The organism is Paraburkholderia sp. EG286A (assembly GCF_040965375.1).
Taxonomy (GTDB): Bacteria; Pseudomonadota; Gammaproteobacteria; order Burkholderiales; family Burkholderiaceae; genus Paraburkholderia.
In genome coordinates this window covers 1-228,707 of the sequence record NZ_JBFRCB010000006.1, presented here as the reverse complement: position 1 = coordinate 228,707, position 228,707 = coordinate 1, and the positions used below count along the sequence as shown (strand labels likewise).

Sequence of the window (228,707 nt, the reverse complement as noted above, 5' to 3'; positions counted from 1 at the left end):
CACGCGACCTCATGCGGTGAAAAGTAGTCCGGGTCTGTTCCCGAGCGCAACAGCCACAGCGCCTGGGGTGTCCCGTTTTGCACTTCGACCCAAAGCGGCTGCACACCGGTTCGGGTGACGTCGGCGCCGAACATTCGCGTGCTGTCTTCGCTGCCGAGCACGGTTGCACTCACGCGCACGCCGTGACTGGTGGCGCTCACCGCGCGCTCACGCAGCGGCGCATCGTCAACCTGGGACGGAGTCTGCCAGGTCGAACAGCCAGCGAGCACAAGCGCAAGGCATAGCTCGCATCCCGCACGGATCAGCGCATGACGCGATGTCCGCGAAATGCTCATGGCTTCGCTCCGGGGGCAACGTTGATAACGCGGTACGGGGTCACCCAGGGTAAGACTTCGATATCCGCAAGCGATGTCGGCTTGCGGTCGAATACGAGCACGACACGATAGCCATCGGTGTAGTACGGATCGGTCGTCAGATTTTCGCGCGGTGCGTTTTCCTGCGCGGCACCGACGCCTGTCACAAGACCGATCTTCGCGAGATTCTGCGAATACGTCATGTCTTCGGTCAGTGCGGTGCGCGCTTCGTCCACGTCCGGGTCGATCTTGTGCGTCGTGAGCGTTGAGGAGTGCAAGGTCAGACGGATACCGATATCTCGACTGATCTGGCCTACCCAGACGGGTTTGTCGTGGTAGCGCATGTTGCTGAGCCAAAGCCGCATATGGTTGCGCTGGTGGATGGTGTCGCGTGCTTTTTGCAGCGCAAGATCCTGCGGCCGTCCAAAAAGATAAAGGTCGCTCACCGGTGCGTTGACATACGGATCTCCCGACAAGGCAGCGCTGATCATCTGCTCGATTGCGCCCGACCACTTCTGCTCCGTGGGACTCCAGCCCCGGCGCACTAGCGCGGGAAAAGCATCGTCGAGGCCTCCCACGATCACCAGATTCAGCGGATCGCCTTTCTTCGAGCCATCCTCATTGGTCGCGCAGCACGGCAGGGCTTCGAGTGCTGTGCGAAAACTCGCATCGTCCGTGTAGTTCACGATCGGTTCATGCGGGTCCGCCATGCGCTTGAATACCTCGCTTCGCTTGTAGTCGGCCTCGAACCCCGGGACGGCCATGAAAACGGAAAACGTTCTGGTGCGTCCCGCAGCAACAAGATCCACCTGCACGAACTTCACGCCTCTGCTGCGATGGGTCAGCACGAACCCGGATACCGTTGTCCCCGGTGGAACGGGGTTGTGGAAGGCCAGAGCGCGAAAGCGCCGGTCGAGTTCGGTTTGCTGACCCGGCGAGGCATTGCCGGCAAACGCTTCGGCTGCCTCGGATGCAGGAAAGAAGTTCGGATCGAGGCCTGGGGAAAGGAGAAAGTAATTGCGGTCCTCGTGATTTTCGACCTCGATCCAGACCGGCTGGATTCGCCTGTCGGCGAGCGGGACGCCGTAAACAGCTTCAATATCCTTTAGCGACAGAACGGCTGTCGAAACCCGCACGCCGCCTTCGGTGCGTGTCACGGCGCGGCTCTGATATCCGGGCACGTCGACGGGTGGTGGCGCTCCCGCACATCCCAAAACAAAGGCGGAGATGACGGCCAGCACCGGCATCAGGATGCGGTTCATCGAGGCCCCCGCGGAGAAACGTGTTCGTGCTTCTGGTCCTCTTGCCCGGGGCAGCGCTCTCTCGCAGATGCGACGGCAGGGGACGTGCCAATTACGCCAACGCGAACGACTTCAAATCTTCAGTCGAGAAATCTTGGTGCCAGCCAGCGACACGTCTCCCATCAGACCTGCATTTGTGAGCACGATGGCTTCGACGGGTGCGGTGGCCGTTGTCGTATCGATCTCGCCATTCGCGCCGACTTTCAGCAGTGCAACCGAGCCTTCGCCGCCGACTGACCAGCCTTTCGAGTTGCGGAAGCTGTTCAGCGCATCATGGGTCATGAAGAGGAAAATGACGGCCTTCGACTGGGCACCGGCCTGCAGGCCGAATGAACCCGCCGCCGTGCTGTAGTAGCCGACCGTTTTTCCGCCTACACGCAAAGCACCCTTACCGTATTCGCCACCGGCGATGAACCCGGCCTTGATCACCGACGGAAATACCAGTACGCCATTCGCCTTGCTGACAAGCTCTTTTGAGCCTTTGACGGTCTCGAACAACCGCGACAGTGTCTCGTTGACCTCGGCATCGATTTCGTGGCGTTTCGCCGCATTGGACTCTGCGGCAACGGCTTCGGTCATTAACGACGGGACTCTGGCCAGTGCCAGTCCAACGATCACGAACGTTGCGGCACCTGTACTCAGAAAAGATCTTCTGCGCATATTCGCCTCCATCAAGGGTTACGTTTGGATTCACTACCTCTGGTAACTAGCCGGCGTGGTGCGTGCAATCGAAGCGTTGGGTATGTTGCGGACACGGCATGGTGGATTCTGTTCGTTAATTTCGTCGGAAAACCCACACAACGCGAAACAGGCGGATGGAGCCGGTCGCGTGAACCGGACATTGCGGGCGGTTCAATCGCCTCGGCGCAAGCAATTGGACAGTAAAGCGAGGATTGCGGCGCTGGTCCCGGTGGAGAAATTTGAACCGGCGGCGGACGGGACCTCTTCGTCTGTTGGCGCAGGAATTTCAATTGGTCTGATCCAACCGGGCTCGTAGTACCTCGTCATGCCAACAATATTTGGCAGACTCAGGCGTAGCGCAATAGGACTTAGGTCCAACATGAAGATGGCGGTGTCTCGCGGAGATGCAGCAGATCAACGCTCCGAGGCTCGTGACTCGCAAACGGCGCATGGCTCGTAATTGGTGTCACGTCTGCTGTGCACGTCGTAGCATGGTTTGTCGGCAGGCCGGGATTGTGCCTGTTGTTTCAGATCGCAAGCCTGGCGGCGCTGCTGGCTGGGATCCTGACAGTGCTGGTGCGATTGGTTGGGCAAAGGGCTTCGCGGTCGGGGCACATCGTTTCGAAGTGCCAGACGCGACGGCACTCGACACGATCCGTTCAAAGCCAGCGCTCGCCATTTGGGGCGAGGCCGATCGCACGCTGGCAGCTGAACATTTTCTGCCGCTGTTCAGCGAAACCTTTCCCATGGCACCGATTCACCGGCTCGCGGGAGTTGGCCACTACAGCTTCGAGGATGCGCCGCAAGAGATCGCCGAACTGATCGCCGCATTCTTGAAGGCCCACTAACTCGTGCTCAGCCGGTTCTCAAAACCGGCTTGCCGCATCCGGGATCGAGCGTTTCTGCCTTCTCGGCAATTTGGCGCCGGTTCGAGTGTCGTAAGGTCCGAGGAGAACGGCCAGTCGCTCGTGCTCTGTCGAAGTCTGATAGTGGCCGACTACGGTCCGACGTGGGGGGCAGTAGGGGACCCTGAACAGCCACCACTCGTCGGCCATCCCGGCGCAAGCGTCCAGGTCCACGGCATCAGCGTTGGCTCGGACGTTGTCAACGTTGAACTTGCATGCCGACGGCTGGGACCGAAGAAAAAGACAGGAATCGGCTAAACGGTGCGGGACGCTTATTTTTTAAGCATCCGCGTGTCAAGGCGACAGGGATTGCTTGTATTGGGCGGTCTCGACTCCCCCAATTTCATGACTATCTTTTCAAATCCGCTCGTAGTGCCTCATGTTGACGACCGGTCGTTCGCGGTTGACGTTCATCGCGTCATGAACTGGCATCGTCGTTTTCTCAAGCAAACGGCATAGGGCATGGATCGTCGAGAAATGCACCTCTCGGTTTCGAGCGAACGGCTGCACGATGTTTCCGTGTGCCGGGTATTGCACGCCCGGTGAAGAGACTCAGGCGGGAGCAACGTTCTGATTCAGGCGGAAGACGTTGTCTGGATCGTACTGGCGTTTGATGGAAGCCAGCCGCGCATAATTGTTGCCATAGGCTTCCTTCACGCGTTCGTTGCCTTCATCACCGAGGTTGTTTGCATAGACGCCTCCGGATGAATACGGCCTTAGCGCGTCCCATATGCTGCGCGCCCATTGGACGTTCGCCGCATCTTCGGCTGCATCGTCCCAGATCGCAACGGGAAAGCAGTCAAAGCTGGCGTCGCGATGCGGGTAGGCGGTCGCGGACCCGGCGACGCGGGCAATGGCTCCCCCAACATGCTGAAACACCAGCAACGATGACAACGAAGGCGAACGTTCATAGGCGCCCAATACCGCGTCGATCGCGCCATCGTCGATCTCTCTCAGGAACTGCGCCTTCCAGTAGTACCTCCGGCCCCGCGGAAACACACTGTCGCCGTTCGATTGAATCTGGAGGTAGGGCAGACGCTCGAGGCGGCAGTCGACGGGTGAGCCGGACTCCATCAGTGCCTCGAGAACCTGTCGACCGGACTCGGGCGCGCCGACATAGCAAGCCGATATGCTGAGGAATCGCTCGCCGGAAGGATTGGTAACGAGTGCAGCATCTGCGCTCACCTCATCCGGCGCATTGCGCGCAAACCGGTCGTAAGCGCGCAATGCGGCGCGTGCCTGCTCGAACGGGTATAGCAAAGAGCAGACGAGCAACTCGGGATCCAGCGGGTGCAGCCGCAAGTGAAAAGCAGTCGCTATGCCGAAGTTGCCTCCGCCGCCCCGGACGGCCCAGAACAGGTCGGAATGTGCACGCTCGCTGGCCACCCGTTTTTGCCCGTCCGCAGTGACCATTTCGACGGCGACGAGGTTGTCGCAAGTGAGTCCGTATTTGCGGCCGAGCTTGCCGAACCCGCCGCCCAACGTCAGGCCGGCAAGGCCCGTGTCGCTGATGACACCCGTTGTCGTCGCGAGGCCGTGGGCCATCGTGGCCCGATCGAACTCACCGAGGTTGAGGCCGGCCTCCGCGCGCACCACCCGCCGTTCGGCGTCGACGTCGATCTGCTTCATCCGGGAGAGGTCGACAACAATACCGGCATCGCAGACCGAAAGGCCCGCCACGTTGTGACCGCCGCTGCGCACCGCAACCCGCGCATCGATCGACCTGGCAAAGCGCACGGCCGCGACCACGTCGTCGGCGTCAGCACAATAGATGATCATCGCCGGCCGCTTGTCGACTGTCCCGTTCCACACCCGGCGCGCCTCGTCGTAGTCCGGGTCGCGAGGCATGACCAGCGTGCCGTGGAGCGTGCCACGCAATTGCTCGAGCTCACGCGAGGCAGCGTGGCGTTCGCCCCTGAAGATATCTGACGACGCTGTTTCGGTGCTCATCTTGTCTCCTTCGTGCTCCCGTGCGCTGAAGCCGGAATTTCAAGGTTCGGTTGCTCGATGGTTGCATTTCCCACGCGTCGAAGCAAAATGAAAGAATTCAGCTTTCAGATGAGAAAACTTCATCTAGACTGAACAGATGCGAAAGTTGCCTCCTCTGCGTTCGCTGCAGGCGTTCGAGGCGGTTGCGCGGCATCGCAGTTTCAAGGATGCCGCGGAAGAGCTGAACGTGACGCCGACGGCCCTGAGTCACCAGATCCGCACGCTGGAGGAAGCGTGTGGCCGGCAACTCTTTGCGCGTCGGCCGCGACCCATTCGACTCACCGCTGCCGGGCAACTTTTGTATCCGCCGCTGCGCAGGGGATTCGATTCATTCGCGGATGCACTCTCCACGGTCGCGGAAATGGGTGGCACGACCGCGCTACGGATCACCAGTCCGAACGCCTTCGCGAGTCGCTGGCTGGTTCCGCGGCTGTCGCAATGGCACGAATCTCACTCCGATATTCCGCTGCAGATTATCGGAACCGATGCGGTCCTCGACCTGGACGCGGGCGCAGCAGACGTCGCGATACGCTACGCACGCGCGGCGCCAATAGGTCTGATATGTAAGGAGATCGCGCGAGATGCGTTCTACCCTGTCGCTAGCCCGGGCCTCCTTGGGGCAGAAAATACTCGCCCAATTGCGGCGATGGACCTGCTTCGATTTCCTCTGATCCATTACGAGTGGACGAACGGAGATCCCGAGGCACCTTGCTGGCCGCGCTGGTTTTCGGCTTACGGTGTTCCGGTATCCGCATTCACGCCTCTTCGCAGCAAGCGTGATTTGAGCTTTCGGGAAGAGCTCCATGCGATTGACGCTGTGCTTGCCGGCCAGGGAATCGCTCTGTGCAGCGACATCGTACTGGAGCAGGCATTGCTGAGCGGCGCGCTCGTGAAAGTGCTGCCCTTTGCGTTACCTGGCTACGGCTTCTATGTCGCCCATCTCGCGGAGCATGCGACGTCCAGTGCAGTCCGCACCTTTGTACAGTGGGTCGCCTCCGCGCGTCGCGCTTAGGAGCGGCGAGTTTCCTGCGCGAGTCGCAGATTGCAGCACGATTTGAGGAGCCGGCCCATGTCAAGGGCGACGAGGCATGGAGGCAGATTCATTGTGGGCATACTGCAGAAATGCACTCACCACACGCGAGCGCTCGTGCCGGCGGTAAAGCAGGGCGATTTCCGAAAGAATGGGCTTGCCGGTCAGTGGCCGGTAGACCACGCCGGGCAGCGTGACGCATGCACACAGTGAGCCGGGAACAATGGCCACCGTATTACCGAGCGACACGCTCGCGACTACCGCGACCAGTGGGCCCGGCCGCAATTCGATCTGAGGCGAAAAGCGTCCGCGCCGAGCCACTTCGAGCGTGCCGAATTCCTGCTCGGGCACCGCGAACCGTGCGTTACGCAACTGCTGCGGCGCAATACCTTTCTGTGCAGCCAGCGGGGAGTCTTCCGGTAGTGCGACGACGAATTCGTCCTGATACACGCGGCTGGCTTGCAGTTCTTCGGACCATGACATCGGAGGCCTGACGTAGGCAACGTCGAGTTGCCGGCCGACGAGGCGCGCGGGAATATCGTCCATCGGGATTTCCGCAAGCTGCACATCAATGCGGGGATGCAGGTCGCGAAATTGCGTCAGGGTCCTGCGCATGATGCCAGCAAATACCGCTGAGGCGACGTAGCCGATCTGGATGCGCCCCAGCTGTCCGCGTTCGGCAAGCATCCCGTGGTCTTGCGCTTCATCGAGCTGCGCAAGCGCGGCCGTGGCGCGCGGAATATACGCCGCACCCGCCGGGGTCAGTGACACGGAGCGGCGGGTACGCTGGAACAGCCGGAACTGGAGCAGGCGTTCTGCATCCTGTATCTGCTTGGTGAGCGAAGGCGGCGCGATTCCCAACGCTTCGGCTGCGCGTGCGAAATGCAGGTGCCGGGCAACTGCGAGAATGCAGTGCAGGTGACGGAGTTCCAGCGTCATATTATTCATCCAGGAATGAATACACATGATTTTATCTGCTATCGACTAACAATACAGCGCGCGCTAGCATCAGCCCTGAATTACGACTCACGGAGCGTGCATGGGGAACGAACGGAGTGTTGAAGCGAGTGGGGAAGGTCCGGAGTGCGCGGTCATGGACGCGGTTTCCGGGATCACGACGAAACATGCGACCAAGGCACGGTCTGCAGGTTTCCTGCTTGCCACGGCGTCTGCGACCTGCGCGCTGATCTCGCTGGACACGAACATCGTCGCGGTCTCGCTGCCGTCGATCGCGCGTTCGTTCCACGCGGGATTCGCCGACGTCGAATGGGTCGTGAGCGCGTACATGGTGTCGTTCGCATCGTGCCTGCTGCCGATGGGCGGACTCGCGGATCGCTACGGGCGCAAGAAGATGCTCGTGCTTGGCTTGCTGGTCTTCGCGCTTGCCTCGCTTGGCTGCGGGCTGGCGCCCAGCGTAACGTCGTTGAATATCTTCCGCGCGGTGAAGGGCGTGGGCGCTGCGATGCTGTTGACGGCGGCGCTAGCGGTGATCGCCAGTGCGTTCCCCGGCCCGCGCGAGCGCGCCCGCGCATGGGCGATCTGGGGCATGACGATGGGCATCTCGACCACCGTCGCACCGCTCGTCGGCGGCGTGATCACGCAATGGGTCGGCTGGCGGTGGATTTTCCTGCTCAATCTGCCCGTGTGCGCCATCCTGGTCTTCTGCGCGCAGCGTGTAGTAACGGAGTCCCGCAATCCGCACGCACAACGCGTCGATTTTGCGGGAAGCCTGCTGTTCGGCATTGGGCTCGCGAGCGGAATCTGGGCGTTGATCGGCGCGCAGGACAACGGTTGGTACAGCGTCGCCACCGTCTCGCGCTTTGCCGCATGCGTGCTGTTGATCGGGTGCTTTATCGCGGTCGAAAAGCGGCTCGCGCATGCGGTCGTCGACTTGTCGCTGTTCTCGCAGGCCCGTTTCGTCGCTGCGGTGCTCGGCATGTTTGGCTACGCAGCCTGTGCCCAGGTGATGATGACGTTCCTGCCGCTGTATCTGCAAAACGCGTTCGAATGGACGCCTGTACGCGCCGGCATCGGGATGCTCCCATTCGCGCTCTCCATGATCGTTGGCCCGTATCTGGGCGCGCGCATCGGGCGGCGCCTCGAAGGCGCGACGTCGACGCTCTCCGTTGGACTCTGTCTCGTCGGCGCCGGCAATCTTCTGACCGCCACTGTCGCGCCTTCCGGCGAGTACGGCTGGGTCGCGCTCGGCATGATCGTGACGGGCCTCGGGGCAGGTGTGCTCAATGGCGACACGCAGAAAGCCATCATGGCGTGCGTGCCCTCGCATCGGAGCGGCATGGCGTCGGGCATCAGCACGACGACGCGCTTCACGGCAATCGTCACGTCGGTCGGCGTGCTGGGCGCTGTGCTCGCCACGCGCGCACGCGCAGCGATCGATTCTGCCATGACATGTCACGGATCCGCGAGCGCATGTGTCGATCCGCAGTTCATGTCGAATCTGCTCGCGGGCGATCTCGGCCATGCGCTTGCGCGTGTCGCCCCCGATATCCGTCTGGAGATGGCATCGATCGCTCCGGCCGGCTTCGCCACAGGGTTCGCCGCGGCGCTGGGCGTCGCCGGTTGCCTCGCGCTGGCGGTCGCCGCGCTGATCTGGCTGCTCGCGGGACGCAACCGGGCGTCCGCGCGCTCAGACGCCGTACGACTTTAGGCGGTCAGTCCAGCGCGTTCCCGCGCCACGGCGCCTCGCGCAGGGCATCACCCTGAGAAAACGCGGGGAAGCGTTCGTGCTGGCGAAGCGATGTCCCTCTCAGTCGAACTTCAGAGTGATTGATCCACGGAAACCAGCATCATCGCCTTACCGCCCAATTTGGGCGCAAGTTTCTGCTGGACTGCGACCACCGCCGGAAGCGGGCGCCATGCCACGGTCATGCTATCAACGAGGCCCGCATCGTTCAGATGCATATGATCCATGCCATCGATCACATTGTCACCGAGCCTGATCGTGAAAGCGGCAACAAAGTCAGTCCCGTCACGCAGGAGAAGCTTCGGCTCGAAGGCGTCCACCACGTCAAGAAGCTGGGTGAGCACGTTTGCCACGCTTTCCCTCCCTTCGAAGGGTGCGGGAGCGATTGGGCTGCGTAGGACGACGTTATCTGCCAGATGGACCTTGGTCCCTTCGACGTCGCGTCTGCCCATGGCTTTGAGGTAAGCGTCGAGATGTTCAGTGGTGGCCATAAGGATTCTCTCCTGATAGAACCGGCGCGCCGGCTCAGTGCGTTCAGTTGCCGAAACTCTGGTGCCTGCGGCGTTCGCTTACTCCACACAGATGCGCCAGCATTAAAAAAAGCGCGGACGATACCTCCTACGGGGAGGCGAACCGCCTTTCAAGTCCATAGTAATGCGATTGACCCAGCATCATTAACAGGGGTAGCGTTCATATCGACCATGACAAAAATGTCACTAGTGCAACATCTGGGAGTCCATCGTGGAAAGTTTGAGCGCCTTGGGAGGGCTAGAAGTCTTTGTCCAGACTGCGCAGACCCGGAGCTTTGCCGCAGCGGGGCGAAGTCTCGGGGTCTCAGCATCAGCCATCAGCAAAAGCATTTCCCGACTTGAAGAGCGCGTTGGCGTGCGGCTCTTTCAACGCAGCACGAGGAGCGTCCGTCTTACGTCCGAAGGCGAGGTGTTCCTGGAAAGGTGCAGACGAATCTTCGGGGAAGTTCAGGCTGCGGAAGATGAGCTCAGCGCAATGGCACAACAGCCGCGAGGGAGGCTAAGGGTGGGGCTGGCACTTTCGGCGGGGCTACCACTGCCCGTGCTTTCAGCGTTCATGGAGCGCCATCCCGAGATTGAACTCGATCTTGATTTCACTGATCGACTGGTCGATGTAATCGATGAAGGGTTCGACGTAGTCATTCGTGGGAGCAAGCTTCGAGATTCGCGCCTGGTGTCTCGCCCGCTGGGTCCCTGGCGCGCCTGTCTGGTGGCCGCGCCAGCGTATCTGGAAAGAATGGGGACCCCCACGAAGCCCGATGACCTTTTGAATCACGCATGTCTGCACTATCGCTGGACACCTACTGGAAAACTGTATCAATGGCCGTTGCGGCATTCACCATTCACAGCCGCAGGCTCGTCGCTGCCTTTGACGATGGTGTGCAACAGCCTGGACGTCATGCTCTATTTCACGCTGGCGGGGCGCGGGGTCGCATGCGTGCCTGACTTTTCTGTCAAGAACGCGGTCGCAGACGGACGCCTGAAAACTGTGCTGGACACCTATGTGTCGGACTCCAACACTATTCACGTGGTGTGGCCCAGCAATCGAAAAATGACGCCAAAGGTGCGCGTCTTCGTGGATTTTGTGCGTGCCAATTTTGGCAAGCATCTGGTCACTGGGATGTGATGACTGGCCTCCCCCCTTTCCCGGACGGGTACGCAACTCACGTTCGTCCGCGCTGAATTGCTGGGGGAAGTTGATGTGATGACGAGCAGCCTGGAGGTGCCTGAACCTATTCCCCCTCATCAGGGCGGATTTCACCCTTCAAAGCGACAAGAATTGGTTGTCCTGGCGCGACACGAATTGGTGAACTCTACAGTTGTTGTTCAAACCGCCGACTCATCCCCAACGCACGATAGCAATCTCCCCACTTGATGCCGCACAGGATTCACCTCAGTCCCCACTCCCCGCGAGCGAGAACCGCCCAATCACTTCGCGTAGCGCGCTCGCCTGATCGTTCAGCGACTGAGCCGCCGCTGCCGCCTCTTCGACGAGCGCGGCGTTCTGCTGCGTGACCTTGTCGATCTGGCTCACCGCCGTATTGACCTGGTTGATGCCTTCGCTTTGCTCCCGCGATGCATGGCTGATCTCGCGCAGGATGTCGTTGACCTGCCGCACCGCCTGATCGATTTCGCCCATGGTGGTGCCTGCTGTAGCCACCTGCACGGTGCCTTGCTGGACCGTATTCGCCGACGACTCGATCAGTTGCTTGATTTCCCGCGCTGCCGTCGCCGAGCGCTGTGCGAGGTTGCGTACCTCGGAGGCCACGACGGCGAAGCCGCGGCCCTGCTCGCCGGCGCGGGCGGCCTCGACGGCCGCATTGAGGGCGAGGATGTTGGTCTGGAACGCAATGCTGTCGATGACGGCGATGATTTCGTTGATCTTGCTCGAACTCGCCGAGATCGCTTCCATGGTTTGTTCGACCTGCTTAACAACGCTGGTGCCGCGCGAAGCGATATCGGCGGCGTCATCGGCGAGCCTGGCCGCGACCGTCGCGCTTTCGGCGTTGCTGCGGACATTCTCCGTCATTTGATTCATGCTCGATGCCGTCTCGAGCAGCGCCGCAGCTTGCTGCTCTGTGCGCTGCGATAGATCGATGTTGCCGGCCGCGATCTCGGCCGAGCCGAGTGCGATGCTTTCGGCACTCGCGCGTACACCTGTCATCGCAGTCTCGAGGCCAACCCGCATTTTCTCGAGCGCGTACATCAGGCTGCCGGTGTCGCCAGGCGCGACGACGACGCGCACGCCGAGGTTGCCGTCGGCCACCCGATGCGCGGTCTGCACGGCGGACTCGATCTCGCCGCCGATAGCACGGCGCGCGCTGCGCAGCGCCAGCGACATGACGAGCGTCGCGAGACCGCCGAGCACCGCGATGCCGGCCAGCCAGCGAATAGCGCAAGCCACCACCGTCTCGCGGATGTCGTCCATGTAGGCGCCGGTGAACAAGATCCAGTTCCAGTCGCCGATCCGCCGCGAGTAGGCGAGTTTCTCGATGGGCGTGGAGCCGCCGGGCTTGGGCCAGTAGTAGGAGACGAAGCCGCCTTGCGGATCGCTGGCGGCCGCGATGAGGTCAGTGTAGAAGCGCTTGCCGTTGGTATCGGCCATTGCCGCCATGCTCTTGCCGGTGATTTCCGGCTTGAGCGGATTCACGACGATCACGGCCTGCGGGTCGCAGACCGTGATGTATCCGTCCTTTCCGTAGCGCAGAGAGGCAATCACGGCGATCGCCTGCTTTTTCGCGTCGTCCTCGCTGATCACCTGACGCGCGGCTTCGTCATGAAAACGGGTGACTGCGCTCGTCGCCTCGTCGGTGAGCGTCGTGAGTTGCAGCCGTCTTTCGGCGAGGATGGCAGTGCGCGTTTGCCAGATACCGATTGCCGCGATGAGTAGCAGACCGATCCAGAGCACGACGATCGTCGATGTGAGCTTCTGGTTGAGCGTGAGCGATGCGCGCTCGCGAGTTGAGACCATAGACATGGAAAATGAATACCTTGGTATTGCGTTCGTCCGGGAATGGCTGCGGGGCGCGAAGCCAGCTAGTGCAGTACGCTTTAACGACGGATGCCGCGATGGCTTTAGCGGCGATAACCAAAACGTTGTGCAGATGAGACGCCTTTGCGCTGGCGGGAAGCGATGCGCACAAAGTGAACAGTACGCTCGTTCTATTGCTCGATGGCCCTTGCAGGCTGGGTTCGCGTCCATCGATTCCGGTTTTCTTCGATGCACCCCGCTTCATATTGCGATAATTAAAATAGATGGCTAATTCGCCTATTCGCATATCCCGGGCAGGCGATGCGTAATAGCATAACGACGCTGATCGGCTTCGGTCCCATCAGTACGAGGCGGCGCAGGTATCTCATTCCTCTGATCGGGCGACGCTTGTGTCACGGACCTCACACGGAGCGCCCCGGCCAACGGCAGGTTCGCCCGCCCACGAAACCCAACCTACAAACGCACGCGAATGGGCTGCCCCCATGTAGGGGACCGCGCATCGACGTGCCCGCAACAGTCGGCCGCCAGACGGACGAAATAGCTGCAGGAGAGACAGTCATGCTGAAGTGGTACACCGAGTTGACCAAGGGCGAGAAGCGCACTTATTGGGCGTGCTTCAGTGGCTGGGGGCTCGATGCGATGGATACCCAGATGTACGCGCTCGCCATTCCCACGCTGCTCGCGGTCTGGGGCATGACGCGGGGCCAGGCCGGCATTCTCGGTACGACCGTGCTGATCATGGCTTCGCTCGGCGGCTGGATCGCCGGCATTCTCGCGGACCGCTACGGACGCGTGCGGGTGCTGCAGATCACGATCCTGTGGTTCTCCGCGTTCACGTTGCTTTCCGCGTTCACGAATTCGTTCTGGCAGCTGATGATTACGCGCGGGCTGCAAGGCCTGGGTTTCGGCGGTGAATGGGCCGTGGGCGCCGTGCTCATCAGCGAAACGATCCGCCCGCAGGTGCGCGGTCGCGCCGTCGGCTCGCTGCAGGCGGGCTGGGCGGTCGGTTACGGTATCGCAGTGCTGCTCTCGACGCTGCTTTTCAGCACGCTCGAACCCTCGCTCGCATGGCGCGTGTTGTTTGCCATCGGTCTCGTGCCGACCTTGCTCGTGCTGTGGATTCGCCGCCACATCAAGGAAGCGCCGGTTTTCGAGCAGACGCGTCGCGCGAATGGCGCAGATCGCCCGAGCATCTGGGCCGTGTTCGAAGCGCCGACGCGCGTAACGACGCTCAAGGCCATTCTGTTGACGTTCGGCATTTACGGCGGCAACTACGTGATGATCACGTGGCTGCCCGCGTATCTGAAGCTTGCGCTGCATCTCTCGATCGCGAATGTGGGCGGCTATCTGGCCATCAATATTCTCGGCTCGTTTTCGGGCGCGTTCCTCAACGGCTGGATGGCGGACCGATTCGGCCGCCGCCGCACGTTCATCGTGATCGCGTGCCTTCAGGCGGTCGCTGTGGCGACCTATACGCTCGCGTCGATCACGCTGCCGGTAACGCTCGTCCTGGGCTTCGTGCTGGGCACCTTGCAGTCGGGCACGGCAGCGGGGACGGGCGCCTATCTCGCGGAACTGTTCCCCACCCGCATCCGCGCCTCGGCGCAGGGGCTGTGCGGTAACGCGGGCCGCGCAATCGGCGCGATCATGCCGACCATGGTCGGCTTGTTCAGCGCGAAACTCGGCCTCGGCGCGGCAATGGGGATTTGCGCGTGCGTGTCGTATCTGCTGGTCGTCACCGCTGCGTTGCTGCTGCCCGAAACGCGTGGCCGCGACCTCGCTGAAGTCACGCAAGCGAGCGACGAAGAAAGCGTGGGCGAGGAGCGCGAGTTGGGCAACGTACGTTGAAGCGACGTAGCTGGCTTTTTGCTGGTTGATTGACATTGTGGCCGGCCATCCTCAGGGATGGACCGGCCGTTTCAATTGCGCGAGATGTTCGTGGTTTGGGTCGCTAAGGCTGCCGGGGCATCACCGAGCCGTGAATCGCGGCTGCCAGTGCCGCAGGCGCAATCCGCATCCAACACAAACAACTTGCATAGTTGCCTGAGGCAAGCAATAATTTGCCTCAGGCAACTATGAGGTGTCGCATGCCCAGCCGAGAGCAACTTATCGCCCGCGCCGAATTCGTCCGGCGATTCAATCGCTTCTACACTCGCCAGATCGGCGTGCTTCACGAGCACCTGCTGGAAAGTGAATTTTCGCTGACCGAAGTCCGCATCCTGTATGAACTCGCCCACAGGGACGGGCTCACGACCTCGGACCTTTGCCGGGAACTCGGGCTGAACGCCGGGTACATGAGCCGTGTCATCGCCGGCTTCGAAAAAAAGGGGCTGGTCGTCAAGCAGCGATCGGAGACGGATGCGCGGGTCAGCGAACTGGCGCTCACCGCGGCTGGCCGCGACACGTTCGAACCGCTGAACGTCGCGTCCCGGAACGAGGTCATGGCGATGCTCGAGCGCCTGACGGACGCCGAACAGCAGCAACTCGTCGATGCCATGGCGCAGGTCCACGGCTTGTTAGGGGAATCGACCGCAAGCTATGTCTTGAGAGATCCCCAGCCGGGCGATATGGGATGGATTGTTCACAAGCAGGCCGTGCTCTACGCGCAAGAGTACGGCTGGAACGCCGAGTTCGAAGCTTTGGTTGCGGAAATCGTTGCCCAATACATCCGCGATTACGATGCCACCTCGGAGCGTTGCTGGATCGCCGAGAGGGACGGCAAGCCAGTGGGCTCGGTCTTCGTGGTTCGTCATGACGCGGAAACTGCGAAGCTCCGGCTGCTGTATGTCGATGCGAGCGCCCGCGGGTTGGGAATCGGCCATCGGCTGGTCGACGAATGTCTGCGATTTGCGCGCTCCGTTGGTTATAAGCGCATGATCCTGTGGACCAACAGCGTCTTGACGGACGCGCGGCGAATCTACGAGAAAGCAGGCTTTCAGCTTGTGGAAGAGGAGCCGCACCACAGCTTCGGCAAGGATCTGACTGGTCAGATCTGGGCCCGTGATCTGTGAGCGCGAAGGCGTCGGCCACGCTTGCCGCGGCGACCACCGGAATCCTGGTCGGTGCGGCGATGGTATCTACCCGGGCAGTGTCTGAAGAGGCTTCGCCCGCCACGCTGGCGTTTCTCCGCTATTTCATCGGCATGGGCGTGCTGGCAGCACCCGTCTGGCTCGGCACGCGCCCTCGCTTCGCACGGCGAGATGCGTTTGCTATCGGCCTGCTCGGGATATTCCAGTTTGCCGTGCTCATCGTGCTGCTCAATCATGCGTTAGCTATCCTTCCTGCCGCTACGTGCGCGCTCGTCTTTTCGACCATGCCGCTCTTCACAATGACGTTGGCTGTAGCAAGCCGTAGCGAAGCATTCAGCCTGCACAAACTGTTGGGTCTCGTGATCGCGCTCGCCGGTGTGGCGGTCTTGCTGCGTGTACCGCCTGCCCACGCTGGATCTGTGGACATCGGTGCGTTATGCGCGCTGATCGGTGCCACGTTGATCGGCGCCGTGTGCAGCCTTCTATATCGGCCGCTTCTGAGGCGCTATCCCGCATTGCCGACGAGCGCGCTTGCCATGAGCGCAGCCGTGGTGTTTCTCGTCGGCCTTTGCTGGGTAACGGCCCAACCGTTGGTGCCCAACCTGTCCATGACGCAATGGGGGAATGTCGGCTTTATAGGACTGTCGAGCGGTGTCGGGTACTTCTGCTGGTTGTGGGCATTGAGCAGGCTCGATGCAAGCCGCGTCGTCGCTTTTCAGGCACTGGGCCCTGTCACTGCCGCTGTGATGGAAGTCGTCGTGACACGCCAGTGGCCAACTTCAACCCTGGTCGCTGCAGTCGCTCTCGTGGTCAGTGGGCTTCTCGTCAGTCAATGGCGCAAACCAGAACGGAAAATCGCGCGTGCGGTCGCTGACTCGTAGCTGCGAATTCAGTCATGTGAACAGGTGTACATGTTCTCCACGCGCACGGACGTCTACGCCGAAGCGATGTACCAGCACGTTTCGGGTCACCAGTCCGTCGCGTTCATCAATACCGCAGGCGGCGCATCGTCAACGGGGAATCAGGTCGTGGCAACGGTGGGCTTCCGCACGCGGTTCTAACCTGCCTTTGGGCGCGGCGGTCCGACGCCGTTCGGACATTGGCAGGTCCACGTCACATCGTTCCGCTGCCGCTGCCAGTGCCGCCAGTGCCGGAAGAGGGGGCGGACGTCGCGGTAAGCGGATGCGCGGCGCCCGCCGCGGTCAGCAGCGAGACGGCGGCGGGATCGGGCATGCCATTCGCGTCGATCGCTCCTGCCGCCGCCAGCGTGCCTTGATCGCTATCGACGCCTGGCTGGCCAACCGTAAAGGATGTCGTTAAAAATGCCGGCACCGTCAGCGTGACCGCATAGTGTTGCTGCAGATTCGTGACGACTGCGGATTGCGCTGCCTGCACGTCGGACGGGTTACCCAGTACCTGCTGGTACTGCGAGTTGGTCGGGAAGCCCGCTATCAAACCACTCTCGCTCGTGCCGAGTTGTGCAGCGAGGTAGACGAGCATCAGCTCGGTCTCCGGCGTCGTATTGAAGGTGCCCCCGGCGTACGCCACCGAATGCAGGCTCACACCGCCGGAGCTTACGCTGAGGATGCAGGAAGGCGTGGCATCGAACGTGATCGCGTAGTGTCCACCGCCGTCGGACAGGGTGGATCCCGAGCCCTGCGTGCAACTGAGGTTGACCGTCGCGCTGGCGATCGCCGTGCCGGTCGCGGCCGTGCCGGAGATAGTGACGTTCGGCGTCACGGTTGTGCCGCCGCAGCCGTTGAGGCCAATGCATGCGCTTCCGCCGCAATCGGCCAGCATTGCGAGTGAAGCCGCGCACACGGCGGCCTGCGCCGGGCGAACGAAACACGCGTGCTGAACGTTCATGATTGCCCACCGGTTCCTTCATTCACGCTCCGGATGACGCAGTCGCGAATGATGCCGGCCATACGACATGTAGATCAGCATGCCGATCAGCAGCCAGACGACCAGCCGTACCCAGGTGATGAGCGGCAGTCCCACCATCAGCAGCACGCAAAACGCGATTCCGAGAATGGGGACGATCGGCACGCCGGGTGCACGGAATGGACGGCTCGCGTCGGAGTCGCTGCGCCGCAGGTACATGACGGCGCCGCACACGAGCACGAACGCAAACAGCGTACCGATGCTGACCATCTCGCCTAGTACGCCGATCGGCGTGAGGGCCGCCACGATGGCGACGACCGTGCCGATCATGATCTGGCTTCGATGCGGTGTGTGCAGGCGCGGATGGACGGTGGAGAACAGATGGGGAAGCAGTCTGTCCTCCGACATCGTGAAGAAGATCCGGCTCTGCCCATAGAGCAGCACGAGTATCACGGTGGTCAGCCCGGTCAGCGCGCCGATCTTGATCAGTATGGAGAACCAGGTGAATCCAATGGCGTCGACGCCTTTGGCGATCGGGTCGGGTACGTTCAGCTGTGCGTATGGAACGAGTCCGGTGAGCACGGCGGCCACGAGAATATAGAGCAAGGTGCAGATGACGAGCGAGCCGAGGATTCCGATCGGCATGTCGCGCTGTGGCCGTTTCGCCTCCTGCGCGGCGGTCGATACCGCATCGAAGCCGATGAACGCAAAGAACACGACGGCGGAGCCACGCAGAATGCCGCTCGCCCCGAAGCTGCCGAACGCACCGGTGTTGGGCGGAACGAAGGGATGCCAGTTGGCGGGATGCACGAAGAACGCGCCGATGACGATGAAGGCCGCCACGACCGTCAGCTTGATGACGACCATCACGTTGTTGACGCGTGCCGACTCGCGCGTGCCGAGCACCAGCATCGTCGTCAGAATCGCGATGATCAGCACGGCGGGGAGATTGATGATGCCCGCGACAGTCGAACCGTCAGGCAGCTGGACCGTCGTGCCGGGTGCGGCGGCGAGCGTGGGCGGGATATTGATTCCGACGTTGCGCAGCAGGCTGACGATATAACCTGACCAGCCTACGGCGACCGTCGCGGCACCCATGGCGTACTCGAGAATCAGGTCCCAGCCGATGATCCACGCAAACACTTCGCCGAGCGTCGCATAGGTATACGTGTAGGTGCTGCCGCATACGGGGAGCATGGCGGCCAGTTCGGAGTAGCACAGGCCGACAAACGCACACGCAATGCCGCCCAGCACGAAGGAGAGGATGATGCCCGGTCCGGCAAATTGTGCCGCCGCCGTGCCGGTGAGGACAAAAATACCCGCGCCGATAATGGCGCCGATGCCCATCGCCGTGATGCTGGGCGCCCCCAGGGTCTTCGACAGTGCGCGGCCGCCTTCGGCTTCGGCGCTTCCCACTATGTCGGCGACGGACTTGCGCGCCGTGTAGCTCGTGTCAGCCATGATAGGTTGTCCCATTCGACTGTGACTGGAAACGACTCGATTCGGCTTGCCTTACTTCTTTAGAATAGACACAGGCGCGAGTGGGAAGGGTAAGTTTTCAGTTAACCGAACAACGACGACCGGCTTGCGTGGGCAGAGATGTTTCGGAACGCTTCATGTGCATCTGCAAGATGTGGGATCCGGACTATGCGCCACGCGTATCGCAGGCTTCGTCGGCATCATTGATGGTTCGCCGTCCTGGCAAAGTCCACGCTCGCGCGGGCAGTTCAGCCGGACGGCGGCCAGGAGAAGTGGAATGGACAACGACAAACCGTCGCCGCGGCGCGCGACATTCGAGAAAGGGATCCGGATCGGCGAATACGGATGGTTCGGCCGGCTTGCGGCCGTCGTCGTGAGCACAATCGTGCTGGTGGTGGCAGCGATGCTGTCGCTGGTGCTGCTTGCCGTGCTGTTCGGCGTGGGCGTGATTGTCGTCGGCTATCTGTGGTGGAAGATCCGCGCGCTGCGCCGGCAGGCGCGCGAGTTCGGCGACGACGGCCGGACCGTCGACGTCGAGGTCGTGTACAAGGACTCGCACGGCGACGATATCGCGAAACGCTGACCTGTGGGGCCCGCGCGGGCACCTCGAGCGTACGCGTAAGCGAGGTGTTCGCGCGAATTACCGATACACAAGGCCGTGAAAAATTATCGAACGAATTTAAATATAGGAATGCTACTAATTTGCGGTGAGAGCGGAATTTTCATAGGCGGTATTAGATACAGCGATCCGCACCGCCATCAACCTGTCCAAAGCGAACCGGCGTTTGGCGGCACGACGGCAATGTTCTCATGCCGCACGGCGGCGGACACGAATGCCGCGACGAAGCGGCGCGCGAGGTGACGAGCCACATGGCGAACGAGGGCGCCGCCTGAGCGCCGGTCTCTACTGCACCGTAATGGTCGCCTTCATATAAGGGTGAATGCCGCAGAACACCTTGTACACGCCCGGCTTGTCGAACTTGAACTGATACGTATCGTTCTGGTCGAGCGCGGCGGAGTGAAAGACGCCCGCATCGTTGACGACCGTATGCGGTTCGCCGTCCATATTCTTCCAGGTCACCGTGGTGCCCGCCTTCACGGTGAGCGCCATCGGCGAAAACATGAAATTCTTGATGTCGATCTCATTGGGCTCCTGCGCCTGCGCGGCAGGCAAACCAAGGGACGCCCCCGCCATGAGCATCCCGATCCCGTAGAAGAGGGCGAACGCGCGACGATAGTCAATGGAGAGCATGGCTCGGATCCTTGTTGAATGAGCGAAACGCAAGGTCAGGCGAGGGACGTGTCGGAAAGCGTCGCCGCGAGAGGATGGCGCGTGATCCGGATGCTGGTCACGCCAAGCATCTTCGGCAGTTGATCGCTCGCGACCTTGAGCGGCCCGGGTCCGGGCCCGTCGCCGGCCGTCGGTTGCGGATAGGCCGTCGAGCGTGCCGTGTGGAACGTGATGTTGCCTTCCACCTTGGAAACGATCTGATGAATGTGGCCATTGAGCACGGTCACCGAGCCGAAGCGCTTTAGATAATCCATGGCCTGGCCCGCATCGCCGGTGCCCCAGCCCCATGGTTCATAGATCGTCCACATCGGCATGTGCGTAAACACGACGATCGGCGTGCTCGACGTGCGGCCCTTCAGATCGTTTTCCAGCCAGGCGAGCTGGTCCTCGCCCAGGTTGCCCAGACCGTTCGGCTTGAAATGCATCACGTTGACGAGCGCGATGAAATGCACGCCATCGTGGTCGAAGCTGTAATAGCCCCGGTTGTCCGACGCCTTGCCGAAGCGCTTGAAGTATTCGCCTTGCGGTCCATCTGTCACATCGTGTTCGCCGGGCGTCGTGTGCAACTCCGTAATGCTGAGACCGGACAGCAATTGCGCCGCCAGATCGAATTCCTCAGGTTTGGAGAGATGGGTGATATCGCCCGTGTGAATCGCCAGGGCGGGTTTGACGGGCATGGCGTTCACGTAGTCGATGGTCTGTTTGAGCGTGCCCGCGACATCGGGATTGGCTTCCTTGTTGAAGCCAATATGCGAGTCGCTGATCTGCAGAAAGAGCGGAACGCCGGCGTTTTCTTTGCTGCTCGCCGCCAGCGCCAGCTCCACGGGCGTGAGAACGCCTCCGGCCAGAACGAACACAGTGCCGGCGCCACCGAAGGCGAGGCATTTCAGGGCGTTGCGGCGTGACGGTTGGGAAGGAAGATCTGACGACATGATGTCCTCTCGACTGGGTTCAGGAAGTCGACCGCCGGTGCAATTCGGAGTGCCTCCAGGGCGGGCTTCACGTGCAATACCGCGAGCGCCGCTGTTTTATTCCCGGATTTTTTTCACGAGCCGAGCGCGGGAATAACCGGCGTGGGTTCGCGGTATGGCAGGCGTGGCACACGAAATGGCGGAAACCAATATGGACATCGTCGGCATGACCCGTCGCCGCGCCAGCGCAGCGAGCATCAACGTTCAATTTCTTCTGCGCCGGCTTCAACTCACGTCGGGCCTCGTGATGCTGACGTATCTTTTTCTGCATCTGGTCAATCACGCGCTCGGCATCTGGTCGCTCGAGCTTGCCGGACACGGTCTCGTCCTCGCGCTGCGGCTTTGGCGCAGCACGCCCGGCACGATCGCACTGTATGGCGCCGCATCGGTGCATTTCGTGCTGGCGCTGCACACGATATACGGGCGTCGCCACTGGGCGCTGCCGCCCGCGGAATGGATCCGCCTGTGGGCAGGGCTCAGCCTGCCGCTGCTGCTGATCCGCCACGCGGTGACGACCCGGCTCGCGTCTTCGCTCTATGGTTTCGAACCCAACTACGAGCGCGTCATCGTCGTGCTGCTGACGAGCGGTACGCAGGGTCTGCAACTCGCGCTGCTAGCGCCCGGCTGGATACACGGATGTCTTGGGCTGTGGTTCCGCTTGCGCCACCATGCATGGGCGCGTCGCATGCGGCTCGCGCTGCTGATCGTCTTCATCCTGCTGCCGCTGCTTTCCGCAGGGGGCTTCATCCACATGATGCGAGCCGTCGAGGGGGCGAGCCACCTGCTTCCGCCTGTCGATGCCGCGCTCGTCGTCCATCAGGCGGCCCTCAACGGCGCACGTCACACGCTCGTCACGCTCTATCTCGCGCTGATTGCCGGCACGCTGATCCTGGGCCAGTTGCGCAACGCGCTCGAGCGCCGCAGGCTGCGCAGCGAGTCGGTGGGCGTCCGTTTGCTGGCGCGCAGTGCATCGTGCGAACAGGAAGTTCGCGAATGACTTTCGATGTCGAATTTGTTCCGATACGAAGGCGAAAACTTTATATTCAGCGCATGCGGACAAGGGCGAATATACGGGTTCCAGTCGTTGACGAGAGCGGTGGGCGCCTGGTCAGCGAGTCGCGAGCATCCGGGAGGAAACATGTCCGCAGTTTGTGCGATCCACAGGGATTTGCGTTCCGAGACGTTGAGTTCGGTTGCTGCGCGATTTAAAGGCAGGACGGTGCGCCTGTGCTCAGGCGGGCCGTTAATGACGGTGAACCAGGTCGTGCCGACGGCATTCGGTCCGCAGCTTTCCTGTGCATGGTTCGAGTCGCCCGAGTCGACCAAACTCGTTCGGGCCGTGTTCAGTACCGATGCGGTTCAGTTCGCTTCAGCGTAGTCGGAAACTCAGACGCTGTAGCCCGAAGCGCGCATCAACTGACGCGACACCTCACCGCCCACGCCTTGCGCGTCGAATTGCTCGCGGAGCTTCGAGTCTGCCTTGCGCGTCACGCCGCGGTGCATGGCCACGATGATCGCGAAGAAAGCAATTAGAAAGATCGGTAAGGTAAACATCATGTTGCTCCTGGCTGATCAGATCAGACCGGATATCTGTCTGTCTACGGTGCGCACGATGATGCGCATACCCCAGGCCTGACCGGGCCAACCTGGCCGGGCCAACCTGGCCGGCTCCAACCGCGTGCGCCCCTGCTGCCAGGACGTTCACGATTTATCATTCGTGACGTGAGATGCCAAAATACCCGAATAACCCGTAACGAGGCGGTGACCCGCCCGCCGTGCGGAATGATCCGCCCCTCTTTGCCGGGCCGCGCGCCCGCACATCGAAGACGAACGGACACCCTTGAGACCAGGACGCCGAATCCCATCTATCTGTCGTGAACCCGCGTATCCGTCCCCCCTTGCCGCCTGAATGGCCATTTCCGCCGTATCGCGACGTTTCCGGTCGCGCGTTCGGCGATCTTGTCGCGCTTCAATATCGCGGTGCCGGCGTGTGGCTCTGGCGGTGCCGCTGCGGCGCCCACGTCACGGCCGCGCTGGATGCGGTGGAGAGCGGCCAGACGCGCGATTGCGGCTGCGGCGAGCAGCGCCGCGTGTGGCGGTCGCGGCCGGGCTCGCCTGCGCTGAAGGGGGGCGAGGTGTTCGGCCAGTTGACGACGGATCGCTATGCCGGCGATGGCAAGTGGGTTTGCCGGTGCGATTGCGGCAATGAGGTGACCGTGAGCGCCGGGCGCCTGCGACTGGGCCAGGCGCGTTCGTGCGGCCGCTGCCTCGGCGCTTTAACCGGCTAAGCGATGCGCACTCGTCACGACTTGACCGGAACCCCGTAAGCGCTGACGATGCGCGCGTCCTGCTCGGCTGCCGAAAACAACTCCCATTCGAGACCGTTCACGTCGACGCTGCTCGAATAGCCGGTTGCCGCGTCGTCCTCGAATCCAACGTGGCGCAACATTCCCGCTTGCGCCGGCTGCTCATTGATCGAAAAGTTGAGGAGATCGGTACGCCACATCGCGTACTGGCCGGGCACGACGGCTGATGGTGGCTGTCCGAGCCGCTGGCTATAGTCTGCGATCGAGGCTTCGAGGTTCGAAACGGCCAGTGCGATATGAAAGCGCTTCATGATGGGCTCCGTGATTGTCCGGCACATCGTAAGCCGGGCGCAGCCGCACAAACAGTTCAGCAGCCATTCTGGTATGTGGACTACTCGTCATTCTCCCGCGAGGCGAGCCACCGCTTCGCCCTCGCTTTCACGCTCCAGAAAAACGGCCACTGCCGAAGCCTCCATCGGGCGCGAACAATAGTAGCCCTGAATAAGTGTTGCCCCGAGTGCCGCGACCGTCTGCAGTTCGGCCGCCGTTTCCACCCCTTCGACGATGCAGTCGAGCGACATCTGACGGCTGAGATTGAGCAGCGTGCGAACCACGGTGAACGCCGTCGTGCGTTCCTTGAGACCGCTCACGAACATCCTGTCGATCTTCAGGCGCGTGAGCGGAAGTTTGCACAGGTACGAGAGGCTCGAATAGCCGGTGCCGAAATCGTCGACCGACAAACCGCAGCCCAGCGCGCGCAGCACCTTGGCCGCCTTCTGTACCTGGTCGAAGTCCTTGGCCATCGCGGTTTCGGTGATCTCGAAGTCGAGCCGGGCCGGGTCGATGCCGCTGCTGACGATGCACCGGGCCAACTCTTTCACCGCGGACTCACTGGCGAAATCATGCGCGGAGAGGTTGAAGGACAAGCGGATATGCGCTGGCCATTGCTTCGCACAGGCCAGCGCCTTGGTAAACAGCGCGAGGGTCAAGCCGTTGATGACACCGTTGCGCTCCGCGGCGGGAATGAATTCGCCGGGCGGGACCGTGCCGAGCGACGCGCTGCGCCAGCGCGCCAGGGCTTCGAAACCGACGGTGCGCTGGCGCTCGAGCGAGTAGATCGGCTGGAACGCGAGATCGAGTTCGCTGGCGAGATCGGGGGAGCGTAGCGCCTGGGCAATCTGCGACTCGCGAATGATGGCGTTGCGGTGCGTCTCCGAAAAGATCGTCACCGAGCCGCGCGAGCGGCGCTTGCCCTCGTAAAGCGCGTAGTCTGCGGTTTCGAACAAATCCGCCTTGTTGCGTGAAATGTGCGGATAGGTGGAAAAGCCGATCGTCGCCCCAAGACGAACGGAAATCTCGCCGACCAGTATGGGACATTGAAAAACATCGCAGATGGTGCGGCCGAGTTGCGAGAGGCCGGCGTCCGTGCAGTCGTCCGTGACGATGATGCCGAATTCGTCGCCGCCCAGCCTCGCCAGCGTGATCGTGCCGCACGCCGCTTTGGCGAGGCGCGACGCGACTTCGGCCAGCACGTGGTCGCCCAGCGAGTGGCCGTGTATGTCGTTGACGGACTTGAAGCCGTCGAGATCGACGAGGCCCACCGCGAGCCGTCCGCCCGATGCCATGGCGGCATCGAAATGCCTGTCGAGCGAGGTGAAAAAGGCCCGCCGGTTGGGGAGATTCGTGAGACTGTCGATATTCGCGAGGCGCTTGTTTTCGCGTTGCGTGGCCACGAGATCCGCGAAGTTCTTGTATTGCGTGAACGCAACGACGAGCATCGCCAGCGAAACCAGCGACGTATCGATGGCGATCGCCTGGAATACACCGTTTCCCGAACTCAGGAACGTGATGACGAGGGCGCCGTTGACAATGGCGGTGACGGTGAACGCTGCCTTGATGACGTTCATCAGGCAGAAGATGACGCCGACGACCGTGATGGCCATGTAGAAGGCGACATGAAGCTTGAATGCCGCGCCGCCATGAGGCAGCAGGGACAGCGACCATACCGTGAACGAAATGGAGAAGACCCAGGCGAGCCTGCCGGAATTGCGCAGGATCGTTGCCGCATCTTCCGCACTGACACGCATCCTGGAGAGCCGCAGCCAGGAGACGACGCGTACGAAGCAAAATGCCGTGAGTACGAGCGGACAGATCACGCCCTGCCAGGCGGGAATCTCGTTCTCGTGGGGCAGCACCATGCCCCACGTGTTGACGACCAGCAGCCCATACATCATGGGCAGCTGATAGATCATCACGCGCAACTGCGCCAGCTTCAGGGCCGCGCTGTTTCCGGCGAGGAAAGTGCGCCGAATCGTTCCCCAATACTGGGCCAGTACGTTGAACATTGTCTTGCGAGTCGGTGCGGTCCCGCTGCAACTGCCGGGAATGAAATGTAATACCCCCGTTTACGACCGCTCGCGTTATTTCTGGAGGCAACGCGCGTGCTTTTCATGGTCGACGCGCGCCCCATTTTTCATCAGGCTTTCAACACGACCGCCAGGGTTCGCGCCTTACGTTTCTTCAACGACGTGACGACCTCGTCGACCATGGGGTGATGACGATGCGTGTTCCACAGCAGCGCGGCCGTGACCACCGCAATCTTTTCTTTCAGCGGCCGCACGACCACATTGCCGGGCGCAAGCTTGCGCATCGACGACGGCACGAGCGCCACGCCCTGGCCGCAGCCGACATAGGCAACTTGCGAAGTGACGGAGCGCACCTCGTGCGTGACGTGTGGCGTCAGGCCATGCGAGCGGCAAACCGAAGTCAGGAAGTCGAAATACACCGGGCTGACCTGTCGCGACGACATCACCAGTTGCTCGCCAGCCAACGCCTGCAGCCGCACGCGGGGCAGGGCGGCCAGCGGATGGTCCTTCGGCAGCGCCACGGCCAGCCGGTCCTCGGCCAGTGGCAAGGTGGCGATGCCGCTCCCCACCTCGCCGTCGATGCGCACGAACGCGAGATCGAGTTCGCCGGCTTCGAGCATGGGAATGGCGTCGACGCTATCGATTTCCTTGACGAGCACGGTCAGGTGCGGGTGAGCGCGTTTGAGCGCGTCCAGCACGGGCGGCACCGTTTCGAGCATCGCGGAGGTGATGGCCCCGACATGCAACACACCCGACTGACCGGCGGCGACTTCGCGCACGACCCGCTCCAGCCGCTCGACCTGCCCGGCGAACTGGCGCACGGCCGGCAGTATCGCGGCGCCGGCCGGACTCAGCTGCGTGCCCTGGCGGGACCGGTAAAACAGCTCCAGCTTGAGCGATTGCTCGAGCACCTTGATCTGCTCCGTGAGCGGCGGCTGCGACATGTTCAGCCGCTGGGCGGCACGCCCGAAATGCTGTTCCTCTGCAACGGCGAGGAACATCCATAGCTGCCGTATCAGCCTGAAATCGATCGTATTGTTCATGGTGAGCGCATTTTCCGGTGGCCGATTGCTGTTCCAGAAATCGTATCACCGAGATACGAAATGCGAAATTTACATATCAGCGGATCCACGCGAGGATTGCCGGAGTATTCAACGGAGCCGAGTGTGATGACCACGCCTTCCTTCCTCGATCGACTTGCGTCACTGGACACCAACACGGTTTCCGATGCGCTCGACTTTCTCGGCCTGCCCGGCGCGACTTGCGGCCTGCGTCCGCTTTGGGACTGTCCGAAGATCGTCGGCCGCGCCAGCACCGTCCTGCTCGGGCCGAAGCAGGACGCCGAACCCGGCGTGCACCTGATCTCTCCCGTCGTCGACGCGGTTACGACGAGCGATCGCGTGCTGGTGATCGCGGGCGGCGTGGAGGGCATTTCCTGCTGGGGCGACATCCTCGCCAATGCCGCCACGGCGAAGCAGATTCGCGGCTCGGTCATCGACGGCATGAGCCGCGATATCGACGGCAGCGAGGCGATCGGCTACCCGGTCTATGGCCGCGGCGTCACGATGATCAGCGCGCGCAATCGTGTCGTCCAGATCGACTCGGGCAAGCCGGTGCAAATGGCGGGTGTCACCGTACACGAAAACGACTATGTGATCGCGGATCGATGCGGCACGGTGTTCGTTCCCGAAGGCCATATCGAAGCGGTGCTGGCGCTGGGCGAGCGGATCGCGCGCCGCCAGGACGGCATGGCGGCGGCGGTGCGCGCCGGGCGCCCGGTTGCGGACGTCATGCACGACAAGGAATTCGAGGCGATTGCAATTCGATGAGCGACGCCAACCTCCCCGCATTGAACCGCTTCCTCGCGGCGGCGAAGCCTTCGGCCACTTACCAGGTCATGGACCGTGTGGCCGCACGGCGCGCGAGCGGCGCAGCCGTGATTTCGCTCAGCGCCGGCGAGCCGGATTTCGACACGCCCCAGCACGTATGCGAAGCCGGCATCGCCGCCATTCGAGCGGGTCATACGCGCTATACGCAGGTCGCAGGGCTGCGGGCTTTGCGTGAAGCCATCGCCGGCAAGTTCCAGCGCGAAAACCGCCTCGACGTTGACTGGCGCGACACACTCGTATGCAGCGGCGGAAAGCAGGTGATCTTCAACGCGCTCGCCGCGACACTCAATGAGGACGACGAAGTCATCGTCCCCGCGCCGTATTGGGTGAGCTACCCCGAGATCGTGCAGTTGTGCGGCGCCCGCGCCGTGATCCTGCCATGCGCTGCGCAGAGTGGCTTCAAGCTGACCGCCGATGCGCTGCACGCCGCCATTACGCCGCGCACACGCTGGCTGATTCTGAATTCGCCATCCAATCCAACCGGTGCGGTGTACAGCCGTGCCGAGCTGCAGCAGCTTGCGCAAGTGCTGCTCGCCCATCCGCAGGTGCTCGTGCTTTCCGACGATATCTACGAGCATCTGATTTTCGATGGGCTCGAATTTTTCACGCTTGCCCAGGTCGAACCGCGGTTGCGCGAGCGCGTGCTGACGATGAACGGCGTTTCGAAGGCGTATGCGATGACGGGCTGGCGCATCGGTTTTTGTACCGGTCCGCGCTGGCTCATCGACGCGATGGAAAAACTGCAGGGCCAGCAGACGTCCGGCGCATCGACCATTTCGCAGCATGCCGCGCTGGCGGCGCTAAGCGGGCCGCAGGATTTCGTCGAGCGCTCGCGCAGGGCCTTTCAGCAACGGCGCGATCTCGTGGTCGAGCAACTGAACCGGGCGCCGGGCATGCGTTGCGAAGCGCCGCAGGGCGCGTTCTACGCCTTTGCCTCGTGCGCTGGCCTGATCGGCAAGACGACGCGAGGCGGGGCATATCTGCAGGATGACGAAGCAGTGGCCAGCGCACTGCTCGACGAAACCGGTGTGGCAACGGTGCACGGCAGCGCGTTCGGACTGGGTCCGTATATTCGTATTGCCTATGCGCTGGACGACGTGTCGTTGCGGCACGCTTGCGCCGCCATCCAGAATTTTTGCCACACGCTCGCGGAGTGATCACGATGCCTCAGGAGTTTTCCCGTTCGGTGTTCTCGTTCGATGTGGATGGCACGGCGCTCGAGCTTTCCGCTATCCATCGCGACGGCGACAAGGCGCCCATCGTGTTCCTTCACGGGTTCGGGTCCACGAAAGAAGACTACGCGGATATCGTGCGATACGCGGCGTTCGAAGGGCACCCGTTCGTCGCGTACGACGCCCCGGGCTGCGGCGAAACGCAGTGTGCCGATCTTTCGGAAGTCGGCATACCGTTTCTCGTCGAGACCGCGCTCGCCGTGCTCGAACGGGTCGGCTTCGACCGCTTCCATCTGGTCGGTCACTCCATGGGCGGCCTGACGGCGCTCATGCTGGCCCACCGGCACCCGGAGCGCGTGCTCAGCTTCGTGGATATCGAAGGCAATATCGCGCCCGAGGACTGCTTTCTCAGCAGACAGATCGTGGAGTATCCGCATGCGGACGCCGAGCGCTTCTTCAGCGATTTCATCGAGCGCACGCGCCATGCGCCGGCCTATGCGAGTGCCCTCTATGCCGCGAGTTTGCGCTACAAGGTCAGGGCCGCGGCGGTAGGGCCGATTTTCCGGTCGATGGTCGATCTCTCGGATAACGGCGACTTGATGCGCAAATTCCTCGGTTTGCCGTTTCCGCGCATGTTCATGTACGGGCAGCAGAACGCTGCGCTGTCGTACCTCGATCACATTCGCGAGGAGGGCGTGGCGTTGGCCGAAATTGCGGATTGCGGGCACTTTCCCATGTATTCGAACCCGGTTGCAATGTGGCGGGCGATTGCCGGATTTCAGCGGCGCGTTTGACGGGCCGCGCGTTGCGTACGAAACGATCCCGCCGCTGTTACGCATGATGCGCATTGGATAACGGCGGCATTGATGGCAGCAGCGCGGCCCGTCGCAACGCAATGAGGTTGGCGCAAACGTTTGGCATCCTCAGCTATATGGGCGTGCTGCCGTTCGCTCGTTGCCGCGGCCTAAAGTTCGCGTAGCCATTGCCGAAATACCAGCCATGGCGCGCAAACATCCCGACTATCCCGACAAACCTCCCATCTGGGCAGAGGCGCGCGCGCTCGAGGCGAGCATTCGCGCCATCCGCCGCGCGCAAGGCAAGAAGAACCCCGAGGACTTCCCGGCGGGAAGCCCCGAGTGCACGGCTGCCATGGATGAGTTCGTGCGCGACGTCTGCCGCGCCCTCGAGATCGATATCAACACGCTCGGCAAGGACGCCGGCGACTTCTAAGGCTTGCCGTCCGGCTGGCCGGCGCTGTGTGGCCATTCGTCCCCTGCACGCGCGGGAATGCGGTTTGCGCGCCCCGAAACGACCGATGACGAGTTCACGAGGTTGCGCGTGAAAACGACTCTTACGCTCGCGTTGTCGTCCTGTCTCGGCGTGGCGTTGCTCACGACGCAGCCAGCACATGGCGCAGATCCCACCCCCACTCCCACACCCGACGCCGCGCCGCCGTGCGGCAAGCTCGTGGGGAGCAACGCCGCCGGCGGCTTCGCACTACGCAGCGGCGAACCGGTCGATTTCGTTTCCGCGGGGCAGGCCACGCACGGCACGCTGCTCGTTTTCAGCGATGGCCCCGTTTTTCGCGCGTACTGGCAACCCGAAGGCAGCGAAGAGAAGTACGCACTCGCCAACGCCGGTCCAGACAGCGTGCGCCTCGTTTCGACGCCTCCGCAGGGCACACCGACCCCTGGCGCCCAGCCCGGCGTCGCCACGCAGCCATTGCAAGTGCTGTCCTGTCCGAAGCTCTAACTACGCTGTCATGCCGTTTCCGGTCCATATCCCACCATGTGAACCGTCCTTTCGTATCGCGCCGCTTGCGACTAGTCTTTAACGATTCCAAACGGACGAACGGTCCGGCCCGTGACTGGTGCACCGCACCGCGCAGCCGGCCTCGAAGGAGACAGAGATGGAGCTCGAAACCCGCACCATGGCGCGCGTGATGGCCAGGCTCGTGCCGTTCCTGATCGTTTGCTATTTCGTGGCGTATCTCGATCGGGTCAACGTCGGCTTTGCTGCACTGCAGATGAACAAGGCACTCGATCTTTCCGCGAGCGCGTTCGGCTTTGGCGCAGGGATCTTCTTCATTGCCTATTTCTTCTTCGAGGTGCCGTCGAACCTGCTGCTCGAACGTTTCGGCGCAAGGCGCTGGATCGCGCGCATCATGTTCACGTGGGGCATTATCGCGGGCGCGATGGCGTTCATTCCGGACCTCGCCCGCATCACCGGCATGTCGAACGCGCACGTATTCTATGGACTGCGTATCTTGCTCGGCATCGCCGAGGCGGGCTTTTTCCCCGGCATCATCTTTCTGCTGACGCTGTGGTTTCCCGCCAAGTACCGCGCCCGCGTGGTGGGCTATTTCATGGCGGCCATTCCCTTGTCGACGGTGATCGGCGGCCCGGTTTCCGGCTCGCTGCTGTCGCTCGACGGCAGAGGGGGGCTGGCGGGCTGGCAGTGGGTCTACCTGATCGAGGCGATACCCGCGCTCGTGCTCTCTGTGTGCGTGCTGTTCTATCTGACCGACAAACCCGCCGACGCCCGCTGGCTCGCCGACGACGAGCGCCGCTGGCTCGTCGATCGCCAGGCGCAGGAGCGCCGTCATCGCGAGAAGGTGCGCACGTTCAGCGTGCTGGAGGCGCTCATCAATCCGCGTGTGCTGGCGGTCGCGCTGATCTATTTCGGTGCGAACGCAACCAATTACGGCCTGAGCTTCTTCCTGCCGCAGATCGTCAAGGCGTTCGGACTCACGAATGTGCAGACGGGCTTCGTGACTGCGCTGCCCTACGCGGTGGGCGTCGTTTCGATGGTGCTGTGGGGCCGGCATTCCGACCGCCGGCTGGAACGCAAGCGTCACGTCGCATTTGCGCTCGCCGTCGCGGCCGCCGGGATTGCGGCTGCCGCGGGACTCGACAACCCCGTGCTCAAGATGCTGGCGCTTTCCATCGCGGGCTTCGGTATTTTCGGTTGCCTGCCGGTGATCTGGACGCTGCCGGCCGCGTTCCTTTCAGGCGCGGCTGCGGCCGGCGGCATTGCGGCTGTCAATTCGCTCGGCAATCTGGCGGGCTTTTTCGGCCCCTACGCGATGGGCTGGATCAAGGACAGCACCGGTGGCTTCGGCGCGGGCCTGCTATGTCTGGCGGGAGCCGGGCTCGTGGGCGCGGGCGCGGCGCTCGTCCTCCATCACAATCCGGCGCTGGAAACGCTCGACGATGCACCGCAAACCGAAACGCACGGCGAGGGCGGTGTGGTGAGGCAGTGAGCGGCGTCTACGGACGCAATTGGCTCATTTCAGGCGCGCCATCACGAGCGTCGTGACTTTTCGATAGACGCGCCTGGCCTGGGCCCATGACAACGCCAGCTCGATGAGCCGCCCGCGTGCATTGAGCACGACGATGCGCGATTCGTGCCTGGTTTCGCGATCCGCCCAACGCACCTTGTAGTCGCCATGCAGCGGTCGAAAATCGAAATCGCGGCCATGGGCCTGGGCCCATTGCGCGATGAATTCGATCAGCAGGTTCCCCACCGAGAACACGCTGAACGCCTCGTCATAGGTGGTGATCAAATACTCGACGCTGCGCGCGCCGACGAGATTCACCGATGCCGCTACCGGCTGCCCGTTGACCTGCACATAGGCGACGAGCGGCAGGGTGGTCAGGTCGGTTCGCTTTGCAAGCTCGATGAAGAAGTCGCGGACGCGGTCGTCCATCAAATAGGGCGATTCGATGCCGCGCTTGAGCGCCCATTGGCGTTTGTTGGCGAATAGCCACCTCAATGCGCGTTCGGTGTCCTCGGCGCTGTTGCACCACCCAAAACTGACTTCGCCTTCGCGCCGCAACCGCTTCGCGCTCGAACGCAGCGCGGCGCGCAGCGTCGAGTGCCGCGTTGCGAGGAAATCGTTCCATGTGGGCGCGGCGCGCAGATTGATCGAATAGCCGGGCATCACGCGCCAGCGCTGCGGTAGCGCGCGCTGCACCCAGGACTGCGGGGCGGCGTCGAGCGCACGTTGCAGCGCGCTGCCGTTTTCGAGCATCGGAATGTGGAGCACGTCGGCGCGAATCCGCAAGACGGCCTGGACCGCCGCATCGTAAAGTTCCGGGCGCCGGGTGTCGGCGATCAGCGGGCCGCCGTACTCCTCGCCGCATCCGCAGCCCAGCGCCTGGGCCGTTCGCCACGCGCCTTTGCGCGTGATGACGACGGGCCATAGCGCCAGAAGGTCACGCGCGTCGTGCACCGTCGCGACTTCGACCTTCGCGCCGCTTTTCAGCGCCGCCGCGACGGCTGCCTCGCAGTAGGCAAAACTGATGAAAGGCGAATACCCCTCGGCTCCGGATAAAAGCGCACGCCATTGGGGTTCGAAGGCACGAAACGCATCGACGGTCTCGCACGTGCGCAACGCGTACCGGAAGGAAGCAGCCGGCGACGACTCGTATATCGCCACGACGGAGGTCGGCACTTGCGTCTCCTGAATGAATTCGTGGTGCTTGTGATTCAGCCTTCAATGGAAGTGCTGAGGCGGTCTTTCGTCGTAATGCGGCGATTGCGGTCCGCGAATGTGTCAGGGCGCGCGCCGCGCACGCTTTGCCAGACGACGACGTTCTCGTGGTCCTCGGGTCCGAAGCCGACTTCGTCGTGATCGTACGGAAATACGCCGGCGAACCAGCGCTGCAACTGGCGGGAGCCATCGAAGACTTCGCCGCACACGGGGTTATCGTAGACGATGAAAAGATGTTCGATGGTGCCGCTCGCGAGGCCCGCTTCGAGTTTCTCGAGCAGCGACGCCATCAGTTCCGGCCCGAACGGATTGAACAGGAAGACGACTACCTTGCCCGCCGGCACTTTCAGATCGGCGACATTGGCGTGCAACGCGCGAATGGGCGGCCGTTGCGGAAAGCGCCGCGCCATGACGGCCGCGTTCGCGTTTGCCGTTCGCACGAGGTCCGCGCTGATGTCGTAGCCCAGCGCCAAAGAGAACGGATACTCGGAGGCGACGATCATCGGCCGGCCTTTACCGCAACCGATGTCCATGAACGTATAGCCGGTGATATCGCCGAGGGTGTCGAGCGCGCGGCGGATGATGGTCGGCTGCGAGCCCATGTATGGCCTGAGCTGGACGGCGAGATCGGCGTCGCGCTGCAGCGCGTTGGAGTCGACCAGTCCGCTCGTGTTCGTGCCGTACAGGAGATCGATGGGGTGGCGCCGCAGGCAGCCGGAATACACAGCGCGCAACACCGGAACGCGAATGCAGATGCGCCGTATCGGCGGGATGAACATTGCGCGCTGCACGCCGTCGGGCAACCGGGCCACCACATTCAGCAACGGTTGCTTCAGTGCGCGTCCGAGCGCAAATCGGGGGCCGCCGTGTGTCGTTGTTCGCATGGATCGATGCGCTGTGAACCTTCTGGAAAGGGGTTGCCGATCCGTCATGATCGCGCGGTGCGTCGCCAGGTCGCCGCCATTCATCGGTTGTATTTCGACAAAAAGGCCGGAATTCGTGGCTTACTAACGAGTGTCATATGGCCGGCGTAGGGTGGTGAGCAGAGAGCCAGATCGTCGTGAGTGGCGTGCCCTTTTTCCCGCCGGCCGGCGAAAGCGCTTTCATGGCGACTACCTCAATACTCTCCCTGATGTTTCCGCCTTTTTTTCCGTGCCTTAATGAGCGTTCTCGCGTGGTTCGGCGGGAGTCATGCTCCGGCTTCGCAAGGTATCGGTGCAGGTGGGTCTCCAGGTTTTGTCTATGCAATGCCCAACCGGAAGAGGCGAGACGATGAACGCGCGAGTGGATGCTGAAGCGCGCCGCAAGCGGTATGCAATGCACCGCCTTGGCCTGGCAATGAAGCGGCTGATGAATGCCGAAGCAGAACCCGAAAAGATGATGGCGACGCGCTGGGTGAACGCCTGGAGCGCTTCCGTCGGCGAGCGGTGGTTCGCGGCAAGCCCGTATGGCAGGCTGAGTCAGGCGGCGTTAATGCGTGCCCCGTTAAAAGGCGCGACAGGTTCCCGTAATGTACTGAAATCGGGACGGCGATCGTCAATATGAAACAAAACGCATATTTAATTGACCAATGGGGCCGCGAAACGATATTGTCATAATTTAGACATTTCCGCGCTTACCTTGGCTCTTGCAGAATACGAAACCACCCATCCCCTGAGCGTCGAACTGGATGGCGTGAACTACGCGGGTGCTTACCGCGTCATGGCCGGAAGCGTCATCGTCTACTTCGAAAACGAAATCAAGTTCGCGCAGTATGGAACGAATCGTCCGGAGATCATCGCCCGCTGGGTTTTGACGGACCTCTGCCGTAAATCCGATTCCCGCCGGCGCAAAACAAGTAAGCGTTGATTCGTGCGTGCGCGTGGCGCCAGCATGACGCCATGCGAGCATTCAGTGCGCGTTCTTGCTCAGGTTGCGAAGGTCCTCCCGTACGCGCCGCGAGACGAGCACGCTCAGATAATCCATGACACGTGCGCCGTCGCTGAACTCGGCCCACGTTTGCTCATACATCTTCGCGACGATTTCGAGCGGCGTCTGGGTTTCCGTCGCGATCGCCTTCACGAGTTCTTCGGCCGCTTCCCGATTCATCAACGCCTCCCTGGCGCATAGGCGCCAGCGTGAGAACACTCGTAAACGGACGTGGACGCTACTGCGCGCTAACGGCTTTGGCTGCGACGTCGTCGGCTTTATCGTCGTGCCATTGCGCGCGGATTTTCGTCACGACCACGGCAGGCAGCGGAATATAGTCCAGTGCCTGAATCGTCGGCTCGCCGTGCGTGAGCGCCCAGTCGAAGAACTTCAGCGTTTCAGCGTTGCGCGCCGAGTGGTCCGGTGTCGCCTGCAACAGCACGTAGGTCGCGCCCATCACGGGCCATGCGTCCTTGCCCGGCTGATTGGTCAGCACCTGGAAGAGCGAGCTTGACCAGTCCGCATTCGCGGCCGCTGCGCTGAAACTCTCGATGCCCGGCTGCACGACTGCGCCTGCCGCGTTGGTCATGGCCGTGTAGGTCAGATGATTCTGCTTCGTGAAGTCCCACGCGACATAGCCAATCGCGCCGGGCAGGTAGCCCACGAACGTGGCGACGCCTTCGTTACCCTTGCCACCTATCCCCAGGGGCCAGTGAACACTGGTGCCTTCGCCGACCCTGCGTTTCCATTCGGGGCTCACCTGCGAGAGATAGTGCGTCCAGATCAGCGTCGTGCCCGAGCCATCCAGACGCCGCACGACCGCGATCGGCGTGTCGGGCATCTTGATCTTCGGATTGAGCCGCGCAATGGCCGGGTCGTCCCAGTACAGGATCTTGCCGAGAAAGATCTGGCCCAGCACCTCGCCGTTGAGCATCAGCTGCCCGGCCTTGATGCCCGGAAGATTCACGACCGGAACCACGCCGCCGATCGCGGTGGGAAACTGCCGCAAGCCGTCCTTGCTCAATTGCTCGCTCGTAAGCGGAGCGTCGGAGCCGGCGAAGTCGACCGTGTGCGCGACGATCTGCTTGATGCCGTCCGTGGAGCCGGTACTGCGGTAGATCACCTTGCCGCCGCCGGACTTCTGGTAGGCGGTGGCCCAGTGGGTGTAGAGGGGCGCGGCGAGCGTGCTGCCGCATCCGGTCACGCCGTCGGCGCGGGCCGACAACGCACAAACGCCGCAAACGAGCGCGGCAATCAGGGGGCGCAATGGTCTCACGAGCCTCTCCCGTTATTCATGTTTTCTGGGAAGTCGCGGAGTCTGTCTGGTCCGCGTACTGTCAATTACAGGATGGTGACAGGCAGGATTCAAATTGAATCCTGCTATCGTGCGGCGGTTTTATGACGAGGCGTTGCGTCTGTGTGCGCGAATAGATGATGAGGATAACAAACGAAATCTCCCGCATCGGAAAACAGGCTGAGCCGGTCGATTTCCGCTGAGGAAAACGCGCAAACGAAGCCGCATTGCCTGCAACGAATCTTTCACAAAATTTCGCTACGGTAAGCGGGATTGACCCCAAGTTCGTCTTGACAAAACGCTTGTAATTCCTTTCGGAGACGCTACAGATGGCCATCAATACCCTTCGCCCGGCATTATGCGGCGCCTGTTTTGCCGCGCGTCCTTCCCGTCTTGCCATTGCCGCTGCTCTGGTTTGTGCCAGTGCCGGTGCAGCCGCTGCCGCGCAAGATACCAGCGCGTTCTTCGGCGGTTCGGGCCTGCTCGTCGTGAGCCGCAGTGTCTACGACAATGTGTCGGGCAACGTTACCCCCGGCATGACGCTGCCGCCCAATTGCAATAGCGCGCAGGCGAGCTGCCCCACGGGCGGCGCGCCCACGGATGGCACCTATCCGGCTGTCTGGAACAACGTGCTCTACGATCCGAGCTTCGGCATCACGGCGCGCATTTTCCTCGACACCATTACGCCGGGCGGCCAGGTCGTGCACACGCTGGAAGTGCCCAACAGTCTGCATCCGGGCCATGGCCACGACCAGCTCGTGACGAGCTTCAGCTCCAAGTCCGAACTCGCGCTCAACCTCTCGAGCGACGGCCGCTACCTGACGTTCATGGGCTACGTTGCGCCGGTCAACACGATCGACGTATCGAACTCGAACACGCCGGGCGCGATCGATCCGACGAATCCGGACGGTCAGTCGTTCTATCGCGCGGTGGCGCGGCTCGATGCCGAAGGGCACTTCTCCTTTACGGAGACGAATGCATACAGCGGCAATAACGGCCGGGCCGCATTGCTCAACAACGGCAAGGACAACGGCGAAGGCAACGGCTTTTACTACACGGTGGGCAACGCAGGCAACGGATCGAACCCGCAGCCGGCAGGCGTGATTCTCGGGGCGGGTGCGCAATTCATCGCGGCGACGCACCAGCATGAGGCGCAGCAAACGCCGGGCACGCCCACGCCGCTCGCGAGCTTCTCGGTCACGCAACTCGGTGCGAAGGCCGACAAGGTGGGCAAGGACGACAACTACCGTGGGCTCACCGTCTTCAACAACGTGGTGTACTTCACGAAGGGCAGCGGCAGCAACGGCGTGAACACGGTGTATTTCGTCGACACCACGGGCAAGGCGTGCCCCTCGGGCGGCGTAGGCGTGCCGGTGGCGGGCGCGAAACTGCCGTCCAACCCGCTTGCGTACGACGCCGCCACGTTGACGACCAGCGGCTTGCCGAGCAACGTATGCGTGCTCGCGGGCTTCCCGGCTACGCCGAACAAGACGGCGACGACGCTCTCGTACCCGTTCGGCCTGTGGTTCGCCGACACGAATACGCTCTATGTGGCCGACGAGGGCGATGGTTATTCGGGCGGCACGGACCTGTACACGCACGCCGCGCAGCAGACCGGCGCAGGCCTGCAGAAGTGGGTGTACAACGCCGGCACGAAGTCGTGGAAGCTCGCCTACACGCTCCAGAACGGCCTGAATCTGGGGACTTCGTACACCGTGGCCGGTTATCCGATGGGCACGAACAGCGCGACCAGCCTGCCGTGGTCGCCCGCCACCGACGGCCTGCGTAACATCACGGGCCACGTCGGCCAGGACGGCACGGTCACGATCTGGGCGATCACCTCGACGGTGAGCGGCAACGGCGATCAGGGCGCGGACCCGAATCGCCTCGTCGCCGTGCGCGACGTGCTGCGCAACACCACGGTTTCGGGTGCTGCGAACGAGCGCTTCGTGACGCTGCGCAACGCGGGCTTCGGCGAAGTGCTGCGTGGGGTGTCGCTTGCGCCGGGCAGCCAGTTCGGCAAATGGTTCTGATTGCTGCGTAATCTTCCGGGAACGGCCGGGCGTGCGTAGCGCCCGGCCGTTTTTTTCTCATTGCGGCGTGCGCGCTACTGGCGGTTGAATTTCGCAACGAGTGGGCCGAACACGTCGCTCAACGCGGTCGTGCCGAAGCGCCGCTCGCTGCGGCTCGCTTCGACGTCGATGCGGCCGGTGTTGTAAACGTCGTACAGATCGGTGATGAGCCGGCCGTGTTTCTCGCTGAGTCCGGCTTTGAGAAGCATGGGTGCCCACGCTTCGCGCGGCAGCGCCTGAGGCGTGATCGTGCGGCCGCTCGCAACGCTCAGTGCCGCCGCGATGTCGTTCACGCTGACCCTCTGCGGTCCTTCGATGCTCACGATTCTCGGCGCGCCGGACTGATGCGATTCGAGCAGCAGCCCGGCGCTCGCTGCGCCGACGTCCTGTGCGGCGACCGTGGGAAAGCGGCGCTCCAAAGGCAGATGGAGGCTCGGCAGCGTACCGGTTGCGAGCGCGCCGGGAATGAACGCCGCCCAGTTCTGCATATGTTCCGCCGAGCGCAGCAACACCAATTGCGTAGCAATGGGCTTCAGCTGCTTTTCCAGGTAGTGATAGAGCCGCGTGATGCCCGTATTCAACGGCAATTCCGCGCCATAGTCGGAAATGGCGAGCAGCGTGGCGGGCGGGTTTTCGCGCAGGGCGTCGGTCGCGACGTCGATCATCGTACGCATGGTCGTTTCGGGGTCCGTATCACCGGATGGAACGGGGCATAGCAGCTGAACGGCGTGAGCGCCCTTGATCGCGGCCGCGACCGACTGCGCGTCGGTCAGATCGGCGAGTACGATTTCGCAGCCCAGCGCCGCGAGACTTTCACTCTGGCGGGCGTGGCGCACCACGGCGCGCACGGGCTTGCCCGCACGGCGCAACGCGGCGGCGGTGACGCGCCCGGCCTTTCCCGTTGCTCCAAAAATCACGAACATGATCGCTTTCTCCTGGTTTGCATGGTCTGCGTCATCGTAGGCAGAGGCACGCCGCATGGCGCGCAGGAACGGATGGCGTTGCGCAGAAACGGATGATTGAATACGTCCACCATTGCGCGGTGCGCGAGCGTGGCCGTAATCCAGTAAACTGGCCGCAAACATCGCACGAATTCCCGTACGGCTTGAGCGTTGAAAAGGAATCCCATGAGCGCACTGACTGCAGAATCGAACCGGCACGCTGGAACGAGCGTCAGCCTGCGCTCGAGTGCCGGATTGGGCTGGCAGGGCGGTGGCGCCGAACTGCTGCGTGTGAGCGCGGGGCAGCATCGCTTGCCCGCAATGGCGTACCACCGCATCGGCATCCATGTCGGCACGCCGGTGCGTGCGCGGTGCGCGTGCGACGGCCGGCGGCAAGTGCGGCTTCAGGCGCACGGCGATGCGGATGTGGTGCCCGCCGGGGTCGAAGGCGAATGGACCGATGACGCGGACTGCACGATTCTGCGCGTGTGGTTCGACGACCGCTTCGTGCGATCGATTGCGGAACAGATGGAGAACCCGCAGGGTAAGCGCGAGATCCGGCCGTCTCTCCAGTTGCGCGACCCGCGCATCAATTCGCTGGCGGGCGCGCTGCTGGCCGAGATCGATGCGGGAACGGCGTGCGATCCGCTATTCGCCGAGAGCATTGCCACGGCGATGGTCGTGCGGCTGCTCGGCGGCACGGGCGCATCAGAAGGCCGGGGCGCAGCCGTGCTTGCGGCACCCAAGGCGGCACGCGTGACCGACTACATCGAGAGCCATCTCGATCAACGTCTCACGCTCGGCGAACTCGCCGCGCTCGCCGACCTGAGCGTGCCGCATTTCAAGGCCCTGTTTCGCGAAACGCTGGGCATGCCGGTGCATCAATATGTCGTGCGGCGGCGTGTCGAACGCGCGCGGGCGCTGCTCATCGAAGGCAAGCTCAGCCTGAGCCAGGTGGCGCTCGAAGCGGGGTTCGCGCATCAAAGCCATATGGCGCACTGGATGACGCGGCTTCTCGGCGTGACGCCGCGCGCGTTCGCGAAGGGTTCGTGAACGCGGCGAAATCGTGAAGCGTTGAATCGCCGCGGCTGCGCACGTTACCGGTTGACGTCCACCACGAGCCGTCCGCGCACATGCCCGGCGAGCAGATCGCTCGCGGCCGCAATGGCCTCGGCCAGGCCGATCTCTCGCGTAATCGTGTCGAGCTGCTTCAGATCGAGCGTCTCTCCTAGCGCGTGCCAGGCCTGCTGCCGCTGCGCAAACGGACGCGTGACGCTATTGATGCCGAGGAGGCTCACGCCACGCAGAATGAATGGCGCGACCGTCGCGGGAAGATCCATGCCTTGTGCGAGGCCACAGGCAGCCACCGCTCCATCCGCACGCAGGCTCGCGCAGACATTGGCCAACGTGTGACCGCCAACCGAATCGATCGCGGCTGCCCAGCGTTCTTTTTGCAGCGGGCGGCCCGGCTCCGATAGCGAGGCGCGGTCGATGACTTCGACGGCGCCGAGCTGCTTCAGATACTCGGCCTCTTGCAGCCTGCCGGTCGACGCCACGACGCGATAGCCTCGGCGCGTGAGCAGTGCGATGGCAAAGCTGCCCACGCCGCCGCTCGCGCCCGTGACGAGCACGTCGCCATGCGCGGGCGTGATGCCGTGCCGTTCCAGCGCGAGAATACAGAGCATGGCCGTGTATCCGGCCGTGCCGACGGCCATCGTTTGCCGCGGCGTGAAGCCCGCCGGCAGCGGAATGAGCCAGTCGCCCTTGACGCGCGCCTTCTGCGCGAGCCCGCCCCAATGTTGTTCGCCAACGCCCCAGCCGTTGAGCACGACCGCGTCGCCCGCCGCGTAGGCAGGGTTCGCGCTTTGCGCGACCGTCCCCGCGAAATCGATACCGGGAACCATTGGAAAGCTGCGCACGACCGGGCCTTTGCCCGTGATTGCGAGGCCGTCCTTGTAGTTCAGCGTGCTGTAGCCGACGTCGACGAGCACGTCGCCTTCCGGCAGGCGCGCGTCGTCGAGTTCGGCAATGCGTGCTTCATACGATCCGGATTCCTTATCAACGAGAATGGCCTTGAACATGATGGATCTTGCTCCTGAAACAGTAAGCGGTTGGCGTTGCCACGGGCTCACGCGCGCGGCAACCCCGCGATGAAACCTCTAAAAAATGTATCGAGTGGAGCCGCGCTGCGCACGAGTCTGGCGCGCAGCACGGCGCCTTCCCAGCCTATCCAGAAGAAAGCGGCCAGCGACGCAAGGTCGATCCGCTTTGCGAGTACGCCTTCGCGCTGGGCCTCGTGCAGGCAGGCCACGATGCGCGCTTGCCAGCCCTGCAGAATGCGTTCGAGCGTGTCGCGGAAGTCGTCGGGCAGGATGTCCACTTCTACGCCGAGGTTGCCCACGAGGCAGCCGCGTGTATAGCGGTGGCGGGCCATGCCTTTGCTGGCGTCTTCTACGAAGGCGCCGAGCCGCTCCAGGGCGGGGCGCGTGTCGTCCTGCAGCCAGCGGTCGAGCTTCGCGCAGAAGTACGCGTCGTACGCGGTCATCAACTCGCGCCCGAATGCTTCCTTGCTGTCGAAGTAGTGATAGAACGAGCCCTTGGGAATGTTCACCCGCTTGAGCAGGGCATCCAGCCCCGTTGCCGCGAAGCTTTGTTCGGTCAGCATTTCCATGCCGGCGCGAAGCAGTGTTTCGCGTGTGTCGGCGTGCGCGCGCGGGTCTTTCGGCGGTCTGCCGCGGCGCGGTTTGGCGATGGTCGGTTCCATGTCGCCGATATTAGACCGATCGTCTATAAAATTCAAGCGCGCCGATGTGTTCGGGTTGCTAGTGGGCCAGCGCTTCCAGTTCTCCCCGCAGCACGCCCCACAACGTGCGGGCGGCCAGCAGGAGCAGCAGCGGCGTGACCGTCGCGAGCAGAAAGATCGCGATGCCATGCGTGACGGGGCCCGGCGCATGATCGGCGTAACGCTCGGCGCAACTCACCGAGCCCGCGAGCGGAAAGCTCACGGCCCACCACGAGAGCCGGAAAGGGCAGGTGATCGCGAGATAGCGCAACCGGCCGACGAGCACGGTCAGCAGGAACAGCGTGAGCATGTAGAGCGCATCGGCGAAGCGGTCCACTTCGCCCGTCACGGTCACATAGGCCGAGAAGCCCACGGCGAACGGCGCGAGCAGAATGAGGAGCGTCGGCTGCAGATTGTTGGCCATGGGCTCCTCGAACATGAGACGCGAAAAAATCAGCGTGAAGAGCGGCACGGCGAAAAAGAGCCCCACGGCGAGCGCGAGCATCAGGACGCCATCTATGCCCGTGATCTGGATGGCGGGCGCGGCGAGCGGGATGTCGATGAGCCCGACGACGGGCACGATCCACGCGGGCGTGGCGTGGGACGGCTGCTGACGCTGACTGAGCCAGCGCATGATGACGAACCACGCAAACACGATCATGCCGATTGCGCCGACGATCCACACCGCCCGCGCGAATGGCACGCTCACGTCGGCGAGCGGGATGGGCAGCAGAAGCAGGCTGATGAACAGGGTCCCAAAGAGATTGCCCGCGATGGGATGATTGAATTCGGCTTTCACGGCATCGGGGCCAGTGACCCATTTCACGGCGTAGCCGAAGCCGATCATCAGGAACGCCAGCACGGCGAGCACGCCGATCAACTGGGCGATCCACAGCGGCATGCCGTACATGCGGTGCGCAAGCCGCCACGCCGACGAGAGCCCGGCAAGCCCCATGACCGAACCGAACAGCGCTACGGGCAGGTAACCGAGTCGTCCGGCTTGCGCGGTCGCCTTGGGGCTGCCAAATGAGGCCGGCGTATCGAGATCGCTCATGCGTGGCTCCTGGCCGTTTGAAAACACGCTGTTGGATGTTTTCAAATATATGCAATGCGAAATAATTGTGGCGATTTCACACCACACGCGATCATAGCGACCTGATCGCGTTGGCGCGCTTAAGCGAGTTCGCGTGCCTTGATGGTGTCGCTGGCGCGCACGAAATTGCCGGCGCCCAGATGGTGGATCGTGTGCAGATCCGCGTTGCTGCTGTCGAGTTCCCAGTGGCCGTTGCGGAAGGCGCGCGGGTCGGCCGCGGCGGCGATCACTTCGGCGAAGCACGTATCGTAGGCGTCTTCGGTATGGCGCTCGGGAATCAGGCGGCATTCCATCCATGCGGAGCAGCCTGCTTCGAGCAGGGGCAAGCCGAGCTTCGGGCCCGTAATGGCGGCGATATCGAAGCGCTGGAACTTGTCGGTCTCGCGGCCGCTCACGTTGCCCACGGCGTAGGTCAGATCGATTGTGGCGGCGCCCGGAATGATCACGCCGAACGTGCCGCTCGCGTCGATGAGTTCGCGCGTGAACGTACGCTTGTCGATCACGATGGCGATGCGCGGCGGCGTGAATTCCACGGGCATCGACCACGCGGCCGCCATGACGTTGCGGCGCTTGCCGTCGCTGCTGGTGACGAGCACCGTGGGGCCGTGATTGATGAGGCGGCTCGCGTGTTCGAGCGCCACGGGCGTGAAAGTGGAGAGGGTTTGCATCGGGTGCTGGATTCGCAGTGAGTCGGAACCCGAGCGACTTTACCTCAGAAAGCGCAGGCGTGCGGCGAGACGCCGTCACGCTGGCGGCAAATTCGCCTGCAGATAAATCGACATCGGCGTTTGCAACGGCAGGCTCGCGGCTGCGCCGCGGTTGTAGTGGGCGAGGATCACCTCCACGGCGCGCACGGCTTCGACGAATGGGCTTTGGTCCAGCACGGCGTCCATCACGCCTTCGGCGAGCAGCGAGCGGCTGATCGCGGTGAGTTCGTGGCCGATCAGGATGGTTGCGTGCTCACGCTTGAGCGCCTTTAGTGCGCGCGCAATGCCTTCGTCGCCAACCGAAAGATTGTAGATGCCGCGTAATGCCGGGTACTTTTTAAAGGCGTCGCGGGTGAGGCGTTCGGTCGAGGCGGCGTCTTCGCGGCTTTCCACTGTGGCCACGACTTCGCAGGCCGGAAAGCGGCTGCGCAGCACCGAGCGGAATGCGCCGTCGCGCTCCTCGTGGCCGAGGTAGGTGCGCAGGCCCGCGATGACCATGACCTGGCCGCCCGCATCGCCCAGAAAGCGGCCCATCAGTTCGCCCGCCGTGCGCCCCGCGCAGCGGTTGTCGATACCGACGTAAGCGAGGCGGCCCGTGTCGGGCAGATCGCTCGCAATCGTGACGAGCGGCATCTTGCGCGCCACGCGCGAGAGCGCGTCCACCACCACGGGATGCTCGTACGCCACGACGATCATGGCGTCCGCTTTCTGCGCGGCGCGCTCGATCACGCGCGCGAGCGACTTCGGTTCGAGGTCGTCGAAGAACGTGAGCTGACACATCACGCGGTAGGTTTCGAACGACTTCTGCGCCAGTTCGAAGCCGTGACGCAAGGCGATGTAGTAGGGCGAATCGGGCTTCTGCGTGACGACGGCGATGCGCAGCCAGCGCACGGACACTTCGTCGAGCGCCCGATCCATCTTGAGCTTGCGCGCCCATTCGAGTACGCGTGCTTCCTTGTCGCGCGCCACGCCGCCTCGCCCGTTCAACACACGCTCGACCGTGGAATAGCTCACGCCCGAGGCCTTCGCGACGTCTTCCATCGTGGGTTTGCGTCTCGTGCTCATGCGTGCTTTCCGTGCTTTTCATTAGAGGATTCGTTTTGAGGATTTCTCCTCAAGAATCCGTTTGAGAGCGGAAATTCATTCAACTACATTCTAAGCGTCCTGCACGGGCATCGACACTACAAAACTGGAGACATCCCCATGAACATGACGAGATTTCGCGTGGGCCGCGTGTGCGCGGCCGCGCTCGCGGCAGTGGCGCTCGGAAGCGGATTCATGGCGCATACGGCGCGCGCCGAAGAGCGCTTCGTGATGGTGAGTCACGGCTCGGATTCGAACGTGTGGTGGAATACCGTGAAAAACGGCATGCGCGATGCGAGCGAAGATTTCGGCGTGCCCGTCGATTACCGCAATCCGCCCACGGGCGACACCGGCGACATGGTGCGCATTCTCGAGCAGGCCTCGGCGCGCAATTACGCGGGCGTCATCACCACCGTGCCGAATCTGGAGATGATCCAGACGGGGCTGGCAGGCGTGAAAGCCAAGCACATTCCGCTCATCACGATCAACGGCGGCCCGGAGGCGGGCATGAAGCTCGGCGCGATCCTGCACATCGGTCAGCCCGAATACGAAGCCGGCAAGGCTGCGGGCGAGCGCGCGAAAGCGGCCGGCATTCACGACTTTCTCTGCGTGAATCACGGCGCGGACATCCAGGCGCTGTGGGACCGCTGCAAGGGCTTTGCCGACGCCATCGGCGCCGACTACAAGAAGTCCACGTTGGATAGCGGCGAAGATCCGACCGTCATCGAAAGCAAGGTGGCTGCCTTTCTGCGTTCGCATCCCAACACCCAGGCGATTCTCGCGCTCGGCCCCGATCAGGCCATGGGCGTGCTGCGCGGCGTGAACGACGCGGGCAAGGCCGGCAAGCTCTATGTCGCGACGTTCGATCTTTCGCCGGACATCCTCAAGGCGATTCAGGCCGGTCAGATCCAGTTCGCCATTGATCAGCAGCCCTATCTTCAGGGCTACCTCTCGGTGGCGGCCATGGCGATCGCGGTGCGCGACAAGACCCATGACGCGGCCCATATCGTCGCCGCGCTCAAGGACGACAGGAAAGTCGCGGCGCGTCTCGCGAAGTACGACCTCAAGCCCGTTTATACCGGTTCGACGGTGAGTTCCGGCCCGAGCTTCGTCACGCGCGACAACCTCGCGCCCGTGCAGAAGTACGCGGGTTCGTACCGGTGAAGGCAGGCATGGAAGAGACCCTCTCGCGCGGAGCACGGCCAATGAACATCGACATGAATGCGTGGTACCGGGTCGAAATCGACCGCAAGCGCCTCAAGGCGTTCTCCACTCGCACCAACGCGCGCGGGCTGCTTCAGGTGGGCGGTTTCCTCGCGCTCGTCGCGGCGACCGGCGTGCTCGCGTGGCACTCGCTCGGCACGGCGTGGGCGATTCCCGCCTTCTTGCTGTACGGCACGGTGTTCGCGTTCAGCGAGGCCGCGGCGCACGAACTCGGGCACGGGACCGCGTTCAAGACGCGCTGGATGAACGAAGCCGCTTACTGGATCATCTGCTTCATGTCGTGGCGCGAGCAGGTGTACAGCCGCTGGCTGCATGCGCGGCACCACACCTTCACGCATCTGACCGCCGAGCCATATAAGGATCCCGAACTGGCGTTCAAGCGGCCGCTCAGCTACGTGAAGCTCGTGACAGACTTCTTGCGCATTTCGCATGGCATCCAGTTTCTTGGCGCGATCATGCTGCACAGTTTCGGCATCGTCACGAACGGCGCGAAGGAGGTGGTGCCGGAGGCCGAGTACCGCAAGATGTGTGCGAATTCACGCGTGCTGCTCGCGTGCTACGTGGCCGTGTTCGCCTGGGCGATCGTCGCGCATAGCTGGCTGCCGATCCTGTTCCTGTTCGTCTCGCGCGCCTATGGCACCTGGCTGCACGAACTCTGCGCGCTCACGCAGCACACGGGGCTCAAGGAGAATGTGCTCGATCACCGCGTGTCGAGCCGCACGGTGATGCTCAATCCCGTGGTGCGCTTTCTCTACTGGAACATGAACTATCACATCGAGCATCACATGTTTCCGAGCGTGCCGTTTCATGCGCTGCCCGCTTTCCATGATGCGGTGGCCCCGCAGATGCCGAAGCCGTATGCGGGACTGTGGCCAGCGTGGCGCGAGATTCTTGCGATTTTCGCGCGCCAGCAGCACGATCCCGAGTATGTGGTCGTGCGCGAACTGCCAGTGGGCAAGCGCGGCGATGCAGTGGCCTAGCCGCGCAGGACCGCAAACACGCGGAGGGAGATCGAATCAGGAAACCCGAGCGCCGTTCGCGTTGGCGGCGCGGCGGCCGAACGCCTGGCGGACCCAGCTTTGTGCGTTCACTACCAGCAGGCCGAGCAACACGAGCGCCGAGCCAATCAGGAACGCGGGCTCCACGCGCTCGTGCAGCAGCGCGACGCCGAACGCCACGCCGAACAGCGGCGTCATGAATGACAGGATGCCGAGGCGCGCGGCCAGATAGCGGCGCAGCAACCAGAACCACACGAGATAGCTCACGAACGAAACAAGCAGGGTCTGGAATGCGAGGGAGGCCAGCGCGAGCGGCGTGCCGTGAAAGTGCGCCTGGCCGGTCAGGAACGCGAACGGCACCAGCACGACGAAAGCGCCCGCCAGTTGGTAAAAGAGCGTTTGCGTGGCGGGCGCCTCGCTCAGGCGGCTCGTCCGCACGACAACGGTGGTGAGCCCCCACGCCGCGCCCGCGCAAAGGCCCATGAAGTCGCCGAGCAGCCACAACGGCGAGCCCGGTATGTCGGCGCCCAGCAGCGCGGGGCCGAGGAACGTGATGGCGATGCCCGTGAAGGCGATCGCAATGCCGCCCCATTGCAGCCGCGCGAGGCGTTCGTCGGGCAGGCGCAGATGCAGCCCGATGGCCGCGAACATCGGCGCGGTATAGAGAAACACGGCCATGTGCGAGGCGTTGGTCCAGCGCAGGCCCATGGCGACGAACACGAATTCGAGCGCGAACAGGCCGCCCGTGACGAGCCCCGCGCCGCGCGCAACGCCCGGCAGCCAGCGCTCGCGCGAAACGAGCCGGTTGAAGAGCCACACGAGTGCCGCCGCCACGCCCGAACGCAGCCCGATCTGCAGCATGGGCGGGATGTCCCCGGCCACCGCCTTGATCGCGACCTGTTGCAGACCCCATGCGAGGCAGAGCGCCACCATGATGGCCACGGCCGTTGCGTCGACTTGCTTTCTCATTGCGGGCTCACTGATTTGAAGGATTCGGCTGAAGTTTGGTGGCAGTGGGCGTAGTATTGATGCGACGGGATGCGCGCATATAGCGCAAAACTGACAATCGATAGCCCCAGACCGCCATGCCCAAAACACCTGTCCGTGCTCGCCCGGCGCGCTATCTGCGCCTGCCGCCCTTCACCGACGTGCTGCCCACGCCGGTGTTTTTCCGCATGGAGCACATGCCTTCGCACGCCACCTATCCGCAGATGTGCCACCCGTGGGGCGAGTTCGTCTACGCGTTCAGCGGCACGACCGAAGTGAAGGCGGGGGACGAGCACTACATCACGCCGCCGCATCTCGGGCTCTGGATCGCGCCGGGCACCGAGCACGTGGGCTTCAACGAGCAGGAGACCGTGCATTGCTCGGTCTACATCAGCCGCGACCTGTGCACGCGCATGCCGGCGACGAGCTGCGCGGTGATGGTGTCGCCGCTCGTGCGCGCGATCCTCGAGCATCTGCGCGTGACGCCGGCCCAGGAGGAGGGCGAGGCGCAGCGCGCGCGTCTGTTGCGCGTGCTCGTGGATCAGCTGTCGACCTGCGCGACCACGGGCAGCTTCGTGCCGCATACCGAAGACGCCGATCTCAACGCGATCCTCCAGGTGCTGCGCCAGAATCCCGCCGACAATCGCTCGCTTGCAGAGCTTGCCGATGCATTTCACATGAGCGAGCGCACCCTCATGCGCCGCGCGCAAAACGAGCTGGGCATGTCGTTGACGGAATGGCGCCAGCGCATCCGCCTCGTCAATGCGCTGCCGATGCTGCATGCGGGGCGCAGCGTCGAGGCCGTGGCGCTGGATCTGGGGTACGCCACCTCGTCGGCGTTCATCGCAATGTTCCGACGATTGACGGGCACGAGTCCCGGACAGTTCGTGGCGCGTACGCGTTGAGCATAGGGCTGCGCGCAACGCTTACCAACCCTCACGAAACCCCACAAAACCCTAAAGATTCCCCGTGCGCGCGCCGTTAGAGCAGGCATGAAAGCCCTACTCACCCAAACCGACGCACGCTTCATCCTGTCGATCGCCCTCGAGCTGGCCGAGAGCCAGGCCGCCGCGGCCGGGGTTCAGCTCGAATCGGCGGCAGGATCGGCGATTACCGACGACGTCATCGTCGCCACACTCTCGCAGTTCGCACCGACCGTGACGATCGACGAGTTTTACGGTCTGCTGGACCGGCCCGAGGTGCTGCACTGAGCGGCGGCGCGGCTGAATAAAGCAAGCGGGTGCTCATGGCGTGAGCACCCGCGATTTCGTTGTGTAAGCAACGAATCAGGTGTTTGCCTTGCCTAGAACTTCTGACGCAAGCCCACGCTCACGATGGCTTGCGACTGCGTGGCCGACGAGTGGCCGTTGCCCTTGTCGGACACCGAAGCGGTTGCCGCGACCGGATTGCCGGCGGCGTCGAGCGTCATGCCCGATGCATGCTGGTAGCCCGCGAGCAGGTACACCGTCGAGCGCGTCGAGAGATCGTAGGTCGCACCCACTGAAACGTTGTGGTACTGCGCATCTTGATCCACGCCTTCCACGGCGCTGCCGCGCGTATAGCTGTAGCCCGCGAACAGATGCGTGCGCGGCTGGACGTTCCACTGCGTGAAGATGCCCGCGATATTGAAGATCGCATTGCCCGAGAACAGCGAATTCGCGCCCGAGCGATATTGCACGTTGCTGTAGTTCACGCCGACCACTGCGGGACCGAAGTCCCACGTCGCGCCCGCGGCCACCACCTGCTGCGATTGCGCGCTCGCATAGCCTTCGTTGATCGACGAATTGAACGTGCCGTCGTACGTGCCTTGCCACTTGCCGTAGGTGGGATCGTCGAGGCCGGTCTTGCTGTTGTCCGAGCGCTCATACCCCACGCCCATGCGCAGCGGGCCGTTCGCATAGCCCGCGCCCACGCTCCAGGTGTTCTTGCGCTTCATGCTGCCCGCCTGGCCGCCGAAACCGTACAGCGCGCCGAACGTGAAGCCCGCGTAGTTCGCGCTCGTGTACTTGATCGAGTTGTCCACGCGCGTGGTCTGGTCGAGGTCGTCGATGTCGCCCGGATGCGCGCCGAAGCCGCCGATGAAGTTCACGGGCGCGACCGGCCCGACGAAGTCGTCGAGCGAGGTGTACTGGCGGCCCATGGTGAGCGAGCCGTAACGCTGGTCCGAGAGCCCCACGAAGGCCTGGCGGCCGAACAGGCGCCCGCTCTGGCCCGAGGTGCCGTTCGTGATGTCGAAGCCGTCCTCGAGCAGGAAGATGGCCGCGAGCCCGTTGCCCAGATCTTCCTTGCCCTTGATGCCCCAGCGGCTGCCGGAAAGGTTGCCGGTGGAGAGGCCCGCGTTCGAGTGGCCCGTGTAGGCGCCGGTAGTGCCGGTGCGCTCGTTGCTGCGATAAGTGATGCCGGCGTCGGCGATGCCATACAGCGTGACCGAGCCCTGCGCCGAGGCGATGCCGGCGAGCGAGAACAGGACTGGTGCGGCGAGCAGGTGTTTTCTCATCATTTGTTGTTTCAACGTCTAAAGATCGCCTCGTGAGCGATTTCTGGTTATGCGCGCACGCGCCCGCGGCCTCGCGAACGAGACGGCAGGCGTGAAACGCGGGGAAGGGAAAAGGGCGGCGCGGGGCGCGTCAGCGCTTGAGCGTTGCGCCGGGCGGCAGCGCCGGCGCGCTCACGGTCAGGGTTTTGCGGACCTTCGCGACGTCTGCGGCGCTCACTGGCGCGCCAGTGTTGCCCCAGCTCGCACGCACGAAGGTGGACACGTCGGCCACTTCCTGGTCGGACAGACGCCAGCCGAACGGCGGCATCGTGAACGACGAGGGCGCGGATTGCGTGCCTTCGAGCGCGCTGCCTGCGAGCAGCACGTGAATCAGCGAAGTGGGGTCCTTGCCCTGCACGACCGGGTTGCCGCCGAGTGCCGGGAATACACGCGTATAACCGCGTCCGTCGCTGCGGTGGCAGGCCATGCAGTTGTCGCGATAGACTGCTGCGCCGCGTGCGCTCGCATCGCCGTTTTGCAATTTGTGCGCGGCGGCGGGATCGTAGGCGTACGCGGTTTCCTTCGGGTCGCTGGAGGGCAGCGTCTTGAGGTAGCGCGCGATGGCGAGCAGGTCCGCGTCATTCATGTGCTGCATGCTGTGCTGAACCACGTCGGTCATACCGCCGAAGGCGGCGGTATGCAGATTGCGTCCCGACTTGAGGAACTGCACGATGTCGTCCTCGCTCCAGTTGCCCAGGCCCGTGCGCGGGTTGCCGCGCAGGCTGGAGGGCACCCAGCCGTCGATCGGGCCGCCGCCCGCGAGGAAGTCGTCGCCTTCGAGGTCGGTGAGCGCGAGTTCCTGCATCGTGCGTGCGCGCGGCGTGTGGCACGCGCCGCAGTGGCCGAGGCCCTGCACGAGATACGCGCCGCGCGCGACGATTGCATCGTTGTAATGCGAGCCGTCGAACGCCTGCACCTTCGGTGCGAACAGCACGCGCCAGGCGCCGAGCGGCCAGCGCATCGAGAGCGGCCAGGGAATGTCCACGGCGCGGTTCTGCGCCGGCACGGGCCCGATGCCGTGCATGAAGTACGCGTAGAGCGCCTTCATGTCGTCGTTAGAGAGGCGTGCGTACGAGGGGTAGGGCATCGCCGGGTAAAGCGTTTCGCCATTCGGCCGCACGCCCTGGCGCACCGCCTTGGCGAAGTCGTCATAGCTCCACTTGCCGATGCCCGTATTCGCGTCGGGCGTGATGTTGGTCGAGTAGATCGCGCCGATCGGCGTGTCGAACTTCAGCCCGCCCGCGAAGGGCTTGCCGCCCTGCGTGGTATGGCAGGCAATGCAGTCGCCGGCGCGCGCGAGGTATTCGCCATGCGCGACGAGCGCGGCACTCGGTTGCCCGGCCGCATGCGCCGAAAATGCCATGAAAGCCGCGCACGCGAAGGTTGCACGTGCAACGTTAGCGCCGATGGAAAAAATGTTCTTCTTCATGCGGCTCTTCACACGCTCACCAGGGGACCGGGGTTCTTCAGATACTGGTTGCGAATGGCTTTCGCGCTCCAGTAGGCGAGGGCGGCGACGAGGCCGGTCGGGTTGTAGCCGATCCCCTGCGGGAACGCGGAGGCACCCATCACGAACACGTTGGGCACATCCCAGCTCTGCAGATAGCGGTTGATGACGCTGGTGTTCGGGTCGGTGCCCATCACGGCCCCGCCCACGAGGTGAGTGGTCTGGTAGCGGCGCGAGTCGAAGTGCGCGCCGAATTCGCGCGTGTAGACGTTGATGGCCTTCGGGCCCATCGCCTCGGCGATCTTCTGCATCTGGCCCGTCACGTACTGCGCCATCTTGATGTCGTTGTCCTTCCAGTCGAAGGTCATGCGCAGGAGCGGCTGGCCGTACGAGTCGCGATAGGTCGGATCGAGGTCGAGGTACACGTCGCGGTACGACATGTTGGAACCGTGCGCGTCCATCGAAATGGTGTGCGCGTAGTGGTCCTTCACGGCCTTCTTCCAGCCGGCGCCCCAGTTCGGCGTGCCCGCGGGCGTGGCGATGCCGCTGATCGGCTTCACCCCCGCCTGGTTCACCCAGAGCGGCGAGCCGCCCACGAAGCCGAGCGGCCCGTGGTCGAAGTTGTCGGCGTTGAAGTCATCCACGGCCACGCCGTTGCCGCCCGCGCCGATGAACGGGTTCGTCCACGTGTCCTTGTCGAAGAACGCCGTGATGGTCGAGAGGTTCTGATACGCGAAGTTGCGGCCCACCACGCCCTCGCCCGACACCGGGTCATAGGGCTTGCCGATGCCCGAGAGCAGCAGCAGGTGCACGTTGTGATACTGGAACGCCGAGACGATCACGAGGTCGGCAGGCTGGAACACTTCCTGGCCTGCCGGATCGATATACGTCACGCCCGTGGCGCGCTTTTTGGTGTCGTCGAGTTCGACGCGCAGCACGTGGCATTTCGAGCGCAGTTCGAAGTGCTTTTCCTGCTTGAGCGCGGGCAGGATGTTGAGGTTCGGCGAAGCCTTCGAGTACATGTAGCACGCGTAGCCGCTGCAGAAGCCGCAGAAGTTGCACGGACCCATCTGCACGCCGTAGGGGTTCGTGTACGGCCCCGACGTGTTCGCCGAAGGCAGGCGGTAGGGATGCAGGCCGAGAGACTTCGACGCGTCGAAGAAGCGCTGCGCCGAATACGTATTCAGTTGCGCGGGCAACGGGAAATTGTCGCTGCGCGCGGCTTCGAACACATTGCCGTCGCCGACAACGTTGCCCTTCACCTTGTACGCCTGGCCCGAAGTGCCGAACACCTTCTCCGCGAAGTCGAAGTGCGGCTCCAGTTCGTCGTAGGTGACGCCGTAGTCCTGGATCGTCATGCCTGCGGGGATGAACTTCTTGCCGTAACGCTCTTCGTAGTGGCTCTTCAGGCGCAGCTCTTCGGGCGTGATGCGGAAATGCACGCCCGACCAGTGCAGGCCCGCGCCGCCCACGCCTTCGCCGGGCAGAAACGCGGCGAGCTGGCGGTAGGGCAGGGCCGTGTCGTTCACGCCGTGGCGGATCGAAACCGTGGTCTTCGAAAGATCGAGAAAGAGCTTCTTGCGGATGTTGTACGTGAGCTCGTCGATGGTGTTGGGGTACGCGCCGTCCGGGTAGGTGTCGCGATACTCGCCGCGCTCGAGCGCGACCACCTTCAGGCCCGCTTCGGTCAGTTCCTTCGAGAGGATCGCACCGGTCCAGCCGAAGCCGACCACGACGGCATCGACGTGAGGTTTCTTGATCGCCATTTACGTACGCTCTCCGTTGATCGAGACCGGGCCGTACGGGTAGGGCTTGCCGTTCTGGTTCACGAAATCCATGAAGTCGGCGCGGGCGCCGGGGAAGCCGATCATCTTCCACGCGGCCATGTTGCGGTTGCCGCCGTGGATCGGGTCGCAGAAGTAGCCTTCGCGCGTGTTCTGCAGCAACTGGCCGAAGAACACGGAGGCCGGCACGCCGTCCAGTTCGACCTTGCCCGCCTCGAGTGCGGCGAGCACGCTGTCGCGCGTGCTGGCATCGAGCGCGTCGAAGTCCTTGCCGTAGGCTTTCGTGCAGTACGCGTTCACGGCCTGGATGCCGAGGCGGTAGATGTCGCGCGGCACGAGCTTCAACTGATAGCCGAGTTCGGGCACGCCCTGCTGGAACGGCCCCTGCATGTACCAGAGCGCGCCGTGCGCGTAGGGCGTGTCCATCTGCCGGTCGATGAATTCGGGCACGCCGGCTTCCAGCGCGCCGGGGCCTTCGGAGTCGGCGGGAATCAGGCGGTCGGTGGCGGCTTCGACGAAGGCCCACTCGCGCGCGTCGAAGAAGCGCGGCTTGTAGGCGACGGCCTGCGCGGCTTCTGGCCTGGCGTTGGGCGCAGAGGCGGCGCTGCCGGCCGCGGTGGTTTCGCTCGACGGCTGCTTGCCGCCCTCGCAGCCCGCCAGCGCGCCGGTGGGCACGAGCACCGCTGCCGTGCGCAGGAAACCGCGGCGTGTCGTGAGAGGAGATTCAGACATTGTGGGATTCTGTATGAGTTCGGCGCGGTGTGGTTCGGCCGTGTCCGCGTAGCCATCCTGTGCGCTGCGCGTGACATCCGCCGCAGCGGCACGGAACGGAGATGGTAAATGGAACCGGTTCCACGATTGGAGCGCGATTTTACAATATTCCTTTACGGGGCCGGTACCGGGCGCGCAAGGGCGGGCGAACCCCGGTTGTCGTATCCCCCGAACAAACCCTAACAAATGCAACAAGTTGTTTGACAACTACGGCGAGCCGATGCTACTGTTGCCGGTATTGACAACCCTCCATCCCAAGCACGAGGCCTCATGAACGTGTCCCCGATTGTCGAGAGCGAATTCGCCTCGACTGTGATGGCAGTGCCGCCGCTCGCACGCCGCCCCGACTTCTCCCTCGACGTCGAACAGAACCGCAAGCTGATCCGCCATATGGAAGCGGGCGGTATCCGCACGCTGCTGTACGGCGGCAATGCGAACCTGTACCACGTCGCCGTGAGCGAATTCCGTGAGTTGCTTGACATGCTCGCCGACCTGACCGCGCCCGAAACGCGCGTGATTCCGGCCATCGGTCCCGACTACGGCAAGATGCTCGACCAGGCGCGCATCCTCGCGCAAACGCAGTACAAGACGGCCATGGTGCTGCCGCTTTCCGGCTTCACCACGCCCGCAGGCGTCGAAGCCGGCCTCGCGCGCATCGTCGACACCGCCGGCATTCCGCTCACGCTCTATATCAAGAGCGAAGACTATGTCGACGTCGACACGCTCGTGCGCCTGATCGACCGCGGCACGCTCATTGCGGTCAAGTACGCCATCGTGCGCAAGGACCCGGCGAACGATCCGTACCTGCGCCGCCTGCTGGAAAGCGTGCCGGCCTCGAAGGTCGTCTCGGGCATGGGCGAACGTCCGGCGCTGGTCCACGTGCGCGACTTCGGTCTGGCTGCCTGGACCACGGGCTCGGGCTGTATCGCCGCGAACGCCATCATGGCGCTCCTGAAGGCCGCGAAGGAAGGCCGTGCGGAAGAAGCGCAACGCCTCTACGATGCCTTCATGCCGCTCGAAACGCTGCGCGACAACATCTCGCTGATCCGTGTGCTGCATGACGCCGTGACGCTCTCGGGCATCGCGGACATGGGCCCGATCCTGCCGCTGCTCTCGCAGTCGCCCGCTGAGGCGCTGCCGGCGATCGGCGACGCGGCCAAGGCGCTGCTCGCATTCGAGCAGAAGCTGGCCGCCTCGGCCCAGACCGCCAACGCCTGAACCTGCAGATAGCAATTGAACGGAGCGAACATGCAGATTACTGGAGCCATGCTGCTCGGCGCGCAAGCGGTGCGCGGCGCGGCGGGCGAGATGCGCGCCTTCGCGCCCGCGCTCGGCAAGGAGATCGAGCCGTCGTTCGGCCTCGGCGGCAAGGCCGAAGTCGCGCGCGCCTGCGAACTCGCGGCGCAGGCGTTCGATGCCTTCCGCGCCGCGCCGCACGAAACGCGTGCGCGCCTGCTCGAAGCGATCGCCGAACGCATTCTCGGCATCGGCGACGCGCTGATCGAGCGCGCGCATCTCGAATCGGCGCTGCCCAAGGCGCGCCTCGAAGGCGAGCGTGGCCGCACGGTCGGGCAACTGCGTCTTTTCGCGTCGCTCGTGCGCGACGGCCGCTGGTGCGGCGCCGTGCTCGACTCGGCGTTGCCCGAGCGCAAGCCGCTGCCGCGCTCGGACCTGCGCGCGCATCGCATCCCGCTTGGCCCGGTGGCCGTGTTCGGCGCGAGCAACTTCCCGCTGGCGTTTTCGGTGGCGGGCGGCGACACGGCTTCGGCGCTGGCTGCCGGCTGCCCGGTCGTCGTGAAGGCGCACCTCGCGCATCCGGGCACCTCGGAACTCGTGGGCCGCGCGATCCAGCAGGCCGTGGCTGACGTCGGCCTGCCCGAAGGCGTGTTCTCGCTCGTCTTCGGCGGCGGCAACGAAGCGGGCGAAACGCTCGTGGCGCACCCAGCCATCAAGGCCGTGGGCTTCACGGGCTCGCGCCGCGGCGGTCTCGCGCTTTCGCACATCGCGGCCGCGCGTCCCGAGCCGATTCCGGTCTACGCCGAAATGAGCAGCATCAACCCGATGTTCGTGCTGCCCGCGGCGCTGGCCGCACGTGGCGATGCGCTCGCGCAGGGCTTCGTCGATTCGCTCACGCTGGGCGTGGGCCAGTTCTGCACGAACCCGGGCCTCGTGCTCGCGATCGACTCGCCGGAACTCGACCGCTTCGTCAAGGCGGCGAGCGCCGCGCTCACGCAGAAGCCCTCGCAAAGCATGCTGACGGCCGGCATCGCCTCGACGTATGGCGAAGCCGTTGCGGCGCGCAAGCAGCTGCCGGGCATCGAGAATCTGGCCGAAGGCACGAAGACGGACGCGCATTGCGACGCGCTGCCGGTCCTCTTCAAGGCGAGCGCCGAGCAGTTCCTCGCCCAGCACGCGTTGTCGGACGAGATCTTCGGGCCGACTTCGGTCGTCGTGGCGTGCCGCGACGAAGCCGAACTCGCGCGCGTGGCGGAGCACCTCGAAGGCCAGCTCACGGCGACGCTGCACATCGACCGCGACGACTACGCGATGGCCGCGCGCCTTCTGCCGATTCTCGAGCGCAAGGCCGGCCGCATTCTCGCCAACGGCTTCCCGACGGGCGTCGAAGTCTCGTATGCGATGGTTCACGGCGGCCCGTTCCCGGCCACCTCGGACGCGCGCTCGACTTCGGTGGGCGCGATGGCGATCGAGCGCTTCCTGCGTCCGGTCTGCTACCAGGACCTGCCGGCCGAACTTCTGCCGGTCACGCTGCAGAACGACAATCCGCTCGCGCTGTGGCGTTTGCGCGACGGCGAGCTGGTGAAGCAGTAATCCCGCGAAAGCGGTCGGGAAAGCGCCTGCAGAAGCCTTGCAGGCGCTTTCTCCAGGCGGATTCCGACAAGAGGCTCACAGTAGCCTCACAAAGAGCCTGACGTTGCTTGACAACTTGATGCGTGGTTCGGCATCCTGTGTCCGGCTTTGAAAATACAAGAATCAACGGGTCGCGTAGAACAAATTCCATAAACAGAGATGTGAGGAGATGCGATGTTCGATGGACGCTTGAAGGCCAGCGTGCTGGCCGTGTGTGTGGCGGCCGCCACGGCGCTCGGCATGAGCGCGGCAAAGGCCGATCCCGTTTCCCTGAACATAGTCGACGTGGCCGGCAACCTGCAGCTCACGCAGAAGGCCTTCGAAGCGTTCAAGGCGAAAAACCCGAATCTCGTCTCCAATATCACCTACACCAACGCGCCCGCGCCGCAGTTGCCTGGCAAGATCAAGGCCATGCAGGCCGCCGGCCGCGCCGACATCGATCTCGTGCTGACAGGCACCGACGCGCTCGCCGCCGGCATCGAACAGAACCTGTGGATGAAGCTGCTGCCCGACCAGCAGGCCGCGCTGCCGGGCGTGCTCGACAAGTACGCGCCGGGTCCGCGCAAGATGCAGGACCTGGCGCAAGGCTACGGCCTCGAAGTGTCGTATATGCCGGCCGGTCCGCTGATCGAATACAACCCGGCCAAGGTCGCCAAGCCGCCGCAGACGCCGCAAGAACTGCTGGCGTGGTGCAAGGCGAACCCCGGCAAGCTGATCTATGCGCGTCCGGCCAACTCGGGCCCAGGCCGCACGTTCCTGATGGGTCTGCCGTACCTGCTCGGCGACAAGAACCCGCAAGACCCGATCAACGGCTGGGACAAGACCTGGGCGTACCTGAAGGAGCTGAACTCGTGCGTGCCGTACTACCCGGGCGGCACCTCGGCGGTGATGAAGGAGCTGGGCGAAGGCACGCGCGACATGACGGTGACCGTGACGGGCTGGGACATCAACCCGCGCGCGCTCGGCATCGTGCCGGCCGACTTCAAGGTGCAGGCGTTCAACAACATGACGTGGGTGAACGACGCCCATTACATGGTCGTGCCGAAGGGCGTTTCGAAAGAGAAGCTCGCGGTGCTGCTCAAGCTCATGAACTTCATGCTCGAGCCGCAGCAGCAGGCCATGACCTATGACGACGGCTACTTCTATCCGGGCCCGGCAGTGAAGGACGTCACGCTGCAGATGGCGCCGAAGGAAAGCCAGGACGTGATCGCGAAGTACGGCCGTCCCGAGTACGCGAAGTGGCTCGCGGCCTATCCGCATGTCCAGCCGCTTTCGGCCCAGGCGATGGTCGCGGCGTTCCAGAAATGGGACCGCGAAGTCGGTTCGCAGAAGTCGCAGTAACGAGAGGAAGAATCAGCAATGGACGGACGGTGCTTGCGTACCCCATTCGGTTTGAGCGCCGTCCGCGTTTCATTCGTACGTAGTTGATGATGTTGGTCAGGAACGTGTCATGAAGCATTCTTTCGATCGTCTGCGCCTCGACTCGGTGTGCCGTAGCTTCACCAGCGCAGAGGGGACGCAGCTCGCCGCGCTGCGTGGTCTCGACCTCGAGATTCGCCGCGGCGAATTCATCGCGCTGCTCGGGCCTTCGGGCTGCGGGAAATCCACCGCGCTCAATTGCATCGCCGGTCTGCAACCGCTCACGAGCGGCAGCATCTGGCTGGACGACCTGCGTATCGACGTGCTGCCGCCCGAGAAGCGCGGCTTCGGCATGGTGTTCCAGAATTACGCGTTGTTCCCGCACATGACGGTGCTGGAAAACGTCGGCTTCGGCCTGAAAATGCAGGGCGTGCCGCGCGACGAGGCGAAGCGCCGCGCGCGCGAGGCGCTGCAGCTCGTGCAGCTCGTCGGCCACGAAAACAAGCTGCCGGGCCAGCTTTCGGGCGGCCAGCAGCAGCGCGTGGCGATTGCCCGCGCCATCGTCATCGAGCCGCCGCTCGTGCTGATGGACGAGCCGCTCTCGAACCTCGACACCAAGCTGCGCATCGAAATGCGCGCGGAAATCCGCCGCATTCACGGGCAGCTCGAACGCGCCACGATTTACGTGACCCACGATCAGGACGAAGCGCTTTCGATGGCGGACCGCATCGTCGTGATGAGAGAGGGCGTCGTGCAGCAGGTCGCGACGCCGAAGGAAGTGTATAGCCGCCCCTCGAATCTGCACGTTGCGCGCTTCATGGGCTTTCGCAACGTGCTGCCGTTCGCGATTACGGGCGAGCAGGGCGGGCATGTTGCGATGTCGTCGTCGGGCATCACGCTCACTGGCGTGCCGATGGGCGATATTGCTGCCAACAACGGCGGCAACGAAATTTCCGTGGCCATGCGCCCCGAAGATTTCGAGCGCGCCAACGCGGGCGATGCGAACGCCTTCGACGTCGAAGTGGAAATGGTCGAATACGGCGGCCGCGACTCGCTGCTGCTCGCCAACGCGCCGTTCGGCAAGCTGTGGGCGCGCGTGGAAGGCGAATTCGCAGCGGGCGAGCGCGCCACGCTGCGCGTCGCGCCTTCGCACGTGCTGGCCTACGCGGAGCGTGCGTCATGAGCACGCTCATTCCGTCGCTGGTCAAGGCGCCGCGCGATTCGCGCGGCTGGCTCATCACGCCCGCGCTCGGCTTCATCATCGCGATGTTCCTCTACCCGTTCGCCTACGGCCTCGTGCTGTCGTTCAGGCCGATGAACGGCGGCGGCATGTTCGCGAATTACCTGCAGTTCGTTCACGACCTTTCGCTGTGGCCCACGGTGTTCGTCACGCTCAAGCTGGCGGTGCCCGCGACGATCATCAACGTCGGGCTCTCGCTGCCGGTGGCCTTCGCGCTGCGCCGCAAGTCGCCGTACCAGAAGCTCGTGACCACGCTGCTCGTCATCCCCGTCACGCTCGGCACGGTGCTGATCGCCGACGGCATGCTGAGCTACTTCGGCCCGAACGGCTGGTTCCCGCAGGCGCTGCACGCGCTGCATCTGTATACGAACGAAGAGATCCGGCTCACGCACAACTATTGGGGCGTGCTGATCTCGCTGATCGTTTCGGGTTTCCCGTTCGCGTTTCTGCTCACGCTCTCGTACGTGACCGGCATCGACCCGACGCTCGCGCGCGCGGCGGCCACGCTTGGCGCAGGCCCGTGGCAGCAGTTCCGGCAAATCTATCTGCCGCTGCTCGCGCCCGGTCTCACGATGGCCGCGTGCCTGTCGTTCGTGCAGGCGTATTCGGTGTTCCCTTCCGCCGTGCTGCTCGGCGCGCCCGCGGGTCCCACGCGCGTGATCTCCATTGCGGCAGCGGAGGCGGCGTTCGAGAGCTATGACTACTCGCTCGCCTCGACCATCGCCATCGTGATGGGCTTCGTGCAATTGATCGTCGTGGCCGCGATGTTGAGCGCCAAGCGCTTCTTCTACTCGGGCCCGGTGAGCGGAGGGAAAGGCTGATGACCGCACATCAACGCAACGCGGCCGGCCTCGGCGCGGAAGCGACGACGAGCGAGCAACGTTCCGCATCCGCCGCCAACGTCGAGCAGGCCAGGCCCGCTTCGCGCCTGCCCGATGTGCTCTGGAAAGTGTTCGTCTGGGGCGGCGTGGTGTTCTTCCTGCTCAACGTGGTGCTGCTGATCGCTACCGTGGGCGTGAACTCCATCGCCACGCGCTGGTTCGGCACGCCGCTGCCGCAAGGCTTCACGCTGCACTGGTATGCGCAGGCGTGGCGCGACTTCCAGTTGTCGAGCGTGCTGTGGGTGACGTTCGAAGTGGTCGGCTCGGTCGTGCTGCTCTCCATCGCGCTGGGCGTGCCCGCCGCCTACGCGCTGGCGCGCGCGCAGTTCCCAGGCAAGCGCATTGCCATGCTCGTGTTCCTGCTGCCGCTCATGGTGCCGCCCGTCACGTACGGTATTCCGATGGCCACTGCCATGTACCAGATCGGCCTCGCGGGCACGCTGCCTGGCGTGATCCTCGCGAACCTGGTGCCCGCACTGCCGTTCGTGATCCTCGTGATGACGCCGTTCATCGAGCAGATCGATCCGAATCTCGAGTCGGCCGCGCGCATTTTCGGCGCGAACACGCTGCGCTATTTCCGCTATGTATTGCTGCCGCTCCTCGTGCCGGGGATGCTGGCGGCGGGGTTGCTCGTGCTGGTGCGCACGATCGGCATGTTTGAACTCACTTTCTTTACCGCCGGACCCGACACGCAAACGCTGGTGGTTGCGCTGTACTACGCCGTCTTCTCGACGGGCGTGCGTGCGCCGCAATCCATCGACGCGATGGCCATGATCTACATGGCCATCACGCTTGCGTGGGTGCTGGTGGCCCTGCAGTTCGTCAGCCCGACACAGCTCGTGTCGCGCGTGAAGGAGCAACGCTAGGCCAGCGCCGGCGGCTTTACTGGAAACACCTGGAGCAACGCAAGATGAGCAAGAAGCGAAAGACCCCCGAAGAACTGCGCAGCCACCGCTGGTATGGAGTGAACGACCTGCGGTCGTTCGGCCATCGCTCGCGCTCCGCGCAGATGGGGTACAGCCGCGAGGAGTACGCGGGCAAACCGGTGATCGCCATCCTCAATACGTGGAGCGAGATCAACCCCTGCCATACGCACTTCAAGCAGCGCGTGGAAGAGGTCAAGCGCGGCATCTGGCAGGCGGGTGGTTTCCCGATCGAGTTGCCGGTGCAGACGCTTTCCGAGCCGTTCCAGAAGCCCACCACGATGCTCTATCGCAACTTCCTCGCCATGGAAGCGGAAGAGACGATCCGTTCGTACCCGGCCGACGGCGTCGTGCTGATGGGCGGCTGCGACAAGACCACGCCCGCGCTGCTGATGGGCGCGATCTCGATGGACCTGCCGACCATCTTCCTGCCGGCGGGCCCGATGCTCAACGGCAACTGGAACGGCGTGACGCTCGGTTCGGGCTCGGACACCTGGAAGTACTGGGCCGACCTGCGCGCGGGCAAGATCACCGACGAGGACTGGAAGGGCGTGGAGGGCGGCATCGCACGCTCGCCGGGCCACTGCATGACGATGGGCACGGCATCGACGATGACGAGCGCCGCGGAGGCGCTGGGCTTCACGCTGCCGGGCTTCGCCTCGATTCCCGCGCCTGACTCGCGCCACGCGCAGATGTCGGCGAAGACGGGCATGCGCATCGTCGAGATGGTGTGGGAAGACCTGAAGCCTTCGGACATCATCACGCGCAAGTCGGTCGACAACGCCGTGACCACGTGTCTCGCGCTGTCGGGCTCGACCAACGCGATCGTCCACATGATCGCGCTGGCACGCCGCGCCGGTGTCGATCTCACGCTTGCACAGTACGATGAAATCGCACGCCGCACGCCGGTGCTCGCGAATATCCGCCCGACCGGCAAGTACCTCATGGAGGACTTCTACTACGCCGGCGGCCTGCGCGCGATGCTCAAGGAACTCGGCGAACTGATCGACGGCACGCAGATGACCGTGAACGGCAAGACGCTCGGCGAGAACATCGCCGACGCGGAAATCTACAGCGAAGAGGTGATCTATCGCCGCGCGAAGCCGCTCATGCCGGATACGGGCCTCGCCGTGCTGCGCGGCAATCTCGCGCCGGACGGCGCCGTGATCAAGCCGGGCGCGGCGGAAAAGCATCTGCACGTGCACACGGGCAAGGCCGTGGTGTTCAAGGACTACAACGACATGGCTGCGCGCATCGACAGCGAAGACCTCGACTGCGACGAGAACAGCGTGATCGTGCTCCAGCACGCGGGACCGGTCGGCGCGCCCGGCATGCCCGAGTGGGGCCAGCTGCCAATTCCGCAAAAGATTCTGCAGAAGGGCGTACGCGACATGTTGCGTATTTCCGACGCTCGCATGAGCGGCACGAGTTATGGCGCGTGCGTGTTGCACGTGGCGCCGGAATCGTTCATCGGCGGTCCGCTCGCGCTCGTGCAGGACGGCGACCTGATCGAGCTGAACGTGCCGGAGCGGCGCCTGAACGTGCTGATTCCGGACGAGGAAATGGCGCGCCGCAAGGCCGCGTGGGTCGCACCGGAAGCGCGCTTCAAGCGCGGCTACGGCGCGATGTACCAGATGCACGTCATGCAGGCCAACAACGGCTGCGAGTTCGACTTCATGCAGCGTGACGGCGTGGGCGGCTCGTGCGCCAGCGCGGGCGGCGAACCCGAGATTCACTAAAGAGACACATTCGGCAGGGAGCGCTTCAGGGGCGCTGCGCTCCCTGCCGGACAGGAGGCAATGTAGCAATCAGGGTTTTAACGAGTAGCAAACCACAACGACTAAAGATAGGACGACTGATGAAAAAAACTATCCTCGCTTCCGCGCTTGGACTCGCCGCGCTGGGCGCTCACGCGCAAAGCAGCGTCACGCTGTACGGTATCGTCGATAACGGTATCGGTTATCAAAGCAGCTCCACCTCGCTGGGCAAGACTTCTGGCGGACGTTCGGTCGTCAAGATGGCGCAGGGCATCTGGGCCGGGTCGCGCTTCGGCTTGAAGGGCGGCGAAGATCTGGGCGGCGGCACGCGCGCGATCTTCACCCTCGAAGAAGGCTTCAATTCGGCAACGGGCGCACAGCAGACCACGAACCTGATGTTCAGCCGCCAGGCGTTCGTGGGTGTCACGAACGCGAACTACGGCACGCTGACGGCCGGCCGCCAGTACGCCCCGTACTACACGCTGCTCTCGCCGTACAGCCCGACCACGTGGCTGACCGGCGCATACGGCGCGCACCCGGGCGATATCGATTCGATGGACACCATCTATCGCATCAACAATTCGATGGTCTATACGTCGCCGAACATCGCGGGCCTGACCGTGAGCGGCATGTATGCACTGGGCGGCGTGGCGGGCAGCACCGGCGCAGGCCAGACGTGGAGCCTTGCCGCGCAATATCTGCACGGTCCGGCAGGCATCGCCGTAGGCTTCGAGCGCCTCCACAATTCGACGCCTGGCGGCGGCGCGTGGGGCGATAACTCGACGGCGAACAGCGCTGGCGAGCCGGGCGTGTCGGCTCTCACGAACGGCTTCCGGACGACACAGTCGCAGCAGCGCCTGGCGGTGACGGCTGGCTACCAGTTCAGCTCGCAGTGGGACATTTCGGTGGCTTACTCGAACGTCCAGTACATTCCGGGCACGAATTCGTCCTTCCACGACACGCAAATCTGGAACACGGGCGGCGTCGTGCTGCACTACAAGCCGATCACCACCCTCGATCTCGCGGCTGGTTTCGCCTACACGCGCGCGACCAAGGCCAACGGCATCCAGAGCTCGGCTTCGTACGCACAGTACAACCTGTCGCAGTACTACACGCTGTCGAAGCGCACGGGTCTGTACTTCGTCGAGGCGTACCAGCGCGCAGGCGGTCAGACGCTTGGCACGAACGGCGCGGGCAACATCATCAACGCGACTGCCGACATCGGCGACGGCCAGAACAGCGCGCCGTCTTCGTCGCGCAGCCAGGTGGCGGGCGCGATCGGTATCATTCACCGCTTCTAAGCACATATCGAAGTCTTCACGCTCCGAAAGCAGTATCTTCGGCGGTGCCGGTTTGATAACCGGCGCCGCCGTTTTTTTTGCGGGCAGAGGTAGTAGAACATCTAATCTTTGAATATCCGGCCGAATCGATAAGATCCTGCGATGCTTCAAGGAGAATCGGCATGACATTCACGACTTCCGCGCTTCATCTCTCGAACGTCAGGCTGGCCGACGGCCAGCGCGTTGGCGTCGCGCTCGCCGATGGCCGCATCGAGGCAATCGGACCCCACGTCGCGGCACAGCCGGGCGTACCGGTCGTCGACGGCGGCGCCGGGCTGCTGCTGCCCGGTTTCGTCGAGGGCCACACGCACCTCGACAAGAGCAACTGGGGCCGCCCGTGGTATCGCAACGAGGTTGGGCCGCTGCTTACCGACCGCATCGCCAACGAGCGCGAATGGCGCAGGACCTCGGGCCACGATGCCGGCGCCCAGTCGCTCGCGCTGGCGCGCGCATTCGTGCAGGCCGGTACGACGCGCCTGCGGACCCATGTCGACATCGACACCGACGCGCGACTGCGTTACCTCGAAGGCGTGCTCGCCACGCGGCAGACGCTGCGCGATGTCCTCGACCTGCAGATCGTCGCGTTTCCGCAGTCGGGCATGCTGATCCGGCCGGGCACGGTCGAACTGCTCGACAGCGCACTGGCGGCCGGCGCCGACGTACTCGGTGCGCTCGACCCGGCGCTGATCGACGGAGATCCCGTGGCCTCGCTCGATGCCACGTTCGCACTGGCGGAGCGCCATCGCAAGCCGATCGATATTCATCTGCACGAACCCGGCGAGGTCGGGGCGTTCACGCTGAAACTGCTGCTCGATCGCGTGCAGGCGCTCGGCATGCAAGGTCAGGTTGTCGTGAGTCACGCGTTCTGTCTGGGCGCGTTGCCGGAGCGCGCGCGCGACGCGTTGATCGACCGGATTGCGCAACTGCGCGTGGCGCTGCTGACGAGCGCGCCGCCTTCGTGTCCGGTTCCGCCGCTCAAGGTCTGCCGCGACAGGGGCGTGACGGTGTTCGGCGGCAACGACGGCATTCGCGACACGTGGTCGCCGTATGGCGTGCCCGACATGCTCGAGCGTGCCATGTTGATCGGCTTGCGCTACGACTTGCGGCGCGACGACGATATCGCTATCGCATTCGACTGCGTGAGCGATGCCGCCGCGCGTGGCTGCGATTTCCCCGACTATGGTCTGAAGGTTGGGGCGCGGGCGGAGCTTGTCGTCGTGGACGCGGAGAGCGTTGCGCAGGCCGTCGTCGCGCGGCCGAAGCGCAAGCTGGTTGTCGCGAACGGACGCGTTGTTGTGCGTGATGGGGATTTGATCGTGTGAGTGATTAGCGTGACGTGTAGCACGTTAGCGTGCTGGGTCCGCAGAAAAGGCTCTTCGCAGATTGCCGGGGTAGGGTTCGGTTCGACCCGAAGCGGACGGTCGCGTTGCTCCAAATCGGCCGTTCCACCGATATGCTGTTCCTGGCATCCCCGACACGGGTTGTCGCTACTGACCTGGTGATGCGATTATTTTGCGCCCATACGTGTCCTGGCCCGTCAATCTGTTCGCTTCTTTCAGCACGTTTTCAAGCGTGGCAAACGCGGGACCGACGTCCAACTTCCGTACCGCCAGGTCCATGCAATTCGACCTTGGCTGCTCAGTCAAATCGTGTAGCGCCGCAATGACTTCACGGTCACACGGAGACTCTGCCAACGCCATGCGGCCAATCAAGAGCGCCTCGTGATACGCCGCGGCACGAAGCTTCTCGCGTATGCGATCTGAGTCTGAACTCAAGATAATTTGCCCCCGTCAGTGCGAATTCAGCGATTCTCAGCGATCTTGACGTCGATGTCGACCGGCCGCTCCTGGCCGACTGCTGCGCGCACAGTGCGGACGGCGACCCGAACTGGCCACGTAGTTTAGCGACAGGGCACGCCGCGCTCAGAGGAAGTTCCTGATTAGCATCGTGACCCACCACCAGGCACCGCCGCAGCCGGCGGCCCGGCAGCGCGCATCGGGATCCGCCAGAAGGCGGCCATTGGCGTCGCTCACCGAACTTGAGTTGCTCAGGAAGTACGCCACGCTGTCTTGCAAGGGATCGAGCCCGTCCTCAGGGATATCTATCCACAGGCCGTTTTCGGTGTTCAAGCGGGCCGACAGCGAATCGAAATTGAAACTGCCAAGATAATATCGATGGCCGTCGATGAGGACCAGCTTGGCGTGCATCATGCGGTTCTCTCGGTCGGAATATTCGCGCACCTCGATCCCGGCATTCACCAAGCCGGGCAGATCGTCGGCATAGGCGCGTCCGACTGCGGGGAATTCCTGCGTGATGCTCGCCAGCGAGGCGCTCACCAGGATCACGTGGACACCTTCGCGCCGCTTGCGCTCAAGCGCCTCGCGCAGTTCCGGCACCAGGATCAGGTAGGGGTTGACGATCAGGATTTCGTGCTGCGCCGTATCGAATGCTTCTAGCATGTCCTGCAACGTGCCTGGCGAGCGCTTGTCGGGCCAGTCGTGAACATAGTGCAGGCGCTCGCAGGCGATCGGCATCCAGGCGGGATCAAAATACGCCCCGGGAGCGGGCGGAGTGGCGGGACCATTGGGCGTATCGGAGGCAGTGGGTGTATCGGTAGCGGCCAGGTCTGTCGCTTGGGCAGCAGCATCGAGCGGAGCCTGCAGCCATTCGCGCCAGTAGTGGATGCGCGCCGGGTCCAGCGTCGGATAACCCTGCGAGTCTCGATAAGGACTTTCGACTTTGAGGAATTTTTCCGGCTCGGGGCGAACCACTTCCGGGCTATTCCAGAACAAGGCGAAATGCTGGTACATGGCGTGCAGGGAGGAAGCCTCCTGGCCGGCGTCGCCCGACACCATCAGATCGCGCTCGCTGAGCCAGTTGCGGAAGCTCTCATCCCAGATCGAGGTGCTGCCGATCACGGCCGTGTCGCCAACCAGGAACAGTTTGTCGTGCATGCGATGCGAAATCTCGACGAGATCGGATCGTGGATGGAAGATTCGGAGTTCAATGCCGGGCGCCACCTCGTGCAGGGCGACGATGAGCTCGTCCTCGAACGGGTAGTGCGGCTCGGGGCCGATGCCGTCGATCAGCAGCTTGACCGGCACGCCTCGGCGCGCAGCCTCGACCAGATGACGCAAAAGCAGGCCGCCGGTCTGATCGATTTTGAAGATATAGGCGAGGATGCGGATCTGTTCGGTAGGCGTGGCACGGTCGACCAGCGCAATCCGCGACTGCATCAACTGACCGTCGTCAAGACTGGCGACCAGGTCGACACATTGCGCGTGACCTTGCTGAGAAGAGGCAAACACGCATGCCAGAACGAGCGCCAGGCTTCTTGTTGCGGTCATGATGTGGCGAACGGGTTCGATGTGTCTCCGGCCCTATGTCTTTGAAGGTCTGGAAGGCTTTGTCGCGTAAGCGCGGTCAAGTCGCTCGCTGTTACTTCGGGAAGGTGAACAGAACGGCGAGCCCGATCCGGCGACTTCAACCATTTCGCATGCGTGCAACTAATGCGACCAAGCGAGCACTCATTTCCTTGGCCGGCAAGTGCGCGAGCCAGCCGTGACCAGGAAGCAGCCATTCGAAACGATACACGGCCAGCTTGCTGAGCGATTCGGTGAGCTCGGTCCATGAGTACCAGCACGCGTCCCTGAATGCCACGAGGTCCTGCTCGCGTGGGCTCCAGGCAAGCGAATCACCCGAGCAGAGAATGCGATCGTCGAGGAGATAGACGACGCTACCCCGAGTGTGACCGGGCACGGGGACTGCCTGAACGCCGGCCGCAATGGTCGGCGCCGACACGTCGTCGAGAAGATCCGTTGCATAGGGGGCAGCCGAGCGGTCCTCCCGGTGAATCCAGACGCGCGCGCCGAATCGACGCGCGTATTTGTCCGCGTCTGCGACGTCGTCACGATGCGACAAAAGAATGTGTGCGATGCCACCGGCGTCGTCGAACCATTTGACGAGCTCTGCCACATAGCGCGGTGAGTCGATCAGCAGATTGCCGTCCGCACGCGAGGCAAAATAAGAATGTGCGCCAAACGATGAGCGTGAGTTGAATCCGCAGCGCCACACGCCCGATGTGATCTGCTGTGGAAAGATCACCGCGTTCGGACGAAGCTGCTTCGTTTCGCTGCGTACTGATGCTGTCGGGCATACGAACGCCGCACGCCAGGCAGCAAGCTGCTCTTCCGGCGTGCCGGGCTGCCGAACGAAGATGCTTTTGTCGTTTCGCTCGACGATCAGCCCGGGTGCGACATGACGCGATGCACCGCAATTGATGCACGCTGTGTCGATATACCACTCTCCAGGCGCGGAGTTGGTATTGCGTGGTGGTTTCATTCGATGCTCGGGTCCTGACAACGCATGGCAACCTCACAGTCCCATCATAGACCTTTCAACCACCAATACGCGACCGGAGCAACGGGACGTAGTCGGAGCCACCAGCTTCGTAGCGCTTCACCTCTTGACTAACCGTCATTGCACGGAATTTGGGCCGCCGGCGAAGGCGCCAGATCGACCCACTGCCGTCGTTTGATCATCTGCTGCCTGGATGACTCCTCTCGAGGGTACAGCGGCCATTGCCATAACGCTGCGGTCGTTGGACCATCCAGACGCCTTTCACACCTTACCTGTAGTCATTCCCCAGTGATTCGGTTAACGCATATCGGGTCTTTACCCATGCCCTTTGGAGTGGTTGCCGACTTCCTGTCGTATCCATTCGCGCAAGAATGACATGACCGTCGCCGACGGGGGTACCGGGAAGTGCCATGCCCGTCACTGATTCACGGCACCCACCATCGGGCTACTGTCCTATCGATATTCCGACTCACTGTCGGTTCGCTGAGGGATCACATCATGAACAAGCTCACTGCCACCATTCTCGCCAGCTGCTTCTCGTTCGCGACCGCGGGCGCCTTCGCTGATGATAGTGTACCAACCGACGCGACTGCCAACGACGCGCCGAGTCAGGAGATAACCGCAAAGAGCGCAACAGAATCAGACGCGATGAGCGCCGACAGCGCGGCCAAAGACGGGATGAAAGAAGATGCGATGAACCATGACGGCATGGCCGGAGATGAAACAAAGAATGCCGAGGTGAAGGAGTAGTGTCGATACGAAGTGATCCGCTGATGCCAGACCAGAAGACGCTCCCCGGAAGCGCTCCACGGATCACCCTCACCAAGCACCCGCGCAGTAGTCAGGCCCTTTAAAGCCTTGACGGTTTCGGAACGTCCGTTGCCTGCTGGAGAGCCGACGTATGAATATCAGCGTGAGAACGGTGGCCGGCGTCGGCAATTGGCCGACTGCTATCCGAACAGACTGAAATCTAACGGGATAGGCGCATGCCGCACGTACTGAGTTTGAGTTCGTGCGGCTGCTTTTGGGCGCTCCTCCGTCCGCGCGAAACCGGCCAGGAAGCGACGTTAGAGCAAAAAACATAGTCGGCTGCTTCTCAAGCCTTAACGAACGTTCACGCACTCCCAATCGGGCTCTGCTCGATCTTCGGTTCAGTTGAAGTCTTTGTAGATTTATCGACTCGCGCCTGTTTTCCTGGACTCCATCCACCAACACAGTTCGACGCCACGAATTGCGCGAGATACGACTTAGGGTCTCTCCACCAACGAGCGCCAACTACAGCAGCGAAGTTGTCGACACCATCCCGCTGACGCGACAGGCGTCGCTTATCGTGGCTATGCGACAGACCATCTGCGGATAGCGAAGGGATTGAGCGGGCGAGTGCAGCACGGCGAGTTCGCCGGCTCGCCGTCCCGACTCTGCTACCAGCATTCCTGCGCTTGCTCAGGTAACTGGCACGAACTCTCCTTCGGCGAAGAACCACGCCGACATCGTGCGTGCCAGTTCGAGCACGACCTCCGCGTCGGTCCGGCCGGAGGACGCGCGCACGTGGAACGAATGATCTGCGTCGTCCACCACGTGCAGCGTGGCGCGTGGCCCCAGCGTCTCGACGACCGACCTCAGCAGGTGAAGCTCGGCCAGCTTGTCGCGCGTGCCCTGCAGGAAGAGAATCGGCACCGTGACGTCCGCCAGGTGCCGTGCCCGCTCCACGCCGGGCGCGCCCGCCGGGTGCAGCGGGAATGCGACGAAAGCGAGGCCACGCACGCCATCGAGCGGGGAGATGGCTTGGGCCTGGGACGTCATGCGGCCGCCGAACGACCTGCCGCCCGCGAAGAGCGGCAGGGCTGGCAGCCGCCGGCGGGCCTCTGCGACTGCTGCCTGCACGGCAGCATGTGCCACGGCCGGCGAGTCCACCCGCCTGGAGCCCCGCTCCATGTACGGAAACTGGTAGCGCAATGTGGCGACATCGGCCGCCGCAAGCGCGTCGGCCAATGACGACATGCCGGCATGCTGCATGCCGGCCCCGGCACCGTGCGCGAAGACATACAGGGCTCGCGCGTCCTCCGGCACCTGGAGGAGCGCAGAGACCTTAGTGCCGTCGGGCAGTGCCAGGGAAAGCGATTCTGGGTCGTCCATCGTATTCAGGTCGTGTCGTTGTGGCCATTGCGCCGATTCTGCATCAATGAGGCATCGGGGAGCGTTTGTGGCGGCGTCCGGCAAGGCATTGCGCAGGCGGAGTTTGCCGGCCGATCCATGGAGCGCGCGCCCGTCGTGAGCGGCGCCGCAGTCGCGATATGTCGGTTGACGACCGCAAGCCCGACGGCGTAATTGCACGCCTGCATCATTGTCAGCGAACTGTTACGACACTGCAATCAGCGTCAAAGGAAGTTTTCGAAGGGCAGTTCATTTAGCTGACTCTCTGGAAGACCAGGTCCGGCTGCAGAAAGTTCTGAGTCGGCCATAAGCGGTCGGTCGCCGTAGTAATGGATATGGACAAGGCTGGCGTGACAACGACTTCGCTGATGCACGGGAGCCGCCTCTCGGCGCGGTGTCGTATCACTGCCTAACAACAATCGGGGATGCCATGAACTTACGGCAAGTTCAATGCAGCGTTGTGCTGTGTCTATCAGCAGCCCTCGCATCTGGCCCATGCGTGGCAGCCATAACGGAATTCCAGCCGCACGTTGAGGCCCCGCAAAACAGGTTCATTGGCAAGCCCGAAATCAACCCTTCTCTTCAGCACGTTCTCGTCATTCGCGGCCGAAAACCTGCCGACCTGGAGATATGGTCTGGAGTCGCGTACGGGACGACAAATCGGAAGTGCGAGTCTCAAACAATGGTCGGTTGCATCTTTGGCGCACCAGAAGTCGCGCAGGACATTGTTGACTGGGTGCGAGTGCCGATGGAGGATCGAGACTTTTCAGTCCGCTTCTTTCTTGACCAATACGAACCGGGCAAGTGCCTATGGCAGCCCTTTGCAACCTACAAGGTGAAATGTCCAGGATCTTCGCTAAGCCGCAGCCCCTCCTTATGCAAAGTTTGCATATGTCCATGCCGACACAGCATTAGACGAGCACGTCGGGCCACTTCATCATCGCGTCTCCGCAGCAATTGCGGTTGCCTCTACATCCCAGTGGTCACAAGGCATTACAACAAGGACATGCGTTTTCAGGGCCGGCCAGCCGTGTAGACAGGCTCGGTACGGTACATGGATGCCGTACTCCCGGTATGGCTCGCTCGCGCTGTTCATCACGTAGGAGACAATGTGAAGCAATCGATACAACGGAACATCGGCCCGTTCGCGCTGATGTTCACCGGCCTCGGATCGATCATCGGTTCGGGCTGGCTGTTCGGCGCGTGGAAGGCGGCGAAAATTGCAGGTCCGGCGGCGGTTTGCGCCTGGATCATCGGCGCCGTGGTCATTCTGGCCATCGCGCTCACCTACGCCGAACTCGGTGCGATGTTCCCGGAGTCGGGCGGTATGGTCCGCTACGCCCGCTACTCGCACGGCGCACTGGTGGGCTTCATCAGCGCGTGGGCAAACTGGATCGCCATTGTCTCGGTGATCCCGATCGAAGCCGAAGCCTCGATCCAGTACATGAGCACCTGGCCCTATGAGTGGGCGCACGCGCTCTTCGTCGACGGGTCATTGACGCATTCAGGGCTCGGGCTCTCCGCGATTCTCGTGATCATCTACTTCATGCTCAACTACTGGGGCGTGAAGCTGTTCGCGCGTGCCAACAGCGCGATCACGATCTTCAAGTTCATCATCCCGGGTCTGACGATCATCGGCCTGATGGCGGGTAGCTTCCACCAGGAAAACTTCGGCCAGACGACCTCGTTCGCCCCGTATGGCTGGTCGGCGGTGTTCACGGCGGTTGCCACGAGCGGCATCGTGTTCGCGTTCAACGGCTTCCAGAGCCCGATCAACCTCGCGGGTGAAGCGCGCAATCCGGCCAAGAGCGTGCCGTTCGCAGTGATCGGCTCGATCCTCTGCGCACTCGTGATCTACGTGCTGCTGCAGGTCGCCTATATCGGCGCGGTCAATCCGGCCGACGTTGCGAAGGGCTGGAACACGTTCAACTTCAAGTCGCCGTTCGCGGAACTCGCGATCGCGCTGAACCTGAACTGGCTCGCGATCCTGCTGTACGTCGACGCATTCGTGAGCCCGAGCGGCACCGGTACGACCTACATGGCGACGACCTCGCGCATGATCTACGCGATGGAGCGCAACAACACGATGCCGAAGATGTTCGGCAACGTGCACCCGTTCTACGGCGTGCCGCGCAACGCGATGTGGTTCAACCTGCTCGTCTCGTTTATCTTCATGTTCTTCTTCCGCGGCTGGAGTTCGCTCGCGGCGGTGATCTCGGTGGCGACGGTGATTTCGTACCTCACGGGTCCGATCAGCCTGATGGCGCTCAAGCGCGCCGCCACGGACATCGAGCGCCCGCTCTCCGTGCCGTTCATGAAGGTGATCGCGCCGTTCGCATTCGTCTGCGCATCGATGATCCTGTACTGGGCGAAGTGGCCGCTGACCGGCGAAATCATTCTGCTGATGGTCGTCGCGCTGCCGGTGTACTTCTACTTCCAGAGCAAGCAGGGTTTTGAAGGCTGGGGCCAGGATCTGAAGGCCGCATGGTGGCTGTGCGCGTACCTGCCGATCATGGCGCTCCTCTCGCTCGTCGGCAGCAAGCAGTTCGGCGGCGCCGGTCTGCTTCCGTACGGCTGGGACATGCTGGTCGTCGCGCTGGTCTCGCTGGTGTTCTATTACTGGGGCGTGAATTCGGGCTACCGCTCGCCGTACCTCGCGGAACGCCAGGAGCACGACGAAGTCCTCGAAGGCATCGCAGTCCATTGAATGTCGATCGCCTGTCATGCGCGCCGTGGTCATCGCCAGCAGAGATATCTCTGCTGGCGCTCGGAAATGCATTACCGGCTGCGAAGACGCGGGAGCATTGCAGGGGGCGGCGTCCATTGCATGGTCGAACGCTTTGACGCTGGCACAGCTCGAAGATCGGAGGAGGAAAAGGCGCGTCACGCGGGTGGGCATGACGCGCGAAGAACTTCCCTGGGGCGTGTATCAAGCGCCAGGAAATACCGATCTCGACCAGGCACGTAAGTCCGTCTTCCAGACCTGACGAGCACTCTCGCGGCGTCGCTCGGTAGTCAAAGTCTACCCATCGTCGGCATGGGACGGACAGTAAGGATTTCCTGAAAATGTTGTAGGCATCCGGCGACCGAGTCTGTTTTGCCGGCCGGTTACTCCCGGATGGCCGGAGGTAGTCGACCGGTAGTCTCTCAAGCAAGCGAAGGACGGTTTGAATGAGAACCGTCGCGGAAGGTAGTCGTGGCGATGGGTGCTCTGATCGTTGGATCAGGCCTGAAGTTGGCAACAGAAAAGATGTTGCGAAGTACGGCGGCGTCCGGGCATCACTGGATGAAACGTCGTAGCTCCAACGTGGACGGGCGGCCGAAGATGTCCTCGGGCGGTCCGCTTTCCCGTACGCGGCCTTCGTGCATGAACACCACGTTGTCACTGACCGCGCGCGCGAAGCGCATTTCGTGGGTAACCATGATGAGAGTCATGTTCTCGCGCGCGAGGCTTTCCACGACGCCCAACACCTCGCCCACCAGTTCGGGGTCGAGCGCGGATGTGATTTCGTCGCAGAGGAGTACGCTCGGCTTCATGGCGAGTGCGCGCGCAATGGCGACGCGCTGCTGCTGTCCACCCGAGAGTTGATTGGGATATGCGTCGAATTTGTCGCCCAGACCAACGCGCTCCAGCATTTGATGAGCGATGGCGCGCGCTTCCTTGCGCGGCGCCTTCTTGACAACCGTCTGCGCGAGCATCACGTTTTCGCTGGCGGTGAGATGCGGAAACAGGTTGTATTGCTGAAAGACCATGCCGACCTTCAGCCGCAGTGCGCGCAGGTCCGCGTGCCGCGCATCGACGTGTGCGCCGTCGATTTCGATCGATCCCGCGTCGATACTTTCGAGCCCGTTCAGCGCCCGCAGCAATGTGCTCTTGCCGGAGCCGCTGCGCCCGATGATGCTGACGACCTGGCCGCGTTCGACCGTAATGTCGATTCCCTTCAGTACATGATGGGCGCCGAACTGCTTTTCGACACCCTCGGTCTTAACAAGCGGCATGCCATTTCCTTTGCAGGGCCCGGGCATACCGCGTAAGCGGGTAGCACAGGGCGAAATAGACCAGCGCAACGAGTCCGTAGACGAGAAACGGGCGAAACGTCGCGTTCGAAATTTGGGTGCCAGCCTTCGTGAGTTCGGCGAAGCCGATAATCGACACGAGCGCCGTATCCTTGATGGCCTGCACACCGAAACCCACGGTGGGACCGATGGCGATACGCGCGGCTTGCGGCAGGATCACGTGACGTAACTGCTCGAAATAGTTCATGGCGAGACTGGCGGATGCTTCCCATTGACCTTTGGGCACCGCTTCCACACAGCCGCGCCAGATCTCTGCCAGGTAGGCACTGGTGAAGAAGGTGAGGCCAAGCGTGGCCGCCATCCAGGCCGAGACGTCGACACCTAGCAGCGGCAGGCCGAAGTACACGATAAACAGTTGCAGCAGCAACGGCGTGCCCTGGAACACTTCGATATAGACACGCACGAGCGCGCGCAGCACGCGCGAGCTCGACACGCGCATCAGGAGAAGCAGCAAACCGACCATGCCACCGGTAACGAACGAAACGAGTGAGAGCAGGACAGTCCATCGCGCGGCCAGGAGCAATCCTGCGACGATCTGCGCGAATGTGAACTCGATCATCGCGCACCTCGCATGTTGCGCGTGAACAGTCGTCGGCCGGCGGCGGTGAGCGCGGCGCGCAGGAGTAGCGCCATCGCAAGATAGATCCCGGCGATGAGGAAATACGTTTCGAAAGCGCGGAAATTGCGCGACTGCACGTAGCTAGCCGCATACGTGAGATCCGCGACCGAGATCTGCGAGACGACGGCCGAGCCAAGCATCGTGATGACGATCTGGCTCGCCAGCGCCGGGAACACCTTCGCGAATGCTTGTGGAAGCAGCACGTGCACAAACGTTTCGCGGCGCGACATCGCGAGTGCCGCAGCGGCCTCGTGATGTCCGCGCGGCACCGCTTCAATGCCTGCGCGCAGGATTTCCACGGCGTACGCACCGAGGTTCAGCGTCATGGCGAGCACGGCAGCGGTGTATTCGCCGATGTGCACGCCAAGGGCGGGCAGACCGAAGAACACGAAGAAAAGCTGGACGAGAAACGGCGTGTTGCGAATCGCCTCCACGTAGGCGTGAACGACTGCGCGCGGCGTCGCGCGGGGGCTCTGATAGGCGGCGGCGCCCGCAACGCCGAGGCTGATGCCCAGCAGCGTTGAACTCGCCGTGAGCGCAAGCGTGACTGCGGCGCCGCTCGCGAACATGGTGGCATAGGCGGCGAGGTCGCCGAACTGAAGCTGATAGCTCATGAGGAAATGAGGGTTGCGTAGCGGAAATTGCCAGCCGCGCGTGGCGGCAACGCGGGCGTCACAGATTGGCGGGCAACGGTTGACCGAACCACTTTTTCGACATCGCCTGGAGTGAACCGTCTTTCTTCGCTTGCTCGATGGTCGTGTTGACCCTGGTGAGCAGTTGCGGCTCGTTCTTGTTGAGGCCCACGAAACACGGCGAGTCCTTGATGACGAACTTCATCTGCGGTTCGCGCGGCGGGTGTTTTGCGAGGATCGCCGCGGCGACGATGTTGCCCGCCGCGATCAACTGCACCTGGCCCGAGAGAAAGGCCTGAATGGTCGCGTTGTTGTCGTCGAAGCGTCGGATGGTGGCGTTGGGCGCCATGTTGGTGAGCGCGACTTCTTCGAGTGCGCCGCGCGTAGCGCCGACCGTTTTGCCAGTCAGGTCCGCCGCCGTGTTGACCTTGATGTCGGCTGGCCCGAAAACGCCCTGGAAGTACGGAGCATAGGCCTGCGAAAAATCGATGACCTTCTCGCGCTCCGGCGTTCTGCCGAGCGAGGAGATCACGAGGTCGACCTTGTCGGTCTGCAGGTAGGGAATCCGGTTCGCGCTGTTGACGGGCACGAGTTGAAGCTTGACCTTCATCGATTTTGCGAGCAGTGCCGCCATGTCGATGTCATAGCCTTGCGGCTGCATGTCGGGACCGATAGCGCCAAACGGAGGATAGTCCTCCGGGACGGCTACGCGCAGCGTGCCGCGCTTGGCGATGGCGTCGAGCGCATCGGCGTTGGCGGCCTGTACCGTAACGAGGGCCAAGGCTGGCACTGCCAGCAGCGCAGCGAGCCAGCAGCGACGGTGAAATGAATTGGACTTGTATTCCATGCTGGATTTCCGAGGAGATTTGCCGCTCGCCATGGGTATCAAGCGCGAGCGTGCCATGCTCCAAGCAAGGACCGCGCCAATGCCGGCGCGCCAAGCCCGTGATCCTCCAGGCAGATGAAATGACTGCGCCAGTTTTGGCTCGATGTCGGGGATATTCACCAGATCGGTGCGTGCTGGTTTCTGCGGGGAATGCATCACGAGCACGCAGGTGCGTTTCGCGCGACGCCACGCGGGTAGTCCCGATTTGCCTACCGCAAATTCAGGAAAACCTGACAGCTGTCCCGTTTCAGTCATTGCGGCGAAACACCGTAAACATGGTGGTATCACCGGCTACGAAACAAGTCGCAACGGCGAACCACGTGAGCGCCGGCCGCGCGAACTATCAGGAAGTCAGCATGCACAGCTTCACACAAAGCATCAAATTCAAGATCGTTCTTGCATTCAGCGTATGTCTGGTACTCATCGCTGCAATGGGTGCCTTTGGTCAGTTTGGGCTTTCGCGGCTGAATTCGAATGTAAGCGATTCCTATGAGGGAAATCTGCTTCCGATTCTTGATCTCGCGGACATGCGAGCCGCACTGCTCGAAATGCGCCTTCAGGTTCGTCGCGCCCAGTCTCTTCACGATGTAGCACAGACGAAAGCCAGCATCGGCAGGATTCGCGCGGCTCAGGATCGCCTCAGCAAGGGCTGGAGCGACTACTACCCAAACCGCGTCTCCAGTGACAAGGAGCGCGAAATCGCCGACACCATCAAGAATTGGTTGCCGCAGTTCGAGGCGGGCATAGATGCGGAGGTCTCGGCGCTGGAAGCTGGCAACTACGACGCCGTATCGACACTCGTTGACAAGTATGGCGAAGTGGCCAATGCGACCAGCAAATCGCTCGACGACGACGTTGCCGAAAATCGGCGCCAGGCAAAGCAGTCTGTCGACGACAGCGAAGGCACTTTTGGCACGATTCGCTGGGTATCCATTGCGCTGATTGGCCTCGGTCTCGTAGGTGCCACGGGAGCCATGTTCTATCTTTCCCGGGCTGTTACGAAGCCGCTCGGCGAAGCGGTGGGCATCGCGAACCGGATCGCCGTCGGCGAACTCGAAAACCGCATCACGGTGCGCACACGCGACGAATTTGGCCAACTGCTCGAAGCGTTGAATAAAATGGACCAGCAGTTGAGCGACACCGTGCGGGGCATCAAGTCGGGCGCCGAGTCGGTCACCGTGGCAGCGCAGGAAATTGCCGCCGGCAACACCGACCTGTCGGCCCGCACCGAAGAGCAGGCGGCGTCGCTCGAAGAAACAGCATCAAGCATGACTGAGTTGACCGAAACCGTGAAGCAGAACGCCGAGAACGCCCGGCAAGCCAATGCGCTTGCAACCCGAGCCACCGATATGGCCGATTCAGGCAACGAAGCCGTACAGGGTATGGTCGGCACGATCGAGCGGATCAGCGGCAGTTCGACGAAGATTTCGGAGATCACCGGCGTGATCGAGGGCATCGCGTTTCAGACCAACATTCTCGCGCTCAATGCCGCAGTGGAGGCAGCGCGGGCGGGTGAACAGGGTCGGGGATTCGCGGTGGTCGCCAGTGAGGTTCGCAGCCTGGCACAGCGCTCCGCGGCGGCTGCAAAGGAGATCAAGGAACTGATCGGTTCGTCTGTGGCGATGATTCGGGACGGGGCGCAGCAGGCGGGCGACGTGGGTGCGACGATGGGTGAGGTCAAGCAGGCGATCAAGCAGGTGTCCGACATCGTGGGCGAAATTGCGGCGGCATCTGAAGAGCAGAGCCGCGGCATCGAGCAAGTCAATCAGGCCGTCATGCAGATGGACGACGTGACCCAGCAAAACGCCGCGCTCGTTGAAGAGGCCGCGGCAGCGGCGCATTCGCTCGAAGAGCAGGCAATGAGTCTTACGGGTACGGTTGCGGTGTTCAGGCTTGCCGACGCAGGTGCACCGAATTCGCGCGTACGTATGCCACAGGGTCAGACGCGCACGACCGCAACCCATGCAAAGTCGCGAGTGACAAGCCCGGGGGGCAAGCCGGTCGGGAAACCACCCGTTAGCCATGCTGATCATATCCCTGCGGCTGCCGCGGGCTCTGTCCGCGAAGACTGGGAAGTGTTCTGATGCCCGGGCTCGGTGCTGCGCTTCAGATGGAGGGCGTTGAGAACCATCTGGCACTGGCAGACGAAGGCCACCGCGTCAATTGTGTTGTCGCCGGCACGGCAATACGCTCGGGCGCCGAAGGCCCTGAATGTGCAAAATTCAGGGCTTTCCCGTTTCCGTAAGCCAGAAGGGCCTCAGGTGTGCCGCTTCTCGAGGATCAGGATGATATGCAATGAGTCCGTGCGAAACGAAAGCACGCGCTCGTCGACCCTGAACCTCTCTACACTACCGCCAAACTCCAGTTCGATCAGGTCGCCGCCTTGCGGAAATGGATCGCCTGTCTCGTGCACAGCAAGGATGTTCGGACCGTCATATTGCGCAGCGAGTGCTTCGTCGGAGAATTCGATTTCGATGATCACTTTCATGTGCGCCTCTCTGGGGTGAGGGTTGACGAGATCAGAAACATGATTTTCCCACCGACGGCGGTTCACGGTCCGATGGCTGCACATGCCCATTGTGCCCACCCAGGCCAGGACCGCACGTCCGATATGTCTATTGAGAGGCTCGGGGTCCCGCCCCGAGCGCGCGAGCGCCGATGCAGGCTGGGCGCAAAGCCGTAAGAGCCGCTCGTGGCACGAGCGGGGGGGCGGCGGCGCCGGGGTACGTCTGCGCGAGCCGCCCTCGAGTGTGACCGCTGCTGCCAGCTATCGCTGCCCTTGCTGCCGGTTCTCGCCGCTTGCGCGTTGCTGCCTCCCGGCGTGAACCGTTCGGTGTAGATCATATGCCCGGAGCAGCGTGTCGCAGACGGCGTAGGCTACCGATCAGGATGTACGGCAAGGCGGATATCGTCCGTTTGCATTCGCGCGACCAAAGCGCGAGCGATAGTCGATTTTCCGGCCCCTGACATACCAGTGAGCCAGACCACGGCTCCCTTGCGCATTGCCACATCCACTGCTGCTTTCTCCAGGTCCATAGCCTATTTGACGGGCGTCGCGCCGCTCTCTTTAGTCCCTAATAGTGCAATACATTGTTGTGACCGACGCGCGCTTACGCCCCGGTGCTTGCTTCGGCGAACAAATCAGTGGTGAACAATGAGAAGAAGACGCTTGCCTTCAATATTCATCGTCTGGCTTTACGAGAGGCTCGGGAGAAGGGCTGGCGCAAAGCGCGAGCCTCGCGCGCGGAGGGGTGCAGGTTCGCTGCCAGGGAACGAGTGAGCCGGGAAAGGGACTCGCGGCTCAAGCACACCGCCGACGAGTATGTCTTTAATCAGTGGCGCCCTGCAACTGGAACGTGTTGACGACGTCGCGCAGCATCTGCGCCTGTTCCTGCATGGACTGTGCGGCAGCGGCTGCCTGTTCGACCATTGCCGCGTTTTGCTGCGTGGTTTGGTCCATCTGGGCAATGGCAATGTTGACCTGCTCGATACCGCGACTCTGCTCGTCGGAGGCGGCCGAGATTTCGCTGATGATGTCATTGACGCGCCTGACTGCCTCGACGAGCGAAAGCATCGTTCCGCCTGCCTGCTCGACGAGCGCCTTGCCCTGGCCGACCCGATCGACCGAGTCTTCGATCAGGCTCTTGATCTCTTTCGCCGCATCCGCGCTGCGCCGCGCGAGATTGCGCACTTCGCCCGCGACCACGGCGAATCCGCGTCCTTCTTCTCCGGCGCGCGCCGCTTCGACCGCTGCGTTCAACGCGAGAATATTGGTTTGGAATGCGATGCTTTCGATCACCGAGATGATATCGACGACGCGCGCCGAACTCTGCGCGATGCTCTGCATGTTTGCGACGACGCGCTGGACGACCTCTCCGCCTTCGCCCGCGAGTTGCGTCGCGCTGCGCGCCATCTGGTTCGCCTGCAATGCGTTGTCCGCGTTCTGCTTCACGGTGGCGGTCAGCTGCTCCATGCTCGCGGCGGTCTCGCCGAGCGACGACGCCTGTTCTTCGGTTCGTGCGGAAAGATCGAGATTGCCTGAAGCGATTTGCCCCGCAGCGACCGTGATTGTTTCAGTGCCGCCCCGAATTCGCCGGATCGCGTCAGCCAGCCGGGTCTGCATGCGCTGCATCGCGAACAGCATGCTTGCCTGGTCGTCTCGGCTCAGCGTTACGGGACGCGAAAGATCTCCGTCTGCGATGGTTTCTGCCACGAGCGCGGCATACGACGGTTCACCGCCAAGACTGCGCTTCACGTTGCGGATAATCAGCACGAGCGCAAGCGTGCTCACACTCCCGATCGCAAGAATGGTGACCAGATAATGCAGGAGATTGGCGCGGAAGGCGTCGTCGATATCGTTCACATAGACGCCCGAGATCAGGTACCAGTCCCAGGCATCGAAGCGCTTGACGAAGCTGATCTTCGGGACGTGTTCGGTTTTGCCAGGCAGTCGCGCCATGTAGTCGACGTAGCCTTCGCCTTGCGACTGCGCGAGCTTCACCATTTCGACGAACAGGAGCTTCCCGTCCGTATCCGCGTAGGTGGAGACATCCTTGTTGCGCAGGTCCGGGAGCGTGGGGTGCATGATGACGACCGGCGCCGCGGTCGTGATGATCATGTAGCCATTGCCCGGATAGCGCATCGCCGAGAGTCGCGCCATCGCCTGGTGCTTCGCCTGGTCGAGCGTCAGTTCGTGCTGATCGACGAGCTTCGCGTAGTCAGCTACGATGCCATACGCGCTGTCGACGACGTTCTGCACTGCCGCCTTACGCTCCGAAAGCATGGTTGAACGAGACTGCCAGGCGGCCCAGCCGCCGAGACCCACCAGGCCAAGCCAGGTAATCAAAAGTGCGAGCCACAGTTTGGTGTTCAGGCTAAATCGGTTCACGCCGCCATCTCCATCGCTGGCCGCCCGGCGGCGCACGTGCCGTGGACGGTGTTCAGCCGCCGTGGCGTCCCGATGGACGCGCGAGTTCCCGGCGGATATCTGTGGTTTACGGCACTGCAGCGTGGTACCTGAGTCAGGACGCATTGGGTTAACTGCGTATTGCTGCCTCCTGCGTCAATTGCGATTCCGATCCCCCAGCAAGATTTTCCCAAACATCAATATCTGGATGCAACGCAGCGAGAGCTACATGAAGCCATCGCCGCGCTCAACCTGTCCTGGTGAATGCGTTTGGAATAAATTTGGCCGGGTTCGTCGTTTGGCTCTACAGACTCGTGCGCAGATGCCGATAAGGAAGGGTTGGGCGAGAGAGGGCAACGGCTTTCGGAAATTTGCCAGTGGTACTTTTTGTATCGACCAACCGCGGAAAGAGGAAGAAAGCAAGGAGAAGACAAGAATGGATCGGGCGATTTTATCGCGGCTGCGTCAAACTATTGACGACCTGGAACGCTTATCAGTGACTCTTCCCCAAAAGAGTGAGGGAGCCATATTCCTCGCTCGGATCATTCATCAGTTGCAGATCCTTCAGGACACGGTCATTGCGGGGGATGCCCGCGAAACCGTCTTTGTGTGCTCAGAGCAGATTGCGTCGATCGGGCGCTCGCGTGAGACGTTCGTGCGTGTTGCTGGCCTCGTCCTGTATGCCCAGGCCGTCGAGATTTTGACGGCGCTACAGAAGGAGGCGCACGTCTTCGCCGCCATTCAGCCGCAACATCGCGGACCTGGCAAGATGATTCACGGGTAATCAACGCGCTTTCAACGGACAGCGAGAAGAAAGATGAAGGCATCGGTTGTTGGCGCGGTTGTGCTCGCCTCAGTCTTGGCTGCAGTTCCCGCGCTGGCTGAGCAGCCGGTAGAGTCAGGGCAGAAACGATCGCACGAGGCAGCTTGGTGGTCTCGTGACGTGGTCCTCGAACGAAGGGCGACTGACGGCAGTTGGTCTGTCCGATGGTTTGACGATCTTACAGTGCGCGGGGCATCGAAGGCCTACGCGGGAAATGAGCAGGATGAGCCGCTCGTCGAGATTGCTGCGCTTCGCTCCGAGGATGACGCTATTGCCTCGCGTTCGATCACCGTCAGCTGCTTGGGCAATTACGAAAAGCGGGTCATCGTAGCAGCCGATGTGGTTGATGGGGACGAGCTAAAGCAGGTCTGGACGCAGCAGTTCAGATGCGGCGATAGTGAATGGCGAGTGAGAACCGCCAATGCGACGAGATTGCCGTCGACAGACCACTGATAACGGAAAACAACGCAGGAAAGCGGCAGTGCCATCGAGCGGCCGCGTTCGAAGAACGTGAGAAATGGATTGAAGAGCATCGCCGTAGTGGCACTCCTAATCATCAGCACATCGTCGCTTTTGGTTGCCTGCGGAAAAAGGACCGGGGACGAGTTCGTCGGATCGTGGAAAGTTAAGGACGATATCGACTCGACAATTATCGCTCGCAGCGGCTACGATTTTGTTGTTACGAACACCGGCGATACGTCGAGCAGGATGTTTTTTCGCTACGAGCACGGAATTCTCGTAATGAAGGGTTCCGCCGGAATGCTGGAGATACGCTACGACAGGATCCACGACGCGATCGTCGCATTCACCCCCGGTTTTCCGGTGGAAATCGTATTGCCCCGGGTCAAATAGGCGGGTGAGCGTCGTCATTGCGTGCGCGAAACAAGGGATAAGGGAGAGGGCATGAGGACGCTGATCGCGGTGGGTTGCAAAGGAACACAGTCCGCGCAGCAGTTCAAATTCCGGACATTCGACCTGTAACGTCAAAAAAGTAGCGAGACTACATCGCTGGAGGTGTGCGGAATGCCTGCAGCGTCGTAGACCAACGAGCGCGCGGATGGGAGTTCCTCCGTTCGATGCAAAAGCGAATGGGTCAAAGCGACCCGGAACTGCCCTTCAATCATGCAAAAGATCAACGGCAGCTTCCAGCGGCGCAACGGCCGTCCAGCGAGGTACCCAGTTTGACAAGTTATCGGCCTTAGCCGACGGTCGCAGATCGGCAACGGTCGGGCATCCCGTGCAATGGTAGGAGGATTTCTGGACCTGAGATTGCACGTGCAAACTGAAATCCGTGGTTGCGCTTGCACTCGCCATGGCGCTGCTGGGCGTCGCTCTGGTGACCAACCTCAGTCCGTCACATGCCTGGCCGCCGGACCCGAACATCAGGTGGTGGGGCATGCGGGTTCGGCGGCGAGAATCGTCAGTGCCCATTCCGATAACTGCTCCGTAGATGTTATCCAACGATCCGATGTCCGACCGACGGCGTGATCGAGCAGACCGGCAGCTACCGGTGCAGTTTTTATTGCCTAGAATTCGTTAAGCTGGTCTACGCGCTAATGCGCGACGTGCAATAGTGTCACCTGCTCACATCTTGTACCGTCATGGAACTTATCGCGGTGAACGGTCTCCGGAAGGTCTACGGGACGAGAGGCGCCTCGGTGATAGCGTTACAGGACATCCACTTCGCGATCGAAAAAGAACAATTCGTTGCGATTGTGGGACCGTCTGGCTGCGGCAAGTCCACACTCCTCAAGATTCTGATCGGGCTAATCCCGGCCTCGCAGGGCGAGGCACGACTGAGCGGCATTGCGATCGCCGGACCGCGCCGGGACATTGGCGTCGTCTTTCAGTCACCCGTGCTGTTTCCCTGGAGAACGGTGCTAGATAACGTCCTGCTTCCCGTCGACGTGCAGCGACTTGGCCGCGACAAGCTCATGGCGCGCGCGATGAATCTGCTTTCCCTCGTGGGTCTCCACGGCTTTGAAAAGCGCTATCCACGGGAGTTGTCCGGCGGCATGCAGCAGCGCGTCGCCATCGTGCGAGCGCTTGTTCATGATCCCACCATCCTGTTCATGGATGAGCCATTTGGTGCACTCGATGCGATGACCCGGGAGCAGATGAACATGCAGTTGCAGCACATATGGCTCGAGCGAAAGGAGACCATACTTTTCATCACGCATTCGATCCCGGAGGCTGTCTTTCTCGCGGACCGCGTGCTGGTGATGACGCCGCGCCCTGGACATATCGTCGATGACGTCGTCATCGATCTTGCGCGGCCACGCAATCTTGACGTCATGACAACTTCTGACTTTGGCCGGCATGTGAAACGAATCCGGGATCATTTCAAAACCGTGGGCGACCTCTCAGCATGAGTCGGCCGCCGAGGTCACTGTTGCGCCTGCTTCTCGTGCTCATCGTGCTCGGGACCTGGGAAGGCGCCGTTCGCCTCTTCGAAGTCTCCGCCTATATCGTGCCGGCGCCGTCGAAAATCGTCGTCGCCCTATATCACGGCGTAGCATCGATGCTGTACGTTCACCACCTCTGGATCACTCTTGTCGAAACGCTGCTCGGCTTCACTGCCGGTTCCATCGTGGCGCTCGTTCTCGGTACGCTCATCGCCTTGAGCCAGCGTTGTGAGTATTTTCTTTATCCCTTCATTCTCATGTTTCAGGCCATGCCAAAGGTGGCGTTGGCACCACTCATCATTATCTGGCTTGGGCTCGGTCTCGAGTCGAAGGTCGCCCAGGCTGCCCTGACAGCCTTCTTTCCATTGATGGTCAACACGATCGCGGGCCTCCGGTCTGCTGACGAAGATCGAGTCGCACTCATGCGCTCGCTTGACGCCTCGGAGATGCAGATCTTCTGGATGCTGCGCATGCCGGGGGCAATGCCCTACATTTTTGCGGGCTTCGAAATTGCCATGATGCTATCGCTGATTGGCGCAATTGTGGCGGAGTTTGTCGGTGCGCAAAAAGGACTCGGCGTGCTGCTGATGAGCATGACGTTCACGATGGACGCCGCGGGCCAGTTCTCGGTCCTTTTCGTTCTCTCCCTGCTGGGGCTACTGCTGCATACCACCATCGTCATCATCCGCAAACGGCTGCTTTTCTGGGACAGGTCGCAGGACAGGGGCCCGGATCTACCGGACGGAGGAGACATCCGATGAAACGCTTCTACCTGTTTGTAGCACTCGCATATTTATCTGGCGCTGCCGGATTCGATGCGGTAGCTCAGAGCACCGTGCGGGTTGGCTGGTGCGCGCGCACCATCACCACTGCAGCGGCCCCGTTCGCCGTTGCCATGAAGATGGGCTGGTACAGGCAGGATGGAATCACGGTCGAACTGGTGCCGCTGGCGGGTACGGACTGCGTCAAGCTCGTCGCGACGAAGACAATTCCCTACGCACTCGCTTCTGTCGAACCGCTCGCCATCATCCGCGCGCAAGGGGTGAAGGCGAGGATTTTCTACACCGCCTACCAAGGAAACATTTTCGGTATTGCTGTTCCCCAGGGCAGCACCATCACCAGGCTCGCTGACTTGAAGCAGAAGAGCATCGGCGTCACCGCGATGAGTTCGACTGGAGCGCTCATTGCACGCGCTCTCGCTGCCAGTGCAGGGCTTGATCCCGATCGCGACATCCACATCGTCGTGGCGGGCGAAGGGGCGCAAACGGCAGCGCTGCTTCGCTCAGGCCAGATTGACGCACTGAGCCAGTTCGACACGCAGTATGCGCTGGTCGAAAATGCCGGGGTCAAGCTGCGGCGTCTCTCGACCAGCGAGATCGAGCACTTTCCTTCAAATGGCTTCCTTGCGCTCGAAGAGACCTTGCGAACTCATCACAGTCAGGCAATTGCACTCGCGCAGGGCTACGCCAAGGGTACCGTCTTCACCTTTGCCAACCCCGAAGCGGCGATACGCATTCTGTGGGAGGTTTATCCAGAGACGAAACCTACCGGCGTTGACGAGGCGACGGCTCTTCGCGAAGGGTTGAGGACGCTTCAGGCACGCATGGCGAATTTAAGGCTCGAAAAGTCCGGCGTGTCCCGGTGGGGGGAAAGCTCCGAGAAAAGCTTTTCCGCTTATACGGACTTCATGCAGAGGTGGGGTGTGACCAAGGTAAAAGTCCCGGCGAACGAACTCATCACGAACGACTTAATCGACGAGATCAACAACTTCAGTCAGGACAAGATTATTGCCATGGCGAAAGCCTACAAGGACAATTGAGGCATGGTGTGCGCACGGGCGGCCGCCGACCCACAAGCGACGCCCAAACTTGCAGAAAGCGGTCACACGATGCGTTCGGAAACATCGGTCGTCACCAGTCTCGATTTATTCATTCCGCTCGAACATTTGGGTTACCGGTGCATGTAGCGGCGCACGTTGAATAAACGCCAGCCGCGAAAGAAAATAAAAAGGAGCACTAGTAGTGTCGGTGTAACGAACGGGTATGCAGGGAAATGATAGTGGCCAGCCGAGTCAACCTCCGGCAGCACGCCATGCGCCGGGGCTGAGACTCCGTACCATATGGCTATCAAGAAAGCATCCATCAAAGAGTGCCCAGGATGGCGAGCCACCCATGGGAAATCGCGAAATAACATCCAAACTGCGGCGGCCAATCCGCATAGCGGATATGAAAGTATTATCGCGGTGGCAATCTTAGTAATGCACCACCAAGTGCTTGTCGATTTAGGGATGCTCACACGAATCGCTCCGATCTCAACGAAATTTCTCCATTGGACGGCTTTGTTACCCGTGATGCCGATTCTATCCGTAGGGACGGATGGTCTTTTGTGCGGCGCTCAACGATATTCGCTAACTTGGCAAGTTCCCGGAGCCCCGGTCGTGGTCGTACCTGACTTCCTCGGCCGATAGCCTGCGGGTCCGCGCAGCATCGAACTTCCGTAGCCGACCCTCAAGAGACCTTCAGGACTAGCGCACATCAGTGGCTGCTTCCAAGGGTACAACAGCCTACTGTAAGGGCCCGTCGCCTCTCAACAGACCAGCGCCGATACTACTGCGGGGGCGCCAATGGCGGCGGTGGGGTGTTCGGCACAACTTCTGCATAGAAGTGCGCAATTGCGCGCCAGGTCGCATCCCACTGCGACTTCCCTTCGAGAACGAGGTTGTCGTCGAGGTAGAGCTTTCTCCCGACAAGTTGATACTCGGCCATGCCAAACGGAGCCGCAATGCGCCACGGTCCTTTGCCGGCCGCTTCGCTCCACCATCGCCACGTACTATCCGAAGAAGTCTTATGGCCGAATCCGAGCGCCTTCCATCGGCGATCGTTCGGGTCGGCACTGCGGCTGTCACAATGAGGAAAGGTCACGTGACACCTCGTTAGAAGAGTTGGAGTAGACCGGTCGGGGGACGATAGGAAGCAAACCGCTGGGTTCCATTGCAGAGCGGACCCGGTTTCTGGGTGGACTCAAGTACCTCGGCCGAACATTATCTAACTTGTGAATCAGCTCTTCGGCTGGGTGCTCAAGCATCGGCGAGCTAAGGATCGTTTCCAGGAGCGATCCGACATCCCAATGTCCGAGTGCGAGCGCAGGCCAATGGGTATTGGCCCACTAGCTCCCGATGCGGTGGGCCGCGGTCAAGCCACTACGGACGTTCGTCGTTGGCCGACGAACGTCCGGGTTTGGGGTGCTTCAGACAGTAACACGCTGGGCTTGGGCGCCGGGAATATCCAGGCAGGCATGTCAGGTCTGCGGTCCACTCGCAACCTGTTTTCCCGGGCGACGCGAAAATCCGGCAGGCTTCGGCGACCATCAACTTCGGTGTCAAGGGCTATCGCCGCCATAGCGCATCTCAATAAGCTTGTCGAAAGAATGGACTATGCTGGGCTAGCGGGTTGTGCCCGCCTGCATGTCGTGGTGCTGGCATGGCCTTTGAACAACCGTGACTTAGTGAGAGAACGATGCCATCCGAAGCTCAATGCCCGTTCTCGGGCGATGCCTCCGTTGCCACACGCGTCGTCGCTGGCACCATGACCAATCAGGATTGGTGGCCCAACCAGCTACGCGTCGACCTTCTGAATCAACATTCCGACAGATCTGATCCGCTTGGTCGGAAATTCAGCTACCGCGAGGAGTTCAAGAAACTCGACTATGCAGCGCTAAAAGCCGACCTGCGCAAGCTCATGACCGACTCGCAGGAATGGTGGCCGGCCGACTTCGGTCACTACGGCCCGCAATTCATCCGTATGGCCTGGCATGCCGCCGGTACCTATCGTACGGTCGACGGGCGCGGTGGCGCAGGCCGCGGCCAGCAGCGCTTCGCGCCACTGAACTCGTGGCCCGACAACGTCAACATCGACAAGTCGCGACGCCTGCTGTGGCCGATCAAGCAGAAGTACGGCCAGAAAATTTCGTGGGCCGACCTGCTGGTTCTGACGGGCAACGTCGCGCTCGAGACGATGGGCTTCCGCACCTTCGGCTTCGGCGGCGGCCGCGAAGATACCTGGGAGCCGGATACCGACGTGTACTGGGGCGCGGAAACGACCTGGCTCGCGCTCAGCAACGATCCGGACAACAAGCAGAGCCGCTATTCGGGCAAGCGCGATCTCGATAATCCGCTCGCCGCTGTACAGATGGGCCTGATCTACGTCAATCCTGAGGGCCCGGACGGCAATGGCGACCCGGTCTCGGCGGCGGTCGACATCCGCGAAACCTTCGCGCGCATGGCAATGAACGACGAGGAGACCGTCGCGCTGATCGCCGGCGGTCATTCTTTCGGCAAGACCCACGGCGCGGGATCGGCCGACCACGTGGGGCCCGCTCCCGAAGCGGCTCCGGTTGAACTGCAGGGCCTCGGCTGGGCCAGTACCTACAAATCGGGCACGGGCGGCGACGCGATCGGCAGCGGCATCGAAGTCACGTGGACACAAACGCCCGCGCAATGGAGCAATGCCTTTTTCGAAAACCTCTTCAAGTACGAATGGGAACAGGAAAGAAGCCCGGCGGGCGCCATCCAGTGGGTCGCCAAGGATGCCGAAGCGGTCATCCCCGGGCCGAGGCCCGATTCGCCCAAGCGCAAGCCGACCATGCTCACAACCGACCTGTCGCTGCGCTTCGACCCTGCGTACGAGAAGATCTCGCGGCGCTTTCTCGACGATCCGCAGGCGCTTGCCGAAGCGTTCGCGCGCGCCTGGTTCAAGCTAACTCACCGCGACATGGGCCCAAAGGCACGCTACCTCGGCCCGGAAGTGCCGCGTGAAGACCTGATCTGGCAAGACCCGCTACCTGCGGCGACGCACCATCCGGGCGAGACTGACATCGTTGATCTCAAGGCGAAGATCGCGGCTTCGGGCCTGTCAGCTTCGGAACTCGTCGCGGTTGCGTGGGCAGCGGCCTCGACCTTCCGTGGTTCGGACAAGCGCGGCGGGGCCAACGGCGCGCGCATCCGGCTCGCGCCGCAGAACGACTGGGCCGCCAACAAGGCCGTCGCCGGCACGCTGGCGAAGCTGGAAGAAATCCAGAAGGCTTCGGGCAAGGCGTCGCTCGCCGACGTGATCGTGCTGGCCGGAAGCGTCGGCATCGAAATGGCTGCAAAGGCAGCGGGCCTCACGCTCACGGTGCCGTTCGCGCCGGGCCGCGTCGATGCCACCGCCGCGCAGACCGATGCAGTCGCGATGGCTGTTCTTGAACCCGTCGCCGATGGCTTCCGCAACTTTGAGAAGACCCGGTCGCCGGTTCCGGCCGATGCATTGCTGATCGACAAGGCCCAGTTGCTGACCCTGACGGCCCCGGAGATGACCGCGCTGATCGGTGGCCTGCGCGCTATCAACATCAATGCAGACGGCAGCAAGCACGGTGTCTTCACGAAAACACCGGGCGCCCTCACTAACGACTTCTTTGTCAATCTGCTCGACATGGGTACCGAGTGGAAGCAGGCCGGCGAGATTTACGAAGGCTATGACCGCAAGACGGGCCAGATCAAGTGGACGGGCACCCGCGTGGACCTCGTGTTCGGCTCGAACTCAATACTGCGCGCGCTGGCCGAGGTTTACGGCAGCGCCGACGGCAAGGAGCGTTTCATCAGCGACTTCGTGTCCGCCTGGGTCAAGGTGATGAACCTTGACCGCTTTGACCTCGCCTGACACGAGAGGACAGCGGGCGGCTGCCAGACATGAGCCGCGCGAGCAGTATGCAAAGCCGGAGGTTTGCGCCTCCGGCTTTTTTCACGTGGTCCAAAACGCGATCAGCCTGCCGCGCCTCACCGCCCGCACACGCAGTCTCTTCAGCGTGCGGTATCGATACGCGAGCGTCCGACAACGGGGCGATGCCGCCGCCCAAATGTCCGACTTCATGCCGACGCGAATGGCGCTTCATGGCCGGCTACACTCCATCCGCAATCGCTCTCCCCAGAAACCCCCGAAGAACCCCAAAAAAAAGCGCCCCCCGAGGGGCGCTCAAACGCAAACACCGGAAAAGCGGCGAATCAAGACCGCTTGCCGCGCTGCTCCACCGGCGTGAAATCGAAGCTGGCGAAACTGCCGCCCTGATACCGCTGCGCCGTCGCGTCGAGCGGGTTCTGCTGCGCCAGAATCTCAGCGGCCCAGTCTTCCGAATTCTGCTTCGGCTCATAGCCAAGGCGTTTCGCGTCGTCGTGCGCGCCTTCCTGAATCCAGTAGCTGCGTGTGTTGTTCGACACGCCCCACACCACGGCAAAGCCGATCTCATCGACATTGATCACACGATCGACGAGATGGAACAGATCCTCGTGGCCGAACCACGTGCTCAATTGACGGAACTCGGTGGGCCTCGGCAGGCAGCTGCCGATGCGCACGTTCACGGTTTCGATGCCGTGCTTGTCCCAGTAAAGGCGCGCGAGCGATTCGCCCCATGCCTTGGAAAGACCGTAGAAACCGTCCGGGCGAAACGCGCAGTCGAGTGTGAGCTTCTCTTCCACGGGGTACATGCCGATCGCGTGGTTCGAGCTCGCGAACAGCATGCGCTTCGTACCATGGCGGCGCATGCCTTCGTAGACTTCGACGAGACCGCGCAGGTTGTTCTCGATGATCTCGGGCAGGGGGCGCTCGACGCTCGTGCCGGCCATGTGGATCAGCACATCCACGCCGTCGAGCAGGCGGTCGACCACGGCGGGGTCGCGCAGGTCGCCGTGCATCACGTCTTCGCCCGCGACGAGCGGTTCGAGCGGCTTCGAGCCGGCCGCGGAACGCAGGTTCACGCCGCGTTCGAGCAGGCCCTTGCGTAACACGGTGCCGAGCTGGCCGCCCGCACCGGTCAATGCAACTTTCTTCACTGTGATTGTCCTCACGTAGAAATGCCGAAAGCCGGCACCCTTGCGGGCGCCGGCCGGTGAACAGGGCGATCAGGCCTTCACTTTATGCGAGGACTGAAGCGCGAGGTTGTCCGCATTGTCCTTCTGCTCGTTCGAGATCAGTCGCCATGCCACGCAGGCGCCGATGATGTCGAACAGCATGAGGCACACGAACAACGGGTTATAACCGATCGTGCTGGCCACTGCGCCGACGATGAGCGAGAACACCGTCGCGCCGAGGTAGCCGAACATGCCCGAGAGACCCGTGGCCGTGGCGACTTCGTGCTGGCCGAACACGTCCGACGCCAGCGTGAACAGCGCGCCCGATATCGTCTGGTGTGCGAACGTGCCGACACAGAAGAGGGCGATGGCGGCGTAGGGGCTCGCAACGAGGCCCACGCAGGCCGGACCGACCATCAGCAGCGCGCCGGTCGTGATGACGAGCTTGCGCGAGGTGATGAGCGAGCAGCCGAACCAGCGGATGAAGAGCGGCGCGAGGTAGCCGCCCACGAGGCAGCCGAGGTCGGCGGCGAGGAATGGCATCCACGCGAACAGCGCGATTTCCTTCAGGTTCATGTGACGCACGGTGACCATGTACAGCGGAATCCACGCGCCGAAGGTCTGCCATGCCGGTTCCGCGAGCATGCGCGGAATGCCGATGCCCCAGAAGCGGCGCGTCTTGAGCACTTCCTTGAACGAGGCGCGGCGGCCGCGGGTCGACTTCTGCGCTTCGGTCTGGCCTTCGCGGATGTAGTCGGCCTCTTCCTGCGAGAGCCGCGGGTGTTCCGCGGGCATCTTGAAGAACACGAGCCACAGCGCCACCCAGATCAGCGCGCCGCCGCCGGTGACCACGAACGCGAACTGCCAGTTGAACTTGAGAATGCACCACACGACGAGCGGCGGAGCGAGCATCGCGCCAATCGAGGTGCCGGTGTTGAGCCAGCCGGTCGCGACCGAGCGCTCCTTCGCCGGGAACCATGCGCTGATGGCCTTCATCCCGGCCGGGAAGATCGCGGCTTCGGTCATGCCGAGCATGCCGCGGAAAGCCGCGAGCGCGGGCCAGCTGCCGGCGAGGCCGTGCAGCATGTTGGCGATGGCCCAGCCGAACGCGAAGATCGCGAAGCCGATCTTGATGCCCACGGAGTCCAGCACGAAACCGGCGATCGGCTGCGCGAGGGCATAGCAGGCCTGGAAGGCCGTGACCACGTACGAGTACTGCTGCGTGGTCATGTGAAGCGTTTCAGTCAGCGTGGGGGCGGCCACCGCGAGCGAGCTGCGCGCGAGGTAGTTGAAGATGGTGCCGATCATGATGAGGCCGATGATCCACCACCGCACCCCCTTGATTGTCTTGCGTTGCACTGCGCGTCTCCTGCTGTTGGCGGGCTCCGGCACGAAGCTGTGCCGGAAGGTGAGCCCGAATGGCTGTGTTTCTGTGCGTGGCGCCCCGTGCTGGCCTGGGTCGCTTCAGGCGGCAGCGGTGCTGGTCTCCCGCTGGCCGGGATGAAGGGCCGCGCCGGTGCGCATCGGGCCCTTCATGTAAGACATCATTCTATTTGGACCAAAGTTGTAAAGCAAATCTTGAGGCGCTGGGGATTTCCCTGGTGCGGGATCGGGGTCGGACGCCCGGCGCGGCCGCTGGACGGGCATTTGTTGACCTGAGTCACGTTTTCACAGGCAGCATCTGCCGGATCTTACGAGCGAGTTCACGCCTGTCCGAAGACGAGTCGTCATACATCCTGGGGCGGCCCGCAGCGTAATGGCGGGTTGACAATTTTCGTGTTGTATTACAACAATGCGACCCATCCGCTCGACAGTTTTTCGAGCCGCCGCCCGCGCCACGCGCACCACGACACACGACAACGGACGAGACACGATGACTTCCCCCGCCATCCCCGTGAGCGATGCCGCGCTCGAACAGCTGCGCCACGTTTCCAACGCCACGCTCACCACGCAACTTTTCAAGCGCGGCCTGCGCAATGTCTTCCTGCAGGGCGTGAAGCCGCTCGCCGCACCGGCGCCGGGCGCTCCCAATCTGGTCGGTCCGGCCTTCACGATGCGCAACATCCCTGCGCGCGAGGATCTCGACCAGCTGAGCGCGTTTCAGAACCCCGAGCATCCGCAGCGCAAGGGCGTCGAGACCGTGCCCGCGGGCGCGGTGCTCGTGCAGGACTGCCGCGGCGTGACCGATGCCGCCTCGATGGGCTCGATCCTCGCCACGCGCATGAAGGTGCGCGGCGTGGCCGGCATGGTCTCGGACGGCCCGGTGCGCGACAGCGCGACCATCGCGGCGCTCGGCATTCCGGTGTTCTGCGCGGGCGCCTCGGCGCCGCTCAATCTCTGCAAGCACCATACGGTCGATCTGAACGTGCCGATCGGCTGCGGCGGCGTGGCCGTGTTTCCGGGCGACATCATCGTCGGCGATGCGGACGGCGTGGTCGTGATTCCGCGTCACCTGGCCGAGGAAGTCGCGCGCGACGCCACGGAGCAGGAGACGCTCGAGCGCTTCATCACCGAACGTATCGAGGCGGGCGCGGCGCTGCCGGGCACCTATCCGCCGAACGAGGCGACGCTCGTCGCGTACGAAGCCTGGAAGAAGGAGCAGCGTTGAGCACGCAGCACGACGTGACGCTCGACGCGGTGTCGACGCCGCCGGCGCGTCCACTCGAGGCGCACGACGCGCGGCGCTCGTCGGTCGGCGAGTGCCCCGTGTGGCGCGCCGAGGAAAGCGCGCTCTACTGGGTCGATATTCCCGCGCAAACGCTCGTGCGCTATGCGGTCGACACGGCGCGCCGCACCGAGTGGGCGCTGCCGGAGCGCATCGGCTGCTTCGCGTTCGCGCGCGATGGCGGCGTGCTCGCGGCGCTGGAGACGGGCCTTTTCGCCGTGACGCTGCACGAACCGGCCGCGCACGTGCGGGCAGGCGAGGCGAGCGTGCGGCCGCTCGCGTGCGTGGCGCACGAGGCCGCGCGTATGCGTTTCAACGACGGCCGCTGCGATCGTCAGGGCCGTTTCTGGTCCGGCACGATGGTGCAGGACGCGGCGGCGCCCGACCCGGCGGGCAAGCTCTATCGCTACACGGCGCAAGACGGCTTGTCGGCGCCCGTGGTCGAGGGGTTGTGCACGCAGAACGGCCTCGCGTGGTCGCCGGACGGCCGCACGATGTATCTGTCCGATTCGCATGCATCGAGCCGCCTGATCTGGGCCTTCGACTATGACATCGACGACGGCGTGCCCACGAATCGCCGCGTGTTCGCCGATCTGCACGACTACACGGGGCGCCCCGACGGCGCGGCCGTGGACGCCGACGGCTGCTACTGGATCTGCGCGAACGACGCGGGCCGCCTGCTGCGCTTCACGCCCGCAGGGCGGCTCGAGCGCAGCGTGGCGGTGCCGGTGGCGAAGCCTTCGATGTGCGCGTTCGGCGGGGCCAACCTCGACGTGCTTTACGTCACGACGATCTGCCCGCCGCAAACCGGCGAGCTGGACGGCCTGGTATTCGCCATCGACGCCGGTGTGCGTGGCCTGCCCGAGCCCGCTTTCGCGGGTTCGCTGCGCGCGACTGACTGACCTTTGCCCTTTGCCCATTACGCGTTGACGATATGCCGCAGTTTCAGAACCAGGACGTCATCGAACTCGCACGCGGCGCGTCGCGGCTGCTCGTCGCGCCGCAAGCCGGTGGGCGTCTGCTGTCGTGGACGGTCGGCGGCGCGCCCATCATCCATTGGCCCGACGAGCCGGACTGGAGCAAGCCGGGGCTGATCCGCGGCGGCAATCCGCTGCTGTTCCCGTTCATCGCGCGACAGTGGGTCGACGGCCATGTGGGCCGCTGGCGCGACGCACAGGGCGTGGTGCGCGAGATTCCGCTGCATGGCTTCGCACGCGATCTGCCGTTCGCGGCGCAGATCGCGCCGCAGGGCGACGGCGTGCGCATGACGCTCACCGACAGCGCGTCGACGCGCGCGATGTACCCGTTCGGGTTTCGCTTCGAGGCGGCCTACCGGCTCGCCGACGAAACGACACTCGACGTGGAACTGAGCACGACGAACACGGGCGAGGCTCGCATGCCGTACTACGCGGGCCATCACTTCTATTTCGCGCTTCCGCACGCGCAGCGCGGCGAGGCGACGATCGCATTGCCGCGCAATGTGCAGCGCCGTCAGTTGCCGGACGGCACGACGACCGGGGCCGCGCCGGGCGCGACGCACTACCGCTTCGACGACGCGCAGATCATCGACCGCTTTCATTGCCTCGACGGCGAGCCGGAGGTGCCCGTGCGCATCGAGATGCCGTCGCAGCAGCGCGCGATCGAAATCGATCTGCGCCGGCCCGGTTCGGCGTCGTGGTATGCGGTCACGACCTGGACGCTCGCGCCCGATTCGGACTTTTACTGCGTCGAGCCGTGGCTCGGCCTGCCCGACGCGATCCACACCGGCCTCGGCCTGCGCTGGCTGGAGCCGGGAGAGACGCAGAAAGCGGCCCTGCGCATCCGCGTAAGTGCACTGCGGTAGGGCGCGGCAGCGCAAAAGTGCAAGCGGCCGTAAATTGGCCGCAAATTGGTAAAGCGGGACGGAAAGGGCGGAAACACCCGCAAAATGGGGGCTGGCCGGGGGCAGGTGGACGCTATCGGCCCGCCATATGACTTACAATTGACGACACTCCTGACAACCCAAAGTGCACCGTCCGATCATGTCTGAGCAGAAAGCGCCGAATATGCCGGCGCGGATTTACAGCGACATCCTCAACCGCATCATCGAGGGCGAATACAAGGAAGGGGAGCGCCTGCCGACCGAGCACATGCTCGCGGAGCGCTTCGCGACCTCGCGCCCCACGGTGCGCGAGGCGCTTGCCCAGCTGCGCGCGGACGGCATCATCGCCACGCGCCACGGCTCGGGCACGACGGTCATGCGGCGTCCCGATCCGGACGTGCGCCGCTTCGCGCCGCTCGAAACGCTGTCGGACATTCGCCGCTGCTACGAATACCGCGTGGTGGTCGAAGCCGGGGCGGCGTCGCTGGCCGCGCAAAAGGCCGAAGACGAAGACATCGCCGCGATCCAGCGCGAGTGGGACAACCTGCAGACCATCATCGAGACCTCGGGCATCGGCGCGAAAGACGACTTCGCGTTCCATATGGCCGTGGCGCGCGCCTCGAAGAACCAGTTCTTCATCACGGCGCTCTCGGGCATCCAGGAGCAGATGGTGTTCAGCATGAACCTGTCGCGCAACCTCTCGCTCGTGAAGTCGATCGAGCGGCAGCGCCTCGTGCAGCAGGAACACCTCGAAGTGCTCGAAGCGATCCAGGCGCGCGACCCCGAGCGCGCATCGACCGCCATGCGCGCGCATCTCGAGCGCGCGGTGAACCGGATGTTCGGCTCCTGAGCCCGCCTTCGCGGCGCGTGCCTTCATGGGTTCAAACGCTCTGCGCCGGCTGGCTGTTGTGACTGTGGCGATCGCGGCGAGCGCGCTGATCGTTGCGCCGGCACCCGCACAGGCGCGTGACGTGCGGCCCGTCAGCGTGATCGCCGACGCGCGCATGGTCGTTGATACCCCGCAAGGCCGCGCGCAATTTCCGCTGTATGTGAGCGCGGACTGGAACGTCCCGCAACCCGCCGTCCAGCGCGCGGTGGTCATCGTGCACGGACGGCTGCGTAACGCCGATACCTACTTTCGCACCGCGCAGCATGCGCGCGAGCTGGCGGGCGTCGATCCGGCGGGCACGCTGCTCGTCGCCCCACAGTTTCTCGCCACCGCCGACGTGAGCGCGCACCACGCAGCGGGCGATCTGCTGAGCTGGCGCGGCAACGCGTGGATGGCCGGCGCGGACGCCGCGAGCGGCGCGCCGGTGAGTTCATACGCCGTGCTGGACGACATTGCGCGGCATCTCGCCGACCGGCATCGGTTTCCCAATCTGAAAACGATCGTGTTCGCGGGGCACTCGGGCGGCGCCCAGGTGCTGCAGCGCTACGCGATCGCCTCGCATACGGACGCGCTTGCCGCCGAGGGCATCGACGTGCGTTTCGTGGTGGCGAACCCGTCGTCGTACGCGTATTTCGACGCGCAGCGGCCCGACGCGAACGGCGCGCCAGCGGCATTCGATGCCACGCGCTGCGCGGGCTTCGACCGCTGGAAATACGGCATGGAGAACCGCCCGGCGGCCATCGCCGGGCGCACGCCCGCGCAACTCGAAACGGACTACGTGAAGCGGCGCATCGTCTACCTCGCGGGTGGCAACGACGTCGACCCGGCCTCGGTATCGCTCGACAAGAGTTGTGCTGCGCGGGCGCAGGGCGCGCAACGCATGGCGCGCGCGCAAGGCTTCTACCGCTACCTGCGAACCCGTCACCCGGACGGCCTGAACCAGACGTTACATATCGTCCCCGGCGTGGGCCACGACGGCGCGCGCATGCTCACGTCGAGTTGCGCCTTGGCGACGATGTTCGATACGCCAGGCTGCGCGCCTTGACGGCCGACGCCGCGTTGCGCTGGACCCTCCAATAGCAAACGGGCGTGGAACTCGCATTGCACGAGATCCACGCCCGTCTTCAATCCGGCTGGCGGCAGCTGTTGCCCCCGTCAGCGGAAAGTGAAGCGTAACGCTTTAGGCAGCCTGCTTGGCGGCGCGTGCCGACGCTTGCGCGACGGCCTTCGTCGCGGCCTTGCCGGCGGCGTCGAAGTTGCTTTCCGCGAATTCAACAGCTTGCTTCGCAGCCTTGTTCACCGACGAGTACGCGTTGCTGGCGGCGTTCAGTGCCGACTTGATTGCGGCGACAGCGGCTTCCGAGCCGGCCGGGGCGTTCTTCGCGGCGTTGTCGACGAGCGTTTCGAGTGCGCGCTGCTGCGTTTCGTACTGCGACTGCGCGGCCGTGGCGAATTCGGCTTGCGTGGCCGAAACGATGCCGTAGACGCTACGGCCATAGGCCATCGCCTTTTCAGCGGCGGGCTGGGCGAAGCCGGCTTGCACGGCGAAGAAGCCTTGCGGGTCCTTGGCCGAGAACGCGCGATGAGCTTGTTCCTGACCTTCAGCGAACGCCGAGCGGGCCGTTTCGATATTGAGTTCGGCGAGCTTGATCGCGCCTTCAAATGCCTTGCTCGTCAGGCCGAAGAGGGCCTCGAGACCGGCTTTCTGGTTGGCGGCGAACTGTTCGGGGGTCGGCAGGTTCATGTCTCTTTCCTTTTGGGGGGACGCTACGCGTCGGTTTCGGTTACGAAAACAAACTTTCGGTTCGATCACCGGTTCGCGCAGAGAAGGTTTTGTGCGATGCAGCAATCGAGTTCATAGTAACCGATCCATAAAACGTGTCAAGAACTTTTTGTGCGTCGCAACAATTATGTAAACGCCTGATTTTTGGTGGAAATTTCCAACATGGCCGCAGGCGCCTAAGCTGGGCTGCGCGACGCGTGAACCGCTTGAGCGCAGCGCTTTGCGTCTGCGCGCAAAATGGCCGCTCCCTCGGGCAAGCGCTGGCGGCGAAGGTTGGCGCCTGTGCGCAGCCCGGGTTGGTCCCCCAATCCAGCGGTGGCGGTCCCGACTGCGGCTCGAACCTGCTGTCGCAGTCGAACGGGCGCGGTGCGCGCAGCCGCCATTCGCGAATCCTCAGGAGAGCGGTAATGGGTGTATCGAACGACAAGTCTGCCGGTCATTCCACGACGAGCACGGGCGCGCCGGCTGTCAGCGACCGTAACTCGCTCACGGTCGGTCCTGACGGCCCGATCGTGCTGCACGACGTGCATTTCCTCGAGCAGATGGCGCATTTCAACCGGGAGAAGGTGCCCGAGCGCCAGCCGCATGCGAAGGGCGCCGGCGCGTTCGGCGAATTCAAGACCACCGAGGATGTGTCGCGCTACACGAAGGCCGCCTTGTTCCAGAAGGGCGCGAGCACGGAAATGCTGGCGCGCTTTTCGACCGTTGCGGGCGAAATGGGCAGCCCCGACACCTGGCGCGACGTGCGCGGCTTTTCGCTGAAGTTCTACACGACCGAGGGCAACTACGACCTCGTCGGCAACAACACGCCGGTTTTCTTCGTGCGCGACCCGATGAAGTTCCCGCACTTCATCCGCAGCCAGAAGCGTCTGCCCGACTCGGGCCTGCGCGATGGCGAGATGCAATGGGACTTCTGGACCAACAATCCCGAGTCGGCGCACCAGGTCGCCTATCTGATGGGCGAGCGCGGCTTGCCGAAGACGTGGCGCCACATGAACGGCTACGGCTCGCACACCTTTATGTGGGTGAACGCGAAGGGCGAGAAGTTCTGGGTGAAGTACCACTTCCACACCAACCAGGGCATGCAGTTCTTCACCAACGCCGAAGCCGCGGCGATGGCAGGCGACGACGCCGACTACCACCGCCGCGATCTGTTCGATGCGATCAAGCGCGGCGAATTTCCGTCGTGGACGCTCTCCGTGCAGGTCATGCCGTATGCGGAGGCGAAGAAGTACCGCTTCAATCCGTTCGATCTCACGAAGACGTGGTCGCACAAGGACTATCCGCTCATCAAGGTGGGCACGATGACGCTCAATCGCAATCCGGAGAACTTCTTCGCGCAGATCGAGCAGGCCGCGTTCTCGCCGGGCAACACGGTGCCGGGCATCGGCCTCTCGCCGGACAAGATGCTGCTGGGCCGCGCGTTCGCCTATAACGACGCGCAGCGCGCGCGGATCGGCACGAACTTCAACCAGCTGCCGGTGAATCGTCCGAAGGTGCCGGTGCAGACCTATATGTTCGACGGCAACATGACCTACGAACATAGCGGCAACGCACCGACTTACGTGCCGAACAGCTTCGGCCGTCCGTGGGCGGATGCGACGGGCGCGGCGGACGACGGCTGGGAAGCGGACGGCGACATGGTGCGCAGCGCCTACTCGCTGCACGCGGAAGACGACGATTTCGGCCAGGCGCACGATCTCGTGCGCAACGTCTACAACGACAAGCAGCGCGAGGCGCTGATCCAGCAGGTGGTGGCGAGCCTGAGCGGTGTGGGCAGTCCCGTGCGCGAGCGCGTGTTCGACTACTGGAAGAAGATCGACGCCGAGGTGGGCGCGCAAGTCGAAAAGCAGGCGGGCAGCGGCAAGTAAGCCGCCGAAGCCGCGAGAGAACCGGAACGGGTCGCAAGACCCGTTCCGGTTTTTCTTTTGTGCGCGGACGTTGCGGGGGCAGCGCATGACGGCCGGCCGCCGCCAAACTGGCAGAACCGTCATCTGGCGGATTCTGCAGCGTCAGGGACGAGGGGGCATAATGCGCGAGTCGCCGTGTGGGCCGCATCGCGCCATCCCGCCGGCGGACCGCGCGCGGCGGGAATAAATTTGCCGCATCGGGCGTTATCCCTACTGATCCGCAACGGCCAAGCCCACGTGAAAACTCCCCTTTCCGCCGAATCCCCGTTTGTCGGTGCCGACGCTGGCGCGCAAAAGTACACGCGCGTTGCCGTGCTATTGCACTGGTTGATCGCGCTACTGATCCTCGCGAACGTCGCACTGGGCCTGACAGCCGCGCTGCTGCCCGACGGCGCGCTTTCGGACACCGCCATTCGCTTCGTGATCGATACGCACAAGTCGATCGGCATTACCGTACTCGGGCTCGCGATCCTGCGCGTGCTGTGGCGTCTCACGCATCGCCCGCCTGCGCTGCCCGCCGAATTCCCGGGCTGGGAGCGCGCGTCGGCCCACGCCGCGCACGTCGCGCTCTACGTGCTGATCTTCGCGATGCCGCTTTCCGGCTGGCTGCACGACTCCGCATGGGTCGCCGCCGCCTCGCATCCCATGTATCTCTTCGGCCTCGTGCAATGGCCGCGCATCGGCTTCATCATGAACCTCGATGCGGCCACGAAGGAGCAGTTGCACAACCAGTTCGGCGCGCTGCACACCGCGTGCAGCTATGCGCTCTATGGCGTGCTCGCGTTGCATATTGCGGGCGCACTCAAGCATCAATGGATCGATCGTCGTTCGGTGCTGCGCCGGATGATGCCGTGAGCAACACGAGAAGGGTACGACTTGAAAAACACGCTTGAAGAGGCGCTCGCCCGCACGTCGCCGCGCCTCGTACCGCCTCCCACGCCATTCGCGAGCATCGCGATCCACCTGGGCGTCATGGCGCTCTGGTTCGTGCTGTTTGCGCGCGCGTTCTTCCTGCAAGGCGTGGTCGCGTGGTCCACCGGCATTGCCTATGTCGTCTACGACACGGTGTTGCTGTTGTTCGTCGCCTGGAAGGCGCGCGTGCTGCTTGCGCCTGCGACAGCGCCCGCAGCCGCAGGCGCGGCGAAGCTGCCGACGCTCGGCGTGATCGTCGCCGCGCACAACGAAGCGGCCGTGCTGCCGATCACCCTCGACGCGCTGTTCGCGCAGACCCGCGCGCCGCAGCAGATCGTGATCGCCGACGATGGCTCGACCGACGGCACGGCTGCCTTGCTCGCGCAGCGTTATGGTCTGGCCGACCCGGGCGAAGGCCAGTTGAGCGCGCCTTCGCCGCAGTATCCGAATCTGCGTTGGCTGAAGCTCGCGCACGGCGGCAAGGCGTGCGCGCTCAACGCGGCGTTGCTTGCGATCGCAACGGAAACGGTCATGACCGTGGACGCCGATACGCTGCTCGAACCCGACGCATGCGCCGCGATGGCGAGCGCGTTTGGCCGCGAGCCGGCGCTGGTCGCGGCGGCGGGCCTGCTCACGCCGGTTTGCGACCATACGTTGAGCGGGCGCTTTTTCCAGTGGTTCCAGACCTACGAGTACATCCGCAATTTCATCTCGCGCTTCGCGTGGATGCGCGCCGACAGCCTGCTGCTCATCTCGGGCGCGTTTGCGGGCTTTCGCCGCGATGCCGTGATGGCCGTGGGCGGCTTCGATGCGGATTGCCTCGTCGAGGACTACGAACTGATTCACCGCTTGCGCCGTCATTCGGCGCGCAAGGGCCTGGGCTGGGACGTGCGCGTGCTCGGCACTGCCCGCGCGCGCACCGACGCGCCCGGTACGCTCACGACCTTCCTGCGTCAGCGCCGCCGCTGGTTCGCGGGCTTCCTGCAAACCCAGTACTGGTATCGCGACATGACCGGCAACCGCAAGTACGGCAAGCTCGGCCTCATGATGCTGCCCGTGAAGGCATTCGACACCGTGCAGCCCATTTATGGACTGACGGCGTTCGCGCTGTTGATCGGCTTCCTGTTCGACGGCCGCTTCACGATCGTGCTGCCTGTGCTGGGCGTGATCGTCGGCAAGATCGCGATCGACCTCGCGTTTCATCTGTACTCCGTACATCTCTACCGGCGCTGGAGCGGCGACCGCACGCACTCGAGTTTCGGCATGGCGTTTCTCGCCGCCATCTTCGAGCCGTTCTCGTTCCAGTTGATGCGCCACAGCGGCGCGGCGCTCGGCTGGCTGCATTTCCTGCTCGGGCGGCGCAAGTGGGGCGTGCAAAGCCGCACCGGGCTGGCGGCGGCGCGTAGCCGCGAGAGCGCGGCGTCTCAATGATCTGATTTCCGTGGCATTCGACTTGCTCCCAGCTTAAAAGGGCCGCGCAAAGCGCGCGGTGCCGGCCTTTAAACCGGTCAGGGAGAGTCAAATGTATCGATTCAGCGTCCTCGCTTTACTATTGCCGCTCGCACTAGCAGGCTGCCTGTCGTTCAGCAGCAGCGATCCCAACCCGCCGCCGCCGCGGACCGTCGTCGTCCCGCAGCAGCCGGCCACCGAGGCGCCGCCACCCCCGCCGGGTGCGGCTTGTGTTGCGCCGTGCTGATCGATTCACCGACTTGCGGCAGCGTTGGGCATCGCGCCGTCCGGCGCTTTCGTGTCCAGCGCGTGCCGCACTTCGCGCATCAGGCTGCGCGCGAACAGCACGTCCGGTACATCGTCGAGACCCGCCGAGCGCAAGGCTCGCGCGGTCCACGTGTTGCAGGTATGCAAGGCGTCGTAAGTCCCTGACGCCGCGAAATAGACGCTGCCCGTATAGGGTCCGTCGGCGAGGCGGCGCGGTGCGCCATCCGCATCGGTTTCCAGCGAAGTGCGCAGATAGCGCTGAACGCTGGCAAGCCCGGCGTCGTCCACTGGCACCTCCACGACGTTCTGCGAGCCGAAGGCCGCCTCCGGGGCCGCGCGCAGTACCGTCATCAGCACGGTGGCCTGGCTCGGCATGAGCGCGCCGATCATCGTCAGCGGATCGTGGCGGCGTTCCACCACGAACTGTCTCTCCCCAAAGCCGAAACACAGAACGGTTGCGTCGTCGAAGCCGCGCGCAAGTGCGTCGACCCAGACATCGGCGTCGTGCACACGCAGGCAGATGTCGGTGTGCCAGTCGCGCTGCACGACGGCAACGGACGTGCGCGGTGGGCCATCACCGGCCGCCGGTTCGATCGCGGCCGGCAAGGGGCCGGCCATGTTCGCGCATGCGCCGAGTGCGAGCGCGAGCACGATCGCGCAAAGCGCTCGCCAGGCAGCAATTCTCGTTGGACGCTCGTTCACGCAGGTCGCTTCGGTCATTGGAACTCAGGGCCCTCCAGTTGCGTGCTGCGCCTGCATATAGCATGCCGCGCGAGCGCGTTGCACCAGCTTGAAGCGCAAATGCGGCGCTGCATTGGCATGCCCCGTTTCGACACGGCCGATCCCGCCCGCGTTGCACCAATCGAGCGCATGAAATCAGGCTCAGCCGATGGCATACGCCTTGCTTTTTAGCCTGTACTGCAGCGCGCAGCGCATCTCGCCTCATTCATGAGACGAAACGCGGCGGCGCCGCTGACGCAGTTGCACTCACGCGCGAGAACGAACCGATGCAAGTCCATGACGAAATGCGCGACGAGGGCGCGGTGCGCCCGCACTACGAACGCTTCCAGCGGTGGCTCGAGCGGCAGACTGGCGAGACGATGGCGCGCAAGCGCGCCGAGGCGGACCTGTTGTTCAGGCGGGTCGGGATCACGTTCGCGGTGAACGGCGACCTCTCCGGCACCGAACGGCTCATTCCTTTCGACCTCATTCCACGCATCATTCCCGCAGACGAATGGGTTCTGCTCGAGCGCGGACTGCGCCAGCGCGTGCAGGCGCTAAATCTGTTCCTGCACGACGTCTATCACGAGCGCAACATCGTGCGCGCCGGCGTGATACCGGCCGAGCAGGTCTACACCAATGCGCAGTACCGGCCGGAGATGCAGGGCATCGACCTGCCGCTCGGCGTGTATGCGCATATCGCGGGCATCGACATCGTGCGCGATGGGCGCGACGGCGCGTTCTACGTGCTCGAAGACAATTTGCGCGTGCCCTCCGGCGTGTCGTACATGCTCGAAAACCGCAAGATGATGATGCGGCTCTTTCCCGAGTTGTTCGTGCAGCACAAGGTGGCGCCGGTCGCGCATTATCCCGATCTGCTGCTCGATACGCTGCGCTCGGTGGCGCCGGAAGGCGTGGACGATCCGACCGTCGTGCTGCTCACGCCCGGTATGTACAACTCCGCGTATTTCGAGCACACGTTCCTCGCGCAGCAAATGGGCGTCGAGCTGGTGGAGGGTAAAGATCTCTTCGTAGAGGATAACTACGTATTCATGCGCACGACGCAGGGGCCGCGTCGCGTGGACGTGATCTACCGGCGCGTGGACGACGATTTTCTCGATCCCCTGGCGTTTCGCCCCGACTCTGCGCTCGGCGTGCCGGGCCTGCTCACGGCGTACCGCGCGGGCCGCGTCGTACTCGCGAATGCGATGGGCACGGGCGTCGCCGACGACAAGTCGATCTATCCGTATGTGCCCGACATGATCGAGTTCTATCTCGGCGAAAAGCCGATCCTGAAGAACGTGCCGACTTGGCAATGCCGCCGGCCCGACGATCTCGCCTGGACGCTCGAACATTTGCCGGACCTCGTCGTGAAAGAAGTACACGGCGCGGGCGGCTACGGCATGCTGGTCGGTCCCGCATCCACTCGCGAGGAAATCGAGGCGTTTCGCACCCGGCTGCTCGCGCGGCCAGGCAATTACATCGCGCAGCCCACGCTGTCGCTGTCGGCTTGCCCGACCTTCGTCGAAGCGGGCATCGCGCCGCGCCATATCGATCTGCGGCCCTTCGTGCTCTCCGGCAAGACGATCCAGATGGCGGCCGGCGGCCTCACGCGCGTGGCGCTCAAGGAAGGCTCGCTCGTCGTCAACTCGTCGCAGGGCGGCGGGACCAAGGACACGTGGGTGCTCGAATGATTTCACTGGCCATACCACACCAAGAGGTTCGACCATGCTGAGCCGCACCGCCGATCATCTGTTCTGGATGGCCCGCTACATGGAGCGCGCGGAGAATACCGCGCGCATGCTGGACATCAATCTGAAGGCGCTCCTGCTGCCCGGCAGCGCGGACGCCGAGGCGCGCACGCATCGCGCGATGCTGCGGATCTCCGAACTGGAGCCCGCCTTCGATGCGCGCCACGAGGAAACGACCAGCAGCAACGTGCTCAAGTTTCTGGTGGCGGATCCAACGAACCCGTCGAGCATCTACTCGTGTCTACAGGCGACCCGCGAGAACGCGCGCGCGGTGCGCGGCACGCTCACCACGGAATGGTGGGAAACGATCAACGACACGTGGCTGCAATTCGTCGAGCTGTTGCGCGGCAGCGAGCTGGAAGCGCGTCCCGATGCGCTGTTCGAGTGGGTGAAGTTCCGCTCGCATCTGTCGCGCGGCGTGCGCCTCGGCACGGCGTTGCAGGACGATGCACTGTTCTTCACGCAGCTCGGCACGTTCCTCGAACGCGCAGACAACACGGCGCGCATTCTCGACGTGCGTTTCGTCGACGTGGAAAATGCCGACTCGCGTTCGGCCGCGCGTCAGCTCGAGGACTTCTATTACTGGACCTCGATTCTCAGCTCGGTTTCCGCGCTCGAAATCTATCGCAAGGTTTACCGCGACGTGGTGACGCCCGCGCGCGTGGTGGAGCTGCTCATCCTCAACCAGCAAATGCCGCGCTCGCTGCTGGCGTCGCTCGACGGCGTCTGCACGAATCTCGCGATGCTGCGCACCGATAGCTCGCGCGAAGTCGAGCGCACCGCGGGCAAGTTGCGCGCCGAGCTGCTTTATGCGGACCTGCGGCAGATCTTCTCCTTGGGCGTGCATACGTTTCTCACGCAGTTTCTCGCGCGCGTGTACGAGCTGGGCAATCAGGTGGCGCGCACCTATCTGATGTTGCCGGTCGGTTAGCGCGATCCCGCGCTCATCGAACTCCCAATCGTCTCGATGGAGGATTGACGTCATGCAACTCGCGGTCCGGCACGACACGGTGTACCGCTACGAAGCGCCCGTGCATTATTCGATCCAGCAGTTGCGGCTGTCGCCGCTCACTACACCCACGCAGATCGTCAAGCAATGGCTGGTCGAGGCGCCGGGCAAGCTCGACGCATGCCGCGACGCCTACGGCAACGCGCTGATGACGCTGGTGCTCACGCGTCCGCATAAGGAAATTCGCCTGCGCGTGCGCGGCGAAGTCGAGACCGTGGCGCTGCCCGACGGCCGGCTGCCCGAAGGCGAGGGCATGGTGCCGACGCACCATTTCACTTCGCCGACGCGCCTCACCGAAGCCGACGAGGCACTCACGGAATTTGCGTTCAGCCTGGCGTCGCTGGACGATACCGCCGCCATACTCGACGCGGCCTCGCGCATCACGGAGCGCGTGCGCTACGAGCCCGGTGTCACGGATGTGACACACACCGCGGCGGACGCGCTGGCGCTAGGCCGTGGCGTGTGTCAGGATCACGCGCATGTGATGCTGGCGGTGTGCCGCGCGCGCGGCGTGCCGGCGCGCTACGTGAGCGGCTATCTCGACCCCGGCGACGTGTCCGAAATGGCGAGCCACGCATGGGTCGACGTGTGGCTCGACAACGGCTGGGTGACGGTGGACGTTACGCACGCGTGTTTCGCGAGCGAAAAGTATTGCCGGATCGCCGTGGGGCGCGACTACGACGCGGCCGCGCCGGTTCGCGGCCGCCGCGTGGGCGGGGCGGGAGAAACGCTCGATGTCAGCGTGCACGTGAGCGCGCAGCAGTCGCAGCAATAGTTTCGCCGCTATAACAAAACGAGCGGCGAAGTCAGGGACGGGCAGGGAGGCGCATGACGTACTGTGTGGCAATGGCAGTGAATGAGGGGCTCGTGTTTCTTGCGGACACGCGCACGAATGCGGGTGTCGATCACATCAGCACGTCGCGCAAGATGGCCGTGTTCGAGGAGCCCGGCGAGCGCGTGCTCGTGCTGCTCGTCGCGGGCAATCTGGCCATCACGCAGGCCACGCTGCAGGTGCTGACCGAGCCGCAGGAAGCGGGGCGCGCCACGCTCTGGAACGCGCCGACCATGGTCGAGGCCGCGCGCGTGGTGGGCGAAGCCGTGCGCGAAGTGCACCGGCGCGACGCGGAAGCGCTCAAGACCTTCAACGTCGACTTCAACTGCAGTTTCATTCTCGGCGGCCAGATCGGCGGCCATGCCATGCGGCTGTTCCAGATCTACGCGGCCGGCAATTTCATCGAGACGTCGAGCGTCAATCCGTATTTCCAGATCGGCGAGTCGAAGTATGGCAAGCCGATCATCGACCGTGTGCTGACGCCGGGCACGCCGCTCGACGAGGCCGCGAAGTGCGCGCTCATCTCCATGGACTCGACGCTGCGCTCGAACCTCTCGGTCGGCCTGCCGCTCGACCTGCTCGTGTACGAGCGCGACGCGCTGCGTGTCACGCGATACGCGTCGCTCGACCAGTCGAATGCGTATTTCCAGATGATCCATTCGACGTGGGGCGAGCGGCTGCGCCAGGTCTTCGGTGAGATTCCCGATCCGCTCTGGACCGACGAAGGCGATGTGCCGCGCCGCGAGCGCACGACGTTGCCCAGCGCCCCGCGCGCCGCGCATGAGGGGCACGCGAGCGAACCGCGTCCCGCGCAAACGCTCGCGCAAGCCCAGCCGCACGGTGCCGCAAGCGCGCCGCGTATGCCGCGCGACGGCTAAAAGGGCGGCTTCAGTGAAGCGCTTGTGCGCTGCCTTTTTGCCTCGTCAACTGCGGAACCGGTATCCTGCTGCGTAATATTCGCGGTACGCCGCGCGCAATGCGCGTCCCCTCGACAAAGGAGGCAGGCTGATGAAGCAGAACGACGAACCCAGGAACGGGCGCCCAGACGAACCTTCCATTCCCGCCGGTCCGGACGACCCCGCGCGCCGCCGTGTGCTCGGCGGGCTGGCGGCGGTCGGCGTGGGCCTCGCGCTCGGCGGCTGCGAGACGCCGGCGCAGAGCGCGGCGGGCGCGCCGCGCAGCGCCGCCGACGCGCGCGTCGATGCCGCGTTGCGCGACCAGGTGCGCCAGATCGTGGTGATCTACGCGGAGAATCGCAGCTTCGTCAATCTGTACGGCAACTATCCCGGCGTGCAAACGCCGCTCGCGAATGTGGGCGCCGAGCGCTACGCGCAACTCGATCGCGACGGCAAGACGCCCTTGCCGCAGTTGCCGAAGATCTGGGGCGGCCTCGTGCCCCAGGCGCAGGAGCTGGACGGCACGCGTTACATGATCGCGGAGCACCAGATCACGGGGCTGTCCAACCGTCCGTTCCGTATCGTGGATGCGCACGGCAATCCGCTGCCGAACGGCATCATCACGCGGGACCTGATCCATCGCTTCTATCAGAACCAGATGCAGATCAACGCGGGCCGCAACGACCAGTTCGCCGCGTGGGGCGACTCGGGGGGCCTCGTCATGGGCTTCTACGAGAACTCCGCGCAGACGCTGCGGCTCTGGAATATCGCGCAGCAGTACACGCTCTGCGACAACTTCTTCATGGCCGCGTTTGGCGGCTCGTGGCTCAACCACATCTTCCTGATCTCGGCGCAGGTGCCGCAATACGCCGATATCCAGACGAGCGCCGCGAAGCATCTCGCCTCCGTCGTGGAGGGCGACGATCCCACCGGCACGCGCCTGAAGGTCGCGCCGAACTCGCCGGCCTCGGCGCTCGACGGGCCGCCGAAGTTCGTGAACGACGGCCTCTTCACGCCTGATGGCTATGCCGTCAACACGATGGCGCCGCCGTATCAGCCGAGCAACGTGCGCCCTTCGGTAGACGGCAACCCGGCGCTCGCCGATCCGTCCAATCCGCGCGTGCTGCGCCCGCAGACCTACGCGACGATCGGCGACCGGCTCTCGGCGAAGGGCGTCGACTGGGCCTGGTATAGCGGCGCCTGGCAGTTTGCGCTTGACCATCAGGACACGGGCGCGGTGCCCGACTTCCAGTATCACCACCAGCCGTTCAACTACTTTGCCAACTTCGCGCCGGGCACGTCCGCACGCGCGCGTCACCTGCGCGATGCGGGCCTCGGCGACGATCCGTCGACCAACCGTCTGCTCGCGGACATCGACGCAGGGCGCTTGCCTGCCGTGACGTTCTACAAGCCGCAGGGCAACCTGAACATGCACGCCGGCTATGCGGACGTCGAGTCGGGCGACCGCCACATCGCGGCCGTGATCGAGCACATCCAGCGCGGGCCGCAATGGGCGAACACGATGATCGTCGTGACGCACGACGAGAACGGCGGCTGGTGGGACCCGGTCGCGCCGCCCGTGGGCGACCGCTGGGGTCCGGGCTCGCGCATCCCGGCGCTCGTGATCGCGCCGTTCGCGAAGAAGGGCTACGTCGATCACACGTTCTACGACACGGTCTCGATCCTGCGCTTCATCAGCCGCGTGCATGGCCTCGCGCCGCTCGACGGCGTGGCCGCGCGCGATCAGACGTTCCTCTCGCGGGAGCAGACGCCGCCCGGCGATCTCACGGCGGCACTCGATCTGGCCTGAGTGCTGCACGCATGGATGCATCGAGGGAGAGCGGGCGGCGGCTGTCGCGAAACGTTTGCGCCGCCGCTCCGGGTTGCCCATCCGGAACGCAATTTGATGCATCCGCGACACAAGCGACGAACTCTCTATCCGATCAAGGAGTTGGCGCGCTCGCCAGGCGGTTATCAACAGGTTTGTCACCAAAAACTGTGGACAACTTTGCTGCGCAAAAAACATGCATTTTTCATGTCGTTTGCGAGCTTCCCGTTTCCATTCAAGGACTTGATGCGGATGTCCAGAAGTTGCTAACAGGGCTCTCAACAAAATCTGTGGGTAACTCTCGCCCGCGATGCACCAGGCCTTCGCTATACCGGTCGTGGCTCCTTGATTGAGCCAGGGCGCCTCGGCGATCGGGCACGCGGGCACCGAAGCATCACATCAGTCATCCCCTGTGATTTTTTCAGACGCGTCCGAGTGCCGGTTTCGCCTGTCTGCGTGAAACTTAGCTCGCGACTCGCATAAGCCACCGCGGCTCATGCGCGATGGTGCTCCGGCGGTGTGTGCCGACGGTGCGCCATCTGGTCAGGACTACAGAACAGGGAATCCCCATGGCGGAATCGGACAAACCGGTGAGACTGGTCACGGGACGCCAGTCTGCGCATCTGGACATCATCCTCAAGGCTCGCAGGTACGAGCGCGATGAGCGCAACGAGCGGCGCGCGCCCGGGTTGTCGGTGGTCGAGTGGGACGTTCGCGAGGAGAGCTGCCAGCCGTACCGGATCAGGGCGTTGGTCTCGACTGCCGGGCCGGTGGCGCGCCGGGATATCCTGGGCCAGCTGGCCAGGTTCAGGTTCCAGGTTGACGAGGGGGCGGTGGTCCGGAAGTTCGCGGGATTCGTCTCGCGTTTCGAGTCGGTGTCGAACTCGCGTGATGGCTGTACGTATCGTGTCGACATCCTCCAGCATCTTGCGGTACTCGACGGCCCCAGCAACTGCGCGACATACCAGGGCAAGACGTCCGCCGACATCATCCAGGAAGTCATCGAGCGCAATGCCGTGCGCCCCTGGATTCGCGTGGTGCAGCGTCTGCGCCGGCGGCATTCCGAACACCCGTTCCGCTTCCAGTACAACATGGGCGACTGGGCGTATTGCCGGCTGGAGATGGAGCAGGCCGGGCTGTTCACGTTTACCGAGGAGGACCGGCACGGCGAGGTGGTGGTCATTGCCGACGACATCGACGGTTACACGCGCCCGGCCCTCTCGCTGAAGGACCGCCCTCCATCGGGGCTGCATACGTTCGAGGAGTCGATCTATTCGCTGAAGGTGCGTACTCGCACCATTCCCGCGTCGTTCATCGTCGCGGACTATGACGCCGACAACCACGCGATGATCTTCCGCGAGGAGGGACGCGCGCGCGACGAGTTCGGCACGGAGCAGCATGACGACACGACCATGGGCACGCCCGTGGTGTGGGGCACGCATCACGGCGACGAGGCAGGGGCGAAGCGCGAGGCGACGCTGCGGCACGAGGCGGCGCGTGCGCAGCAGGTCACCTGCAGGGGGAAGTCCACGATGCCCTCGATCCGGCCGGGCTGCATCGTGCAGCCCGATACCCTGGCCGGAACCGCGGACGGCACGCTTGATGCGAAGGAGGGCCTGTTCGTCTCGAAGGTCGTGCATCGAGGGGCGCGCAACGAGAATTACCGCAACACCTTCCAGGCGATTCCTGCCAGCCGGCCCTACCGGCTGCCGATAGACGAATCGAAGTGGCCGCGCGTGCATACGCTGGGGTTCACGGTGACGTCACCGAATCACTACACGTACCCCTACCTGGACGCGGAAGGGCGCATTGTCGTGCGCTTTCACTGTGACTTCGGCAACTGGCCGAAGGGCGGCGAAAGTATCCCGCTGCGCATGGCCAGGCCCTTCGCGAGCCGCGACCACTCGGGCATGAACCTGCCGCCGGTGGATGGCGACTTCGGTATCGCGGGATTTTTTGAAGGCAATCCCAACAAGCCGGTCGCCGTGGCCTTCATTCCGAATGCCCAAAACCCGGACCTCATCAACAGCTCACGCCGCCGCATGTCGCGCAGCGAGATACGCACGCGCTCGGGCAACAAGCTGTGGTTCGACGACTGGGAGCAGCAGCAGGGCATCGAGTTGAGTACGGAGCATTCGGGCCGCTCGCAGCTTCACCTGGGCTTCATTCCCGACCGCGACCTGAACGAGCGGGGCACCGGGGCGGAGCTTCGCACGGGCGCGCATCTGGTCAATCGTGGTGGCGCTGGCGTGATGGTGACGGCGTACAACCAGCCAGGCGGTGGCGGCAAGGTGCTCGCCATGGATGAGACCAACGCGCTGTTCAAGGACCACCAGGCATTCGCCGGCACGCTCGCGCAGTCCGCGGAAGCGTCGAAGGCCACGCCCGCTGACCTCGACGCACAGAAGGGCATCAACGCAGGTCTGCATGAACTGAAGAAACCCGGTGTGCTGTTGACAGGGCCTGGTCCGGTCGCCGTGGCGTCGGGCGATGGCGTGCAGCTCGCCGCCGATGGCTCGATCGTCGGCACGGCGAAGAAGGGGATTCATTTCAGCACGCTCAGGCGGTTCACGGTGGCGGCAGGTGACTTGCTGTCGTTGTTCACGCAGAAGGGCCTGAGCCTCATCACGGCGACGGGCGACTTCGTGGCGCAGGCCCAGCGTGGCCGGATGCAGCTCGCCTCGCAGGAAGGCATGACGATCGAGTCAGTCAACGGCGCGGTTCACGTGAAGGCGGCGAAGGAGATCATCCTGAACGTGAACGGCACCTACGTGAAGCTGAGCGGCGAAGGCGTCGAGATCGGCTCGCGCGGCGGGGTGCTGTTCCGGACAACCAGCGTGAAGGGCACCGGTCCCGCGCAGATGGACCTGGGTGGCACGGCTTTCGCGCCGAAGTTCGTGCCGTACACGACTGACTGCGAGGTGTGGCGGACCAATCCGAAGTTCGTGGTGCCACCGCCGGCACCTGCGCCACTCCCGGCGCAATGGGAGGCACTGGCGAATACGGGAGCGGTGGCGCCTGCGCCTGAGTCCCGGCTAAACGACTTCTCGCCCTTCGATGGCAAGCCGTCGAATGTGGACTCAGGAGTGCGTAAGGCAAAGGTCACCTTGAACAGCGCTGATGATCAGCAGCGATCGTTTGTTGCGCCTGATCCCATCAAGTTGGTGAGCGCAGTTCCATGCGACTGGAAAATCTCGGACCTGAAGGCTGACGTAACGCAGCATGTTGAAGCGAGGTCGTATTGGGGTAGGTTGAATAACCGGACACCCTGGAAAAGTACGGACGGCACAGTGTGGTATCGGGGCGGTGGTTCGAGGAATTCGAATTTTGAATTTGCATACAGCGAGAAAGACAAGGCGATCACCTGCACGGTTCGCGTGATGCTGGTTCCGATGGACCTGTTTCCCGTCGATCGAAAAGGCGTACGTGATACGTCGGTCTCTGCTGACGAAGCAACGGTTCCATACGAGTTTTCCACCCATTCACAGATGGCGCCCGGAATGGTGTTGCAGGGTGTAAAGATGGACTACCGCGATGCGGTCGGTCCTAAATTTGACGTCAGGGCGTTAGTCAGCCGTATCGAGGCGGTGCTAAATCAGGGCGGTTACAAGCTGATCCTGGACGGCTGTTCCAGGGGCGCGGCGTGCGGTTGCCGGGTAAGCGTCAGTTTTAAGGTCGATCTGCGCGTTTCTATCAAGGGTGCGCCGATTGACGGATTCAACCCGCACGTATCGTTGAACCTGTTTCCGTTCGTGCTACGGGCGGATACGGGGGCATGGGGAGAGAAGCATAAATATAAAGAAGACTCGAAAATCTTTGACTACCCGGATGCAAATGTCGAGGCACATGAATGCGGGCACTATTTCAACTTTCCCGATGAATATTACGATCAAGGCGGCTGGCTTCACGAAGCCTATATAGACGATAAGGAGCAGATCGATTTTTCGCTGGTGGATGCGAAAGCGGGTGCAATGGTTTGGCAAGGGCATTCGCAGACCGACGCAACCTACGTTGGCGCGAATGTCATGGGCGATGGTGCCAATGCGGCATTAGAAAATGGCCGCGTTACGGCGGCTGTCAAGCCATATTACCTGGAGTATGTGCGGAGGCAGTTTTCGCTCGCAACGAACAAGTTGTGGAGGGTTGGCTATGGCTCGTAATCCATGGATCAACCGGTTGAGATATGTAGCCATCTACTTGTCCCTGATTGGGAGCTATGCACATGCCGAAGCTGTAAATATGGAGGATCAAGCCATGCAATTTGCCTATACGACAAACGGCGCCGTTGGCAGCATCAATAGATATGGAAACAATGAAGTGTCGGTTTCTGGAGATGTCATGACGGTCCAGATTGGTGATTCTGATGGAAACCGGAATATCAGTGGCGTTGGCATATATCAGTTAAAACTCTCAAACCAGAATCTGGAAGCCGCCACGCAGCTTGCGAAGTTGCTGTGTACTCCCAAGGACCCGAATAGTGACGTAACGCTTCCCGATCTCTATGGTGCGAGATGCTGCGGGGAGATGCGGAGTAGCTACATCACGGATTTCAGTCGTCCTGTGGTAACCCAGATAGTTCAACTGGTTGACTCGCTCACGAACGCTGGGGTTCAGGATGGTCGGAAGTTGGTGAAGCTAGACCTTTCGCTGGTTTCAATTGACCGCGAAGAGGATGGGTTTCTGGTGTCCGTCAGGTTTAGCAATAGCGGCGAGTATCCGATCAAGTTCAAGACGCCGGATAGGTGGGACACCGGAATGGGTAAGGATAGCCTGGGTGTAAGTGACACGAAGAGTGGCATGTCAGCAAAGTTCGGCCTTGGCCTGGCTGGGCAGACTTTGGTCGATCCCGCACAGTTTCCCGATGGTGAGGTCAATCTTGCGCCGCATAGTGTCGTGGTGTTGAAGGTCAAGACGAACAAAGTCGATAAATTCTCTGCCGGCACCTACGATTTATATGCGGGTGCATTCATGCGTATGGAAGCCGTCGGAATCCGGTCCAGTCTGCTCTATGTCGATTTCCATTCGGACTACAAGAACCCCACCCGCATCACGTTCGACCGCGACTACCCCTCGACACCCCAGGAGCGCGAGCAGTGGGAAGCGATGCACAAGGCAGAGATGTCGTGGCAGCCGGTCAAGCCGGGGCAGACCTTCGCCGAGGACGGCCTGTACCGTGCCGTGCGTACTGGCAACGGCCATCGCGGCCTGTTGCTCAAGCCGTTCAAGGCCGGGGAGGTGGCGACCACCGGGCGCGTGACGATGCCGATGCTGGAGCTGCCTGATGTCAACATCGGCGGGCCGGTGCAGTGGGTGTGGGAAGCGATCGCGCCAACGCCCGTCAAGCCATGGTCATTCGACATGATCGCGGACACCGTGCAGTTCTGCGAGCCTGGCGCTGAGTGTCCACGCAGCGGGCGCTGGGTCAGACGCATCCAGTCAGATGACCTGTACGGGAGGGCTCCCACCCGGTACGACATCGCCAGCATCGTGACGCGACGCCGGGGCGAGCGCATGCCCAAGGGCGACGAAGGCACGGGCAGGACCGATTGGGAATGGGTGGGAGCCTGACATGAGCGGACGCGCCCACATCTATGAAGGCGACCATACGACCACAGGCGGGACGGTGATCGATGGCATCGATGGCACCGGCTACAACGGACGCAGGATGGCCTACCTCGGCGCAGCGGTACGCTGCCCCGCGTGCGGCACCACCGGCAGGATCGAGCGCAACGGCGCGCGCTTCGAGCAGGAGTTCTACGGCAAGGTGCCCGCGCTGGAGAACGACTATTGCGCATGTGCCTGCAATCCGAAACCCCTGCTGCGTGCATCGCGAAGCGGTTGGGTTGTTGAAGCGTGACGGAGGCCGGATGAGTTTTCGCTGGGATCAGCGCATGCCGGAAGAATGGCCTGCTGTGAAGCCGCCGCCCGTATGGCTCTATATCTGCCTGTTCATCATCGTTCATGGCGCCGCCCTGGTCATCGTGTTGGCGGACTGGCCGAAAGGCGTGCCCATTTGGTCGGAAAAGCTTTTTCACGGGGCGTTTGCGGTTCCGTTGACGCTTTCGATGGCAATCTGTTTCATGCTGCACATGGTCCTGTATGACGGGCCGGCAATGCAGGCAGCAGACCACAACACAAAACGCTGGCACCAGATAGACAACTGGCAGCGGCAGGTCCGCTCGGGTGTCGCCGTGCTCGATAGCGTGGTACTCGCTCCGGAACCGGACCTCGCCGTGCGCATGCTGGGGCTCGAGGGAAAGCCACCGGAGAATCCGGGCAAGGTCAAGGCGCTGGATCTCGGCGCTGGCGAGGAAGGCACACCGCGCCTTCACAGTGTCCTCACGCAACTTTTGGCGCCGCTGTTGCCACGTCTCGTGACGGCGATGCGCAGCGACTCCTTCGAAATCGTGATGCAGTGCGACCAGCCGGAACTCTCGCTTGACGTCCAGCAGGTCTGGAAGCAGATGGAACTGCCTGGGGTGCCCCGCGTCAGGTCGCTGGACAACAGCATGGACGTCGGGTTTGCGGATCACTGGTTCAAGGACTATGTGCAGCCTGCCTACCCCTATGCCTCATGCAACGTTGACCGCACGCCGAAATACCGTCTGCTGCTCGCGTGGCATCTGAACAAGGAGGGGCCGGACGCTGCGCCGGCCCATTCAGAGGCGGCGGTGGCGCTCTTGCTGGGTTCGCCCGCGCTCATCCGGGAGAAGAAGGATCTGAGACAGCAAGCGTGGCTGTTCCGCCAGATGACCAGCGACGCCGACCAGGTGGACAGGTCGCTCTCCCTGCTGCTCGACGCGGGGCAGGTGCCACGCGAGCGCATTCATCACTTCTGGCATAGCCGCCTCAAGGGCATTGCCCAGCACGGGACGATGGGCGCGGTACGCGAAAGCGGTCAGACACTCGAAGAACACGCGCTGGAGCAGGCGGTCGGACCGCAGGCACCCGTGGCGCGGTGGCTGCTCCAGGCGCTCGCCGCGAAGATGGCGCACTTCGGGCAGGGGCCGCAACTCATCGCACTGCCTCATGAGCAGGGCGTTGCACTCAATCTGGTCGCAAAGGAACCCGCTCCGGTGAACGTGCCGTGGCAAGAGGAGTACGACTACTGCCCGGTGTTCGGCCCCGCTCTCGGCATGATCATTTCACTCTGGACGTTTGCGATGCTGGTCTCTCCGAACAAGCTGTGGGGCACCTTCGAGACGGTTGTCACCTGCGGGGCCGTTTTCCTGCTGATTGCGGTTTTCGTCGTCCGCCATCCCCGGCTCGTCGCATCGATGGCGAGATCGACCGGGGAATATGTGGCGGGCGCTATCGGGTTCTGAAAAAGGGGCAACGTTGTTTGCGGGCACGCGAGAAAACAAGCCATTCCCCATGCGCCGCCGGAAAACCTTTGTACGACAAGGACTTGACGCGGATGTCCAGGAGTTGCTCACAGGGCTCTCAACAAAATCTGTGGAAAACCCTCCGCGCCTTTCCCCCCAAAACGCCGCCGCTGCAACAAACGGCAACGCTGCGCACAATCCGATTCGCATCAAGCACTTGGTGCAGTCGTCCCAGGGTTACGCACAAGGCTGTCCACCAAAGTTGTGGATAGCGCACCCAGATGTTGATCGCGGCCGGTTCAACCTTGCACAGTGTGGGAGTTCGGCCCGATAATCGCCGTCGATATGGCCGTCGCGTGACCGCGCGTGCACGGGCAACTCTCTTCTCGCCACTACCCGCCGCGCCGTGCTCAAAAACTCGCGCTTTGCCGGTCTTCTGCGTATTCCTGGTTTCCTGCCACTCGCCGGCGCCACCCTGATGCTCGGCGTGGCGATGTCCTTCACCGCGCCTTACCTCTCGCTGTTCGGCGTCGAGCGCGCCGGCATGACGCCGTTCCGGCTCGGCGTGTTCATGACCGCCATCGCCACGAGCGGCGTGATCGCAAGCACGGCAGCGGGCCGCTGGAGCGACGCCACCGGCAAGCACCGCACCCTGTTGCTCGTCTCGCTGTGCGCCGCCACGCTCGGCTATCTCTGCCTGTGCGTCGTGCGCGACTACCGGCTGCTGCTGCTCGTAGGCGTTGCGTTCATCGGCGCGGGCGGTTGCGCGCTCTCGCTCGTGTTCTCGTTCAGCCGCGCGGCGCTGCCCGCGCGCGACGACGCCGAGCGAACCTTCGCGAGCGCGACGCTGCGCACGATCCTCTCCGCCGCGTGGGTGTTCGGGCCCGCGGTCGGCGCGCTCGTGCTGGCCGCCACGAACTTCTACGGGCTCTTCCTGTTTGCGGCGGCGAGCTTCGCGGCTTGCGGCACGATCGTCTGGCGCATGCGCGAGCCGCACCACGACGAACACGCCACGCAACATCTGATGGCGCGTCCCACCGCCGGCGAAGTCGCGCAGGAGATCGATGCGGAAAGCGCGGCCCGGTACGAGGGCCAGCCGCTCACGCAAGCCGAAGTGCAGCCGGGTGCGCCACGCGACCCCGCGACGCTGCCGGCGGCTAAGGCAACGGCAAAAGCGAAGACGAGGGCCGCGCGTGCGCCGGTGCCCGCCGCGGAGGGTTCGCAGAAAGACATCATGCGCGCGATCGTTGCGCTCACACTCATCGGCCTGGCCGCCAACGCGACGATGATCGTGCTGCCGCTCTACATCGTGCATGGCCTGCAGGGCACGCGCATCGACGTGTCGATCATGCTCGGCCTCGGCGCGCTCATGGAGATCCCGATGATGCTCGCGCTCGGCGCGCGCGCCTCGGTGCTGGACAAGTCATGGTGGCTGGCCGCCTGCGCCGTGGTGCATGCCGTCTACTTCGTCGCGATGTCGCTGGCGCCGGGCGTGCACGCGTTGATCCCGATGCAGATCCTCAATGCCTTCGTGGTGGCCGTTACGTCGTGTCTCGGCATGACCTTCGTGCAGGATCTGATGCCGTCTTCGCCGGGGCGGGCAACGGCGCTGTTCTTCAACGCGTCGCGGCTCGGCTCGATACTGTCGGGCGTGCTTTCCGGCATGCTCGTGCAGGGGTTCGGCTATCGCGGCACGTTTCTTTTCTGCGGCGCGCTCGCGCTGTGTGCGCTCGTGTTGTTCGCCGTGCCCGGCGAGCAGTATCCGAAGATGGCGCGTGCCGTGCGGCGTTATCTGCGTGAGCGTTCAGGCAAGCGGGGTTGATGCACGGGCGTGACTCCGGATGACCAGGCAACTTCATTCGAAGCAAAGGGCGCAGCTGCAAACGCACCGCCCTTCATCGACATTTACTGCACCGTTTCGGCGTCCCGCCCGGCGAGCACTTGCGCCGGCGTGGCGGCGTCGAAGTCTTCCGCATCGACGTCATAGCCCGAAGGCTCCCAGCGAATCGAGAGCAGCGCGGTGAGCCCCACGAGCGGCGCGACCGCGATGATCCAGAACACGCGCGTGCCGAGCGCGGCGGCGAGCACCGGAAACAGGAACAGCGAGACGGTGGAGCTGGCGCGCATGAGCGTCTGGTTGAAACCGACGCCCACGCCGCGCAGCGAGGTCGGGTAGCCGAGCGAGGCGAACGTCATGCTGTGCGAACCCGGGCCGACGCCCTGGCCGAACAGGAACGCGGCGAGCAGGGCGACAGCGCTGACGACTTCGGGCGCCGTCGACGGCTTGCCGACGACCGCGAGACCGACGAGCGCCACGAACTGGATCGCATAGCCCCATACGGTGAGCTTCCACGCGCCGAAGCGCGGCACGATACGCACGGCGATCAGGCCGCCCACGAACGCGAAGCCGAGATTGAGCACGAGCGAGGCAAGGATCGTCGTGAGCATGGACTGCGCGAGAAAGCTCGAGATGATCACGGGCAGGCCGAACGCGACCGCGTTGTACGCGAACGAAGACGCCACGCCGATGACCGTGGCGAGCACCGTGCGCCGCGTGTAGACGCCGCGCAGCAGCGCGCCGTAGTTCATGCCGTGCGGACCAGTCAGCGCCTGTGTCAGTGCGTGTATCAGTGCATGTAGGTGACGCGGCGCGAGCGGTCGCTCAACCGCACGCCCGCGTCGAGCAGCGCGATGGCGAACCAGCGCGCGGTCTTGAGCATGCCGCTCACGCTCGGCATCGGCAGCCAGTCGTTGAGGAGTTGCACGGCGGCCTCGCTGCGCGTGGACTGCAGCAGCGCGATCACCTGCAGCAGCGATCCTTCGTCCTTCGCGAGTTCGGAGGCGCAGCGGCAGCGCGTATCGAGCGGGCGGCACGAGGCGCGGCACAGGGTGCCCATCAGCAGATCGAAATAGCCGAAGCCTTCGGCGCCGAGCCCCGCGTCGGCGAGCACGCCGCGCCAGCTTTCGGCCTTGGCGTAGGCGTCGCAATGCGGGCGCAGCCAGGTGCGCACGGCGCGCAGGACGGTCTGCTCGGCGGTGTCGGGGTGATGGACGAAGGTATCGTCGATCAGCGTGTCATTTCTCGCGAAAGGGGCGGTGTAGTTCATGGAGCCTCCGGTCCCGCACAAATCATTCGGGTAGCGCCGGGTCGTCCGGCATGGGCTCCATTCTGGGACAAATTTCGTCTAAATGCAAATGATTCTCATTTGTGAAAAGAGGAGCGGCTGCGGAAAGGCGGCCTCGCATAACCGGGAAGGGACTGTTCCAGCCAGCGCCCTTAATTAGGGGGACACAAGTCGCTAAAGTGCCGGCCATGCGTGTTCCAGTGTTCTGGCGCAACGTGAGAGTTGGCCCCGGCCCCATGAAGGCCGGGGCTTTTTTTTGCACCGCGCAAGGGCGCGCGGGGCGGGCCTGGCACGCGTCTTGGAGGCCGCCGGGGGCCATACCCGGATGCATAAGTCATTGAACCGAAAGAAACAAGTAAGGTATTATTTCGGCCGCGCAGCGTGACAGCCTGCCGCGCGTCATGGCGCCCCGGAGGTCGAAAGCGTTGCTTTCGCGATCAAAAATGGGCTGTAACAGCCCGTTTGTTGTTTTTTCTCTTAGTACGTTTTTGAATAAAAACAATGACTTGTGTCAATCTTCGATCCGGCCCGTGTTGTTGCGCTGCAAAACTTCCGTATTCCGTTTACCCTCGTTAACCCTTGAACGTGTGTTGCATTTCGCCTCGTCGCTGACAAATACATTACAGCCAGCCTGGTTCGATTTTCACCCCGCGTCAATCTTTCAAGTTGCTTGCGCACCTGAACGTGCGCCGTGGAAGCTATTTGCTCCGCATTTTTGAGGTCCTGTTGAAATGCAATCCGTTCCATTCCTGAGTCTGGCGATCTGGATTCCCATCCTGTTCGGCGTGGCCGTGCTGCGCCTCGGGTCGGATCGTCATCCGCAGCGTGCCCGTTGGCTGTCGCTGGTTGGCGCCGTCGTCGGTCTGCTGCTGACCCTCCCGCTCATCTCCGGCTTCGACAACCATGCGGCCGGCATGCAGTTCGTCGAATTCCGCGACTGGCTGCCTGAGTTCGGCGTGGCGTGGCGACTCGGGATCGATGGCATTTCGATGTGGCTCGTGGTGCTCACCGCGTTCACGACGCTCGTGATCGTGATCGCCTCGTGGGAATCGATCACGGTGCGCGTCGCCCAGTACTTCGGCGCGTTCCTGATTCTCTCGGGCTTGATGGTCGGCACCTTCGCCGCGACCGACGGCATGCTGTTCTTCGTGTTCTTCGAAGCCACGCTGATCCCGCTGTACCTGCTGATCGGCACGTGGGGCAATGCCCGCCGCACCTACGCCGCGGTCAAGTTCTTCTTCTTCTCGCTCGCCGGCTCGCTCTTGATGCTGGTGTCGATGCTGTACCTCTACAGCCAGTCGCACACCTTCGATATGTCGGTGTGGCACAACCTCACGCTCGGCTTCATCCCGCAGATCCTGGTGTTCATCGGCTTCTTCGCGGCCTTTGCGGTGAAGGTCCCGATGTGGCCGTTCCATACGTGGCTGCCCGACGTCCACCTCGAAGCGCCGACTGGCGCGACCGTGATGCTGGCCATGCTCAAGCTGGGCGGCTATGGCTTCCTGCGCTTCACGCTGCCGATCACGCCTGACGCCGCGCACTTCTTCGCGCCGGCGATCATCACGCTCTCGCTCGTGGCCGTGGTCTACTCGAGCCTGCTCGCGCTCGCGCAGACCGACATGACCAAGCTGCTCGCGTACTCGACGGTCGCTCACATGGGCCTCGTCACGCTGGGCCTCTTCCTCTTCAACCAGATCGGCACCGAAGGCGCGATCGTGCAAATGATCTCGTACGGTTTCGTTTCGGGCGCGATGCTGCTCTCGATCGGCGTGCTGTTCGACCGTACCAAAACGCGCACGATCTCGGCTTACGGCGGCGTCGTCAACGTGATGCCGCGCTACGCCACCTTCATGATGCTGTTCTGCATGGCCAACCTCGGCCTGCCGGGCACGTCGGGCTTCGTGGGCGAGTTCATGGTCATCATGGGCGCGATCCGCGTGAACTTCTGGGTCGGCGCGATCGCCGCGACGACCGTCATTCTGAGCGCCGCGTACACCCTGTGGATGTACAAGCGCGTGATCTTTGGCGCTGTGGCGAACAAGGGCGTTGCGAAGCTGGCCGACATCGGCCGCCGCGAAACGCTGATCTTCGCTTCGCTCGCAGCGTTCGTGCTGGCAATCGGCCTCTACCCGAAGCCGATGACCGACGCGATCGAACTCTCGGCGGCGAACCTCGTCACCCAGGCCGGTCGCAACAAGCAACCTGTCGACGAGGCAGCGCCTGCTGATGCAGTGCGCGCTGGCACGGACGTTCGTGCTCAGCACTCGCCGACGTGATCACTGAAGATTGACGGCGCAACCAACGCGCCGCATCGCCTCCGGGCGCTGCGGCGCGTTGTTGCGTCCAAGGGTTTTCGAATTTTGAGATTCGAGAAGTAGCCGCGGCGGGCCGCTGTCAAGGGCAGAGCAGGGCGCGAAGTGCGTGTGTTTCCGAGGCGCGACAAACCTCGCGAACACATGCGACAAAGTGTCTCAATCTTCTTTTGACAAAGGTCATTTTCCACATTCATTGATTGCGAAATATCAAAGCGGCTGTATGATGCGGGCGCGCTTCCTTTGTCGGATGTCAGGGGACGCGTCCGGAACTATTCAATGAATGAATTTCAGGCAAACGTGATGAAAAGAACGACCTTTCAAAGGTTACTGCTTCCCATCAGCGCCGGATTGGCCTTGTGTCTTTCCGGATGCAACATGGAGCTCCTTGACCCCAAGGGAAGTGTGGGCGTGGCGGAAAAGCAGCTGATTGCGACCTCCACATGGGCCATGCTGATTGTTGTGATCCCCGTGATCGTCCTGACGCTGTGGTTTGCGTACCGCTACCGCGCGTCGAACCGTAGCGCCACGTACGACCCGAAGTGGTCGCACTCGACGGCGATCGAAGTCGTCGTCTGGACCATTCCGACGCTGATCATTCTGTTCCTCGCCGTGCTCACGTGGAAAACCACGCACGAGCTCGACCCCTACAAGCCGCTCGAATCGAACGTCAAGCCGATCAACGTCGAAGTTGTCGCGCTCGACTGGAAGTGGCTGTTCATCTACCCGGATCTCGGTATCGCGACGGTGAACCAGCTGGCCGTGCCCGTTGGTACGCCGGTGAACTTCAGCATCACGTCGGATTCGGTGATGAACTCGTTCTTCATCCCGCAGCTTGGCACCCAGGTTTATGCGATGGCTGGCATGCAGACGCGTCTGCACCTGATCGCCGACCACGCTGGCGACTACGCCGGCCTCTCGGCGAACTTCAGCGGCAAGGGCTTCTCGGACATGAAGTTCCGCACCCTCGCCACCAGCCAGCAAGACTTCGACGCGTGGGTCCAGAAGGTGAAGGCGTCGCAGACGCAGCTTTCGATGGATCAGTACGCGACGGTCGCACAGCCGAGCGAGAAGGCTCCGGTTGAGTACTTCTCGACGGTCGACCCGAAGCTCTTCAACAACATCATCGCGAAGTACAACAACGGCCACGTCACGAATTTCAGTGACCCGTCGTGCGTGACCAAGGGGTAAACCAGGCATGTTCGGAAAACTTACACTGGACGCCATTCCGTATCACGAGCCGATTATTCTCGGCACGATGATCGGTATGGCCGTCATCGGCGCATTCGTGCTCGGTGGCATCACTTACCTCGGTAAGTGGAAATATCTGTGGACGGAGTGGCTGACGAGCGTCGACCACAAGCGTCTTGGCGTGATGTACATCGTGCTCGCCCTCATCATGCTGCTGCGCGGCTTCGCCGACGCGATCATGATGCGTACCCAGCTCGCGCTCGCGTACAACGCGCCGGGCTACCTCCCGCCGCACCACTACGACCAGATCTTCACGGCTCACGGCGTGATCATGATCTTCTTCATGGCCATGGCTTTCATGGTTGGCCTGATGAACATCATCGTGCCGCTGCAGATCGGCGCACGCGACGTCGCGTTCCCGTTCCTGAACTCGCTGTCGTTCTGGATGACCGCAGTCGGCGCCATCCTGCTGATGATCTCGCTCGTCGTGGGTGAGTTCGCAATGACGGGTTGGCTCGCGTATCCGCCGCTTTCGGAGCTTGCGTACAGTCCAGGGGTAGGGGTGGATTACTACCTGTGGGCGCTGCAGATCTCCGGCGTCGGCACGCTGCTGACCGGCGTGAACTTCTTCGTCACTATCATCAAGATGCGTGCCCCCGGCATGACGATGATGAAGATGCCGGTGTTCACGTGGACGGCGCTGTGCACGAACGTGCTGATCATGGCCGCGTTCCCGATCCTGACCGTCACGCTCGCGCTGCTCGGCCTCGACCGCTACATCGGCACGCACTTCTTCACGAATGACGGCGGCGGCAACGCCATGCTGTACCTGAACCTGATCTGGGCCTGGGGTCACCCCGAGGTGTACATCCTGATCCTGCCGGCGTTCGGTATTTTCTCGGAAGTTGTCGCGACGTATGCCAAGAAGCCGCTGTTCGGCTACAAGGCAATGGTCTACGCGACCTGCGCGATCATGGTTCTGGCGTTCGTCGTGTGGCTGCACCACTTCTTCACGATGGGTTCGGGCGCCGATGTGAACGCGTTCTTCGGTATCGCCACGATGATCATTTCGATCCCGACGGGCGTGAAGATCTTCAACTGGCTGTTCACGATCTACCGCGGCCGCCTCGAGTTCAACTCGGCGGTGCTGTGGACGATCGGCTTCATGGTCACCTTCACCATCGGCGGCATGACCGGCGTGATGATGGCGATCCCGGGTGCGGACTTCGTGCTCCACAACTCGCTGTTCCTGATCGCGCACTTCCACAACGTGATCATCGGCGGTGTGGTGTTCGGCTATCTCGCCGGCATGAACTACTGGTTCCCGAAGGCGTTCGGCTTCAAGCTCAACGAAAAGCTCGGCAAGCGCGCGTTCTGGTTCTGGCTCTCGGGCTTCTATGTCGCCTTCACGCCGCTGTACGTGCTGGGCTTCATGGGCGCAACCCGCCGTCTGAACCACTACGACAATCCGGCATGGCATCCGTGGATGATCATCGCGTGGGTTGGCGCCGTGCTCGTGGCAATCGGTATCGCACATCAGCTGCTGCAGCTGTACGTCTCGATCCGCGACCGCAACCTGCCGGAAAACCGCGACCTGACGGGCGATCCGTGGGGTGGCCGTACGCTGGAGTGGGCGATCTCGTCGCCGCCGCCGTCGTATAACTTTGCGATCATTCCGCACGTGAGCGAACTCGACGAGTTCCAGCACCTGAAGGAAACCGGCCGCGAAACCGTGGACGTCGCGAACACGAAGTACACCGACATCCACATGCCCTCGAACACGAGCGCGGGTCTGTTCATCGGTCTCTTCAGCCTGGTGCTCGGCTTCGCTGGCATCTGGCACATCTGGTGGCTCATGATCGCTGGCTTCGTCGGTATTCTCGCGACGGCTATCGGCTACAGCTTCCAGAAGAACGAAGGCTATTACATCCCGGCCGCCAAGGTTCGGGCAGACGAAGAAGCGCGCGAGCGCGCACTGGTCAAGGCGTTCGCCGACAAGCAACGCAATGGCAAGGTTGAAGCAGCACTGGAGGCCAACTGATGTCGACGCATACTAGTGCGGCCGCACACGCGGAGCACGATCACCACGATCACCCGCCGTCACACTCGGTGTTCGGCTTCTGGCTGTACCTGATGACGGACTGTATTCTGTTCGGCTCGCTGTTCGCAGTGTTCGCCGTCATGCAGAACCAGTTCGCAGGCGGCCCGACGGGCAAGGACCTGTTCGACATTCAGGGCGTGGCCATGGAAACGGCAGTGCTGCTGCTGTCGTCCATTACGTACGGCTTCGCGATGATCGGCGCGCACAAGCAGCGCAAGGGTCAAGTGTTCGTCTGGCTGGCGATCACGTTCCTGCTCGGCGCAACGTTCCTGTATTTCGAATTGCATGAATTCGCGAACATGATCGCCGAGGGCAACGGCCCGCAGCGCAGCGCGTTCCTCTCGTCGTTCTTCACGCTGGTTGCCACCCACGGCATCCACGTGACGATGGGCATGATCTGGATGGTCGTCCTGATGGTTCAGGCCTTGAAGGCGCCGGTTCTGGGCGAGCGTGAAATTCGCCGCCTGACCTGCCTGAGCCTTTTCTGGCACTTTCTGGACATCGTCTGGATCTGCGTGTTCTCCTTTGTTTATCTTGCGAGCGTGATCTAAATGAGTGCTCATCCTATCCATGAAGAAGAAAGCCACGGCAGCGTAGGCAGCTACCTGGTTGGTTTCGTCCTGGCGGTGGTGCTCACGGCCGCTTCGTTCTGGCTCGTGCTGCATGGCGGCTTTTCGCGCGAAACCGCGCTGCTCGGCCTCGCCGTGCTGGCAGTCGTGCAGATCCTGGTTCACCTCGTGTTCTTCCTGCACATGAACACGTCGTCGGGCCAGCGCTGGAACGTGACGGCATTTGGCTTCACGGTGTTGACGGTCCTGATCGTGGTCGTCGGCACGCTGTGGGTCATGCACAACGTCAGCATGAACATGATGTCGCGTTAAGCGCGCATCGTTGCTGGACTTGCGCTTCGCTCGCTTCGGGTGAAGCGCAAATGGAAACGCCGCCAGGCCTTCGGGCCCGGCGGCGTTTTTCTTTTTGCGGCTCTTTCGCTCGCGGATTCGTTTATGCGCCGAAGCGCTGACGCACGACTTCCGCGACGGCCTTGCCGAGCCGGTGGTGTTGCGAGGCTTCGTAGTGAATGCCATCGGTGGGGCTGACGGTGGCGAACTCGCCGGCGTCGAGAAACGCCGAGCCGTACTTCACGGCCACGCGCTCGTAGAGCGGCGCAAGCAGGCGCGATTTCGTGGCGCCGCCCGTGAAGATGTCGCCGAGAAAGCCAATCTCTTCGATCGGCGCCGGCGACATGAGCAGCACGTGCGGCGTCGAGCCGCCCGGACCCGCGCGGCACGCGACGAGCGTTTCGAGCAGCACATCGACCGAGTTCGCGATGTCGGTGGGCGTGACGGAAAAGCGGGTCTTGAGGTCGTTGGTGCCGAGCATCAACGCGACCACGTCGACCGGCAACTGGCTTTCGAGGCACGGGCGCAGATAGGCTTGCCCGTTCTTGTGCCGCCCTTCGATGGGATCGTCGTGAACCGTGGTGCGCGCGGGCAGGCCTTCCTCGATGATCGCCCAGCCCGGCCCGAGCGCCTCGCGCAGCACGCCGGGCCAGCGGTCGGCGGGGCCGAATCGCTCGGACACACCGGGCACGGTCAGCGGCTTCGTGCCGTGCGTATTGGAATCGCCGTAACAGAGCAGGGTGCGTGACGTCATGGGTTGCCTCTTGCTGGTTGGCTGGTTACCTGGTTGCGGGGTGCGATGCAATGCCATTACTGATCATGGGAGATTACTAGACGACTGGTCTAATCGCTCTGTACCATGTCACCTCATGAATGCAGCGGCAGCCGTCGAAGTGCGGCAACACATCCTCGATACCGCCATGCCCATTCTGCTGGGCAAGGGCTTTTCCGCAGTCGGTCTCAATGAGATCCTCGCGGCCGCCGGTGTGCCTAAAGGGTCGTTCTATCACTATTTCGGCTCGAAGGAAGCGTTCGGCGAAGCCTTGCTCACGTCGTATTTCGACGAGTATGCGGAGCGTCTCGACGATCTGCTGGTGCGTGCGCCGGGTACGGCGGCCGAGAAGCTGATGCGCTACTGGGACGACTGGCGCCTGATCCAGTGCGCCGACGATCCCGTAGGCAAATGTCTCGCGGTGAAGCTGGGCGCGGAGGTGAGCGACCTTTCCGAGGCGATGCGCGAGGCGCTGCGTCTTGGCACCGATGCGACGATCTCGCGGATTGCCGCGTGTCTCGAGGCAGGGCGCGCGGATGGCTCGCTCGCGGGCGCGAACGACGCCGCGACCATGGCGGTGACGCTATACGAACTGTGGCTCGGCGCGACGCTGCTCGAGAAGATCCACCGCGACCGCAAGCCGCTCGACGCGGCCATGGCGACCACGCGCATCCTGTTGAACCTGCCTCCGGGCAACTAATCGAACGCGAAGCTGCGGCAGCGCGTGAAGTGCGCGCGATTGTCGCGCATTGTGCGGAAATACTAGACGACCGGTCTAATAGTGCGTGAAAAGCCCGGTTTCCAAAGGGCGCGCGAGCGCCCGAACCCAACCCAAAAAGGAACGCCGATGAAGGTACTGATCGTTTTGACCTCGCACGAGGACCTCGGCAACACGGGCAAGAAGACGGGCTTCTGGCTCGAAGAATTCGCCGCGCCTTACTACGCGCTGCGCGACGCGGGCGCCGAGCTCACGCTCGCGTCGCCCAAGGGCGGCCAGCCGCCGCTCGATCCGAAGAGCAGCGATCCCTCCGCGCAGACCGATGCGACGCGGCGTTTCGCATCCGATACCGCGGCGCAAACGGCGCTTGCCAATACGAAACGCCTCGCCGAGATCGACGCGAGCGCGTTCGACGCCGTGTTCTACCCGGGCGGCCACGGCCCGCTCTGGGACCTGGCCGAAGATCCGGTTTCGATCGCGCTGATCGAAACGACGATCGCCGCGGGCAAGCCTGTCGCTGCCGTCTGCCATGCGCCGGGCGTGCTGCGTCACGTGAAGGGGGCGGACGGCCAGCCGCTCGTGGCCGGCAAGTCGGTCACCGGATTTTCGAATGACGAAGAAGCCGCCGTGCAGTTGACCGACGTCGTGCCGTTCCTCGTCGAGGACATGCTGAAGGCCAACGGCGGCCAGTACTCGAAGGCCGCCGACTGGCAGCCGCACGTCGCAATCGATGGTCTGCTCATCACGGGCCAGAATCCGGCTTCGTCGGAGCCGGTTGCCGAAGCCCTGCTCGCGGCGCTGCGCCGCGCTTGATGTTGCGCGAACGCGCGCGTCTTTGGCGGGCGCGTTCGCTTCCCTCGACTTCCTTTCGGCAACGCTGCGAGGCGCGCTCGCAGTGCGTCTCCGGCTGCGCGTCGCCGCAAGGAAATCCCGTTTTTGCCAACCGGCGCAGATGCCGCGCGAGGCGCGACCTGTGCCAAGAAAGGAGCTGTAGATGTCCGCATTGTTCGAACCGTTCAAGCTCAAGGGCGTGTCCTTGCGCAACCGCATCGCCGTGCCGCCGATGTGCCAGTACATGGCCGTCGATGGCGTGATCAACGACTGGCATCACGTCCACTACGCGCAGATCGCGCGCGGCGGCGCGGGCCTCGTGATCGTCGAGGCGACGGCGGTTTCGCCCGAAGGCCGCATCACGCCGGGCTGCACGGGCCTGTGGAACGACGCGCAGATGGAGGCGTTCAAGCCCACCGTCGCGGCGATCAAGGCAGCGGGCGCGGTGCCCGGCATCCAGATTGCGCACGCGGGCCGCAAGGCGAGCGCGAACCGCCCGTGGGAAGGCGACGACCACATCGCCGAAGGCGACGCGCGCGGCTGGCAGACCATCGCGCCCTCGGCAACGGCGTTCGGCGCGCATCTGCCGAAGGTGCCGAAGGCGATGACGCTCGACGACATCGCACGCGTGCGCGAGGACTTCGTGGCCGCGGCGAAGCGCGCGCTCGAAGCCGGCTTCGAATGGCTCGAACTGCACTTTGCGCACGGCTATCTTGGCCAGAGTTTTTTCTCGACGCATTCGAACCAGCGCGACGATATCTATGGCGGCAGCCTCGAAAACCGCAGCCGTTTCCTGCTGGAAACGCTGGCCGCGGTACGCAAGGTCTGGCCGGAGCATCTGCCGCTGACGGCGCGCTTTGGCGTGATCGAGTACGATGGCCGCGACGAGGAAACGCTCGCCGAATCGATCGAACTGGCCAAGGGCTTCAAGCGCGAAGGCCTCGACATGCTGGGCGTGAGCGTCGGTTTCTCGACGCCCGCCGCACAGATTCCGTGGGCGCCCGCGTTCCTCGCGCCGATCGCACCAAAGGTGCGTCGCGCAAGCGGTCTGCCGGTGTCGTCGGCATGGGGTATCGGCACGCCGGAACTGGCCGAGCGCTCGGTGGCGAAGGAGCAGCTCGACATCGTGATGGTCGGACGCGCGCATCTCGCGAATCCGCACTGGCCGTATTTCGCGGCTCAGGAGCTGGGCGTCGAACGCGCCGCATGGACCTTGCCTGCGCCGTACGCGCACTGGCTCGAGCGCTACAAGGTCGGCTGAAATTTGCCGACCGGTACAACCGTTGACGATGAGGGAATTCCGATGACCGTCTATCTATTCGCGAGCATTACGCCCAAGCCCGAGCATGTCGCCGACGTGGAGGCGCTGATGCGCGAGATGGTCTCGCACACGCGCAAGGAGCCGGGCAACTTGCGCTACGACCTGCTGCGCCGCGCCGATGGCGCACCGGGCTTTTACCTTTACGAAACCTATGTCGATGAAGCCGCGGTGCAGGCGCATCGCGAAAGCGCGCACTTCGTGGCGTACCGCGCGAAGATCGGTGCGTGGGTGACGGAGCCGCCCGAAGTGAAGCTGCTGAAGGGCGTGGACGTCGCGGACTGAAGCCGCACTATGTGCCGCAATCGTTGCGGCGATCCATTGACGCGCCGGACATCGCTTTGCAGCGGTGCCCGGCGCGTTTTTCATTGAGCGGCCGCGCGCCGCCTAGCCCGCCATATCGAGCACGACGCGGCCTTCGATCGCGCCGCGCTTCATGCGCGCGAACACATCGTTGATGTTCTCCAGTTTTTCCGTGGAGACGGTCGCCTTGACCTTGCCTTCCTGGGCGAACATCAGCGACTCTTCGAGATCGAGGCGCGTGCCGACGATCGAGCCGCGCACCGTCACGCCGCCTAGCACCATGTCGAAGATCGGCAGCGGAAAGTCGCCGGGCGGCAAGCCATTGAGCGACACCGTGCCGCCCCGGCGCACCATGCCGAGCGCCTGCGAAAACGCGATGGGCGAGACCGCGGTCACGAGCACGCCGTGCGCGCCGCCAATTTCCTTCTTCAGATACGCCGCGGGATCGGTCGTTTTCGCGTTGACCGTCACGGTCGCGCCGAGGCGTTTCGCCAGTTCGAGTTTCGTATCGTCGACATCGACGGCGGCGACGTTGAGCCCCATCGCGCGCGCGTATTGCACGGCCATGTGGCCGAGGCCGCCCACGCCGGAAATCACGACCCAGTTGCCAGGGCGCGTGTCGGTGACTTTCAGGCCCTTGTAGACCGTCACGCCGGCGCAGAGCACGGGTGCGATTTCGATGAAGTCGATATTTTTCGGCAGCAGGCCGACGTAATTCGCGTCGGCTTTCGCGTACTGAGCGAAGCCGCCATTGACCGAATAGCCGGTGTTCTGCTGCTGCTCGCAAAGTGTTTCCCAGCCGCCAAGGCAATGTTCGCAATGGCCGCATGCCGAGTAGAGCCATGGAATGCCCACGCGATCGCCTTCCTTCACATGCGTGACGCCCGCGCCCACCCCCACGACATAGCCCACGCCTTCGTGACCGGGAATGAACGGCGGCTGCGGCTTCACGGGCCAGTCGCCGTGCGCGGCGTGCAGGTCCGTGTGGCATACGCCGCACGCTTCGATTTTCACGAGCAGCTCGCCCGGCCCCGGAGTGGGGACGGTCACTTCCTCCAGCACGAGGGGTTTGCCAAATGCGCGGACTACCGCGGCTTGCATCGTCTTGCTCATCGTCGGGCTCCTGTCGAAGCTGAGTGGCGGCGCGCGGCCGGATGCGTTGCGCATCGCGGTGTCGCCGCACGTCCGCCTGCCTTTCGAGTGTGAAGGAAAGGTTTTTCGCCTGCGATGAACTTGCTCAATAGTTGGTAATAAAACGGGTGAGAAGTTTTTGAAAGAAACTGCCGTTAATATTGAATAAGGTTTGGTAACGACTTCGTTGCACGAATTCAGTGAGCCCGATGCAGAACGACTCCCTTTACGAGCGCGCCAGTGAGAGCCATTTCGCCGGCGACCTGCCGCGCGCGCGTCAGTTGTACACGCAACTGCTCGAAGCCGATGCAACGCACGCTGGCGCGATGTTTCGCCTCGGCGTGATCGGTTTGCAGGAAGGCACGCCGGGTGATGCGATCGGCTGGTTGCAGCGCGCACTCGCCGTCGATCCCGGTCAGCGACGCTATCGCGAAGCGTTGGGGCAGGCGTATGCCATGGCCGCACGCCATGCCGAAGCGGCGCAGATCTATCGCGCTCTGCTGGCGGACGACGCGTCGTCCGCCGATCTGTGGTGCGGGCTCGGCTCGGCGCTGCAGGCGCAAGGTGCGCTGGCGGAAGCGGTGGAGGCGTGGCGGGCGGCGCTGGAGCGTGAGGCGAACCGGCCCGACGCCTGGAACAACCTCGGCAATGGCTTGCGGCTGCTGGGCGATTCCGGCGCGGCTCAGGCGGCGTATCGCCGCGCGCTCGCCTTGCAGCCGGGCGATGTCAACGCATTGACGAACCTCGGCACGTTGCTGCAGGAAGCGGGGCAGGACGAGGAGGCGCTCGAAAGCTTGCGCGCCGCGTTGGCGGCCGCGCCGGAAACCGCTGTCGCGATGATCAACCTCGGCGTGCTGCTGACGCGCCTGGAGCGTCTGGACGAGGCGTTGCCTCTGCTCGAACGCGCGGTGGCCAGCGAACCGCATATGGCGCATGCGGCCTACAACTACGGCGTCGCGCTGCAGGCGCGCGGCCGTCTGCGCGAAGCCGAAGCGCAATATCGCCGCGCGCTCGCGCTCGAGCCGGCGCATGCGGAAGCGGCCAACAACCTGGGGAATGTCTGCCGCGATCTCGGCGATTACCCCGCTGCACGCGTGGCGTACGAAACGGCCATCCGCATCCGGCCGGATTTCGTCGACGCGTTCAACAACGCCGCCAACCTGATGCGCACGCTCGGCAGCTTCGACGAGGCGCAAGCGCTGTTGCGCCAGGCGCTCGGCCTCGATCCATCGCGCTCGGCCACGCTCAACAATCTCGGCAACGTACTCAAGGACTGCGGGGACCTGGACGAAGGCATCGAATGTCTTCGCCGGGCCGTGGCGAGCGAGCCCGGCAACCTCATCGCGCACAGCAACCTTCTGTACGCGTTGTCGTTCCAGGCCGAAGATCCGCAGGTGATCCTCGACGAGGCGAGACGCTGGTCCGCGCAGCACGAAGCGCCGCTCGCCGTGCAACGCGCTCAGGCGCCTGTCGAACCGGCCGTGGGAAGGCGTTTGCGCATCGGTTACGTATCGGGCGATTTTCGTGAGCATTGCCAGGCATTGTTCATGACGCCGCTACTCGCCCATCACGACCGCACGCGCTTCGAGATTCATGCGTATTCGAGCGTGGTCAGGCCCGATGCGACGACCGCGCGACTTGCCGCGCACGTCGACGAGTGGCACGACGTGCGCACGTCGAGCGACGCGGCGCTGGCGGACCAGATCCGCGCGGACGGCATCGATATCCTCGTCGATCTCACGATGCACATGGCCGATGGCCGGCCGCTGCTGTTTGCGCGCAAGCCGGCGCCGGTGCAGGTCGCCTGGCTTGCCTATCCCGGCACGACCGGAATCGGCGCGATGGACTGGCGGCTCACCGATCCCTGGCTCGATCCGCCTGCGCACGATGGCCACTACAGCGAAAAGTCGTGGCGTTTGCCGCACACGTTCTGGTGCTATGACCCGCTTGCTTCGGAACCCGAAGTGAATGCGCTGCCGGCATCGAGCGCCGGACACGTCACGTTCGGCAGCCTGAACAACCCGTGCAAGCTCACCGATACGACTCTGAACCTGTGGGCCCGTGTATTCGCCCGTTTGCCTGCGGCGCGCCTCGTGCTCATGGCCGCCGAGGGTGAAGCGAGGCGCCGCCTCGCGCTTCGGATCGCGCGGGCCGGCATCGACCCGGCGCGCGTGCGCTTCCTGCCGTTCCGGCCGCGTGCCGATTATCTGCGCAGCTATCACGCGGTCGATCTCGGGCTCGACACGTTGCCGTACAACGGCCATACCACCTCGCTCGACGCGCTGTGGATGGGGGTGCCCGTCGTCACTCGGATCGGGGCGACCGTGGCGGGGCGCGCGGGATTGAGCCAGCTCGCGAACCTGGGTCTTGCCGAACTGGCCGCCGATTCAGACGACGCCTTCGTGGAGACGGCGGTGAATCTCGCGAGCGACCTGCCGCGCCTCGCGAAGCTGCGCGCCACGCTGCGCGAACGCATGGCGCATTCGCCACTCATGGACGGCGAACGCTTCGCGCGCGGCGTCGAGGCGGCGTACGAAGGCATGTGGCGTGCCGCAGCGCAATAGGGCGATCTGGCGCGTAAATACGGGGCAACCGGCGGCCGGGACTCAGCCAAACGGCCATCCAGCGTGCTGTATAAATATACAGTAGAATCCTAGCCTGACAGCCAGGGCCGCGCGCCGATTTCCCGCGCGCGCTGCGCTGCAAGTTGCCGGGCCGCGCCGCGTATTTGCCCCATTTCGCGCGCCGTCCGGCCCCACGCGTGTGATCCAGCCGGAATGCCAGCGCAAGTGAGCGATAACCGATCCATCCGAATCCGTGGTGCCCGCCAGCACAACCTCAAGAACCTCGACCTCGACCTGCACACCGGCGAAATGACGGTCGTGACCGGGCCTTCGGGCTCGGGCAAGTCGAGCCTCGTCTTCGACACGCTTTACGCGGAAGGCCAGCGCCGTTACGTCGAAACGTTCAGCGCCTACGCGCGCCAGTTCCTCGACCGCATGGACAGGCCGCAAGTCGATCGCGTGGACGGCGTGCCGCCCGCCATCGCCATCGACCAGACCAACCCCGTGCGCAGTTCGCGCTCCACGGTCGGCACGATGACGGAGCTGAACGACCACCTGAAGCTGCTCTACGCGCGCGCCGCGAATCTGTTCGACCGCGTCACGGCGCAGCCCGTGCGGCACGACACGCCTGAGACGATCTACGCCGAGCTGATGGCGCGCACCGCCACGGGCGACCCGCGTCTCGTGGTCACGTTTCCGGTCGAGCTGCCCGATACGACCACCGAGGAAGAAGTCGCGCAGTGGCTCTCCGCGAGCGGCTATACGCGCGTGCAGGCGCAGCGCGAGGTGAAGACCGCCGAAGGCACGCGCAAGCTGCTCGACGTGGTCGCCGACCGTTTCCGCATGCAGAACGTGGAGAAAAGCCGCGCGATCGAGGCGATCGAAGCCTCGCTCAAGCGCGGCAGCGGGCGCGTCAACATTTACGTGCTCGAGAGCGGCGACGCCGAAGCCGCGGCCGAGCCGCAGATCTGGCGCTTCTCGACCGGGCTCCATTGCCCGGACAGCGATCTGCGCTACGCCGACCCGCAGCCCGCGCTGTTCTCGTTCAACTCGGCCTACGGCGCCTGCGACGCGTGCCGCGGCTTTGGCCGCGTGATCGGCGTGGATTGGGGCCTCGTGATACCCGACGAGCGCAAGACGCTGCGCGGCGGCGCGATCAAGCCGCTGCAAACGCCGGCGTGGAAGGAGTGCCAGGACGACCTGATGCGCTATGCCGCGAAGGCCGGCATTCCGCGCGATACGGCATGGTCGGAACTGACGCAGGCGCAGCGCGACTGGGTCATCAACGGGGCGCCGGACTGGAAGGGCAGCTGGCAGACGCAGTGGTACGGCGTGAAGCGCTTCTTCCAGTATCTGGAATCGAAAGCCTACAAGATGCACATCCGCGTGCTGCTGTCGAAGTACCGCAGCTACACGCCGTGCGAAACCTGCGGCGGCGCACGCCTGAAAACCGAGGCCCTGCAATGGCGCCTCGGCACGCAGCAGAACGCGGACGACGTGCTCGCGCCGTCGGGGCGCTTCCTGCCGCACGGCGTGGACTGGACACGCGCGCAGCTCGAAGCGTTGCCGGGCCTTACCGTGCACGACGTGATGCTGCTGCCGATCGAGCGCATTCGACGCTTCTTCGACAATCTTTCGCTTTCCTCAGCATTGCTCGACGACGCGCTGAAGCTGCTGCTCGAAGAAGTGCGCACGCGCCTGAAGTATCTCTGCGACGTGGGCCTCGGCTATCTGACACTCGATCGCCAGAGCCGCACGCTCTCGGGCGGCGAAGTGCAGCGTATCAACCTGACCACGGCGCTCGGCACGTCGCTCACGAAAACGCTGTTCGTGCTCGACGAACCGAGTATCGGCCTGCATCCGCGCGACCTCAACCGCATCGTCGAAGCGATGCAACGTCTGCGCGACGCGGGCAATACGCTCGTCGTGGTCGAGCACGATCCGTCCGTGATGCTCGCGGCCGACCGCCTCATCGACATGGGTCCCGGCCCCGGCGAACGCGGCGGCTCGATCGTCTACGACGGCACACCGAACGATATCCGCTCCTCGGGCACCCTGACGGGCGAGTACCTGGGCGGCCACCGCGCCGTCGCCGACGCTTCGCACTGGGAGCGACGCCCGGTTGACGCGTCCACGCCGAATCTTCTGCTCGAAGGCGCGAGCGAGCACAACCTGCGCGACGTGACCGTGCAGATTCCGCTGCAACGCCTCGTGTGCGTGACCGGCGTCTCGGGCTCGGGCAAATCGACGTTGGTGCAGGACGTGCTCTATCCCGCGCTCGCGCGGCATCTGGGCAAGGCGACCGAAGCGCCGGGCACGTTCCGCAAGCTGAGCGGTGCGGAGCAGATCAGCGACGCCGTGTTCGTCGACCAGTCGCCGATCGGCAAGACGGCGCGTTCGAATCCGGCCAGCTATGTCGGCGCGTTCGACGAGATCCGCAAGCTGTTCGCCAAGGCGACGCTCGCGAAGCAGCGCGGCTACACGGCGGGCATGTTCAGCTTCAACTCGGGCGAAGGCCGCTGCCCGACTTGTGGCGGCTCCGGTTTCGAGCACATCGAAATGCAGTTCCTGAGCGATGTGTACCTGCGTTGCCCCGATTGCGACGGCAGCCGTTATCGCGCGGAAGTGCTCGAAGTGAAGATCGAGCGCGCGGGCCGTACGCTTTCGGTCGCGGACGTCCTCGACCTCACGGTGAGCGAAGCGGTGCAATGCTTCGCTGAGGATGCCGAAGTATTGCGCGTGCTGCAGCCTATCGTGGACGTGGGCCTCGAATACGTGAAGCTCGGCCAGCCGGTGCCGACGCTCTCGGGCGGCGAGGCGCAGCGCCTGAAGCTCGCGGGGTATCTCGCGGAAACCGCGCAGTCGCGCGGCAAGGAGGCGGGCGGCCGCCTCTTCATGTTCGACGAACCGACCACGGGCCTGCATTTCGACGACATCGCCAAGCTGATGCGCGCCTTCGGCAAACTGCTCGCGGGCGGTCATTCGCTGCTCGTGATCGAGCATAACCTCGACGTGATCCGCGCCGCCGACTGGCTGATCGATCTCGGCCCCGAAGGCGGCGATGCGGGCGGCGAAGTGGTGTGCGTCGGCACGCCCGAGGATGTGATCGCGTGTCCGCGCTCGCATACCGGCGCGGCGCTCGAGCGCTACGAAGCCGCGCTTGGCAGCGGCGTCGAACTGCTCGCGGAAGAAGAGGGCGTCGCGCTGCAAACCGCGGTGCGTGCCGCGCAGGCGCGCCGCGAGGTGCAGGGCGAGGACGTGGTGCGCATCGTGAATGCGCGCGAGCACAACCTCAAGGCGCTCGACGTCGATATTCCGCACGGCCGCTTCAACGTCATCACGGGCGTGTCGGGCTCGGGCAAGTCCACGCTCGCGTTCGACATCCTCTTTCACGAAGGCCAGCGGCGCTACCTCGAATCGCTCAACGCGTATGCGCGTTCGATCGTGCAGCCGGCGGGCCGCCCCGAAGTCGATGCCGTGTACGGCATTCCGCCGACCGTCGCGATCGAGCAGCGCCTTTCGCGCGGCGGACGCAAGAGCACGGTCGCCACGACCTCCGAGGTGTGGCACTTCCTGCGTCTGCTTTACGTGAAGCTCGGCGTGCAGCACTGCGTGCATGACGGCACGCCAGTTACATCGCAGAGCGTCGATGCGATCGTCGCGCAACTGCTGCGCGAACATCGCGGCCAGCATGTCGGTTTGCTCGCGCCGCTCGTCGTCAATCGCAAGGGCGTCTACACCGATCTCGCGAAGTGGGCGAAGGCGCGCGGCAATACGCATCTGCGCGTGGATGGCGAATTCGTGCCCGTCGCGCCGTGGCCCAAGCTCGACCGCTTCCGCGAGCATACGATCGAGTTGCCGGTGGGCGACCTCGTGATCGTGCCGGAAAACGAGGCGCAATTGCGCACGCTGCTCGCCACGACGCTCGAAGCGGGCAAGGGCATCGTGCACCTGCTCGCGCCGCTCGACGGCCTCGATCACGTGATTGGCAATGGCGGTTCGACGGCGAGCATCGGCGAGGTGAAGGTGCTGTCGACGCGGCGCGCCTGCCCAGTGTGCGGCACGAGCTATCCCGAACTCGATCCGCGTATGTTCTCGTACAACAGCAAGCATGGCTGGTGCACGACCTGCGTGGGCACGGGCCTCGCGCTCACGCGCGAGCAGCGCGCCGCCTACGACGACACGATCGTCGCCGAAGACGGCCGTGGCCGCGAGCAAACCTTGCCTTCGGAGGAGCAGGAACCCGACGGCATGGTCGACGAGCCGTGCCACGATTGCGGCGGCACGCGCCTGAATCCGGTGGCGCGCGCCGTGACGTTCGACGCGCATCCGATCGTCGACGTCGCGCAGTGGACCGTGGCGGATACGCGCCGCTGGATCGACACGCTGAAGCTCAATGGCCGCGACGCGCAGATCGCGCGCGACGTGGTGAGCGAGATCCGCAGCCGGCTGCAGTTTCTGGAAGAAGTGGGGCTCGGCTATCTGAGCCTCGATCGCGCCGCGCCGAGCCTTTCGGGTGGCGAGGCGCAGCGCATTCGTCTCGCGGCGCAACTGGGCAGTAACTTGCAGGGCGTGTGCTACGTGCTCGACGAACCGACCATCGGCCTGCATCCGCGCGACAACCAGATCCTGCTGGACGCGCTGCGCAGCCTCGGCGAGAAGGGCAACACGCTCGTCGTGGTCGAGCACGACGAGGACACGATCCGGCGCGCCGATCACATCATCGACATCGGTCCGAGCGCGGGCAAGCGCGGCGGCCGCGTGGTCGCGCAGGGCAGCGTGGCCGATCTCGCGGCGCAGGCCGATTCGCTCACGGGCCGCTATCTCGCACAGCCGATCCAGCACCCGCTGCAGCCGCGCCGCGAAGTGCGTCCGGCGCGCGCGGGACGCGAAGCGGTGCCGGGCCAATGGCTGACGGTGCACGGCGGCAAGCTGCACAACCTGCGCAACGTCACCGCGCAGATTCCGCTCGGACGTCTCGTGGCGATAACGGGTGTGAGCGGCTCCGGCAAGTCCACGCTCGCGCGCGACGTGCTGCTTTCGAATCTGCTCGACGCCGTGGGGCGGTCGGTGCTGTCTTCGCCTGCCGAGCGGCGCGCGCGCAAGGCGGTGAAGGAGAAAGCGCCGAGCGCGGCGGAACGCCGGTCGAGCGTGCTCGCGCGCACGAGCGCGAAGCCGAAGCTCGAGGTTTCGCATACGTGGCAGGGCTGCGATTCGATTAGCGGATGGGAAAGCATCGACCGCGTGCTCGAAGTCGACCAGACGCCGATCGGCAAAACGCCGCGCTCGTGCCCCGCGACCTATATCGGCGTGTGGGACGCGATCCGCCGCCTTTTCGCCGATACGCTCGAGGCGCGCGCCCGCGGCTATAGCGCGTCGCGCTTCTCGTTTAATACCGGCGACGGACGCTGTCCCGCGTGCGAAGGCCAGGGCGTGCGCACCATCGGCATGAGCTTCCTGCCCGACGTGAAGGTGCCGTGCGACGTGTGCCACGGCCAGCGCTTCAATCCGGAAACGCTGGCCGTGACGTGGCGCGGCCGGAACATCGGCGAAGTGTTGACGATGGAAATCGACGAGGCGGTGGAGTTCTTCGGCTCGATCACGAGTATTTCGCACCCGCTGCAGCTCATGAAGGACGTGGGTCTCGGCTACCTCACGCTGGGCCAGCCTTCGCCCACGCTCTCGGGCGGCGAGGCGCAGCGCATCAAGCTCGTGACCGAACTCTCGAAGGTGCGCGACGACATCACGCGCCGCGGCCAGAAGGCGCCGCACACGCTCTACGTGCTCGACGAGCCCACGGTGGGTCTGCACATGGCCGACGTGGCGCGCCTCATCAGCGTGCTGCACCGGCTCGCGGACGCGGGGCATAGCGTCGTCGTGATCGAGCACGACCTCGACGTGATCGCCGAAGCCGACTGGATCATCGATCTCGGGCCCGAAGGCGGCGTGGGCGGCGGCACGATCGTCGCCGCGGCCGATCCCGAAGCGCTCGCGAAGGTGCGGGCGAGCCATACTGGCGCGGCGCTCGCGCCCGTGCTGGCGCGTGGCCAGGGTAACGTGAACGCCGCCGAAAGCAAACCTGCACCAGAGCGGCGCGCAACCGGCGCGGCGGCTTCGCGCTAAAGGAATGGAGCGGGCCGCAGAGGCCCGCTCCGCCTTGAAACCGCTTGATCTGTGCCGCGAGCGCAAGGTATCATGGGTTCCGCTTGCAGCAAACGTTCGCTCACCTGTAGCGGCGTCACCTGAGAGCGGAGCAGCGGACTGAAGATCCCCTCCGAACCGGTCGCGGGCTCCACACCCGGACCACCTCATCAGTGCAGCAAGGCTTCGCAGTTCGTTCGCGAAGCCTTTGTCTTTTCAGGGAAGACCATTCTTTGCCGATCGTTGTATCGGTGCCTTGCCCTTGACGAAGCGAGAGGAATTAATCGATGTTCGACCTCGATGGAGAGGCGCGCGAACGGCTCATCGTGTGGATTCGACGCCGCATGGAAGAGTACGGCATTACGTTCGAAGAGCTTGAAGCGTCTATTGCTGAAAGCGAAAAAATACCCAAGTACCGCGACGCATACGGGAATACGTGGAATGGCGAGGGCGATATGCCGGCCTGGCTCTTGCGCTATAAGCACGCAGGACAGGATATCGAGCATTTTCGTTGCTAGCCGTGATGGTGCGTGAGTGCGCGCCGGTGTTGCCCTTCGACTGCCAGACCGTTCGCGGCGCATGCCGCAAAGCCCGCGCATTGGCGCGGCGCCCGGTATTATTCAGCATAGTTTTAAAATACCTTTCGGTGCGAGCCGGGATTTAATTGCGCCTCCTAATGGGCCGTGCCGGTTTAGGCGCGCAATGATTTACGCATTCTTTTTTGCTGGCATTTGCACGCGTAATTAGTCAGCTTTTTTGAAAACTCCGGTTGGCTGCGCGATCAAGCTGCGCGACAATCTCGCCCATTGCGTTCTTGCTACGGCAGGGAGGTAGTCATGGCGATACTCGTGCTGGGCCTCGTGATTTTCATTGGTGTCCATTCGATCCGCATCGTGGCAGGGCCCTGGCGCGCCGCGCAGATCGAGCGCCTGGGGCCGCGTGCCTGGCGAGGCGCGTTCGCGTTGCTCTCCATTCTGGGCTTCGTGCTGATCGTCTATGGCTACGGCCTGTCACGCCGCTATCCTGTGCCGATCTGGCTGCCGCCGTTCTGGATGGCGCATGTCACGGCACTCCTCACCGCCATTGCCTTCATCCTGATCGTCGCGGCCTATGTGCCGGGCAATCACTTCAAGCGCGCGGTCGGCCAGCCGTTCGTGAGCGGCGTCGCGCTTTGGGCGTTCGCGCATCTGCTCGCGAACGGCACGCTCAACGACATCATTCTCTTCGGCGTTTTTCTCGTCTGGGCGTTGTTCGAGCTGCGAGGCGAGAACCGGCGCGATCGCGAGGCCGGGGTGGTCTATCCGCCGGGACAGACGTCGCGCGATGCGATCGTCGTCGTGGTCGGGCTCGTGGTCTGGGCCGTGTTCGCCTTCTGGCTGCATGGCGTACTGATCGGCGTGCGGCCGCTCGGGTGAGGGCGCAGCGGGACCGCAGGCGCGCGGTAAAAAAAGAAGCCTGCGCATGGCAGGCTTCACAAGGTACAGCTCGGAGTTCCGCGATCAGATCGCAGCGGCACGATCATAGGGCCAATTCATGAAAGCCACGTGAAAGTCAGTGCGATTCGTCTCGCCTGGCCGCCGATGCATCAAAGATCGAAGAACACCGTTTCCTGTTCGCCCTGCATGCGGATATCGAACGTGTAGACGATGCTGCCGGCCTGCTCGCTGCGGCGTGCGATGAGCGTGTCGCGGCGCGCGGCGGGCACGGCTGAGAGCACCGGGTCCGCGGCGTTGGCGGCGGCTTCGTCTTCGAAGTAGATGCGCGTGAAGGTGTGCGTGAGCATCCCGCGCATCATCACGATTACGTTCAGATGCGGCGCTTCGCCGGCGTTCTCGACGCCCGGCTTCACGGTGTGCACGATGAAGCGGTGCTGCGCATCAGTGCCCGTGCCCACGCGTGCAAAACCGCGGAAGCCGTCTTTGGCGATGTCCTCGCGCGAAGCGGGATAACGGCCGTTTGCGTCGACCTGCGAAAACTCGAGCATCGCGTCGAACACGGCGTTGCCGTCGCCGTCGATCACGCGGCCGATCAGCGTGATGTGCTCGCCCGGCGTTTCAGGCCCGACCACGTTGGCCGTGAAGAGGCTCTTCAGGTCGAAATCGTATTGCTGCGGACACAGGCCGTAGGCGAAGTACGGGCCGACCGTTTGCGAAGGCGTTTCCTTGAGTGCCATGGTTCAACGCTCCGTGGGGGTTTGGTTCGGGCCGCGCAGCACGATGTCGAATTCGTAGCCGAGTGCGTAGCCTTCTTCGGTGGTGTCGAGCGAGAAGCGCGAAATCATGCGCTCGCGTGCGTCTTCGGGCGTGCCCTGGTAGATCGGGTCGAACGCGAGCAGCGGGTCGCCGGGGAAATACATCTGCGTGACGAGACGCGAGCCGAAGTAGTCGCCGAACAGCGAGAAGTGGATGTGATTCGGACGCCACGCGTTCGGGTGATTGCCCCACGGATACGCGCCCGGCTTGATCGTCAGGAAGCGATAGCGGCCGTCGTTATCGGTGATCGCGCGGCCGGCGCCGAGGAAGTTGGGATCGAGCGGCGCGTCGTGCTGGTCCTGCTTGTGGACATAGCGGCCGGCGGCGTTGGCCTGCCAGATTTCGACGAGCGTGTTGCGCACCGGCTTGCCGCCTTCGTCGAGCACACGGCCCGTCACGATGATGCGCTCGCCGAGCGGCGCGCCATTTTTGGCCGCGTTGCGCGTGAGGTCGTGATCGAGCGCGCCGAGGTCGTCGGTGCCGTACACGGGCGCGTGCTGGTTGCGCAGCTTTTCCTTCAGGGGGATGAGCGGGAGCGTAGGGCCGCGTTTGACCGACGAACGGTACGGCGGATAAACGTACGCGGGGTGCGAGTCGAAGTCGCGCGGCGACAGGATGGACTCGTCCATGGGGTGTCTCCTGAGTGGATTATTGGGGGAATGGGCCTGGCGCCGGCAGCGGTTGGCGGTGCGACCCGATGCCGCCACTTTATCCAAAGCGAAAAGTTATGCAAAATGATGTTTTTTCGCATCTCGTATAACGAATCGTTATGCAAAACCGGCTCGCGGACGGACGCGTCAAATTCCGCCATCTCCAGTGTTTCCTTGCCGTGGCGCAGATGGGCAGCGTGCAGCAGGCCGCCGAGAGTCTTTCGGTCACCCAGCCCGCCGTGTCGAAGACGATCGCCGAGCTGGAACTCGTGCTGGGCGTCAAGCTGTTCGAGCGCGGGCGGCACGGCGCGGTGCCCACGCGCGAGGGGCAGCTTTTCATGCCGCACGCGAGCGCCTGCATGAGCGCGCTGCGCCAGGGCGTGGCCTTGCTCGCGCGCGACGAAGGCGCGGTGGCCGCGACGCTCGATATCGGCGTGCTGCCGACTGTGGCGACGGCGTTGCTGCCCGGTGCGTTGCGCCACTTCGGCGAGGAATGGCCGCGCGTGAGCGTGCGGCTGGTAACGGGGGCCAACACCGAACTGCTCGAGCGGCTGAAGACAGGCGCGATCAGCTTCGCGGTGGGCCGTCTGGCCGACCCCGAGCGCATGGTGGGCCTGAGCTTCGAGCAGCTGTACAACGAGCCGCTCGCCGTGGTGGTGCGCGCGGGGCATCCGCTCGCGCAGGGGGCGGGGCTGCCGGCGCAACTCGCCTCGTTTCCACTCGTGTTGCCGCCGTTCGGCACGTTGATCCGCCAGGCGGCTGACAGTCTGCTTGCCGCCTGGGGCGCGCCGCCGCTGTCGGCGTTCGTCGAGTTGCTGTCGGTTTCCGTGGGGCGCGCGCTCGCGCTCCAGAACGACGCGGTGTGGTTCGTGCCCGCCGGCGCCGTCGAGTACGACCTGCGGCGCGGGACGCTGGTGCGGTTGCCGTTGCCTTCCGCGGGCGGCGAAGAGCCGGTGGGGGTGATTCAGCGGACCGATACCCAGCCCACGCCTGCCGGTCGCGTGCTGATCGAGGCCGTGCGGCGTGCGGCGCGCGAGCGCGACGTGCGGCCGGATGGCTCAGCGGCGCCGCGGACGCGGCGTGCGCGCGCTGCCAACCCTTCCGCTGGCAAGCGTTCGCCCGACGCCGGGGGGTGAGGGCTTCACGGTTCCCGCAGACCCGACACTGCGCGCCGGATTCAGCCGGCCGTGAGCTTCGTCCTGGCGCGTGACTTCGAGGTTGCCGACGCTTCCGGCGCGACGCCGGGCAGGCGCGCGCTCGTGGCCATCCACAGCACTTCGGCGTCTTCCTCGCTCGTCGAAATGGCCGCGTGGCCGGTGCGGCTGTCGAAGTAGAGGCTGTCGCCGGCTTCCAGATAAGTGGGCGCGTAGAGCTCCGAATACAGGCACACGCTGCCGCTGATCACGTAGAGAAACTCTTCGCCTTCGTGGCGGCCCCAGTCGTCGAACGCGTCGAGCGAATGCGCGGTGATGCGGATGCGAAACGGCAGCATCGCCTTGTGCGCGAGATCGGTGGCGAGCAACTCCATCTGATAGCCGCGATAGGCGTGGCGCTGACCCGCGCCGTTGCGCGTGAGCGCGCGGCGGCCGCCGGCATTGAGCCTGGGCGGGGTGCCGAACAGCTCGGCCAGGTCGATTCTGAGCCCGCCGACGATCTTTTGCAGCACGTCGAAGGTCGGCGACATGAGGCCGTTTTCGACTTTCGACAGGGTCGAGCGCGAGACGCCGCACAGGCGGCTGGCCGTATCGAGCGTCAGGTCCTGGGCGACGCGCGCGGCGCGCACGCGGCGGCCGAGGTCGGTGGTCGCCGTGCTGGCGGATGGGGTGAGCGTGGAATCCATGGGCTACGTTCGAATGCTGACGAAAAGCCCTGGTTGGGCCCCGCGATGTCTTACCGATCATATCAAACGGTTGCCCGCGCGAAGCGCTGACCTCGCCTGGCCGGCCGGTCTGCGACGTTGGCTCGGCGGTATGGGGCGAGCCGTCACGCATCGACGCGCTGTTCAATTGCGAATTAAAACGATTCGATTTAACAATCTTTAAAAATTAATCCATCGATGTTTTAACAAATTTTAAAGATTTACTGGGTTTGATATTAGAGTAAGGCCTCAATATGCGTCCATGCGCCGCGGCTCTCACGGATTTTGATATTTATCATTGTAATCAGATGATGTAGATCAAGTGGAGAGCGCAAAATGCATGACGAACGACTCGAATTGTTGCTGGCAATCTCGCGAAGAACGCTCGGAATCGAGAGCTTCGAACTGACCGGGAAGCCGACCACCGACGCGCACCTCGTGAGCGCGGAGGATATTGGCCGCGCGCTGGAGTCGGCGTACGACGCCGGGCTGATCGTCGGCTACCGCATGGGGCGCGCGGAGTGCGAAGAGAACGCCTGAATACCGCGTGACGCGATTCAGAGGCGGCGTCCTTTACAAGGGCGCCGTTTTTATTTTGGCCTGGATTAACACGATAATAAACGTCGCCTGATTAATGGGCGATGTGGCGCCTGATCAGTCCCGACGATTGTTAATCGACGCTGCATCGGCTGCATGACTCCCGGCGTTTCCGCACCGGCGCCGGTTACCAGGCAAACCTGACCAATCAGACAAGCCGACGCAACGGCGCGAGCGACCAGTCGTGCGGCACGCCATGCACGGCGAAAAACCATGCGGCCACCCATGACGCGGCGACGACGATCAGGTCGCAACGTCCGCTGCGCCACCAGTTCAGCGAGTGCCGTTGAAAGATCCACGGCACACCGAGCGGATTGGGCCAGTCGGCGAACAGGTGGATCACGCCTCCGCAGGCGAAGCCGAACGCGGGCGCCGCGAGCGGCAGGTGTCCGAGTTTGTGATACGACCACACGAGCAACGCGATCCAGCCGATGCCCCAGTGCGTGAACGTGCGATGCGTGATCCAGAGGCGCCGCTTCTTGCGCCACCAGGCGACCTCGAGCCAGTCGGGCGCCGAACCGCCCGCGACACCCGCCGCGAACGCGAGCGCGGCGTAGAGATGCCAGGCGCTATCGGCGCCCTGATGCGTGACGATTGCGGCGGCGATGACGCCGGCGGCCCAACCCGTGGCGTGATGTGCGGTGCCTGATGCCATGAAGCGGTGTGTTGCGAAGTCGAAGGGGGCGCAATCTTCGCAGATGTGTCGCCGTTATGACAGGGGTGACACGCGGGCGACATGCGGAACGTCGTGTGGCGCGTGCGGTGCACGCGCCAGCCGTTCGCGCGTCAGGTCGTGCAGCGCGCGACGTCGAAGCGCAGTTCTTCTTCGGGCGGATCGTTCGACGCGGAAGCGCCGTGCGTGACGCGAATGACCGAGCCGTGGCCGTTCGGCGTGAGCGTGACGAAGTACGACGCGTCCGAGCGCGAGCCCACGCTCAGTTCGGTCGTATTGCCGTCGCGCGAACTGTGCACGTGCGGCAGGCGGTCTTCGAGGCAGCTCGCGACCGACGAAGCCGATCGCGCCGACGAAGCGTAGATCATCGGTTCGCCGTTCGAAGCAGTGCCGGACGGCGGTGTCGATCCACAAGCGGCGATGAGCGCGAGCGGAGTCGCGGCGAGGAGTCGTTGCGTGAGCGTTTTCATAGGCGACGTGACAATATCGAAGCAGCGGATTATGCCAATAAGTATACGCACGCTGATCTGAATCAAGGCCCACGCAGACGTAAAAAGATGCAACAGGTAACAGGAAAAAACGCACATGCGCTTGTGGCGCATGTGCGTTTCGCAAAGTCAGGGCAGCGCGGCGGGTCGCGCCGCATTTGCCCAACTCCGAGCGATCAGAAGCGGTGACGCAAACCGACTGTCGCGGCCACCTGGTTGTTCGTCGAAGAAGGCGAGAGCGTATTGATCGCAGCGACGTTCGCGATGCCCGAGCCGTCGGCGTTATAGCCGAGCGAGCCCGAAGCGTGCTGATAGACGCCGGCGAGATAGACGTCCGTGCGCTTGCTCAACGAGTAGTCGGTGCCAACCAGCACGGTGTGCCACTTCGGGCTGTTGCCGCCGCCGTTGCCCGTGACCGTGCCGTCGGTAAACGTGTAGGAGCCGACGAACGCGAGGGCGGGCGTCAGATGGTAAGCGCCGTTGATCTCGTAGTTGTCGACGTGCAGGTTCAGGCCCGAGAGGCCAGGCAGCGGCGCGCTGCCGCCACTCGAGAGACTCTGCATGCCGTCGATCTGCGAGTGCGTCCATACGAAGCCAACCTGTGCCGGGCCGTAGGTGTAGTTCACACCCGCGCCGAACGAGCGCTGCAGCCGTGCCGAGATGTTCTGGTCGGCCGAAGCCGCGCTGTTCGCGGCGCCGAGGCCGCCGGAGTTGTTCTGTTGCGAGTAGGCGGCTGCGAAGTTCAGCGGGCCGTTGCCGTACGATGCGCCCACGCTCCATGCGCGGCCATTCGCGAAGCCGCTCGCGTCGTTGCTGAAGCCGTACAGGCCGCCGAACTGGAAGCCCGCGTAGTTCGCGCTGGCGTACTTGACCGAGTTCTTGATCGAATAGCTTTGCGCGAGGTTGTCGTTGTCGAACGGGTGGCCCGCGAGATTGTTGCCGAAGCCCGCGCCGGCTTCCGAGAGCGGCGAGAGGTAATCGACCATCGAGTCATATTGCCGGCCGAGCGTGAGCGTGCCGAACCGGTCGCTCTGCAGGCCGACCCAGGCCTGGCGGTTGAAGCCGCTGTCGCCGTTCTTGTAGCCGCCGTTGTTGAGATTGAAGCCGCTCTCGAGGGTGAAGATCGCCTTCAGGCCGCCACCCAGGTCTTCGGCGCCGCGAAAGCCGAAGTAGTTGTTCGAGAGGGCGCCGCTGCCCTGAGCCCACAGGCTGTGGCCGCCGACGTTGTTCGCGTAGACGATGCCGGCGTCGAGCGAGCCGTAAAGGGTGACGCTGCTTTGCGCATGGGCGCTGATGGCAAATGCACTGAGGACGCCTGCAGCAATGAGTGCTTTTTTCATGTTTTTCTCCGGTCAGAACTTGGGGAATCTCAGGCCGAATATTCTGAAAATCGATTTCGTGCCTGGATGATTCGCAGCGAAGTGTAGGTCCGGTATTCGATGTATTTACGCAAATCGACGCAATAATGCATCCATCTCATTTCATAATCGGCATTAATCGCCGTAAGTGACTGCATATAAAGCGTTTTTCTATTGGATTATCTGCTGCGACAAAATGGTCCATCTGGATAATCCGTTGTGCACCTACGACGATGCGGCAAACCCGCGCAGGGTCTGGCCTAGCGCGAATTCAACGCTTTTTCAAGTGTGATTCTTGTCGTTTGGTGAAAGGTACTGTTCCAGATCATGGACTGAACATATGCATAGCGCGGAGGTACAATTTCTTCAGCCCTCGACCAAGGGTGGTCTTTTTTCATCTGTTTTTACGCGGCTCTCGGGCCGCGTTTTTTTTGCCTGCGTAAAATCATTTTAATTTAATGCGCCGGGCGAAATGGTGCGTTGCGGAAAATGGAATGATTACAGTCGCTGTCGGATATTCCGCTTTGGTGGCGGGATAATCCGGGACGGCTGGATAGAAAGACGTGGCGCCCGACGCGCGACGCGATCCGGGTAGAATCTTGCCCTTGCCCCGCGACGGGCAAGTCCCGCGCAGAACCCGATGAAAGCCCCGCCATGACCGATTCCTCACCCGCAACCGATCCCGATTTCCCCGCCGATGACGTCGCAGCCGAAGCCGAGGTGATCCAGGAAGCGCGCCTGTGGCGCAAGGACGGCTGGACCGCGCGCGTGATCAAGAACGAGGACGACGACGGCTGGGCCGTCGAAATGATCAAGGACGGCGAGCCGGAGCCTGCACTCGTCGGCCCGTGGACCATGGGCCGTGACAAGAAGAATCCCAAGCCGCTCGATACGTCGGCGTTCAACACGCTCGTGAAGACCGCTTCGGAGGTGCTGCGCCGGCACGAGCAGCAATTGCGCGCCCTGCTGCACAAGCGCGTGAGCGTGCAGACCGCCGAAGGCGACGTGGACGTGACGCTCGACATCGTTCCCGACGAGTACGAGCCCTACGCGCTCGTCAGCGCGATCGACGCATTCGGCGAGCAGCTCGCTCAGGCGCGCGTCGCGCCGAACTTCAAGCTCACGAAAGCGCGCGCCGAAGCTTGGGCCGAAGGCGGCTTCGGGCGCATCGAGTAAATCTCAAAGCCTGCCCGCTTACTCCTGCTTGCAGAAGATCGCAGTCAATAGCGGTCCGGCATGGTGGACGATGGCGTTATTGCCTGCCGCCGTGAGGGCCGCCTGCACCCTGGCCTGGGTGCCGACCACGACGGCCCCGTAGGCGGAAGGGGCGATGGGCGTGCCGTCGCCGGTCTTGAAGAGCGGGTCGTCCTTCTGGAAACCCACGATGGCGAAGACGCTGAAACCATAGGCGGTCATCCGCTGGCCGTGCGCGGGCCAGAACGCGTTGATCGAATTGCTTTCGACCTTCATGGGCTTCGGATCGATCAGGTTTTGCGTGATCAGCCCCGAGATGAAGTCGTGTGCGGACTCGCTACAGGTCAGTGAATCGTCGATGGCGGCGGCGTGGGCGTTGCCGGCGAGAAGCGTCAGGACAGCGAGAAAAAGGGCGGCAAAGGTAAAGCGTTTCATTACGTGAATGGCGAAAGTGCGTGCGCCGGGGCCGGATTGCGGCGGGCGCAAAACGCCCGGGCTGGCGCGAAGGGTTGCACTCTACGCGTGTTCGCGCGATTCCGCTTGCGGCGCCGCGGAAGCCCGTCTGGCGCTTTGCCTTACAGAACCACAAGCAAAAGGTGGGACGAACGTCGGAATACCTGCAAGATTTCTGGAAGGCGTATATATTGCGCGGTTATGACCGAAAAAGATAAACCTGTAAAAATGGCTCCGAAATCGGTGCCGCTGCCGCGCACGTGGGACGCCCGCGCGGCGCGCTGGCTCGTCACTCCGCTGGTACCCACGCGCGTTACCCCGAATCATCTGACCACGCTGCGACTCCTGATTGGCGTTGTCGGTGGTTTTTATCTGGCGCGCGGAGATTTTCTGCACGTCAATATTGGCGCATTTCTGATCGTTCTGTCGAATTTTGTTGATCATACCGACGGCGAACTGGCGCGTATCAGCGGCAAAACCAGCCGTATCGGGCATTTCTACGATCTGGCGGCGGACGCGCTCGTCACCGTTCTGCTGTTCCTCGGCATGGGCTACGGCCTCGGCGTCGTGGCCGCGCACTCCGGCGCCGAATGGCGTGTGCCGCCGGCCGTGCTCGGCGGCATCGCGGGCGTCGCGGTCGCCGTGATCTTTTTCCTGCGCATGCGCATCGAGGAAATGGCCGGCAAGGCGGGCACCCAGCAGGCGTTCGCGGGCGGCTTCGAGACCGAGGACGTGCTCTATCTGCTACCCCTTGTCACGCTGACGGGCGTCGTGTCGCCGTTCATCATCGCGGCTTCGATCGGGGCGCCGTTGTTCGCCATCTGGGTGGTGCTCGACTATGTGCGCCTGACGCGCCGCTTGCGTCCCGCCAAGGAAACCCCCCAGGTGTGGAGCAGCCGATGAACTTGCAGGCAGAACAAGAACAGGTCGTAGCGGCGCCCGTCCCCGCGCCAGCCCGCGCCTCGCGTGCGGCGGCCGGCGAGCCGGACGGCGCGATCGGCCGCGCGCTGCGACCGCTGAACACCGTGCGCCTGCGCGACGACTACCAAAGCCAGGGCTCGTTCCTGTATCTCTCCGATTTTCTGCCCGCCGACGCTACGCAACAGTTGATCGACGCGGCCAACGCGCTGCTTCCCGAAGTCAACCGCAACTATCTGCCGGGCCACAAGGCGGGCGGCAGCGTGAGCCGTCACACCATCGACCGCCTCGCGCCGTACATCGCCGAGCTTTACCGCTCGCCGCAACTCATCGCGTGGCTCGAAAAGATCACGGGCGACCGCCTGCAGTTATCGCCCGAAGACGACCCGCACGCTTACGCGCTCTATTACTACACGCGCGCCGGCGATCATATCGGCTGGCATTACGACACGTCCTATTACGACGGCCGCCGCTATACGGTGCTGCTCGGCGTGATCGACGAGTCGTCGTGCAAGCTCGACTACGAGCTGCACACGAAAGACCCGAACAAGACGGATGAGCCGGGCTCGGTGCAGTACCCGCCGGGCGCGCTCATCGTGTTCGACGGCGACAAGCTTCGCCATCGCGTCACGCCGAGCCTCGAAGGCGAAGTGCGCGTGTCGCTCACGCTCGAATACGTGACGAACCCGAACATGCGCCCGTGGCGGCGTTTCATTTCGAACATGAAGGACGCCATCGCGTACTTCGGTTTCCGCCAGGTGTTCCGCAAGGCATTGGGAGGCAAGGCGTGAGCCGTGCTGCCATCCTGCTGCTGTCGATCGGCACGGCACTCTTCATCGCGTTGCTCGCCTGGCAGGGGCTCGGCTCGGTCACGGGCGCGCTCGCGGCCGCCGGCTGGGGCCTCGTCCTCGTCGCGGCGTTCCACGTCGTGCCGCTCGCGCTCGACGCGGGTGCGATCGCCGTGCTCTTCGGCAAGGACGAGCGCGTCGACCAGCGCGATGCACTGCTCGCGCGGTGGACCGGCGAATCGGTCAACAGCCTGTTGCCCGCGGGCCAGATCGGCGGCCCCGTGGCGATGGTGCGCCAGCTCGGGCAACGCGGCATGCCGATGCGCCACGCGGCTGCGGCCATCACCGTGAGCACGACGCTGCAAGCCGTCGCGCAGATCGTCTTTGCCGTCTTCGGTATCGGGCTTTTTTCGGCTTATGCCGCGAATGGCGCGCCGCGCGATCTCGGCGTCGCCGCGCTGATCGCGACCGTCGTGCTCGGCGGCCTGATCGCGCTGTTCTATGTCGCGCAGCGCCGCGGTCTGTTCGGCCGCCTGCTGCGTCTCGCCTCGAAAGTGTTCGGCAAGCGCGACTGGTCGGCGCTCGCCACGCGCGCCGACGCCATCGACGAAGCCGTGAAGTCGCTTTACGCCCGGCGCGGCCGTGTGGCGGCCAGCTTCGCGCTGAGCCTCGCGGGCTGGCTCGTGGGCACGGTGGAAGTGTGGCTCGCGCTGCGCTTTCTCGGCCATCCCGTAGGCTGGATCGATGCGCTGCTGCTCGAGAGCATCGGCCAGGCGATTCGCGGTGCTGCCTTCGCCATTCCCGGTTCGCTGGGCGTGCAAGAGGGCGGTTACCTGCTGCTCGCGCCGCTCGTCGGCCTGCCGCCCGAGGCGGCGCTCGCACTCTCGCTCGCCAAGCGCGCGCGAGAAATCCTGCTCGGCTTGCCGGGCCTTCTGTATCTGCATTTCAGCGAACGTAGCTGGCAACGCCGGCGCGCCTTGCGCGTCCCCGCTGTCGAAGTCGCCGATTGACCTTTTTTCTCCCAAGGAACGTTTGCGCATGCGCGCCATCATTCTCGCGGCAGGCCTCGGCCTGCGCCTTCAGCAACAAGCTGGAGAACAGTTTCCGAAATGTCTGCTGCAGTTCGAGGGCGTGACGCTGCTCGAACGCCATCTGCAATTGCTGGAAGAGGCGGGCGTGACGGAAGTCGTGCTCGCGCTCGGCTTCCAGCCTGAGCTGGTCGAGGCCGAACTCAAGCGCATCAACTGGCCGCACAAGGTCGAGGTCGTGATGAATCCGCGCTTCGACCTGGGCAGCGTGCTCACGGTGCATCGCACGGCCGAGGCGCTCACGCGCGGCGGCGACGTGCTGCTCATGGACGCCGACGTGCTCTACGACGAGCGCGTGTTCGCACCGCTCGTGGCGGGCGAGGCGCCGGCCAACCGTCTCCTGATCGACCGCGACTTCGAAGCCGGCGACGAGCCCGTGAAGCTGTGCCTGCGCAACGGCGTGCCCGTCGAACTGCGCAAGCAGCTGGCGGTCGGTCTGCAATACGACACGATCGGCGAGTCGGTGGGCTTCTTCCGCCTCAACGAAGCGACGGCGCGCCGCTTTGCGCAGATCGTCGAAGGCTACGTCGATACGGGCCGCGCGAACCTGCCGCACGAAGAAGCGCTGCGCGACCTGCTGCTCGAACGCGGCAGCGAGTTCGAAACCGCGGACGTGACCGGCGCGCCGTGGATCGAGATCGACTTCCCCAATGACGTCACGCGCGCCGCGGAGCAGGTGCTGCCGCAACTGCGTCCCGTGGTGAGCCGCGTGAAGCAGGCCGCGATCTAAAGCGCATCTTTGCGGATTGCCCGACGCTGATTGCTTGAATCAGGCCGCGAGGTCTGTCTCCGCTTGAAAGCGGCGGCGGGCTTCGCGGTTTTTGTTTTTGCGCGCGCTTTCGTTGCGTGCCGCCTGCACGAAGCGCACCGCTTCATCTGTTGCCGGGTTCCCGTTTTCCGCAACAAGGGCCATAATGGCAGCTTTACGCCATCAGCCACGCTGATCGTCGTTCCTGCCCATGCCATTAGCCCTCGGCACCTTCATCGTTCCGCTCATTGTCGCGTGCTCGATGTTCATGGAGAACGTGGACGGGACGGTCATCGTCACTGCGCTCCCCGCACTGGCCCGCGATCTCGGTCAGGACCCCATCACACTCAAGCTGGCCGTCACGAGCTACGTGATCGGCCTGGGCGTCTTCATCCCGATCTGCGGCTGGGTGGCCGATCGCTTCGGCTCGCGCAATGTGTTTCGCACGGCCATCGGCATCTTCATGGCGGGTTCGCTGTTGTGCGCGGCGTCGCGCTCGCTCGAGATGTTCGTGGCAGCCCGCTTCGTGCAGGGCATCGGCGGCGCGATGATGGTGCCGGTGGGCCGGATCATCATCTTCCGCTCGCTGCCCAAATCGGACTTCATTCGCGCGGTCAACTATCTCACGGTGCCCGCGCTGCTCGGGCCGGTCGTGGGGCCGCCGCTCGGCGGGTTCATCACAACGTATCTGCACTGGCGGCTGATTTTCTTCATCAATATTCCGATCGGCGTGCTCGGCATCTGGCTCGCGAACCGGCATATCGAGAACATGCACGAGGAGCATCCTGGGCGGCTCGACTGGGCTGGCTTCGTGCTTTCCGCGGGTGGGGCGTCGCTGTTCATGCTCGGCCTTTCGCTCGTGGGCGGCGAGATCGTCGCGACCGGCACCGCGGTGACGATGTGCGTGATCGGCGCGTTGCTGCTGGCGGCCTATTGGTTGTATGCGCAACGTGTCGAGCGACCCGTGCTCGATCTGAAATTTCTGCGCATCCCCACGTTCAATGCGAGCGTGGCGGGCGGGTCGCTGTTTCGCATCGGGCTTGGCGCCGTGCCATTTTTGTTACCGCTCACGCTGCAGGAAGGGCTCGGCATGACGGCGTTCGCCTCAGGCGCCATCACCTGCGCTTCGGCGTTCGGCTCGATCTTCATGAAGGCGATCGTCTCGCGCGTGCTCGGGCGCTTCGGCTTTCGCCGCACGTTGATGGTCAACGCGGTGCTCGCGGGCACGGCCATCGCGATATGCGGCTCGTTTTCGCCGGGCATGCCCGTGTGGCTCATCTGGGTCATCGTGCTCGCGGGCGGGATCTTTCCTTCGCTGCAATTCACCGGCCTCAATTCGCTCGCCTATGCCGATATACCGACGCGCGACATCGGCCGCGCCACCAGCGTGGCAAGCGTGATCCAGCAGGTGTCGCTCGGCCTCGGCGTGACGATCGCGGGCCTCGTGCTGCAGATTTCGCATCGGGTGCAAGGGCATTCGGCCATCGTCTGGTCCGATTTCTGGCCCGCATTTCTCGTGGTCGGGCTCTTTTCGGTAGCGTCGATTCCGGTGACGATGCGTTTGCCCGCGAATGCGGGAGAAGAAATTGCGCGCGGGCGGCGCGGCAAGGCCTGATCCAGCTCAGGAGGGCGCCGTCTTGCACGGCAGCGGAATCAGCGGATCGCCGGATCGCAATCGTTTTCCTGGCGTGCTATAAGGCCAAGGCAGGTTTCCGGTAGGCCAACAAACCGAATCATGGGGTGAACTCAATGAAGCTGGTTGAAAAAACGAAAATTTCCGCTGCCTCTCTCGCACTGCTTTCGCTATCCGCCTTGTCCACAGGCTTCCTCGAAGCCACGCCGGCCTTTGCGAAGGATACGCAGCAACGCCCTGCGGTCCTCAATGCGTCGGCCGTGGCCGTTGCCGACAAGTACGCGGCCGACGCCGCCGAGCAGATCTTCAAGGAGGGCGGCAACGCCGTCGATGCGGCGGTCGCCATCGCCTTCTCGCTCGCCGTGACGTACCCCGAAGCCGGCAACATCGGCGGCGGCGGGTTCATGACGCTCTACGTGAACGGCAAGCCGTACTTCCTCGACTATCGCGAGCGCGCGCCGCTCGCCGCCACGCGCACGATGTACCTCGACGACAAGGGCAACGTGATCCCGGGCAAGAGCCTGTTCGGCTATGACGCCGTGGGCGTGCCGGGTACCGTCGAGGGCATGTGGGAAGCGCAGAAGCGCTTCGGCAAGCTGCAATGGAAGCAGGTGCTCGCGCCGGCGATCAAATACGCGCGCGACGGCTTCGTCGTGGACGAGCAGCTCGCGAAGCGCCGTGAGGCCGCGGAAAAGGACTTCGCCGGCAAGACCAATTTCGACGACTACTTCGGCAACCTGAAGGAGGGCGTGACGTTCAAGCAGCCCGATCTCGCCAACGTGCTCACGCGCATTGCGAACCAGGGCGCGAAGGACTTCTACGACGGCAAGACCGCGGACCTGATCGCCGCCTCGATGAAGGGCCACGGCCTCATCACGAAGCGTGACCTGCAGGAGTACAAGGCAGTGTGGCGCCAGCCCGTGGAGGCGAAGTGGAACGGCTACGAGATCATCACCGCGCCGCCCCCGAGTTCGGGTGGCGTGGGCCTCGTGCAGCTGCTCAAGATGAAGGCGATGCTTGCACCGCAATTCAAGGACGTGCAGCTCAATTCGCCGCAGTACATCCACCTGATCGCGGAGATCGAGAAACGCGTGTTCGCGGATCGCGCCCAATATCTCGGCGACCCCGACTTCTACAAGGTGCCGGTCGCGCAGCTCACCGACGACGCGTACCTCGCGAAGCGCGCCGCCGAGGTCGACCCCGACAAGCCATCCGACACCAAGAGCGTGCAGCCGGGCCTCGGCACCTCGATGCCCGAGAAGGCGGAAACGACGCACTTCTCGGTGGTCGACAAGTGGGGCAACGCCGTTTCGAACACGTACACGATCAATGGCTACTTCGGTTCGGGCGTGGTCGTGCCCGGCGCCGGCATCGTGCTCAACGACGAGATGGACGATTTTGCGTCCAAGCCCGGCGTGCCGAACATGTTCGGTGTGGTGGGCAGCGACGCGAACGCGATTGCGCCGAAGAAGCGTCCGCTTTCGTCGATGACGCCGACCATCCTCACGAAGGACGGCAAGGTGGCGCTCGTGATCGGTACGCCGGGCGGCTCGCGCATCTTCACGTCGGTGTTCCAGGTCATCAACAACAACTACGACTTCGACATGCCGTTGAAGGACGCGGTGGCGGCGATGCGCTTCCACCACCAGTTGCTGCCGCCCAACACGATTTTCTGGGAGCCGTATGCGCCGATCGACGGTGAACTCGCCAAGCAGGTCGAGGCGAAGGGCTATGTGCTGAAGGCGCAGGACTTCAACGGCGACATTCAGGCGATCCGGATCAACGGCGATACGCCCGACGCGGTTTCCGATCCGCGCGGCCGTGGCGTCTCGCGTCTGATCCAGTAAACCGCGCCGCCGATGCGAAACGATGCGCTGCGCATGAAAGCAAACCATTTCGCATCGGCAAGCTGGCATGAGGCGGCAAAAGTTTGCATGACATGAGCGTTTGTCCTCAAATTTGGGGATGCCGCTCCGTTGTTCATCGCGTACTATGCAACCTCCGGCGGAAGACAGCCCTTTGCCGGCGTGTGTTTTTCTTGGGGCGGCATTTGCCGCCCCATTTTCTTTTCGGCATTTCCGCTGCACGCTTCAGAGTCGCACTGCATATTGAATCCGTCAGGCGAGATCACTAAGCTCTGACGTTTGCGCCGTCACGCAAGCGAGGCGCGCGCCCACTTCTCATCGCACCCGAGCATGGATCTGACGAGCCGCGAACTCGCGTTGATCGCAGACGTCTTCAAGCTGCTGGCCGACCATATCTTGCCCGAGGGCGCCTTGCGTCTCGAGGTGGGGCGGCGCCTGCTCGAACTGCTGCGCGCCGACGGCCTGCATGCGGGCGCGGACCTGTTCGTCTGGTCAGGCGAAGAGCATCTCGATCATCTGCGCATTGGGCGCGGCAAGCGGCGCGAGCATTTTTCCGATCGGGAGCTGGTGCTGTTCGATCTGGTGCGCCCGGCTTTCATCGCTGCGCTGGCGCGCTCGCGCGCGCAGACGGGGCACGTTCAGCCGCCGCCAGCCGATACATCCACTGCGGATAACGAAGCGGTCAACCGCCTGACGCGGCGCGAGCGCGACGTGGTCGCGCTCGTGGTGGAAGGGCTGCTCGACAAGGAGATCGCCGAGCGGCTAGGCATTTCCTACACGACCGTGCGCACCCATCTCGATCGTTCGTTTCAGAAACTCGGCGTCAGCAACCGCTCGCGGCTCGCGCGGCTCGTGCAGTCGACGCAGCGCTGAGGCGCTTCGCGCTTCCCCTTATTCCGGCACGGCTGCCGAAACGTTCTTGCCTGCGGCCTCGATCAACCCGAGGCAGGTTTGCGCGTTGCCGATCCGTTCGATCGCGAGCAGCGCGAAGCGGGCGAGAAAGAGCGGGCCGTTGGCTTCGCCCAGATTGGTCATGGTCTTGCACAACTGCGTGTAGACGGTGTCGAGTTCGCTGTCGGTCATGGCTTTCTCCATCTGTACTTGTTTCCGCCCGTGCTCAGGCGCACAGCGCGTGGTCGAGTGCGGCGAGCGTCTGCGCGGCGACGGTGCCGGCTTCGCCGTGCCAGCGGCCGAGCACGTGGCCGTCCGGGCGCACGAGGTAGAGCGTGCCGGGCTTGGCGCCGTACATCGGGAACAGGCGTCCCGTGTGATCCCAGCCGCTGCGGCGTGCTGCGTCGCCGGGCTGGCGCTGTGCGAGCGGCACCAGCGCGAACGGCAAAACGCGTGCAGCCAGTGTCGTTTCGAGCGCGGCGATCGGGGCCGGCGTCGCGCCATCCTCGCTGAAGTAGAACGCCGTGAAGCTTGGCGCGATCAAGTCGGTCACGTGGCCTTCGTGCACGCCGGCCTGGTCGACGATCGTGAGCGGACATTCGGGCAGCGCCGTGCCCGGCGCCGGGCCGTTCGCGAAGACATTGGAGGCCGCGTTGAGCGGCGAGGCCGCGTAGGCGATCGCCGAAGTCTGGCGCGGATTGATCAGCGAGCGCACGGCGGCGTGCTCACGCGCGAGGCTCAGCACGGCGGTGCGCATCAGATCGAAGGCGAACGACGGCGGCGCCATGAACTCCGTGCTCCTGGTGCCGTAGCTCAGGTTTTCGTGCGCGGCGTAGACGCGCTCGTCCGAGTAGCTGTCGAGCAACGCGTCGCTCGCGAGGCCTTTCACGACATACGCGAGCTTCCACGCGAGGTTGCCGGCGTCGTCGATGCCCGAGTTGGCGCCGCGCACGCCGAAGATCGGCACGAGGTGGGCCGCGTCGCCCGCGAACAGCACGCGGCCGTGGCGATAGCGCTCGAGCGTGAGCGCGTTGGCCTTGTAGATCGTGATCCAGACCGGCGACCACGATGCCTTCTCGCCCATCATGTCGAGCAGGCTCTGCACGCGCGGCATGACGTTTTCAGGCTTGATCGCTTCGTCGGCGTCCTCGCCGTCGCGCAGTTGATAGTCGATGCGCCAGACATTGTCGGGCTGCTTGTGGACGAGCACGGTCGAGCCGGGATTCGACGCCGGGTCGAAATACGCGAGCCGTTCCGTCGGCCGCGCGCTGTCGAGCAGGATGTCGACGATCACGTAACGGCCCTCGTAGCTCGTGCCCTGAAGCTTCAGGCCGAGCGACTCGCGCACCGTGCTGCGGCCGCCGTCGGCGGCGATGAGCCAGTCGGTCTGCGCGGTGTAATCGCCTGCGGGCGTGGAGAGCGAGAGCGTCGCGCCATGCGCGTCGTCCTGCAGCGCCGTCACTTTCGTGCACCAGCGAATGTCGATGAGATCGGCGTGCCGCTCCGCTGCGTCGAGCAGGAACTGCTCGATGTGGTATTGCGCGAGGTTGACCATGGGCGGCAGCTTCTGGTTCTCGTCCTGCGGCATCGTGAAGTGCAGCACTTCGTCGTCGCGATAGAAGCTGCGCCCGCCGGTCCACGGCAGACCTTTGGCGAGGAAGCCGTCGAGCGCGCCGAGGCGCTCGATGATTTCCAGGCTGCGGCGCGAGATGCAGATCGCGCGGCTGCCGTAGCAGACCGATTCGTCGGCTTCGATCAGCACCGAGCGCACGCCGTGCTTCGCGAGGCCGAGCGCGATGGCGAGGCCCACTGGGCCGCCGCCGACGATCGTCACGGCGTGGCGTTGGGTCTCGCGGCCGCCTTCGAGTTCGGGCAGGCGGGCGGCGTACTGCTTCGCCTCGAACGGATAGGGTTTGAATCCGGCGCTCATGGGGATTGCGTCTCCGATACGTAAGTCTTGTGCTTGCCGGCTTGCCCCGAGCGGGGGCGCTGGCGATGAAGGCAGTATGGAGCGCGAGGCGCGGCCCGCTGTCCTCAATTTGGGTACAGGGGGCTTACGGGGGAGATTTTGCGCAGTCGTTTTTCTGCGCGCGTTTGCGGGGGGTGTTTAGCCCTGATCCGTCGCCAGACAAAGCGCAAACAGCTGCCGCTGGCTCGAAATGCCCAGCCGCTGATACGCGCGTTTCTGATACGTCACCACACTGCTGGGCTTCACGCCCATGCATTCGGCAATTTCAACCGCGCTGCGTCCTTCGAGCACGCCGCGCAGGGCGTCGAGTTCGCGTTTGGAAAGCGTGGGGCAGAGTCCGCGCAGACGCGCGAGCATCATCTGCGGAATGCCGAGCTGGCTCTGGCCGCGAATCGTGTAGTGATGCCGTGCCGACTCGCCGATCAGCGGCGCGAGCGATTCGACCAGTTCCACTTCGCCCGGCTGAAAATTGCCGGCGTCGCTTTCGCGGTACAGGTTCACGGAGAGCCAGATGTCGGCGGCCGGCTGCAGCAGCAGCGAGAGCCGGTCGGACACGTTGGGCGTGGCGTAACAGGCCGTGCGATAACCGTCGTGCGCGATGTCCGCGCTGCTCTGCCAGTGCAGCACGAGCGACGAGCCGGGCTTGTCGGCCGAGCCGCCGCTGACGATCTGCTGATTGCCGTCGAGCGCGTAGAAGAGGCGCGCGTAGGTGTCGGCGACATCGCGCAGAAAGCGCCCGCCGCGATGGTCGGCCACGGAAACCGTGCGCGGCCGGTTGCCGAATTCGTAGGCGAACACGGTGCACTGCGTGACCGATGTCGCCGGGCCAAGCATGTTCAGCACTTCGGCGGCGAGTGCATTGGCATCGTCGCGGCCGATGGCCGAAACGAGGCTGGTGACGCGCGAGAGGTCGAATTGACCTGTCTGCCTCGGTCGATCGAGATGCCAGTAACGCATGTTTCTTGACGGAAAACGGCTGGGAAAAGCAAGTTTGATGAGGTTAGCATCGTTTCGCATCGGCGCGAAAGCGCCAGCAGCGGGGCCGGATCGCCCGCAGGACGCCCCGCCGCGAAGCCTGCGTCAACGAGAGCAAGGAATGGCACGTTGGGGTAATCTCCACCCTCGGCCGGCGCGGTATGCGCGCCATGTTTCCTTACCTGAATATCCCTGCGCGCAGGTTATCTCGAAATGTTGACGCTCCCCACCGCGATTCCACCCGATTTCGGCGCCGGAGCGGTCTTTCTCAGCGTACTCGTCACGCAACTGGGCGTGCCGGTGCCGGCCGCGCCGGTGCTGATTCTCGCGGGCACGATGGCGGCGAGCGGCGAGACATCCTACGGGAGCCTGCTGGCGGCGGCCGTGATCGCCACGCTGCTCGCGGATTCGCTGTGGTTCGCCGCGGGCCGCAAGCGCGGGCGGCGTCTGCTCAATGGGCTCGTGCGTTTTTCGCTGTCGCTGGACACGACGATCCGCATCGCGCGCAACGTATTCGAGCGCTACGGCGCGCCCATTCTCGCAGTGGCGAAGTTCGTGCCGGGGCTCGGCCTGATTTCCGCGCCGCTGCTCGGCACGACGACGGTGGCGGTCCACGTCTTCCTGCTGTGGGACACGGTCGGCGCGGCGTTGTGGGCGGGGACCTGGCTGCTCGGCGGCGCGGCGCTGCATGCGGAAATCGTCCGCTTCGCGGCGTTCGTGCGCGCGAACGGCATGACGATTTTCGACGTGCTCGCCGTGGCAGGCGTGCTGTTCCTCGCCTGGCGCTGGCTGCGGCGCATGCAGTTCCGCCACTGGCTGGCGACGCACCGCATTTCGCCCGATCAGCTCGACGAGATGATGAAGTCGGGCGCGCCGCCCATCGTGCTCGACGCGCGCCCGCAATCCGTGCGCGCGAAGGAGGCCTACCGGATTCCTGGTGCGCGTCCGCTGAATCTCGATTCGAGCGAAGAACTCTCACCCGAGCTGATCGGGCGTCCGATCGTCGTGTACTGCGTGTGCCCGAACGAGGCGACGGCCAAGCGCATCGTCGATCAGTTGCGCAACAAGCACATCTATCATGCGCACGCGCTCAAGGGCGGGCTCGACGCCTGGGAGCGCCACGGTTATCCGGTCGAGCCGCTGTCCAACGAGTTCCACGCGGCGCATGCGCATGCCGATGAGCTCGAAGCGGGCGAGGAAGCCGAATACACCGTGCGGGCGAGCCTTTCCAAATAACGGCAGTTCCGCCGCGCGTCGCCAGGCGCGCGGCCTGACCTACGCGCGCTGCCTGCGCGAGCCGCCGCCCACGTTCTGTCCCGCATCGCGCGCCATCTGCGCATAACCCCACACCGAAATCAGCGTGAGCACGCCGGCCGCGAGAAAGGCGAGCCGGAAGTCGTCGAGCGTAAACACGTGGCCCGTGGTTTCGCCGTTCAGGTTCGCGGCCACGCGCAGCGCGAGCGCGCCAAACGCAATGCCGAGGCCGATGGTCATCTGCGCCGCCGCGCTCCAGAGCGTGCTGGCCGCGCTCATTTGCGGCTGCGCGACGTCGGCGTAGGCCAGCGTGGCGAGGGTCGAAAACTGCATTGAGCGCGCCATGCCGTAGACGAACACGACGATCAACACGATGGCGAGCGGCGTGCCGGGCGTGAGCAGGCCGCACGCAATCAACGAGACACCCGCGACGCTGACGTCGACGACGGAAACGAGCCGGAAGCCCCAGCGCTCGAGAATGCGCGTCGTGAGCGCCTTCATGCCGAGATTGCCGAGCGCGCTCGCGAGCAGCAGCAGGCCGGATTTGAACGCCGAGAGACCGAAGCCGATCTGGAACATCAGCGGCATCAGGTACGGCGCCGCGCCGATGCCGATACGCGTGATCGAGCCGGTCACGATCGTGACGGAAAAGGTCGGAACCTTCAGCGTGGAAACATCGACGAGCGGGTGCGGATGACGTTTCGCATGCACGAACGCGACGACCCCAATCGCGACGCCTGCCGCCACGAGCGCCATTGCGCGCCAGGGATTCTGGCCGACCTGGCTCGCGAGTTCCGCGCCGTAAAGGATGGCGGTGAGCGCGGCGCCGCTCAGCACGAGACCCGCCACGTCGAGCGGCCGGCGCTGTTCGCCGCGCAGGTTCGGCACGATGGCGACGATGGCCGCGAGCACGGCGATGCCGAACGGCACATTCAACAGAAAGATCCAGCGCCACGACGCATACGTCGTGATGAAACCGCCGATGGGCGGTCCCACCACGGGTGCGGCGATGGCGGGCCAGGTGATCGTCGAGATCGCCTGCATGAGCTTGCTTTTCTCGGTGCTGCGCACGACGATCATGCGCCCGACCGGCACCATCATCGCACCGCCAATGCCTTGCAGAATGCGCGCGGCCACGAACTCGTCGACGTTCTGCGAGATCCCGCACAGCACCGACGCCACCGTGAACGTAACCACGGCGCTGAAGAACACGGTGCGCGCGCCGCAGCGGTCCGCCACCCAGCCGCTGGCCGGAATGAAGATGGCGAGCGCGAGCATATAGGCGGTCACGCCGAGACTCAGGCTATTCGGGCCGATGCCGAACGAGCGCGCCATCTGCGGCAGCGCCGTGGCGATCACGGTCGTGTCGAGGTACTCCATGAAGAACGTGGCGGCGACGAGGTACGGCAGCCAGACGACGCCGGAGGAACGTTGCGCGGGAGAGGTCATTGCGCCCCCACGCGGCAGAGGCGAATCAATCTGATCCTGGTACGGAGCATGGGCGGGCAGCGGAGAGAGTGCCGATCGGAACAGTGCGGACCGGATAGTGAAGCAGAAAGCCCGCGGCGAAAGGCGACAGTTTCCAATACGCAAAAGCATCTGTACAGCCGCGCGGCGGTCGGCGGCGTTGCGAGACCTTCGCTGTGAGGCGGCCTCGGCAAGCCCGAATCGAAGCGCGTAGACTCGTCCGCCGTCGGCAACTCATCGTCAACCCTTGACTAAAGGAGGATCGGAAATGGAATACCGTTTTCTGGGTGCGTCCGGAATGAAGGTGCCGGCGCTGAGCTTCGGCACCGGCACGTTCGGCGGCAAAGGCGAGTTCTTCGAGGCCTGGGGCGCAACCGATGTCGCCGAAGCGCGCAAGCTCATCGACATTTGCCTCGACGCCGGCGTGACGATGTTCGACACGGCCGATAGCTATTCGAGCGGCGCGTCGGAGTCGGTGCCCGGCGAAGCGCTCAAGGGGCGCCGCGATCAGGCGATCATCTCGACCTAGGCGACCTTCCGCTTCGACGCGGCGCGGCCAGCCGCTGCCGGAGAAGAGCCGTCTGCACAAGACGGCGGAGCAGGGTCCGCCGGTGCCGGACGAGTACCTCTTTCGCGTGCTCGACGCCATCGACGGGATTGCGCTGGAAACCGGCAAGACCGTGCCGCAGATCGCGCTGAACTGGCTGCTGCAGCGGCCGACGGTCGCGACGGTGCTGATCGGCGCGCGCGACGAGGCGCAGTTGCGCCAGAACCTCGGCGCAGTCGGCTGGAACCTCACGCCCGAGCAGGTGGCGAAGCTCGACGCCGCCGCGAGCGCGGTGCGGCCTGTGTATCCCTACTGGCACCAGGAGGGTTTTGCCGAGCGCAACCCGTCACCGGTGTGACGAGTCGCTTCGCACGGTGAGGTTTCATCAAGCCGCTTCGGTCTGGCGCAGGATCTGGGTCGCGCCCAGATGCAGCGCCAGCGCGAAGAACTCGCGCTCCGCGAGATTGAGGGTCTTCGCGGCGGCCATCGCGCGGTAATGATCTTCCGGGTGCAGGAACAACTTCACTTCGACTTTCGACTGACGGTTCTGCGCGGACTCCATGGATGCTTCTCCTTCGGTAACCGGGCGCTCGGCCCGTGACGGGTGCGAAGCCCATTACCGGGCGTCCATACGCGCAAGGGCGCGCGCCGTTTGCCGCCATGAGAGCGGCGGCGTGAAACGGCGATGACGCGGAGTGGGCCTTTCAAGTTCGCCTGCCGCGGCGCGTGCGCGACGGCAGGACACGCGCGCTGAACTAGCGAAGCGTGGGACGGCGTAATGCGCCGGTAGTGCGGTTGAAGCCGGGATGAGACAGGTGATGCGACGGCGGGGCAACGTGCTGCATAGCGACCAACCTCCGGAATTCTTCTTCTTGTGCGGCAGGGCGCCGCATGTAGTACGGGCCAGAGTGTAGTCGGGTTTTTGACTAGGGTAAACCCCTAATTCGAAAAGAATTATTGCATGAATTGAGAAAATCGCGCGACAAAGCCTGAAATGCGCTGTGGGCGCACTTCGATTCATGCGGAATGAATAAGGGGAGTGTGATGGGGCGGCGTGAACCGCCGCCCCGGCGCTGGCCTGAAGTGAGCCTGGCAGCCAGCGTAAAGGCGTGGGCGCGTCAGCGCCCAGCCATTATTCCTCGACGCGCTTGCGCAGGCGCGCGCGCGCTTCGCCGAGCGAGAGGAACTTGCCGTGTGCTTCGTCCAGCACGGTGACCTTGCCGTGGCCGATGTCATAGACCCAGCCCTGCAGTTCGAGCTGGCCCTGGGCCACGCGCGCCGCCACGGCGGGGTGCGTGCGCAGGTGCGTGAGCTGCAGGCGGACGTTTTCTTCCACGAGCGCCTGAACGACCTGGTCGTCGTCCAGACCGCGGGTCTTCACCACGCTGCGCGCGGCTTCCGCGTTGCGCAGCCACGCGTGCACGGTGGGCATGTCGGCCGTGGCTTCCGCGCCCGAGGCGAGCCCCTTCATCGCGCCGCAATCGGTATGGCCGCACAGCACGATCTGCTTCACGTTGAGCGCGAGCACCGCGAACTCCACGACGGCCGAAACGCCGCCGAGCATTTCGCCATACGCCGGCACGATATTGCCGATGTTGCGGCAAACGAACAGGTCGCCGGGCTTGGCCTGCGTGATCATTTCCGGCGAAACACGCGAGTCGGCACAGGTGATGAAAAGCGTGTGCGGCGCCTGGCTGTGGGCGAGGCTGTGGAACAGCTCCTTGTTGCCCGGGAAAACGTGATGAGTGAATTCGTCCACGCCGTCGAGCAGGTGTAACAGGTCGCAGCCGCACGACTCGGAGTGACCGTCGTGCGGGTGGGTGTTGTCTGGCATGGATGTTTCTCTCTTGATCATGAATCGACACTATCGAATGGCAACAGCGGGAGTTTACGCTGAGCCGACCCCTTGCGGATCGGAAAACTTCGCGTCACGTTGCCCCGGACAGCCGTTTCCCCGGTACTCAATCGTCGAATCGGCGGGATATGTCGATAAACCGGTAGAAAAGACGGCTAATTACGGGAAAGCGGGCTGCTGCGAAGACGCTGACGCGTCGTGCGTTTTCGTTCGAAAAGAGATTTTCTCACGCCGGGCGCAATTGGCACATCCGGGTGTCGCCGGTGGTGTCGGGATCATGAGGAGGGAGCGCGACCGACCAGTCAGTCGGTCGGCGCGCTTACCACGCCATGCGCCATTGACCTGAAGATTGGGCAGGGGTGTCGGGCAACAGCGTGTCGCCGGGCGGTGTCGTCGCGTCGGAGAAGCCGGAGAGTATCTCGTCGCGCAGTCGCACGAAGCGCGGATCCGCGCGTTCGCGCGGGCGCGGCAATGCCACGTCGACGATACGACGGATGCGGCCGGGGCGCGGCGCCATCGTCACGACACGCTCGCCCAGGTAGATCGCCTCGTCGACATCGTGCGTGACGAGGATCATCGTGATGCGTTCGCGTTCCCAGATGCGCAGCAGTTCGTTTTGCAGACGGCTGCGCGTGAGCGCGTCGAGCGCGCCGAAGGGTTCGTCGAGCAGCAGCACGCGCGGGCGATTGACGAGCCCGCGCGCGATCGCCACGCGCTGCGCCATGCCGCCCGAGAGCTGATGCGGATACGCCCGCTCGAAGCCCGTCAGGCCCACGAGTGCGATGTGCTCGGCCACCGCTGCGTGCTTTTCGCGTGCGGAAAGCGGGGCGTTGCGCAGTGCCGCCAGGATGTTCTGTTCCGCCGTGAGCCAGGGAAACAGCCGATGATCCTGGAACACGATGCCGCGCTCGAGCGAGGTGTCGCCCACACGTTCGCCGCGCATCATGATGGCGCCGCTATAGCCCGCGTCAAGGCCGGCGATCAGGCGCAGCAGGGTGGATTTTCCGCATCCGCTCGCGCCGAGCACGCTCACGAATTCGCCGGGGCGGACATGCAGTGTCACGTCGTCGAGCACGACGAGCGTGGACTCGCCCGCGCCGTAGCGCTTGCTCACGTGCAGAATGTCGAGTCCGGCGGGTTCGGTGGCGCTCATCGGTTTTTCTCCCGGTTTCTGTTGATTGGTAGTCCGGATCATTGGGCGGTGATGTGCAACCGCGCCAGCACCGTTCGCTCAACCCGCCGCGCGAGCGCGTTGAGCGCCCAGCCGATCGCGCCCACGACAACGATGCCGAACAGCACGAGGTCCATGCGGAACTGCTCGCTGCCGTCGATCAGAAGATTGCCGATGCCGCTGCCCGCAACGAGCAGATACTCCGCGCCGAGCGTGGCGAGCCACGAATAAATGAGCGCGAGATAAAGGCCCGTAAAAATCGAGGGCAACGCGGCCGGCAACAATACGTAGCGCACGAGCTGCAGGCGCGAATAGCGCAACGCCTGCGCGAGTTCGACGTATTGGCGCGGCACGGCGTGAATGCCGTCACACGTATGGGCGGCAACCGGGAGCAGCGCCGCGAGCGAAAGGAAGACCACTTTGGCGGCGTCGCCGAGCCCGAACCATACGGAAATCAGCGGAATCCACGCGAACAGCGAGATCTGTTTGAACGTGTCGAAGCTCGGCCCCACGACGCGTGCGGCGATGCGCGAGAGCCCCAGCGCGCCGCCCAGCAGGAACCCCGCCGTTGCGCCGATGGCAAACCCGCAGGCTTCGCGGGCAAGCGACGCCGAAAGCGCGCGGAACAACGCGCCGCTCCCGATCTGTTCGTGAGCGGTGCGAATCACATCGGCGGGACTCACGAGCAGGCCGCTCTTCACGAGATGCGAGGCGCTCAAGGCCCACCACAGCGCAATGGCGACGAGGGGCAGGGCGGCGCCACGTAAATCGACGCTTCGTCGCGGCCTGGCTGCATTGGCCGCGTCACAGGCGCAATCGGGACGCGCGGTCGCTCGTGCAAACGATATCTTCATGGCGAATTCTCCCTTGTCCTCAATGGCGGCAATCACGCGCCTTCAGCCGCGAAACGCCGAAGGCGTGCCGCGCCGCAAACGCAGCTCGAGCACATCGAGCAGACGATTGATGACGAGACCGACCGCCCCCACCACGACCACCGACGCCATCACGAGATCGAGCTGAAAGAGCTGGCGGCCATACACGATCAGATAGCCGAGCCCTTCTGACGACGCCACGAGCTCGACCACGACCAGCGCGAGCCACGCCTTCGTGAAGGCCAGGCGCACGCCGGTAGCGAGCGTCGGAACCGCCGCGGGCAGCACGAGCCTCACGATGTGTTGCCAGCGGGTGTAGGCGAACACGCGCGCGACTTCGTCCAGTGCGGCGGGCGTCTGCCGAAAGCCCTGCATGGTGCTGAGCGTGACGGGCACGAGCGCCGCGTGAGCGATGAGCAGATACTTGAGCGGCTCGCCCACGCCGACGAGCAACAGCAGAAACGGCAGCCAGCCGAGCACGGGAATCTGCACGATCGCGTTGAAGCTGGGCAGCACCCACGCTTCGAGCGTGCGCGAGAGCCCGAGCGCGCCGCCGATCAGGAAGCCGAGCACGGTGCCGCCTGCGAAGCCCAGCAGCACGCGTTGCAGGCTGATCAGCGTATTGCGCGCGAGCTCGCCGCTCTGGGCGAGGTCGACGAAGGTTTCATAGACGCGCCGCGGCGCAGGCAGGATTTGCGGCGCGATCCAGCCCCGCGCGCAGCCGACGCTCCACAGCAGATAAAGCATTGCAGGCAGCAGCCAGGGCGCGAGATGCCACGCGCAGGTGCGCAGTACGCTGCGCCAGCGTACTTGCGCGCCTGTCGTGTCGATACGTGATGCTGCGGCACGCGACGTGTCCGAAGCAATCGTGATCGCGGTTTCCGTCATGATGCGGCTCCTCTCGCGCGCTCAGCCAAGCGGCTTGCCGGCGGCGTCGTAGCGGGTCCAGTAGTGTTCGAGCTTTTGCGCGCGCAGCGCGTTGTCGAGATAGCGCGGCTCGAACCACGAATCGACGTCCACGGGCTGGCGGATCAGCTTCAGGCGCAGCGCGTCCTGCGCAACGGCTTTGTAGCGCGCTACGATGAACGGATCGATCAACGGCGAATTGCGGTACTTCAACGGCTGCTCGCCGAATTCGGCTTGCCAGGACGAATAGCTCACGCCGCTCTTCGCCCAGAGCTTGAAGAGCGCGTCGCGGTTGGCTTCATCGGACGACCATTGCGCCGCTTGCACGAAGACATTGACCACGCGCTGCACGATGTCGGGGTGCGCCTTTTCGAAGCCGTCGAGCACGAGCAGATGCGCCTGGCGCGTCAATTGCGGGCCATCATGCTGCGATTCGTAGACAATGCGAGCGAGCCCCTGATCGCGCAGCCGGTAGAGGTGATAGTCGTTCACGGAAGCATCGATGCCTTTCGATGCGAGCGCCGCGAGCGAGCTTGCGGTGTCGAGATTGATCACGCGTAGCGCGCGCTCGTCGAGCTGGTTCTCAGCGAGCGCGTTGTCGGCCACGAGTTGCAGATTCGTGCCGCGAAAAATGGCGACGCGCCGGTCCTTGAGGTCCTTGATCGATTTGATGTCCGAATCGGCGGGCACACCCACCTTCACGCCGGAACGCACGCCCGACTCCAGCAGGATGCGGGTCTTGAGACCGTTGGCGCGCGCGAGCACCGAGGGCAGATCGCCTTGATACGCGAAGTCGAGTGCATTGTCGGCAATGGCTTCGTTCACTGCCGGGCCCGCGCCCTTGAAGAAGAGCCATTCGACCTTGATGCCGTCGGCGGCGAATTCCTTTTCGAGCAACTGCTGGCCGCGCACCGTGGCGGCGGTCGAACCGCCGAACGTGGGCGGGTCGCCCGCGCCCTGCTGCGCGACGCCGATGCGGATCACGGCAGGCTTCTCGGCCGCGGCATGCAGTGAGATGAACGAAAGTGCTGCATAAATCAGAAACCGGGGCAGATACTGCAGAACGCGATGTGAACGCATGGGCAGGTCGGATTTGAGTGACGAAACGGGGTGCGCGGACTGGCGAGCTTGCGTCGCTGTCGTTGCTGTTGGGTCATTCTTTTCCGGGTCTGCCGATCAGGACAACCAATGATTCGAGATTTGCATTTCTCGACAAAGGCGCTGCGTTTTATGAGGAAAGTGAACGGCAGGGCGCATTCATGATAGTGGAGCGAAGCCCGTGCCGAAGGAAGAAATCATGCTATCGATGTGAGCAGAAGCGCAAAGCCGCACCGCGCGCCGGGCGCGGTGCGGTGCGTGAAATGCGCCTCAATGTGATTCGACCGCGTGGCGCGGCGCAGCGGCGCGCCGCGACGGCATGAAGTACCACACGGCGCAGAGCACTTGCAGCCCGACGAGGACGGCCCACACGGTCTGATGCGCGACCGCCGGGTAGTGGCCGTCGAGTGCGGGCCAGTGTGCGAGCGCGGCGCCGATTGCGATCTGCAGAAGGAAGATGCCGATGAAGATGACGAGCGTAAACGTGGTGTTCACACGGCCGATCAGACGCGGCGGGAAATATTCGGCGAGCACGGCATACGTGAGGATGCCGGTGCCGCCGAACGCGCCGTAAGCCGCCCAAAGCAGGGACGCGGGAAGCGGCACGCGCGCGGCGAGCAAGGCTTGCACGAGCACGAACACAAGCATCGTGACGCCGGAAAAGAGCTGGACGCTCACGCCGCGCCGCTCGAAGCTGCGTGCGAGCGCGCCAAAGCCGATGTTGCCGACGATGAATGCGCCGCCCAGCACGGAAACGAGCGAGGCCGCGCGCGCACCGACATCGGCGGTGCCGGCCGGCACGACGTCGCGCAGGAACGCGCCGACCCACAACGACTGCATGGCGTAGAACACGGCCTGGGTGAGGCCCGAGAACGTCGCGGTCTTCCAGAATGCATGGCTGCACAGGATGTGCGCGGTGCCCTTGAACTGCTCGAGCACGCTCGCCTGGTGGTGAGTGTCGCGCGTGCGCGGCCCGCCAGTCCAGATGATGGCGGCCACGAGCACCGTGAGCGCCGCGAGCCCGAGGCTCACCGCGCGCCAGGGCGCGATCGAGAGCAGCCACGAGAGCGGGGCGCCCACGGCCACGCCGCCCAGGCCGCCCACGGCCATCACGAGGCCGTTCACGAGCGTGAGCTGCGCGACGGGAAAGTGCTGCGCCGTAGCCTTGAACGCGCCGCCCAGGCAGACCGATACGCCCACGCCGATCAGCAGCCGGCCCACCATCATCGCGGCCATGTTGTGCGAGACGCCGAAGATCAACGCACCCGCCGCCGCCACGAGCATGACGCACGCGGTGACGCGGCGCGGGCCGTAATGGTCGAGCAGCACGCCGCCCGGAATCTGCGCGCCCGCGAAGCCGAGGAAATAAAGGCTCGTGAGCGTGCCGAGATCGGTTGCCGTGAAGCCCATTTCACGCGAGAGAAACGGTGCGAAGCCGAGATTGACGCCGCGAAACAGGTACGAAATAAAGTAGCCGAGCGCGAATACGGCGAAGACGCGCAGTCTGAGTGAGGTCATGTTGGGGGGGCGAAAGCGGATTGAATGCCTGGCTGTCGATTATTGGCGATTGCCGTGTGTGAGGCCAGCGAGAGATTTCAGACGGCATTGTGAGTAGAATTTGACGTCATGGCCCGACCTCTCCCACCTTTGCAGGCGCTGCGCGCCCTTGAAGCCGCTGCGCGGCGGCGCAGTTTCAGCCGTGCCGCGGAAGAATTACATTTGACGCACAGCGCCGTGAGCCATCACCTGCGCGCGCTCGAAACGGAACTGGGCGTCGAGCTGTTCCGCCGCGCGGGCAGCCGCATGATCCCCACGGCGGCGGGCGCACAGCTGGCCGAGCGCGTGCGCCGCAGTCTCGACGACCTGCGCGACGCGCTCGACGCCACGCGCCCCGGCGTGAGCGGCGTCACGCGGCTGGAACTGAGCGTGATGTCCGATTTCGCTTCTGTCTGGCTGATTCCGCGCCTGGGCGACTTCTACGACCGCCATCCCATGGTCGACCTCTCGCTGCGCATGCACGCCGACGTGACGCCGCCCGATCCCTATCCCTTCGACATCGGCATCTGGCATCGGCGCGTCGACGAGCCCGGCTTCCAGATCCGCAAGCTGCTGGACGACCAGGTCGTTGCAGTGTGCAGTCCGGCCTTGCTCGCACGCCATCCCGACTTTCGCATGGAAGATCTCGCGAGCATGCCGCTCCTGCGTTTTTCGCGCCGCTCGTGGCGCGACTTCTTCGAAGCCGCGGGCGTGGCCGGCGACGAACCGGAGCGCGGACCGGTGTTCGACGACGCGGGCCTGCTGCTGCAGGCAACGGTGGCTGGGCAAGGGGTGGCTACGGCCCGCCTGCAGCTCGCGCGCGGATTCATCGAACGCGGCGAGCTGGTGCAGTTGGGGCAGGTCCGCATTCCCGCTTCGCTCGACTATTACTTCACGTGGCGCGAAGGGCATCCGCGCGAGGCGGCGATCCAGCAGTTCTATCGATGGATAAAGGCGCAATTGGCCAATTGATGCCGGCCTCCCGTATTGCGCAATGGGTATTCGGGTTAACCGCCGACCGTATTGTCAACGCTGCTTGCGTGATGCGCGTTGCTGTTTGAATAAAGCGGCTCAATCCCGCTCTGGATTACGTGATTAGTCATTGTATTCATATCGCATGCACCAGAGCGGATCATGGCTGAAAGCATGGCACCGGACGTTTATGAACGGCAGTGAAACGCCGGTGAATGGCCGTATAACGGGCTTGTGAAGCGATTCAATTGCGGTCTTGCGCAATGGCTTCACTATTTGGACAATCAACCGTATTCGTCTGCGGAAAGCGCCAGGAAGTGTGGCGTGGAATCACAGATTGGGCGCGCTTCGTGTCAAGAATGAAATAGTTGCGGTATTGTTACTCCCCATCGCCGCTTGGCGCGTGAATGCTTTGTAGTCAATGGTGTAGTTAACGGCCCATTCCTGGGCCAGCAATAAGACTGACAACAGGAGAAACTGCATGAAGGCTATTCAGATGTTCAAGCTTGCCGCAGCCACGGCACTCGTGGCGGCCTCGTTCCAGGTCTACGCGCAGGACGCTTCGGCCCCGGCAGCCGCAGAAGCCCCTACCAGCGGTCCGACGGCCTCAGCCCAGCACAACGTCAATCAATCGAAGGCAGCATTGCGCCAGGCACGCGCTGCGAACCGCGCGCTCGGCCGTAAGGTCCGTGCGGCGCTCGCGCGTGACAAGAACGTGAGCGTCTCCAACATCACCGTGCGCGCGAAAGACGGCGCCGTCATCCTGCAAGGCACCGTGCCCGAGCAATCGCAGATCCAGCGCGCTGGCGATGTCGCCAAGGGCGTCGAAGGCGTGACGTCGGTGCGCAACGCGCTGACCATCCGCCCGGTTGGGACCTGAGCATCGGCTAGCCGGCGCACGCCCATTGCCCTATGAGGTGCGGGCGGCGACGCCGGAGCGGGTGTCTTCCTTCCTGAAGGCCGCACATGCAGTCCCGTTCGTGGACTGCATGTGCGGCTTTTTTATTGCCTGGCGAAACGGTGAAGCGTTATGCCGTTAAGCGCGTTGCGTTCACGGCTCGACGTAATGCATTTCCGGCGATTCGCCCATCAGCAGCGGGCGATTGGCGTCGGCGGCCGCGCGCAGGTAGTCCCAGAGCGACGTGATGCGCCGCAACTTGCGCAGGTCCTCGCGGCTGCACAGCCAGAAGCGCCGCGTCACCATGACTTCGTCGGGCAGGATCGGCACGAGGCGCGGGTCGGGCTCGGCCATGAAGCAAGGCAGGATGGCGAGCGCGCTGCCCTGCAGCGCAGCATGGTATTGCGCGATCACGCTGGTGCTGCACAGGTTCGCGGTCACGTTCGGCGCCGTGCGTTCGAGGTAGAGCAGCTCATGACTGAACGCCAGATCGGCGACATAGCTGATGAAGGCGTGATTGCGCAGGTCGGCGGGCGTGCGTATGCGCGCGTGGCGCTCGAGATAGGCCGGCGTGCCGTACAGGCGCAAGCGGTAGTCGCATAGCTTCGTGTAGACGTACTGTCCGCGCTCGGGGCGCTCCAGCATGATCGCGAGGTCGGCCTCGCGCTTCGAAAGGCTCACGAAATGCGGCACCGGCAACAGGTCGATCGACATGTCGGGATGCTGGCCCGTGAAGCGCGCCAACTGCGGGGCAAGAAAGAAGCAGCCGAAACCCTCCGTCGAACCCACGCGCACATGGCCGGAGAGCGACTGCGCGCCGATCGCGAACTGCTCGCTGGCCGATTGCACCGTGGTTTCCACGGCGTCCGCGTAGGCCAGCAGGCGCTGGCCTTCGGCCGTCAGCACGAAGCCGCCCGAGCGCGATTTGTCGAACAGGACGGTGCCTAGCGCCGCCTCCAGCTCGCGCACCCGGCGGGCAACCGTGGTGTGGTCGACGCCCAGGCGTTTCGCGGCGCCGCTCGCACGCTGCGTGCGCGCGACTTCCAGGAAGTAGCGTAGATCGTCCCAGTTCAGTGTCTCCATGCTGCTCGTTGTGTTTTTTTGCATATCGGATGGGCTTTTTCATCTCTATGCCGTGGATATTCGAATAACTATACTCGTTGAAGAACGCGACTGAAACAGCCACGGTCGCAACACAACAAGGATGGAGACAGACGATGCAAATGCAGTCGTTCCCGGCGCGGGCGCCGCAGGCATGCACGCCGGCGCGCCCGTGCTCAGCAGGACTCTCCTTTACCTCGCCCAGCTCCATTCCCGGCACGCTCGACATGACCGCACGCATCTGCACAGCGTGCTTGCGCGCGTGCTGCGATTGAAGATTTCGCTGGTTCCACAGCTTTCGCTATATCCGGCCACGGCCGGCCCGTTCGAATCCATCAGGGAGAGTTCACGATGAACGCAGTGACCCAGGCATCCAACGCGCAAGTTTCGACCGTCAAGCTGCTCATCGACGGCGAGTTCGTCGAATCGAAAACGAAGGAATGGCGCGACATCGTCAATCCGGCCACGCAGGAAGTGCTCGCGCGCGTGCCATTCGCAACCGTCGAGGAAGTGGATCAGGCCGTGAAGGCCGCGCACGCCGCGTTCGCGACGTGGAAGAACACGCCGCTCGGCGCGCGCCTGCGCATCATGCTCAAACTGCAGGCCTTGATTCGCGAGCATATGCAGCGCATCGCGCAGACGCTCACCGCCGAGCAGGGCAAGACGCTGCCCGACGCCGAGGGCGACATTTTCCGCGGCCTCGAAGTGGTCGAGCACGCCTGCTCGATCGGCACGCTGCAGCAAGGCGGTTTCGCCGAGAACGTGGCGGGCGGCGTGGACACCTATACGCTGCAGCAGCCGCTAGGCGTGTGCGCCGGCATCACGCCGTTCAACTTCCCCGCGATGATTCCGCTATGGATGTTCCCGATGGCGATCGTTTGCGGCAATACATTCGTGCTCAAGCCTTCGGAGCAGGACCCGCTCTCGACCATGCAGCTCGTCGAACTCGCTATCGAAGCCGGTATTCCGAAGGGCGTGCTCAACGTCGTGCACGGCGGCAAGGAAGTCGTCGATGCGATCTGCACGCACGACCTCGTGAAGGCGATTTCGTTCGTCGGCTCGACGGCCGTGGGCACGCACGTCTATCGTCTGGGCAGCGAGCACGGCAAGCGCGTGCAGTCGATGATGGGCGCGAAGAACCACGCTGTCGTGCTGCCCGATGCGAATCGCGAGCAGGCGCTCAATGCGCTGGTCGGCGCGGCGTTCGGCGCGGCCGGTCAGCGCTGCATGGCGACTTCGGTGGCCGTGTTCGTGGGCGCCGCGCAGCAATGGGTGGACGAGCTGGTGGAAAAGGCGAAGACGCTCAAGGTCAATGCGGGCCATGAGGCTAAGACCGACGTCGGACCAGTCGTTTCGCGCGCCGCGAAGACGCGCATTCTCGGCCTGATCGACTCGGGCGTGAAGCAGGGCGCAACGCTCGCGCTGGATGGCCGCGACGTGAAGGTGGCGGGCTACGAGAACGGCAACTTCGTCGGCCCCACGGTGTTCACGAACGTGAAGACCGACATGGACATCTACACGAACGAGATCTTCGGGCCGGTGCTCGTGGTGCTCTCGGCGAAGACGCTCGATGAAGCGATCGCTATCGTCAATGCGAATCCGTTCGGCAACGGCGTGGGCCTCTTCACGCAGAGCGGCGCGGCGGCGCGCAAGTTCCAGAGCGAGATCGACATTGGCCAGGTCGGCATCAACATTCCGATTCCGGTGCCGGTGCCTTATTTCAGCTTCACCGGTTCGCGCGGCTCGAAGCTCGGCGACCTGGGCCCGTACGGCAAGCAGGTCGTGCAGTTCTACACGCAGACCAAGACGGTCACCGCGCGCTGGTTCGACGACGCGACCGTGAGCGACGGCGTGAACACGACGATCAGCCTGCGCTGATGCGCTGCCCGCCATCAAGATGCAGTACTGAACAATAAGGGAGAAAGGCTCATGAAAATCGGATTTGTCGGGCTGGGCCACATGGGCGCGCCGATGGCGCTCAACTTGCTCAAGGCGGGACATACGGTGACGGTGTTCGACTTGAGCGCGAGCGCGATGCAAACGCTCGCCGAGGCCGGCGCGCAGCAGGCCGCATCGGCGAAGGCGGCGGCAAGCGGCGCGGAGTGGGTCATCACGATGCTGCCCGCCGCTGCGCACGTGCGCAGCGTGCTCACGGCAGAAGACGGCGTGCTGGCGGGCATCGCGAAGGGCGTGACGATCGTCGATTCGAGCACGATCGATCCCGCGAGCGTCAAGGAGTTCGCGAAGCTGGCCGAGGCGCAGGGGAACGCCTTCGTCGATGCGCCGGTGTCGGGCGGCACGGGCGGCGCGGCGGCGGGCACGCTCACGTTCATGGTGGGCGGCAGCGCCGCGCACTACGAGAGCGTGAAGCCGGTGCTCTCGGGCATGGGCAAGAACATCGTCCATTGCGGCGAGACGGGCACGGGGCAGGTGGCGAAGATCTGCAACAACCTCGTGCTGGGCATCACGATGGCTGGCGTGGCCGAAGCGATGGCGCTGGGCGAGGCGCTCGGCATCGACCCGAACGTGCTGGGCGGCATCATGAACACGTCCACGGGCCGCTGCTGGAGTTCGGATACGTACAACCCGTATCCGGGCGTGATCGAGACGGCGCCTTCTTCGCGCGGCTACACGGGCGGCTTCGGCACCGACCTCATGCTCAAGGACCTGGGTCTCGCCACCGACGCCGCCAAGGGCGTGCACCAGCCCGCGTACATGGGGGCGCTTGCGCAGCAGCTCTATCAGGCCATGAGCAGCCACGGCGACGGCAAGCTCGACTTCTCGGCGATCATCAAGCTGTATCGCGCAGAGAAAGGTTGAGGCGCGTTGGTTCGAGTCGCGAAAGGCGCGCTGCGAAGCGCGCTTTTTTTCGACCGGACTTTTTAGGCCTTGATACGCGCCTCGATGCGCGCGAAGAGCCGCTTGAACCAGACGCCGAGCAGCGCATTCGACGGCGCGAGCGCGGTGGAGCAGGCAAGAATGCGATAGACATCGTTGCGCGTGACCTTCGAGGTCTTCGCGGGATCGAGCCAGTCGTCGTTGTCGACGAGGCGTTCGAGCGTTTCGAGGCCGATGAGAATGGGCCACAGGCAGGCGAGGCGCAGACGGACCGAAAGGCGCGGCAGCGCGAACGTATAGTCGATGGCCGCGCGGAAATGATCGAGCGCGATGCGCACGAGTTCGAGCATGATCGGCCGTGCGCGCGCCGAGGCGCCTGGCTGCAGCAGGTCCTGCGCGCCGAGCCCCGCCTGGGCCAGCATCGAAGCGGGCAGATAGCAGCGGCCGATGCGCAGATCCTTGCCGCAGTCCCGCAGCACGTTCACCATCTGCAGGGCCTTGCCGAAGCGGATGCCGCGCGTGTACATGGTTTGTTCCAGCGAGGGCGCGAGCGTGCCGGGCAGGTGCATGTAGGTCATCTTCGTCCAGAACTCGCCTACGCAGCCCGCCACGAGATACGTGTAGCGGTCGAGTTCGTCCCACGTGCTGAGCGCGGCCACCTGGCCCGAGCGCTCGTCGGGGAACGTGCGTAGATCGAATTCCATGCCTTCGGTGAGCGTCGTGACGATCCCGCGCACGGCCTGGCGGTCGGCATCGTCGAGTTGCGCGAGCACGTCGAGCGCGCCGCCCAGCGATTCGAGCAGCAGCTTTTCGTCCGATTGCGTTTGCTGGCCCGCAACCTCGCCTGCGAGATCGGCGAGCAGGGTGTCATGGTTCGTCGCGCCGTTCACGCGCTCGCGCAGCGCGAGCAGCAGGGCGAGCCGCTGCTCGGGCGGGATCAGCGCGGTGTCGGCAATGGTGTCGGCGGCGCGCGCGAGCAGATAGGCTTCGCCCACGGGGTCGCGCATGCCGGCGGGCAGCACGCGCATCGTGAGGTAGAACGAACGGGAAACGCCTTTGAGCAACGGGCCCAACAGGAAGGCCCGGGTAGTATTCTGCATGTCGGATAGGGGCAGCGGGGGACGGATCGGACGCAGCCGCATTGTATCGTGGACGAAGGAGACGAGGCCCGTTGAGACCCGAACGCGCGTTTTACGACCTCCAGGTGCGCTTCGCGCGCACGGCGGCGCGCCTCGCGGACATCCCGCTCGCGGCGGCGTTGCTCGACTGCACGAATCTATATGTGCGCTTCGGCGCGGGGCGGACCTTCGATCGCACGCACCCGCTCTGGGCCGCCTATGTCGATGGTCTCGATGAGCACGCAAGCGTTGCGGAGCAGTGCGAGTGGACGTGGCGTTACTTGCAGTGCTGCCCAACGCATCAGTCGGCGCCTGAGGTCACCGTCACGGTCGGCTGCTTCTCTTACGCGCAGGAACCGCATGGCGGGGTGCGTCTACATTTCAATGCCCAAACCGACAACAACGGCATGTCGCCGCTCGATGCCGGGCAACTTGCCGCGCGGCAAGGCGAGTTGCGGAGCTTGATCGATCAATTGTGCGGGCAACTGCGCGAAAGCGGTCGTGCGTCGAGCAACGTGCTCGTCCACGGCACTTCCTGGCTCTACAACGTGCCCGCTTACCGGCGCATCTTTCCCGCAGCCTATATTGCGAGCGCGCAGCCCGTCGCCCGCCTGCGTGCGCTTTCGCTTTGGGGCCAATTTCTCGACCGTCACGGCTGCGTGCGCGACGACGCAGCCGCGCTGCTGCTCGCGCGCATCGAACGCGCGAGTGCCTTCGCCGATCTTTTGTCTTGCTTTCCCTTACAGGCGCTCGCGGTGCAGGCGAGCGTCGCGGTGTTTGCCGATAGAAAGCGAACGTAACCGCTACGGTTACCAAAAATTTATCCCGATGGTGGTGACAGCGTGCAGGCGAGACGAGATTGAAAGCCGCTGCATGCTCGCACGGTATTGGCGTGACGCAGAAATGGGTGCGTGCGAAACGACTGAACTCAGTCACGGCGCAATATTGATGAAAGTAATCCCTGTAATGCAGGGGTAACGCGCACACCGCGCCCAGCGCACTAGACTCCGCCGATGCTTTTGTAACGGAGCGCCGCACATGCCCTCGTCCCCGGCTCTTGCCATTCATTCCCTGCGCGATTTCGAGCTGACTGCGGACGGCCAGTACCTGATGGTGAACGGCAATCAGCCGGATAGCGTCGCGCTGCATTGCTCGGTGATGCATGAACTGCTCGCCGCACTTTCCAACGCGATTGGCCGCTCCGAGCGCATTCGCCACAAGACCGCTAGCGTGAAATTCACCATGCCTTGTGAGGCCTGGGAGGTTGGGCGCGAGTCGGGCGACGTGCAGCATCTCGTGGTGAGTTTTCGTCTGCCCGGCGGCGCCGAACTGTCGTTCCGTCTGCAGCCTGCGCAGGCCGTGCACATGACCGAGGTGCTCTCGTTCGCAACAGGGCTCGCGAAGATGCGCCTGCCTGGCCGCGCGAGCATGCAATAGGCGTGGCGCGCCGGCCTCGCCTGGCGCACCCGTTGTACACCCCGCATCCGTGGATGCCGGCCGCGCGCGTCTCGCGCCGGTCATGGCGCATTCGGCACTCCCACGGCTCCTTCGTTGGCTTCACATTCGACCTTCCGCATGACGGCATCAACTACCACGGCGCGCTATGCACGCGCACTGACTCTCGCCGGCTTCGGCATCGGCGTGACCGCTGCGGCGCACGCCACCGAGCCCTTCGTGGTCCAGGACATCCGCATCGACGGGCTGACGCGCATCGAGCCGGGCACCGTGTTCGCCTATCTGCCGATCAAGCAGGGCGAGACCTTTACCGACGACAAGGCCTCCGACGCCATTCGCACGCTGTACGCGACGAGCCTCTTCAGCGACGTGCGCATTTCCACGCAGGGTGGCACCGTGATCGTGCAGGTTCAGGAGCGGGCCGCCATCGGCACGATCGATTTCGCGGGCATCAAGGAATTCGATAAGGATAACTTGACGAAGGCGCTCAAGTCGGTCGGGCTCTCGCCGGGCCAGAGCTACGACAAGGCGCTCGTCGACAAGGCGGAGCAGGAACTCAAGCGCCAGTACCTCACGCGCGGCTACTATGCGGCCGAAGTCACGACGACGGTCACGCCGATCGACCGCAATCGCGTCGGGCTGCTGTTCTCCGTGGTCGAGGGGCCGAGCGCGAAGATCCGCCAGATCAATTTCATCGGCAACAACACGTTCAGCGGCGGCACGCTGCTCGATGAAATGCAGCTTTCCACGCCGAACTGGTTCTCGTGGTACACGAAGAACGACCTGTACTCGAAGGAAAAGCTCACGGGTGACCTCGATAACGTGCGCTCGTACTATCTCGACCGCGGCTATCTCGAGTTCAATATCGATTCGACGCAGGTTTCGCTGTCGCCCGACAGGAAGGACATGTATCTGACGATCGGGATTCACGAGGGCGAGCCCTATACGATCTCGAGCGTGAAGATGGCCGGCAATCTGCTCGACCGCGAGGCGGAGTTGAAGAAACTCGTGGGCATCAAGCCGGGGCAGCGTTTTTCGGCGCAAAAGCTCAAGGACACGACCAAGGCGATCGTCGACAAGCTCGGCGAATACGGTTATGCATTCGCGACCGTGAACGCGCTGCCGGAGATCGACCAGAAGGACCACACGGTTGCGCTCACGCTGCAGGTGGACCCGAGCCGCCGCGTGTACGTGCGGCGCGTGAACGTCACCGGCAATACTCGCACACGCGATGAAGTCGTGCGCCGCGAAATGCGCCAGCTCGAAAGCTCGTGGTTCGATTCGAACCGTCTCGCGCTTTCGAAAGACCGTATCAACCGCCTTGGCTACTTCACCGACGTGGACGTGACCACGGTGCCGGTGGAAGGCACGCCAGACGAAGTGGACGTGAACGTGAAAGTGACTGAGAAGCCCACCGGCACGCTTTCGCTGGGCCTCGGCTATGGTTCGGGCGAAGGGCCGATCATCTCGGCGGGTATTTCGCAGGACAACGTGTTCGGCTCCGGCAACAGCCTCTCGCTGAACGTGAATACGGCCACGACGTACCGCACGCTTTCGGTCACGCAGGTCGATCCGTATTTCACGGTGGACGGCATCAAGCGCATTACCGACGTCTACTACCGCACGACCGAGCCGCTTTACTACTCGAGCACGAACGACACGAGCTTTCGCATCATTTCGTATGGTGCGGACATGAAGTTCGGCATTCCGTTCTCCGAGACCGACATGGTGTATTTCGGCCTCGGCGTCGAGCAGGACCGCCTCGATGTCGACGCCAACACGCCGCAGACCTATAAGGACTACGTGAACGATTTCGGCCGCGTCTCGAACACGGTGCCGCTCACCGTGGGCTGGTCGCGTGACAACCGCGACAGCGCGCTGGTGCCGAGCCGCGGCTACTACGCGCAGGCCAATGCCGAATACGGCACGCCGGCGGGCACGCAGTACTACAAAGGCGATGCGCAAATGCAGTATTACTACTCATTTGCGCGCGGCTTCGTGCTGGGGCTGAACTTCCAGGGCGGCTACGGCAACGGACTGGGCGGCAAGCCGTATCCGATTTTCAAGAACTACTATGCGGGCGGGATCGGGTCGGTGCGCGGCTATGAGTCGGGCTCGCTCGGGCCGCGCGATACGACGACGAACGATCCTATCGGCGGATCGAAGATGGTGGTGGGCAATATCGAGCTGACGTTTCCGTTGCCTGGCACGGGTTATGACCGCACGCTGCGCGTCTTCACTTTCGTGGATGGCGGTAATGTGTGGGGTACCGAAGGCAGCAGCACCGGGGCGAACGGCTTGCGTTATAGCTATGGCGCGGGGCTTGAATGGATCTCGCCGATTGGACCGCTCAAGCTTGATCTGGGGTTCCCGATCGTCAGGCACGCCGGTGATCAGTATCAGAAGTTTCAGTTTCAGATTGGGACTTCGTTCTGAGTTTTTTTGCTGTGTTTTTTTGCGGCCAAAACGGCCAAAACAAAAACAAATCAAATCAGCAACTCGAGCGAGTGATAAAGCCGCCTGCGCTCAGGATTAGCAGACGCCTCGCCGGCATGAATCGCCTCCTTGAGGCACTCCAGAAAGCACTCAGCCGCGGCAGAGAGCGGCACACCACGCCGAGCGACCACGCTCACCACCGTCCGATCCACCTCCTCCTGAAGCGCGAGCGCACGCAAGTTATCACGCGCAAAGCGTGTCTCCACCAGCGGCCACGGAAAGATACTCACCATATCCGTGTTCATGATGAGCCCCATCGCCACCACGAACGAATGCGCCAGGTGCACGTTGTCCGGCATCGGCAACCCGTGACGCAGGAAGACGTCGTCGGCGATCATCTCCTTGCTGGCCGGGTCCCAGTTGAGCAACCATTCGCAATCCTGAAGTTCTTTCAGCGATTGCGCATGCGAGAGCGGATGGTCCTTGCGTACCACCACGGCCGACTCTGTGGCGAAGATCGGCGTCTGCGTGAATTCTGCATGCAGCGAAGCAGGCCCGGGCTTGCCCAGCGAAAAGTCGAGCGAGCCGTCGCGCAGGCGCGGCATCACGATATTGAGCAGGCCTTCGTAGAACTCCAGCTGCATGCCGGGCATGCGCTCGCGAAACAGCGTGACGGCGTCGGGCAGAAAGGAGAGGGCGAGCCACGGCGTCACGCCGATCGCGAGCTTGCCGCCGCCGCGCCCGCGCCGCGCATCGAGTTCGTCCTGGGCGCGCGACATCTGGTGCACGACCAGCCGCGCATGGACGAGCAGCGCCTGGCCCGCTTCCGTGAAGGCGATGCCGTTCGCATTGCGCGTGACGAGCGCGATTTGCTGCTCGGCTTCGAGCTCGCGCACCGCTTTCGTCGCCGCCGCCGGCGAGATGCCGAGCGCACGCGCGGCCGCGCGAATACTGCCGGTATCGGCCATGGCGACGAGCGCGCGGAACTGGTGGAACTTCATAAGGGATAACCCGAGTGCGCACTTCTGGTTGGCGGGCCAACTATTTTAGGGCTGTTGGCGCCAAACAGACGTCATTATTCTCGAGCGAATTCGTCGTCCCCTCTGGAGAGAATTCGTATGAACACGATGGCCATCCCGGCCGCAATCGCCGCGATCGAAGAAGAGATGATCGCGCTGCGCCACGAGATCCACGCGCATCCCGAACTGGGCTTCGAAGAATTCGTCACGAGCGACCTCGTCGCGCAGCGCCTCACCGAGTGGGGCTACGAGGTGCACCGCGGGCTCGGCGGCACGGGTGTCGTGGGCACGCTCAAGGTGGGCGACGGCAAGCAACGCCTCGGCCTGCGCGCCGACATGGACGCGCTCCCCATCCACGAAAACACCGGCCTCGACTACGCGAGCCGCATTCCGGGCAAGATGCACGCGTGCGGCCACGACGGCCACACGGCCATGCTGCTCGCGGCGGCGAAGCATCTCGCGCAGTCGCGCAACTTCAGCGGCACGCTGCACCTCATTTTCCAGCCCGCCGAAGAAGGCCTCGGCGGCGCGAAGCGCATGCTCGACGAAGGCCTTTTCGAGCGCTTTCCCTGCGACGCCGTGTTCGCCATGCACAACATGCCGGGCTTCCCCACGGGCAAGCTCGGTTTTCGCGCGGGCCCGTTCATGGCTTCGTCGGACACGGTGATCATCGACATCGACGGGCGCGGCGGTCATGGCGCGGTGCCGCATAAGGCGATCGACCCGGTGGTGGTGTGCGCCAACGTCGTGCTCGCGCTGCAGACCATCGTGTCGCGCAACGTGCCGCCGCTCGACATGGCGATCGTCACTGTGGGCGCGATCCATTCGGGCGACGCCCCCAACGTGATTCCGCAAACCGCGCAGATGCGCCTCTCGGTGCGCGCGCTGCGCCCCGAAGTGCGCGACCTGCTGCAGGAGCGCATCACCGCGCTCGTGCACGCGCAGGCAAGCGCCTACTGTGCGACGGCGCGCATCGACTACCAGCGCCGCTACCCGGTGCTCGTGAACGACGCGGCGATGACGGCGTTCGCGCAGGATGTGGCGCGCGACTGGCTCGGCGAAGACGGCCTCATTCACGACATGGCGCCGCTCACCGGCAGCGAGGACTTCTCGTTCCTGCTCGAGCGCTGCGCGGGCAGCTATCTCATCATCGGCAACGGCGACGGGGAGGGCGGCTGCATGGTGCACAACCCCGGCTACGACTTCAACGACGATTGCCTCGCCACCGGCGCGGCATACTGGGTGCAGCTCGCCGAGCGCTTCCTGCGCGGCTGAAGCCCGCAGCCAGTGGGCAATCGCAACACGATACGAGACACGAGACACACGAGGAGACACCCGATGAACGCCACGTCGATTCAGGCGCCGACCGCTGCCGCCCCGGCTTCCACGCGCCGCTCGCGCGCGAAGGCCATCTTCGCGATCACGCTCGGCAACGGGCTCGAGTTCTTCGACTTCACGGTCTACAGCTTCTTTGCCTCGATCATCGGCTCGCTGTACTTCCCGGTGCATGGCTCGCTGAACCAGTTGATGCTCGCCGTCGGCAGCTTCGGCGTGGGTTTCGTCGTGCGTCCGATCGGCGGCATCGTGATCGGTGCGTTTGCGGACCGCGTGGGCCGCAAGGCCGCCATGACGCTCACGCTCTGGCTCATGGCGCTAGGCTCGGCGCTCATCGCGTTCGCGCCCACCTATGCGCAGATCGGGCTCGCGGCGCCCGCGCTGATCCTGCTCGCGCGTCTCGTGCAGGGCTTCGCGGTGGGCGGCGAAGTGGGCGCCTCGACATCGCTCCTGCTCGAATATGCCGACGACCGTTCGCGCGGCTTTTACGGCAGCTGGCAATTCGTGAGCCAGGGCCTGAACACGGTGTGCGGCGCGCTCATCGGCGTGGCGCTGTCCACCATGCTCTCGCAGGCCGCGCTCGAAAGTTGGGGCTGGCGCGTGCCGTTCGTGATCGGCATGCTGGTCGTGCCGGTGGGCGTGTATATCCGCCGCCATCTCGACGAAACGCTCGCGAACCCCGTCGAAGTCGAAGACGCCGAACCCGTGGCCGACATGGCGCGGCCGCTGCGCGAGATTTTCGGGCGTCATCGCACGGCGCTCGTGGCCGGCGTCGTCACGACCATCGGCGGCACAGCGGCGAACTATATCGTGCTGTTCTACATGTCGACCTATGCGATCAAGATTCTCGGCCTGCCGATGTCGGTCGGCATGAGCGCGGCCCTCGTCGCCGCGCTCGTCACGGCGATCTGCTCGCCGTTCGCCGGCTCGCTTTCCGACCGCCTGGGCCGCAAATGGGTGTTGGGTGTCTCGCGCGTGCTGCTGATCGCCGTGATCTATCCGGCCTTCATGATCATCCACGCCATGCCGAGCGTCGCCACCGTGCTCGCGGTCGTGGCCGTGCTGGGCGCGATCGTCGCGTTCACGGCGGTCCCCAATATCGTGATGCTGCCCGAACTCTTTCCTCAGTCGATTCGCGTGACTGGCATGTCGGTGGTGTATTGCGTGGGCGTGTCGATCTTCGGCGGCTTCGCGCAGTTCTTCGCGACCTGGCTCATCAAGCTGCTCGACAATCCGCTCGCGCCCGCCTGGTATCTGATCGGCTGCGGCGCGGTCTCATTGCTCGCACTGCCGCTCATTCGCGAGCCGGCGGGCCGTCCGCTCGATTGAGGCCTCTCTTCGGCCGCTACGCACTTTTAGCGGCCGTGTCGTGTTTATTTACCAGACGTTTACGCGGCGCTGCCTAGAATCGGTTCGTGTTCAACTCAAGCGCGCCGCCCCGAACGGCGGCGTGCGCACAACACGTATGCCGTCTATCGTCTCGCAGGGCCCGATTTCCCGAGGTGCCCGCTCCGCCGCCACGCCGCGGCCCGTCATCTCGCTGCGCAATGCGCGCAAGCCGCTTCACCCGGCAACTCATCGCGCAACGGTGCAACTGGTCGTGCGCGTGCCCACGAGTGAAGCGCAACTCGCTCGCTGCACGTTGCATGGTCTGGTTGGCAGCGCGCTCGGCGTGCATACAATCGATATCGATCGCCGCAGCGATCTCGCTTGCCTGCACGTCGAACTCGATCGCCGCCGCGTGGCCGAGGCCATGGCGCTGCTCATGCGCACGCTTTCGTGTGCGGAATTCGGCACGGTGCGCCGGCTCGATCGCGCCGCCTGATTCGCAACGCGTGTCGCAGCCGCCGCTGCAACGGCTGCGACACGCCTCTAAGTTCTCCCGTCCGCAGTTCACGCGACGCACGTTCCGTGCGTCCGCAATCTCCGTTTCCCGCGCTCTCCCTTTGTCCTTACGCAAGCGTTGCGCATATTCATGCGAACGTTAACGAACTATTAGCGAACCTTCGTTTCGGATTTCGAAACGATTTCGGTCACTATTGCTCTGCGAGTGCCGTCTCGTCATCGCGTGCGACTTTTTGGCCGTCCTGATTCAGCGTTCTCCCGAAAAACAGTAGTATTTGCTCGAGCACCAAAGTCAGTTTGGCGATTTGATCCGACTCGATCGCCCGCGCGCGCCTGATTTGGGGTTCGTCGGTCCAGCGCAGATCGTCGATAACAACGGAGAACAGCATGACTCACGGATTTCGGGTGGCCAGCTTGTGTCTGTCGCTTGGATTGCTGGTTAGCGTCGTTGCATGTCATGACAACAAACCTGCTGCTGAAACACGACCTGCCGCAAACGTCGACGTGATCAATGTTGCGCTGCGCGACGTGCCGGTGGTCTTTGAATACGTAGGGCAGACAGAAAGCTCGCAGCAGGTCGAAATTCGCGCGCGCGTGAACGGCTTCCTCGAAAAGCGCGTGTATACAGAAGGCTCGCTGGTCCATGCGGGCGACGTGATGTTCGTCATGGACCGCAAACCCTTCGAGGCCGCGCTCGATGCCGCGCAGGCCGAGCTTGCGCAGCAGAAGGCGCGGCTCGTCACCGCGCAGGCCAACCTCAATCGCGTGCGTCCACTCGCCGCGAAGAACGCGTTGAGCCAGAAGGACCTCGACGACTCGGTCGGCCAGGAGCAGGCGGCCGCCGCCGCGGTCGAAGGCGCGCGCGCGAATGTCATCAGCGCGACGCTCAATCTCGGCTATACGACGATCGTCGCGCCGGTGACCGGCCTTTCGAGCTACGCCAAGAAGCAGGACGGCACGTATATCGATGCGGCCAACAGCCTGCTCACTTACGTGGCGAAGCTCGATCCCATGTGGATCAACTTCTCGCTCTCCGAGAACGAGATGCTCGATCTGCGCACGCAAACGCAGAACGGCACGCTCAAGCTGCCGCCTGTCGGCAAGCTCGAAGCGGTGATCGTGCTCGCGGACGGCAGCATCTATCCGGAACGCGGGCATATCGCATTCACCGACGCCTCGCTCAGCTCGGAAACCGGCACCTACCTGATTCGCGCCGCCATGCCGAACCCCACGGGGTCGCTGCGGCCCGGTCAGTTCGTGCGTATCAAGCTGCTGGGCGCGCTGCGGACTTCCGCGGTGGCCGTGCCGCAGTCGGCGGTGCAGCAGGGGCCGCGCGGCGCGTATGTGTGGACCGTCGACAAGGACGGCAAGGCGCAGCAGCGCGTGGTGGAAACGGGTGAATGGAATGGCAACGACTGGGTGATCAAGTCGGGTTTGCATCCGGGCGATCATGTCGTCATCGACAATACGCTGCGGCTCATGCCCGGTGCGCCGGTCAAGGCGAACCTCGTGGCCACGCCGCCCGCAACTGTCAATATCGGCGGCTCCGACGCCGGCGCAGGCGGTGGGGCGCAAGCGGGCGCGGCCGGGGCTTCCGGCCCGGCGGCTGCGAATGCCAGCGCCAACGCGCAGGCCGGCGCGGGCACGAACGCCGCGCAACCGCGCGCGGCATCCGGCGCTGCCGACGTGATGGGCGAACGCACCGCGCTTTACTTCGCGTCGGGCAGTTCGAGCCTCGACGCCCAGTCGGCCGACGCGCTTGCGGCCGTGGCGCGCCGTCTCGTCGCCGAGCCGGGCATGCGTGTGGTGATTTCGGGCTACACCGATTCGAGCGGCTCGCAAGCCGCGAACCAGCGTCTCGCGGCCGCCCGCGCAGGCACGGTGCGCGCCGCGCTGGTCGTGGCCGGCGTGAAATCCGAGCGCATCGAAATGCGCAAGCCGGCGCAGATCGTCGCCAACGATCCGCCCGACAAATCCCGCCGCGTGGACGTCACGTTCTCGCCCGCCGCGGGAGGCTGAACGATGAAGTTCTCCCACTTCTTTATTGACCGGCCAATTTTCGCGTCGGTCCTCTCGATCGTGCTCGTCGTCGCCGGTCTGGTGTCGATGTTCAACCTGCCGATCGCGCAGTTTCCGGACATCGCGCCGCCCACCATCACGGTGAGCGCCACGTATCCGGGCGCGAGCGCCGATATCGTCGCGCAGAACGTGGCCGCGCCGATCGAACAGCAGGTGAACGGCGCGGACAACATGATGTATATGAACTCGTCGAGTTCCTCGACGGGCAACATGACGCTCACGGTGTACTTCAATATTGGCACCGATCCGTCGCTCGCCCAGGTGGACGTGCAGAACCGCGTGAACCTCGCGCTGCCTTTCCTGCCCGACTCGGTGACGGCCCAGGGCGTGTCGGTGCAGAAGCGCTCGTCGGCGTTCATGATGGTGATCGCGATCTATTCGCCCGATAACGCCTACGATGCGTCCTATGTGGCGAACTACGCGAACGTCTACGTGCTCGACGCGCTCAAGCGCATTCCGGGCGCGAACCAGGCGTCGATCTTCGGTTCTGCCGACTATGCGATGCGCGTGTGGCTCAAGCCCGACCGCATGGCGAAGCTCGGCATTACCGTGGCCGACGTGCAGAACGCGATTGCGCAGCAGAACCAGCAGTTCTCCGCAGGCCGGCTCGGCCAGGCGCCGACCGATAAGCCCGTGAACCAGACCTTCCCGGTGACGACGAAAGGCCGTCTCACCGAGCCCGCCGATTTCGACAACATCATCCTGCGCGCGGCGTCGGGCGATGCGGCGATCGTGCGCCTCAAGGACATCGGCCACGCGGATCTGGGCGCCAAGGACTATTCGCTACGCGGCCGCTACAACGGCAAGACGGCTACGCTGCTCGCCGTCTATCAGCAGCCGGGCGCGAATGCGCTACAAGTGGCCAAGCAGGTGCGCCAGACGCTCGAGCAGTTGAACAAGAGCTTTCCGCCCGGTCTCAAGTATGAAGTCGCGCTCGATACGACCGAGTTCGTGCACGAGTCGATCAACGAGGTGGTCCATACGCTGCGCGATGCGGTGATTCTCGTGATCATCGTGGTGTACATCTTCCTGCAGAGTTTTCGGGCGACGCTCGTGCCGCTGCTCGCGGTGCCCGTGTCGATCATCGGCGCGTTCATCGGCATGGAGGCGTTCGGCTTCTCGATCAACATGCTCACGTTGTTCGGCATGGTGCTGGCCATCGGTATCGTGGTGGACGACGCGATCGTGGTGATCGAAAACGTCGAGCGCAACATGAGCGAGTTCAAGCTGCCACCCAAGGAAGCGGCCAAGCGCGCGATGGACGAAGTGAGCGGACCGGTGGTGGCGATCGTGCTGGTGCTGCTCGCGGTGTTCATCCCGGTGGCGTTTCTCTCGGGCATCACGGGGCAGCTCTACAAGCAGTTCGCGGTGACGATCGCGGTCTCGGTGGTGCTTTCGGGTATCGTCGCGCTCACGCTGTCGCCCGCGCTCGCGGCCATCCTGCTCAAGCCGGGCGAGCACAAGAAGAACCGCTTTTTCCGCTGGTTCAACGAGAAGTTCGATAACCTGACCAACGGCTATGGCAGCTGGGTGCAAACCGCGATACGCCGCGTGATTCTCTCCATCGGCCTGATCGTCGTGATGCTGATCGCAACCGTCGGCCTGTTCAAACATATTCCATCGTCGTTCCTGCCCGTGGAGGATCAGGGCTATCTGTTCGGCGCGGTCGTGATGCCCGACGCGGCGAGCCTGGACCGCACCGGCGACCTGTCGAAGAAAGCGGAGGACTGGTTCGCGAAACAGCCCGCCGTGAGTTCGGTGGCGGCGCCGATCGGCTACAGCCTGATCGACTCGCAGTACAAGTCGAACGCGGGCACGCTGTTCGTGACGCTCAAGGGCTTCAAGGAGCGCGGCGAAAACGGCACGGCGCAGGACTTGATCCGCGACGCCACCAAGGCGTTCTCCACGTTCAAGGACGGCGTGGTCGTGCCGCTCAATCCACCGTCGATTCCGGGCCTCGGCACGACGGGCGGCTTCGAGTTCTGGCTGCAGAGCACCGGCGACGGCAGCTATCAGCAGCTCGAGGAAAAGGTGCGCCAGGTGATTGCGAAGGCGCGCCAGAACCCGGCGCTGCGCGGCGTGAATTCGACCATCAACACGAATTCGCGCCAGTTGCTCGTGGAAGTGGACCGCGAGCGGGCGGAAACACTCGGCGTTCCGGTTCAGGACATCTACTCTGCACTCCAGACGATGTTCGGTTCCTTGTACGTGAGCCAGTTCCCGAAGGGCAGCCGTCTGTTCCAGGTGATCATCCAGGCCGAACCGCAATACCGCTTGAGCCCGGACGATATCCAGCAGCTCTATGTGCGCAACCGCAACAACGACATGGTGCCGATCAAGGCCGTGACGACTTCGCGTTTCGTGCCTGGGCCTGACATCGTCAACCGCTTCAACAACTTCCCTGCGGCGAAGATTACCGGCGACGCGGCGCCGGGCCACAGCTCGGGCGAGGCGATCGCGGCGATGGAGCAGATCGCCAACGAAGTGCTGGGCGAAGGCTACAGCTTTGAATGGAGCGGCCAGGCGTACGAAGAGAAGAAGGCCGGCTCGACGGCGGCGCTCGTGTTCGGCTTCGCACTGCTGATGGTGTTCCTCATTCTCGCGGCGCAGTACGAGAAGTGGTCGCTGCCGGTCGGCGTGCTGCTGGCCGTGCCGTTCGCGATTTTCGGGGCGCTGGTGGGCATCCTGTTGCGCGGCATGGAAAACGACGTGTACTTCCAGATCGGCTTGACCGTGCTGATCGCGCTCGCGGCGAAAAACGCCATTCTGATCTTCGAGTTCGCCGTCGAAATGCGCGAGAAGGAGAACATGTCGCCGTACGAGGCCGCGCTGCACGCCGCCAAGCTGCGTTTGCGGCCGATCATCATGACCTCGCTCGCGTTCATCCTCGGCTGCGTGCCGCTCGCCATCGCCAGCGGCGCGTCGGCCGCGAGCCGGCGCTCGCTCGGCACCGGCGTGATCGCGGGCATGCTCGGCGCCACGGTGATCGCGCTGTTCTTCATTCCGATGTTCTTCTGGGGACTGGAAACGCTCTCGTCGCGCAAGAAAGCGGACGCCACGCCGCATCCCGGCACGCCCCCCGTGGCACCGCCTTCGCAGGAGGGCTGAGCGATGAAGACACGTTTGAATCTCGCCAATCGCAAGCTGCGTCCGCTCGGGCTGGCCATTGCGACGGCTTGCCTTGGCGCCTGCGCGGTCGGGCCCGACTATCATCGTCCGGCGGTCGAGACGCCGTCGACGTTTCGCTACGCCTCTCCGCAGGCGGAAGCCGTCGATACTACGCTCGACTGGTGGATGCAGTTCAACGACCCGGTGCTCAACGACCTGGTCGCGAGGGCGCTTACGCAGAACAAGGATCTGCTGATTGCGGCCGCACGCGTCGAGGAGTTCTACGGGCGTTACGTCGTGACGCGCGCGGGCCTGTTCCCGCAGGTGTCGGCGAACTTCGGTGCGTCGCGCAGCCGTGGCGTGCCGGCGCCCGGCTTCCCGCCCGTGGTCGGCAACCAGGTGGAGCTGAACGGCGCGGTGTCCTGGGAGCTCGATTTGTTCGGCCACTTGCGCAGGCTCACCGAAGCCGCGCGCGCCGATTACATGAGCACGCAGTCCGCGCAGCAGGCCACGCGCATTGCCATCATCGCGAACGTGGCCACGTCGTATCTGCAGCTGCGCGACTTCGACAACCAACTCGTCATCGCGCAGGACACCCTCGAAAGCCGCAAGGGCGCGCTCGATCTCTTCAACGAGCGCTATGCGGGCGGTGTCGTTTCGCGGTTGCAGGTGAGCCAGGCGCAGTCGGAGTACCAGTCGGCGCAGACCTCTGTGTACTCGATCCAGCAGCAGATCGCGACGCAGGAAGACGCCATTTCGCTGCTGCTGGGCCAGAATCCGGGGCCGATTCCGCGCGGCAAATCGATCACCGAGCTCACCGCGCCCGCCATTCCCGCGGGTCTGCCGTCGACGCTGCTGGAGCGCCGGCCCGATATTCTGCAGGCCGAACAAACGCTCGTTTCGGCGAATGCGTCGATCGGCGCGGCGCGCGCGCTGTATTTCCCGCAAATTTCGCTCACGGGTCTGTTCGGCGCGGCGAGCACGGCGCTCTCGGGGCTCTGGACCGGCCCCGCGCGCGTATGGTCGTTCGCGGGCGCGGTCACGCAGCCGATTTTCGAGGGCGGCGCGATCGCGGGCGGCGTGCATCAGGCCGAAGCCGTGCAGCAGGAAGCGCTTTTTAACTACGAGCAGGCGATCCAGCAGGCGTTCGCCGATGTCGAGAATGCGCTCGTGGGCGTCGCGCGCACGCGCGATCAGCTGGATTCGACGACGCGCCAGGTGGCCGCGCTCACGGAATACACGTCAGTCGCGCGCGATCTGTACGAAGGCGGCTACACGAGCTATCTGGAAGTACTCGACGCCGAGCGCAGTCTCTTCAACGCGCAATTGCAGCAGTCGTCGCTGCAGGACCAGGAACTCGCGCAGATCGTGAGCCTGTACAAGGCGCTCGGTTATGGCTGGACGCCGGCAACTCCGCCGCCGGCGGCAGACAGCGCGAAGCCGTCGCAGTCCTGAGCTGCGACGGCTGCGCTTCGAGGCGGGGTGGCGAGGGGCGAACCTGGCGCGGGCGCGCCGGTTCGTTTCATGGAGATTCCGACATCAGCCAGCGCAGCGATTGCGGAGCAGGCTTGGTGGCTTTCGCGGTTGCCTGGGCTTTGGGCGCCGGCTTCGCGACTTTTTGCAGCTGAATGGGCCGGGCGGCGTTGAGGGCGATTGCATGGCCGCCGGTTTGCGCGAGCGCAGCGGGGCTCACCGACGCCAACGCGAGCAGCGCGGCGGCGAACGTCAGGGCGAGGGGGCGAGTCATCTGGGTTCTCCCGCGTGGGCGAGCGGCCGGCGAAGAGGAAAAGGGGGGCCGGCGCTGCAAGCGGGAGTATGTTCTGAGGATAACCGCCACGCGTCCATCATTTGATGGAGAAACGCGTGGCCTGTGTGGGGAACCCCGCTTATCGGATTCCGTTCTAGTCGGCGGGGCGGCGGTCGGCGAGCGCGCGTTCGCAGTCCTTGAGCACTTGCAGGACGAGCTTGGCCTGGTAGTTCAGGTCGTCGGTGTCGAGAATTTCCTCGACGGCGTCGCGCGCCCAGACCGCGTCCACGAACCATGCGTGCTGCTGCGCGATGTCCTGCGCCATGGCGGCGAGGCGCGCGATCGCGAGCCAGTCGGCCTCGCGCGCGTGACGGTCGAGCCACTTGTGCGCCGCCTGGACGTGAAAGGCCGCGTTGGGCCAGGATTCGTTGAGATAGTAGGCCCCGAGGCTCCCGCAGGTGAGCCAGCAGAGCAGCTCCACGCGATCGCGCGGACTCAGATGGTGGCGTACATCACTCATGGCGACGCTCGCGAAAGTAACAGAGTTCGATTGACGGGTGCGTGCAGACTTCGAATCCGATGACAAAACGATATCACGGCTCGTGGAAAATCGCCTGCCCCGCACTGGCGCTGCACGCACGGGTGTTACATGGATAGCGTCGCCTGGCGGCGCGTTGTATGCAAACCAGGAGTGACACCAGGATCGCGCGTGCCGCTATGCGCTTTGCAGCGTTTCGCGTGCCTGCCCATCGCGCCCCAGGATTTACGCGCTCTTTTCACGCGCTTTTGCCGCCGGCTTTGCCGGCGAGCTGGGCGGCCGTGTCCACCGCGCCCATCGCGTTCGCCACGTCGAGCGCGGTGTTGCCCGCCGCGTCGTGCGCCGCCGGGTTCGCGCCGCGCGCGAGCAGCAGGTCGACGATATCGGAGCGGTTGAACATGGCGGCGATCATCAGCGCCGTGCGGCCGTCGGGAGAGGCGCCTTCCACGTCGGCGCCGTTTTCCAGCAGGGTGTTGACCACGTCGGCGTAGCCCTTGAAGGCCGCGCCCGCGATCGGCGTTTGCCCGTTGTCGTTGCGCAGGTTGGGGTCGGCGCCGTGCTGCACGAGCGTGCGCACGGCGGCGGCGTGGCCGTGATAGCTCGCGAGCATCACGAGGCTGTCGCCTTTTTCGTTGCGAAGGTTCGGCGGCAGGCCCTGTTCGATGAGCGTGGCGAGCGTGTTGGCTTCGCCGCGGCGCGCGGTGTCGAACACCTGGCGCGCGAATTCGACGAAACGCGGATCGAGTTCGCCGCCGTCTTCGCCGGACCCCGACGATGACGATGAGGGCGGGGTGGGCGGCGCGCTGGCGGTCATGGCAGTCTCCTGGTGCGGATCGCAGATCGATTCGGGGCGGCATGCCGCCGTCGAGGCTTGCCCATTGTCGCCGATCTTCGCGAGCCGCGAGGCCAGCGCGGCTCGCACGCGCCGCATGAAAAAGGCGCTGCCCGAACCGCTAAGAGCGGCCGGCGCAGCGCCTTCCTTCGTGGCGGAACCGCTCGACGCTCAGGGCACGAGCCAGAGCGCGGCGGCGTAGATCACGAGCGACACGGCGAACGTCACGGCGGTATAGCCCATCACGCGCTGGATGCGGATGCCCGCGATCGCGACGATCGGCACGGCCCAGAACGGCTGCAGCATGTTCGAGACGTTCTCGGCCATCGCCACGCCCATGGCGGTGCGCGGCACCGAGGCGTGCAGGCTCAGCGCGGCGGGCAGCACGAACGGCCCTTGCACGGCCCAGTGGCCGCCCGCGCTCGGCACGAGCAGCGTGATGATGAGCGAGCTTAGATAGCTCCAGAGCGGCAGCGAAAGCGGCGTGGCGATCGTGACGAAAGCCTTGGCGATCATCGAGGCGAGGCCCGTGCCCTTCATCACGCCCATGATGCCGCCGTACACGGGGTACTGCAGCAGCATGGAGCCGGTCTGGCGCGCGGCGCGGCGAATGGCGTTCGCGTAGGCGATAGGCGTGCGCTGCAGCGCGAGGCCGATCAGCAGGAAGATCAGGATCGTCGTGTTGATGTCGAGATCGAAACCCTTTTCGCTCCATTCCATCGCCAGATAGCCCGCGCCGAGCACGATCAGCAGCAGCGTGCCGAGCATCGACTGCTCGAGGCGCGACGCGAACGAAGGCGTGCCGTTGCCGACGCGCGCGTGCGGGTCGTCGCTGGCGCCGGCGTCGCTCGCTTCGGCTTCGGCCGCCTGGCTGAACGGCGCCACGTGCTCGGGCTTCGGATGCATGCGGATGAAGATGAACGTCATCACGACCACCACGAGCACGGTGGGGATGAAGACGAACGGCGCGAAGACGGTCTGGCTGAGCGGAATCACGTGGCCGGTCGCCTTTTCCACGAGATTGAGCGCGTTGCCGTGCGAGGCTTGCGAAAGGGCGATCGAGCTGGAGAGCCCGCTATTGCAGATCGACCACGCCGAATAGCTACCCGCCACGAGCCACGCGAAATCCACGTTCACGCGCTTCGCGATTTCACGCGAGAGCAGCGCGCCCACGATCAGGCCCAGGCCCCAGTTCAGCCACGCGGCGATGGCGACCACCGGAAACACCAGCAGCGCGGCGCGCGCCGGCGTTTGCGCCCTGGCCGCGAGCGCGCGCAGCACGCGCTGGATCACGGGCGCTTCGGCAATGGCGTAGCCCGTGGCGAGGATCAGGATCATCTGCAGCGCGAAGCCGAGAATGCCGAACGTGCCTTCGTACCAGGAGCTGAGCAGCGTGGGGAGATCGCCGTGCGGCGCGATGACGAGCGCGAGCACAGCGACAAAGAAGGTGAGGCAGATGGACAGAACGAAGGGGTCGGGCATGACCCGCTCGAAAACATACACGAGGGCGGCGACGACACCCTGGCGGGAATCGCGCGTTTCAGTCTGGAGGTCTCTTTTCATGCTCTTTGCGCTAGTTCGTAGCGTGTGGCTACTGGCTGGCCGGAGCGGACAGGAGGCGTTGCATGCAGGCGGTCCCGGCACCGTGCGGCTGGCGAGCCAGGCGCGTGGTGGGCGGGGTGGCAGGTGCGGCTCCTCCATCAGCGAGAGGCGATGCCGCCCCGGCGCAGCGGGTTCATATCACGCCTTGCACGCGCGAATATGCACGGCAAGGCGGCCAGCCCGTCTTGTTATTCTCGTGTTCGTAATTCGAACATGGATTCGATTATCGAACGACGCATTATTCGCTTCATGCGGAGTGGATGTCAAGGCTGCGATAGCGTGCCGATGCAGGTTTTTAACGCTAAATGAGGGCTGAATGTATGATTGTTGTAATAAAAATGAAACCATAAAGAAATTTCATAAGCGTCACGCGGACTACCTAAAATGCAGAAGCGGGAACCACTTTCGCGCGCGAGCAGATCCCCTCACGAGCTGTAAATCACTGCATTCAGGAGACAGAAGATGACGATTCGTCTTGGAGAAGATGCACCCGATTTCACCGCGGAGACCACCGAAGGCAAGATCCGTTTCCACGAATGGATCGGCGACCAATGGGCCATTCTGTTTTCGCATCCGAAAGACTTCACGCCCGTTTGTACGACGGAACTCGGCTATATGGCGAAGCTCAAGCCGGAGTTCGACAAGCGCAATACGAAGATCATCGGTCTGAGCATTGACCCGGTGGACGACCACGCGAGGTGGGCGAAGGACATCGAGGAAACGCAGGGGAGCGCCGTCAATTATCCGATGATCGGCGACCCGGATCTGCACGTCGCGAAGCTCTACGACATGATCCACCCGAACGCGAGCGGCGCCAGCCCGCGCACGGCGGCCGACAACGCCACGATACGCGCCGTGTTTCTCATCGGGCCGGACAAGAAGGTGAAGGCGATGTTCGTCTACCCGATGAGTTCGGGCCGCAATTTCGACGAGGTGCTGCGCCTGCTCGATTCGCTGCAGCTTACCGCGAAGCATTCGGTGGCGACGCCGGTGAACTGGAAGCCGGGCGACGACGTGATCATCCCGACTTCGGTTTCCGACGAGGCGGCGAAGCAGAAGTATCCGCAGGGCTTCAAGACGCTCAAACCGTATCTGCGCACGGTCGAGCAGCCGAAGTAACTGTTGGCGCGCCAGGCAAAAAAAACGCGGCGCACTGGCAGTGCGCCGCGGATCACGGACCAGGCAAGCTCTCGCGTCTCACGCGGTCCGGACAGGGGAAGCTGACTGAATCAGTTCGAAGGCGTGGGCCGCCACTTGAGCAAACGATGCTCGAGCGCGGTGAGCAGATAATCGGCGGCCAGCGCGACCACGGCGAGCACGATCATCGCGGCGAACACGCCGCTCGCGTTGAACGCGCCCTGCGCCGTCGAGATCAGCAAACCGATGCCTTGCTTCGAACCCAGGAATTCACCCACCACGGCGCCGACCAGCGCGAAGCCGAAGCTCACGTGCAGGCTCGCGAGAATCCACGAAAGCGCCGAGGGAATCACGACCGAGGTCGTCACCTGGCGGCGCGACGCGCCGAGAATCTGCGCATTGGCGATCATGTAGCGGTCGGCCTCGCGCACGCCCTGGAACGCATTGGCGAACACCACGAAGAACACCATCACCACGGCGAGCGCCACTTTCGACGCCATGCCGAGACCCAGCGCGATCACGAACACCGAGCCGAGCACCACGCGCGGAATCGAGTTGGCGATCTTGATGTAGAGGCTGAACACGTCGGAGAGCAGCTTGTTGCGGCCAAGCACGATGCCGCAGAACACGCCGGCCACCGAGCCGATGATGAAGCCAAGGCCCGTTTCTTCCAGCGTGACCCAGACCTGCGTGAGCAGCGGCCCTTGCGAGGTGCCGTTCACGAACCAGTCGATGATCTGGTCGAAGATGGCCGTGGGCATCGAGAAGAAGAACGGGTCGATCCATTTGAGGCGCGCGGCGAGTTCCCAGCCGCCGAGCACGACGACGAGCACGAGAATACGCAGCGAAATGACGAGCAGATTGCGCTGACGAATGCGCTTTTGCGCGGCGCGCTCGACGGCGTCGAGCGAGGCGGTATCGAGGCCTTGCGGCAGGGTTTGTTGCGGGGTGGACATAGTGAACGGCTCCGGTGTTAGGCGATCTGCACTTCTTCGCGCAGGTCGTGCCAGATCTGGCGCGACAGTTCGACGAAGTGCGGCGCGTAGCGGATTTCGGACGTTACGCGCGGGCGCGGCAGATCGATCTCGTAGACCTTCTTGAGCGTGGCCGGGCGCGCGGTCAGCACGAACACGCGGTCGGCGAGCGCAATGGCTTCTTCGAGGTCGTGCGTGACGAACACGACCGAGCCCGTGCCGCCCCACAGCTGCAGCAGCTCGTCCTGCATGAGCGTGCGCGTTTGCATGTCGAGCGCCGAGAACGGCTCGTCCATCAGCAGGATCTCGGGCTTGTTGATGAACGTCTGCGCCAGCGCCACACGCTTGCGCATGCCGCCCGACAGCTGATGCGGATAGTGCTTGCCGAAGTTGGCGAGGCCCACGCGGCGCAGCCACTCGTTGGCTTCGTCGTAGGCCGCCGACTTCGAGCGGCCGCGATAGAGCGGACCGGCCGCCACGTTGTCGAGCACCGAGCGCCACGGGAACACGGCGTCGGCCTGGAATACGAAGCCGATGCGCGGATCGATGCCGTTCACGGGCGCGCCCATCACGCGCACTTCGCCCGTGGTGGGTTTGAGCAGGCCCGTGATCATGCTGAGCGTGGTGGACTTGCCGCAGCCCGTGGGCCCGACGATCGCGACGAACTCGCCGCGCGCGACCGACATGCTGAAGTCGCGCAGGGCGACGGTCGCCTTGCCGTCCGGTGAAATGAAGCGGCACGAAACATTGCGCAGCTCGATGGCCGGCGTGCCTTGGGAATGGGAGGAAGTCATTGTCTCAGTGGGCTGAACGTGGGGCCGGTTGCGTGGTTTACTTCGACGCCGTGGCGGTCGCAGCCGGCAGATAGTCGTTCGAGTAAGTCTTCGCGAGGTCGATGTGCTTGCCCTTCACCGAAGGATTGAACGCCGAGAGCACCTTGAGCACCGTATCGGGGCCGTCGGCGGGCATGCGGCCGTCCTTCGTGAACATCGGCAGCGAGGACTTCAGCGCGGCCACGTAGAGATCCTTGTTGTTGCCGTAGTAGTCCTTCGGCATCTTCGCGGCGATTTCGTCGGCGCTATGCGTGGCGATGAAGTTGAGGGTGCGCGAGAACGCGTGCGCGAGCTTCGTCGCGTCGTCCTTGTGCGACTGCGCCCAGGCGCGCTGCACGTAGAAGCTCGAAGCGGGGTAGGTGCCGCCGAGCGCCGCGCGCGTGCCTTCGAGCGTGCGCATGTCGACGAGCACCTTGGCGTCGCCGGTTTGCAGCAGACGCGAGACCGTGGGCTCCGTGGTCATGCCCGCGTCGATGCGGTTCTGCTTGATCGCCGCGATGAAGGTGTTGTCCGCGCCCACCGGCAGCAGCGTGTACTGGTTGGAGGGCACGCCCGCGCGCTGCGCGAGGTACTGCGTGAGGAAGCTCGTGGAGGAGCCGAGGCCGGTCACGCCGAGCGTCTTGCCCTTCACGTCGGCCATGCTCTTGACCGTGCCGGCCGCCGCGTTCGACACCATTTCCACTTCGCCCGGCACCTGGCCGAACACCACCAGCGTCTGCACTTCCTTGCCCTTGCTCTGCAGGTCGATGGTGTGATCGTAGAAGCCCACCACGCCTTGCACCGCGCCCGCGAGCAGTTCGTTCTCCGCGTCCACGCCGGCCGGCTGCGACTGGATTTCGACGTCGAGGCCCTCGTCCTTGAAGTAGCCGAGCTGCTCGGTCAGTTTGGCGGGCAGATAGATGATCTTGGTTGCGCCGCCAACCATGATCGTGATCTTTTCCGCGTGGGCAGCCGTGGAGCCGGCGGCGAGGGCGAACGCGACACTCGATACAGCGGCGATCTGGCGCAAGGTAGGCATCGTGGAGTCTCCTGAAGGTGTGCGCCGTGCATGCGGGCGCTTTTTGGTGGATGGAGCCGATTATAAAAACCGTAAGCCTTCTGCCAGCCTTCGGGCGCCGTGCAAAATCGTCCGTGTTAACCCGCAGGGCGGCGGCGCGCCGGCAACGGCACAATCGATTCCCCCGAAACGGCCTTCGCCTTTGCCCGTACCCGCCCATGAAGTTGCTGCTGATCGAAGACAATCCGACGCTTGCGCACTGGCTCGTCAAGACGCTGGAGGAGCAGGCGTTCGCCTTCGACGCCGTGCAGGACGGCGAAGCCGCCGACCAGTTGCTGCAGTCCAATCACTACGACGTGGTGCTGCTCGACCTCAATTTGCCGAAGCTCTCGGGCAAGAACGTGCTGCGGCGGCTGCGCCAGCGCGGCGACGCGACGCCCGTGATGGTGCTCACGGCGAGCGGCTCGATCGACGAAAAGGTGGAGCTGCTCGGCGCGGGCGCCGACGACTATCTCGTCAAGCCGTTCGAGGTGCGCGAACTGGTGGCGCGCATCAAGGTGCTGATTCGCCGGCAAACGCCCGCGCGCGCGAACGAGATCGGCTGCGGGGACCTCGTGTTCGACCTCAACACACGCCAGTTCACGCTGAAGGGCGCGCCGCTGAACGTCACGCCGCGCGAGCGCACGGTGCTCGAAACGCTGGCGCTGCGCCTCGGCCAGACCGTTTCGAAGGCCGCGCTCGTCGATGCGATCTTCACGCTCGCCGACGAACCCAGCGAGGACGCCATCGAAATCTACGTCTCGCGGCTGCGCAAGAAGCTCGAAGGCAGTTCGGCCGTGATCGTGACACTGCGCGGCCTCGGCTATTTGCTGCGCAGGAAGGATGAAACGCTATGACGACTTGCGCGTGCCGACATGACGGGTAGCCTGCGCGTTCGCCTGCTGTGGTGGATGCTCGTGCCGCTCGCGCTCTACGTGAGTTTCACGGCGACCTCCGAGTACCGCGCTGCGCGCCATACCGCCGATCTGGTGCAGGACGGCCGGCTGCTGTCGTCGGCGCGCATGATCGCCGGTTCCGTGCAATGGGCCGATGGCGCGCTGCGCGCCGACGTGCCGCCCGCGGCACTCGAACTCTTCGCCTCGCCGCAGCAGGATCAGGTGTTCTACAACGTGCACGTGGAGGGCGGCTCGCTGCTCGCGGGCATGCCCGATTTTCCGCATGCGGCCTCGGCGCCCGCCGTCGATTCGCCCGTGGCGTACGACGCGGATCTGCGCGGCCAGGCCGTGCGCGCCGTGAGCGTGGTGCGCTCCATGTACGACAATGGCCACATCTCGCGCGTGCGCGTCTCGGTCGGCAAGACCGGGCGCTCGCGCGACGCGATGGTGGAGGCGCTGTGGCGTCCCCAGCTCTATCGGCAGATCGGCATGGTGATGCTGGCCGTGGCGCTCGCCTGCATCGGTCTCACGTTCGAGCTGCGTCCGCTCATGAAGCTCAAGAACGACGTGGCGGACCGCGATCCTTCGCACCTCGAACCCATTCGCGCCGAAGGGCTGCATGCCGAACTGCGGCCCGTCGTGGACGCCATCAATCAATGCATTGCGCGCCTCTCTGCGCAGACGGCGGCGCAGCGCCGCTTCATCGCCGATGCCGCGCACCAGCTGCGCACGCCGCTCACGCTGCTCGGCACGCAATTGCAATACGCGCGCCAGCAAAAAGCCGTCGATCCCGCGCTCGACAAAGTGCTGGCGGCCATGCACGTGAGCAACCGCTCGATGGTCGCGCTCACGAACCAGTTGCTGCTGCTCGCGCAGGCCGAGGCGCTCGACCCGGCGCAGTTGCCGGCCGCGCCCGTCGACATGGCGCAGCTCGCGCGCGAAGTGGTCGAGGCGCTCGCGCTGCTCGCGCAGACGCGCGGTATCGATCTCGGCGCGGAGCTGCCTCGCGAGGTGGGCGAGGCGGTGGTGCAGGGGCATCGCGAACTGTTGCGCGCGATGGTCAGCAATCTCGTGGACAACGCGCTGCGCTACACGCCGACTGGCGGGCATGTCACCGTGTCGGTGCAGGCGAGCGGCGAGACGGTCGCGCTCGAAGTGCTCGACGACGGCCGCGGCATTCCCGCGGAAGCGCGGGCGCGCGTTTTCGAGCCTTTCTTCCGCGCCGCCGCGGAGACGGAGGGCACCGGCCTGGGTCTCGCGATCGTGCGCGAGATCGCGCAGTCGCATCGGGGCGCGGTGAGCCTGAGTCCGGGCGCGGACGGGCGGGGCGTGCGCGCCTGCGTGGTGCTCGCGCGCTGGCAGCCCGCGCTCGTGGCCGAGCCTGCGTAGGGGCCGCTTTAAGGGGCGGTACAATGTGGCCGCCTGAAGCTGCAAGCCCACGCCGCAACCGGCGGCCATCGCTGCGGCGACCACCCGTTCATTCGAAGATCGAGACCATGCAAAAGAAGACGGTCCGCAGTGCCCCGTTGCCCGCCTATGAGCAGATCAAGCGCCATGTGCTCGCGCAGATCGAAAGCGGCGCCTTGGGGCCCGGCGACGTCGTGCCTTCCGAAACGGAACTGGTGAAAGAGTTCGGCGTGGCGCGCATGACGGTGTCGCGCGCGCTGCGCGAGTTGATGGCCGAAGGCGTGCTGAACCGCGTGCGCGGCTCGGGCACGTACGTGGCGCCGCGCCAGTACGAATCGACGGTGCTGCAGATCCGCAATATCGCCGACGAAATCGCGGCGCGCGGCCATCGGCATGCGGCGCGCGTGCTGGGGCTGGAGGCGAGCGACGATCCGAATGCGATCGCGGCGCTCGAACTCGACGCCGGGCCGGTATTCCACTCGCGCATCGTGCACAGCGAGGAGGGCGAGCCGATCCAGTACGAGGATCGCTACGTGAATCCCGAGGTATTCCCCGACTACCTCGCCCAGGACTTCACCGTCGAAACGCCGAATCACTACATGGTGCGCCTCGCGCCGATCCAGCGCGCCGAGTTCCGCATTTACGCGCAGAAGCCCGACGCGCGCGTGCGGCAGTATCTGGAGATGGAAATCGGCGAGCCCTGCCTGCTGTTGCTGCGGCGCACGTGGGTGGGGCGTCATGTGGCGACTTCCGTGCGCCTGTGGCACCCGGCTTCGCGGTTTCATCTGGCGGGTACCGTTTGAACCCGGGCGGCGAGGCCGCTCGTTTCCCGTTGTTGTCCTTCTGAACCGCACTCCACCGAACGCTCAAACGCGCCTTGCCGCCTGGTTCCCGGCGCTCCGTCCCTCCTGATCCCTACCTGCTTCAAGCCCGCCTCTTTTGCTTGCGCGAGCGGTTTGGCCGCGGCCGCACGCCATTCATCGTCTCAGTCTGTTTGCAGATGTCTTGTCTAGACAAAGATTTCACCAGCTCTCCCGTCGGCTCTTCACTCCCGTAGCCTAATTTCCGCCATTTTCGCCAGGGTAACTACTAACCCGCGTTTGATCGAAACGAGTTGTATATACAACTTGGCGGCGGTAGACTTAGTCCACGTTGCAGCGCTCATTGGACCTCCGCGGGCGCAGCCCTCCAGCTTGCTATCCAGACTCGACGGACTCGAACAAATGAACCAACCGAACTTCACCGACCCGCGCCTCGACCCGACCCGCACGATCCGCGCACCGCGCGGCAGCGAGAAGGTCTGCAAGACCTGGCTGGCGGAAGCCGCCTACCGGATGCTCCAGAACAATCTGGACCCCGAAGTCGCCGAGCATCCGCATGCGCTCGTGGTGTACGGCGGCATTGGCCGTGCCGCGCGCAACTGGGAGTGCTTCGACCAGATCCTCGCGTCGCTCAAGGACCTGAACGAGGACGAAACGCTGCTGATCCAGTCGGGCAAGCCCGTGGGCGTGTTCCGCACCCATGCGGACGCCCCGCGCGTGCTGCTCGCGAACTCGAACCTCGTGCCGCACTGGGCCACCTGGGAACACTTCCACGAACTGGACCGCAAGGGCCTCATGATGTACGGCCAGATGACGGCGGGCAGCTGGATCTACATCGGCTCGCAGGGCATCGTGCAGGGCACCTACGAGACGTTCTATTCGGTCGCGAACCAGCACTTCAACGGCGACCCGAAGGGCCGCTGGATCCTCACGGGCGGTCTCGGCGGCATGGGCGGCGCACAGCCGCTCGCGGCGACGATGGCCGGCTTCTCGATGATCGCGGTGGAATGCGACGAGACACGCATCGACTTCCGCCTGAAGACGCGCTACGTGGACCGCAAGGCCAAGACCATCGACGAGGCGCTGGCCATCGTCGAGGAAGCGAAGAAAACGGGCAAGCCGGTTTCGGTGGGCCTGCTCGGCAACGCCGCCGACGTGTTCGCCGAGTTCGTGAAGCGCGGCATCACGCCGGATTGCGTGACCGACCAGACGAGCGCGCACGACCCGATCAACGGCTACCTGCCGCAGGGCTGGACGGTCGAGCAGTGGCGCGAGGCGCAGAAGGTCGCGCCGGAAAGCATCGTGAAGGTCGCGAAAGAATCGATGGCCCACCAGGTGCGCGCGATGCTCACGCTGCAGGAGCGCGGCGCGGCCACGCTCGACTACGGCAACAACATCCGCCAGATGGCGCTGGAAATGGGCGTGGAAAACGCGTTCGATTTCCCGGGCTTCGTGCCGGCGTATATCCGCCCGCTGTTCTGCGAGGGCAAGGGCCCGTTCCGCTGGGTGGCGCTCTCGGGTGACCCCGAGGACATCTACAAGACCGATGCCAAGGTCAAGGAGCTGATCCCCGACGATCCGCACCTGCACAACTGGCTCGACATGGCGCGCGAGCGCATCGCGTTCCAGGGCCTGCCCGCGCGTATCTGCTGGGTGGGCGTGAAGGATCGCTACCGTCTGGGCCAGGCGTTCAACGAGATGGTCAAGAACGGCGAGCTGAAGGCGCCGGTCGTGATCGGCCGCGACCACCTCGACACCGGCTCGGTGGCGAGCCCGAACCGCGAAACGGAATCGATGAAGGACGGCTCGGACGCGGTGAGCGACTGGCCGCTGCTCAATGCGCTGCTGAACACGGCGGGTGGCGCGTCGTGGGTCTCGCTGCACCATGGCGGCGGCGTGGGCATGGGCTTCTCGCAGCACTCGGGCGTGGTGATCGTGGCGGACGGCACGCAGTCGGCGCACGAGCGTCTGGGCCGCGTGCTGCTCAACGATCCGGCCACGGGCGTGATGCGCCACGCGGACGCCGGCTACGAACTCGCACAGCAGACGGCGCGCGAGGCGGGTCTCAAGCTGCCGATGCTCGGCCGATGAGCGGCGTGAAAGCGGTAGGCGGCGCGGTGCAGGCCGCCAGGCTCACGCTGCTGCGTGGCGCGGCGCTCGTGGCGTCGCCCTGGAAGAACGGCGGCGGCGTCACGCGCGAAATCGCGGTGGCGCACGTGACATCGCGTGCCGGTGCATCACTGGACGCGTTCGCGTGGCGCGTGAGCGTGGCCGATGTTGCGCAGGCGGGGCCGTTCTCGCGTTTCGAGGGCGTCGATCGGACGCTGGTGCTGCTCGAAGGCGCGGGCATGCTGCTCGACGAAGCGGGTCGCACGCATGTGCTCACGCAGCCCCTCGACGTCGCGCATTTCGCGGGGGAAACGGCGATCGACGCGCGCCTCGTGAACGGCGCCACGCGCGACTTCAACCTGATGGTGCGCCGCGATGCGGCACGCGGCACGCTCGAAGTATGGCGCGCGAACGAGCGGCGCAGCATGCATGCGCAAACGGTATTGCTCTACTGCGCGCAAGGCGGGCAGGACGTGCGCGTGGATAACGAACGCCACGTGCGCCTCGAGGCGGGCGACACGCTGCGCATCGATACGCTCGACGCGAAACGCCCCTTGCATATCGAAACGCGCGGCGCGGGCGCCTTGCTCGCCGTGGCGCTCGATGTGCTGGACGCACCGCGGCAAGACACTATGGAAACGGCATCGCGCGATGCTGTGCATACCTGATGAAACGCACTCTCTGGCAAAACCTCAACCTGTGTCCGCATGGCGATCCGGGCCACGTCGTCGAGAATGCGGCGATTGCCGTGGAAGACGGCAAGATCGTATGGCTCGGCGCCGCTGCCGAACTGCCCCCGTCATTCACCGAGTGGCCGTGCGAGGACCTGGGCGGCGCCTGGGTCACGCCCGGTCTCGTGGATTGCCACACGCACCTCGTCTACGGCGGACAGCGCGCCGATGAATTCGCGCAGCGTCTTGCGGGCGTGAGCTACGAAGAAATCGCGCGGCAGGGCGGCGGCATCGTCTCGACGGTGCGCGCCACGCGCGCAGCCGACGAAGCCGCGCTGTTCGCGCAGTCGGCCACGCGCCTCGAAGCGTTGCTCGCCGAGGGCGTAACGGCCGTCGAGATCAAATCGGGTTATGGCCTCGATCTGGCGAGCGAGCGCAAGATGCTGCGCGTCGCGCGTCAGCTCGGCGAGCGTTATCCGGTCACGGTGCGTACCACGTTTCTCGGCGCGCACGCGTTGCCGCCCGAGTTCGCCGGCCGCGCCGACGACTATATCGACGAAGTGTGCGAACGCATGCTGCCCGCGCTCGCCGACGAGGGGCTCGTGGACGCCGTCGATGTGTTCTGCGAACGAATCGGCTTCTCGCTCGCGCAGAGCGAGCGCGTGTTCGAGGCGGCCGCGCGGCGCAAGCTCGCGGTCAAGATGCACGCCGAGCAGCTTTCCAATAGCGGCGGCGCGGCACTCGCGGCGCGTCACGGCGCGTTGTCCGCGGACCATCTCGAGTTTCTCGACGAAGCGGGCGTCGCCGCCATGAAGCAGGCGGGCACCGTGGCGGTGCTGCTGCCGGGCGCGTACTACTTCATCCGCGAAACGCAGCTTCCGCCGCTCGACTTGCTGCGGCGCTACGAGGTGCCGATCGCCATTTCGACCGACAGCAACCCGGGCACGTCACCGGCCACCTCGCTGCTGCTCATGATGAACATGGCGACCACGCTGTTCCGCATGACCGTGCCCGAGGTGTTGCAGGGCGTGACGCGGCATGCCGCGCAGGCTTTCGGCGACGCCGGGCGTCACGGCACGCTCGCGGCTGGCCGTCCCGCGGACTTTGCCGTGTGGACGGTGCAGTCGCTCGCGGAACTGGCTTACTGGATCGGCCGTCCGCTCTGCGCACGCGTGGTGCGTGGCGGCGAGACCGTCTTTGAGCGTCGCGCATTTGAGCGCCGCGTTTGAGCGCTATTTCAAGCATGAATCACACCATCGAAACGAATCCGACTTCGCGCGCGCTCTTCGCCGAGTACGCTTATTTGCCCGACGGCTGGCGCCGCAACGTGCTGCTCGAATGGGACGCCGCGGGAATGCTGCACAACGTGACGCCCGATCTGGCGCAAGCGCCTCGAGGCGTCGCGCATGCGGCGGGCCCGATCACGCCTGGCATGCCTAATCTTCATTCGCATGCGTTTCAGCGTGCCATGGCGGGCCTCACCGAATATCGCGCGAACCCCACCGACAGTTTCTGGAGCTGGCGCGACCTGATGTACCGCTTCGCGGCGCGCATCACACCCGACGATCTTGCCGCGGTCGCGAGCTGGCTCTACGTGGAAATGCTCAAGGCGGGCTACACGTCCGTCTGCGAGTTTCACTACGTGCATCACGCGCAGGACGGCCAGCGTTATGCGAGCCCCGCCGAACTGGCGCAACGCGTGGTGGACGCAGCGGGCGTGACGGGCATCGGCATGACGATGCTGCCCGTGCTCTATCAATACAGCGGCTTCGGCGCACAAGCGCCGCGCGACGATCAGCGGCGTTTCATCAACACGCCGGAACAGTTGCTCGGCATCGTCGAGGCGCTGCGTGCGTGGCGGCCCGAGCACGGCGCGCTGCGCTACGGCGTTGCGCCCCATTCGCTGCGCGCCGTTTCGCACGACTCGTTGCGCACGCTGCTCGAAGGCCTGGACCACGCGCTTCCTGGCGCGCCCGTGCATATTCACATCGCCGAGCAGACGGCCGAAGTGGAGGCGTGTCTCGCGACCGAAGGCGCGCGGCCGGTGCAATGGCTGCTCGACCGGTTCGACGTGAACGCGCGCTGGTGCCTCGTCCATGCCACGCATATCGACGCGCGGGAGACCGCCGCACTCGCCCGGAGCGATGCGATCGCGGGCCTGTGCCTCACGACCGAAGCGAATCTCGGCGACGGCATTTTCCCCACGCGCGACTATCTCGATGCGGGCGGCGCGTTCGGCGTGGGCTCGGACAGTCATATCGGCGTGGACTGGCGCGCGGAGCTTCGCTTGCTCGAATACGGCCAGCGGCTTTCGCGGCGCGAACGCAACGTGCTCGCGTCGCCCGAGAATGCACAGGTTGCCGACCGGCTGTTCGACGCGGCGCTCGCCGGCGGTGCCGCTGCAACGGGGCGCAAGGTCGGCGCATTGAAGGAAGGCGCGCGCGCCGACTGGCTCGTGCTCGACGCCCAGCATCCGAACCTCGCCGAACAAAAGCCGCTCACGTGGCTCTCGTCGGTCGTCTTCTGCGAGCATGGCGAAACGCCGGTGCTCGACGTCTATACCGGCGGCGTCAAGGTCGTGGAAGCGCGACGCCATCGCGACGAAGCACGCCTGTATGCCGACTATCGCGCGGCGCTCGCCAGGCTGCTGGCTGATGACTGAACGGGCCCGAACGCACGCGCCATTCACGAGACAACTTTCCATGACCGATATCTTTTCACTGGAACGCGGCAACGCGCCGCTCATCATTTCGATCCCGCACCTGGGCACGCACATTCCCGCTGCGATGCACGGCGAGTACACGGACGTGGCCCTCACTGTCGCCGATACGGACTGGCATCTCGATCGCCTTTACGCGTTTGCGAAGGAAATGGGCGCGACCGTGCTCGGCGCGCGCGTTTCGCGCTATGTGATCGACCTGAACCGCCCGCCGAACGACGAGAGCCTCTATCCCGGCCAGACCACCACGTCGCTGTGTCCGACCGAAACGTTTCGCGGCGAGCCGATCTACCGCGACGGCTGCGTGCCCGACGCGTCGGAGCGTCAGCGTCGCGTGGAGACATTCTGGCGGCCGTATCACGACACGCTCGCCGCCGAACTGAAGCGCCTGCGCGCGGCGCACGCGAATGTGCTGCTGTGGGAGGCGCATTCGATCGCGAGCGTGCTGCCGCGTCTGTTCGACAACAAGCTGCCTGACCTGAACATCGGCACCCAGGACGGCCGCACGGTGAACCCGGCGGTGCAGGCGCGCGCAGAACGCGCGGCGGCGGCAAGCGGCTATACGTGGATCGCGAACGGACGCTTCAAGGGTGGCTACATCACGCGCCAATTCGGCGCGCCGCAGGACGGCGTGCATGCGATCCAGCTGGAGATGTGCCAGTCGGTTTACATGAACGAAACGGCGCCGTTCGATTATGTGCCCGCGCTCGCCGAGAAAGTCCAGCCCGTGCTGCGCGAGATGGTGGGCGGGGCGCTTGCGGCCATCGATGACCTGTCTCGTTCGCGGCCGCAGGCTGGCTTGTGAAGACGGCGGTGGCGGTCTGCTGCGAACGACTCCAGACTGGCGAGGATCCCGTTTGCGATGCGTTCCAGCGTCAACCTCAGTCGCGCTCCATTTCGACTTCTGCCCGCAGACTCTCTGTATCGCGATAAATGGAAGCTACGGCGACGACACGTCCGTCTCGCTTGTAGCGCAGGAAACAGTCGCGTCCTGCAATATCGCCGTCAACTGAAATCTCGTCCCAGCTGTCCGCGTGCCCGAGATAGTTGATCGGGACATCGTAGTGCTGGCTCCAGAAGAATGGCACGGCGTCGAACTTCTCACGTCCGCCAATCAGGTTCAGCGCCGCCGTTTGGCCCTGGCGCTGCGCGACGACCCAGTGCTCTACGCGAATTGCCGTGCCACTGTGCGGGTCGGGCCAGCGAGCGATGTCGCCGGCAGCGAAGACGCCTGGCGCGCTGGTCTGCAGGCAGGCATCGACCACCACGCCGCGGTCGATCGCGAGGCCGGCTTGCTCGGCCAGCGCCAGTCGTGGCCGCACACCGACGCCGACCACCACCAGATCGGCCTCCAGGCTGCCACCCGCTTTGAGCGATACCTGCTGCGTATCGATCGCGCTGGCGGTGTTGCCGAGGTGGAAGACGACGCCGTGTTCTTCATGCAAGCGCTGCACGAATTCACCCATCTGTGGCCCCAGCACACGTTCCATCGGCCGCTGCTCCGGCGCCACGACGTGTACCTCGAGTCCACGCGCGCGCAACGATGCCGCCACTTCCAGTCCGATGAAGCTGGCGCCGATGACAACCGCGCGCCGCGAGTTCTCCGCGCGAGCGATGATGGCGCGGCAGTCGGCCAGTGTGCGAAGCGTATGCACATGCGGCAAATCCATGCCGGGGACAGGCAGGCGAACCGCTTCGGCCCCCGTGGCCAACAGCAGGCGGTCGTAGGGGACCTTGCTCCCATCCGCGAGCTCCACTTCCTGCGCGGCGATGTGAAGGCGTGAGACGCCGGCGTTGAGCCGCAGGTCGATGCGTTGGTCTGCGTAAAAAGCCTCATCTCGAAGCGGCACCCACTCCTCCGGCGCGCTGCCGGCCAAGTAGTCTTTGGAGAGGTTGGGCCGGTCCACCGGCGGCGCCGCGTCGTCGCTCAGCATCGTGAGACTGCCCGCGTAGCCGAGGCGCCGCAGACGCTCGGCCGCAGCAAAACCTGCCGCCCCCGCGCCGACGATCACGATCTTATGCGGCGCTCCGGCCGGCGAAGTCACGGAACCGGCGGGCGGCGCTTTTTTGTGCAGTACGACAATCTTGTCACCCCGGATCTCGGTAGCCCAGCAGGCGACAGGGCTGAGCGCAGGCGCCCGCAGCGCTTCTCCCGAACGCAGGCTGAAGCACGCGTGATGCCATGGGCACCGTACCGTGTCCCCGACGATCAACCCTTCGGCGAGCGGGCCGTGGTAGTGAGTACAGGCAGCGTCGATAGCGAAGAATTCATCGCCGCGCCGCGCAATCAGCACCGCATCATTACCGACGTGTCCCGACAGCAGGCCAGCTTCGCCGAGTGATTCGATGGGCACGCCTTTTGCCAGATCGGGACCGCTTTCATTCGATGCCTCACCACTCATGTCGACCTCCACGGGTACGTGACCCAGCTAATGCATCACCACCGGCGTCCTGGGCAGAGGCCGCCGCTTTCAATGGTAGTCCACGTTGATCAGAACACCGCCGCCGGCGGCAACCACAAACAGCAGCTGGCATCGGCAGATATCCGTCTGCTTTCGGAATCCTTTCGGTCATCGGAAAGCCTCGTGCTTCCGGCATTCGGCTGGCACCTGCGGTGAGGCGAGGGGTCCCTGGGGAAATCCGTTCGCGGGTCGCGTGAACATGTTGTGGCATGATTTCAAACTCTGCATCTGCCGTTTCGTTCGTTTTCCGCGCAGTGAAACAAGGTGGATCGATGATCGATGACGTCAACCACGGTTTCAGTCGCAGCCGCTCGCACTGGCATTCGCGCAGTGCGTCTCTCCGCCATGCAGCCGGCGATACGCTCACGCGTGCTGCGTGGGTCACTGTCCTGATCGCGTTGCCCGGCTGCACGGTTGGCCCCAATTACCGTACGCCCGCGCCACCCGCGACCGGCACGTACACGTCCACGCCGCTACCCGATCAAACGGCCTCGGCGCCGGGCGCTTCGGGTGTCCCGCAACAGTTCGTGGCCGGCCTCGACATTCCTGCCCAGTGGTGGACGCTCTATCATTGCGAGCCGCTCGACGCGCTGATTCGCGAAGCGCTCGCCAACAGCCCCAACGTTGCCGCGGCGCAAGCGGCGCTCAGGCAGGCCGGCGAAAATCTTCGCGCGCAAATCGGCACCACGCTGTATCCGTCAGTCGATGCAAAGGCCAATGCCACGCGCGAGAAGTTCAACGGCGTCACGTTCGGCGAGCCGCAGCTCACGGAACTGCTGAACCTCTATAACGCATCGGTGAACGTCTCGTACAACCTCGATGTGTTCGGAGGCGGAAGGCGCGAACTCGAATCGTTGCGCTCGCAGGTCGATTACCAGGGCTTTCAGTTGCAAGCGGCGTATCTTGCGTTGTCCGCGAACATCGTGACGGCGGCCATCAAGGAAGCCTCGCTGCGCGAGCAGATCGAAGCGACCGCGCGCATCGCCGACGACGAAGACGCGCAGCTCGGCATCATGCGCAAGCAGCTCGAACTGGGCGGCGTGAGCCGCGCAACGGTGCTTGCACAGGAAACGCTGGTGGCGCAGACGCGCGCGACATTGCCGCCGTTGCATCAGTCGCTCGACCAGACGCGTCACCAGCTCGCGGTCCTCGCGGGCAAGCCGCCGAGCGATACGGACGTGCCCGAGTTCCGGATGTCGATGTTCACGCTGCCGCAAACGTTGCCCGTCAGCGTGCCGTCTTCGCTCGTGCGGCAGCGGCCCGATATTCTCGCCGCCGACGCCACGCTGCATCAGGCGAGCGCCCAGGTCGGCGTGGCGACGGCGAACATGTATCCGCAGCTCACGCTCTCCGCGAGTTACGGCCCCGAGGCGCTGACTCCCGCGGGCCTTCTTAAGTACGCCGACATGATCTGGAGCATCGGCGCAGGCATCACACAGCCGATCTTTCACGGCGGCCAGTTGAGCGCGCAAAAGCGCGCGGCGGAAGCGGCATTCGACGAGGCCAACGCGCAATACCGTCAAACGGTGCTGCTCGCATTCCAGAACGTCGCCGATACGTTACGCGCGCTCGAGCACGATGCAACCGGCCTGAGCGCGCAGACGCAGGCATGGCGTGCTGCGAGCGATTCGCTCGACCTGACGCGCGGCCAGTTTCGCATCGGCGGCGTCAGCTATCTGGCGCTGCTCGATGCACAGCGCCAATACCAGCAGACCGTCGTGAATCTCGCGCAGGCGCAGGCCGCGCGCTATGCGGACACGGCGGCGCTGTTTCAGGCGCTCGGCGGCGGCTGGTGGAACGACACGGCGACGAGCCAGGCAGCCCAGCCGACTCCGGCTGCGCCGAAATGAATCCTTTTGCAATGGCCGCCCCCGCCAGGACATGACGATGACGACGAAAAAGCCGATGGCAAAGCGGATGATCATCATGCTGATCTGCGTGGGCATACTGCTCGCCGCGCTGGTCGGCTTCAATCTGTTCAGGGCGCACATGATCCAGAAGTTCATGGCGAGCAACGCCGCGCCGCCCGCCACCGTCACGGCCGCTATCGCAGGCTATCAAACATGGCAGCCGCAGCTTGTCGCAGTGGGCAGCCTGCGCGCGGTGCGCGGCGTCGACGTGACGACGGAAGTGGCCGGGCTCGTGCGCGAGATCGCGTTCAACTCGGGCCAGGAGGTGAAGTCAGGCCAGGTGCTCGTGCGCCTGAACGACGATTCGGACCGCGCGCAGCTCGCGTCGCTGCAGGCAGCGGCGGACCTTGCGCAAACGGTCTACAAGCGCGACAAGGCGCAGTTCGACATTCAGGCGATTGCGAAGGCGCAGCTCGACGCCGACGCGGCGGACCTCAAGAGTAAAAGAGCCCAGGTCGATCAACAGGCCGCCCTCGTCGTCAAGAAGACGATTCGCGCACCGTTCGCGGGACGCGTCGGCATCACGACCGTCAACCCGGGCCAGTACCTCAACCCGGGTGACGCCATCGTCACGCTGCAGGCCATCGACCCGATCTACGCCGACTTCTTTCTGCCGCAGCAGCAGCTCGGCCAGTTGCAGGTTGGCCAGACCATCGTCGTCGATACGGATGCGTTCGGCAACCGCACGTTCGACGGCAAGATCCGCTCGATCAATCCACGCGTGGACAGCACCACGCGCAACGTCCAGATCGAGGCGACCGTCGACAATCGCGAGCGCAAGCTGCTGCCCGGCATGTATGCGAACGTGAAGATCGAGGCGGGCGGGGCGCAGCGCTATCTGACCTTGCCGCAAACGGCGATCACCTATAACCCGTATGGCGCGACCGTGTTCGTCGTGAAGCCCGGCGAACAAAAGAATGCACAAGGCAAGATCATGCCCGTCGCGCAACAGGTGTTCGTCACGCCGGGGCCGACGCGCGGCGACCAGGTCGCGATTCTCAAGGGCATCAGCGAAGGCACGCAGGTCGTGACGAGCGGCCAGCTGAAACTGAAGAACGGCACGCCCCTCGTGATCGACAACCGCGTGCTGCCTGCGAACAGCCCGAACCCGACGCCTCAGGAACAATAGAAGAGCGCGCGATGAAATTCACCGACATCTTCATTGAACGGCCGGTCCTCGCATCGGTGGTGAGCCTGCTGATACTCGTGCTCGGCTTGCGCTCGCTTGCGGCGCTGAAGGTCAGCGAGTATCCGCAAACCGAAAACGGCGTGGTGACGATCACCACCGCGTACTACGGCGCGAGCGCCGACACGATGGCGGGCTTCATCACGCAGCCGCTCGAAGCTGCGATCGCACAGGCACAGGGTATCGACTACATGTCGTCGACGAGCACCACGGGCGTCTCGACGATCACCGCGACGCTGCGGCTCAATTACGACTCCAATCGCGCGCTCACAGAGATCAACACGCAGATCGCATCGGTGCGCAACCAGTTGCCGCCGCAGGCGCAACAGCCTGTGCTGACCGTGCAAGTGGGTCAAACCACCGACGCGATGTACATGGGTTTTTACAGCAACGTGCTGCCGAGCAACAACGTCACGGATTATCTGCTGCGTGTCGTGAAGCCGAAGCTCGATTCGGTCCAGGGCGTGCAGACGGCGGAAGTGCTCGGCGGCCGTCAGTTCGCGCTGCGTGCATGGCTAGACTCGGGCAGGCTCGCCGCGCACAACGTGACGGCCGCCGACGTCTTCACGGCGCTCGGCAACAACAACTATCTGGCGACGCTTGGCACGACCAAAGGACAGATGATCAGCGTCGATCTGAATGCGGGCACCGACCTGCATTCCGTCGAGGACTTCAAGAAACTCGTCGTCACGCAGAAGAACGGCGCGATCGTGCGCCTCGAAGACGTCGCGAACGTCGTGCTCGGCGCGGACAATTACGACTTCAACGTCGCGTTCAGCGGCAAGCGATCGGTGTTCATCGGCATCAAGGTGGCGCCCGATGCGAACGTGCTCGACGTCGCGAAGCGCGTGAAAGCGATCTTTCCGGATCTGCAGAGGCAGTTCCCGACGGGCATGACGGGCGACATCGTCTACGACGCGACCGACTTCATCAACACGGCGATCGCGGAAGTGGTGAAGACGCTCGTCGAGGCGCTGCTGATCGTCACCGTCGTGATCTTCCTCTTCCTTGGGAGTTTGCGCGCGGTGATCGTGCCCGTGATCGCGATGCCGCTCTCGCTGATCGGCACATTCTTCGTGATGCAGGTGCTCGGCTATTCGATCAATTTGCTGACACTGCTTGCGCTCGTGCTCGCCATCGGCCTCGTCGTCGACGATGCGATCATCGTGGTCGAGAACGTCGACCGGCATATGAAGGAGGAGGGCCGGCGGCCTTTCGAAGCCGCACTGATCGCGGCGCGCGAACTCGGCGGCCCGATTCTCGCGATGACGGTCGTGCTGATCGCCGTGTACGTGCCCATTGGCTTTCAGGGCGGACTGACTGGCGCGCTGTTCACCGAGTTCGCGTTCACGCTCGCGGGCGCCGTGACCGTGTCGGGCGTGATCGCGCTGACGCTTTCGCCGATGATGTGCTCGCGCTTTTTCCGCATGGACCAGCAGTCGGGCCGCTTCCCGCGCTTCGTCGACCGGCAGTTCGAGCGTGTGCATCACGGCTACCGGCGTCTGTTGCATGCGATGCTCGACACGTGGCCCGTGTTCGTCGTGATGGGCGCGCTGCTCCTGTGCGGCACCGTCTATCTCTTCATGACGTCGCAAACGGAGCTCGCCCCTCAGGAGGACCAGGGCATCGTTCTGTCCCAGGTCCAGGGGCCGCCGAACGCGACGATCCAGCAGATGCAGACCTACGCCGATCAGGTCTTCGACATCTCGAAGCAGTTGCCCGAATACGCGCAGATGTTCCAGCTCACGGGCGTGCCGACGCTGAACCAGGGCATCGGCGGCGTGCTCTTCAAGACGTGGGACAAGCGCAAGAAGGGCGCGACCCAACTACAGCAGGAGTTGCAGCAGAAGTGGAACGGCATCGCGGGCGCGCGTGTCGCCGCATTCCAGTTTCCACCCCTGCCGGGCGCGCAAGGATTGCCCGTTCAATTCGTCATCAGCACGACGGAGCCGTTCGAGAACCTCAATGAAGTTTCGCAAGCCGTGCTGCAAAAGGCCCGCGCGAGCGGCATGTTCTTTTTCGTCGACAGCGATCTGAAGATCGACAAGCCGGAAAGCGTGTTGCTCGTGGACCGCGACAAGGTCGCTTCGCTCGGCCTGACGCAAAGCGATGTCGGGCAGACGCTGGGCGCGGCGCTCGGCGGGAACTTCGTCAATTACTTTTCGATTGCCGGCCGCTCGTACAAGGTGATTCCGCAGGTGCTGCAAACGGACCGGCTGAACCCGTCGCAAGTGCTCGACTACTACTTGCGCACACCCAGTGGCAGCGTGATTCCCGCATCGACGGTCACGCATCTGAAACACAACGTCGTGCCCGAGTCGATCAATCACTTCCAGCAGCTCAATTCGGCCACGATTTCCGGCGTGCTCGCGCCGGGCATCTCGCAGGGCGAAGTGCTCGACTTCCTGCGCAAGGCCACCACCGACGTCGCGCCGGCGGGATATACGGCCGATTATTCGGGTTTGTCGCGCCAGTTCGTGCAGGAGTCTGGCGGCTTCGTGACCACGCTGCTGCTGGCGACGATCATCGTGTTTCTCGCGCTCGCCGCTCAGTTCGAGAGCTTTCGCGATCCGGTCGTGATTCTCGTGTCGGTGCCGATGGCGCTGTTCGGCGCGCTGATCTTCATCAACGTGGGACTCACGACGCTCAACATTTATACGCAGGTGGGCCTCGTCACGCTAATGGGCCTCGTCAGCAAGCACGGCATTCTGATCGTGCAGTTCGCGAACGAACTGCAACGCGCGGGGCGCGCCAAGCGCGAAGCACTCGAAGAAGCGGCGGGCGTGCGCTTGCGGCCGATCCTGATGACGACGGCCGCGATGGTGCTGGGCGTCGTGCCGCTCGTGATCGCATCGGGTGCGGGTGCGGCCGGCCGCAACGCGATGGGACTCGTGATCTTCACGGGGATGTCGATCGGCACGCTGTTCACGCTGTTCGTCGTGCCCGCGATGTATATGTTCCTCGCCGCGGACCATCATCGCGACAGGGAGCATCCGGAGCAGACCTGAGCAACGGAAGCGATTTCAGGACTTTCTGGACGTTTTCGCCACGAAGGGTGTGGGGATGTGCTGAACCTTCTCGCTGCCACACTTCGGGCAAGGCGGATGAGCGGATTCATGTTCAGCAAGATGCTCGGCATGCTCGAACATCTCACCACACTTTTCGCACCTGTACTGGTAAGTCGGCATGGTATTCCTCTAACGAGAATCCGGGCGAGGACCCATTCCAGTGCAGGCAATGGGTCCGCTATTCGGTGTCGGCTCGCGCCGCACAGCTAGTGCTTGCGATGCATCCAGCTCATATGATGCGTGTCGAGCCACTGGCTGAGGTTCTCGCCCGGGTGTTCGCGCCTGTAGCGACGGGACAGGGCCATGGCAACGACAACGAGAACCACAAGGCCAACCCAAAAACTGATCATTGACTGAGTCATGGCAGCCTCCTTTTGGAATGCAACCATGCATTGAATTCTAGTGCCGAGGCGGCGGAATTCGCCCCGAAAGTTGTCGTAGCGGTCATTTCAGGCCAGAACGCGCAGCAGGGCCGTACCCCGCGCGGTCTCCTGAACGTTGGCGAGTTATGTAGTGCTTGCACAATTCACCGGGCAGGGCAAAGGCCACATTGTGGCAAGCCAATACGTTCCGCAGCGCCATCACACCTGACTAGACCGCGCGCATTCGCGTGACGATCGATGAGATCGTCTTTGCGTTCGGTGGATAGCGGCAATCGGCGCCAGCCATTCTGGCGTATGTCTGTCGGCCCGGGCAGGACGCTATTGACGGTAATGCCCGTGCCGGCAACGGCTTCGGCCAGCCCGCGCGAGACCGCAAGCTGCGCCGTTTTCGTCATCCCGCAATGGATCATTTCAGTGGGGATCTCGGGTCTTGATCGCGGGATGCCGCCTGGAGGTTCAGGTGCGCGTAATCGAGGCGCCGCCATCGACGAGCGATGCGGTGCCGGTGACGAACGACGAATCGTCCGACGCGAGGTAGAGGACCGAACGTGCGAGTTCTTCCGGCTTCGCGACGCGCTTGAGCGCATGCAGTCCGGTTACGAACGCCTGCGATTGGTCGGTGTCGTTCATGCCGCGATACATGTCCGTGTCCACGGCACCCGGCAACACCGCGTTGACGCGCACGCCTTGCGCGCCATACTCTGCCGCGAGCGCCTGGGTCAGGCCGATCAGCCCGGCCTTGCTCGCCGCGTAGGCTGCCGTGCCCGGAAACGCGAACGAATAGCCGACGAACGTCGACGTGAAGATGATCGATCCGCCGCCGCGCTTCAGCATTTCGGGAATCTGGTGCTTCGCACCGAGGAAGGCACTGGTCAGATTGGTCGCCAGCGCAGCATTCCAGCCAGCCTCCGAAATGCCGGTGCTCGGGCCCATTTCGCCCAGCGTGCCGGCGTTGTTGTAGGCGATGTCCAACCGGCTGAAGCGGTCCACTGCGAGCGCGACCAGCGCCTTCGCGAAGTCCTCCGACTGAACGTCGCCGGCCAGATACACGGCTTCGCCGCCTTCGCCGGTGATCTCCGCAGCGAGCGTTTCGAGTTCCGCCGCGCGCCGCGCCGCAAGGACCACCTTGGCGCCTTCCTTCGCGAACAGTTTCGCCGTTGCACGGCCAATCCCTGAACTGGCGCCGGTCACGATGGCGACTTTTCCTGTCAAGCGTTGCATTTTCAATCTCCTGAAGTCCTGCGTTGGCCAGTGCCCTGTGCCCCGGCCTGTGAGCGAAATATAGGCTTCAGTTCTACTTGCGGAAAGGCATAAAACATGGTCCTATCATTCAGCTTTTATGAATGTTCGGAGAGGGTTATGGACCGCTTGCGCGCCTTTGAGGTTTTCGTGACGGTGGTGAGTCGCGGCGGCTTCGCGCGCGCAGCCGATGCGCTCGACACGTCGCCCGCCAACGTCACCCGCTACGTGAATGAACTGGAAGCGCATCTGGGCACGCGCCTGCTCAATCGCACGTCGCGTACGCTATCCCTGACCGAGGGCGGCGAGACGCTCTACGCCCGCTGCAAGTCCATTCTCGACGATGTCGCGGAGACGGAAGGGCTTGTTTCATCGGGATCGGTCGAACCGCGTGGAAGACTGCGCATCAATGCGCCCGTCAGCTTTGGGATTTTGTATCTGGCACCGCTGTGGCCCGAGTTCATGCGCAAATATCCCGGTATCGAGCTTGACGTCGCGCTGATCGACCGCGTCGTCGATATCGTCGATGAAGGCTACGATCTCGCGATTCGCATCTCACGCGCCGGCTCCACTAGCCACGCAGCCCGCAAGCTGGCGACGTCGCAAAACATCCTGTGTGCGTCGCCGGCGTATCTGGCCCGGTTCGGACAACCGGCCATACCCGCGGACCTGATGCAGCATCGCTGCGTCGGGTACACCTATGCAGCCACCGGCGATGAGTGGCAACTCATCGACCGTGGCGGCAAGACCCACGCTGCGAGGGTCGACTGCCATATGCATACCAACAACGGCGACACGGCACGCGCGGCAGCGCTCGCTGGGCAAGGTGTGATCTGGCAACCGACGTTCCTGATCGGCAACGATCTGCGTGCCGGCAACCTCGTTCGCGTGTTGCCGGAGTACCGCCTGCCTGAGATCGACGTACTCGCTATGTATCCGAGTCGTCGACATCTGAGCGCCAGAGTGCGCGTCATGATCGATTTCCTGGTCGAAGCATTCAGCGGCGTGCCGCCATGGGATCGGGGCGGCTGAACTTGTGCAGTGGTCGCACCAGGCTTGCAGGCAGAAGTGGTCTTCCGAACGACACTGCCACAAATTACCGGTGCCGGCCAACAAGCGTCGTCTGCTAAAAATCTGTCGCGCATCTGCCGATTTGATCGCCCTGCGCCTATAGTTCATGAAGCCTGTCTGAATGGGCATTCGTGCGCCAGACCGCGTAGTCATCGGATTCCGGTGTAGTTGCTACGGGAGCGCTTCAACGCGACAGTTCCGACGCATCCAACATCCCTGTCTACACTCATTGGAGTGCGAATCATGACCTATGATCCCGCCGACACTGCGGTAGTGTTCACCGATCCACAGATCGACGTACTCAGTCCACACGGGAAGAATTGGGGCGTTCTTGGCGCAAGCGTGACGGAAAACAAGACCGTAGAAAACATGCTCGCAATCTTCAAGGCAGCGAAAGCCGGGAAGTTCAGCGTCTTCATCTCCCCCCACTATTTCTACCCAACTGACTCTCGATGGCAATTCAATGGCCCGCTTGAGACGGCTGAGTTCGAGACGGGAACGTTCGCACGAACGGGAGCGCTGAACCTGAGCGGGTTCGAGAAGTCGGGGGCCGACTGGCTGGAGGAATTCAAGCCGTTCATCGACGATGGTGAAACGATTGTTGTGAGCCCACACAAGGTCTTCGGTCCACAGACCAATGACCTTGCGTTACAACTTCGCAAGCGCAATGTGCAGAAAGTCGTGCTGGGCGGCATGCTAGCCAATATGTGTGTCGAAGCACATCTGCGCGATCTGATCGAGCACGGGTTCGAAGTGATCGTCGTCGCTGACGCCACGGCGGGGCCGCGCCATCCAGTGTGGGGTGACGGTTATAAGGCCGCACTCGTCAACTACGCGTTTCTCGCCCATGCTGTCGTCACGACGCAGGACGTCGTGCAAGCCATGGCGCAAAGATAGTTGCAGTGGCGGCCGATGCAGGCCTCCATTGAGCACGGCACACGACGCGCTTGGGGCCGGTATCGGTGGCGGACCGTGGTTGGGCGTTTGAATTGCCGGACTGCCTGGGAGTGGGTAATGAGCGGAATACCTTGGGCACGCCACTCGATTCATGAGCATCAGAGCCACCTTGGTTGGGACCAGACGCTACAGCCTGTGTTGACCGTGGCTCCTGGTGAAACGGTCGAGTTCTTTCCCGTCGACGCATCGGGTGGGCAACTCACTGCCGGTTCGAGCGTCGACGACATTGCACGGCTGGACTTTGCAAGGGTGAATCCGGTTGTTGGCCCGGTGTATATCGACGGAGCTGAACCGGGCGACGCCGTGAAGGTCACACTGTTGTCGTTCGCTCCTTCGGGTTGGGGGTGGACGGCGAACATTCCCGGCTTCGGCTTGCTCGCAGACGAGTTTCCCGACCCGGCCCTGCACATCTGGAAATACGAGGCGGATCTGAAGACCCCGGCCATGTACGGCCCTGGTGGACGTGTGCCCTTGAAGCCGTTTTGCGGCACGATCGGCCTCGCCCCGGGAGAACCGGGTTTGCACAGCGTGATTCCACCACGTCGTGTCGGCGGCAACATGGATATCCGCGACGTCGGCGCGGGCACAGCACTCTATCTCCCCGTGGAGGTGGAGGGCGCGCTATTCTCGCTGGGCGACACGCACGCCGCACAAGGCGACGGCGAGGTATGCGGGACGGCCATCGAGAGCCCCGTAGCACTGACGGCGAAACTCGACCTGGTCAAAAACGCTAACCTCGCGTTTCCCCGCTTTACAACGCCGGGCCCTGTCAGCCGTCATCTCGATGCAAAGGGCTACGAAGTCACCACTGGCATCGGTCCAGATCTGATGGAAGGCGCCCGGGCTGCCGTCTCCGGAATGATCGACATTCTGGCGCGACAACATCACATCAGCGCAATCGATGCTTACCTGTTGTGCAGCGTTTGCGCCGACCTGCGCATCAGCGAGATCGTCGACCGGCCCAACTGGGTTGTTTCCCTCTACTTCCCGCGAATCGTATTCGAGTGAGTTCTCAAAAGCGGTTCTCCGTCTCCTGGCAAGCCAGCGAATCCGTTTGTGCGGCTTCGCACACTACGCTCAGCCGGTTGGAGCCACGACCTATCGGGTTTACCTATCCTCGATGGTATCTCGTGGCTTCGCCCGACGGCATGGACGATGCGAAGAATCCATCCCGGCCAGTGGGCGACGAACCGTCGCGATGTCGAGGCGTCCGCCACGAAGAGCGGGCGTGCCACGAGTCGGCATCGCCATCGTGGAGGGGACATTCGCCATGAAATTTATTGTTCAATGGAAAGGTGAGCCGGCAATGCAGCAGGCTGCAATTGAGCGTTTCATAAAAACAGGCGGTCAGCCGCCTGACAACGTCACGATGCTGGGCCGCTGGCATGCAGCCGGCGAGTTCAGGGGCGTTGCAATTGTTGAAGCGACGGACGCCAGCGCAGTCGCGGCAATGACAGTCCAGTGGGGGGATGTCTTCACGTTCACAACGGCGCCTGCACTAACCGACGAGGAACTCGGTGCTGTTCTGGCATCTCAGCAACGGTCGGCAAACTGAGATCCACAAGCGTTGGATGGCCGGGCCTGGAGCGCGTCGGGAGGGCGCGCTCAGAGCATATCCACGTCATGCCTTTGTCAGCAACCTGACGTCCGGCGTCAATGCGGTTGAGCAGGGGTCATCAGATCAGTGACAAAACATTACCAAGTCCAGGCCTACGTCAGGATGCACCCGGCGCAGGACTGCTCCGGCATGACGCGCAAGCCCGCCGTGTCATGGTTCTTGTTCGCCCCAACGGGATCCCAATCCTCGAAACCTGGTACCTGCGGATTTGTAAACACAGCAGGGCGCCAGGCGGGTAGGATGCGCAGTTGAGTACTGCATGCCAGTTCACGAGCCATCTCCAGATTTCGGAAGACGGACGACCTCGACGGTTTTGTGACTTCCAGACAGGGCTACAGGGCGGACCATGGACACGATGTATTCGATTTCTGGCGGTCTCCGATTCTCTCTCGTCCTCATCAAGCCGACCCATTACGACGACGACGGCTACCCGATCCAGTGGCTCCGCTCGGTCATGCCTTCCAATACACTCGCCTGCATGTATGCGCTCGCTGATGACGCGCGCAAGCGAAACCTGCTGGGCCCTGGCGTCCATTTCGAGATCGAAACATACGACGAAACCAACCAGCGGGTGTGGCCAGAGCGCATCATTCGTGACCTGAAGGCAAAGGGCGGGCGATCGATGATTGGTCTGGTGGGTGTCCAGTCGAACCAGTACCCGCGCGCACTCGACCTCGCCCGCCAGTTCCGTGCCGCGGGCTTGCCGGTTGCGATCGGTGGCTTCCACGTTTCTGGCTGCATCTCGATGCTGCCCGAGATGCCCGCTGAGCTTACGGAAGCGCAAGCAATGGGGGTGGCGCTCTTCGCTGGGGAGGCCGAGGAACGGCGTCTTGATGAGGTCCTTCTCGACGCGTGGAATGGTGCAATGAAGCCCCTGTACAATTTCATGGACACGCTACCCTCGCTCGAAGCGGCTCCCCAGCCCTTCTTGCCGCGCAAGCATATCGAACGCACGGCAGGTACCTATACCTCGGTTGACCTCGGTCGCGGCTGCCCGTATCAGTGCTCGTTTTGCACCATCATCAACGTGCAGGGGCACAAGAGTCGCTTTCGCACCCCCGACGATCTCGAAAAGATCATCCGCGAGAACGCAAAGCAGGGTATCGACCGGTTCTTCGTCACGGACGACAATTTCGCCCGCAACCACGACTGGGAAATCCTTCTCGACCGCGTCATCGAACTTCGGGAGAAGGAAGGCATTCACTGCGGCTTCACGATCCAGGTCGACACGCTCTGTCACAAGATTCCAAACTTCATCGAGAAGGCAACGCGCGCGGGTGTGCGTCGCGTGTTCATCGGGCTTGAGAATATCAATCCCGAGAATCTGATCGCGGCCAGGAAGCGGCAGAACAAGATCACCGAATACCGCGCCATGCTGCAGAAGTGGCGCGCCCACGGCGCGATTACCTACGCTGGCTATATCATTGGATTCCCGGCCGACACGAAAGAATCGATCTTGCGCGACATCGAGATCATCAAGCGTGAATTGCCAATCGACATTCTGGAATTCTTCATGCTCACCCCGCTTCCGGGCTCCGAGGATCATCAGACGATGGTGAGGAACGCTGAATGGATGGACCCGGACATCAACAAATACGATACCAACCACCGGGTCACGCACCACCCGAAAATGCCGGACGCTGAATGGGAAGAAGCGTATCGGTGCGCCTGGAGCGCGTTTTACTCGTACGAGCACATCCGCACGATCGTCAAGCGGGCAGCGCAGATTCCGAATGGCCGACCGAAGACGATCATGCGCACAATCGCCTGGTTCAGACTGATGATCGAGCACGAGGGTGTGCATCCTCTCGAAGGGGGAGCCCTGCGAATGAAACACCGCCGTGACCGCCGTCAGGGGTTGCCGGTCGAATCGCGGCTTCGCTTTTATCCGCGCTACTGGAGTGAGACCGCTGTCAAGTTGACAAGATATCTGCGTTTCTATTTCAGGACAGAAGCGATCCTCAGGGACGTCATGAAGGCACCGGAACGCTACGCCTACACGGATATTGCCATCACGCCGCTGCAGGAAGAGGAGTTCGAGCAGCTCGGACTCTTTCACGCCACTAGCGGCGGCGAGGCAGCGCTCGCTGTCCACCACCGGCGTATTGCCATCCGGTCATCGGGTCCGTCTGCAGCTTGATGAGAAACTACCTGGTTTCTGATCTGGCAGGCTGCTGAAACAGCTCCCGCCGTCGTCATTGGAGCGCGCAGCGGATGGCTTCACCGAGGCGACGGCATCAATTCGATGCGAACCCTAACCTACGCGGCTAGTGCCTTCGCTGCAATCCGTAAATTTCAGTTTAATCGATACGTAAACATGGCGTCCTAGACTGCCGTAACAACTTAGGATGACCAATAATCAGCCTGTCCGATGCATGCTCAACGGTCAGGTCGTCGCCGGACTACTCAGGTCTCTCCTCCCCATCGTTGTTAATGCAGTGAATGGCGGTTACGCCGAGGGAGTCTACCGTGAACGTCCAGACCACGCACCGGCGGGCTGTTCCAGGCCCGCGTCCTTTTCCTCATTTCCCGATTAAAATTGCAGCGCAAATAATGGCAACCGCGCTGTGCTTCACTGCGGGTTGTGCTTTCGCTGCCTGCGAAAAAGAGGCCGCGGCAATGTGTGCGCAAGGTGATCCGCGGTGCCTCGATGGCGCAGCGAAATCAGTCGAGCAAGCAGTCAACGATTGCAAAACGCCGGAAGGGCGAATTCAAAGCGCCTCCTTGTGGCAGGCAACGCCAAGCTTCTTCGACAACGCACCGCACGAGCACGAGTTCTGGCGATGCGTGGCCCAGCAATGCGACACGCCCCAGTCACCCGGGAAATAAAGTCGAGTCTGCATTTTTGGTTGCTTTGGCGAAGTCCCTCATGGGTGTTCGAGTGCTGCCTCGGTGGGCAGACGAGTGTCCATGGGAATAGCCGCCCCTGACGGCAGGTCGGTGCTGGTGCACGCCCAAGAATCGGATGAGGGCGCGGGGTATGTTTGGTTCTATCAGCGCGCTCCCCCCATCCGTAGTGGGTGGCGGAAAAGCCGAACTGCTGCTGCAGCACAAATGGACTCGAACTGGCAGACCTGGCTCCTGCGAATCGTCGGCTCGGCCAGGTTGCGGGCAGTCGCAGTTCGTCGCGCGTATACCACGGCCACCATATAAAGTGGTAGAGGAGCGGGCTTCCGACCTCCCATCCTTCGAATCGATTTTCGCTTCTTCGGCGTGGGTCTGGGGAAATGCGTGTTACGTAAAGCAATGTAGCGGCCCCAAAAATAAATATTCCAGATTCTCTTGACGAGCGGATCTTGGGGTTGCATAATTCGCCTCCCTTCTGATGCGGGGCGCAAAAAAGCGGCGAATAAAAACGCTGCTTTGAGTGAAGCGATCTTTAAAAATTTACAGCCGATAAGTGTGGGCGCTTGATGCGGTGGCGACCTGATGTCGTTCTTCGGAGTGAAATCAGGAGCAGCAAAAGTATCAAGAGTCTCACACTAAAGTAAGTCAGGTTTTTGAAGCAATTCAAATTCCTGTCAGCTTTGAGTGAGCGACCGGTCTCGAGAGAGACCGAAAACAGTAACAGGTATTG

At 63.8% G+C, this 228,707-nt stretch carries 200 protein-coding genes and 5 pseudogenes (1 of these 205 running past the window's edge); 121 read left to right on the top strand and 84 right to left on the bottom strand.

Annotated features, from left to right (window positions below; translation table 11 throughout):
- The 3 genes from AB4Y35_RS27980 to AB4Y35_RS27970 form a co-directional block, all read right to left on the bottom strand.
- On the bottom strand, window positions 1-161 hold the 5' portion of the coding sequence (locus AB4Y35_RS27980; RefSeq protein ID WP_368706912.1) for an LssY C-terminal domain-containing protein. It extends 919 nt beyond the left edge of the window; the window shows 161 of its 1,080 coding nt (coding positions 1-161); its start codon is at window positions 159-161; the stop codon falls past the left edge of the window.
- 170 nt (window positions 162-331) lie between these two features.
- On the bottom strand, window positions 332-1,615 hold the full coding sequence (locus AB4Y35_RS27975) for an LssY C-terminal domain-containing protein (RefSeq protein WP_368706911.1): 1,284 nt from the start codon (window positions 1,613-1,615) through the stop codon (window positions 332-334).
- A 111-nt stretch (window positions 1,616-1,726) separates the two neighbouring features.
- On the bottom strand, window positions 1,727-2,314 hold the full coding sequence (locus tag AB4Y35_RS27970; protein WP_368706910.1) for a YSC84-related protein: 588 nt from the start codon (window positions 2,312-2,314) through the stop codon (window positions 1,727-1,729).
- Window positions 2,315-2,910: 596 nt separating this feature from the next.
- On the opposite strand from AB4Y35_RS27970, the pseudogene AB4Y35_RS27965 reads away from it, so the two are divergent.
- Window positions 2,911-3,183: pseudogene (locus tag AB4Y35_RS27965) on the top strand (alpha/beta fold hydrolase); the annotation flags it as partial.
- Window positions 3,184-3,792: 609 nt separating this feature from the next.
- On the opposite strand, the gene AB4Y35_RS27960 reads toward AB4Y35_RS27965, so the two are convergent.
- Window positions 3,793-5,190: an FAD-binding oxidoreductase gene (locus AB4Y35_RS27960; RefSeq protein ID WP_368706909.1), complete on the bottom strand. Its 1,398-nt coding sequence runs from the start codon at window positions 5,188-5,190 to the stop codon at window positions 3,793-3,795.
- A 136-nt stretch (window positions 5,191-5,326) separates the two neighbouring features.
- Between AB4Y35_RS27960 and AB4Y35_RS27955 the strand changes: the two genes are divergently transcribed.
- On the top strand, window positions 5,327-6,241 hold the full coding sequence (locus AB4Y35_RS27955; RefSeq protein WP_368706908.1) for a LysR substrate-binding domain-containing protein: 915 nt from the start codon (window positions 5,327-5,329) through the stop codon (window positions 6,239-6,241).
- A 60-nt stretch (window positions 6,242-6,301) separates the two neighbouring features.
- On the opposite strand, the gene AB4Y35_RS27950 is transcribed toward AB4Y35_RS27955, so the two are convergent.
- Window positions 6,302-7,198 carry a LysR family transcriptional regulator gene (locus AB4Y35_RS27950; protein ID WP_368706907.1) on the bottom strand — a complete coding sequence of 299 codons (897 nt, stop codon included), beginning with the start codon at window positions 7,196-7,198 and terminating at the stop codon, window positions 6,302-6,304.
- A 154-nt stretch (window positions 7,199-7,352) separates the two neighbouring features.
- Here AB4Y35_RS27950 and AB4Y35_RS27945 point away from each other — a divergent pair, with 154 nt between their 5' ends.
- Window positions 7,353-8,927 carry an MFS transporter gene (locus AB4Y35_RS27945; RefSeq protein WP_368706906.1) on the top strand — a complete coding sequence of 525 codons (1,575 nt, stop codon included), beginning with the start codon at window positions 7,353-7,355 and terminating at the stop codon, window positions 8,925-8,927.
- 110 nt (window positions 8,928-9,037) lie between these two features.
- Here the strand turns inward: AB4Y35_RS27945 and AB4Y35_RS27940 are convergent, their stop codons facing one another.
- On the bottom strand, window positions 9,038-9,454 hold the full coding sequence (locus AB4Y35_RS27940) for a nuclear transport factor 2 family protein (protein ID WP_368706905.1): 417 nt from the start codon (window positions 9,452-9,454) through the stop codon (window positions 9,038-9,040).
- 259 nt (window positions 9,455-9,713) lie between these two features.
- Between AB4Y35_RS27940 and AB4Y35_RS27935 the strand changes: the two genes are divergently transcribed.
- On the top strand, window positions 9,714-10,619 hold the full coding sequence (locus AB4Y35_RS27935; protein ID WP_368707223.1) for a LysR substrate-binding domain-containing protein: 906 nt from the start codon (window positions 9,714-9,716) through the stop codon (window positions 10,617-10,619).
- Window positions 10,620-10,886: 267 nt separating this feature from the next.
- On the opposite strand, the gene AB4Y35_RS27930 is transcribed toward AB4Y35_RS27935, so the two are convergent.
- Window positions 10,887-12,464: a methyl-accepting chemotaxis protein gene (locus AB4Y35_RS27930; RefSeq protein WP_368707222.1), complete on the bottom strand. Its 1,578-nt coding sequence runs from the start codon at window positions 12,462-12,464 to the stop codon at window positions 10,887-10,889.
- Window positions 12,465-13,043: 579 nt separating this feature from the next.
- On the opposite strand from AB4Y35_RS27930, the gene AB4Y35_RS27925 reads away from it, so the two are divergent.
- The 4 genes and pseudogenes from AB4Y35_RS27925 to AB4Y35_RS27910 all read left to right on the top strand — a co-directional run.
- Window positions 13,044-14,333, top strand: a complete 1,290-nt coding sequence (locus tag AB4Y35_RS27925) for an MFS transporter (protein WP_368706904.1) — start codon at window positions 13,044-13,046, stop codon at window positions 14,331-14,333.
- A 239-nt stretch (window positions 14,334-14,572) separates the two neighbouring features.
- The gene (locus tag AB4Y35_RS27920; protein WP_368692029.1) at window positions 14,573-15,496 is read left to right on the top strand and encodes a GNAT family N-acetyltransferase; all 924 of its coding nucleotides are present in this window, start codon (window positions 14,573-14,575) and stop codon (window positions 15,494-15,496) included.
- Window positions 15,493-16,395 (top strand): DMT family transporter, encoded by a 903-nt coding sequence (locus tag AB4Y35_RS27915; protein WP_368706903.1) that lies wholly within the window; start codon window positions 15,493-15,495, stop codon window positions 16,393-16,395. Before AB4Y35_RS27920 ends, AB4Y35_RS27915 begins: the two co-directional genes overlap by 4 nt.
- Before the next feature lie 12 nt (window positions 16,396-16,407).
- Window positions 16,408-16,575: pseudogene (locus AB4Y35_RS27910) on the top strand (porin); the annotation flags it as partial.
- A 52-nt stretch (window positions 16,576-16,627) separates the two neighbouring features.
- On the opposite strand, the gene AB4Y35_RS27905 reads toward AB4Y35_RS27910, so the two are convergent.
- Window positions 16,628-17,380, bottom strand: a complete 753-nt coding sequence (locus tag AB4Y35_RS27905; RefSeq protein WP_368706902.1) for a hypothetical protein — start codon at window positions 17,378-17,380, stop codon at window positions 16,628-16,630.
- Window positions 17,381-17,398: 18 nt separating this feature from the next.
- On the bottom strand, window positions 17,399-18,859 hold the full coding sequence (locus AB4Y35_RS27900; protein WP_368706901.1) for an amino acid permease: 1,461 nt from the start codon (window positions 18,857-18,859) through the stop codon (window positions 17,399-17,401).
- Between the two features lie 295 nt (window positions 18,860-19,154).
- Here AB4Y35_RS27900 and AB4Y35_RS27895 point away from each other — a divergent pair, with 295 nt between their 5' ends.
- Window positions 19,155-19,460: a hypothetical protein gene (locus AB4Y35_RS27895; protein WP_368692025.1), complete on the top strand. Its 306-nt coding sequence runs from the start codon at window positions 19,155-19,157 to the stop codon at window positions 19,458-19,460.
- 321 nt (window positions 19,461-19,781) lie between these two features.
- Here the strand turns inward: AB4Y35_RS27895 and AB4Y35_RS27890 are convergent, their stop codons facing one another.
- Complete coding sequence (locus AB4Y35_RS27890) at window positions 19,782-20,078, bottom strand: cupredoxin family copper-binding protein (protein ID WP_368707221.1); 297 nt, start codon at window positions 20,076-20,078, stop codon at window positions 19,782-19,784.
- Window positions 20,079-20,164: 86 nt separating this feature from the next.
- Window positions 20,165-21,100: a metallophosphoesterase gene (locus AB4Y35_RS27885; protein ID WP_368706900.1), complete on the bottom strand. Its 936-nt coding sequence runs from the start codon at window positions 21,098-21,100 to the stop codon at window positions 20,165-20,167.
- A gap of 205 nt (window positions 21,101-21,305) precedes the next feature.
- Here AB4Y35_RS27885 and AB4Y35_RS27880 point away from each other — a divergent pair, with 205 nt between their 5' ends.
- Both AB4Y35_RS27880 and AB4Y35_RS27875 read left to right on the top strand, forming a co-directional pair.
- Window positions 21,306-22,136, top strand: coding sequence for a hypothetical protein (locus AB4Y35_RS27880; RefSeq protein WP_368707220.1), 831 nt, complete (start codon window positions 21,306-21,308; stop codon window positions 22,134-22,136).
- Window positions 22,137-22,142: 6 nt separating this feature from the next.
- Entirely contained in the window at window positions 22,143-22,517 is a 375-nt protein-coding gene (locus tag AB4Y35_RS27875; RefSeq protein WP_368706899.1) for a DUF2158 domain-containing protein, read from the top strand.
- An 8-nt stretch (window positions 22,518-22,525) separates the two neighbouring features.
- Here AB4Y35_RS27875 and AB4Y35_RS27870 read toward each other — a convergent pair whose 3' ends face one another.
- Window positions 22,526-22,696 carry a hypothetical protein gene (locus AB4Y35_RS27870; RefSeq protein ID WP_368706898.1) on the bottom strand — a complete coding sequence of 57 codons (171 nt, stop codon included), beginning with the start codon at window positions 22,694-22,696 and terminating at the stop codon, window positions 22,526-22,528.
- A gap of 317 nt (window positions 22,697-23,013) precedes the next feature.
- On the opposite strand from AB4Y35_RS27870, the gene AB4Y35_RS27865 reads away from it, so the two are divergent.
- A complete protein-coding gene (locus AB4Y35_RS27865; RefSeq protein ID WP_342924842.1) occupies window positions 23,014-23,427 on the top strand; it encodes a hypothetical protein in 414 nt (137 codons plus the stop codon).
- A 14-nt stretch (window positions 23,428-23,441) separates the two neighbouring features.
- Here the strand turns inward: AB4Y35_RS27865 and AB4Y35_RS27860 are convergent, their stop codons facing one another.
- From AB4Y35_RS27860 to AB4Y35_RS27850, 3 genes are all read right to left on the bottom strand, one after another.
- Entirely contained in the window at window positions 23,442-23,756 is a 315-nt protein-coding gene (locus AB4Y35_RS27860) for a hypothetical protein (protein WP_368706897.1), read from the bottom strand.
- 87 nt (window positions 23,757-23,843) lie between these two features.
- Window positions 23,844-25,790, bottom strand: coding sequence for a putative bifunctional diguanylate cyclase/phosphodiesterase (locus AB4Y35_RS27855; RefSeq protein WP_368706896.1), 1,947 nt, complete (start codon window positions 25,788-25,790; stop codon window positions 23,844-23,846).
- Window positions 25,791-25,921: 131 nt separating this feature from the next.
- Complete coding sequence (locus AB4Y35_RS27850; RefSeq protein ID WP_368706895.1) at window positions 25,922-26,854, bottom strand: LysR substrate-binding domain-containing protein; 933 nt, start codon at window positions 26,852-26,854, stop codon at window positions 25,922-25,924.
- A gap of 126 nt (window positions 26,855-26,980) precedes the next feature.
- Between AB4Y35_RS27850 and AB4Y35_RS27845 the strand changes: the two genes are divergently transcribed.
- From AB4Y35_RS27845 to AB4Y35_RS27820, 6 genes are all read left to right on the top strand, one after another.
- Window positions 26,981-27,640, top strand: coding sequence for an RraA family protein (locus tag AB4Y35_RS27845; RefSeq protein ID WP_368706894.1), 660 nt, complete (start codon window positions 26,981-26,983; stop codon window positions 27,638-27,640).
- Window positions 27,637-28,857 (top strand): pyridoxal phosphate-dependent aminotransferase, encoded by a 1,221-nt coding sequence (locus tag AB4Y35_RS27840; protein ID WP_368706893.1) that lies wholly within the window; start codon window positions 27,637-27,639, stop codon window positions 28,855-28,857. The genes AB4Y35_RS27845 and AB4Y35_RS27840 overlap by 4 nt, the downstream gene beginning before the upstream one ends.
- A 5-nt stretch (window positions 28,858-28,862) precedes the next feature.
- Complete coding sequence (locus tag AB4Y35_RS27835) at window positions 28,863-29,666, top strand: alpha/beta fold hydrolase (RefSeq protein ID WP_368706892.1); 804 nt, start codon at window positions 28,863-28,865, stop codon at window positions 29,664-29,666.
- Between the two features lie 205 nt (window positions 29,667-29,871).
- Window positions 29,872-30,102, top strand: a complete 231-nt coding sequence (locus AB4Y35_RS27830; protein WP_368692016.1) for a hypothetical protein — start codon at window positions 29,872-29,874, stop codon at window positions 30,100-30,102.
- Between the two features lie 237 nt (window positions 30,103-30,339).
- The gene (locus AB4Y35_RS27825; RefSeq protein ID WP_368707219.1) at window positions 30,340-30,624 is read left to right on the top strand and encodes a hypothetical protein; all 285 of its coding nucleotides are present in this window, start codon (window positions 30,340-30,342) and stop codon (window positions 30,622-30,624) included.
- A gap of 157 nt (window positions 30,625-30,781) precedes the next feature.
- Complete coding sequence (locus AB4Y35_RS27820) at window positions 30,782-32,134, top strand: MFS transporter (protein ID WP_368706891.1); 1,353 nt, start codon at window positions 30,782-30,784, stop codon at window positions 32,132-32,134.
- 24 nt (window positions 32,135-32,158) lie between these two features.
- Here AB4Y35_RS27820 and AB4Y35_RS27815 read toward each other — a convergent pair whose 3' ends face one another.
- Window positions 32,159-33,328, bottom strand: coding sequence for a GNAT family N-acetyltransferase (locus AB4Y35_RS27815; protein ID WP_368706890.1), 1,170 nt, complete (start codon window positions 33,326-33,328; stop codon window positions 32,159-32,161).
- Between the two features lie 35 nt (window positions 33,329-33,363).
- A complete protein-coding gene (locus AB4Y35_RS27810) occupies window positions 33,364-34,251 on the bottom strand; it encodes a class I SAM-dependent methyltransferase (protein WP_368706889.1) in 888 nt (295 codons plus the stop codon).
- Window positions 34,252-34,639: 388 nt separating this feature from the next.
- Between AB4Y35_RS27810 and AB4Y35_RS27805 the strand changes: the two genes are divergently transcribed.
- Complete coding sequence (locus AB4Y35_RS27805) at window positions 34,640-34,912, top strand: hypothetical protein (RefSeq protein WP_368692012.1); 273 nt, start codon at window positions 34,640-34,642, stop codon at window positions 34,910-34,912.
- A 75-nt stretch (window positions 34,913-34,987) separates the two neighbouring features.
- Window positions 34,988-35,215 carry a hypothetical protein gene (locus tag AB4Y35_RS27800; RefSeq protein WP_368706888.1) on the top strand — a complete coding sequence of 76 codons (228 nt, stop codon included), beginning with the start codon at window positions 34,988-34,990 and terminating at the stop codon, window positions 35,213-35,215.
- A 42-nt stretch (window positions 35,216-35,257) separates the two neighbouring features.
- Here AB4Y35_RS27800 and AB4Y35_RS27795 read toward each other — a convergent pair whose 3' ends face one another.
- Window positions 35,258-35,455, bottom strand: coding sequence for a DUF3562 domain-containing protein (locus tag AB4Y35_RS27795; RefSeq protein ID WP_368706887.1), 198 nt, complete (start codon window positions 35,453-35,455; stop codon window positions 35,258-35,260).
- A 58-nt stretch (window positions 35,456-35,513) separates the two neighbouring features.
- Window positions 35,514-36,551, bottom strand: coding sequence for a phosphate ABC transporter substrate-binding protein PstS (gene pstS, locus AB4Y35_RS27790; RefSeq protein WP_368706886.1), 1,038 nt, complete (start codon window positions 36,549-36,551; stop codon window positions 35,514-35,516).
- Window positions 36,552-36,898: 347 nt separating this feature from the next.
- On the opposite strand from pstS, the gene AB4Y35_RS27785 reads away from it, so the two are divergent.
- On the top strand, window positions 36,899-38,602 hold the full coding sequence (locus tag AB4Y35_RS27785; protein WP_368706885.1) for a hypothetical protein: 1,704 nt from the start codon (window positions 36,899-36,901) through the stop codon (window positions 38,600-38,602).
- 74 nt (window positions 38,603-38,676) lie between these two features.
- On the opposite strand, the gene AB4Y35_RS27780 is transcribed toward AB4Y35_RS27785, so the two are convergent.
- Window positions 38,677-39,564 (bottom strand): NAD(P)H-binding protein, encoded by an 888-nt coding sequence (locus tag AB4Y35_RS27780; RefSeq protein ID WP_368706884.1) that lies wholly within the window; start codon window positions 39,562-39,564, stop codon window positions 38,677-38,679.
- A gap of 204 nt (window positions 39,565-39,768) precedes the next feature.
- Here AB4Y35_RS27780 and AB4Y35_RS27775 point away from each other — a divergent pair, with 204 nt between their 5' ends.
- Window positions 39,769-40,635: a helix-turn-helix transcriptional regulator gene (locus AB4Y35_RS27775; RefSeq protein WP_368706883.1), complete on the top strand. Its 867-nt coding sequence runs from the start codon at window positions 39,769-39,771 to the stop codon at window positions 40,633-40,635.
- 44 nt (window positions 40,636-40,679) lie between these two features.
- Here the strand turns inward: AB4Y35_RS27775 and AB4Y35_RS27770 are convergent, their stop codons facing one another.
- The 5 genes from AB4Y35_RS27770 to AB4Y35_RS27750 all read right to left on the bottom strand — a co-directional run bounded on the left by AB4Y35_RS27770 (window position 40,680) and on the right by AB4Y35_RS27750 (window position 45,229).
- Window positions 40,680-41,663: an MDR family oxidoreductase gene (locus AB4Y35_RS27770; RefSeq protein WP_368706882.1), complete on the bottom strand. Its 984-nt coding sequence runs from the start codon at window positions 41,661-41,663 to the stop codon at window positions 40,680-40,682.
- A gap of 47 nt (window positions 41,664-41,710) precedes the next feature.
- Window positions 41,711-42,346, bottom strand: a complete 636-nt coding sequence (locus AB4Y35_RS27765; RefSeq protein ID WP_368706881.1) for a TetR family transcriptional regulator C-terminal domain-containing protein — start codon at window positions 42,344-42,346, stop codon at window positions 41,711-41,713.
- Between the two features lie 58 nt (window positions 42,347-42,404).
- A complete protein-coding gene (locus AB4Y35_RS27760; RefSeq protein WP_368706880.1) occupies window positions 42,405-43,418 on the bottom strand; it encodes an SLAC1 anion channel family protein in 1,014 nt (337 codons plus the stop codon).
- Window positions 43,419-43,537: 119 nt separating this feature from the next.
- A complete protein-coding gene (locus tag AB4Y35_RS27755; protein WP_368706879.1) occupies window positions 43,538-44,125 on the bottom strand; it encodes a flavin reductase family protein in 588 nt (195 codons plus the stop codon).
- 75 nt (window positions 44,126-44,200) lie between these two features.
- The gene (locus tag AB4Y35_RS27750; protein ID WP_368706878.1) at window positions 44,201-45,229 is read right to left on the bottom strand and encodes a LacI family DNA-binding transcriptional regulator; all 1,029 of its coding nucleotides are present in this window, start codon (window positions 45,227-45,229) and stop codon (window positions 44,201-44,203) included.
- 138 nt (window positions 45,230-45,367) lie between these two features.
- Between AB4Y35_RS27750 and AB4Y35_RS27745 the strand changes: the two genes are divergently transcribed.
- A complete protein-coding gene (locus AB4Y35_RS27745) occupies window positions 45,368-46,411 on the top strand; it encodes a sugar ABC transporter substrate-binding protein (protein WP_368706877.1) in 1,044 nt (347 codons plus the stop codon).
- A gap of 41 nt (window positions 46,412-46,452) precedes the next feature.
- The gene (locus tag AB4Y35_RS27740) at window positions 46,453-47,451 is read left to right on the top strand and encodes a fatty acid desaturase (protein WP_368706876.1); all 999 of its coding nucleotides are present in this window, start codon (window positions 46,453-46,455) and stop codon (window positions 47,449-47,451) included.
- Window positions 47,452-47,487: 36 nt separating this feature from the next.
- Here AB4Y35_RS27740 and AB4Y35_RS27735 read toward each other — a convergent pair whose 3' ends face one another.
- Window positions 47,488-48,438 (bottom strand): DMT family transporter, encoded by a 951-nt coding sequence (locus tag AB4Y35_RS27735; protein WP_368706875.1) that lies wholly within the window; start codon window positions 48,436-48,438, stop codon window positions 47,488-47,490.
- A 116-nt stretch (window positions 48,439-48,554) separates the two neighbouring features.
- Between AB4Y35_RS27735 and AB4Y35_RS27730 the strand changes: the two genes are divergently transcribed.
- Together AB4Y35_RS27730 and AB4Y35_RS27725 are read left to right on the top strand one after the other, a co-directional pair.
- Window positions 48,555-49,361 (top strand): helix-turn-helix domain-containing protein, encoded by an 807-nt coding sequence (locus AB4Y35_RS27730; RefSeq protein ID WP_368692000.1) that lies wholly within the window; start codon window positions 48,555-48,557, stop codon window positions 49,359-49,361.
- Between the two features lie 87 nt (window positions 49,362-49,448).
- Window positions 49,449-49,667, top strand: coding sequence for a hypothetical protein (locus AB4Y35_RS27725; protein ID WP_028207581.1), 219 nt, complete (start codon window positions 49,449-49,451; stop codon window positions 49,665-49,667).
- A 92-nt stretch (window positions 49,668-49,759) separates the two neighbouring features.
- Here the strand turns inward: AB4Y35_RS27725 and AB4Y35_RS27720 are convergent, their stop codons facing one another.
- The 4 genes from AB4Y35_RS27720 to AB4Y35_RS27705 all read right to left on the bottom strand — a co-directional run bounded on the left by AB4Y35_RS27720 (window position 49,760) and on the right by AB4Y35_RS27705 (window position 54,955).
- Window positions 49,760-50,953: a porin gene (locus tag AB4Y35_RS27720; protein ID WP_368707218.1), complete on the bottom strand. Its 1,194-nt coding sequence runs from the start codon at window positions 50,951-50,953 to the stop codon at window positions 49,760-49,762.
- A gap of 130 nt (window positions 50,954-51,083) precedes the next feature.
- Complete coding sequence (locus tag AB4Y35_RS27715) at window positions 51,084-52,355, bottom strand: c-type cytochrome (protein ID WP_368707217.1); 1,272 nt, start codon at window positions 52,353-52,355, stop codon at window positions 51,084-51,086.
- 74 nt (window positions 52,356-52,429) lie between these two features.
- Window positions 52,430-54,205, bottom strand: coding sequence for a GMC family oxidoreductase (locus AB4Y35_RS27710; RefSeq protein WP_368706874.1), 1,776 nt, complete (start codon window positions 54,203-54,205; stop codon window positions 52,430-52,432).
- Window positions 54,206-54,955 carry a gluconate 2-dehydrogenase subunit 3 family protein gene (locus AB4Y35_RS27705; RefSeq protein ID WP_368706873.1) on the bottom strand — a complete coding sequence of 250 codons (750 nt, stop codon included), beginning with the start codon at window positions 54,953-54,955 and terminating at the stop codon, window positions 54,206-54,208.
- Window positions 54,956-55,264: 309 nt separating this feature from the next.
- On the opposite strand from AB4Y35_RS27705, the gene AB4Y35_RS27700 reads away from it, so the two are divergent.
- From AB4Y35_RS27700 to AB4Y35_RS27665, 8 genes are all read left to right on the top strand, one after another.
- Window positions 55,265-56,212, top strand: a complete 948-nt coding sequence (locus AB4Y35_RS27700; RefSeq protein WP_368706872.1) for a dihydrodipicolinate synthase family protein — start codon at window positions 55,265-55,267, stop codon at window positions 56,210-56,212.
- Window positions 56,213-56,242: 30 nt separating this feature from the next.
- Window positions 56,243-57,823, top strand: coding sequence for an aldehyde dehydrogenase (NADP(+)) (locus AB4Y35_RS27695; RefSeq protein ID WP_368706871.1), 1,581 nt, complete (start codon window positions 56,243-56,245; stop codon window positions 57,821-57,823).
- 279 nt (window positions 57,824-58,102) lie between these two features.
- Complete coding sequence (locus AB4Y35_RS27690; RefSeq protein WP_368707216.1) at window positions 58,103-59,203, top strand: ABC transporter substrate-binding protein; 1,101 nt, start codon at window positions 58,103-58,105, stop codon at window positions 59,201-59,203.
- Between the two features lie 109 nt (window positions 59,204-59,312).
- On the top strand, window positions 59,313-60,404 hold the full coding sequence (locus AB4Y35_RS27685) for an ABC transporter ATP-binding protein (protein WP_368706870.1): 1,092 nt from the start codon (window positions 59,313-59,315) through the stop codon (window positions 60,402-60,404).
- Window positions 60,401-61,282: a sugar ABC transporter permease gene (locus AB4Y35_RS27680; RefSeq protein ID WP_324159634.1), complete on the top strand. Its 882-nt coding sequence runs from the start codon at window positions 60,401-60,403 to the stop codon at window positions 61,280-61,282. The genes AB4Y35_RS27685 and AB4Y35_RS27680 overlap by 4 nt, the downstream gene beginning before the upstream one ends.
- Window positions 61,282-62,208 carry an ABC transporter permease gene (locus AB4Y35_RS27675; protein WP_368706869.1) on the top strand — a complete coding sequence of 309 codons (927 nt, stop codon included), beginning with the start codon at window positions 61,282-61,284 and terminating at the stop codon, window positions 62,206-62,208. The genes AB4Y35_RS27680 and AB4Y35_RS27675 overlap by 1 nt, the downstream gene beginning before the upstream one ends.
- 44 nt (window positions 62,209-62,252) lie before the next feature.
- A complete protein-coding gene (gene araD, locus AB4Y35_RS27670; protein WP_368697283.1) occupies window positions 62,253-64,004 on the top strand; it encodes an L-arabinonate dehydratase in 1,752 nt (583 codons plus the stop codon).
- A gap of 119 nt (window positions 64,005-64,123) precedes the next feature.
- Window positions 64,124-65,323, top strand: coding sequence for a porin (locus AB4Y35_RS27665; RefSeq protein ID WP_342924871.1), 1,200 nt, complete (start codon window positions 64,124-64,126; stop codon window positions 65,321-65,323).
- 16 nt (window positions 65,324-65,339) lie between these two features.
- Here AB4Y35_RS27665 and AB4Y35_RS27660 read toward each other — a convergent pair whose 3' ends face one another.
- Window positions 65,340-65,486, bottom strand: a complete 147-nt coding sequence (locus AB4Y35_RS27660; protein ID WP_368706868.1) for a hypothetical protein — start codon at window positions 65,484-65,486, stop codon at window positions 65,340-65,342.
- On the opposite strand from AB4Y35_RS27660, the gene AB4Y35_RS27655 reads away from it, so the two are divergent.
- Window positions 65,485-66,684 (top strand): amidohydrolase family protein, encoded by a 1,200-nt coding sequence (locus tag AB4Y35_RS27655; protein WP_368706867.1) that lies wholly within the window; start codon window positions 65,485-65,487, stop codon window positions 66,682-66,684. The genes AB4Y35_RS27660 and AB4Y35_RS27655 overlap by 2 nt on opposite strands.
- 600 nt (window positions 66,685-67,284) lie before the next feature.
- On the opposite strand, the gene AB4Y35_RS27650 is transcribed toward AB4Y35_RS27655, so the two are convergent.
- Together AB4Y35_RS27650 and AB4Y35_RS27645 are read right to left on the bottom strand one after the other, a co-directional pair.
- Window positions 67,285-68,709, bottom strand: coding sequence for a phosphatidylserine/phosphatidylglycerophosphate/cardiolipin synthase family protein (locus tag AB4Y35_RS27650; protein WP_368706866.1), 1,425 nt, complete (start codon window positions 68,707-68,709; stop codon window positions 67,285-67,287).
- A gap of 136 nt (window positions 68,710-68,845) precedes the next feature.
- Window positions 68,846-69,703: an MBL fold metallo-hydrolase gene (locus tag AB4Y35_RS27645; protein ID WP_368706865.1), complete on the bottom strand. Its 858-nt coding sequence runs from the start codon at window positions 69,701-69,703 to the stop codon at window positions 68,846-68,848.
- A gap of 516 nt (window positions 69,704-70,219) precedes the next feature.
- Between AB4Y35_RS27645 and AB4Y35_RS27640 the strand changes: the two genes are divergently transcribed.
- A complete protein-coding gene (locus AB4Y35_RS27640; protein ID WP_368706864.1) occupies window positions 70,220-70,471 on the top strand; it encodes a pentapeptide MXKDX repeat protein in 252 nt (83 codons plus the stop codon).
- Window positions 70,472-71,164: 693 nt separating this feature from the next.
- Here the strand turns inward: AB4Y35_RS27640 and AB4Y35_RS27635 are convergent.
- Window positions 71,165-71,857, bottom strand: a complete 693-nt coding sequence (locus tag AB4Y35_RS27635) for an alpha/beta family hydrolase (protein ID WP_368691195.1) — start codon at window positions 71,855-71,857, stop codon at window positions 71,165-71,167.
- Between the two features lie 1,129 nt (window positions 71,858-72,986).
- On the opposite strand from AB4Y35_RS27635, the gene AB4Y35_RS27630 reads away from it, so the two are divergent.
- On the top strand, window positions 72,987-74,582 hold the full coding sequence (locus tag AB4Y35_RS27630; protein WP_368691196.1) for an APC family permease: 1,596 nt from the start codon (window positions 72,987-72,989) through the stop codon (window positions 74,580-74,582).
- Window positions 74,583-74,598: 16 nt separating this feature from the next.
- A complete protein-coding gene (locus tag AB4Y35_RS27625; RefSeq protein ID WP_368706863.1) occupies window positions 74,599-74,862 on the top strand; it encodes a hypothetical protein in 264 nt (87 codons plus the stop codon).
- 292 nt (window positions 74,863-75,154) lie between these two features.
- On the opposite strand, the gene AB4Y35_RS27620 is transcribed toward AB4Y35_RS27625, so the two are convergent.
- Genes AB4Y35_RS27620 through AB4Y35_RS27605 form a run of 4 tightly spaced genes read right to left on the bottom strand, consistent with a single transcriptional unit; the run spans window position 75,155 to window position 78,050 of the window.
- Window positions 75,155-75,874: an amino acid ABC transporter ATP-binding protein gene (locus AB4Y35_RS27620; protein ID WP_368706862.1), complete on the bottom strand. Its 720-nt coding sequence runs from the start codon at window positions 75,872-75,874 to the stop codon at window positions 75,155-75,157.
- On the bottom strand, window positions 75,861-76,511 hold the full coding sequence (locus AB4Y35_RS27615) for an amino acid ABC transporter permease (protein WP_368706861.1): 651 nt from the start codon (window positions 76,509-76,511) through the stop codon (window positions 75,861-75,863). The genes AB4Y35_RS27620 and AB4Y35_RS27615 overlap by 14 nt, the downstream gene beginning before the upstream one ends.
- Window positions 76,508-77,185, bottom strand: coding sequence for an amino acid ABC transporter permease (locus AB4Y35_RS27610; RefSeq protein ID WP_342923874.1), 678 nt, complete (start codon window positions 77,183-77,185; stop codon window positions 76,508-76,510). Before AB4Y35_RS27610 ends, AB4Y35_RS27615 begins: the two co-directional genes overlap by 4 nt.
- Before the next feature lie 58 nt (window positions 77,186-77,243).
- Window positions 77,244-78,050 (bottom strand): transporter substrate-binding domain-containing protein, encoded by an 807-nt coding sequence (locus AB4Y35_RS27605; RefSeq protein ID WP_368707215.1) that lies wholly within the window; start codon window positions 78,048-78,050, stop codon window positions 77,244-77,246.
- Window positions 78,051-78,445: 395 nt separating this feature from the next.
- Between AB4Y35_RS27605 and AB4Y35_RS27600 the strand changes: the two genes are divergently transcribed.
- Entirely contained in the window at window positions 78,446-80,173 is a 1,728-nt protein-coding gene (locus tag AB4Y35_RS27600; protein ID WP_368707214.1) for a methyl-accepting chemotaxis protein, read from the top strand.
- A 173-nt stretch (window positions 80,174-80,346) separates the two neighbouring features.
- Here the strand turns inward: AB4Y35_RS27600 and AB4Y35_RS27595 are convergent, their stop codons facing one another.
- The 3 genes from AB4Y35_RS27595 to AB4Y35_RS27585 form a co-directional block, all read right to left on the bottom strand.
- On the bottom strand, window positions 80,347-80,577 hold the full coding sequence (locus tag AB4Y35_RS27595; protein WP_342923872.1) for a hypothetical protein: 231 nt from the start codon (window positions 80,575-80,577) through the stop codon (window positions 80,347-80,349).
- Window positions 80,578-80,966: 389 nt separating this feature from the next.
- Window positions 80,967-81,092: an adenylyl-sulfate kinase gene (locus tag AB4Y35_RS27590; RefSeq protein ID WP_368707213.1), complete on the bottom strand. Its 126-nt coding sequence runs from the start codon at window positions 81,090-81,092 to the stop codon at window positions 80,967-80,969.
- Window positions 81,093-81,417: 325 nt separating this feature from the next.
- The gene (locus AB4Y35_RS27585; RefSeq protein WP_368706860.1) at window positions 81,418-82,977 is read right to left on the bottom strand and encodes a methyl-accepting chemotaxis protein; all 1,560 of its coding nucleotides are present in this window, start codon (window positions 82,975-82,977) and stop codon (window positions 81,418-81,420) included.
- A gap of 247 nt (window positions 82,978-83,224) precedes the next feature.
- Between AB4Y35_RS27585 and AB4Y35_RS27580 the strand changes: the two genes are divergently transcribed.
- From AB4Y35_RS27580 to katG, 7 genes are all read left to right on the top strand, one after another.
- Window positions 83,225-83,779, top strand: coding sequence for a hypothetical protein (locus AB4Y35_RS27580; RefSeq protein ID WP_368706859.1), 555 nt, complete (start codon window positions 83,225-83,227; stop codon window positions 83,777-83,779).
- 33 nt (window positions 83,780-83,812) lie between these two features.
- Window positions 83,813-84,271: a hypothetical protein gene (locus AB4Y35_RS27575; protein WP_368706858.1), complete on the top strand. Its 459-nt coding sequence runs from the start codon at window positions 83,813-83,815 to the stop codon at window positions 84,269-84,271.
- A gap of 69 nt (window positions 84,272-84,340) precedes the next feature.
- A complete protein-coding gene (locus AB4Y35_RS27570; protein WP_368706857.1) occupies window positions 84,341-84,670 on the top strand; it encodes a hypothetical protein in 330 nt (109 codons plus the stop codon).
- A gap of 749 nt (window positions 84,671-85,419) precedes the next feature.
- Entirely contained in the window at window positions 85,420-86,190 is a 771-nt protein-coding gene (locus AB4Y35_RS27565) for an ABC transporter ATP-binding protein (RefSeq protein WP_368706856.1), read from the top strand.
- 20 nt (window positions 86,191-86,210) lie between these two features.
- The gene (locus tag AB4Y35_RS27560; RefSeq protein ID WP_368706855.1) at window positions 86,211-86,984 is read left to right on the top strand and encodes an ABC transporter permease; all 774 of its coding nucleotides are present in this window, start codon (window positions 86,211-86,213) and stop codon (window positions 86,982-86,984) included.
- Entirely contained in the window at window positions 86,981-88,042 is a 1,062-nt protein-coding gene (locus tag AB4Y35_RS27555; protein ID WP_368706854.1) for an ABC transporter substrate-binding protein, read from the top strand. The genes AB4Y35_RS27560 and AB4Y35_RS27555 overlap by 4 nt, the downstream gene beginning before the upstream one ends.
- Before the next feature lie 1,696 nt (window positions 88,043-89,738).
- Entirely contained in the window at window positions 89,739-91,919 is a 2,181-nt protein-coding gene (gene katG, locus AB4Y35_RS27550) for a catalase/peroxidase HPI (RefSeq protein ID WP_368706853.1), read from the top strand.
- A 341-nt stretch (window positions 91,920-92,260) separates the two neighbouring features.
- On the opposite strand, the gene AB4Y35_RS27545 is transcribed toward katG, so the two are convergent.
- Entirely contained in the window at window positions 92,261-93,085 is an 825-nt protein-coding gene (locus AB4Y35_RS27545) for an NAD-dependent epimerase/dehydratase family protein (protein WP_368691207.1), read from the bottom strand.
- A gap of 69 nt (window positions 93,086-93,154) precedes the next feature.
- A complete protein-coding gene (locus AB4Y35_RS27540; RefSeq protein WP_368707212.1) occupies window positions 93,155-94,411 on the bottom strand; it encodes an MFS transporter in 1,257 nt (418 codons plus the stop codon).
- 565 nt (window positions 94,412-94,976) lie between these two features.
- Here AB4Y35_RS27540 and AB4Y35_RS27535 point away from each other — a divergent pair.
- The 5 genes from AB4Y35_RS27535 (at window position 94,977) to AB4Y35_RS27515 (ending at window position 99,563) form a co-directional block, all read left to right on the top strand.
- On the top strand, window positions 94,977-95,711 hold the full coding sequence (locus AB4Y35_RS27535; protein ID WP_368706852.1) for a ribonuclease activity regulator RraA: 735 nt from the start codon (window positions 94,977-94,979) through the stop codon (window positions 95,709-95,711).
- Between the two features lie 29 nt (window positions 95,712-95,740).
- Window positions 95,741-96,670, top strand: coding sequence for an SMP-30/gluconolactonase/LRE family protein (locus AB4Y35_RS27530; protein WP_368707211.1), 930 nt, complete (start codon window positions 95,741-95,743; stop codon window positions 96,668-96,670).
- Window positions 96,671-96,702: 32 nt separating this feature from the next.
- Window positions 96,703-97,611: an aldose epimerase gene (locus AB4Y35_RS27525; protein WP_368706851.1), complete on the top strand. Its 909-nt coding sequence runs from the start codon at window positions 96,703-96,705 to the stop codon at window positions 97,609-97,611.
- Between the two features lie 178 nt (window positions 97,612-97,789).
- Window positions 97,790-98,479, top strand: coding sequence for a FadR/GntR family transcriptional regulator (locus AB4Y35_RS27520; protein WP_069267343.1), 690 nt, complete (start codon window positions 97,790-97,792; stop codon window positions 98,477-98,479).
- A gap of 25 nt (window positions 98,480-98,504) precedes the next feature.
- Window positions 98,505-99,563, top strand: coding sequence for an alpha/beta hydrolase (locus AB4Y35_RS27515; RefSeq protein WP_368706850.1), 1,059 nt, complete (start codon window positions 98,505-98,507; stop codon window positions 99,561-99,563).
- Window positions 99,564-99,698: 135 nt separating this feature from the next.
- Here AB4Y35_RS27515 and phaP read toward each other — a convergent pair whose 3' ends face one another.
- Entirely contained in the window at window positions 99,699-100,262 is a 564-nt protein-coding gene (gene phaP, locus AB4Y35_RS27510; protein WP_324160185.1) for a TIGR01841 family phasin, read from the bottom strand.
- Between the two features lie 446 nt (window positions 100,263-100,708).
- Between phaP and AB4Y35_RS27505 the strand changes: the two genes are divergently transcribed.
- The 3 genes from AB4Y35_RS27505 to AB4Y35_RS27495 all read left to right on the top strand — a co-directional run bounded on the left by AB4Y35_RS27505 (window position 100,709) and on the right by AB4Y35_RS27495 (window position 104,554).
- On the top strand, window positions 100,709-102,172 hold the full coding sequence (locus tag AB4Y35_RS27505) for a catalase (protein WP_368706849.1): 1,464 nt from the start codon (window positions 100,709-100,711) through the stop codon (window positions 102,170-102,172).
- 276 nt (window positions 102,173-102,448) lie between these two features.
- A complete protein-coding gene (locus AB4Y35_RS27500; RefSeq protein ID WP_368706848.1) occupies window positions 102,449-103,066 on the top strand; it encodes a cytochrome b in 618 nt (205 codons plus the stop codon).
- 21 nt (window positions 103,067-103,087) lie between these two features.
- On the top strand, window positions 103,088-104,554 hold the full coding sequence (locus AB4Y35_RS27495) for a glycosyltransferase family 2 protein (RefSeq protein WP_368706847.1): 1,467 nt from the start codon (window positions 103,088-103,090) through the stop codon (window positions 104,552-104,554).
- A 270-nt stretch (window positions 104,555-104,824) separates the two neighbouring features.
- Here AB4Y35_RS27495 and AB4Y35_RS27490 read toward each other — a convergent pair whose 3' ends face one another.
- The gene (locus AB4Y35_RS27490; RefSeq protein WP_368706846.1) at window positions 104,825-105,559 is read right to left on the bottom strand and encodes a DUF2459 domain-containing protein; all 735 of its coding nucleotides are present in this window, start codon (window positions 105,557-105,559) and stop codon (window positions 104,825-104,827) included.
- A 287-nt stretch (window positions 105,560-105,846) separates the two neighbouring features.
- On the opposite strand from AB4Y35_RS27490, the gene AB4Y35_RS27485 reads away from it, so the two are divergent.
- From AB4Y35_RS27485 to AB4Y35_RS27440, 10 genes are all read left to right on the top strand, one after another.
- Entirely contained in the window at window positions 105,847-107,253 is a 1,407-nt protein-coding gene (locus AB4Y35_RS27485) for a circularly permuted type 2 ATP-grasp protein (protein ID WP_324160190.1), read from the top strand.
- A 34-nt stretch (window positions 107,254-107,287) separates the two neighbouring features.
- Window positions 107,288-108,241: an alpha-E domain-containing protein gene (locus AB4Y35_RS27480; RefSeq protein WP_324160191.1), complete on the top strand. Its 954-nt coding sequence runs from the start codon at window positions 107,288-107,290 to the stop codon at window positions 108,239-108,241.
- Window positions 108,242-108,293: 52 nt separating this feature from the next.
- On the top strand, window positions 108,294-109,094 hold the full coding sequence (locus tag AB4Y35_RS27475) for a transglutaminase domain-containing protein (protein ID WP_368706845.1): 801 nt from the start codon (window positions 108,294-108,296) through the stop codon (window positions 109,092-109,094).
- 53 nt (window positions 109,095-109,147) lie between these two features.
- Entirely contained in the window at window positions 109,148-110,029 is an 882-nt protein-coding gene (locus AB4Y35_RS27470) for a peptidase (RefSeq protein WP_368706844.1), read from the top strand.
- A 130-nt stretch (window positions 110,030-110,159) separates the two neighbouring features.
- Window positions 110,160-111,857, top strand: a complete 1,698-nt coding sequence (locus AB4Y35_RS27465; RefSeq protein ID WP_368706843.1) for an acid phosphatase — start codon at window positions 110,160-110,162, stop codon at window positions 111,855-111,857.
- A 587-nt stretch (window positions 111,858-112,444) separates the two neighbouring features.
- Window positions 112,445-116,035, top strand: coding sequence for a type VI secretion system Vgr family protein (locus AB4Y35_RS27460; protein ID WP_368706842.1), 3,591 nt, complete (start codon window positions 112,445-112,447; stop codon window positions 116,033-116,035).
- On the top strand, window positions 116,025-117,443 hold the full coding sequence (locus tag AB4Y35_RS27455; protein WP_368706841.1) for a hypothetical protein: 1,419 nt from the start codon (window positions 116,025-116,027) through the stop codon (window positions 117,441-117,443). Before AB4Y35_RS27460 ends, AB4Y35_RS27455 begins: the two co-directional genes overlap by 11 nt.
- Window position 117,444: 1 nt before the next feature.
- Window positions 117,445-117,732, top strand: a complete 288-nt coding sequence (locus tag AB4Y35_RS27450; protein ID WP_368696719.1) for a PAAR domain-containing protein — start codon at window positions 117,445-117,447, stop codon at window positions 117,730-117,732.
- 10 nt (window positions 117,733-117,742) lie between these two features.
- Window positions 117,743-119,200: a hypothetical protein gene (locus AB4Y35_RS27445; RefSeq protein ID WP_368706840.1), complete on the top strand. Its 1,458-nt coding sequence runs from the start codon at window positions 117,743-117,745 to the stop codon at window positions 119,198-119,200.
- 406 nt (window positions 119,201-119,606) lie between these two features.
- Window positions 119,607-121,022: a sugar efflux transporter gene (locus tag AB4Y35_RS27440; protein WP_368706839.1), complete on the top strand. Its 1,416-nt coding sequence runs from the start codon at window positions 119,607-119,609 to the stop codon at window positions 121,020-121,022.
- Window positions 121,023-121,105: 83 nt separating this feature from the next.
- On the opposite strand, the pseudogene AB4Y35_RS27435 reads toward AB4Y35_RS27440, so the two are convergent.
- Window positions 121,106-121,786: pseudogene (locus tag AB4Y35_RS27435) on the bottom strand (MFS transporter); the annotation flags it as partial.
- A 41-nt stretch (window positions 121,787-121,827) separates the two neighbouring features.
- Complete coding sequence (locus tag AB4Y35_RS27430) at window positions 121,828-122,307, bottom strand: hypothetical protein (RefSeq protein ID WP_368706838.1); 480 nt, start codon at window positions 122,305-122,307, stop codon at window positions 121,828-121,830.
- A 749-nt stretch (window positions 122,308-123,056) separates the two neighbouring features.
- Here AB4Y35_RS27430 and AB4Y35_RS27425 point away from each other — a divergent pair.
- The 5 genes from AB4Y35_RS27425 (at window position 123,057) to cyoD (ending at window position 128,810) form a co-directional block, all read left to right on the top strand.
- On the top strand, window positions 123,057-124,601 hold the full coding sequence (locus tag AB4Y35_RS27425; RefSeq protein ID WP_368691225.1) for an NADH-quinone oxidoreductase subunit M: 1,545 nt from the start codon (window positions 123,057-123,059) through the stop codon (window positions 124,599-124,601).
- 339 nt (window positions 124,602-124,940) lie between these two features.
- Window positions 124,941-125,828 carry a ubiquinol oxidase subunit II gene (cyoA, locus tag AB4Y35_RS27420; RefSeq protein WP_069267482.1) on the top strand — a complete coding sequence of 296 codons (888 nt, stop codon included), beginning with the start codon at window positions 124,941-124,943 and terminating at the stop codon, window positions 125,826-125,828.
- 7 nt (window positions 125,829-125,835) lie between these two features.
- Window positions 125,836-127,869 (top strand): cytochrome o ubiquinol oxidase subunit I, encoded by a 2,034-nt coding sequence (gene cyoB / locus AB4Y35_RS27415; RefSeq protein ID WP_368706837.1) that lies wholly within the window; start codon window positions 125,836-125,838, stop codon window positions 127,867-127,869.
- Window positions 127,869-128,480: a cytochrome o ubiquinol oxidase subunit III gene (gene cyoC, locus AB4Y35_RS27410; protein WP_069267357.1), complete on the top strand. Its 612-nt coding sequence runs from the start codon at window positions 127,869-127,871 to the stop codon at window positions 128,478-128,480. Before cyoB ends, cyoC begins: the two co-directional genes overlap by 1 nt.
- A complete protein-coding gene (gene cyoD, locus AB4Y35_RS27405; RefSeq protein ID WP_069267358.1) occupies window positions 128,481-128,810 on the top strand; it encodes a cytochrome o ubiquinol oxidase subunit IV in 330 nt (109 codons plus the stop codon).
- A gap of 121 nt (window positions 128,811-128,931) precedes the next feature.
- On the opposite strand, the gene AB4Y35_RS27400 is transcribed toward cyoD, so the two are convergent.
- Entirely contained in the window at window positions 128,932-129,582 is a 651-nt protein-coding gene (locus AB4Y35_RS27400; RefSeq protein WP_368706836.1) for an SGNH/GDSL hydrolase family protein, read from the bottom strand.
- Window positions 129,583-129,697: 115 nt separating this feature from the next.
- On the opposite strand from AB4Y35_RS27400, the gene AB4Y35_RS27395 reads away from it, so the two are divergent.
- The 4 genes from AB4Y35_RS27395 (at window position 129,698) to AB4Y35_RS27380 (ending at window position 132,752) form a co-directional block, all read left to right on the top strand.
- Complete coding sequence (locus tag AB4Y35_RS27395) at window positions 129,698-130,300, top strand: TetR/AcrR family transcriptional regulator (protein WP_368706835.1); 603 nt, start codon at window positions 129,698-129,700, stop codon at window positions 130,298-130,300.
- Window positions 130,301-130,447: 147 nt separating this feature from the next.
- The gene (locus AB4Y35_RS27390; RefSeq protein ID WP_368706834.1) at window positions 130,448-131,131 is read left to right on the top strand and encodes a type 1 glutamine amidotransferase domain-containing protein; all 684 of its coding nucleotides are present in this window, start codon (window positions 130,448-130,450) and stop codon (window positions 131,129-131,131) included.
- 181 nt (window positions 131,132-131,312) lie between these two features.
- Window positions 131,313-132,410, top strand: a complete 1,098-nt coding sequence (locus tag AB4Y35_RS27385) for an NADH:flavin oxidoreductase/NADH oxidase (protein ID WP_368706833.1) — start codon at window positions 131,313-131,315, stop codon at window positions 132,408-132,410.
- 42 nt (window positions 132,411-132,452) lie between these two features.
- Window positions 132,453-132,752: a putative quinol monooxygenase gene (locus AB4Y35_RS27380; protein WP_368706832.1), complete on the top strand. Its 300-nt coding sequence runs from the start codon at window positions 132,453-132,455 to the stop codon at window positions 132,750-132,752.
- A gap of 102 nt (window positions 132,753-132,854) precedes the next feature.
- Here AB4Y35_RS27380 and adhP read toward each other — a convergent pair whose 3' ends face one another.
- Complete coding sequence (adhP, locus tag AB4Y35_RS27375; protein ID WP_324159282.1) at window positions 132,855-133,883, bottom strand: alcohol dehydrogenase AdhP; 1,029 nt, start codon at window positions 133,881-133,883, stop codon at window positions 132,855-132,857.
- 227 nt (window positions 133,884-134,110) lie between these two features.
- On the opposite strand from adhP, the gene AB4Y35_RS27370 reads away from it, so the two are divergent.
- The 4 genes from AB4Y35_RS27370 (at window position 134,111) to AB4Y35_RS27355 (ending at window position 144,021) form a co-directional block, all read left to right on the top strand.
- Window positions 134,111-136,465 (top strand): tetratricopeptide repeat protein, encoded by a 2,355-nt coding sequence (locus AB4Y35_RS27370; protein WP_368706831.1) that lies wholly within the window; start codon window positions 134,111-134,113, stop codon window positions 136,463-136,465.
- A 225-nt stretch (window positions 136,466-136,690) separates the two neighbouring features.
- On the top strand, window positions 136,691-142,588 hold the full coding sequence (gene uvrA, locus AB4Y35_RS27365; protein ID WP_368706830.1) for an excinuclease ABC subunit UvrA: 5,898 nt from the start codon (window positions 136,691-136,693) through the stop codon (window positions 142,586-142,588).
- Between the two features lie 305 nt (window positions 142,589-142,893).
- Window positions 142,894-143,124 (top strand): H-NS histone family protein, encoded by a 231-nt coding sequence (locus AB4Y35_RS27360; RefSeq protein ID WP_254315634.1) that lies wholly within the window; start codon window positions 142,894-142,896, stop codon window positions 143,122-143,124.
- Between the two features lie 318 nt (window positions 143,125-143,442).
- A complete protein-coding gene (locus AB4Y35_RS27355; RefSeq protein ID WP_324156478.1) occupies window positions 143,443-144,021 on the top strand; it encodes an NnrU family protein in 579 nt (192 codons plus the stop codon).
- 170 nt (window positions 144,022-144,191) lie between these two features.
- On the opposite strand, the gene pcaG is transcribed toward AB4Y35_RS27355, so the two are convergent.
- On the bottom strand, window positions 144,192-144,779 hold the full coding sequence (pcaG, locus tag AB4Y35_RS27350) for a protocatechuate 3,4-dioxygenase subunit alpha (RefSeq protein ID WP_324156480.1): 588 nt from the start codon (window positions 144,777-144,779) through the stop codon (window positions 144,192-144,194).
- Window positions 144,780-144,782: 3 nt separating this feature from the next.
- On the bottom strand, window positions 144,783-145,487 hold the full coding sequence (gene pcaH / locus AB4Y35_RS27345) for a protocatechuate 3,4-dioxygenase subunit beta (RefSeq protein WP_133184805.1): 705 nt from the start codon (window positions 145,485-145,487) through the stop codon (window positions 144,783-144,785).
- Window positions 145,488-145,627: 140 nt separating this feature from the next.
- Between pcaH and pcaQ the strand changes: the two genes are divergently transcribed.
- Window positions 145,628-146,644 (top strand): pca operon transcription factor PcaQ, encoded by a 1,017-nt coding sequence (gene pcaQ, locus AB4Y35_RS27340; protein WP_368691237.1) that lies wholly within the window; start codon window positions 145,628-145,630, stop codon window positions 146,642-146,644.
- A 41-nt stretch (window positions 146,645-146,685) separates the two neighbouring features.
- On the opposite strand, the gene AB4Y35_RS27335 is transcribed toward pcaQ, so the two are convergent.
- Window positions 146,686-147,348, bottom strand: a complete 663-nt coding sequence (locus AB4Y35_RS27335; RefSeq protein WP_368691238.1) for a helix-turn-helix domain-containing protein — start codon at window positions 147,346-147,348, stop codon at window positions 146,686-146,688.
- Between the two features lie 354 nt (window positions 147,349-147,702).
- Here AB4Y35_RS27335 and AB4Y35_RS27330 point away from each other — a divergent pair, with 354 nt between their 5' ends.
- Window positions 147,703-147,906, top strand: coding sequence for a hypothetical protein (locus AB4Y35_RS27330; protein WP_368706829.1), 204 nt, complete (start codon window positions 147,703-147,705; stop codon window positions 147,904-147,906).
- Window positions 147,907-148,111: 205 nt separating this feature from the next.
- Here the strand turns inward: AB4Y35_RS27330 and AB4Y35_RS27325 are convergent, their stop codons facing one another.
- The 3 genes from AB4Y35_RS27325 to AB4Y35_RS27315 form a co-directional block, all read right to left on the bottom strand.
- Window positions 148,112-148,618, bottom strand: coding sequence for a metal-dependent hydrolase (locus AB4Y35_RS27325; protein WP_028205038.1), 507 nt, complete (start codon window positions 148,616-148,618; stop codon window positions 148,112-148,114).
- A gap of 131 nt (window positions 148,619-148,749) precedes the next feature.
- A complete protein-coding gene (locus AB4Y35_RS27320; RefSeq protein WP_069267449.1) occupies window positions 148,750-149,106 on the bottom strand; it encodes a sugar ABC transporter ATPase in 357 nt (118 codons plus the stop codon).
- Window positions 149,107-149,300: 194 nt separating this feature from the next.
- The gene (locus tag AB4Y35_RS27315) at window positions 149,301-150,464 is read right to left on the bottom strand and encodes a porin (RefSeq protein WP_368706828.1); all 1,164 of its coding nucleotides are present in this window, start codon (window positions 150,462-150,464) and stop codon (window positions 149,301-149,303) included.
- A gap of 672 nt (window positions 150,465-151,136) precedes the next feature.
- On the opposite strand from AB4Y35_RS27315, the gene AB4Y35_RS27310 reads away from it, so the two are divergent.
- A complete protein-coding gene (locus tag AB4Y35_RS27310) occupies window positions 151,137-151,658 on the top strand; it encodes a hypothetical protein (RefSeq protein WP_368706827.1) in 522 nt (173 codons plus the stop codon).
- A gap of 18 nt (window positions 151,659-151,676) precedes the next feature.
- On the opposite strand, the gene AB4Y35_RS27305 is transcribed toward AB4Y35_RS27310, so the two are convergent.
- Window positions 151,677-152,111: a hypothetical protein gene (locus AB4Y35_RS27305; RefSeq protein WP_342923818.1), complete on the bottom strand. Its 435-nt coding sequence runs from the start codon at window positions 152,109-152,111 to the stop codon at window positions 151,677-151,679.
- A 219-nt stretch (window positions 152,112-152,330) separates the two neighbouring features.
- Here AB4Y35_RS27305 and AB4Y35_RS27300 point away from each other — a divergent pair, with 219 nt between their 5' ends.
- Genes AB4Y35_RS27300 through AB4Y35_RS27285 form a run of 4 tightly spaced genes read left to right on the top strand, consistent with a single transcriptional unit; the run spans window position 152,331 to window position 155,653 of the window.
- The gene (locus AB4Y35_RS27300; RefSeq protein ID WP_368706826.1) at window positions 152,331-153,032 is read left to right on the top strand and encodes a CDP-alcohol phosphatidyltransferase family protein; all 702 of its coding nucleotides are present in this window, start codon (window positions 152,331-152,333) and stop codon (window positions 153,030-153,032) included.
- Entirely contained in the window at window positions 153,029-153,838 is an 810-nt protein-coding gene (locus AB4Y35_RS27295) for a 2OG-Fe(II) oxygenase (RefSeq protein ID WP_368706825.1), read from the top strand. The genes AB4Y35_RS27300 and AB4Y35_RS27295 overlap by 4 nt, the downstream gene beginning before the upstream one ends.
- Window positions 153,835-154,845, top strand: coding sequence for a flippase-like domain-containing protein (locus AB4Y35_RS27290; RefSeq protein WP_368706824.1), 1,011 nt, complete (start codon window positions 153,835-153,837; stop codon window positions 154,843-154,845). Before AB4Y35_RS27295 ends, AB4Y35_RS27290 begins: the two co-directional genes overlap by 4 nt.
- A gap of 28 nt (window positions 154,846-154,873) precedes the next feature.
- The gene (locus AB4Y35_RS27285; protein WP_368706823.1) at window positions 154,874-155,653 is read left to right on the top strand and encodes an NTP transferase domain-containing protein; all 780 of its coding nucleotides are present in this window, start codon (window positions 154,874-154,876) and stop codon (window positions 155,651-155,653) included.
- Between the two features lie 39 nt (window positions 155,654-155,692).
- Here the strand turns inward: AB4Y35_RS27285 and AB4Y35_RS27280 are convergent, their stop codons facing one another.
- Complete coding sequence (locus AB4Y35_RS27280; protein ID WP_368706822.1) at window positions 155,693-155,836, bottom strand: hypothetical protein; 144 nt, start codon at window positions 155,834-155,836, stop codon at window positions 155,693-155,695.
- Window positions 155,837-155,882: 46 nt separating this feature from the next.
- Between AB4Y35_RS27280 and AB4Y35_RS27275 the strand changes: the two genes are divergently transcribed.
- The 3 genes from AB4Y35_RS27275 (at window position 155,883) to AB4Y35_RS27265 (ending at window position 160,042) form a co-directional block, all read left to right on the top strand.
- Complete coding sequence (locus tag AB4Y35_RS27275) at window positions 155,883-157,286, top strand: MFS transporter (protein WP_368706821.1); 1,404 nt, start codon at window positions 155,883-155,885, stop codon at window positions 157,284-157,286.
- A 134-nt stretch (window positions 157,287-157,420) separates the two neighbouring features.
- Window positions 157,421-159,151, top strand: coding sequence for a gamma-glutamyltransferase (ggt, locus tag AB4Y35_RS27270; protein WP_368706820.1), 1,731 nt, complete (start codon window positions 157,421-157,423; stop codon window positions 159,149-159,151).
- Window positions 159,152-159,499: 348 nt separating this feature from the next.
- Window positions 159,500-160,042 (top strand): LuxR C-terminal-related transcriptional regulator, encoded by a 543-nt coding sequence (locus tag AB4Y35_RS27265; protein WP_368706819.1) that lies wholly within the window; start codon window positions 159,500-159,502, stop codon window positions 160,040-160,042.
- A gap of 18 nt (window positions 160,043-160,060) precedes the next feature.
- Here AB4Y35_RS27265 and AB4Y35_RS27260 read toward each other — a convergent pair whose 3' ends face one another.
- The 3 genes from AB4Y35_RS27260 to AB4Y35_RS27250 all read right to left on the bottom strand — a co-directional run bounded on the left by AB4Y35_RS27260 (window position 160,061) and on the right by AB4Y35_RS27250 (window position 162,986).
- The gene (locus AB4Y35_RS27260) at window positions 160,061-160,252 is read right to left on the bottom strand and encodes a hypothetical protein (RefSeq protein WP_368706818.1); all 192 of its coding nucleotides are present in this window, start codon (window positions 160,250-160,252) and stop codon (window positions 160,061-160,063) included.
- Between the two features lie 34 nt (window positions 160,253-160,286).
- Window positions 160,287-161,990, bottom strand: coding sequence for an FAD-dependent oxidoreductase (locus AB4Y35_RS27255; RefSeq protein ID WP_368706817.1), 1,704 nt, complete (start codon window positions 161,988-161,990; stop codon window positions 160,287-160,289).
- Window positions 161,991-162,167: 177 nt separating this feature from the next.
- A complete protein-coding gene (locus tag AB4Y35_RS27250) occupies window positions 162,168-162,986 on the bottom strand; it encodes a LuxR C-terminal-related transcriptional regulator (RefSeq protein ID WP_324154915.1) in 819 nt (272 codons plus the stop codon).
- Window positions 162,987-163,217: 231 nt separating this feature from the next.
- On the opposite strand from AB4Y35_RS27250, the gene AB4Y35_RS27245 reads away from it, so the two are divergent.
- A complete protein-coding gene (locus AB4Y35_RS27245) occupies window positions 163,218-164,240 on the top strand; it encodes a VTT domain-containing protein (RefSeq protein WP_368706816.1) in 1,023 nt (340 codons plus the stop codon).
- A 39-nt stretch (window positions 164,241-164,279) separates the two neighbouring features.
- Here AB4Y35_RS27245 and AB4Y35_RS27240 read toward each other — a convergent pair whose 3' ends face one another.
- The gene (locus AB4Y35_RS27240) at window positions 164,280-165,707 is read right to left on the bottom strand and encodes an MFS transporter (protein ID WP_368706815.1); all 1,428 of its coding nucleotides are present in this window, start codon (window positions 165,705-165,707) and stop codon (window positions 164,280-164,282) included.
- 286 nt (window positions 165,708-165,993) lie between these two features.
- Between AB4Y35_RS27240 and AB4Y35_RS27235 the strand changes: the two are divergent.
- Window positions 165,994-166,630: pseudogene (locus AB4Y35_RS27235) on the top strand (aldo/keto reductase).
- A gap of 27 nt (window positions 166,631-166,657) precedes the next feature.
- Here AB4Y35_RS27235 and AB4Y35_RS27230 read toward each other — a convergent pair.
- The 7 genes from AB4Y35_RS27230 to AB4Y35_RS27200 all read right to left on the bottom strand — a co-directional run bounded on the left by AB4Y35_RS27230 (window position 166,658) and on the right by AB4Y35_RS27200 (window position 173,692).
- On the bottom strand, window positions 166,658-166,834 hold the full coding sequence (locus AB4Y35_RS27230; protein WP_154677984.1) for a hypothetical protein: 177 nt from the start codon (window positions 166,832-166,834) through the stop codon (window positions 166,658-166,660).
- 570 nt (window positions 166,835-167,404) lie between these two features.
- Window positions 167,405-168,106, bottom strand: coding sequence for a carbonic anhydrase (locus tag AB4Y35_RS27225; protein ID WP_368691254.1), 702 nt, complete (start codon window positions 168,104-168,106; stop codon window positions 167,405-167,407).
- Between the two features lie 340 nt (window positions 168,107-168,446).
- Complete coding sequence (locus AB4Y35_RS27220) at window positions 168,447-169,280, bottom strand: ABC transporter ATP-binding protein (RefSeq protein WP_368706814.1); 834 nt, start codon at window positions 169,278-169,280, stop codon at window positions 168,447-168,449.
- Between the two features lie 38 nt (window positions 169,281-169,318).
- Window positions 169,319-170,152: an ABC transporter permease gene (locus AB4Y35_RS27215; protein WP_368706813.1), complete on the bottom strand. Its 834-nt coding sequence runs from the start codon at window positions 170,150-170,152 to the stop codon at window positions 169,319-169,321.
- A gap of 42 nt (window positions 170,153-170,194) precedes the next feature.
- On the bottom strand, window positions 170,195-171,058 hold the full coding sequence (locus AB4Y35_RS27210) for an ABC transporter permease (protein ID WP_368706812.1): 864 nt from the start codon (window positions 171,056-171,058) through the stop codon (window positions 170,195-170,197).
- Between the two features lie 21 nt (window positions 171,059-171,079).
- Entirely contained in the window at window positions 171,080-172,156 is a 1,077-nt protein-coding gene (locus tag AB4Y35_RS27205; RefSeq protein WP_368706811.1) for an ABC transporter substrate-binding protein, read from the bottom strand.
- Between the two features lie 288 nt (window positions 172,157-172,444).
- Entirely contained in the window at window positions 172,445-173,692 is a 1,248-nt protein-coding gene (locus tag AB4Y35_RS27200) for an MFS transporter (RefSeq protein ID WP_368706810.1), read from the bottom strand.
- Window positions 173,693-173,800: 108 nt separating this feature from the next.
- Between AB4Y35_RS27200 and AB4Y35_RS27195 the strand changes: the two genes are divergently transcribed.
- The gene (locus tag AB4Y35_RS27195; RefSeq protein WP_368691260.1) at window positions 173,801-174,682 is read left to right on the top strand and encodes a LysR substrate-binding domain-containing protein; all 882 of its coding nucleotides are present in this window, start codon (window positions 173,801-173,803) and stop codon (window positions 174,680-174,682) included.
- A gap of 481 nt (window positions 174,683-175,163) precedes the next feature.
- Window positions 175,164-175,562, top strand: a complete 399-nt coding sequence (locus tag AB4Y35_RS27190; RefSeq protein WP_368706809.1) for a BON domain-containing protein — start codon at window positions 175,164-175,166, stop codon at window positions 175,560-175,562.
- 171 nt (window positions 175,563-175,733) lie between these two features.
- On the opposite strand, the gene AB4Y35_RS27185 is transcribed toward AB4Y35_RS27190, so the two are convergent.
- Window positions 175,734-176,687, bottom strand: coding sequence for a LysR family transcriptional regulator (locus tag AB4Y35_RS27185; protein WP_368706808.1), 954 nt, complete (start codon window positions 176,685-176,687; stop codon window positions 175,734-175,736).
- A 345-nt stretch (window positions 176,688-177,032) separates the two neighbouring features.
- On the opposite strand from AB4Y35_RS27185, the gene AB4Y35_RS27180 reads away from it, so the two are divergent.
- Window positions 177,033-178,559, top strand: a complete 1,527-nt coding sequence (locus tag AB4Y35_RS27180) for a CoA-acylating methylmalonate-semialdehyde dehydrogenase (RefSeq protein WP_368706807.1) — start codon at window positions 177,033-177,035, stop codon at window positions 178,557-178,559.
- Between the two features lie 51 nt (window positions 178,560-178,610).
- Window positions 178,611-179,501, top strand: coding sequence for a 3-hydroxyisobutyrate dehydrogenase (gene mmsB, locus AB4Y35_RS27175; protein ID WP_368706806.1), 891 nt, complete (start codon window positions 178,611-178,613; stop codon window positions 179,499-179,501).
- A 62-nt stretch (window positions 179,502-179,563) separates the two neighbouring features.
- Here mmsB and AB4Y35_RS27170 read toward each other — a convergent pair whose 3' ends face one another.
- Entirely contained in the window at window positions 179,564-180,619 is a 1,056-nt protein-coding gene (locus AB4Y35_RS27170; RefSeq protein ID WP_368706805.1) for a phytoene/squalene synthase family protein, read from the bottom strand.
- Between the two features lie 71 nt (window positions 180,620-180,690).
- Here AB4Y35_RS27170 and AB4Y35_RS27165 point away from each other — a divergent pair, with 71 nt between their 5' ends.
- The 3 genes from AB4Y35_RS27165 to bamA all read left to right on the top strand — a co-directional run bounded on the left by AB4Y35_RS27165 (window position 180,691) and on the right by bamA (window position 184,528).
- Entirely contained in the window at window positions 180,691-181,437 is a 747-nt protein-coding gene (locus AB4Y35_RS27165; protein WP_368706804.1) for a hypothetical protein, read from the top strand.
- Window positions 181,438-181,675: 238 nt separating this feature from the next.
- Window positions 181,676-182,074 carry a hypothetical protein gene (locus AB4Y35_RS27160; protein WP_368706803.1) on the top strand — a complete coding sequence of 133 codons (399 nt, stop codon included), beginning with the start codon at window positions 181,676-181,678 and terminating at the stop codon, window positions 182,072-182,074.
- Window positions 182,075-182,212: 138 nt separating this feature from the next.
- Window positions 182,213-184,528 (top strand): outer membrane protein assembly factor BamA, encoded by a 2,316-nt coding sequence (gene bamA / locus AB4Y35_RS27155; RefSeq protein WP_368706802.1) that lies wholly within the window; start codon window positions 182,213-182,215, stop codon window positions 184,526-184,528.
- Window positions 184,529-184,578: 50 nt separating this feature from the next.
- Here bamA and AB4Y35_RS27150 read toward each other — a convergent pair whose 3' ends face one another.
- Complete coding sequence (locus tag AB4Y35_RS27150; RefSeq protein ID WP_368706801.1) at window positions 184,579-185,529, bottom strand: LysR substrate-binding domain-containing protein; 951 nt, start codon at window positions 185,527-185,529, stop codon at window positions 184,579-184,581.
- Between the two features lie 117 nt (window positions 185,530-185,646).
- Here AB4Y35_RS27150 and AB4Y35_RS27145 point away from each other — a divergent pair, with 117 nt between their 5' ends.
- The 3 genes from AB4Y35_RS27145 (at window position 185,647) to AB4Y35_RS27135 (ending at window position 188,707) form a co-directional block, all read left to right on the top strand.
- Window positions 185,647-186,822, top strand: coding sequence for a M20 aminoacylase family protein (locus tag AB4Y35_RS27145; protein WP_368706800.1), 1,176 nt, complete (start codon window positions 185,647-185,649; stop codon window positions 186,820-186,822).
- Window positions 186,823-186,885: 63 nt separating this feature from the next.
- A complete protein-coding gene (locus AB4Y35_RS27140; RefSeq protein WP_368706799.1) occupies window positions 186,886-188,211 on the top strand; it encodes an MFS transporter in 1,326 nt (441 codons plus the stop codon).
- A gap of 121 nt (window positions 188,212-188,332) precedes the next feature.
- Window positions 188,333-188,707 (top strand): hypothetical protein, encoded by a 375-nt coding sequence (locus AB4Y35_RS27135; RefSeq protein WP_368706798.1) that lies wholly within the window; start codon window positions 188,333-188,335, stop codon window positions 188,705-188,707.
- Window positions 188,708-188,918: 211 nt separating this feature from the next.
- On the opposite strand, the gene AB4Y35_RS27130 is transcribed toward AB4Y35_RS27135, so the two are convergent.
- Window positions 188,919-189,116: a hypothetical protein gene (locus tag AB4Y35_RS27130; protein WP_368706797.1), complete on the bottom strand. Its 198-nt coding sequence runs from the start codon at window positions 189,114-189,116 to the stop codon at window positions 188,919-188,921.
- A 115-nt stretch (window positions 189,117-189,231) separates the two neighbouring features.
- On the opposite strand from AB4Y35_RS27130, the gene AB4Y35_RS27125 reads away from it, so the two are divergent.
- Genes AB4Y35_RS27125 through AB4Y35_RS27115 form a run of 3 tightly spaced genes read left to right on the top strand, consistent with a single transcriptional unit; the run spans window position 189,232 to window position 195,369 of the window.
- On the top strand, window positions 189,232-190,746 hold the full coding sequence (locus tag AB4Y35_RS27125) for an efflux RND transporter periplasmic adaptor subunit (RefSeq protein ID WP_368706796.1): 1,515 nt from the start codon (window positions 189,232-189,234) through the stop codon (window positions 190,744-190,746).
- A gap of 3 nt (window positions 190,747-190,749) precedes the next feature.
- Window positions 190,750-193,914: an efflux RND transporter permease subunit gene (locus AB4Y35_RS27120; RefSeq protein WP_368706795.1), complete on the top strand. Its 3,165-nt coding sequence runs from the start codon at window positions 190,750-190,752 to the stop codon at window positions 193,912-193,914.
- A gap of 3 nt (window positions 193,915-193,917) precedes the next feature.
- The gene (locus AB4Y35_RS27115; protein WP_368706794.1) at window positions 193,918-195,369 is read left to right on the top strand and encodes an efflux transporter outer membrane subunit; all 1,452 of its coding nucleotides are present in this window, start codon (window positions 193,918-193,920) and stop codon (window positions 195,367-195,369) included.
- Between the two features lie 67 nt (window positions 195,370-195,436).
- Here AB4Y35_RS27115 and AB4Y35_RS27110 read toward each other — a convergent pair whose 3' ends face one another.
- The 3 genes from AB4Y35_RS27110 to AB4Y35_RS27100 form a co-directional block, all read right to left on the bottom strand.
- Window positions 195,437-195,661 (bottom strand): hypothetical protein, encoded by a 225-nt coding sequence (locus AB4Y35_RS27110; protein ID WP_368706793.1) that lies wholly within the window; start codon window positions 195,659-195,661, stop codon window positions 195,437-195,439.
- Window positions 195,662-195,815: 154 nt separating this feature from the next.
- On the bottom strand, window positions 195,816-196,181 hold the full coding sequence (locus AB4Y35_RS27105) for a hypothetical protein (protein ID WP_028205078.1): 366 nt from the start codon (window positions 196,179-196,181) through the stop codon (window positions 195,816-195,818).
- Window positions 196,182-196,437: 256 nt separating this feature from the next.
- Complete coding sequence (locus AB4Y35_RS27100) at window positions 196,438-197,013, bottom strand: ankyrin repeat domain-containing protein (protein WP_368706792.1); 576 nt, start codon at window positions 197,011-197,013, stop codon at window positions 196,438-196,440.
- Between AB4Y35_RS27100 and AB4Y35_RS27095 the strand changes: the two genes are divergently transcribed.
- Window positions 197,012-197,233, top strand: coding sequence for a hypothetical protein (locus AB4Y35_RS27095; RefSeq protein ID WP_368706791.1), 222 nt, complete (start codon window positions 197,012-197,014; stop codon window positions 197,231-197,233). The genes AB4Y35_RS27100 and AB4Y35_RS27095 overlap by 2 nt on opposite strands.
- Here AB4Y35_RS27095 and AB4Y35_RS27090 read toward each other — a convergent pair.
- Window positions 197,203-198,594: a short-chain fatty acid transporter gene (locus AB4Y35_RS27090; RefSeq protein ID WP_368706790.1), complete on the bottom strand. Its 1,392-nt coding sequence runs from the start codon at window positions 198,592-198,594 to the stop codon at window positions 197,203-197,205. The two genes, AB4Y35_RS27095 and AB4Y35_RS27090, sit on opposite strands and share 31 nt — an antisense overlap.
- A 501-nt stretch (window positions 198,595-199,095) precedes the next feature.
- Between AB4Y35_RS27090 and AB4Y35_RS27085 the strand changes: the two genes are divergently transcribed.
- Window positions 199,096-199,752, top strand: a complete 657-nt coding sequence (locus AB4Y35_RS27085) for a peroxiredoxin (RefSeq protein WP_368706789.1) — start codon at window positions 199,096-199,098, stop codon at window positions 199,750-199,752.
- Window positions 199,753-199,862: 110 nt separating this feature from the next.
- Here the strand turns inward: AB4Y35_RS27085 and AB4Y35_RS27080 are convergent, their stop codons facing one another.
- The 3 genes from AB4Y35_RS27080 to AB4Y35_RS27070 are packed head-to-tail and all read right to left on the bottom strand — an operon-like array spanning window position 199,863 to window position 202,595.
- Window positions 199,863-200,726 carry an ABC transporter permease gene (locus AB4Y35_RS27080; protein WP_324154559.1) on the bottom strand — a complete coding sequence of 288 codons (864 nt, stop codon included), beginning with the start codon at window positions 200,724-200,726 and terminating at the stop codon, window positions 199,863-199,865.
- A 17-nt stretch (window positions 200,727-200,743) separates the two neighbouring features.
- Complete coding sequence (locus AB4Y35_RS27075; protein ID WP_069269299.1) at window positions 200,744-201,538, bottom strand: ABC transporter ATP-binding protein; 795 nt, start codon at window positions 201,536-201,538, stop codon at window positions 200,744-200,746.
- 37 nt (window positions 201,539-201,575) lie between these two features.
- Window positions 201,576-202,595, bottom strand: coding sequence for an ABC transporter substrate-binding protein (locus tag AB4Y35_RS27070; RefSeq protein ID WP_368706788.1), 1,020 nt, complete (start codon window positions 202,593-202,595; stop codon window positions 201,576-201,578).
- Window positions 202,596-202,792: 197 nt separating this feature from the next.
- Here AB4Y35_RS27070 and AB4Y35_RS27065 point away from each other — a divergent pair, with 197 nt between their 5' ends.
- From AB4Y35_RS27065 to hutG, 8 genes are all read left to right on the top strand, one after another.
- A complete protein-coding gene (locus AB4Y35_RS27065; RefSeq protein WP_028205085.1) occupies window positions 202,793-203,470 on the top strand; it encodes a response regulator in 678 nt (225 codons plus the stop codon).
- Between the two features lie 18 nt (window positions 203,471-203,488).
- A complete protein-coding gene (locus AB4Y35_RS27060) occupies window positions 203,489-204,898 on the top strand; it encodes a sensor histidine kinase (RefSeq protein WP_368706787.1) in 1,410 nt (469 codons plus the stop codon).
- Between the two features lie 107 nt (window positions 204,899-205,005).
- Window positions 205,006-205,719 (top strand): histidine utilization repressor, encoded by a 714-nt coding sequence (gene hutC, locus AB4Y35_RS27055; RefSeq protein ID WP_342925242.1) that lies wholly within the window; start codon window positions 205,006-205,008, stop codon window positions 205,717-205,719.
- A 420-nt stretch (window positions 205,720-206,139) separates the two neighbouring features.
- Window positions 206,140-207,828, top strand: coding sequence for a urocanate hydratase (gene hutU, locus AB4Y35_RS27050; protein WP_368706786.1), 1,689 nt, complete (start codon window positions 206,140-206,142; stop codon window positions 207,826-207,828).
- Window positions 207,825-208,514, top strand: a complete 690-nt coding sequence (locus tag AB4Y35_RS27045) for a HutD family protein (RefSeq protein WP_368706785.1) — start codon at window positions 207,825-207,827, stop codon at window positions 208,512-208,514. The genes hutU and AB4Y35_RS27045 overlap by 4 nt, the downstream gene beginning before the upstream one ends.
- Window positions 208,514-209,746, top strand: a complete 1,233-nt coding sequence (gene hutI / locus AB4Y35_RS27040; protein WP_368706784.1) for an imidazolonepropionase — start codon at window positions 208,514-208,516, stop codon at window positions 209,744-209,746. Before AB4Y35_RS27045 ends, hutI begins: the two co-directional genes overlap by 1 nt.
- A gap of 14 nt (window positions 209,747-209,760) precedes the next feature.
- Entirely contained in the window at window positions 209,761-211,179 is a 1,419-nt protein-coding gene (locus tag AB4Y35_RS27035; protein ID WP_368706783.1) for a formimidoylglutamate deiminase, read from the top strand.
- A 40-nt stretch (window positions 211,180-211,219) separates the two neighbouring features.
- Complete coding sequence (hutG, locus tag AB4Y35_RS27030; RefSeq protein ID WP_368706782.1) at window positions 211,220-212,041, top strand: N-formylglutamate deformylase; 822 nt, start codon at window positions 211,220-211,222, stop codon at window positions 212,039-212,041.
- A 76-nt stretch (window positions 212,042-212,117) separates the two neighbouring features.
- Here hutG and AB4Y35_RS27025 read toward each other — a convergent pair whose 3' ends face one another.
- Entirely contained in the window at window positions 212,118-213,638 is a 1,521-nt protein-coding gene (locus AB4Y35_RS27025) for an FAD-dependent oxidoreductase (protein WP_368706781.1), read from the bottom strand.
- Window positions 213,639-213,970: 332 nt separating this feature from the next.
- Here AB4Y35_RS27025 and AB4Y35_RS27020 point away from each other — a divergent pair, with 332 nt between their 5' ends.
- From AB4Y35_RS27020 to AB4Y35_RS27010, 3 genes are read left to right on the top strand one after another with little or no spacing between them, the layout of a single operon-like run.
- Entirely contained in the window at window positions 213,971-215,548 is a 1,578-nt protein-coding gene (locus AB4Y35_RS27020; RefSeq protein WP_368706780.1) for an efflux transporter outer membrane subunit, read from the top strand.
- Between the two features lie 37 nt (window positions 215,549-215,585).
- The gene (locus AB4Y35_RS27015; protein WP_368706779.1) at window positions 215,586-216,737 is read left to right on the top strand and encodes an efflux RND transporter periplasmic adaptor subunit; all 1,152 of its coding nucleotides are present in this window, start codon (window positions 215,586-215,588) and stop codon (window positions 216,735-216,737) included.
- An 11-nt stretch (window positions 216,738-216,748) separates the two neighbouring features.
- Window positions 216,749-219,802: an efflux RND transporter permease subunit gene (locus AB4Y35_RS27010; RefSeq protein ID WP_368706778.1), complete on the top strand. Its 3,054-nt coding sequence runs from the start codon at window positions 216,749-216,751 to the stop codon at window positions 219,800-219,802.
- A 15-nt stretch (window positions 219,803-219,817) separates the two neighbouring features.
- On the opposite strand, the gene AB4Y35_RS27005 is transcribed toward AB4Y35_RS27010, so the two are convergent.
- From AB4Y35_RS27005 to AB4Y35_RS26990, 4 genes and pseudogenes are all read right to left on the bottom strand, one after another.
- Window positions 219,818-219,982, bottom strand: coding sequence for a zinc ribbon domain-containing protein (locus tag AB4Y35_RS27005; protein WP_028208948.1), 165 nt, complete (start codon window positions 219,980-219,982; stop codon window positions 219,818-219,820).
- An 86-nt stretch (window positions 219,983-220,068) separates the two neighbouring features.
- Window positions 220,069-220,224 carry a hypothetical protein gene (locus AB4Y35_RS27000; RefSeq protein WP_342925275.1) on the bottom strand — a complete coding sequence of 52 codons (156 nt, stop codon included), beginning with the start codon at window positions 220,222-220,224 and terminating at the stop codon, window positions 220,069-220,071.
- 320 nt (window positions 220,225-220,544) lie between these two features.
- Window positions 220,545-220,670, bottom strand: a pseudogene (locus AB4Y35_RS26995) (oxidoreductase); the annotation flags it as partial.
- Between the two features lie 31 nt (window positions 220,671-220,701).
- Window positions 220,702-221,466: an SDR family oxidoreductase gene (locus tag AB4Y35_RS26990; RefSeq protein WP_368706777.1), complete on the bottom strand. Its 765-nt coding sequence runs from the start codon at window positions 221,464-221,466 to the stop codon at window positions 220,702-220,704.
- Between the two features lie 138 nt (window positions 221,467-221,604).
- Between AB4Y35_RS26990 and AB4Y35_RS26985 the strand changes: the two genes are divergently transcribed.
- The 6 genes from AB4Y35_RS26985 to AB4Y35_RS26960 all read left to right on the top strand — a co-directional run bounded on the left by AB4Y35_RS26985 (window position 221,605) and on the right by AB4Y35_RS26960 (window position 227,959).
- Window positions 221,605-222,516, top strand: a complete 912-nt coding sequence (locus AB4Y35_RS26985) for a LysR family transcriptional regulator (RefSeq protein ID WP_368706776.1) — start codon at window positions 221,605-221,607, stop codon at window positions 222,514-222,516.
- Window positions 222,517-222,798: 282 nt separating this feature from the next.
- On the top strand, window positions 222,799-223,452 hold the full coding sequence (locus AB4Y35_RS26980; RefSeq protein WP_368706775.1) for an isochorismatase family protein: 654 nt from the start codon (window positions 222,799-222,801) through the stop codon (window positions 223,450-223,452).
- A 117-nt stretch (window positions 223,453-223,569) separates the two neighbouring features.
- A complete protein-coding gene (locus tag AB4Y35_RS26975) occupies window positions 223,570-224,520 on the top strand; it encodes an acetamidase/formamidase family protein (protein ID WP_368706774.1) in 951 nt (316 codons plus the stop codon).
- Window positions 224,521-224,782: 262 nt separating this feature from the next.
- The gene (locus tag AB4Y35_RS26970) at window positions 224,783-225,067 is read left to right on the top strand and encodes a DUF3303 family protein (protein ID WP_342925270.1); all 285 of its coding nucleotides are present in this window, start codon (window positions 224,783-224,785) and stop codon (window positions 225,065-225,067) included.
- A 409-nt stretch (window positions 225,068-225,476) separates the two neighbouring features.
- The gene (locus tag AB4Y35_RS26965) at window positions 225,477-227,270 is read left to right on the top strand and encodes a radical SAM protein (protein WP_368706773.1); all 1,794 of its coding nucleotides are present in this window, start codon (window positions 225,477-225,479) and stop codon (window positions 227,268-227,270) included.
- 329 nt (window positions 227,271-227,599) lie between these two features.
- A complete protein-coding gene (locus tag AB4Y35_RS26960; RefSeq protein WP_368706772.1) occupies window positions 227,600-227,959 on the top strand; it encodes a hypothetical protein in 360 nt (119 codons plus the stop codon).
- Window positions 227,960-228,707: the final 748 nt, after the last annotated feature.

Coding starts and splice junctions, on each gene's coding strand:
- AB4Y35_RS27975 (WP_368706911.1), bottom strand. CDS start 1,615: ATGAACCGCATCCTGATGCCGGTGCTGGCCGTCATCTCCGCCTTTGTT.
- AB4Y35_RS27970 (WP_368706910.1), bottom strand. CDS start 2,314: ATGCGCAGAAGATCTTTTCTGAGTACAGGTGCCGCAACGTTCGTGATC.
- AB4Y35_RS27960 (WP_368706909.1), bottom strand. CDS start 5,190: ATGAGCACCGAAACAGCGTCGTCAGATATCTTCAGGGGCGAACGCCAC.
- AB4Y35_RS27955 (WP_368706908.1), top strand. CDS start 5,327: ATGCGAAAGTTGCCTCCTCTGCGTTCGCTGCAGGCGTTCGAGGCGGTT.
- AB4Y35_RS27950 (WP_368706907.1), bottom strand. CDS start 7,198: ATGACGCTGGAACTCCGTCACCTGCACTGCATTCTCGCAGTTGCCCGG.
- AB4Y35_RS27945 (WP_368706906.1), top strand. CDS start 7,353: ATGGACGCGGTTTCCGGGATCACGACGAAACATGCGACCAAGGCACGG.
- AB4Y35_RS27940 (WP_368706905.1), bottom strand. CDS start 9,454: ATGGCCACCACTGAACATCTCGACGCTTACCTCAAAGCCATGGGCAGA.
- AB4Y35_RS27930 (WP_368707222.1), bottom strand. CDS start 12,464: ATGGTCTCAACTCGCGAGCGCGCATCGCTCACGCTCAACCAGAAGCTC.
- AB4Y35_RS27925 (WP_368706904.1), top strand. CDS start 13,044: ATGCTGAAGTGGTACACCGAGTTGACCAAGGGCGAGAAGCGCACTTAT.
- AB4Y35_RS27920 (WP_368692029.1), top strand. CDS start 14,573: ATGCCCAGCCGAGAGCAACTTATCGCCCGCGCCGAATTCGTCCGGCGA.
- AB4Y35_RS27905 (WP_368706902.1), bottom strand. CDS start 17,380: ATGAACGTTCAGCACGCGTGTTTCGTTCGCCCGGCGCAGGCCGCCGTG.
- AB4Y35_RS27900 (WP_368706901.1), bottom strand. CDS start 18,859: ATGGCTGACACGAGCTACACGGCGCGCAAGTCCGTCGCCGACATAGTG.
- AB4Y35_RS27895 (WP_368692025.1), top strand. CDS start 19,155: ATGGACAACGACAAACCGTCGCCGCGGCGCGCGACATTCGAGAAAGGG.
- AB4Y35_RS27890 (WP_368707221.1), bottom strand. CDS start 20,078: ATGCTCATGGCGGGGGCGTCCCTTGGTTTGCCTGCCGCGCAGGCGCAG.
- AB4Y35_RS27885 (WP_368706900.1), bottom strand. CDS start 21,100: ATGTCGTCAGATCTTCCTTCCCAACCGTCACGCCGCAACGCCCTGAAA.
- AB4Y35_RS27880 (WP_368707220.1), top strand. CDS start 21,306: ATGACCCGTCGCCGCGCCAGCGCAGCGAGCATCAACGTTCAATTTCTT.
- AB4Y35_RS27875 (WP_368706899.1), top strand. CDS start 22,143: ATGTCGAATTTGTTCCGATACGAAGGCGAAAACTTTATATTCAGCGCA.
- AB4Y35_RS27870 (WP_368706898.1), bottom strand. CDS start 22,696: ATGATGTTTACCTTACCGATCTTTCTAATTGCTTTCTTCGCGATCATC.
- AB4Y35_RS27860 (WP_368706897.1), bottom strand. CDS start 23,756: ATGAAGCGCTTTCATATCGCACTGGCCGTTTCGAACCTCGAAGCCTCG.
- AB4Y35_RS27855 (WP_368706896.1), bottom strand. CDS start 25,790: ATGTTCAACGTACTGGCCCAGTATTGGGGAACGATTCGGCGCACTTTC.
- AB4Y35_RS27850 (WP_368706895.1), bottom strand. CDS start 26,854: ATGAACAATACGATCGATTTCAGGCTGATACGGCAGCTATGGATGTTC.
- AB4Y35_RS27845 (WP_368706894.1), top strand. CDS start 26,981: ATGACCACGCCTTCCTTCCTCGATCGACTTGCGTCACTGGACACCAAC.
- AB4Y35_RS27840 (WP_368706893.1), top strand. CDS start 27,637: ATGAGCGACGCCAACCTCCCCGCATTGAACCGCTTCCTCGCGGCGGCG.
- AB4Y35_RS27835 (WP_368706892.1), top strand. CDS start 28,863: ATGCCTCAGGAGTTTTCCCGTTCGGTGTTCTCGTTCGATGTGGATGGC.
- AB4Y35_RS27830 (WP_368692016.1), top strand. CDS start 29,872: ATGGCGCGCAAACATCCCGACTATCCCGACAAACCTCCCATCTGGGCA.
- AB4Y35_RS27820 (WP_368706891.1), top strand. CDS start 30,782: ATGGAGCTCGAAACCCGCACCATGGCGCGCGTGATGGCCAGGCTCGTG.
- AB4Y35_RS27810 (WP_368706889.1), bottom strand. CDS start 34,251: ATGCGAACAACGACACACGGCGGCCCCCGATTTGCGCTCGGACGCGCA.
- AB4Y35_RS27805 (WP_368692012.1), top strand. CDS start 34,640: ATGAACGCGCGAGTGGATGCTGAAGCGCGCCGCAAGCGGTATGCAATG.
- AB4Y35_RS27795 (WP_368706887.1), bottom strand. CDS start 35,455: ATGAATCGGGAAGCGGCCGAAGAACTCGTGAAGGCGATCGCGACGGAA.
- AB4Y35_RS27785 (WP_368706885.1), top strand. CDS start 36,899: ATGGCCATCAATACCCTTCGCCCGGCATTATGCGGCGCCTGTTTTGCC.
- AB4Y35_RS27780 (WP_368706884.1), bottom strand. CDS start 39,564: ATGTTCGTGATTTTTGGAGCAACGGGAAAGGCCGGGCGCGTCACCGCC.
- AB4Y35_RS27775 (WP_368706883.1), top strand. CDS start 39,769: ATGAGCGCACTGACTGCAGAATCGAACCGGCACGCTGGAACGAGCGTC.
- AB4Y35_RS27770 (WP_368706882.1), bottom strand. CDS start 41,663: ATGTTCAAGGCCATTCTCGTTGATAAGGAATCCGGATCGTATGAAGCA.
- AB4Y35_RS27765 (WP_368706881.1), bottom strand. CDS start 42,346: ATGGAACCGACCATCGCCAAACCGCGCCGCGGCAGACCGCCGAAAGAC.
- AB4Y35_RS27760 (WP_368706880.1), bottom strand. CDS start 43,418: ATGAGCGATCTCGATACGCCGGCCTCATTTGGCAGCCCCAAGGCGACC.
- AB4Y35_RS27755 (WP_368706879.1), bottom strand. CDS start 44,125: ATGCAAACCCTCTCCACTTTCACGCCCGTGGCGCTCGAACACGCGAGC.
- AB4Y35_RS27750 (WP_368706878.1), bottom strand. CDS start 45,229: ATGAGCACGAGACGCAAACCCACGATGGAAGACGTCGCGAAGGCCTCG.
- AB4Y35_RS27745 (WP_368706877.1), top strand. CDS start 45,368: ATGAACATGACGAGATTTCGCGTGGGCCGCGTGTGCGCGGCCGCGCTC.
- AB4Y35_RS27740 (WP_368706876.1), top strand. CDS start 46,453: ATGAACATCGACATGAATGCGTGGTACCGGGTCGAAATCGACCGCAAG.
- AB4Y35_RS27735 (WP_368706875.1), bottom strand. CDS start 48,438: ATGAGAAAGCAAGTCGACGCAACGGCCGTGGCCATCATGGTGGCGCTC.
- AB4Y35_RS27730 (WP_368692000.1), top strand. CDS start 48,555: ATGCCCAAAACACCTGTCCGTGCTCGCCCGGCGCGCTATCTGCGCCTG.
- AB4Y35_RS27725 (WP_028207581.1), top strand. CDS start 49,449: ATGAAAGCCCTACTCACCCAAACCGACGCACGCTTCATCCTGTCGATC.
- AB4Y35_RS27720 (WP_368707218.1), bottom strand. CDS start 50,953: ATGAGAAAACACCTGCTCGCCGCACCAGTCCTGTTCTCGCTCGCCGGC.
- AB4Y35_RS27715 (WP_368707217.1), bottom strand. CDS start 52,355: ATGGCATTTTCGGCGCATGCGGCCGGGCAACCGAGTGCCGCGCTCGTC.
- AB4Y35_RS27710 (WP_368706874.1), bottom strand. CDS start 54,205: ATGGCGATCAAGAAACCTCACGTCGATGCCGTCGTGGTCGGCTTCGGC.
- AB4Y35_RS27705 (WP_368706873.1), bottom strand. CDS start 54,955: ATGTCTGAATCTCCTCTCACGACACGCCGCGGTTTCCTGCGCACGGCA.
- AB4Y35_RS27700 (WP_368706872.1), top strand. CDS start 55,265: ATGAACGTGTCCCCGATTGTCGAGAGCGAATTCGCCTCGACTGTGATG.
- AB4Y35_RS27695 (WP_368706871.1), top strand. CDS start 56,243: ATGCAGATTACTGGAGCCATGCTGCTCGGCGCGCAAGCGGTGCGCGGC.
- AB4Y35_RS27690 (WP_368707216.1), top strand. CDS start 58,103: ATGAGCGCGGCAAAGGCCGATCCCGTTTCCCTGAACATAGTCGACGTG.
- AB4Y35_RS27685 (WP_368706870.1), top strand. CDS start 59,313: ATGAAGCATTCTTTCGATCGTCTGCGCCTCGACTCGGTGTGCCGTAGC.
- AB4Y35_RS27680 (WP_324159634.1), top strand. CDS start 60,401: ATGAGCACGCTCATTCCGTCGCTGGTCAAGGCGCCGCGCGATTCGCGC.
- AB4Y35_RS27675 (WP_368706869.1), top strand. CDS start 61,282: ATGACCGCACATCAACGCAACGCGGCCGGCCTCGGCGCGGAAGCGACG.
- araD (WP_368697283.1), top strand. CDS start 62,253: ATGAGCAAGAAGCGAAAGACCCCCGAAGAACTGCGCAGCCACCGCTGG.
- AB4Y35_RS27665 (WP_342924871.1), top strand. CDS start 64,124: ATGAAAAAAACTATCCTCGCTTCCGCGCTTGGACTCGCCGCGCTGGGC.
- AB4Y35_RS27655 (WP_368706867.1), top strand. CDS start 65,485: ATGACATTCACGACTTCCGCGCTTCATCTCTCGAACGTCAGGCTGGCC.
- AB4Y35_RS27660 (WP_368706868.1), bottom strand. CDS start 65,486: ATGCCGATTCTCCTTGAAGCATCGCAGGATCTTATCGATTCGGCCGGA.
- AB4Y35_RS27650 (WP_368706866.1), bottom strand. CDS start 68,709: ATGACCGCAACAAGAAGCCTGGCGCTCGTTCTGGCATGCGTGTTTGCC.
- AB4Y35_RS27645 (WP_368706865.1), bottom strand. CDS start 69,703: ATGAAACCACCACGCAATACCAACTCCGCGCCTGGAGAGTGGTATATC.
- AB4Y35_RS27640 (WP_368706864.1), top strand. CDS start 70,220: ATGAACAAGCTCACTGCCACCATTCTCGCCAGCTGCTTCTCGTTCGCG.
- AB4Y35_RS27635 (WP_368691195.1), bottom strand. CDS start 71,857: ATGGACGACCCAGAATCGCTTTCCCTGGCACTGCCCGACGGCACTAAG.
- AB4Y35_RS27625 (WP_368706863.1), top strand. CDS start 74,599: ATGCGCGCCGTGGTCATCGCCAGCAGAGATATCTCTGCTGGCGCTCGG.
- AB4Y35_RS27620 (WP_368706862.1), bottom strand. CDS start 75,874: ATGCCGCTTGTTAAGACCGAGGGTGTCGAAAAGCAGTTCGGCGCCCAT.
- AB4Y35_RS27615 (WP_368706861.1), bottom strand. CDS start 76,511: ATGATCGAGTTCACATTCGCGCAGATCGTCGCAGGATTGCTCCTGGCC.
- AB4Y35_RS27610 (WP_342923874.1), bottom strand. CDS start 77,185: ATGAGCTATCAGCTTCAGTTCGGCGACCTCGCCGCCTATGCCACCATG.
- AB4Y35_RS27605 (WP_368707215.1), bottom strand. CDS start 78,050: ATGGAATACAAGTCCAATTCATTTCACCGTCGCTGCTGGCTCGCTGCG.
- AB4Y35_RS27600 (WP_368707214.1), top strand. CDS start 78,446: ATGCACAGCTTCACACAAAGCATCAAATTCAAGATCGTTCTTGCATTC.
- AB4Y35_RS27595 (WP_342923872.1), bottom strand. CDS start 80,577: ATGAAAGTGATCATCGAAATCGAATTCTCCGACGAAGCACTCGCTGCG.
- AB4Y35_RS27590 (WP_368707213.1), bottom strand. CDS start 81,092: ATGCGCAAGGGAGCCGTGGTCTGGCTCACTGGTATGTCAGGGGCCGGA.
- AB4Y35_RS27580 (WP_368706859.1), top strand. CDS start 83,225: ATGAAGCCATCGCCGCGCTCAACCTGTCCTGGTGAATGCGTTTGGAAT.
- AB4Y35_RS27575 (WP_368706858.1), top strand. CDS start 83,813: ATGAAGGCATCGGTTGTTGGCGCGGTTGTGCTCGCCTCAGTCTTGGCT.
- AB4Y35_RS27565 (WP_368706856.1), top strand. CDS start 85,420: ATGGAACTTATCGCGGTGAACGGTCTCCGGAAGGTCTACGGGACGAGA.
- AB4Y35_RS27555 (WP_368706854.1), top strand. CDS start 86,981: ATGAAACGCTTCTACCTGTTTGTAGCACTCGCATATTTATCTGGCGCT.
- katG (WP_368706853.1), top strand. CDS start 89,739: ATGCCATCCGAAGCTCAATGCCCGTTCTCGGGCGATGCCTCCGTTGCC.
- AB4Y35_RS27540 (WP_368707212.1), bottom strand. CDS start 94,411: ATGATCGGCACCATCTTCAACTACCTCGCGCGCAGCTCGCTCGCGGTG.
- AB4Y35_RS27535 (WP_368706852.1), top strand. CDS start 94,977: ATGACTTCCCCCGCCATCCCCGTGAGCGATGCCGCGCTCGAACAGCTG.
- AB4Y35_RS27525 (WP_368706851.1), top strand. CDS start 96,703: ATGCCGCAGTTTCAGAACCAGGACGTCATCGAACTCGCACGCGGCGCG.
- AB4Y35_RS27520 (WP_069267343.1), top strand. CDS start 97,790: ATGTCTGAGCAGAAAGCGCCGAATATGCCGGCGCGGATTTACAGCGAC.
- AB4Y35_RS27515 (WP_368706850.1), top strand. CDS start 98,505: ATGGGTTCAAACGCTCTGCGCCGGCTGGCTGTTGTGACTGTGGCGATC.
- phaP (WP_324160185.1), bottom strand. CDS start 100,262: ATGAACCTGCCGACCCCCGAACAGTTCGCCGCCAACCAGAAAGCCGGT.
- AB4Y35_RS27505 (WP_368706849.1), top strand. CDS start 100,709: ATGGGTGTATCGAACGACAAGTCTGCCGGTCATTCCACGACGAGCACG.
- AB4Y35_RS27490 (WP_368706846.1), bottom strand. CDS start 105,559: ATGACCGAAGCGACCTGCGTGAACGAGCGTCCAACGAGAATTGCTGCC.
- AB4Y35_RS27485 (WP_324160190.1), top strand. CDS start 105,847: ATGCAAGTCCATGACGAAATGCGCGACGAGGGCGCGGTGCGCCCGCAC.
- AB4Y35_RS27480 (WP_324160191.1), top strand. CDS start 107,288: ATGCTGAGCCGCACCGCCGATCATCTGTTCTGGATGGCCCGCTACATG.
- AB4Y35_RS27475 (WP_368706845.1), top strand. CDS start 108,294: ATGCAACTCGCGGTCCGGCACGACACGGTGTACCGCTACGAAGCGCCC.
- AB4Y35_RS27470 (WP_368706844.1), top strand. CDS start 109,148: ATGACGTACTGTGTGGCAATGGCAGTGAATGAGGGGCTCGTGTTTCTT.
- AB4Y35_RS27465 (WP_368706843.1), top strand. CDS start 110,160: ATGAAGCAGAACGACGAACCCAGGAACGGGCGCCCAGACGAACCTTCC.
- AB4Y35_RS27460 (WP_368706842.1), top strand. CDS start 112,445: ATGGCGGAATCGGACAAACCGGTGAGACTGGTCACGGGACGCCAGTCT.
- AB4Y35_RS27455 (WP_368706841.1), top strand. CDS start 116,025: ATGGCTCGTAATCCATGGATCAACCGGTTGAGATATGTAGCCATCTAC.
- AB4Y35_RS27450 (WP_368696719.1), top strand. CDS start 117,445: ATGAGCGGACGCGCCCACATCTATGAAGGCGACCATACGACCACAGGC.
- AB4Y35_RS27445 (WP_368706840.1), top strand. CDS start 117,743: ATGAGTTTTCGCTGGGATCAGCGCATGCCGGAAGAATGGCCTGCTGTG.
- AB4Y35_RS27430 (WP_368706838.1), bottom strand. CDS start 122,307: ATGAACTACACCGCCCCTTTCGCGAGAAATGACACGCTGATCGACGAT.
- AB4Y35_RS27425 (WP_368691225.1), top strand. CDS start 123,057: ATGCAATCCGTTCCATTCCTGAGTCTGGCGATCTGGATTCCCATCCTG.
- cyoA (WP_069267482.1), top strand. CDS start 124,941: ATGAAAAGAACGACCTTTCAAAGGTTACTGCTTCCCATCAGCGCCGGA.
- cyoB (WP_368706837.1), top strand. CDS start 125,836: ATGTTCGGAAAACTTACACTGGACGCCATTCCGTATCACGAGCCGATT.
- cyoC (WP_069267357.1), top strand. CDS start 127,869: ATGTCGACGCATACTAGTGCGGCCGCACACGCGGAGCACGATCACCAC.
- cyoD (WP_069267358.1), top strand. CDS start 128,481: ATGAGTGCTCATCCTATCCATGAAGAAGAAAGCCACGGCAGCGTAGGC.
- AB4Y35_RS27400 (WP_368706836.1), bottom strand. CDS start 129,582: ATGACGTCACGCACCCTGCTCTGTTACGGCGATTCCAATACGCACGGC.
- AB4Y35_RS27395 (WP_368706835.1), top strand. CDS start 129,698: ATGAATGCAGCGGCAGCCGTCGAAGTGCGGCAACACATCCTCGATACC.
- AB4Y35_RS27390 (WP_368706834.1), top strand. CDS start 130,448: ATGAAGGTACTGATCGTTTTGACCTCGCACGAGGACCTCGGCAACACG.
- AB4Y35_RS27385 (WP_368706833.1), top strand. CDS start 131,313: ATGTCCGCATTGTTCGAACCGTTCAAGCTCAAGGGCGTGTCCTTGCGC.
- AB4Y35_RS27380 (WP_368706832.1), top strand. CDS start 132,453: ATGACCGTCTATCTATTCGCGAGCATTACGCCCAAGCCCGAGCATGTC.
- adhP (WP_324159282.1), bottom strand. CDS start 133,883: ATGAGCAAGACGATGCAAGCCGCGGTAGTCCGCGCATTTGGCAAACCC.
- AB4Y35_RS27370 (WP_368706831.1), top strand. CDS start 134,111: ATGCAGAACGACTCCCTTTACGAGCGCGCCAGTGAGAGCCATTTCGCC.
- AB4Y35_RS27360 (WP_254315634.1), top strand. CDS start 142,894: ATGTTCGACCTCGATGGAGAGGCGCGCGAACGGCTCATCGTGTGGATT.
- AB4Y35_RS27355 (WP_324156478.1), top strand. CDS start 143,443: ATGGCGATACTCGTGCTGGGCCTCGTGATTTTCATTGGTGTCCATTCG.
- pcaG (WP_324156480.1), bottom strand. CDS start 144,779: ATGGCACTCAAGGAAACGCCTTCGCAAACGGTCGGCCCGTACTTCGCC.
- pcaH (WP_133184805.1), bottom strand. CDS start 145,487: ATGGACGAGTCCATCCTGTCGCCGCGCGACTTCGACTCGCACCCCGCG.
- pcaQ (WP_368691237.1), top strand. CDS start 145,628: ATGCAAAACCGGCTCGCGGACGGACGCGTCAAATTCCGCCATCTCCAG.
- AB4Y35_RS27335 (WP_368691238.1), bottom strand. CDS start 147,348: ATGGATTCCACGCTCACCCCATCCGCCAGCACGGCGACCACCGACCTC.
- AB4Y35_RS27330 (WP_368706829.1), top strand. CDS start 147,703: ATGCATGACGAACGACTCGAATTGTTGCTGGCAATCTCGCGAAGAACG.
- AB4Y35_RS27325 (WP_028205038.1), bottom strand. CDS start 148,618: ATGGCATCAGGCACCGCACATCACGCCACGGGTTGGGCCGCCGGCGTC.
- AB4Y35_RS27320 (WP_069267449.1), bottom strand. CDS start 149,106: ATGAAAACGCTCACGCAACGACTCCTCGCCGCGACTCCGCTCGCGCTC.
- AB4Y35_RS27315 (WP_368706828.1), bottom strand. CDS start 150,464: ATGAAAAAAGCACTCATTGCTGCAGGCGTCCTCAGTGCATTTGCCATC.
- AB4Y35_RS27310 (WP_368706827.1), top strand. CDS start 151,137: ATGACCGATTCCTCACCCGCAACCGATCCCGATTTCCCCGCCGATGAC.
- AB4Y35_RS27305 (WP_342923818.1), bottom strand. CDS start 152,111: ATGAAACGCTTTACCTTTGCCGCCCTTTTTCTCGCTGTCCTGACGCTT.
- AB4Y35_RS27300 (WP_368706826.1), top strand. CDS start 152,331: ATGACCGAAAAAGATAAACCTGTAAAAATGGCTCCGAAATCGGTGCCG.
- AB4Y35_RS27295 (WP_368706825.1), top strand. CDS start 153,029: ATGAACTTGCAGGCAGAACAAGAACAGGTCGTAGCGGCGCCCGTCCCC.
- AB4Y35_RS27285 (WP_368706823.1), top strand. CDS start 154,874: ATGCGCGCCATCATTCTCGCGGCAGGCCTCGGCCTGCGCCTTCAGCAA.
- AB4Y35_RS27280 (WP_368706822.1), bottom strand. CDS start 155,836: ATGGCCCTTGTTGCGGAAAACGGGAACCCGGCAACAGATGAAGCGGTG.
- AB4Y35_RS27275 (WP_368706821.1), top strand. CDS start 155,883: ATGCCATTAGCCCTCGGCACCTTCATCGTTCCGCTCATTGTCGCGTGC.
- ggt (WP_368706820.1), top strand. CDS start 157,421: ATGAAGCTGGTTGAAAAAACGAAAATTTCCGCTGCCTCTCTCGCACTG.
- AB4Y35_RS27265 (WP_368706819.1), top strand. CDS start 159,500: ATGGATCTGACGAGCCGCGAACTCGCGTTGATCGCAGACGTCTTCAAG.
- AB4Y35_RS27260 (WP_368706818.1), bottom strand. CDS start 160,252: ATGACCGACAGCGAACTCGACACCGTCTACACGCAGTTGTGCAAGACC.
- AB4Y35_RS27255 (WP_368706817.1), bottom strand. CDS start 161,990: ATGAGCGCCGGATTCAAACCCTATCCGTTCGAGGCGAAGCAGTACGCC.
- AB4Y35_RS27250 (WP_324154915.1), bottom strand. CDS start 162,986: ATGCGTTACTGGCATCTCGATCGACCGAGGCAGACAGGTCAATTCGAC.
- AB4Y35_RS27245 (WP_368706816.1), top strand. CDS start 163,218: ATGTTGACGCTCCCCACCGCGATTCCACCCGATTTCGGCGCCGGAGCG.
- AB4Y35_RS27240 (WP_368706815.1), bottom strand. CDS start 165,707: ATGACCTCTCCCGCGCAACGTTCCTCCGGCGTCGTCTGGCTGCCGTAC.
- AB4Y35_RS27230 (WP_154677984.1), bottom strand. CDS start 166,834: ATGGAGTCCGCGCAGAACCGTCAGTCGAAAGTCGAAGTGAAGTTGTTC.
- AB4Y35_RS27225 (WP_368691254.1), bottom strand. CDS start 168,106: ATGCCAGACAACACCCACCCGCACGACGGTCACTCCGAGTCGTGCGGC.
- AB4Y35_RS27220 (WP_368706814.1), bottom strand. CDS start 169,280: ATGAGCGCCACCGAACCCGCCGGACTCGACATTCTGCACGTGAGCAAG.
- AB4Y35_RS27215 (WP_368706813.1), bottom strand. CDS start 170,152: ATGAAGATATCGTTTGCACGAGCGACCGCGCGTCCCGATTGCGCCTGT.
- AB4Y35_RS27210 (WP_368706812.1), bottom strand. CDS start 171,058: ATGACGGAAACCGCGATCACGATTGCTTCGGACACGTCGCGTGCCGCA.
- AB4Y35_RS27205 (WP_368706811.1), bottom strand. CDS start 172,156: ATGCGTTCACATCGCGTTCTGCAGTATCTGCCCCGGTTTCTGATTTAT.
- AB4Y35_RS27200 (WP_368706810.1), bottom strand. CDS start 173,692: ATGACCTCACTCAGACTGCGCGTCTTCGCCGTATTCGCGCTCGGCTAC.
- AB4Y35_RS27195 (WP_368691260.1), top strand. CDS start 173,801: ATGGCCCGACCTCTCCCACCTTTGCAGGCGCTGCGCGCCCTTGAAGCC.
- AB4Y35_RS27190 (WP_368706809.1), top strand. CDS start 175,164: ATGAAGGCTATTCAGATGTTCAAGCTTGCCGCAGCCACGGCACTCGTG.
- AB4Y35_RS27185 (WP_368706808.1), bottom strand. CDS start 176,687: ATGCAAAAAAACACAACGAGCAGCATGGAGACACTGAACTGGGACGAT.
- AB4Y35_RS27180 (WP_368706807.1), top strand. CDS start 177,033: ATGAACGCAGTGACCCAGGCATCCAACGCGCAAGTTTCGACCGTCAAG.
- mmsB (WP_368706806.1), top strand. CDS start 178,611: ATGAAAATCGGATTTGTCGGGCTGGGCCACATGGGCGCGCCGATGGCG.
- AB4Y35_RS27170 (WP_368706805.1), bottom strand. CDS start 180,619: ATGCAGAATACTACCCGGGCCTTCCTGTTGGGCCCGTTGCTCAAAGGC.
- AB4Y35_RS27160 (WP_368706803.1), top strand. CDS start 181,676: ATGCCCTCGTCCCCGGCTCTTGCCATTCATTCCCTGCGCGATTTCGAG.
- bamA (WP_368706802.1), top strand. CDS start 182,213: ATGACGGCATCAACTACCACGGCGCGCTATGCACGCGCACTGACTCTC.
- AB4Y35_RS27150 (WP_368706801.1), bottom strand. CDS start 185,529: ATGAAGTTCCACCAGTTCCGCGCGCTCGTCGCCATGGCCGATACCGGC.
- AB4Y35_RS27145 (WP_368706800.1), top strand. CDS start 185,647: ATGAACACGATGGCCATCCCGGCCGCAATCGCCGCGATCGAAGAAGAG.
- AB4Y35_RS27140 (WP_368706799.1), top strand. CDS start 186,886: ATGAACGCCACGTCGATTCAGGCGCCGACCGCTGCCGCCCCGGCTTCC.
- AB4Y35_RS27130 (WP_368706797.1), bottom strand. CDS start 189,116: ATGCTGTTCTCCGTTGTTATCGACGATCTGCGCTGGACCGACGAACCC.
- AB4Y35_RS27120 (WP_368706795.1), top strand. CDS start 190,750: ATGAAGTTCTCCCACTTCTTTATTGACCGGCCAATTTTCGCGTCGGTC.
- AB4Y35_RS27115 (WP_368706794.1), top strand. CDS start 193,918: ATGAAGACACGTTTGAATCTCGCCAATCGCAAGCTGCGTCCGCTCGGG.
- AB4Y35_RS27110 (WP_368706793.1), bottom strand. CDS start 195,661: ATGACTCGCCCCCTCGCCCTGACGTTCGCCGCCGCGCTGCTCGCGTTG.
- AB4Y35_RS27105 (WP_028205078.1), bottom strand. CDS start 196,181: ATGAGTGATGTACGCCACCATCTGAGTCCGCGCGATCGCGTGGAGCTG.
- AB4Y35_RS27095 (WP_368706791.1), top strand. CDS start 197,012: ATGGCAGTCTCCTGGTGCGGATCGCAGATCGATTCGGGGCGGCATGCC.
- AB4Y35_RS27100 (WP_368706792.1), bottom strand. CDS start 197,013: ATGACCGCCAGCGCGCCGCCCACCCCGCCCTCATCGTCATCGTCGGGG.
- AB4Y35_RS27090 (WP_368706790.1), bottom strand. CDS start 198,594: ATGAAAAGAGACCTCCAGACTGAAACGCGCGATTCCCGCCAGGGTGTC.
- AB4Y35_RS27085 (WP_368706789.1), top strand. CDS start 199,096: ATGACGATTCGTCTTGGAGAAGATGCACCCGATTTCACCGCGGAGACC.
- AB4Y35_RS27080 (WP_324154559.1), bottom strand. CDS start 200,726: ATGTCCACCCCGCAACAAACCCTGCCGCAAGGCCTCGATACCGCCTCG.
- AB4Y35_RS27075 (WP_069269299.1), bottom strand. CDS start 201,538: ATGACTTCCTCCCATTCCCAAGGCACGCCGGCCATCGAGCTGCGCAAT.
- AB4Y35_RS27070 (WP_368706788.1), bottom strand. CDS start 202,595: ATGCCTACCTTGCGCCAGATCGCCGCTGTATCGAGTGTCGCGTTCGCC.
- AB4Y35_RS27065 (WP_028205085.1), top strand. CDS start 202,793: ATGAAGTTGCTGCTGATCGAAGACAATCCGACGCTTGCGCACTGGCTC.
- AB4Y35_RS27060 (WP_368706787.1), top strand. CDS start 203,489: ATGACGGGTAGCCTGCGCGTTCGCCTGCTGTGGTGGATGCTCGTGCCG.
- hutC (WP_342925242.1), top strand. CDS start 205,006: ATGCAAAAGAAGACGGTCCGCAGTGCCCCGTTGCCCGCCTATGAGCAG.
- hutU (WP_368706786.1), top strand. CDS start 206,140: ATGAACCAACCGAACTTCACCGACCCGCGCCTCGACCCGACCCGCACG.
- AB4Y35_RS27045 (WP_368706785.1), top strand. CDS start 207,825: ATGAGCGGCGTGAAAGCGGTAGGCGGCGCGGTGCAGGCCGCCAGGCTC.
- hutI (WP_368706784.1), top strand. CDS start 208,514: ATGAAACGCACTCTCTGGCAAAACCTCAACCTGTGTCCGCATGGCGAT.
- AB4Y35_RS27035 (WP_368706783.1), top strand. CDS start 209,761: ATGAATCACACCATCGAAACGAATCCGACTTCGCGCGCGCTCTTCGCC.
- hutG (WP_368706782.1), top strand. CDS start 211,220: ATGACCGATATCTTTTCACTGGAACGCGGCAACGCGCCGCTCATCATT.
- AB4Y35_RS27025 (WP_368706781.1), bottom strand. CDS start 213,638: ATGAGTGGTGAGGCATCGAATGAAAGCGGTCCCGATCTGGCAAAAGGC.
- AB4Y35_RS27020 (WP_368706780.1), top strand. CDS start 213,971: ATGATCGATGACGTCAACCACGGTTTCAGTCGCAGCCGCTCGCACTGG.
- AB4Y35_RS27015 (WP_368706779.1), top strand. CDS start 215,586: ATGACGACGAAAAAGCCGATGGCAAAGCGGATGATCATCATGCTGATC.
- AB4Y35_RS27010 (WP_368706778.1), top strand. CDS start 216,749: ATGAAATTCACCGACATCTTCATTGAACGGCCGGTCCTCGCATCGGTG.
- AB4Y35_RS27005 (WP_028208948.1), bottom strand. CDS start 219,982: ATGCCGACTTACCAGTACAGGTGCGAAAAGTGTGGTGAGATGTTCGAG.
- AB4Y35_RS27000 (WP_342925275.1), bottom strand. CDS start 220,224: ATGACTCAGTCAATGATCAGTTTTTGGGTTGGCCTTGTGGTTCTCGTT.
- AB4Y35_RS26990 (WP_368706777.1), bottom strand. CDS start 221,466: ATGCAACGCTTGACAGGAAAAGTCGCCATCGTGACCGGCGCCAGTTCA.
- AB4Y35_RS26985 (WP_368706776.1), top strand. CDS start 221,605: ATGGACCGCTTGCGCGCCTTTGAGGTTTTCGTGACGGTGGTGAGTCGC.
- AB4Y35_RS26980 (WP_368706775.1), top strand. CDS start 222,799: ATGACCTATGATCCCGCCGACACTGCGGTAGTGTTCACCGATCCACAG.
- AB4Y35_RS26975 (WP_368706774.1), top strand. CDS start 223,570: ATGAGCGGAATACCTTGGGCACGCCACTCGATTCATGAGCATCAGAGC.
- AB4Y35_RS26970 (WP_342925270.1), top strand. CDS start 224,783: ATGAAATTTATTGTTCAATGGAAAGGTGAGCCGGCAATGCAGCAGGCT.
- AB4Y35_RS26965 (WP_368706773.1), top strand. CDS start 225,477: ATGGACACGATGTATTCGATTTCTGGCGGTCTCCGATTCTCTCTCGTC.